The 222722-nt window shown below is 69.4% G+C and carries 229 protein-coding genes, 4 tRNA genes, 3 rRNA genes and 3 pseudogenes (1 of these 239 running past the window's edge); 102 read left to right on the top strand and 137 right to left on the bottom strand.

Going from position 1 to position 222722, the window contains the following annotated elements:
• Positions 1-218 precede the first annotated feature (218 nt).
• The 9 genes and pseudogenes from P0592_RS00005 to P0592_RS00045 all read left to right on the top strand — a co-directional run bounded on the left by P0592_RS00005 (position 219) and on the right by P0592_RS00045 (position 10174).
• Positions 219-1765 (top strand): annotated as a pseudogene (locus P0592_RS00005) (SLC13 family permease).
• 160 nt (positions 1766-1925) lie between these two features.
• Positions 1926-3083 carry an amino acid ABC transporter substrate-binding protein gene (locus tag P0592_RS00010; RefSeq protein WP_276272232.1) on the top strand — a complete coding sequence of 386 codons (1158 nt, stop codon included), beginning with the start codon at positions 1926-1928 and terminating at the stop codon, positions 3081-3083.
• A 163-nt stretch (positions 3084-3246) separates the two neighbouring features.
• Positions 3247-4125: a branched-chain amino acid ABC transporter permease gene (locus P0592_RS00015; protein ID WP_276272233.1), complete on the top strand. Its 879-nt coding sequence runs from the start codon at positions 3247-3249 to the stop codon at positions 4123-4125.
• A 4-nt stretch (positions 4126-4129) separates the two neighbouring features.
• The gene (locus P0592_RS00020) at positions 4130-5218 is read left to right on the top strand and encodes a branched-chain amino acid ABC transporter permease (RefSeq protein ID WP_276272204.1); all 1089 of its coding nucleotides are present in this window, start codon (positions 4130-4132) and stop codon (positions 5216-5218) included.
• Positions 5215-6744, top strand: a complete 1530-nt coding sequence (locus P0592_RS00025; protein WP_276272234.1) for an ATP-binding cassette domain-containing protein — start codon at positions 5215-5217, stop codon at positions 6742-6744. The genes P0592_RS00020 and P0592_RS00025 overlap by 4 nt, the downstream gene beginning before the upstream one ends.
• Before the next feature lies 1 nt (position 6745).
• Complete coding sequence (locus P0592_RS00030; protein ID WP_276272207.1) at positions 6746-7159, top strand: universal stress protein; 414 nt, start codon at positions 6746-6748, stop codon at positions 7157-7159.
• Positions 7160-7287: 128 nt separating this feature from the next.
• Positions 7288-7362 (top strand) — tRNA-Thr (locus P0592_RS00035).
• Positions 7363-7751: 389 nt separating this feature from the next.
• The gene (locus P0592_RS00040) at positions 7752-9755 is read left to right on the top strand and encodes a DCC1-like thiol-disulfide oxidoreductase family protein (RefSeq protein ID WP_276272235.1); all 2004 of its coding nucleotides are present in this window, start codon (positions 7752-7754) and stop codon (positions 9753-9755) included.
• A gap of 116 nt (positions 9756-9871) precedes the next feature.
• Entirely contained in the window at positions 9872-10174 is a 303-nt protein-coding gene (locus P0592_RS00045) for a DUF7562 family protein (protein WP_276272210.1), read from the top strand.
• 14 nt (positions 10175-10188) lie between these two features.
• Here the strand turns inward: P0592_RS00045 and P0592_RS00050 are convergent, their stop codons facing one another.
• The 3 genes from P0592_RS00050 to P0592_RS00060 all read right to left on the bottom strand — a co-directional run bounded on the left by P0592_RS00050 (position 10189) and on the right by P0592_RS00060 (position 12449).
• Positions 10189-11229, bottom strand: coding sequence for an NAD(P)-dependent alcohol dehydrogenase (locus tag P0592_RS00050; protein WP_276272211.1), 1041 nt, complete (start codon positions 11227-11229; stop codon positions 10189-10191).
• Positions 11230-11298: 69 nt separating this feature from the next.
• Positions 11299-11544 carry a DUF7385 family protein gene (locus tag P0592_RS00055; RefSeq protein ID WP_276272212.1) on the bottom strand — a complete coding sequence of 82 codons (246 nt, stop codon included), beginning with the start codon at positions 11542-11544 and terminating at the stop codon, positions 11299-11301.
• A 38-nt stretch (positions 11545-11582) separates the two neighbouring features.
• Positions 11583-12449: a cytochrome c oxidase subunit 3 gene (locus P0592_RS00060; protein WP_276272213.1), complete on the bottom strand. Its 867-nt coding sequence runs from the start codon at positions 12447-12449 to the stop codon at positions 11583-11585.
• 174 nt (positions 12450-12623) lie between these two features.
• Here P0592_RS00060 and P0592_RS00065 point away from each other — a divergent pair, with 174 nt between their 5' ends.
• The 5 genes and pseudogenes from P0592_RS00065 (at position 12624) to P0592_RS00085 (ending at position 19874) form a co-directional block, all read left to right on the top strand.
• Entirely contained in the window at positions 12624-15701 is a 3078-nt protein-coding gene (locus tag P0592_RS00065) for a dipeptide ABC transporter ATP-binding protein (protein WP_276272214.1), read from the top strand.
• A gap of 89 nt (positions 15702-15790) precedes the next feature.
• A complete protein-coding gene (locus P0592_RS00070) occupies positions 15791-17464 on the top strand; it encodes an ABC transporter substrate-binding protein (RefSeq protein WP_276272215.1) in 1674 nt (557 codons plus the stop codon).
• Positions 17465-17531: 67 nt separating this feature from the next.
• Positions 17532-18575 (top strand): ABC transporter permease, encoded by a 1044-nt coding sequence (locus P0592_RS00075; RefSeq protein ID WP_276272236.1) that lies wholly within the window; start codon positions 17532-17534, stop codon positions 18573-18575.
• Between the two features lies 1 nt (position 18576).
• Positions 18577-19515: pseudogene (locus P0592_RS00080) on the top strand (ABC transporter permease); the annotation flags it as partial.
• Positions 19516-19520: 5 nt separating this feature from the next.
• Positions 19521-19874, top strand: a complete 354-nt coding sequence (locus tag P0592_RS00085; RefSeq protein ID WP_276272216.1) for a DUF7268 family protein — start codon at positions 19521-19523, stop codon at positions 19872-19874.
• Position 19875: 1 nt separating this feature from the next.
• Here the strand turns inward: P0592_RS00085 and P0592_RS00090 are convergent, their stop codons facing one another.
• Positions 19876-20667 (bottom strand): YhjD/YihY/BrkB family envelope integrity protein, encoded by a 792-nt coding sequence (locus P0592_RS00090; RefSeq protein ID WP_276272238.1) that lies wholly within the window; start codon positions 20665-20667, stop codon positions 19876-19878.
• 366 nt (positions 20668-21033) lie between these two features.
• On the opposite strand from P0592_RS00090, the gene msrB reads away from it, so the two are divergent.
• Positions 21034-21444: a peptide-methionine (R)-S-oxide reductase MsrB gene (gene msrB / locus P0592_RS00095; protein WP_276272218.1), complete on the top strand. Its 411-nt coding sequence runs from the start codon at positions 21034-21036 to the stop codon at positions 21442-21444.
• Between the two features lie 10 nt (positions 21445-21454).
• Here msrB and P0592_RS00100 read toward each other — a convergent pair whose 3' ends face one another.
• From P0592_RS00100 to rpl7ae, 5 genes are read right to left on the bottom strand one after another with little or no spacing between them, the layout of a single operon-like run.
• Positions 21455-21694: a glutaredoxin family protein gene (locus P0592_RS00100; protein WP_276272219.1), complete on the bottom strand. Its 240-nt coding sequence runs from the start codon at positions 21692-21694 to the stop codon at positions 21455-21457.
• 59 nt (positions 21695-21753) lie between these two features.
• A complete protein-coding gene (gene ndk / locus P0592_RS00105; protein ID WP_276272239.1) occupies positions 21754-22218 on the bottom strand; it encodes a nucleoside-diphosphate kinase in 465 nt (154 codons plus the stop codon).
• Positions 22218-22616 (bottom strand): 50S ribosomal protein L24e, encoded by a 399-nt coding sequence (locus P0592_RS00110; protein WP_276272220.1) that lies wholly within the window; start codon positions 22614-22616, stop codon positions 22218-22220. Before P0592_RS00110 ends, ndk begins: the two co-directional genes overlap by 1 nt.
• 3 nt (positions 22617-22619) lie before the next feature.
• Positions 22620-22847, bottom strand: a complete 228-nt coding sequence (locus P0592_RS00115; RefSeq protein ID WP_276272221.1) for a 30S ribosomal protein S28e — start codon at positions 22845-22847, stop codon at positions 22620-22622.
• 11 nt (positions 22848-22858) lie between these two features.
• Positions 22859-23221: a 50S ribosomal protein L7Ae gene (gene rpl7ae / locus P0592_RS00120; protein WP_276272222.1), complete on the bottom strand. Its 363-nt coding sequence runs from the start codon at positions 23219-23221 to the stop codon at positions 22859-22861.
• Between the two features lie 245 nt (positions 23222-23466).
• On the opposite strand from rpl7ae, the gene tmcA reads away from it, so the two are divergent.
• Genes tmcA through P0592_RS00135 form a run of 3 tightly spaced genes read left to right on the top strand, consistent with a single transcriptional unit; the run spans position 23467 to position 26356 of the window.
• The gene (gene tmcA, locus P0592_RS00125; protein ID WP_276272240.1) at positions 23467-25716 is read left to right on the top strand and encodes a tRNA(Met) cytidine acetyltransferase TmcA; all 2250 of its coding nucleotides are present in this window, start codon (positions 23467-23469) and stop codon (positions 25714-25716) included.
• Positions 25713-26195: a DUF456 family protein gene (locus P0592_RS00130; protein ID WP_276272241.1), complete on the top strand. Its 483-nt coding sequence runs from the start codon at positions 25713-25715 to the stop codon at positions 26193-26195. The genes tmcA and P0592_RS00130 overlap by 4 nt, the downstream gene beginning before the upstream one ends.
• Complete coding sequence (locus P0592_RS00135; protein WP_276272242.1) at positions 26192-26356, top strand: DUF8014 family protein; 165 nt, start codon at positions 26192-26194, stop codon at positions 26354-26356. The genes P0592_RS00130 and P0592_RS00135 overlap by 4 nt, the downstream gene beginning before the upstream one ends.
• On the opposite strand, the gene P0592_RS00140 is transcribed toward P0592_RS00135, so the two are convergent.
• From P0592_RS00140 to P0592_RS00300, 33 genes and pseudogenes are all read right to left on the bottom strand, one after another.
• Entirely contained in the window at positions 26353-27084 is a 732-nt protein-coding gene (locus P0592_RS00140; protein ID WP_276272243.1) for a GNAT family N-acetyltransferase, read from the bottom strand. The two genes, P0592_RS00135 and P0592_RS00140, sit on opposite strands and share 4 nt — an antisense overlap.
• A gap of 69 nt (positions 27085-27153) precedes the next feature.
• Positions 27154-27513, bottom strand: a complete 360-nt coding sequence (locus tag P0592_RS00145) for a DUF8055 family protein (protein ID WP_276272223.1) — start codon at positions 27511-27513, stop codon at positions 27154-27156.
• A gap of 6 nt (positions 27514-27519) precedes the next feature.
• Positions 27520-29178, bottom strand: coding sequence for an FAD-dependent monooxygenase (locus P0592_RS00150; protein WP_276272224.1), 1659 nt, complete (start codon positions 29176-29178; stop codon positions 27520-27522).
• Positions 29171-30826 (bottom strand): electron transfer flavoprotein subunit alpha/FixB family protein, encoded by a 1656-nt coding sequence (locus P0592_RS00155; RefSeq protein WP_276272244.1) that lies wholly within the window; start codon positions 30824-30826, stop codon positions 29171-29173. Before P0592_RS00155 ends, P0592_RS00150 begins: the two co-directional genes overlap by 8 nt.
• A 2-nt stretch (positions 30827-30828) precedes the next feature.
• On the bottom strand, positions 30829-31683 hold the full coding sequence (locus P0592_RS00160; RefSeq protein WP_276272226.1) for an electron transfer flavoprotein subunit beta/FixA family protein: 855 nt from the start codon (positions 31681-31683) through the stop codon (positions 30829-30831).
• Positions 31684-31806: 123 nt separating this feature from the next.
• Entirely contained in the window at positions 31807-32136 is a 330-nt protein-coding gene (locus P0592_RS00165) for a 4Fe-4S dicluster domain-containing protein (RefSeq protein ID WP_276272227.1), read from the bottom strand.
• Between the two features lie 48 nt (positions 32137-32184).
• Complete coding sequence (locus P0592_RS00170; RefSeq protein WP_276272228.1) at positions 32185-33090, bottom strand: alpha/beta hydrolase; 906 nt, start codon at positions 33088-33090, stop codon at positions 32185-32187.
• A gap of 58 nt (positions 33091-33148) precedes the next feature.
• The gene (locus P0592_RS00175) at positions 33149-35356 is read right to left on the bottom strand and encodes a CDC48 family AAA ATPase (RefSeq protein ID WP_276272229.1); all 2208 of its coding nucleotides are present in this window, start codon (positions 35354-35356) and stop codon (positions 33149-33151) included.
• Between the two features lie 53 nt (positions 35357-35409).
• Complete coding sequence (locus P0592_RS00180) at positions 35410-35781, bottom strand: Hsp20/alpha crystallin family protein (RefSeq protein WP_276272230.1); 372 nt, start codon at positions 35779-35781, stop codon at positions 35410-35412.
• A 104-nt stretch (positions 35782-35885) separates the two neighbouring features.
• Positions 35886-37619, bottom strand: a complete 1734-nt coding sequence (locus P0592_RS00185; protein WP_276272245.1) for a glutamate--tRNA ligase — start codon at positions 37617-37619, stop codon at positions 35886-35888.
• Between the two features lie 44 nt (positions 37620-37663).
• Complete coding sequence (locus tag P0592_RS00190; RefSeq protein ID WP_336406678.1) at positions 37664-38617, bottom strand: ArsA family ATPase; 954 nt, start codon at positions 38615-38617, stop codon at positions 37664-37666.
• A gap of 52 nt (positions 38618-38669) precedes the next feature.
• Positions 38670-39707 carry a geranylfarnesyl diphosphate synthase gene (idsA3, locus tag P0592_RS00195; RefSeq protein WP_276272231.1) on the bottom strand — a complete coding sequence of 346 codons (1038 nt, stop codon included), beginning with the start codon at positions 39705-39707 and terminating at the stop codon, positions 38670-38672.
• Between the two features lie 4 nt (positions 39708-39711).
• Positions 39712-41059: pseudogene (locus P0592_RS00200) on the bottom strand (RNase J family beta-CASP ribonuclease).
• Between the two features lie 264 nt (positions 41060-41323).
• Positions 41324-42472 carry a hypothetical protein gene (locus P0592_RS00205; protein ID WP_276272246.1) on the bottom strand — a complete coding sequence of 383 codons (1149 nt, stop codon included), beginning with the start codon at positions 42470-42472 and terminating at the stop codon, positions 41324-41326.
• 49 nt (positions 42473-42521) lie between these two features.
• On the bottom strand, positions 42522-43253 hold the full coding sequence (locus tag P0592_RS00210; RefSeq protein ID WP_276272247.1) for an isopentenyl phosphate kinase: 732 nt from the start codon (positions 43251-43253) through the stop codon (positions 42522-42524).
• Positions 43250-44233 (bottom strand): mevalonate kinase, encoded by a 984-nt coding sequence (gene mvk, locus P0592_RS00215; RefSeq protein ID WP_276272248.1) that lies wholly within the window; start codon positions 44231-44233, stop codon positions 43250-43252. The genes P0592_RS00210 and mvk overlap by 4 nt, the downstream gene beginning before the upstream one ends.
• 47 nt (positions 44234-44280) lie before the next feature.
• Positions 44281-44424: a hypothetical protein gene (locus tag P0592_RS00220; protein ID WP_276272249.1), complete on the bottom strand. Its 144-nt coding sequence runs from the start codon at positions 44422-44424 to the stop codon at positions 44281-44283.
• Positions 44425-44493: 69 nt separating this feature from the next.
• Positions 44494-45843: a cytochrome P450 gene (locus tag P0592_RS00225; RefSeq protein ID WP_276272250.1), complete on the bottom strand. Its 1350-nt coding sequence runs from the start codon at positions 45841-45843 to the stop codon at positions 44494-44496.
• Positions 45844-45911: 68 nt separating this feature from the next.
• Positions 45912-46292 (bottom strand): DUF5518 domain-containing protein, encoded by a 381-nt coding sequence (locus tag P0592_RS00230; protein WP_276272251.1) that lies wholly within the window; start codon positions 46290-46292, stop codon positions 45912-45914.
• A gap of 48 nt (positions 46293-46340) precedes the next feature.
• A complete protein-coding gene (locus P0592_RS00235) occupies positions 46341-46721 on the bottom strand; it encodes a DUF5518 domain-containing protein (RefSeq protein ID WP_276272252.1) in 381 nt (126 codons plus the stop codon).
• Positions 46722-46826: 105 nt separating this feature from the next.
• Positions 46827-47615 carry a 30S ribosomal protein S2 gene (gene rpsB / locus P0592_RS00240; RefSeq protein ID WP_276272253.1) on the bottom strand — a complete coding sequence of 263 codons (789 nt, stop codon included), beginning with the start codon at positions 47613-47615 and terminating at the stop codon, positions 46827-46829.
• Positions 47612-48817, bottom strand: a complete 1206-nt coding sequence (eno, locus tag P0592_RS00245; protein WP_276272254.1) for a phosphopyruvate hydratase — start codon at positions 48815-48817, stop codon at positions 47612-47614. Before eno ends, rpsB begins: the two co-directional genes overlap by 4 nt.
• Positions 48814-48993, bottom strand: coding sequence for a DNA-directed RNA polymerase subunit K (locus P0592_RS00250; RefSeq protein ID WP_276272255.1), 180 nt, complete (start codon positions 48991-48993; stop codon positions 48814-48816). Before P0592_RS00250 ends, eno begins: the two co-directional genes overlap by 4 nt.
• Positions 48990-49190 carry a DNA-directed RNA polymerase subunit N gene (locus P0592_RS00255; protein ID WP_159901306.1) on the bottom strand — a complete coding sequence of 67 codons (201 nt, stop codon included), beginning with the start codon at positions 49188-49190 and terminating at the stop codon, positions 48990-48992. Before P0592_RS00255 ends, P0592_RS00250 begins: the two co-directional genes overlap by 4 nt.
• Positions 49191-49202: 12 nt before the next feature.
• The gene (locus P0592_RS00260; protein WP_276272256.1) at positions 49203-49601 is read right to left on the bottom strand and encodes a 30S ribosomal protein S9; all 399 of its coding nucleotides are present in this window, start codon (positions 49599-49601) and stop codon (positions 49203-49205) included.
• Positions 49595-50032, bottom strand: coding sequence for a 50S ribosomal protein L13 (locus P0592_RS00265; RefSeq protein ID WP_276272257.1), 438 nt, complete (start codon positions 50030-50032; stop codon positions 49595-49597). Before P0592_RS00265 ends, P0592_RS00260 begins: the two co-directional genes overlap by 7 nt.
• Positions 50029-50379 (bottom strand): 50S ribosomal protein L18e, encoded by a 351-nt coding sequence (locus tag P0592_RS00270; protein ID WP_276272258.1) that lies wholly within the window; start codon positions 50377-50379, stop codon positions 50029-50031. The genes P0592_RS00265 and P0592_RS00270 overlap by 4 nt, the downstream gene beginning before the upstream one ends.
• 24 nt (positions 50380-50403) lie before the next feature.
• Positions 50404-50488 (bottom strand) — tRNA-Leu (locus P0592_RS00275).
• Between the two features lie 104 nt (positions 50489-50592).
• Positions 50593-51372, bottom strand: coding sequence for a DNA-directed RNA polymerase subunit D (locus P0592_RS00280; protein WP_276272259.1), 780 nt, complete (start codon positions 51370-51372; stop codon positions 50593-50595).
• Positions 51373-51375: 3 nt separating this feature from the next.
• Positions 51376-51768, bottom strand: a complete 393-nt coding sequence (locus P0592_RS00285) for a 30S ribosomal protein S11 (protein ID WP_276272260.1) — start codon at positions 51766-51768, stop codon at positions 51376-51378.
• Positions 51765-52277, bottom strand: a complete 513-nt coding sequence (locus P0592_RS00290; protein ID WP_276272261.1) for a 30S ribosomal protein S4 — start codon at positions 52275-52277, stop codon at positions 51765-51767. The genes P0592_RS00285 and P0592_RS00290 overlap by 4 nt, the downstream gene beginning before the upstream one ends.
• Complete coding sequence (locus tag P0592_RS00295; protein WP_276272262.1) at positions 52277-52804, bottom strand: 30S ribosomal protein S13; 528 nt, start codon at positions 52802-52804, stop codon at positions 52277-52279. Before P0592_RS00295 ends, P0592_RS00290 begins: the two co-directional genes overlap by 1 nt.
• 23 nt (positions 52805-52827) lie before the next feature.
• Positions 52828-52912 (bottom strand) — tRNA-Ser (locus P0592_RS00300).
• 190 nt (positions 52913-53102) lie between these two features.
• Here P0592_RS00300 and P0592_RS00305 point away from each other — a divergent pair.
• The gene (locus P0592_RS00305; protein WP_276272263.1) at positions 53103-53399 is read left to right on the top strand and encodes a hypothetical protein; all 297 of its coding nucleotides are present in this window, start codon (positions 53103-53105) and stop codon (positions 53397-53399) included.
• A gap of 68 nt (positions 53400-53467) precedes the next feature.
• On the top strand, positions 53468-54547 hold the full coding sequence (locus tag P0592_RS00310) for an Mrp/NBP35 family ATP-binding protein (RefSeq protein WP_276272264.1): 1080 nt from the start codon (positions 53468-53470) through the stop codon (positions 54545-54547).
• Between the two features lie 42 nt (positions 54548-54589).
• On the opposite strand, the gene P0592_RS00315 is transcribed toward P0592_RS00310, so the two are convergent.
• The 5 genes from P0592_RS00315 to cofD all read right to left on the bottom strand — a co-directional run bounded on the left by P0592_RS00315 (position 54590) and on the right by cofD (position 58143).
• Positions 54590-54781 (bottom strand): 30S ribosomal protein S17e, encoded by a 192-nt coding sequence (locus P0592_RS00315; RefSeq protein WP_276272265.1) that lies wholly within the window; start codon positions 54779-54781, stop codon positions 54590-54592.
• Between the two features lie 185 nt (positions 54782-54966).
• Entirely contained in the window at positions 54967-55572 is a 606-nt protein-coding gene (locus P0592_RS00320; RefSeq protein ID WP_276272266.1) for a DUF447 domain-containing protein, read from the bottom strand.
• Positions 55569-56432 (bottom strand): triphosphoribosyl-dephospho-CoA synthase, encoded by an 864-nt coding sequence (locus tag P0592_RS00325; RefSeq protein WP_276272267.1) that lies wholly within the window; start codon positions 56430-56432, stop codon positions 55569-55571. The genes P0592_RS00320 and P0592_RS00325 overlap by 4 nt, the downstream gene beginning before the upstream one ends.
• Positions 56405-57151 (bottom strand): tRNA-dihydrouridine synthase, encoded by a 747-nt coding sequence (locus P0592_RS00330; protein ID WP_276272268.1) that lies wholly within the window; start codon positions 57149-57151, stop codon positions 56405-56407. The genes P0592_RS00325 and P0592_RS00330 overlap by 28 nt, the downstream gene beginning before the upstream one ends.
• A complete protein-coding gene (cofD, locus tag P0592_RS00335) occupies positions 57151-58143 on the bottom strand; it encodes a 2-phospho-L-lactate transferase (protein WP_276272269.1) in 993 nt (330 codons plus the stop codon). Before cofD ends, P0592_RS00330 begins: the two co-directional genes overlap by 1 nt.
• 136 nt (positions 58144-58279) lie before the next feature.
• Between cofD and P0592_RS00340 the strand changes: the two genes are divergently transcribed.
• Genes P0592_RS00340 through P0592_RS00350 form a run of 3 tightly spaced genes read left to right on the top strand, consistent with a single transcriptional unit; the run spans position 58280 to position 61142 of the window.
• Positions 58280-58819 (top strand): protein-tyrosine phosphatase family protein, encoded by a 540-nt coding sequence (locus P0592_RS00340; RefSeq protein ID WP_276272270.1) that lies wholly within the window; start codon positions 58280-58282, stop codon positions 58817-58819.
• A 55-nt stretch (positions 58820-58874) separates the two neighbouring features.
• Positions 58875-60098 carry an HD domain-containing protein gene (locus P0592_RS00345; protein WP_276272271.1) on the top strand — a complete coding sequence of 408 codons (1224 nt, stop codon included), beginning with the start codon at positions 58875-58877 and terminating at the stop codon, positions 60096-60098.
• A 21-nt stretch (positions 60099-60119) separates the two neighbouring features.
• Complete coding sequence (locus P0592_RS00350) at positions 60120-61142, top strand: amidohydrolase family protein (protein WP_276272272.1); 1023 nt, start codon at positions 60120-60122, stop codon at positions 61140-61142.
• 75 nt (positions 61143-61217) lie between these two features.
• Here the strand turns inward: P0592_RS00350 and P0592_RS00355 are convergent, their stop codons facing one another.
• On the bottom strand, positions 61218-61856 hold the full coding sequence (locus tag P0592_RS00355; RefSeq protein WP_276272273.1) for an IS6 family transposase: 639 nt from the start codon (positions 61854-61856) through the stop codon (positions 61218-61220).
• A gap of 66 nt (positions 61857-61922) precedes the next feature.
• Between P0592_RS00355 and P0592_RS00360 the strand changes: the two genes are divergently transcribed.
• The gene (locus P0592_RS00360; protein WP_276272274.1) at positions 61923-62396 is read left to right on the top strand and encodes a universal stress protein; all 474 of its coding nucleotides are present in this window, start codon (positions 61923-61925) and stop codon (positions 62394-62396) included.
• Position 62397: 1 nt separating this feature from the next.
• On the opposite strand, the gene P0592_RS00365 is transcribed toward P0592_RS00360, so the two are convergent.
• Together P0592_RS00365 and P0592_RS00370 are read right to left on the bottom strand one after the other, a co-directional pair.
• Positions 62398-63339 carry a biotin--[acetyl-CoA-carboxylase] ligase gene (locus P0592_RS00365; RefSeq protein WP_276272275.1) on the bottom strand — a complete coding sequence of 314 codons (942 nt, stop codon included), beginning with the start codon at positions 63337-63339 and terminating at the stop codon, positions 62398-62400.
• Positions 63340-63554: 215 nt separating this feature from the next.
• Positions 63555-65399, bottom strand: a complete 1845-nt coding sequence (locus tag P0592_RS00370; RefSeq protein WP_276272276.1) for an acetyl-CoA carboxylase biotin carboxylase subunit — start codon at positions 65397-65399, stop codon at positions 63555-63557.
• 175 nt (positions 65400-65574) lie between these two features.
• Here P0592_RS00370 and P0592_RS00375 point away from each other — a divergent pair, with 175 nt between their 5' ends.
• Positions 65575-66420, top strand: coding sequence for a DUF4097 family beta strand repeat-containing protein (locus tag P0592_RS00375; RefSeq protein ID WP_276272277.1), 846 nt, complete (start codon positions 65575-65577; stop codon positions 66418-66420).
• A gap of 54 nt (positions 66421-66474) precedes the next feature.
• Here P0592_RS00375 and P0592_RS00380 read toward each other — a convergent pair whose 3' ends face one another.
• The 3 genes from P0592_RS00380 to P0592_RS00390 are packed head-to-tail and all read right to left on the bottom strand — an operon-like array spanning position 66475 to position 67425.
• Complete coding sequence (locus tag P0592_RS00380) at positions 66475-66759, bottom strand: DUF7521 family protein (protein ID WP_276272278.1); 285 nt, start codon at positions 66757-66759, stop codon at positions 66475-66477.
• A complete protein-coding gene (locus P0592_RS00385; RefSeq protein ID WP_276272279.1) occupies positions 66746-67084 on the bottom strand; it encodes a hypothetical protein in 339 nt (112 codons plus the stop codon). Before P0592_RS00385 ends, P0592_RS00380 begins: the two co-directional genes overlap by 14 nt.
• The gene (locus tag P0592_RS00390; protein WP_276272280.1) at positions 67081-67425 is read right to left on the bottom strand and encodes an ArsR/SmtB family transcription factor; all 345 of its coding nucleotides are present in this window, start codon (positions 67423-67425) and stop codon (positions 67081-67083) included. Before P0592_RS00390 ends, P0592_RS00385 begins: the two co-directional genes overlap by 4 nt.
• Before the next feature lie 169 nt (positions 67426-67594).
• On the opposite strand from P0592_RS00390, the gene P0592_RS00395 reads away from it, so the two are divergent.
• A complete protein-coding gene (locus P0592_RS00395; RefSeq protein WP_276272281.1) occupies positions 67595-68359 on the top strand; it encodes a sensor domain-containing protein in 765 nt (254 codons plus the stop codon).
• Positions 68360-68398: 39 nt separating this feature from the next.
• Entirely contained in the window at positions 68399-69307 is a 909-nt protein-coding gene (locus tag P0592_RS00400; protein ID WP_276272282.1) for an ADP-ribosylglycohydrolase family protein, read from the top strand.
• A gap of 2 nt (positions 69308-69309) precedes the next feature.
• On the opposite strand, the gene P0592_RS00405 is transcribed toward P0592_RS00400, so the two are convergent.
• Together P0592_RS00405 and P0592_RS00410 are read right to left on the bottom strand one after the other, a co-directional pair.
• Complete coding sequence (locus tag P0592_RS00405) at positions 69310-69627, bottom strand: DUF8022 family protein (RefSeq protein ID WP_276272283.1); 318 nt, start codon at positions 69625-69627, stop codon at positions 69310-69312.
• On the bottom strand, positions 69627-71177 hold the full coding sequence (locus tag P0592_RS00410) for an acyl-CoA carboxylase subunit beta (protein ID WP_276272284.1): 1551 nt from the start codon (positions 71175-71177) through the stop codon (positions 69627-69629). Before P0592_RS00410 ends, P0592_RS00405 begins: the two co-directional genes overlap by 1 nt.
• Before the next feature lie 113 nt (positions 71178-71290).
• Here P0592_RS00410 and P0592_RS00415 point away from each other — a divergent pair, with 113 nt between their 5' ends.
• Positions 71291-71914, top strand: coding sequence for a uracil-DNA glycosylase family protein (locus P0592_RS00415; RefSeq protein WP_276272285.1), 624 nt, complete (start codon positions 71291-71293; stop codon positions 71912-71914).
• A 19-nt stretch (positions 71915-71933) separates the two neighbouring features.
• Here the strand turns inward: P0592_RS00415 and P0592_RS00420 are convergent, their stop codons facing one another.
• Positions 71934-72728: a helix-turn-helix transcriptional regulator gene (locus P0592_RS00420; RefSeq protein ID WP_276272286.1), complete on the bottom strand. Its 795-nt coding sequence runs from the start codon at positions 72726-72728 to the stop codon at positions 71934-71936.
• 225 nt (positions 72729-72953) lie between these two features.
• Between P0592_RS00420 and P0592_RS00425 the strand changes: the two genes are divergently transcribed.
• From P0592_RS00425 to P0592_RS00435, 3 genes are read left to right on the top strand one after another with little or no spacing between them, the layout of a single operon-like run.
• A complete protein-coding gene (locus tag P0592_RS00425; RefSeq protein ID WP_336406664.1) occupies positions 72954-73934 on the top strand; it encodes a DMT family transporter in 981 nt (326 codons plus the stop codon).
• Between the two features lie 56 nt (positions 73935-73990).
• Positions 73991-75235 (top strand): ABC transporter substrate-binding protein, encoded by a 1245-nt coding sequence (locus P0592_RS00430; protein ID WP_276272288.1) that lies wholly within the window; start codon positions 73991-73993, stop codon positions 75233-75235.
• 56 nt (positions 75236-75291) lie between these two features.
• Positions 75292-75753 carry a MaoC family dehydratase gene (locus P0592_RS00435; protein ID WP_276272289.1) on the top strand — a complete coding sequence of 154 codons (462 nt, stop codon included), beginning with the start codon at positions 75292-75294 and terminating at the stop codon, positions 75751-75753.
• On the opposite strand, the gene P0592_RS00440 is transcribed toward P0592_RS00435, so the two are convergent.
• Positions 75750-77399: an acetate--CoA ligase gene (locus P0592_RS00440; RefSeq protein ID WP_276272290.1), complete on the bottom strand. Its 1650-nt coding sequence runs from the start codon at positions 77397-77399 to the stop codon at positions 75750-75752. The genes P0592_RS00435 and P0592_RS00440 overlap by 4 nt on opposite strands.
• Positions 77392-78546 carry a glycoside hydrolase family 88 protein gene (locus tag P0592_RS00445; RefSeq protein ID WP_276272291.1) on the bottom strand — a complete coding sequence of 385 codons (1155 nt, stop codon included), beginning with the start codon at positions 78544-78546 and terminating at the stop codon, positions 77392-77394. The genes P0592_RS00440 and P0592_RS00445 overlap by 8 nt, the downstream gene beginning before the upstream one ends.
• Positions 78547-78635: 89 nt before the next feature.
• On the opposite strand from P0592_RS00445, the gene P0592_RS00450 reads away from it, so the two are divergent.
• The gene (locus P0592_RS00450; protein ID WP_276272292.1) at positions 78636-79829 is read left to right on the top strand and encodes a CaiB/BaiF CoA transferase family protein; all 1194 of its coding nucleotides are present in this window, start codon (positions 78636-78638) and stop codon (positions 79827-79829) included.
• Between the two features lie 119 nt (positions 79830-79948).
• Positions 79949-80413 carry a DUF555 domain-containing protein gene (locus tag P0592_RS00455; protein ID WP_276272293.1) on the top strand — a complete coding sequence of 155 codons (465 nt, stop codon included), beginning with the start codon at positions 79949-79951 and terminating at the stop codon, positions 80411-80413.
• A 49-nt stretch (positions 80414-80462) separates the two neighbouring features.
• Here the strand turns inward: P0592_RS00455 and P0592_RS00460 are convergent, their stop codons facing one another.
• The gene (locus P0592_RS00460) at positions 80463-80699 is read right to left on the bottom strand and encodes a UPF0058 family protein (protein WP_276272294.1); all 237 of its coding nucleotides are present in this window, start codon (positions 80697-80699) and stop codon (positions 80463-80465) included.
• A gap of 180 nt (positions 80700-80879) precedes the next feature.
• On the opposite strand from P0592_RS00460, the gene P0592_RS00465 reads away from it, so the two are divergent.
• A complete protein-coding gene (locus tag P0592_RS00465) occupies positions 80880-81284 on the top strand; it encodes a translation initiation factor IF-2 subunit beta (protein WP_276272295.1) in 405 nt (134 codons plus the stop codon).
• 12 nt (positions 81285-81296) lie between these two features.
• On the opposite strand, the gene P0592_RS00470 is transcribed toward P0592_RS00465, so the two are convergent.
• Positions 81297-81476 carry a DUF7836 family putative zinc-binding protein gene (locus tag P0592_RS00470; RefSeq protein ID WP_276272296.1) on the bottom strand — a complete coding sequence of 60 codons (180 nt, stop codon included), beginning with the start codon at positions 81474-81476 and terminating at the stop codon, positions 81297-81299.
• Positions 81477-81545: 69 nt separating this feature from the next.
• A complete protein-coding gene (locus P0592_RS00475; protein WP_276273958.1) occupies positions 81546-82514 on the bottom strand; it encodes a transcription initiation factor IIB in 969 nt (322 codons plus the stop codon).
• 257 nt (positions 82515-82771) lie between these two features.
• Between P0592_RS00475 and P0592_RS00480 the strand changes: the two genes are divergently transcribed.
• Positions 82772-83581 (top strand): amidohydrolase family protein, encoded by an 810-nt coding sequence (locus P0592_RS00480; protein WP_276272297.1) that lies wholly within the window; start codon positions 82772-82774, stop codon positions 83579-83581.
• A 68-nt stretch (positions 83582-83649) separates the two neighbouring features.
• On the opposite strand, the gene P0592_RS00485 is transcribed toward P0592_RS00480, so the two are convergent.
• Together P0592_RS00485 and P0592_RS00490 are read right to left on the bottom strand one after the other, a co-directional pair.
• Positions 83650-84552: a glycosyltransferase family 2 protein gene (locus P0592_RS00485; RefSeq protein WP_276272299.1), complete on the bottom strand. Its 903-nt coding sequence runs from the start codon at positions 84550-84552 to the stop codon at positions 83650-83652.
• Positions 84553-84629: 77 nt separating this feature from the next.
• Positions 84630-85334 carry a class I SAM-dependent methyltransferase gene (locus P0592_RS00490; protein ID WP_276272300.1) on the bottom strand — a complete coding sequence of 235 codons (705 nt, stop codon included), beginning with the start codon at positions 85332-85334 and terminating at the stop codon, positions 84630-84632.
• A 218-nt stretch (positions 85335-85552) separates the two neighbouring features.
• Here P0592_RS00490 and P0592_RS00495 point away from each other — a divergent pair, with 218 nt between their 5' ends.
• The 4 genes from P0592_RS00495 to P0592_RS00510 all read left to right on the top strand — a co-directional run bounded on the left by P0592_RS00495 (position 85553) and on the right by P0592_RS00510 (position 87961).
• Positions 85553-85825, top strand: a complete 273-nt coding sequence (locus tag P0592_RS00495; protein ID WP_276272301.1) for a MarR family transcriptional regulator — start codon at positions 85553-85555, stop codon at positions 85823-85825.
• Between the two features lie 57 nt (positions 85826-85882).
• Positions 85883-86683, top strand: a complete 801-nt coding sequence (locus tag P0592_RS00500) for an MBL fold metallo-hydrolase (RefSeq protein ID WP_276272302.1) — start codon at positions 85883-85885, stop codon at positions 86681-86683.
• Positions 86684-86884: 201 nt separating this feature from the next.
• Positions 86885-87160, top strand: a complete 276-nt coding sequence (locus P0592_RS00505; protein ID WP_276272303.1) for a hypothetical protein — start codon at positions 86885-86887, stop codon at positions 87158-87160.
• Between the two features lie 48 nt (positions 87161-87208).
• Positions 87209-87961, top strand: a complete 753-nt coding sequence (locus P0592_RS00510) for a YkgJ family cysteine cluster protein (RefSeq protein ID WP_276272304.1) — start codon at positions 87209-87211, stop codon at positions 87959-87961.
• Positions 87962-88027: 66 nt separating this feature from the next.
• Here the strand turns inward: P0592_RS00510 and P0592_RS00515 are convergent, their stop codons facing one another.
• Positions 88028-88432 (bottom strand): TRAM domain-containing protein, encoded by a 405-nt coding sequence (locus P0592_RS00515; RefSeq protein ID WP_276272305.1) that lies wholly within the window; start codon positions 88430-88432, stop codon positions 88028-88030.
• A gap of 232 nt (positions 88433-88664) precedes the next feature.
• Between P0592_RS00515 and P0592_RS00520 the strand changes: the two genes are divergently transcribed.
• Entirely contained in the window at positions 88665-88907 is a 243-nt protein-coding gene (locus P0592_RS00520) for a DUF7123 family protein (RefSeq protein ID WP_276272306.1), read from the top strand.
• 74 nt (positions 88908-88981) lie between these two features.
• Here the strand turns inward: P0592_RS00520 and P0592_RS00525 are convergent, their stop codons facing one another.
• The 11 genes from P0592_RS00525 to P0592_RS00575 all read right to left on the bottom strand — a co-directional run bounded on the left by P0592_RS00525 (position 88982) and on the right by P0592_RS00575 (position 100676).
• Positions 88982-89587: a winged helix-turn-helix transcriptional regulator gene (locus P0592_RS00525; RefSeq protein ID WP_276272307.1), complete on the bottom strand. Its 606-nt coding sequence runs from the start codon at positions 89585-89587 to the stop codon at positions 88982-88984.
• 97 nt (positions 89588-89684) lie between these two features.
• Positions 89685-90863, bottom strand: coding sequence for an SPFH domain-containing protein (locus P0592_RS00530; protein WP_276272308.1), 1179 nt, complete (start codon positions 90861-90863; stop codon positions 89685-89687).
• 87 nt (positions 90864-90950) lie between these two features.
• Complete coding sequence (locus P0592_RS00535; protein ID WP_276272309.1) at positions 90951-91556, bottom strand: NfeD family protein; 606 nt, start codon at positions 91554-91556, stop codon at positions 90951-90953.
• A 25-nt stretch (positions 91557-91581) separates the two neighbouring features.
• The gene (locus P0592_RS00540; RefSeq protein ID WP_276272310.1) at positions 91582-91968 is read right to left on the bottom strand and encodes a DUF7312 domain-containing protein; all 387 of its coding nucleotides are present in this window, start codon (positions 91966-91968) and stop codon (positions 91582-91584) included.
• Between the two features lie 53 nt (positions 91969-92021).
• A complete protein-coding gene (gene metG, locus P0592_RS00545; RefSeq protein ID WP_276272311.1) occupies positions 92022-94151 on the bottom strand; it encodes a methionine--tRNA ligase in 2130 nt (709 codons plus the stop codon).
• 49 nt (positions 94152-94200) lie between these two features.
• Entirely contained in the window at positions 94201-94446 is a 246-nt protein-coding gene (locus P0592_RS00550; RefSeq protein WP_276272312.1) for a LiaF transmembrane domain-containing protein, read from the bottom strand.
• A 56-nt stretch (positions 94447-94502) separates the two neighbouring features.
• Positions 94503-95087, bottom strand: coding sequence for a YqaA family protein (locus P0592_RS00555; protein ID WP_419181109.1), 585 nt, complete (start codon positions 95085-95087; stop codon positions 94503-94505).
• Positions 95088-95285: 198 nt separating this feature from the next.
• On the bottom strand, positions 95286-96338 hold the full coding sequence (mfnA, locus tag P0592_RS00560) for a tyrosine decarboxylase MfnA (RefSeq protein ID WP_276272313.1): 1053 nt from the start codon (positions 96336-96338) through the stop codon (positions 95286-95288).
• A gap of 46 nt (positions 96339-96384) precedes the next feature.
• Positions 96385-97290 carry an RAD55 family ATPase gene (locus tag P0592_RS00565; RefSeq protein ID WP_276272314.1) on the bottom strand — a complete coding sequence of 302 codons (906 nt, stop codon included), beginning with the start codon at positions 97288-97290 and terminating at the stop codon, positions 96385-96387.
• 52 nt (positions 97291-97342) lie between these two features.
• Positions 97343-99661 carry a phosphoenolpyruvate synthase gene (gene ppsA, locus P0592_RS00570; protein WP_276272315.1) on the bottom strand — a complete coding sequence of 773 codons (2319 nt, stop codon included), beginning with the start codon at positions 99659-99661 and terminating at the stop codon, positions 97343-97345.
• A gap of 109 nt (positions 99662-99770) precedes the next feature.
• Positions 99771-100676, bottom strand: coding sequence for a PhzF family phenazine biosynthesis protein (locus P0592_RS00575; RefSeq protein WP_276272316.1), 906 nt, complete (start codon positions 100674-100676; stop codon positions 99771-99773).
• Between the two features lie 84 nt (positions 100677-100760).
• On the opposite strand from P0592_RS00575, the gene P0592_RS00580 reads away from it, so the two are divergent.
• Positions 100761-101456, top strand: coding sequence for a phosphoribosyltransferase (locus tag P0592_RS00580; RefSeq protein ID WP_276272317.1), 696 nt, complete (start codon positions 100761-100763; stop codon positions 101454-101456).
• A 238-nt stretch (positions 101457-101694) separates the two neighbouring features.
• Here the strand turns inward: P0592_RS00580 and P0592_RS00585 are convergent, their stop codons facing one another.
• Complete coding sequence (locus P0592_RS00585; RefSeq protein ID WP_276272318.1) at positions 101695-101970, bottom strand: hypothetical protein; 276 nt, start codon at positions 101968-101970, stop codon at positions 101695-101697.
• Between the two features lie 101 nt (positions 101971-102071).
• On the opposite strand from P0592_RS00585, the gene P0592_RS00590 reads away from it, so the two are divergent.
• A complete protein-coding gene (locus tag P0592_RS00590) occupies positions 102072-102836 on the top strand; it encodes a pirin family protein (protein WP_276272319.1) in 765 nt (254 codons plus the stop codon).
• A 27-nt stretch (positions 102837-102863) separates the two neighbouring features.
• On the opposite strand, the gene P0592_RS00595 is transcribed toward P0592_RS00590, so the two are convergent.
• Positions 102864-103148 (bottom strand): DUF357 domain-containing protein, encoded by a 285-nt coding sequence (locus tag P0592_RS00595; protein WP_276272320.1) that lies wholly within the window; start codon positions 103146-103148, stop codon positions 102864-102866.
• A gap of 128 nt (positions 103149-103276) precedes the next feature.
• Here P0592_RS00595 and P0592_RS00600 point away from each other — a divergent pair, with 128 nt between their 5' ends.
• The 3 genes from P0592_RS00600 (at position 103277) to P0592_RS00610 (ending at position 105220) form a co-directional block, all read left to right on the top strand.
• Positions 103277-104317 carry an NAD(P)/FAD-dependent oxidoreductase gene (locus P0592_RS00600; protein WP_276272321.1) on the top strand — a complete coding sequence of 347 codons (1041 nt, stop codon included), beginning with the start codon at positions 103277-103279 and terminating at the stop codon, positions 104315-104317.
• A gap of 78 nt (positions 104318-104395) precedes the next feature.
• Positions 104396-104866, top strand: a complete 471-nt coding sequence (locus P0592_RS00605) for an SRPBCC domain-containing protein (protein WP_276272322.1) — start codon at positions 104396-104398, stop codon at positions 104864-104866.
• A 66-nt stretch (positions 104867-104932) separates the two neighbouring features.
• The gene (locus P0592_RS00610) at positions 104933-105220 is read left to right on the top strand and encodes a DUF7545 family protein (protein ID WP_276272323.1); all 288 of its coding nucleotides are present in this window, start codon (positions 104933-104935) and stop codon (positions 105218-105220) included.
• 27 nt (positions 105221-105247) lie between these two features.
• Here P0592_RS00610 and P0592_RS00615 read toward each other — a convergent pair whose 3' ends face one another.
• On the bottom strand, positions 105248-105907 hold the full coding sequence (locus tag P0592_RS00615; protein ID WP_276272324.1) for a 2,5-diamino-6-(ribosylamino)-4(3H)-pyrimidinone 5'-phosphate reductase: 660 nt from the start codon (positions 105905-105907) through the stop codon (positions 105248-105250).
• Between the two features lie 131 nt (positions 105908-106038).
• Positions 106039-106497 carry a hypothetical protein gene (locus P0592_RS00620; RefSeq protein ID WP_276272325.1) on the bottom strand — a complete coding sequence of 153 codons (459 nt, stop codon included), beginning with the start codon at positions 106495-106497 and terminating at the stop codon, positions 106039-106041.
• 199 nt (positions 106498-106696) lie between these two features.
• Between P0592_RS00620 and P0592_RS00625 the strand changes: the two genes are divergently transcribed.
• From P0592_RS00625 to P0592_RS00635, 3 genes are read left to right on the top strand one after another with little or no spacing between them, the layout of a single operon-like run.
• Positions 106697-107983, top strand: a complete 1287-nt coding sequence (locus P0592_RS00625) for a Single-stranded DNA binding protein (RefSeq protein WP_276272326.1) — start codon at positions 106697-106699, stop codon at positions 107981-107983.
• Positions 107980-109605 carry an RPA family protein gene (locus P0592_RS00630; protein WP_276272327.1) on the top strand — a complete coding sequence of 542 codons (1626 nt, stop codon included), beginning with the start codon at positions 107980-107982 and terminating at the stop codon, positions 109603-109605. The genes P0592_RS00625 and P0592_RS00630 overlap by 4 nt, the downstream gene beginning before the upstream one ends.
• 40 nt (positions 109606-109645) lie before the next feature.
• Complete coding sequence (locus P0592_RS00635; RefSeq protein ID WP_276272328.1) at positions 109646-110395, top strand: metallophosphoesterase; 750 nt, start codon at positions 109646-109648, stop codon at positions 110393-110395.
• Between the two features lie 9 nt (positions 110396-110404).
• Here P0592_RS00635 and P0592_RS00640 read toward each other — a convergent pair whose 3' ends face one another.
• Entirely contained in the window at positions 110405-110662 is a 258-nt protein-coding gene (locus tag P0592_RS00640) for a hypothetical protein (RefSeq protein ID WP_276272329.1), read from the bottom strand.
• Positions 110663-110768: 106 nt separating this feature from the next.
• Between P0592_RS00640 and P0592_RS00645 the strand changes: the two genes are divergently transcribed.
• Positions 110769-111788: a prepilin peptidase gene (locus tag P0592_RS00645; RefSeq protein WP_276272330.1), complete on the top strand. Its 1020-nt coding sequence runs from the start codon at positions 110769-110771 to the stop codon at positions 111786-111788.
• Here P0592_RS00645 and P0592_RS00650 read toward each other — a convergent pair.
• Positions 111785-112555 carry a creatininase family protein gene (locus P0592_RS00650; RefSeq protein ID WP_276272331.1) on the bottom strand — a complete coding sequence of 257 codons (771 nt, stop codon included), beginning with the start codon at positions 112553-112555 and terminating at the stop codon, positions 111785-111787. The two genes, P0592_RS00645 and P0592_RS00650, sit on opposite strands and share 4 nt — an antisense overlap.
• Before the next feature lie 88 nt (positions 112556-112643).
• Between P0592_RS00650 and P0592_RS00655 the strand changes: the two genes are divergently transcribed.
• A complete protein-coding gene (locus P0592_RS00655; protein WP_276272332.1) occupies positions 112644-115475 on the top strand; it encodes a DEAD/DEAH box helicase in 2832 nt (943 codons plus the stop codon).
• A 30-nt stretch (positions 115476-115505) separates the two neighbouring features.
• Here P0592_RS00655 and P0592_RS00660 read toward each other — a convergent pair whose 3' ends face one another.
• Together P0592_RS00660 and P0592_RS00665 are read right to left on the bottom strand one after the other, a co-directional pair.
• On the bottom strand, positions 115506-116243 hold the full coding sequence (locus P0592_RS00660; protein ID WP_276272333.1) for a sporulation protein: 738 nt from the start codon (positions 116241-116243) through the stop codon (positions 115506-115508).
• 44 nt (positions 116244-116287) lie between these two features.
• Complete coding sequence (locus P0592_RS00665; RefSeq protein WP_276272334.1) at positions 116288-116914, bottom strand: zinc ribbon domain-containing protein; 627 nt, start codon at positions 116912-116914, stop codon at positions 116288-116290.
• Positions 116915-117126: 212 nt separating this feature from the next.
• On the opposite strand from P0592_RS00665, the gene P0592_RS00670 reads away from it, so the two are divergent.
• From P0592_RS00670 to P0592_RS00680, 3 genes are read left to right on the top strand one after another with little or no spacing between them, the layout of a single operon-like run.
• Positions 117127-117993, top strand: a complete 867-nt coding sequence (locus P0592_RS00670; protein WP_276272335.1) for a cupredoxin domain-containing protein — start codon at positions 117127-117129, stop codon at positions 117991-117993.
• A gap of 55 nt (positions 117994-118048) precedes the next feature.
• Entirely contained in the window at positions 118049-119803 is a 1755-nt protein-coding gene (locus tag P0592_RS00675; protein WP_276272336.1) for a MutS-related protein, read from the top strand.
• A gap of 45 nt (positions 119804-119848) precedes the next feature.
• Positions 119849-120208 carry a DUF6199 family natural product biosynthesis protein gene (locus P0592_RS00680; protein WP_276272337.1) on the top strand — a complete coding sequence of 120 codons (360 nt, stop codon included), beginning with the start codon at positions 119849-119851 and terminating at the stop codon, positions 120206-120208.
• Between the two features lie 264 nt (positions 120209-120472).
• On the opposite strand, the gene P0592_RS00685 is transcribed toward P0592_RS00680, so the two are convergent.
• Complete coding sequence (locus tag P0592_RS00685) at positions 120473-120781, bottom strand: hypothetical protein (RefSeq protein WP_276272338.1); 309 nt, start codon at positions 120779-120781, stop codon at positions 120473-120475.
• A 616-nt stretch (positions 120782-121397) separates the two neighbouring features.
• Here P0592_RS00685 and P0592_RS00690 point away from each other — a divergent pair.
• Positions 121398-122045, top strand: coding sequence for a halocyanin domain-containing protein (locus P0592_RS00690; protein ID WP_276272339.1), 648 nt, complete (start codon positions 121398-121400; stop codon positions 122043-122045).
• A gap of 25 nt (positions 122046-122070) precedes the next feature.
• On the opposite strand, the gene P0592_RS00695 is transcribed toward P0592_RS00690, so the two are convergent.
• The 5 genes from P0592_RS00695 to P0592_RS00715 are packed head-to-tail and all read right to left on the bottom strand — an operon-like array spanning position 122071 to position 128067.
• Positions 122071-123228 carry a hypothetical protein gene (locus tag P0592_RS00695; protein WP_276272340.1) on the bottom strand — a complete coding sequence of 386 codons (1158 nt, stop codon included), beginning with the start codon at positions 123226-123228 and terminating at the stop codon, positions 122071-122073.
• Between the two features lie 44 nt (positions 123229-123272).
• Positions 123273-124502: a zinc ribbon domain-containing protein gene (locus tag P0592_RS00700; protein WP_276272341.1), complete on the bottom strand. Its 1230-nt coding sequence runs from the start codon at positions 124500-124502 to the stop codon at positions 123273-123275.
• Between the two features lie 45 nt (positions 124503-124547).
• Positions 124548-125603: a PP2C family protein-serine/threonine phosphatase gene (locus P0592_RS00705; RefSeq protein WP_276272342.1), complete on the bottom strand. Its 1056-nt coding sequence runs from the start codon at positions 125601-125603 to the stop codon at positions 124548-124550.
• Positions 125604-125605: 2 nt separating this feature from the next.
• Positions 125606-126835 carry a serine/threonine protein kinase gene (locus P0592_RS00710; protein WP_276272343.1) on the bottom strand — a complete coding sequence of 410 codons (1230 nt, stop codon included), beginning with the start codon at positions 126833-126835 and terminating at the stop codon, positions 125606-125608.
• Between the two features lie 47 nt (positions 126836-126882).
• Positions 126883-128067, bottom strand: coding sequence for a vWA domain-containing protein (locus P0592_RS00715; protein ID WP_276272344.1), 1185 nt, complete (start codon positions 128065-128067; stop codon positions 126883-126885).
• A gap of 113 nt (positions 128068-128180) precedes the next feature.
• On the opposite strand from P0592_RS00715, the gene P0592_RS00720 reads away from it, so the two are divergent.
• Positions 128181-128609: a CopG family ribbon-helix-helix protein gene (locus tag P0592_RS00720; RefSeq protein WP_276272345.1), complete on the top strand. Its 429-nt coding sequence runs from the start codon at positions 128181-128183 to the stop codon at positions 128607-128609.
• Here P0592_RS00720 and P0592_RS00725 read toward each other — a convergent pair whose 3' ends face one another.
• The 4 genes from P0592_RS00725 to P0592_RS00740 form a co-directional block, all read right to left on the bottom strand.
• Positions 128610-129218 (bottom strand): hypothetical protein, encoded by a 609-nt coding sequence (locus P0592_RS00725; protein ID WP_276272346.1) that lies wholly within the window; start codon positions 129216-129218, stop codon positions 128610-128612.
• Complete coding sequence (locus tag P0592_RS00730; protein ID WP_276272347.1) at positions 129208-130311, bottom strand: DUF3179 domain-containing protein; 1104 nt, start codon at positions 130309-130311, stop codon at positions 129208-129210. Before P0592_RS00730 ends, P0592_RS00725 begins: the two co-directional genes overlap by 11 nt.
• 67 nt (positions 130312-130378) lie before the next feature.
• The gene (locus tag P0592_RS00735; protein ID WP_276272348.1) at positions 130379-131020 is read right to left on the bottom strand and encodes an alpha/beta hydrolase; all 642 of its coding nucleotides are present in this window, start codon (positions 131018-131020) and stop codon (positions 130379-130381) included.
• 111 nt (positions 131021-131131) lie between these two features.
• Entirely contained in the window at positions 131132-131968 is an 837-nt protein-coding gene (locus tag P0592_RS00740) for a VOC family protein (protein ID WP_276272349.1), read from the bottom strand.
• Positions 131969-132047: 79 nt separating this feature from the next.
• Between P0592_RS00740 and P0592_RS00745 the strand changes: the two genes are divergently transcribed.
• Entirely contained in the window at positions 132048-134129 is a 2082-nt protein-coding gene (locus tag P0592_RS00745) for a beta-glucosidase family protein (RefSeq protein ID WP_276272350.1), read from the top strand.
• Between the two features lies 1 nt (position 134130).
• Here the strand turns inward: P0592_RS00745 and P0592_RS00750 are convergent, their stop codons facing one another.
• Entirely contained in the window at positions 134131-134352 is a 222-nt protein-coding gene (locus tag P0592_RS00750; RefSeq protein ID WP_276272351.1) for a hypothetical protein, read from the bottom strand.
• Between the two features lie 86 nt (positions 134353-134438).
• Between P0592_RS00750 and P0592_RS00755 the strand changes: the two genes are divergently transcribed.
• The 4 genes from P0592_RS00755 to P0592_RS00770 all read left to right on the top strand — a co-directional run bounded on the left by P0592_RS00755 (position 134439) and on the right by P0592_RS00770 (position 137719).
• Positions 134439-134951, top strand: a complete 513-nt coding sequence (locus P0592_RS00755) for a Rieske (2Fe-2S) protein (RefSeq protein WP_276272352.1) — start codon at positions 134439-134441, stop codon at positions 134949-134951.
• A gap of 169 nt (positions 134952-135120) precedes the next feature.
• Positions 135121-136128: an ABC transporter substrate-binding protein gene (locus tag P0592_RS00760; protein WP_276272353.1), complete on the top strand. Its 1008-nt coding sequence runs from the start codon at positions 135121-135123 to the stop codon at positions 136126-136128.
• A gap of 26 nt (positions 136129-136154) precedes the next feature.
• Entirely contained in the window at positions 136155-136961 is an 807-nt protein-coding gene (locus P0592_RS00765; protein WP_276272354.1) for an ABC transporter permease, read from the top strand.
• The gene (locus tag P0592_RS00770; protein WP_419181110.1) at positions 136952-137719 is read left to right on the top strand and encodes an ABC transporter ATP-binding protein; all 768 of its coding nucleotides are present in this window, start codon (positions 136952-136954) and stop codon (positions 137717-137719) included. Before P0592_RS00765 ends, P0592_RS00770 begins: the two co-directional genes overlap by 10 nt.
• 205 nt (positions 137720-137924) lie before the next feature.
• Here P0592_RS00770 and rrf read toward each other — a convergent pair.
• The 5 genes from rrf to P0592_RS00795 all read right to left on the bottom strand — a co-directional run bounded on the left by rrf (position 137925) and on the right by P0592_RS00795 (position 144113).
• A 5S ribosomal RNA gene (gene rrf, locus P0592_RS00775) occupies positions 137925-138047 on the bottom strand.
• A 137-nt stretch (positions 138048-138184) separates the two neighbouring features.
• Positions 138185-141107, bottom strand: a 23S ribosomal RNA gene (locus P0592_RS00780).
• A 343-nt stretch (positions 141108-141450) separates the two neighbouring features.
• Positions 141451-142920: ribosomal RNA gene (locus tag P0592_RS00785) — 16S ribosomal RNA — on the bottom strand.
• The 16S, 23S and 5S rRNA genes sit together here, the layout of an rRNA operon.
• A 543-nt stretch (positions 142921-143463) precedes the next feature.
• On the bottom strand, positions 143464-143760 hold the full coding sequence (locus P0592_RS00790; RefSeq protein ID WP_276272356.1) for a translation initiation factor eIF-1A: 297 nt from the start codon (positions 143758-143760) through the stop codon (positions 143464-143466).
• 116 nt (positions 143761-143876) lie between these two features.
• Positions 143877-144113, bottom strand: a complete 237-nt coding sequence (locus tag P0592_RS00795) for a UPF0058 family protein (protein ID WP_276272357.1) — start codon at positions 144111-144113, stop codon at positions 143877-143879.
• A gap of 803 nt (positions 144114-144916) precedes the next feature.
• On the opposite strand from P0592_RS00795, the gene P0592_RS00800 reads away from it, so the two are divergent.
• Positions 144917-146137 carry an iron-containing alcohol dehydrogenase family protein gene (locus P0592_RS00800; protein WP_276272358.1) on the top strand — a complete coding sequence of 407 codons (1221 nt, stop codon included), beginning with the start codon at positions 144917-144919 and terminating at the stop codon, positions 146135-146137.
• Between the two features lie 15 nt (positions 146138-146152).
• Here P0592_RS00800 and P0592_RS00805 read toward each other — a convergent pair whose 3' ends face one another.
• Positions 146153-147574 carry an FAD-dependent oxidoreductase gene (locus P0592_RS00805; protein WP_276272359.1) on the bottom strand — a complete coding sequence of 474 codons (1422 nt, stop codon included), beginning with the start codon at positions 147572-147574 and terminating at the stop codon, positions 146153-146155.
• A gap of 181 nt (positions 147575-147755) precedes the next feature.
• Here P0592_RS00805 and P0592_RS00810 point away from each other — a divergent pair, with 181 nt between their 5' ends.
• The 4 genes from P0592_RS00810 to P0592_RS00825 all read left to right on the top strand — a co-directional run bounded on the left by P0592_RS00810 (position 147756) and on the right by P0592_RS00825 (position 150986).
• The gene (locus P0592_RS00810; RefSeq protein ID WP_276272360.1) at positions 147756-148130 is read left to right on the top strand and encodes a winged helix-turn-helix transcriptional regulator; all 375 of its coding nucleotides are present in this window, start codon (positions 147756-147758) and stop codon (positions 148128-148130) included.
• 121 nt (positions 148131-148251) lie between these two features.
• Positions 148252-149115: an SDR family oxidoreductase gene (locus P0592_RS00815; protein WP_276272361.1), complete on the top strand. Its 864-nt coding sequence runs from the start codon at positions 148252-148254 to the stop codon at positions 149113-149115.
• Positions 149116-149636: 521 nt separating this feature from the next.
• Positions 149637-150461, top strand: a complete 825-nt coding sequence (locus P0592_RS00820; RefSeq protein WP_276272362.1) for a TrmB family transcriptional regulator — start codon at positions 149637-149639, stop codon at positions 150459-150461.
• Positions 150462-150575: 114 nt separating this feature from the next.
• Positions 150576-150986: a CoA-binding protein gene (locus tag P0592_RS00825; RefSeq protein WP_276272363.1), complete on the top strand. Its 411-nt coding sequence runs from the start codon at positions 150576-150578 to the stop codon at positions 150984-150986.
• A 55-nt stretch (positions 150987-151041) separates the two neighbouring features.
• Here the strand turns inward: P0592_RS00825 and P0592_RS00830 are convergent, their stop codons facing one another.
• From P0592_RS00830 to P0592_RS00840, 3 genes are all read right to left on the bottom strand, one after another.
• Positions 151042-152130 (bottom strand): DNA cytosine methyltransferase, encoded by a 1089-nt coding sequence (locus P0592_RS00830; RefSeq protein WP_276272364.1) that lies wholly within the window; start codon positions 152128-152130, stop codon positions 151042-151044.
• Positions 152131-152132: 2 nt separating this feature from the next.
• On the bottom strand, positions 152133-152285 hold the full coding sequence (locus P0592_RS00835) for a hypothetical protein (RefSeq protein WP_276272365.1): 153 nt from the start codon (positions 152283-152285) through the stop codon (positions 152133-152135).
• A 79-nt stretch (positions 152286-152364) separates the two neighbouring features.
• Positions 152365-152748: a DUF393 domain-containing protein gene (locus tag P0592_RS00840; RefSeq protein WP_276272366.1), complete on the bottom strand. Its 384-nt coding sequence runs from the start codon at positions 152746-152748 to the stop codon at positions 152365-152367.
• A 101-nt stretch (positions 152749-152849) separates the two neighbouring features.
• On the opposite strand from P0592_RS00840, the gene P0592_RS00845 reads away from it, so the two are divergent.
• Both P0592_RS00845 and P0592_RS00850 read left to right on the top strand, forming a co-directional pair.
• A complete protein-coding gene (locus P0592_RS00845; RefSeq protein ID WP_276272367.1) occupies positions 152850-153083 on the top strand; it encodes a BolA family protein in 234 nt (77 codons plus the stop codon).
• A 130-nt stretch (positions 153084-153213) separates the two neighbouring features.
• Positions 153214-153552 carry a glutaredoxin family protein gene (locus tag P0592_RS00850; RefSeq protein WP_276272368.1) on the top strand — a complete coding sequence of 113 codons (339 nt, stop codon included), beginning with the start codon at positions 153214-153216 and terminating at the stop codon, positions 153550-153552.
• Between the two features lie 40 nt (positions 153553-153592).
• Here the strand turns inward: P0592_RS00850 and P0592_RS00855 are convergent, their stop codons facing one another.
• Positions 153593-153766, bottom strand: a complete 174-nt coding sequence (locus P0592_RS00855; protein ID WP_276272369.1) for a DUF5786 family protein — start codon at positions 153764-153766, stop codon at positions 153593-153595.
• 214 nt (positions 153767-153980) lie between these two features.
• Between P0592_RS00855 and P0592_RS00860 the strand changes: the two genes are divergently transcribed.
• The 4 genes from P0592_RS00860 (at position 153981) to P0592_RS00875 (ending at position 162558) form a co-directional block, all read left to right on the top strand.
• The gene (locus tag P0592_RS00860; RefSeq protein WP_276272370.1) at positions 153981-155903 is read left to right on the top strand and encodes a beta-CASP ribonuclease aCPSF1; all 1923 of its coding nucleotides are present in this window, start codon (positions 153981-153983) and stop codon (positions 155901-155903) included.
• Between the two features lie 258 nt (positions 155904-156161).
• Positions 156162-159290 carry a tubulin-like doman-containing protein gene (locus P0592_RS00865; RefSeq protein WP_276272371.1) on the top strand — a complete coding sequence of 1043 codons (3129 nt, stop codon included), beginning with the start codon at positions 156162-156164 and terminating at the stop codon, positions 159288-159290.
• A gap of 1 nt (position 159291) precedes the next feature.
• Positions 159292-160734, top strand: coding sequence for a hypothetical protein (locus tag P0592_RS00870; protein ID WP_276272372.1), 1443 nt, complete (start codon positions 159292-159294; stop codon positions 160732-160734).
• Between the two features lie 3 nt (positions 160735-160737).
• Positions 160738-162558, top strand: a complete 1821-nt coding sequence (locus P0592_RS00875) for a hypothetical protein (RefSeq protein WP_276272373.1) — start codon at positions 160738-160740, stop codon at positions 162556-162558.
• A gap of 65 nt (positions 162559-162623) precedes the next feature.
• Here P0592_RS00875 and P0592_RS00880 read toward each other — a convergent pair whose 3' ends face one another.
• Together P0592_RS00880 and P0592_RS00885 are read right to left on the bottom strand one after the other, a co-directional pair.
• On the bottom strand, positions 162624-163355 hold the full coding sequence (locus P0592_RS00880) for a CAP domain-containing protein (RefSeq protein ID WP_276272374.1): 732 nt from the start codon (positions 163353-163355) through the stop codon (positions 162624-162626).
• Positions 163356-163442: 87 nt separating this feature from the next.
• Positions 163443-164477 (bottom strand): DHH family phosphoesterase, encoded by a 1035-nt coding sequence (locus P0592_RS00885; protein ID WP_276272375.1) that lies wholly within the window; start codon positions 164475-164477, stop codon positions 163443-163445.
• A 213-nt stretch (positions 164478-164690) separates the two neighbouring features.
• Between P0592_RS00885 and P0592_RS00890 the strand changes: the two genes are divergently transcribed.
• Together P0592_RS00890 and P0592_RS00895 are read left to right on the top strand one after the other, a co-directional pair.
• Positions 164691-165572, top strand: coding sequence for a CbiX/SirB N-terminal domain-containing protein (locus P0592_RS00890; RefSeq protein WP_276272376.1), 882 nt, complete (start codon positions 164691-164693; stop codon positions 165570-165572).
• A 57-nt stretch (positions 165573-165629) separates the two neighbouring features.
• Entirely contained in the window at positions 165630-166712 is a 1083-nt protein-coding gene (locus P0592_RS00895; RefSeq protein WP_276272377.1) for a DR2241 family protein, read from the top strand.
• On the opposite strand, the gene P0592_RS00900 is transcribed toward P0592_RS00895, so the two are convergent.
• Both P0592_RS00900 and P0592_RS00905 read right to left on the bottom strand, forming a co-directional pair.
• Complete coding sequence (locus P0592_RS00900) at positions 166709-167281, bottom strand: DUF7524 family protein (RefSeq protein WP_276272378.1); 573 nt, start codon at positions 167279-167281, stop codon at positions 166709-166711. The two genes, P0592_RS00895 and P0592_RS00900, sit on opposite strands and share 4 nt — an antisense overlap.
• 45 nt (positions 167282-167326) lie before the next feature.
• Positions 167327-167521 (bottom strand): methytransferase partner Trm112, encoded by a 195-nt coding sequence (locus P0592_RS00905; RefSeq protein ID WP_276272379.1) that lies wholly within the window; start codon positions 167519-167521, stop codon positions 167327-167329.
• A gap of 96 nt (positions 167522-167617) precedes the next feature.
• Between P0592_RS00905 and P0592_RS00910 the strand changes: the two genes are divergently transcribed.
• Positions 167618-167974: a group I truncated hemoglobin gene (locus P0592_RS00910; protein ID WP_276272380.1), complete on the top strand. Its 357-nt coding sequence runs from the start codon at positions 167618-167620 to the stop codon at positions 167972-167974.
• Here P0592_RS00910 and P0592_RS00915 read toward each other — a convergent pair.
• On the bottom strand, positions 167971-169347 hold the full coding sequence (locus P0592_RS00915; RefSeq protein WP_276272381.1) for an adenylosuccinate synthase: 1377 nt from the start codon (positions 169345-169347) through the stop codon (positions 167971-167973). The two genes, P0592_RS00910 and P0592_RS00915, sit on opposite strands and share 4 nt — an antisense overlap.
• A 186-nt stretch (positions 169348-169533) precedes the next feature.
• On the opposite strand from P0592_RS00915, the gene P0592_RS00920 reads away from it, so the two are divergent.
• Positions 169534-169839 (top strand): hypothetical protein, encoded by a 306-nt coding sequence (locus P0592_RS00920; RefSeq protein ID WP_276272382.1) that lies wholly within the window; start codon positions 169534-169536, stop codon positions 169837-169839.
• A 1-nt stretch (position 169840) separates the two neighbouring features.
• Here the strand turns inward: P0592_RS00920 and P0592_RS00925 are convergent, their stop codons facing one another.
• The gene (locus tag P0592_RS00925) at positions 169841-172246 is read right to left on the bottom strand and encodes a DUF7527 domain-containing protein (protein ID WP_276272383.1); all 2406 of its coding nucleotides are present in this window, start codon (positions 172244-172246) and stop codon (positions 169841-169843) included.
• A 118-nt stretch (positions 172247-172364) separates the two neighbouring features.
• Here P0592_RS00925 and P0592_RS00930 point away from each other — a divergent pair, with 118 nt between their 5' ends.
• The 4 genes from P0592_RS00930 to P0592_RS00945 all read left to right on the top strand — a co-directional run bounded on the left by P0592_RS00930 (position 172365) and on the right by P0592_RS00945 (position 175495).
• Positions 172365-172766 carry a DUF7541 family protein gene (locus P0592_RS00930; RefSeq protein WP_276272384.1) on the top strand — a complete coding sequence of 134 codons (402 nt, stop codon included), beginning with the start codon at positions 172365-172367 and terminating at the stop codon, positions 172764-172766.
• A gap of 46 nt (positions 172767-172812) precedes the next feature.
• The gene (locus P0592_RS20190; protein WP_276272385.1) at positions 172813-173184 is read left to right on the top strand and encodes a DUF6684 family protein; all 372 of its coding nucleotides are present in this window, start codon (positions 172813-172815) and stop codon (positions 173182-173184) included.
• A gap of 64 nt (positions 173185-173248) precedes the next feature.
• Positions 173249-175009, top strand: a complete 1761-nt coding sequence (gene ctaD, locus P0592_RS00940) for a cytochrome c oxidase subunit I (protein ID WP_276272386.1) — start codon at positions 173249-173251, stop codon at positions 175007-175009.
• A 201-nt stretch (positions 175010-175210) separates the two neighbouring features.
• On the top strand, positions 175211-175495 hold the full coding sequence (locus P0592_RS00945) for a DUF7520 family protein (RefSeq protein ID WP_276272387.1): 285 nt from the start codon (positions 175211-175213) through the stop codon (positions 175493-175495).
• A gap of 1 nt (position 175496) precedes the next feature.
• Here P0592_RS00945 and P0592_RS00950 read toward each other — a convergent pair whose 3' ends face one another.
• The 6 genes from P0592_RS00950 to P0592_RS00975 form a co-directional block, all read right to left on the bottom strand.
• On the bottom strand, positions 175497-177200 hold the full coding sequence (locus P0592_RS00950) for a methylmalonyl-CoA mutase family protein (RefSeq protein ID WP_276272388.1): 1704 nt from the start codon (positions 177198-177200) through the stop codon (positions 175497-175499).
• 41 nt (positions 177201-177241) lie between these two features.
• Entirely contained in the window at positions 177242-178045 is an 804-nt protein-coding gene (locus P0592_RS00955) for a CBS domain-containing ParB/RepB/Spo0J family partition protein (RefSeq protein ID WP_276272389.1), read from the bottom strand.
• A 37-nt stretch (positions 178046-178082) separates the two neighbouring features.
• Positions 178083-179591, bottom strand: a complete 1509-nt coding sequence (locus P0592_RS00960; RefSeq protein WP_276272390.1) for a DHHA1 domain-containing protein — start codon at positions 179589-179591, stop codon at positions 178083-178085.
• 35 nt (positions 179592-179626) lie between these two features.
• A complete protein-coding gene (lrpA1, locus tag P0592_RS00965) occupies positions 179627-180055 on the bottom strand; it encodes an HTH-type transcriptional regulator LrpA1 (RefSeq protein WP_276272391.1) in 429 nt (142 codons plus the stop codon).
• A 110-nt stretch (positions 180056-180165) separates the two neighbouring features.
• Positions 180166-181104 carry a thiamine pyrophosphate-dependent enzyme gene (locus P0592_RS00970; protein WP_276272392.1) on the bottom strand — a complete coding sequence of 313 codons (939 nt, stop codon included), beginning with the start codon at positions 181102-181104 and terminating at the stop codon, positions 180166-180168.
• Positions 181105-181106: 2 nt separating this feature from the next.
• The gene (locus tag P0592_RS00975) at positions 181107-183005 is read right to left on the bottom strand and encodes a 2-oxoacid:acceptor oxidoreductase subunit alpha (protein ID WP_276272393.1); all 1899 of its coding nucleotides are present in this window, start codon (positions 183003-183005) and stop codon (positions 181107-181109) included.
• Between the two features lie 212 nt (positions 183006-183217).
• Here P0592_RS00975 and P0592_RS00980 point away from each other — a divergent pair, with 212 nt between their 5' ends.
• Together P0592_RS00980 and P0592_RS00985 are read left to right on the top strand one after the other, a co-directional pair.
• Positions 183218-183934, top strand: a complete 717-nt coding sequence (locus tag P0592_RS00980; RefSeq protein ID WP_276272394.1) for a DICT sensory domain-containing protein — start codon at positions 183218-183220, stop codon at positions 183932-183934.
• Entirely contained in the window at positions 183931-184095 is a 165-nt protein-coding gene (locus P0592_RS00985; RefSeq protein ID WP_276272395.1) for a hypothetical protein, read from the top strand. The genes P0592_RS00980 and P0592_RS00985 overlap by 4 nt, the downstream gene beginning before the upstream one ends.
• A 3-nt stretch (positions 184096-184098) precedes the next feature.
• On the opposite strand, the gene P0592_RS00990 is transcribed toward P0592_RS00985, so the two are convergent.
• Together P0592_RS00990 and P0592_RS00995 are read right to left on the bottom strand one after the other, a co-directional pair.
• Positions 184099-184884 carry an N-acyl homoserine lactonase family protein gene (locus tag P0592_RS00990; RefSeq protein ID WP_276272396.1) on the bottom strand — a complete coding sequence of 262 codons (786 nt, stop codon included), beginning with the start codon at positions 184882-184884 and terminating at the stop codon, positions 184099-184101.
• A 49-nt stretch (positions 184885-184933) separates the two neighbouring features.
• The gene (locus P0592_RS00995) at positions 184934-186088 is read right to left on the bottom strand and encodes an acyl-CoA dehydrogenase family protein (RefSeq protein ID WP_276272397.1); all 1155 of its coding nucleotides are present in this window, start codon (positions 186086-186088) and stop codon (positions 184934-184936) included.
• A gap of 126 nt (positions 186089-186214) precedes the next feature.
• On the opposite strand from P0592_RS00995, the gene P0592_RS01000 reads away from it, so the two are divergent.
• A complete protein-coding gene (locus P0592_RS01000) occupies positions 186215-186991 on the top strand; it encodes a DUF6517 family protein (protein ID WP_276272398.1) in 777 nt (258 codons plus the stop codon).
• Here P0592_RS01000 and P0592_RS01005 read toward each other — a convergent pair whose 3' ends face one another.
• The 6 genes from P0592_RS01005 to P0592_RS01030 form a co-directional block, all read right to left on the bottom strand.
• Positions 186992-188644, bottom strand: coding sequence for a long-chain fatty acid--CoA ligase (locus P0592_RS01005; protein WP_276272399.1), 1653 nt, complete (start codon positions 188642-188644; stop codon positions 186992-186994).
• 75 nt (positions 188645-188719) lie between these two features.
• Complete coding sequence (locus tag P0592_RS01010; protein ID WP_276272400.1) at positions 188720-189322, bottom strand: chemotaxis protein CheC; 603 nt, start codon at positions 189320-189322, stop codon at positions 188720-188722.
• 116 nt (positions 189323-189438) lie between these two features.
• On the bottom strand, positions 189439-189813 hold the full coding sequence (locus tag P0592_RS01015; protein WP_276272401.1) for a DUF8048 family protein: 375 nt from the start codon (positions 189811-189813) through the stop codon (positions 189439-189441).
• A gap of 56 nt (positions 189814-189869) precedes the next feature.
• On the bottom strand, positions 189870-190262 hold the full coding sequence (locus P0592_RS01020; protein WP_276272402.1) for a DUF8048 family protein: 393 nt from the start codon (positions 190260-190262) through the stop codon (positions 189870-189872).
• 49 nt (positions 190263-190311) lie between these two features.
• The gene (locus P0592_RS01025) at positions 190312-190980 is read right to left on the bottom strand and encodes an O-methyltransferase (protein ID WP_276272403.1); all 669 of its coding nucleotides are present in this window, start codon (positions 190978-190980) and stop codon (positions 190312-190314) included.
• A gap of 37 nt (positions 190981-191017) precedes the next feature.
• A complete protein-coding gene (locus tag P0592_RS01030) occupies positions 191018-191968 on the bottom strand; it encodes a mechanosensitive ion channel family protein (protein WP_276272404.1) in 951 nt (316 codons plus the stop codon).
• 79 nt (positions 191969-192047) lie between these two features.
• Here P0592_RS01030 and ptsH1 point away from each other — a divergent pair, with 79 nt between their 5' ends.
• Genes ptsH1 through P0592_RS01050 form a run of 4 tightly spaced genes read left to right on the top strand, consistent with a single transcriptional unit; the run spans position 192048 to position 195452 of the window.
• Positions 192048-192356, top strand: coding sequence for a phosphocarrier protein HPr (ptsH1, locus tag P0592_RS01035; RefSeq protein ID WP_276272405.1), 309 nt, complete (start codon positions 192048-192050; stop codon positions 192354-192356).
• On the top strand, positions 192353-194032 hold the full coding sequence (gene ptsP / locus P0592_RS01040) for a phosphoenolpyruvate--protein phosphotransferase (protein ID WP_276272406.1): 1680 nt from the start codon (positions 192353-192355) through the stop codon (positions 194030-194032). Before ptsH1 ends, ptsP begins: the two co-directional genes overlap by 4 nt.
• 54 nt (positions 194033-194086) lie before the next feature.
• Entirely contained in the window at positions 194087-195121 is a 1035-nt protein-coding gene (locus P0592_RS01045; protein WP_276272407.1) for a sensor histidine kinase, read from the top strand.
• Positions 195122-195179: 58 nt separating this feature from the next.
• Positions 195180-195452, top strand: a complete 273-nt coding sequence (locus tag P0592_RS01050; RefSeq protein ID WP_276272408.1) for a hypothetical protein — start codon at positions 195180-195182, stop codon at positions 195450-195452.
• Between the two features lie 21 nt (positions 195453-195473).
• Here the strand turns inward: P0592_RS01050 and dhaM are convergent, their stop codons facing one another.
• Positions 195474-195854, bottom strand: a complete 381-nt coding sequence (gene dhaM / locus P0592_RS01055) for a dihydroxyacetone kinase phosphoryl donor subunit DhaM (protein ID WP_276272409.1) — start codon at positions 195852-195854, stop codon at positions 195474-195476.
• On the bottom strand, positions 195855-196568 hold the full coding sequence (gene dhaL / locus P0592_RS01060; protein ID WP_276272410.1) for a dihydroxyacetone kinase subunit DhaL: 714 nt from the start codon (positions 196566-196568) through the stop codon (positions 195855-195857).
• Between the two features lie 70 nt (positions 196569-196638).
• On the opposite strand from dhaL, the gene P0592_RS01065 reads away from it, so the two are divergent.
• The gene (locus P0592_RS01065; protein ID WP_276272411.1) at positions 196639-198000 is read left to right on the top strand and encodes a bifunctional metallophosphatase/5'-nucleotidase; all 1362 of its coding nucleotides are present in this window, start codon (positions 196639-196641) and stop codon (positions 197998-198000) included.
• An 84-nt stretch (positions 198001-198084) separates the two neighbouring features.
• Here P0592_RS01065 and dhaK read toward each other — a convergent pair whose 3' ends face one another.
• The 4 genes from dhaK to P0592_RS01085 all read right to left on the bottom strand — a co-directional run bounded on the left by dhaK (position 198085) and on the right by P0592_RS01085 (position 201523).
• Positions 198085-199080: a dihydroxyacetone kinase subunit DhaK gene (gene dhaK / locus P0592_RS01070; protein WP_276272412.1), complete on the bottom strand. Its 996-nt coding sequence runs from the start codon at positions 199078-199080 to the stop codon at positions 198085-198087.
• 108 nt (positions 199081-199188) lie between these two features.
• Positions 199189-199779 carry a thioredoxin family protein gene (locus tag P0592_RS01075; protein ID WP_276272413.1) on the bottom strand — a complete coding sequence of 197 codons (591 nt, stop codon included), beginning with the start codon at positions 199777-199779 and terminating at the stop codon, positions 199189-199191.
• Positions 199780-199852: 73 nt separating this feature from the next.
• Positions 199853-201115, bottom strand: a complete 1263-nt coding sequence (locus tag P0592_RS01080; RefSeq protein ID WP_276272414.1) for an MFS transporter — start codon at positions 201113-201115, stop codon at positions 199853-199855.
• A gap of 81 nt (positions 201116-201196) precedes the next feature.
• Positions 201197-201523: a hypothetical protein gene (locus P0592_RS01085; RefSeq protein ID WP_276272415.1), complete on the bottom strand. Its 327-nt coding sequence runs from the start codon at positions 201521-201523 to the stop codon at positions 201197-201199.
• A gap of 120 nt (positions 201524-201643) precedes the next feature.
• On the opposite strand from P0592_RS01085, the gene P0592_RS01090 reads away from it, so the two are divergent.
• The 4 genes from P0592_RS01090 to P0592_RS01105 all read left to right on the top strand — a co-directional run bounded on the left by P0592_RS01090 (position 201644) and on the right by P0592_RS01105 (position 207997).
• Positions 201644-202141 (top strand): Lrp/AsnC family transcriptional regulator, encoded by a 498-nt coding sequence (locus tag P0592_RS01090; RefSeq protein WP_276272416.1) that lies wholly within the window; start codon positions 201644-201646, stop codon positions 202139-202141.
• On the top strand, positions 202138-203283 hold the full coding sequence (locus tag P0592_RS01095) for a pyridoxal phosphate-dependent aminotransferase (protein WP_276272417.1): 1146 nt from the start codon (positions 202138-202140) through the stop codon (positions 203281-203283). Before P0592_RS01090 ends, P0592_RS01095 begins: the two co-directional genes overlap by 4 nt.
• A gap of 176 nt (positions 203284-203459) precedes the next feature.
• Positions 203460-205964 (top strand): type II/IV secretion system ATPase subunit, encoded by a 2505-nt coding sequence (locus tag P0592_RS01100; RefSeq protein ID WP_276272418.1) that lies wholly within the window; start codon positions 203460-203462, stop codon positions 205962-205964.
• Positions 205961-207997 (top strand): type II secretion system F family protein, encoded by a 2037-nt coding sequence (locus P0592_RS01105; RefSeq protein WP_276272419.1) that lies wholly within the window; start codon positions 205961-205963, stop codon positions 207995-207997. The genes P0592_RS01100 and P0592_RS01105 overlap by 4 nt, the downstream gene beginning before the upstream one ends.
• 171 nt (positions 207998-208168) lie before the next feature.
• Here P0592_RS01105 and P0592_RS01110 read toward each other — a convergent pair.
• Positions 208169-208240 (bottom strand) — tRNA-Ala (locus tag P0592_RS01110).
• 99 nt (positions 208241-208339) lie between these two features.
• Between P0592_RS01110 and P0592_RS01115 the strand changes: the two genes are divergently transcribed.
• The 5 genes from P0592_RS01115 to P0592_RS01135 are packed head-to-tail and all read left to right on the top strand — an operon-like array spanning position 208340 to position 211736.
• Complete coding sequence (locus P0592_RS01115; protein ID WP_276272420.1) at positions 208340-208993, top strand: DUF7287 family protein; 654 nt, start codon at positions 208340-208342, stop codon at positions 208991-208993.
• Entirely contained in the window at positions 208994-209578 is a 585-nt protein-coding gene (locus P0592_RS01120) for a DUF7288 family protein (protein WP_276272421.1), read from the top strand. It begins immediately after the preceding gene.
• The gene (locus P0592_RS01125) at positions 209566-210540 is read left to right on the top strand and encodes a DUF7261 family protein (protein ID WP_276272422.1); all 975 of its coding nucleotides are present in this window, start codon (positions 209566-209568) and stop codon (positions 210538-210540) included. Before P0592_RS01120 ends, P0592_RS01125 begins: the two co-directional genes overlap by 13 nt.
• Positions 210533-210991, top strand: coding sequence for a DUF7266 family protein (locus P0592_RS01130; protein WP_276272423.1), 459 nt, complete (start codon positions 210533-210535; stop codon positions 210989-210991). Before P0592_RS01125 ends, P0592_RS01130 begins: the two co-directional genes overlap by 8 nt.
• Before the next feature lie 19 nt (positions 210992-211010).
• The gene (locus P0592_RS01135) at positions 211011-211736 is read left to right on the top strand and encodes a DUF7289 family protein (RefSeq protein WP_276272424.1); all 726 of its coding nucleotides are present in this window, start codon (positions 211011-211013) and stop codon (positions 211734-211736) included.
• 1 nt (position 211737) lies between these two features.
• Here P0592_RS01135 and P0592_RS01140 read toward each other — a convergent pair whose 3' ends face one another.
• Positions 211738-213162 (bottom strand): DUF7289 family protein, encoded by a 1425-nt coding sequence (locus tag P0592_RS01140; RefSeq protein ID WP_276272425.1) that lies wholly within the window; start codon positions 213160-213162, stop codon positions 211738-211740.
• A gap of 228 nt (positions 213163-213390) precedes the next feature.
• On the opposite strand from P0592_RS01140, the gene P0592_RS01145 reads away from it, so the two are divergent.
• The 4 genes from P0592_RS01145 to P0592_RS01160 are packed head-to-tail and all read left to right on the top strand — an operon-like array spanning position 213391 to position 215858.
• A complete protein-coding gene (locus P0592_RS01145) occupies positions 213391-213861 on the top strand; it encodes a 30S ribosomal protein S15 (RefSeq protein ID WP_276272426.1) in 471 nt (156 codons plus the stop codon).
• Between the two features lies 1 nt (position 213862).
• Positions 213863-214981, top strand: a complete 1119-nt coding sequence (locus P0592_RS01150; protein WP_276272427.1) for a hypothetical protein — start codon at positions 213863-213865, stop codon at positions 214979-214981.
• Positions 214978-215217, top strand: coding sequence for a KEOPS complex subunit Pcc1 (locus P0592_RS01155; RefSeq protein WP_276272428.1), 240 nt, complete (start codon positions 214978-214980; stop codon positions 215215-215217). The genes P0592_RS01150 and P0592_RS01155 overlap by 4 nt, the downstream gene beginning before the upstream one ends.
• Entirely contained in the window at positions 215214-215858 is a 645-nt protein-coding gene (locus tag P0592_RS01160; protein WP_276272429.1) for a 30S ribosomal protein S3ae, read from the top strand. The genes P0592_RS01155 and P0592_RS01160 overlap by 4 nt, the downstream gene beginning before the upstream one ends.
• Positions 215859-215879: 21 nt before the next feature.
• Here the strand turns inward: P0592_RS01160 and P0592_RS01165 are convergent, their stop codons facing one another.
• The 3 genes from P0592_RS01165 to P0592_RS01175 form a co-directional block, all read right to left on the bottom strand.
• A complete protein-coding gene (locus P0592_RS01165) occupies positions 215880-216317 on the bottom strand; it encodes a plastocyanin/azurin family copper-binding protein (protein ID WP_276272430.1) in 438 nt (145 codons plus the stop codon).
• A gap of 52 nt (positions 216318-216369) precedes the next feature.
• On the bottom strand, positions 216370-217518 hold the full coding sequence (locus P0592_RS01170; RefSeq protein WP_276272431.1) for a 5-(carboxyamino)imidazole ribonucleotide synthase: 1149 nt from the start codon (positions 217516-217518) through the stop codon (positions 216370-216372).
• A 119-nt stretch (positions 217519-217637) separates the two neighbouring features.
• Positions 217638-219587, bottom strand: coding sequence for a flippase activity-associated protein Agl23 (locus P0592_RS01175; RefSeq protein ID WP_276272432.1), 1950 nt, complete (start codon positions 219585-219587; stop codon positions 217638-217640).
• 88 nt (positions 219588-219675) lie between these two features.
• On the opposite strand from P0592_RS01175, the gene ribH reads away from it, so the two are divergent.
• Complete coding sequence (ribH, locus tag P0592_RS01180) at positions 219676-220080, top strand: 6,7-dimethyl-8-ribityllumazine synthase (protein WP_276272433.1); 405 nt, start codon at positions 219676-219678, stop codon at positions 220078-220080.
• Positions 220077-221237 carry a pyridoxal phosphate-dependent aminotransferase gene (locus P0592_RS01185; RefSeq protein ID WP_276272434.1) on the top strand — a complete coding sequence of 387 codons (1161 nt, stop codon included), beginning with the start codon at positions 220077-220079 and terminating at the stop codon, positions 221235-221237. Before ribH ends, P0592_RS01185 begins: the two co-directional genes overlap by 4 nt.
• A 2-nt stretch (positions 221238-221239) precedes the next feature.
• Here the strand turns inward: P0592_RS01185 and P0592_RS01190 are convergent, their stop codons facing one another.
• Positions 221240-222523 carry a hypothetical protein gene (locus P0592_RS01190; RefSeq protein WP_276272435.1) on the bottom strand — a complete coding sequence of 428 codons (1284 nt, stop codon included), beginning with the start codon at positions 222521-222523 and terminating at the stop codon, positions 221240-221242.
• A 95-nt stretch (positions 222524-222618) separates the two neighbouring features.
• Positions 222619-222722, bottom strand: partial view of an FAD synthase family protein gene (locus tag P0592_RS01195; RefSeq protein WP_276272436.1) — the end only. The gene runs 322 nt beyond the window's last position; 104 of the gene's 426 nt are visible here — the last part of the coding sequence; its start codon lies off the right edge, out of view; its stop codon occupies positions 222619-222621.

The following is a 222722-nucleotide window of genomic DNA, read 5'->3' on the forward strand; positions in this document are numbered from 1 at the left end:
AGGTCGACGACGACTCGTACAAGCACACGTCTCGATGCTGGAGAGCGACACTCGCAGTCTCTCGGAGGCGCGCTTGGAGGAGCTGTTCGCCCTGTACTGCGCCGAACTGACCGACGAACAGCTCCGGGCACTGGTGGAGCACTTCTGCCGTGACGGGGACACACACGAGGGGCCGACCGGATCGGGCACGGACGACGAGGGAACGGGAGGTGGCACCTGTGAGCTGGAACGTCACCGAGAACCCCCGCCGGGTCGCGGCGGGGCTGGTCCTCGGGATCGGCAGCACTGCGCTGGTCGCGCTGCTCCCGACCCCGCCGGGGCTGAACCCGGCCGCTCAGTACGCGCTGGCGACGATGGCGCTGGCCGCGAGCCTCTGGGTGACGAAGGCGCTTCCGCTCCCGGTGACGGCGTTGCTCATCCCGGTGGCACTGACTGGCTTCGGCGTCTACGACTCGATGGAACGGGCGCTGTCGGGGTTCGCGGACCCGCTGATCTTCCTGTTCATCGCGGGCCATTGCTGGCGGAGGCGCTCCAGACGCACAACATCGACCGGCGACTGGCGCTGACGCTCATCAACCGACTGGGGCGGTCCCCGCGGCTGCTCGTGCTGGCGATCGTGGTCGCGACGGCGTTCGTGTCGATGTGGGTGTCAAACACCGCGACGACGGCGATGATGACACCGGTCGCGCTCGGGATGCTCGCCGAGGTGGTCGGTCGGGACTCGTCCACCGGCGAGGTGTCGAACATGCGGGTGGCGACGCTGCTGGGGACGGCCTACGCGGCCAGCGTCGGCGGGGTCGGGACGCTCATCGGCACGCCGCCGAACGTCGTCGCCGTCGCCTTCCTGGACAGGCTGGTCGGCGTGGAGATCTCGTTCGCTCAGTGGCTCGTCGTCGGCCTCCCCATCGTCGCGGTGACGCTCCCGCTGACGTGGTACGTCCTGGCCTTCCGGCTCTACCCGCCGGAGATCGACAGCGTCGACGACGCCCGCGAACAGGCCGCGACCTACCTCGAGGAGGAGGGCACGCTCTCGCCGCGGGGACGGCGCGCAGCGTACATCTTCGCGGCGACGGCGATCCTCTGGATCCTCGGGGGGCTCGGGTTCCTGTTCGAGGGGCTGTTGCCCGAGCCGTGGTTCGTGACGCTGTTCGGCGGGGACGGGACGAACGTCTTCGGCCTGGAGGGCCACCGGGGGATCCTGTACTTCGTCGTGGTGGGACTGCTCGCCATCCCGGCACTGGTGCTGTCCGACGCCGACGACTGGGAGAACCTCGTCGACATCGACTGGGGGACGATCGTGCTGTTCGGCGGCGGCATCTCCCTGGCCGACGCGCTGGCCGAGACGGACGCGACCGACTGGCTGGCGACGACGGTGTTCGACGCGGTGATCGGCGCGCCGCTGGTCCTGGTCGTCCTCTCGGTCGTCGTGTTCACCGTCCTCGTCACCGAACTCTCCTCGAACACGGCGACGACGACGATCCTCGCGCCGATCCTCATCGGGCTCGGCAGCGTCCTCGCGAGCACGCTCGGCGTCGATCCGGTCACCGCGTCGGTGTTCCTCACGGTCACGGGCGCGATCGCGGCGAGTTTCGCCTTCGCGCTGCCGGTCGCGACCCCGCCCAACGCCATCGTCTTCGGGAGCGGCCACCTCGAACAGCGGGGCATGATCCGGGCCGGAGTCGTCCTGAACGCGCTGATGACGGTGGTCCTGACCCTGTTGCTGGTGGTGCTGTTCTCGGTGTTGTGGCCGCACGTCCTCTGGTAGGGCGCGCGCGACACGCGTCGAGACCGAGCGGAGAGGCGCTCGTCCCGAGAGCGGTTATTTCAGCGCGAACCCGACCCCATTAATCCCTAATGGTTAATAGGTCGTGTTACTTTGACACAGATAGTGCGTGTATCACTGATACACGCTCTGAACACCAACTATGACGCGAGAACACGACCGACGTTCGTTCATCAAGGTTGCGGGAAGCGCAGGCGCGCTCGGACTGACTGGCCTCGCCGGCTGTTCCGGAGACGGCGGCAGCGGCGGGGACGGTGGCGACGGCGGCGGCGATGGCGGCGACGGCGGCGGTGACGGCGGGTCCACCGGCGAGAGCGGGAGCGGGACAGACGTCATCACGCTGGGTGGCTCGATGAGCCTCACCGGGGACAACGCCGACCTGGGCCAGCTGTATCAGGACGCCTACCAGCTCACCATCGACCGTATCAACGAGCAGGGCGGCGTCGAGGCGGGCGACGGCAACACCTACGAACTGGAGATGATCCTCCGGGACGACGGGACCGACGCCTCGACCTCGAAGTCGATCTACCAGGAGCTGATCGACCAGGAGGACATCAACTACCTGCTGGGCCCGTACTCCAGTACGGTGACGCTGCCCGCCAGTGCGGTCGCGGCACAGAACCAGCTCCCGATGGTCGAGGGCGGCGGTGCGAGCCCGGAGATCTTCGCGCAGGGCAACGAGTGGATCTTCGGCCTGCTGCCGACGGCTAACAAGTACGCGAAGAGCTACATCGGCGTGTGCCTGGCGCAGGACCCGACGCCCGAGTCCATCGCCATCCTCGCGGAGGACGGCACGTTCAGTCAGTCGACGGCGGAGGGCGCACGCAACAAGATCGAGGAGACGGACCTGGAGCTCGTCGTGGACCAGACGTTCCCCTCGGGGACGTCCGACCTCTCGACCAACCTCGGGCGGGTCCGAGACCAGGACGCGGACGTCCTGCTGCTGTGTGCCCACCAGAAGCACAACATCATCCTGGCGAACCAGATGGAGAGTCAGAACGTCAACGTCGACGCCGCGATGGGCACCGTCGGCAGCCTCAACGAGTCGTTCAAGAACGAGGTCGGCGCGAACGGGGACTACGTGCGGACCGTCCTCCTGGGCGACCAACGCGGACTTCGAGGACCCGGTCTACGGCAGCACCAGCGACTTCGTCTCCGCCATCGAGGAGCAGTTCGGCTACCCGCCGGACTACCACAGCGCCGCCGGCGAGGCGGTCATCCTGACGTTCATGAACGCCTTCCAGCAGGTCGACGAACTCGGGCCGACGCCGGTCCGCAACCAGATCCGGCAGTCCGCTGACCGCCTACGGCAACGTCGCCTTCGACGACAGCGGCGTCATCAACAAGAACATGCTGGTCTACCAGTGGCAGCCCGACCCGGGCCTCCAGATCACCTACCCCGAGAACGTCGCACAGTCCGATCCCATCTACCCGATGCCCGACTGGAGTGAGCGCTAACACCGATGGCGGCGACGCAGTTCATCGTCAACGGCCTCCTCGTGGGGGCGCTGTTCGCTGCGGTAGCCGTCGGCTTCGCGCTCATCTGGGGTGTCGTCGACATCATCAACCTCGCCCACGGCGAGATGGTGATGCTCGGCGGCTACACGTCCTACTGGGCGCTGACGCTCGTCACGGGGAACGCCGAGGGGTCACCGATCCTGTTCCTCGCGACGATCCCGATCGCCATCGGCGCGATGTTCGTCGTCGGCTACGCGCTCCAGCGCGTCCTCGTCTCGCAGGTCATCGGGACGGACATCTTCCTCACCCTGCTGGTCACCTTCGGAGCGAGCATCGCGATCCAGCAACTGGCCATCCAGGCGTGGTCGGCGAACCCGCGGTCGATCCAGGTCTCGTTCGCCAGCCCGTCGTTCACGGTCGGGGGCGTCGTCGTCCCGAAGATGAAGCTGGTGGCGTTCGTCGGTGCCATCCTGCTGACGGTGGCACTGTACGCCTTCCTCCAGCGGACCCGGACCGGTCGCGCGATCCGGGCCGTCTCGCAGAACCCCGAGGCCGCAGCGCTCGTCGGCATCGACGTCGAACGCACTCGGGCGATCACCTTCGGACTCTCGTCGGCCATCGCCGGCGGCGTCGGCGCGTTCATCGGCGTCATCCTCAACATCCAGCCCCAGATGGGTCTGATCTACACGCTGAAGAGCTTCGTCATCGTCGTCTTCGGCGGCGTCGGCTCGATCCCCGGCGCGATGGTCGGGGGCCTGTTGCTCGGCTCCGTCGAGGAGTTGGTCGCGGGGTTCATCTCCTCGCAGTGGACGCTGGCGGTGAGCTTCTCGCTGCTCATCGTCCTGCTGGTCGTCAAGCCGAAGGGCCTGTTCGGTGAGGGGTGAGCGAATGAGCACCGAGACCGACGACTCGGGTGCGCTGCGCTCGCTCGTCCCCCCCGAACAGATCGACCGCCTGTTCTCGGTCTGTGACGCCCACGGCTGGAAGCTGCTGGCCGCGGGGGCCGTCGTCGGCGCGCTCCCGCCGGTGCTCGGCCTCCAGCAGGGCTACATCATGACGGTGCTGTCCGAGATGTACCTGTTCGCCGTGCTGGCGCTTTCGTGGGACATCGTCGGCGGACAGACCGGCTACCCCAGCTTCGGGAACATGGCCTTCTTCGGCATCGGCGCGTACACCTCGGGCATCCTGTTCAAGGACTTCGCCGTCGCCTTCCCGGTCGCGTTCCTCGTGGCCGGCGTCGTCGCGACGGTGTTCGCCCTGTTCATCGGCGCGATCGTGCTCCGACTGCGGGGCCACTACTTCGCCATCGCGACGCTCGGCGTCCTGCTGGCGGCCCAGCAGGTGTCCCGGAACCTCGACATCACCGGCGGCGCGAGCGGGAAGATCCTGCTGAACGGACCCGACGGAGCGGTGTTCTACTACCTGTTCCTCGGGTTGCTCGTCGTCGAGGCCGCGGTCGTCTACTACCTCTCGGACACCCGCTTCGGGTTCGTCCTCAACGCCATCCGGGACGACGAGGGGAAGGCGACCGCGATGGGGTTCAACACGACCTACTACAAGACCGCCGCGTGGGGCATCGCGGCGCTGTTCACCGGCTTCGCCGGCGGCGCGTACAGCCTGTTCAACACGTTCATCAACCCACAGACGGCCTACAACGGCGCGTGGAACGTCGAGCTCATCGCGATGGCGCTGCTGGGCGGCTCCGGCACCGTCGCCGGTCCCATCATCGGCGCGTTCGGCCTCCACACGATCATCGAACTCGTGGAGTCCCACGCCGTCGGCTGGCAGCTCGTCCTACTCGGGCTGTCGGTCATCGTGACCGTCATCGCTATCCCCGAAGGCGTCGTCGGGTCGCTCCGGGAGTACGCCAGTCAGATGGAGTACTACAAGCGCGGCGGGATGGCCGCGACCGACGACACCGCCGAAGACGGGGACCAGCCGGACGACGCCCCGCCCGCGGGAGGTGACTCGGCGTGAGCCAGGCGACCGACGCGCCGGCGACCGACCCCGGGAACGACCGTGCGGTCCTCCGGACCGACGGCGTCACCAAGCGCTTCGGCGGGCTCACGGCCGTCGACGACGTGGACGTCGAGGTCAACGAGGGGGAGATCGTCGGTCTCATCGGTCCCAACGGGGCCGGCAAGTCGACGCTGTTCAACTGCGTCACGGGGACCCTCGACGCCGACGAGGGGAGCGTCTACCTCCAGGGCGAGGACGTCACCGACTGGCCCGAGTACAAGATCGCTCGGGCCGGCCTCGGGCGGATGTTCCAGGAGACCCGCATCTTCGGGGATATGTCGGTCCAGAAGAATCTCCTGCTGGCCGCCCAGGAGGGCGGCGAAGACGTGAGCGACCTGCTGCGTCGACCCGACGACGAGCTGTTGGGCCGCGCACAGGAACTGCTCGAGTACGTCGACCTCGGCGGCCTCGCGGAGGTGCGGGCCGGCCGCCTGAGCTTCGGCCAGCAGAAGCTCATCGAGTTCGCGATGGCGCTGATGGCCGAGCCGGAGGTGCTGCTGATGGACGAACCGGCCGGCGGCATCAACCCCTCGATGATCGAGAACCTCATCGAGTACATCCGCACGGCCAACGCCGACGAGGAGGCGACCATCTTCCTCATCGAACACAACATGGACTTCGTGATGGAGATCGCCGACCGCATCTACGTGCTGGCCCACGGCGAGCGCATCGCCGAGGGGCCGCCCGAACAGATCCAGAACGACCAGCGCGTGCTCGACGCGTACCTCGGGAGGGAGATGGCCACGACAGACTCCGACACGACCACGACCGACGACACCGTCCTCTCGATGGAGAACGTCACCGCGGGGTACGGCAACACGACCGTCCTCCACGACGTCAACGTCGCCATCGAGGACGGACAGATCGCCTGCCTCATCGGCCCGAACGGCTCGGGGAAGTCCACGCTGATGAAGAGCATCTACGGCTTCGCGGACGTGAAGGCCGGCAGCGTCCACTTCCGCGGCCAGGAGATCACCGGACGCTCTCCCCAGGCCAACCTCAAGAACGGGATCAGCTACGTCCTGCAGGACGCCAGCGTCTTCCCGAACATGAGCGTCCACGAGAACATGCTGATGGGCGGGTACGTCTTCGAGGACGACGAGAAGGCCGCCCAGCGTGCGGAGGTGCTGTACGACGAGTTCCCGATCCTGGGCGACATCCGTCAGCAGGACGCCGGGACGCTCTCGGGCGGTCAGCGCCGGCTTCTGGAGCTGGCGCGCGCGCTGATGGTCGACCCCGACGTGATGCTGCTCGACGAGCCCTCGATCGGGCTCGAACCGCGGTTCATCGACGACGTCTTCGAGCGCATCGAGCAGCTCAACGACCTCGGGACGACGATCCTGCTGGTCGAACAGAACGCCGAGAAGGGCCTGTCCGTGGCCGACCGCGGCTTCGTGCTGGCCAGCGGCGAGATCAAGTTCACCGGCACCGGCACCGAGCTGCTCAACGACGAGCAGGTCGGCCGGCTCTACCTGGGTGGCTGAGATGTACCGCGTACTCGTTCCGGTCGACTCCGATCCGGACCGCGCCCGCGGACAGGCGGCCTTCGTGGCCGAACTCCCGACCGCCGCCGACAACGTCGCGGCCGTCGTCACCCACGCGCTCACCGAGGAAGAGATCGACGCCCCGGACGAACTCCGGACCGTCGAGCGCGTCGAGACGGTCAAGCTCGTCCGGGACTACCTCGCCGAGCGCGGCGTCGACGTCGAACTCGCCGAGGGCCGCCAGCCGCCAGCCGACGGCATCCTCGAACTCGCCGACGAGTTCGGGGTCGACCACGTCGCGATGGGGTCGCGCAAGCGCTCCCCGACCGGCAAGGTGGTCTTCGGCAGCGTCGCACAGGAGGTGATGCTCCAGGCGGACGTCCCCGTGACCGTCGTCGGCGCGCGCGAGGAGTGAGAACGGCTCTCCCGGCCGTCGGGATTCGCAATCCTTATTGCGGTTATCGGTACTACGAAGAACTGCAAGTGGCACACGACCGACGTGCTGTCGTCACGTGAGTCTGGTCGCGTGTGCTCGCTTTCGGTGCCGGTGTAGCTCAGACTGGCTAGAGCGAATCCTTCGTAAGGATTAGGCCGAGGGTTCAAATCCCTCCACCGGCTTTCTGCTGCGAACGGTTCGTGAGCAGCGAACGCCACGACGAGGGATTTGACGCACGGAACGAGAGAGCGAAGCGACCGAAGTTCCGGCGGTTCAAACGCTCTCCACCGGCTTGTTCCGCCGCCCACGAACTCGCGGGTGGCGACGCTGCAGTGTGGCGGGTCCGGATCTGTCCCCACCGACGACGAGGGTTCGAAGCAGGTACCCGTCAGAATCGGGCGGGCGTACTCGCCGTTAGTTCGTCTGTACCGGCCGAATATAGCGCTCGTAACTAAGTCCGGGTCCGGCTAGACGGCCCGTATGCGGACCGGTTGGACCGTCGTCGGGGTGTCGGAGCCGTGATCGGGAGTCGAGTCCACCGCGGTCCGAGCTGTGGAGGTGTGAGAGCGCCGTGAGCCTGCTCGTCGGTGGTCGACCGCTCGCGGTGGGTCTCGTCGAATTCCTCCAGCCGTACGCTTCGTACCTCCTCCCCGGTATCTTCGTGGGGTTCCTGGCCGCGGCGGCCGTCGCGGTGGCGCTGTCCGACCGCTTCCACGCCCGGACGGTGTTCGTCGCGGGCTTCTTCCTCGCGTTGCTCGCTGTCAACTTCGTCGTCCCGACGGCTCCGTACCCGTTGGTCTCGTGGGCGCACTTCGCCGAGCCGACGGCGGAGACCGAGACGTACCGGGAGTTCCGGGTCGTCGACGAGTCGGGCCACGAGCTCAAGATGCACGGGCGGATGACCCTCGCCTTCGAGGGCGTGTCGATGAACTCGCTCCGGCGGAGTATGCTCACCGAGTACGACCGGGAACGGAACGAGGCGGTGGCGCGGTACCTGTTGCTTCGCGCCCGCGAGTACCGCGACCGGGTCGGTGAGCGGGGACTCCTCTACCGGCTCCGGTACCCCAACCACGGATTGACCGCCGTCTGGACGGAGGGGACCCTCGAACGGTACGACGCGTTCGTCGGCATCCGGATCTACGAGATGACGTTCGTCACGTCCGCCGACGGCACCGAGGTCGTCGAGTACGAGGAGGAACTGGTCTTCGAGTCGTTCCCCCTCGGCGGGCGGACGAGCGTCCCGGCCCAGCCCAGCGCGATGCCGACCCGGGAGATGAATCGGACCGTCCTCGATGCGGGGGCGAACGGAACCGTCCGGGAGGAGCGGCTGATGTTCGTCAACTACGTCGCCGACGACGAGCGCTCGTCGCCGATCAACTACGCGGCCGCCCGTCTCGTGCTCGCGGTCTGGCTCGTCTGGAAGACGGTCTGGTACGACTGGCCGCGGCACGTCAGCGTCCCCTTCCGGGCGATGGCCGGCGAGAGCTACGCCTGGGCGCTTCCGGTCGGGGCACCGTGGCTCCTGACGGTCGAGCAGTGGCTCCTCGTCGGCCTGTTGCTGCTGTTCGCCGTCGGCTACCGGACCCGGGCGACCGGGTTCGCGAGTGCGGCACTGCTGGCACATCTGGGTGTCGTCCGAGCCACCCTCAACAACAGCGGCGAGACCAAGAGCCTGTTTCTGGGTTCGTTCGTCCTGCTGTTCTTCGCGCTGTACGCCGACGACGACGCGCTCTCTGTCGACGGACTCAGGCGAACCGCCGACTGGTCGATCGAGACGCTCGTCGAGCGACTGAAGTCAGACGCCGGCGGCCGGTACCGGCTGCGCGGGCTGACGTACTCGCTCCTCCTGCTGGCGGTCCTCTTTTTCAGCACGGCGGTGAGCAAGGTCGTCGCCGGCGACGGCCTCGGGTTCGTCGCGCCGGACAACCTCACGCGCCTCGTGCTGGTTCGCTCGTACGTCTACCCGTGGTACGACGCACAGCTGCTCCTCGTGGAGTATCCGGTCCTCGGAACTCTCGGCGGCGTCGGGACGCTCGTCGTCGAGATGGGGTTGCTCGTCGCCGTCCTGCTCGGGATCACCGTCACACCGGTCGTGTTCGGGCTGGCGACGTTCACGCTCTCGAACGTCGTCCTGCTCGGGATCTTCTTCGTAGACAACCTCTTTCTCCTGGCGCTGTTCACCGCCTTCGACCGGGTCCACGCTCGGCTGGCGCTCGACCGTGACCTCGACCTCGTGTTCGACGAGCGTTGTCGGTTCTGTGTGCGGGCGCTGTACCCGTTCAAGCTCGTCGACGTCGCGGGGTCGGTCACGTTCTACTCCCAGTCCGACGTCCCGGCCCGGTACGGCGATCGCGAGGACGTGGACTTCGGCACTGCGATGTACGTCTTCGACGACGGGACGGCACACGAGGGATACGACGCGTTCCGGGAACTCTGCCGGCAGTACCGAACCTTCCTCCCGTTGGTCGGGGTGATGGGACTGCCGCCGGTCCGCGCCGTCGGTCGGCGCATCTATCGCTACGTCGCGGCCAACCGGAGCCGGCACTTCACCTGTGACCCCGACAGCGCGGGCTGATCGGTAGGGGGCTGTGGATCGACACGCCGATTGGCGGGTCCCGAACCCCGCTATGTTTAAATTACCCTCGCAAGTGAGGCAGTAGAGCGACCGTCCCGGGCCACGAGACGACGAGTATGAGCTACCGCAACGCCTGGCACCGCGACGGCGACGAGAGGGTGGTCTGTATCGCCTGCGGGGACGAGGTGGACCGGGACGACGCCCGCGAGTACGACAAGCACGGCGACCGCTGGGACCGCGGCGAGAAGTCCTTCGAGTACCTCTGCAAGCCCTGCGACGGGGACCGGTCCCACGCCCCCCGACGGGGACTGGAGGAGCGACTCGTCGAGGCGGGAGCGGGCGAGACCGACCGCGAGACGTTCCTCGGGCGGTACACCGCCCTCGTGAGCGACGAGGAGCGGGCCGAGCGACGGGGCTGATCCGCGCGGCGGCGCTACGGCGTGATGACCGCCCGGCCGTCGATCTCGCCGTGTTCCAGCTTCTCTGCCACCTCGTTGACGGCGTCGAGGTCGTAGCGGCTGGTGTGGAGGTCGACGTCCCCGCGGTCGACCAGTGCGACCAGCTCCTGCAGTTCGGTGTACTGGCCGACGATGTTACCCCGGAAGGAGAACTCGCCGTTGACCAGCGCCTGTGCCGGTTCGTGGACGTGGCCGCCGTAGCCGATGATGTGGTGGTCGCCGCCGGCCGCACAGAGATCCGGCGCGAGCTCGGTCGTCTCGTCGGCACCGACGAAGTCCAGGACCTGTGCCGCACCGACGCCGTCCGTGATGTCGTCGACCTCGCTCGGGACGTCCTCGCTGGTCGGGTCGAGCGTGTAGTGAGCGCCGAAGCGGTCGGCGAGGTCGCGGGCGGACGCCTTGACGTCGACGGCGACGATGTCGGCGGCGCTCATCGCGTCGACACACTGGAGGCCGATGTGGCCGAGGCCGCCGATACCGATGACGACGCAGGCGTCCCCGGGGTCGAGGTCGGCGACGGCCTTCTTCGCGGCGTGGTAGGCCGTGATGCCGGCGTCGGCGTGGGGCGCGATGTCGGTCGGGTCGACGCCGTCGGGCAGCGGGATCACCGACCGCTCGTCGGTGAGCAGCTGGTCGGCGAAGCCGCCGTCCGTCGTCAGGCCGTTGAACGCCTGGTTCTCGCAGTACATCGTCTCGCCCTGCCGGCAGGGCCGACAGGTCCCGCAAGTCTGGACCGGGTGACAGATCACCTGGTCGCCCTCGTCGACGATCCCGACTTCCTCGCCCACTTCGACGACCGTGCCCGCGTTCTCGTGGCCGAGTGTCAGCGGGAGCGGCTGCTCGACGTACTGCTCCCACATCCCCTCGATGATGTGGTTGTCAGTCTGACACCAGCCCGCGCCCTCGACCTCGACGACGACGCCGCTGCTGTCTGTCACCTGTGGTGCGTCGACCTCGTCGATCGAGAGCCCGTTCGCCATATCGTCCGTGTACTCGTGGAGTCTTGCTGCCTGCATCGGCCCTGAGTACGTGTCACACACTCAAAAGTACTCGTCCGGGCGTCGAGTCCGACTACCACGACCCGGCTACCGATGTGTCAACAACAGGAGCTCGTCGTCGGTGCGGACCAGACAGAACGGCCCGCCGGGGTCGCCGAACGTGTTCGCTCGCTTCTCCGTGACGAACAGGCGCTCGAAGGCCTCGCCACAGGCCGGGCAGGCGAACCCGTCCCTGTTGGCCAGCGTCGTCGTCTCCCGGTCCTGGGTCAGGAGCTTCAGCCCGTGACGGTAGTCGTGGACGTCGAAGCCGTCGCTGACGTCGAGCCGCTCCATATCCGGGGCAGTGGCGCGGGGAAGTTAGGGGTTCGCGTTCAGGCGAACAGGTTCGCGCCGATGTAGAGGACGACAACGAGGAACACCCACACCACGTCGACGAAGTGCCAGTACATCGACGCCGTCGAGACGGAGGTGTGGCGCTCGGGCGAGTACTGGCCGTAGTAGGCCCGCGCGAAGACGATGCCCAACAGCACCGCGCCCATCGTGACGTGGAGCCCGTGGAGACCGGTCAGGCCGTAGAACGCGGAGGCGTAAGCGCCGCCGGTGATGGTGAAGCCCTTGTGGACGATGAACTCGTAGTACTCGTACACCTGGCCGCCGATGAAGACGGTGCCCAGCAGCAGCGTCAGCCCGAGCAGGCGGACGAACCGCGAGCGGTTGCCGTTGATCAACGCGACGTGGCTGTAGTGCAGCGTCACCGAACTGATGATCAGGATGACCGTGTTGACGATGACCAGCGAGCCGAACACCTCGGGGACGGACGTCTGGGTCCAGACGTCAGTCCCGCGGACGATGAAGTAGTAGACGAAGCCCGCGCCGAAGGTGGCGAGCTCCGAGCCCAGGAACAGCAACATCGCGAACTTCAGCGTCCGGCCGGAGTGGTGGTCGGTCCCGCGCTCCCAGAAGTTGACGACGAAGGCGTGGTACAGCCAGCCGTAGATCCCAAGCAGGAACAGGCCGACGCTCCCGACGGTGGCGACGGCACCGACGGTCGTGCTCACGAGCGCGTTCTCGCCCAGCGAGAGGACGAACAGTGCCGCGCCGACGTAGATGCCGGAGCCGCCGATGGCGGTGATGAATGGCCACCAGCTCGCCTCGCCGAAGCCGCGGGGCCAGTCCTCCGTCGCCGGGAGGTGGTGGTCCCCGTGGCCGCCGTCGGCGTGTTCCTCGGTCGTGCTCATACTCGACCCATAACGAAGCGATCACTAAAAGCCCATCCAATTCCGTCCGGCGGAACGCAGTTACGTCGTCTCGACGCGAGCGGAGCGGGGGAGCACAGACTCGACCGGTCGGGACGGCAGCCCGCGTCGTCGCCGGCGGAAGCTATATCCGTGGGCTGTCTCCACTGTGTGACAGTGACTGGCCTACTCTCCCTGGGCGAACTCAGGACACAGTTCGACACGGACCGCGGTGCGGTGAAGGCCGTCGACGGACTCGACCTGACGATCGAGTCCGGCGAGACGGTCGGGCTCGTCGGCGAGAGCGGCTCGGGCAAGAGCGTCACGGCGCTGTCGGCGATGCGGATCGTCGACGACCCGGGCGAAGTCGTCGGCGGCGAGGTCGTGTTCGGCGACGCGGAGGTCGTCGCCGAACTCGCAGCGACGCATCCGGACGCCGTCGCGTCGTACCCCTACGAGCTCGTCGCCGCCTGCCGGCGGGTCGCGGGCGACCTCCGCGAGGCGGCCGATCCCCACGCCGCGGCCGACGAACTCCGAGGCATCGCGACTGATCTCGACGGCGCGGACGATCCCGGCGCGCTGGCGGCGGCCCTCCGGGGGATCGCCGACCGCCTGGAGTCGGGCGCGGACCCGGAGGCGGTCGGCCCCGAGATCGACCACGCCGTCGCGGACGCGCTGGACGGGTTCCTGTTCGTCGAGGGCGCGCGACTCGACCCGGAACCGGACAGCGACGTCGACCCCGGGGCCGACCCCTGGGAAGTGTTGCGCGAACGCGAGGACGGCCCGGAGCACGTCAGGCTCGACGGGGCGCGGGTCGACATCACCACAGCGCCCGAGCGGGCGATGCGGGACATCCGCGGCGGCGAGATGAGCATGATCTTCCAGGACCCGATGACGTCGCTCAACCCCGCGCTCACCGTCGGCGAGCAGATCGCCGAGAGCCTGCGGCTCCACCGCTACGACCAGAAGAAGGCCGACACCTGGCTCAACGGCGTCCGGGAGGTGATCGACCGCGGCGACACGGACGAGGAGATCGTCCAGGACGTGATCGAGATCCTCGAGGCCGTCGGCATCCCGGAACCGGAGTCCCGGCTCGACGAGTACCCCCACGAGTTCTCCGGCGGGATGCGCCAGCGGGTGCTCATCGCCATCGCGCTGGCCTGTCGGCCCAAGCTGCTCATCGCCGACGAGCCGACGACGGCGCTTGACGTCACCATCCAGGCCCAGATCCTCGATCTCATCAACGACCTCCAGGCGGAGTTCGGGATGAGCGTCCTGTTCATCACCCACGACCTCGGCGTCGTCGCCGAGACCTGCGACCGCGTGGCCGTGATGTACGCCGGCGAGATCGTCGAGGAGGGGCCGGTCGACGAGATCTTCCACAACCCCAGCCACCCCTACACCTACGCGCTGCTGGAGTCGATCCCCAGAGAGGACACGGACCGCCTCCAGCCCATCGAGGGGAACGTCCCGGACCTCATCGACCTCCCCGACGGGTGTCACTTCGAGCCGCGGTGCCCGTGGGCCCGCGAGGAGTGCACCTCGGGCGAGATCCCCTACCTCGACCACGGTCCGCCGGACGTGTCCCACAAGTCGAAGTGCGTGCTGGAGGAGTTCGACACCGACGAGTACGGCGCGGCGGCCGGCGAGATGGCCGTCGAGTCAGAGACGTTCGGCGGGGACCCGATGGTGGAGGTCGACGGCCTCCGGAAGTACTTCTCCCGGGCCGAGGGGTGGCTCGACGAGTGGCTCTCCGACGAGCCACAGACCGTCAAGGCCGTCGACGGCGTCGACTTCGACATCTACGAGGGCGAGACGCTCGGCCTCGTCGGCGAGTCCGGCTGCGGGAAGTCGACCACGGGCCGGTCGCTGCTTCGCCTGCTCGAACCGACGGACGGCCGGGTCGTGTACGCGGGCGAGACCATCACCGACCTCGACGACGACGCGCTGGGCGCGAAACGCCGCGAGATGCAGATGATCTTCCAGGACCCGATGTCGTCGCTTGACCCGCGCCAGACGGTCGGCAAGACGATCCGGGAACCGCTGGAGATCCACGACCTCCCCGTGAGCGACCCGCTCGTCGACACGCGCGCCGACGTCTCCGTGAGCGGTATCGACCGGAGCACCGTCGAGGTCGCGGTGGCCGACGACGCCGACGCCCTCGTCCCCAGCAGCGACGGGGTGGCCGTCGTCGACGTCGCCGTGACCGTCGACGGGGACGAGGTGGCCGTCGAGACCGGGACACCGATGGCCGTCGACACCACGGTCACGCGCTCCGACGGTCGGATCACCGCCGTCGAGATCCGCGTCAGTGCGGGCGACTCCGAACGGGCGCGACGGCGGAACCGCGTCGCGCAACTGCTGGAGGCCGTCGGGCTCGAACCCGCGCAGTACGACCGCTACCCCCACGAACTCTCGGGCGGACAGCGCCAGCGGGTCGGCATCGCGCGGGCGCTGGCGGTCGACCCGGACTTCATCGTCGCCGACGAGCCCGTGAGCGCACTGGACGTCTCCGTCCAGGCACAGATCCTCAACCTCCTGGAGGACCTCCAGGACGAGTTCGACCTGACGTACCTCTTCATCGCCCACGACCTCTCGGTCGTCCGCCACATCTGCGACCGGGTCGCGGTGATGTACCTCGGGAAGGTCGTCGAGACGGCCCCGACCGAACAGCTGTTCGAGACGCCGAAACACCCCTACACGCAGGCGTTGCTGTCCGCGATTCCGGAGCCCGATCCCCGGGCCGACGACGAGGGCCGTATCCTCCTCAAAGGGGACGTTCCGAGCCCGGTCGACCCGCCCTCGGGCTGTCGGTTCCGGACGCGCTGTCCCGAGGTCATCCCTCCCGACGATCTCGACGTCGAGCAGGCGGTGTACCGCGACGTGATGGACTTCCGGGAGGCCGTCGAGAACCGCGACATCCCGCTCGACGCCGTCCGCGACGACGCCGAAGCGCGGGCCGACGACGGGGGAACGGCCGAGGCCTCGGCCGACGGCGGTCGCGATCCGGAACGCCGGGCGTTCGTCCGAGCGATCTGGGACCGGGAGTTCGAGACCGAGCCCGACGGGGAGGTGCGCGAGGTCGTCCAGGAGGCCATCGACGCGCTCGCGGCGGACGACTGGGAGACGGCCGAGACGGTCCTGCGCGACCGCTTCGAGAGCCCGTGCGAGCGCGAGGAACCCCCCCTCTCCGGCGCGGCCGAACAGCCGGTCGCCTGCCACCTCTACGACGACCAGGGACACCGCCTCGACTGACAGCTACCCGGGAGATCCCAATCGTATGGGTACGATAGTCTCGGTCGGTACCCCGGTAAATTAAGTGGCCGACCGATACACGTTTTCCTATGTCACGCGATAGCACTAGTCGTCGAGACTTCCTGAAGGCCGCCGGCGCAGCGACGGTGGCCGCATCGTCGACAGCCGGCTGTGCGAGCTTCGGCGGCGGCGGTGGCGGGGGCGGTGGCACCCTGATTTACTCCCGCGGTGACCACCCCACGAACTACGACCCCCAGCAGACCACCAGCGGCGAGGTCGCGAAGGTGACCAACCAGGTGTTCGACACCCCCATCGACTTCAAGCCCGGGAGCGGCGGCGCACTCACCGACGGGCTGGCCAAGGAGTGGGAACTCGACGGCACGACGACGACGCTGACACTGAAGGAGGGGATCACGTTCCACGACGGCAGCGAACTCACCGGCGAGGACGTCCGCGCGACGGTCCGGCGGTTCATCGACACGGGGTACGAGCACTTCCTCGGGGAGAAGCGGTCGGGCTACTCGTCGGTCACCTTCGGCGACTGGGTCGAGAGCATCGAGGTCCCGTCGGAGTACGAGGTCCGGTTCAACCTCAAGCAGCGGTACGCGCCGTTCGTCCGCAACCTCGCGATGTTCGCCGCGGCCGTCCTCTCGAAGGACCAGATCGAGAGCCTCGGATCGGGGCCGGAGTCCCAGGCCCAGCTCGGGACGGAGCCGGTCGGGACCGGCCCCTTCCAGTTCGAGGAACTCGACAACTCGAACGAGAAGATCCGGTTCAGCGCCTACGACGACTACTGGGGCGAGGGACCCCACGTCGGCTCGCTGGTGGTCAAGACCATCAAGTCGAACCAGACCAGGGCGCAGGACCTCATCAACGGGGACAGCCACATCACCGACAACCTCGGTGCCCAGTCGATCAAGCAGATCCGTGACTCGGACGCGGCGAGCATCAAGGAGAAAGACGGGATCAACGTCGGCTACATGGCGTTCAACCAGTCCCGGAAGGCGGCGTTCCGCAAGCCGAAGGTCCGCCGTGCCATCAGCTACGCCGTCGACACGGAGGCAATCGTCGACTCGATCTATCAAGGGTTCGCGGCGGAGGCCGACCAGGCCCTCCCGCCGGACGTACTCGGCCACAACGAGGACGTCGACCCCTACCCCCACGACCCGGAGAAGGCACAGACGCTCCTCGAAGAGGCGGGCGAGAGCGACCTGGAGTTCGAACTCGCGACGTTCTCGAACCCGCGCGGGTACAACCCCAGCCCCGTCGCGACGGCGAACCAGATCCGGTCGGACCTGGAGGACATCGGCCTGACCGTCACGATCAACCAGTTCTCCTCGTTCGGGCCGTACATCGACTACACGTACGGCGGCAAACACGACGCCGCGCTGCTGGGCTGGTACACCGACAACGCCGACCCGGACAACTTCCTGTACGTCCTCCTGCACCCCGGCGTGTCCATCGACGACGTCCCGGACGGGCAGAGCTACGTGAGCTGGGACACGAAGGCCAACGCCTCGAACATCTCCTCGTGGGCCAACACCGACTACATGGAGCTGGTCGACGAGGGGCAGACGACCTACGAGAAGAGCGCCCGCGAGGAGCTGTACCTCGAAGCCGCGAAGATGACCCACGACCAGGCCCCGTGGGTCTTCATCGACTACGCCCAGCTGATCCGTGGCATCCACCAGTCGGTGCAGGCCGACAGCTACACGGTCAGTTCCGTCGGCGGGCCGTACCTCGAACTGGTCCAGCTGGAGTGAACCGATCGACTGATCGACCGTCGTACCGGGCGCAGGCCGCTTCGACAGCCGACAGTCTCCCCGACAGATGACATCCAAACGCTTCGTCCTCAAACGACTGCTGTTGCTCGTGCCCGTCCTCCTGGGCGTCGCGACGTTCGTCTTCGTCATCCTGCACCTCTCGCCGGGCGACCCGGCGCGGGTGATACTCGGACAGCGGGCGTCACAGGCCCGCGTGATCGAGCTCCGCCAGGAACTCGGGCTGAACGACCCGCTGTACGTCCAGTACGGGCGGTTCCTGCTGGAGGCGGCGCAGTTCGACTTCGGCCAGTCCTACAAGGTCGCACAGGGCCAGTCGGTCCGGAGCGTGCTTGCCTCGCGGCTCCCCGTCACCATCGAACTGTCGCTGTACGGGCAGGCCATCGGACTGCTGCTCGGGCTCCCGCTTGGGGTCATCTCGGCGGTGAAACAGGACACGCTCGTCGACCACGGTGGCCGGATCGGCGCGCTCTCGGGCATCTCGATCCCCATCTACTGGTCGGGGCCGATGCTGATCCTGCTGTTCTCGACGTACCTCGGGCTCTTCCCGGCCAGCGGCCGAATCAGCTCGACCGTCTTCCTCGCCGACCACTGGCACCTGTTCGGCACGGAGCTCCCGCTGACCGGGATGGTGACCATCGACACGCTGTTGCTGGGCCGGCTGGACGCGTGGTTCTCGGCCGTCCGGCACCTGTTCCTGCCCTCTGTCACCATCGGCATCTACTCGCTCGCGCTGATCTCGCGGATGATGCGGTCCTCGATGCTCGAAGTCGTCAGACAGGACTACATGCGGACCGCGCGGGCCAAGGGCCAGGGCGAGAAGATCACCATCACGAAACACGGCTTCCGGAACGCGCTCATCCCCGTCGTCACCGTCGTCGGCATCCAGTTCGGCACGCTGCTGGGCGGGGCCGTCCTCACCGAGACCGTGTTCGGCATCAACGGCATCGGGACCACCATCGTCGCCGCCATCAACGCGACGGACTACCCGCTGGTCCAGGGGACGGTCCTGACCTTCGCGCTGCTGTTCACCCTGGTGAACCTCGGCGTCGACATCACCTACAGCTACCTCGACCCCCGGATCCAACAGTGACATGAGCACGGAAACGACCACCCAGACGCCGTCCGAGGACCGCGGCCTCGTCGACCGCCTGCGCTCCTCGCAGTTCCTCTCGGAACTGTTCTCGAACCGCATCGCCCTGACCGGGATCGCCATCATCGTCGCGATGGTCCTCATCGCGGTGTACGCGCGCCTGTTCCTCGACCTGCCGCCGCTGACCGATTCGCGGCTCGGCCAGGGGATACCGGATCGCGCCCCGCCCGGATGGGTCGGCCCGGCACCGGCCGACACCCACATCTTCGGGACCGACGCGGCCGCCCGCGACATCTTCAAGCGGACGCTGTACGGGGCCTGGATCGCGCTGAAGTTCGGGACCGTCGCCGTCGCCGCGTCGACGGTCGCCGGGATCGGCCTGGGGACGATCGCCGCCTACTACAGCGACGTCACCGACAACGTCATCATGCGGGCGATGGACGTCCTGCTGGCGTTCCCGTCGCTGCTGCTCGCGCTCGCGCTGGTGTCGATCTTCGGGGCGGGGCTCTGGAAGGCCACGGCGGCGCTGATCCTCGTGTACACCCCGCGGTTCGCCCGCGTCGTCAGGGGGGCGGCGCTGAAGGTCCTCGAGGACGAGTACATCGAGGCGACGGAGGCGCTGGGCGCGAACGACGCCCGCGTCCTCGCTCGCCACGTCGTCCCGAACTCGCTGGCCCCGATCACCGTCCAGTCGACGCTGAACTTCGGGCTGGCCATCATCGACATCGCGGCGCTGTCGTTCCTCGGGTTCGGTGCGCAGGCCGGCACGCCGTCGTGGGGCCTGATGCTCGCGAAGGGCGTCGAGAACGGCCTGCTCACCGGCAAGTGGTGGATGTCGGTGTTCCCGGGCCTGTTCCTCGCGGTGACGGTGCTTGGGTTCAATCTGCTGGGCGACGGGATGCGGGACGCGCTGGACCCGCGGATGCGGAAGCGGTCGACTGACCGATGCAGGCGGGCGTCGAGGCCGAGGGGCGGGACTGGGGCCTGCTGGCGAGGGCGACCGGCGTCGGCTTCGCCGCCGCCGTCCTGCTGTTCTACGGTCTCGTGGCGACGGGGTGGTCGCCCCGCGACGCCAGCGAACTCGTCTTCCCGCTGGCGGCGCTGCCGTTCTCGCTCGGCCTGATCGGCTGGTCGACGGTGCTGCTGTCGGGGCGGGCCATCGAGACCTTCTCGACCGAGCTGGGGATCAGCGAGGGCTGGACCGTCGAGGGTGGTCGGCAGGGGACGGCGCTACTGACGCTGTTCGGGCTGGGCGGGATGGTCGGGGCCGCCGTCGCCGGCGCGCCGTTCGGGGTCTGACTCACTCCTCGTCGGGCCACCACCGGAGCGTCAGCGACACCGAGTCGTCGAGCCCGAAGACGCCCGTCTCGCGGTCGACGGTGACCGACTGGGGGGCGACCAGGTCGACGGCGTCGTCGCCGACGCTCACACGTAGGTCGTCCCCGTTCCGGTCGAGGCGGTCGGCCAGTGCGTCCAGATCCGAGAGCAGCGCCGTCCGGTCGACGGCGGCTCGCTCCCTCGTCGCGTCGGCGGCGTCGCCGACGACCGGCTGGATGGACACGTCCTCAGAGCGGTTCGAGAGGACGGCGTTGACGACGGCCCCCAGCAGGACGATCAGTCCGCTGACGTACAGCCACGTCAGGAGAAAGAGGATGCTGGCGACGAGGTTCTCGCCGGCTCCCCCGGCCTTGACCGCCGTGAACACGGCCTGGGCGACGGTGAGGCCGACGGCTGCGAAGGCGACGCCGGGCACGACCTCCAGGGGCGTCACGTCGGTGTCCGGGAAGACGTAGTACATCGGGTAGAAGACGACGAACAGCCCGACTGCGACCGCGCCCCCGTCGAGCAGGCGTCCGAGCGGGCCGGGGACGGCGACGGAGATCGCTCCCCCGACGACGCTGACGGCGACGATGGCGATCGCGACCGTCGCCAGCAGGAGCAGGCCGTCGATCAGCTGGTCGGCGAACGTGTTCTCGCTGCCGGTCTCGTAGATGTCCGAGAAGGCGGTGTCCAGCCCGCGGAAGATGCGCAGCGACCCCCAGACCAGAAAGCCCAGCCCCAGCAGTGAGACCGAGGCGTCCGCGCCCGCCAACCCCTCGCGGATGACCGCCGTCGACTGCTCGGTCAGGACGGCGGTCAGTGATGTCGACGATCGACTCGCGGAGCGTGACGTTCCGGGTCCGCTCGACGGCCGTCAGGACGAGCAAGAGGAGCGGGAGGATCGAGAGGAACGCGTGGTAGGCGATCGACCCAGCCATAAACGTGACCCGCTCTGTGCGGGCCTCGTGGACGACGGCGGTCCCGACCTCCCGCACCCGAGCGACGCGTTCGCGCATAGACGCCGTTCGACACGTCGCCGGATATACCCACCGCCCCGGGTCGTCCGGTCCCGGGGCACCGGCCGGCGAGCGGTCCGCTCTCGGGGGAACTTATGCCGCTCCGTCCCCTACCTGGGGCTATGAGCGAACAACAGAGTGACCTCCCCGAGAACGACGAGGAGTGGCGCGAGCTCCTGACCGACGAGGAGTACCGCATCCTCCGCGAGGCGGACACGGAACCGCGGTTCAGCAGCGACCTGCTCGACGTAGAGGGCGAGGGCGTGTTCACCTGCGCCGGCTGCGGCGCGGAGCTGTTCGACAGCGACGAGAAGTTCGACTCCGAGACCGGCTGGCCGAGCTTCTGGGACGTCTACGAGGAGGGCAACATCGAGACGCGGCTCGACGAGAGCCACGGGATGCGACGGACGGAGGTCGTCTGTGCTAGCTGTGGCGGTCACCTCGGCCACGTCTTCGACGACGGGCCGGAGCCGACCGGCAAGCGCTACTGCATCAACGGCGCGGCGCTGGACTTCGAGAGCGGCGACGAGTGAGCGACGGCCGTCAGGCGTAGCTCTCCTCGACGAACTCGAGGATGCGGTCGGACTCGGCCATCGTGACGCCGTAGTCGTCGTCGACCAGCACCGGCACCCCGCGCTGACCGGACACCTCCTTCACCTCGTCGCGGTCCGAGTGGAGCGCGTCGACCCAGATCGTGTCGTAGTCGACGCCGAGTTCGTCCAGTCGGTCGGCGACCTTCTCGCAGTACGGACAACCGTCCAGTTGGTAGAGCGTGCGACTCATAGCTGGGTCTGTGGACGGCTCGGAAAAGACGGTTGTGGTCGGGGGCGGCTACGAGTCCGTTACTCGTAGAGCCACGTCTCGTCGATCTGTTCCCACTCGACCAGCTCGTCCTCGTCGAAGAACAGCTCGATCTCCCGTTCGTTCGCGCCCTCGTCCTCGTGGTCGGAGCCGTGGATGACGTTCCGACCGAGGTCGAGGCCGTAGTCGCCGCGGATGGTACCGGGATCGGAGTCGGCCGGGTCGGTCTCGCCCATCATCTTGCGGACCTGTCGGGTGGCGTCCTGGCCCTCCCAGACCATCGCGAACACCGGACCGGACGTGATGAACTCGACCAGTCCGTCGAAGAACGGCTTGTCCTCGTGCTCGCCGTAGTGCTCCTCGGCGAGCTCCTGGTCGATCTGCATGAACTTCCCGCCGACGAGCTTCAGGCCGCGGTCCTCGAACCGGGAGACGATCTCCCCGATGAGGCCGCGCTGGACGCCGTCGGGCTTGACCATCACGAAGGTGCGCTCGGTGTCGGACATCAGGCCTCGGCCTCCTCGGTCTCCTCGTCGTCGGCTTCCTCGTCGGCCGTCTCGTCCGTCTCCTCGTCGGCTTCCGCGGCCTCGTCAGCGCCGTCGTCGGCGTCGGCCTCGGACTCGCTCTCCGCCGACTCGGCGTCTTCGAGGTCGGGCGTCACGTCGCCGGCGTCGTCCTCGGGCGTCTCGTCCGGGACGGTGTCGTCGGCGGGCTGGTCCTCGCCCGCGGTGCCGCGGCCGGCCTCGGTCCACTCGAGGTTGCGGGCCTCCCGGCCCAGGTCGGCGTTGTTCTCGCACTTCGAGGAGCAGAAGTGGATCGTGCTGCCGTCGTTCCGGACGAACATCGTCCCCGTACCGGGTTCGATGTCCGCGCCGCAGTAGTCACATTCTCTCGTTCGGGGCATCGGTTACTGACCTCCGATGGCGTCGGCCTCGCGGGCCGTCTCGCGGAGCTGGAGCACGTCGCCCTCTCGGACCGGGCCCAGCACGTTCCGCGTGATGATGCGGCCCTGGTTCTCGCCCTCGCGGATGCGGCACTTGACCTGCATGGCCTCGCCGTGCATCCCGGTCTTGCCGACGATCTCGATGACTTCGGCGGGCGTGGAACCGCTGTCTTCGGATTCCTCAGCGCTCATCCGTGCTCACCTCAGCGGAGCTCCTCGACCTTGTCGGCGATGTCCTCGACGTCGGCCTCGGCGTCGCCGGCGTCGACGATGGCGGCGGCGGCCGAGCCGACCTCGAGGCCGGCGGCGTGACCGAGGTCGTCCTGCTGCTCGACGAAGATGAAGGGGACGCCCTTCTCGTCGGCCAGCTCGGGGATGTGCATCACGATCTCCTCGGGCTGGACGTCCTCGGCGACGTAGACGAGCTCGGCGGAGCCGCGCTCGACGGCCTTGGTGGTCTCGTTGGTTCCTTTCTTCACGCTGCCTGTGTCTCGTGCGACCTCCAGCGCCTCGAGGGCGTCGTCCTCGAGGTCGGCCGGAACGTCGAAGTCTACGTATACTGGCATTTGTGTAGTCACCTCCTGTGCACGGGCTCAGGCTCCCCCGCCGTCGCGGGCGACCCCGCGGCGCATCACTGGGATGCGCGGAGTCCTGAGAAGGCTGGGAGCATCATCAACCCGGCACAGGCTGTACTCCAATCTGTGCCACCCGTGCTAAAAAGCGCTTTCGAAGCCGCGGGCGCGTGCGAGCGGTCCACACGGGCCGCTGTCGGGACCGTCACGCCCATTTGCCACGCCGGCCCACGTCCGGTATGGACCTCGCGCGGTCGCTGCGGGCGGAGGCGCGCCGGTCGAACGAGCGGCGCGTCCTCGTCCTCGCCGGCGATCCCGATCGGACCCGCAGGCGGGCCGCCGAGGCGCTCGACGCCGCGGACGTCCCGCGCGAGGGGACGACGCTGCTTGGTCCCGAGGGGGTCCTCGACTGCGAGCGCCACGAGCAGTCGCGCGCGAGCGAACTGCTCGGCCGGACCCGCACCGCCGTCGTCCTCGACGCCCACGGGGAACTCCGGCCGAACGCGCTCGGAACGGCCGTCGGGGCCGTCGACGGCGGCGGCCTGCTCCTCGTCCTGACTCCCTCGCTTTCCGAGTGGCCCGAGCGGCGCGACGCCTTCGACGAGACGCTCGCGGTCCCGCCGTTCGGCGTCGACGACGTGACCGGGCACTTCCGCCGACGGCTGGTCGAGACGCTGCGGGCACACCGCGGGATCGCGGTCGTCGGCGTCCGGGCCGACGGCGACACCGTCGAGCGGGACGGCCTGACCGACCCGCCGCCCCGGCTCCCGCGTCGACCGCCGACCGCGCCCGCCGACGCCGCCTTCCGCCCCGAGACCTACGACGCGTGTCTCACGGACGACCAGGTGGCGGCCGTCCGCGCGTTCGAGACGCTCCGGGAGCCGGACGGGGCGGTCGTCGTCGAGGCCGACCGGGGGAGAGGGAAGTCCAGCGCCGCCGGCCTCGCGGCCGCGAACCTCGCGCTGGACGGCCGGGACGTCCTCGTGACCGCGCCGGGGTACCGGAGCGCCGCGGAGCTGTTCGCCCGCGCCGGTGCGTTGTTCGAGACGCTGGACGTCCCCGTCGTCAGGGACCGCGACGACGCCCCACACGAGCTCCGCGTCGATCGGGAGGGCGGGGGCAGAATCCGGTTCGCGTCTCCCGCCGACGCCGTCGCCCTGCCGGGCGACCCCGACGTCGTCGTCGTCGACGAGGCGGCCGCGCTCCCGGTCCGCCGACTGGAGTCGCTGCTCGCGGCCCCCGCCGTCGCGTTCACCACGACCGTCCACGGCTACGAGGGCGCTGGCCGGGGGTTCTCGGTCCGGTTCCGCGACCGCCTCGCCGAGAGCGACCACGAGGTGACCGACGTGACGATGACGACGCCGATCCGCTACGCCGACGCCGACCCGGTCGAGGTCTGGGCGTTCCGCGCGCTGTTGCTCGACGCCCGCCCGCCGGCCGACCAGCTGGTGCGCGACGCCACGCCCGAGTCCGTGCAGTACCGGCGACTCGACAGCGAGGAACTGCTGGGCGACGCGCACCTGCTCCGGGAGGCCTTCGGCCTGCTCGTGCTGGCCCACTACCGCACCGAGCCGTCGGACCTCGCGCGGCTGCTGGACGCCCCGAACCTCGCGGTCCGCGCGCTGACCGAAAACGGCCACGTCGTCGCCGTCGCGCTGCTGGCCCGGGAGGGCGGGCTGTCGGCGGCCACGCGGGCGGCGATGTACGAGGGCCAGCGCGTCCGCGGGAACATGGTGCCGGACGTGCTGACGACCCAGCTGCGCGACGAGGCGGCCGGCGTCCCGGTCGGCCAGCGGGTCCTGCGCATCGCCACCCACGCCGCCGTGCGCTCGCGCGGGCTCGGTTCCCGACTGCTGACCGAGGTCCGCCGGGAGTTCGAAGGCGAGGTCGACTGGCTCGGCGTCGGCTACGGCGCGACCCCCGAGCTGCTGCGGTTCTGGGGGGCCAACGGCTTCGGGACCGTCCACCTCTCGACCGCCCGGAACGACACCAGCGGCGAGTACTCGGCGGTGATGCTCGATCCCCGCTCCGAGGCGGGCGAGGCGCTGGCAGCCCGCCACGCCGGCTGGTTCTGCGACCGCGCCGCCGCGGTGCTGTCGGACACGCTCGACGACTGCGACCCCGACGTAGTCCGGGCGACGCTGCGGACGGTGGACCGGACGCCCGACCTCGACCTCTCGGCCTGGGAGTGGCGGCTCGTCGCCGGGGTCCCCGGGGGCGCGTCGATCCTCGACACGAACCCCGCGCCGTTCCGGGCGCTCGCGGTCCGCCACCTCGTCGCGCCCGCCGATCCGGACGCCCTCGGCGACCGGGCCGAGCGGCTGCTCGTCCGGAAAGTGCTGCAGGCCCGCCCCTGGGAGCGTGTCGCCGACGAACTGGGGTTCGTCTCCCGCCGGCAGTGTATGCGCGCCCTGGGAGACGCCGTCGAAACGTTGACCCGCCTGTACGGCGATGCGTGGGTACAGGAGGAACTCGACCGCTTCACATGATCCCCGAACTCGTCCTCGTCGCCCTCGCGTTCCTGTTGCTCGTCGCGGGCGTCGCCGGCAGTCTCGTCCCGCAGGTGCCCGGCGCGCCGCTGTCCGTCGCGGGCGTGCTCGTCTACTGGTGGGCCACCGGCGAGCCCGGCACCGTCCTGCTGGTCGTGCTGGTGCTGATCGGCGTCCTGACGTGGGTCGTCGACTTCGTCGGGGGCGCGGTCGCGGCCCGCGTCGGCGGCGCGTCGAACCTGACGGCCGTCGTCGCCGGCCTCGTCGGCCTCGTCCTGTTCTTCGTGACGGGGCCGCTGGGGATCATCCTCGGCGTCACCGCGACCGTCTTCGCCGTGGAGTTCTACCGCCAGCAGGACGCGAGGAAGGGGCTGAAGGCGGCGCTGGTGACCACCGCCGGGATGCTCGCCTCCGGGGTCGTGCAGGCGCTCCTGACCGGCTCCATCTTAGTGGCGATGGTCGGCGTCGCGCTGCTATGACGGTCTGTGAGGAAGAGGGCTGCGAGAACGAGGCGGCGGTGGAGCTGCACGTGCCGTGGCGGGCGAACCTCGTGGTCTGCCCGGGTCACGCCCGCGTCTGGGCTCGGAAGGACGGCGTGGTTCCGGAACCCCTGGACGGCCACGAGGACGAGTGGCCCTAGAGTTCCCGGGCCATCATCGTCTCGTCGACGTACTCGTCGCCGAACTTGTAGTGGTCCTCGCGGACGGCCTCGATCTCCCAGCCGTGGTCCTCGAGGAACTCGATGGCCGCCCCGTTGGTCGCCGGGATCGAGTTGTACAGTTTCTCGTAGCCGTGTTCGTCGGCCCACTCCGTGCCCCGTTCCAGCAGCCGTTCGCCGATCCCCTGCCCGCGGTACTGGACGAGCACGCCCAGCGTCAACTGTGCGGTGTGGCTCAGCTTCTCGGTCTCGGGGTGTTCGAGGTGGACCCAGCCGACCACGTCGTCGTCGACGCAGGCCACGAAGAAGATGCGCGACTCCACGTCGTTGTGCCGGAGCAGGACCCCCTCGGAGTCGATGATGTCGGCCACCGTCTCCGCGTCGACGTACTCCCCGCTGCCGATCGCGGCCCGGATGGCCCCGACCAGCCCGGTCAGGTCCTCCTGGCGGGCCTGCCGGATGGTGAACTCCACGGACTCGGTCTCGAAGGCCTCCTCGCCGGGGTCCTCGTACGCGACCCTGAGTTCGTCCCCGTCCCGCTCCAGCATCCCGTCGCGCTGGAGGATCGCCACGTGGTGGCCGAAGGGCCGTGGCTCGATGTTGAGCGCGCGCCGGACCTCGTCGGCCGACGCCGTCCCGTGTGACTCGACGTAGTCGTAGATGTCGCGGCGGTCCGTGTGGTCGAACTGCAGTGGTTCCGTCAGCTCCATGTGTGATGTTACCACGACACTGCATATAGGGTTTGTCACTATCGTCCGGTTACTTTCGGAAGACGACCCCTACCGGTCGGGAACGCCGGTGAGCACGGTCGCGACGTCGCGGACGTCGTGGGTGTCGACGAGCAGTTCGGCGGCGGTGCGGATGGAGAACTCCCCGTCGAGGTCGACGCCGTAACAGGCGGCGTACAGTTCGAGCCACCGGTTCAGCGTCGCCTCCAGGCGGTCGAACTCCGACTCGCCGAAGCGGGCCCAGGTGTCGCCGGTCCGGGCCTCGCAGTACAGCGACACCGTCGGGCCGACACCCTCGCGGAGCAGTTCCAGCGCGCGCTCCTCGTCGGGCGGGTCCGGGTCCAGCGACTCCGCCCGCTCGTCGGCCCGCCGCTCCAGCGCCCGGATGCGGTCGTGGAACTGGTGGCTCACCGCCGCTCACCCCTGCTCGAACTCGACGCCCTTCCCGCCGGCGGGGTGATCCCAGTCCGTGTCGGCGACGACCGCACAGGTGCCACACTCGACGCAGGGCTGGGTGTCGAGGCTGACGAGGTGCTCCTCGTGGCCGTTCGTCTCGACCATCTCGTCGCGGTAACAGCCCCCGCCGAAGTCCTTGGCGCTGACCGGACAGGCCGTGACCGCGGTGCCCGACGCCTCGAAGGAGTTGTCAAGCAGCTGAATGTGTGGCTCGCCCACGTCGTAGGTCAGGTCGCCGATGCGGTCGTCCAGCTCCGGCGGCTCCACGCGGTTCTCGTCGGTGACCCGCTCGCCGAGTTCCTCGGCGATGACCGTCGGCAGCGTCACGTACGGCAGCTTGGTGTCCGGGATCATCGAGACCAGCGTCGGCGAGTTGTACGCGCGCTCGGCGAGGCCGCCGAGGTTCCGGACGGCGAACCGACCGACCGCCGACTCCGCCAGCGTGTTCGTGACGTCGTCGATCGGGCCGACCTCGCCGAGCTTCCCGACCACGTCGTAGCCGGTCGGTCGGAGCTTGTCCATCACGCCCTCGTCGTGGAGTTTGCGCTCGTAGTACTCGCCGGCGCTGTGAGGGTCGCCCCGCGATCGAGCCTCGACGAACGCCTCCGCGGCCAGCGCCCCCGCGGTGACGGCGTGGTTCATCCCCTTGATGATCGGCCCCTGGGCCTGCATCTGCCCGGCGGCGTCGCCGACCAGTACCAGCCGGTCCCTGTGTGGCGACTCGTGGGCCACCTTCTTCGAGTCGGGGACGAGCTTGGCGCTGTACTCCAGTTCGCGGTAGTCGTCGCCGAGCCACTGGGCCAGCAGCGGGTGGGTCAGCAGGCTGTCGAGCAGCTCCTGGGGCTCGGCGCGCTCGTCGGCGATGGAGTCGAGGTGAAAGACCGTGCCGATCGAGAGCGACGCCTCGTTGGTGTAGAGGAACCCCCCGCCCCGAACGCCGTCGAACAGGTCCCCCGAGAACAGGTGGGCGACGCCCTCGTCGTCGTCGACGTCGAACCGCTCGTTGACGAGGTCGGGGTCCATCTCCGCGACGGCCTTGACGCCCTGGAACCACTCCTCGGGGTCCTCCCAGTCCATCAGGCCGGCGTCCCGCGCCAGCTCGGAGTTGACGCCGTCGGCCGCGACGACGAGGTCCGCCTCGATCGGATCGATCTCCTCACAGGTGACGCCGACGATCTCGCCTTTCTCCCGGAGCAGGCCGGTGGCGTGGACCTCCGTCAGCAGGCCGCCGCCGGTCTCGCGGGTCAGCTCGTGGACCCGCCGGGCGAGCCAGGAGTCCATCTTCCGGCGGAGCACCGAATCGGCCCACTCCGTGTCGTGGTGGTGGAGGTCGCCGATGTCGAAGGTCTTCACCTTGTCCCCGGCGATGTTGTGGATGTAGTTCTCCGTCGCGGGCCGCTCCGTGGCCTCCTCGCGGAAGTCCGGGAACAGGCCGTCGATGGTGTAGGGGGCGGACTCCTCGGCGTAGATGAGCCCGCCGGAGACGTTCTTCGAGCCGGCGTCGACCCCCCGTTCGAGGACGAGTGTCTCGACACCGTTGTTGGCGAGCGTCGCCGCCGCCGCGGCCCCGCCGGGGCCACAGCCGACGACGACGGCCTCGTAGTGCTCGTGGTCAGTCATCGCTGACCTCCCCCATCGCCGCGGCGAGTTCACCCTGCTCGACGGCCTCGGTCAGGCGGGGCAGGACCTCGAACAGATCGCCCTGGACGAAGTAGTCCGAGAAGTCCCGGATGTCGGCCTCCGGGTCGGTGTTGACGGCGATGATCGTGTCGGACTCGTCGCAGCCGACCTTGTGCTGGATGGCCCCGGAGATGCCCGCCGCGATGTAGACGTCTGGCTCGACCTCCTGACCTGACTCGCCGATCTGTCGCTCCTCGGAGACGTACTGCTCGACGTGGCCGTCGAAGGCGTACGAGGAGGTGATGACCCCGCGCGAGAGCCCGAGGTCCGCGTCCTCGAAGGCGTCGACGAGGTCCAGCGCCAGTTCGATCCCCTCCGTCGGGTCGTCGCCGATGCCGCGCCCGACCGCCACGACCACGTCGTTGCCGGTGAGGTCGACCCCGCCCGAGAGCCGGTCGTGCTCCGTGACGTCGACCTGGAACCAGTCCTCGTCCAGGTCCATCTCGTAGTCGACGACCTCGGCCTCGCGTTCGGGGTCCGGGTCCGGGAGGTCGAAACTGCCCGGGATGACCGACGCGCCCTGCGGGTGGAAGTCCCGGTTGGGCTTGTCGATACAGAGGATCGTCGAGTACTCGAACCCGGAGAAGTCCGGCCGCTTCATGTGGAGGACGCGCTCGAACTCCTTCTTGTCGCCGGCCTCGCCGACCTTCGCGGGGTTCGAGATCATCTCGTTCTCGATGTACAGCCCCGAGCAGTCCGAGGCCAGCCCGGAGTCGAGCGCCCCCTGCACGAGTGCCGAGAGGTCCCGGCCGTTGTTCGTCGCGGGGAACAGCGTGTAGCGTGGCTCGTGGTAGTCCTTCCAGTCGACCTCCTCGTGGCCCTCGCTCGCGAGGTCCCCGCCGGCCCGCATCACGTCCACGACGATCTCGGTGTAGGGCGTGTGCCGGAAGCGTTCGAGACGGTCGTCCTCGTGGGTGACGACGAGGTCCGCGCCGTACGCGATCACGTCCTCGACGTGCTCGCTGGCCTCGTCGCCGACGAGGACGGCCACGACCCGCTCGTCCTCGTCGTAGTCGTCGTTGTACTCGTCCATCAGCCGGCGGGCCTTCCCGAGCATCTCCTTCGAGACGTCGATCAGTTCTCCGGCCTGGGTCTCGCAGTAGACCCACATGTCGCGGTACTCCGCGCCCGCGGTCCCCTCGACCCACCGCTTGTCGCTGGTCGGGTGGTCGAGCTCGGGGTACTTCTCCTCCGGCGGGACGTACTCGACCTCTTCGCCGTCGTCCTCGCTGCCCTCGACGGACTCGATGCGGTTCTCGATCTGCGTGATGGCCGACGATCGGTCCTCGCCCTCGCGTTCGCGTTCGAGGACGTCCCGGAGCACGTCCGGGTCGTCGACGTCCCGGACCATGTTCGCGATGTCCGCGACCGTCAGCTCCGACAGGTCGACCGTCGACGGGTCGATCCCGTCGTCGTCCTCGGCCGCGAGCTTGTCCATCCGGTCCTCGATGAGCGTCTTGACCGGGGCGCGGTCCTCGCCCTCCTCCTCCAGTCGCAGCATCTCGCGGAGTTCGTCGGCGTCGTCGACGTCCTTGATCTTCGGTCCCAGTTCGGCGATCTCGTGTTCCGTCGGGTCGATCTCTGGCATTGTCAGTCACCCGCCGCGTACGGCGTGAGTTCGTCGAGCAGCGGTTCCATCTCGGCCTCGTCGTCGGCGTCGATCATCGTGGCCTCCCGTTCGGAGGGGGCCTTCGGGATGGGGTCGACGCCGGCGACGATGGTCGGCGAGCCGTCCAGCCCGATGTAGTCCGGGTCGAGGTTCAGGTCCTCGTGGTCCCAGACGGTGAGGTGGTCCTCGTACGCCTCGGCCCGCTCCTGTGTCTGTTCGCGCAGGTCCTTGTGTTCGAGGCGGTGGCTCGCTTTCCGGTAGGTCGGCTCGAACTCCGGGTCGGCGACGACGAAACAGGGCAGCGGGGCCTCGACGGTCTCGATCTCCGAGACGTCGCCCTCGACGAGCCGTTTGGCCCGCAGGCGGCCCTCGTCGACGTCGACGTCCAGCGAGACCACGTGGGTCACGATGGGCCAGCCCAGGCAGTAGGCCGTCTGTGGCCCGGTGTGGCCCGTCTCCCCGTCGGCCGTCTTGAACCCCGCGAACACGATGTCCGGCCGCTCGTCGAGGTTCTCGATGCCGGTGGCGACGGTCATCGCCGTCGCCCACGTGTCGGCCGCCCCCATCTCCCGGTCAGAGAGGAGATAGAGGTCGTCGGCGTAGACGTCGCGCATCCCCTCCTGGAGGACTTCCTGATACCCCGGCGGCCCCATACTCATCAGCGAGACGTGCCCGCCGTTTCGCACCCGGGTCTGGAACGCCGCCCGGAGCGCGTGCTTGTCGTTGGGGTTCATCACGGTCGGTGTCTTCCCCCGTTCGAGGTGCCCGTCCTCGTCGAAGGACACCTGTCCCTCCCGGAAGTCCGGGACGCCCTTGGTGAGTGCTAGTGTATGCATTTCTGTCACGCCCTCTGTCAACGTACCACACGACGGCGGGACATAAATGTATGTTCAGCGTAACGACTCGGGGCGGTTCCGGTACGCTCCTCTCACCCGGAGAGGGACGGGCCGGCGTGGCCCTCAGACGCGGCCGGCGCGGCCGGGGTCGACGTCGATGGCGTCGACCGGACAGACGTCGACACAGAGCATACAGTCGATACACTGGTCCTCGTGGGCGGGGTCCGCCTTGATCTCGCTCTCCGGGTGGTCGGGCGTGTCGACCCACTCGAAGACGTCGACGGGGCAGTCCTCCAGACACGCGCCGTCGGCGATGCAGATGTCGAAGTCGACGGCGACGTGTGTCCCGTGGATGCCGAGCTGCTCGGGCTCGTCGACGGGACCCCACACGTCGTGGCCGTCGTGCTGTTCGGCGACCTCGCGGTTCTCCTCGAACTCGGGATCTATGGCCATGGTACCTAACACCACTCACCCACGGCACTTAAATTTTCGAACGGCGAGTCAGCGGTCGCGGCGGGTCGGGCCGTCGCGTCGCTCGGCGTCCCGCCCATCGTCCAGCGGGTCCGGGGGCGTCTCTGCCGGCGCGTCGATGTGCCCCGGACCCCCGCCGAGGTGGCGGTCGAGGAAGCCGGCGATCCGGGCGTACACGTCGTCGTAGAACGCGCCGTCGAACGGGAGCGTGTGCCCGCCCGGCATCGGCTCGTAGCGCACCTCGGTCAGCGGGCCGAGCGCGTCGGCCAGCAGCTCCGACTGGCTCGGCGGCACCACGTCGTCGTCCTCGCCGTGGAGCAGCAGCGTCGGCGGCATCCCCGCGTCGGCCTGCTCGACCGGCGAGGCGAGGTCGTACGCCTCCGGGACCGTCTCGGGGTCGTCGCCGAAGTAGTCCGCCAGGTCGTGGTCCGGGTCCTCGATCCCGATGGCCCGGAAGTCGTAGACGCCGGAGATGCCGACGACGGCGTCGAGCGCACAGGACGCGCCCGGGAACGCCTCGGGCTCGAAGGCGGGGTCGTCGGCGGTCGCGGCGGCCAGCGTCACGAGGTTCGCCCCCGCCGAGTGTCCGACCGCGACCACGCGGGCCGGGTCCGCCCCGAACCGGTCGGCCTCCGTCCGGCACCACTCGACGGCGGCCTTCACGTCGACCAGCGCCGCCGGGAACGTGTGCTCGGGCGCGAGTCGGTACTGCGGTTCGACGACGAGGTAGCCGTCGCTCGCGAGGTCGATGGCGTGGCGAGCGAACTCGCCCTTGTCGCCGACCGTGAACGCGCCGCCGCGGACGAGGACGGCGACCGGTTTCGGCCCTCCGGTCCCCTCGCCTTCGTACACGTCCAGGCGGAGCGTCTCGCCGTCGACCTCGCGGAACGGCACGTCCTGCTGGACCGTCACCGTCGTCGCGTCGCTGGCTGTCACGTCTCCGAGTGGGGCCGTCCGAGGTAAAAACGCGTCGGGGCGGGACGCCCGAGAGGCGTCAGCCGGACTCGGCACCGACGCTCCCGACGTCGAGCGCCTCGCGGGTCGCCGCCGACTCGACGGCGGCCTCGACCTCGTCGAGTGCCTGCTCGAAGTGGGCCGTCGTCACCTCGATGTCCGCGACGTCGCTGCCCTCCTCGACGTGCTCGCGGAGGGCCGCCGCGGCGGCCTCGCGGCAGACGGCCTCGACGTCGGCACCGACGTGGCCGTCGGTCCTGGCCGCGAGATCGTCGAGGTCCACGTCGTCGGCCAGGGGCTTGTCGCGGGTGTGGACCGCGAAGATCTCGCGGCGGGCCGCCTCGTCCGGCGCGTCGACGTGGACGTGCTGGTCCAGTCGCCCCGGACGCAGGAGCGCGTCGTCGACGAGGTCCGGCCGGTTGGTCGTCGCGATCACGACGACGTCCTCTAAGTCCTCCAGGCCGTCGAGTTCGGTCAGGAGCTGGGAGACGACGCGCTCGCCGACGTTGGAGTCAGCGCCGCCACCGGACCGTTCCGCCGCGATGGCGTCGATCTCGTCGAAGAACACCACCGTCGGTGCGTTCTCCCGGGCCTTGCTGAACACCTCGCGGACGCCCTTCTCGGACTCGCCGACGTACTTGTTCAGCAGTTCCGGCCCCTTCACCGAGATGAAGTTCGACTGGGCCTCGTTGGCGACGGCCTTCGCCAGCAGCGTCTTCCCGGTACCCGGCGGACCGTGCAACAGTACGCCCTTCGCCGGATCGAGGCCAACGCGGTCGTAGGCCTCGTCGTGTTCGAGCGGCCACTGGACGGTCTCTCGGAGTCGTTCTTTCGCCTCCTCGAGGCCGCCCACGTCGTCCCAGGTGACGTCGGGCACCTCGACGAACACCTCTCGCATCGCCGACGGCTCGATGCCCCGCAGGGCTTCCCGGAAGTCGTCGTCGGTCACCTCGATGGCGTCGAGGACGTCGGCGTCGATCTCGTCGGCCTCGAGGTCGAGGTCAGGCCGGACCCGCCGCAGGGCGTGCATCGCGCCCTCCTTCGCGAGATTCTCGAGATCGGCCCCGACGAAGCCGTGAGTGTTCTCGGCGTAGGTGCCGAGGTCGACGTCGTCGGCGACCGGCATTCCGCGGGTGTGGATGCGCAGGACCTCCTCGCGGCCGTCCCGGTCCGGGACGCCGATCTCGATCTCGCGGTCGAACCTGCCCGGGCGACGGAGTGCCGGGTCGACGGCGTCGACGCGGTTGGTCGTCCCGATGACCGTGATCTGTCCGCGCTCGTCGAGGCCGTCCATCAGCGAGAGGAGCTGGGCGACGACGCGGCGCTCGACGTCGCCGCTGACCTCCTCGCGCTTGGGCGCGATGGAGTCGAGCTCGTCGACGAAGACGATGGCCGGCTCGTTCTCCTCGGCCTCATCGAAGACCTCGCGGAGCTGCTCCTCGCTCTCGCCGTAGTACTTCGACATGATCTCCGGCCCGGAGATGGTCGTGAAGTGGGCGTCGATCTCGTTGGCGACGGCGCGGGCGATGAGCGTCTTGCCGGTGCCCGGCGGGCCGTGCAACAGCACGCCCTTGGGCGGCTCGATGCCCAGCGTCCCGAACAGCTCCGGGTGGCGCATCGGGAGCTCGATCATCTCACGGACCTGTTCGAGTTCGTCGTCGAGGCCGCCGACGTCCTCGTAGGTGACGCCGGGTACGTCGGCCTCGGACGGCTCGCCGCCCTCGACGTCGACAGTCCCGGTCGGGCCGTCGGCGAGGTCGACGGTCGTGTCGTCCCCGACGACGACGGGCCCGGACGGACGCGTCTCCACGACGCGGACCGGGACCCGGCGGCTGGACCGGCCCGCGACCAACCCCCCGAACGGGAGGGCGACCGTCTGCCCCGCCGTCACCGCCTGGTCGGCCAGTTCCTCGCGGACGTGCGGACCGATGTCGCCCCGGACGCTGAACTGCTCGGGGAGCGCCAGCGTGACGCGCTCGGCCGGTTCGACGGACGCCGGTTCTGCCGTCACCCGGTCGTCGACGCTGACGCCGGCGGCCTGGCGGAGCTGGCCGTCGACGCGGACGTAGCCGCGCCCGGCGTCGCCGCGGTCGGACGGCCAGACGCGAGCGACGGCCGACCCGTCGCGGCCCGCGAGGCGGACGAAGTCGCCGCTGGTGAGCGAGCTGTCCTCCAAGACCTGCCGGTCGACGACCGCCATCCCACTGCCCGGCTCTCGGTTCTTGAGTGGCTTGACGGTCAGCTCCATCGTTCTGCTGGAAAAGAGGCGGTCGGCGAGCGGTGCGAGCCGACGGACCCTCGTCAGCCCTGGACTTCGATCTCCTTGCCGCGAGCGGTGGCACCCCTCTCGACGGGGAGACGGATCTCGAGGATGCCGTTCGTGTAGCTCGCGGCGATGGCCTCGTCGTCGACGCGTTTCGGGAACCGGAAGCGACGGTGGTAGGTCCGCCGCTGGCTCCGCTGTTCGTCGCGTCGCTCGGCGGCGATGTTCAGGACGCCGTCGTCCCACGAGACGTCGATGTCCTCGACGTCGAACCCCGGCATCTCGACGCTGAGGACGAACTCGTCGTCCTCCTCGTACAGTTCGTAGTCGTCGCTGCCTGTTTCGAAGAGCCGGTTCGGCAGGTCGAGACTCCGCATCCACGAGCTGGGGGTGTTCGTGGGCAGAGCCATAGTGGTCACCTCGACTCCATCCGACACTAGTCCGGCGGTTCGTAAAAAATATTTCTGATCTTGTAAGTTCGTCACAGACTGCCAGCCCACACGGGGACGGCGCGTCAGGGGTGGGCGAAGTACGCCACCGACTCGCCGTCGGGGTCGACCTCGTCGACGCGGGCGAACCCGATGCGCTCGAACTGGAGCGTGTCGTCGGCCGTGTAGTCCAGCAGGCCGGGCTCGGCGACGCCGGTCACGTCGCCGTCCATCGTCCGCAGTCGGAGTTCGGGGCCGTCCGCCGGTGCCCAGTGGATCACGTCGACGCCCTCCTCCCGGACCGCGGTGATGTCGTCGCCGACGTACTCGAAGGCGTCCCGAGTGTGGCGCACGCAGCCGAAGCCCTTCAGCCAGACCCGCTCGCCGTGGCCCGGCAGGTCGTCGCCCTCGACGGCGACGGCCCCGGTCACGGGGATCTCCCGCCGGCCGCGGTCCTCGTGGTCGGGGTGGACGGGCGGCTCGCCGGCCCCGGGGCCGCCGACGACCTGCCGCTCGACGAGGCCGCCGTGCTCGTCGCCGTCCCGGACGAAGAAGGCCCGGTCGGACTCGTCGTCGATCAGGTCGCGGTTGTTGGCGTACACCGACGACATCGCGAGGTCGACGTTTGAGGTGGAGGTCCCGAGTTCGACCATCGCGTCGACCAGCGCCGCGCCGCGGATGCCCCGCCGCCGGAGGCTGGCGACCGTCGGCGCGCGCGGGTCGTCCCAGCCGTCGAGGTCGCCCTCGGCGATCAGTTCGGCGATGCTGGAGGTCGACATCGGCACGTCGTACTCGTCGACCTGGACGTGGCCCCAGTGGATCACCTCGGGGTAGTCCCAGCCGAAGTAGTCGTAGACGAACCCCTGGCGTTTCGCGGAGTCCTGCAGGTCGATGCCGCGGATGATGTGAGTGACCCCGAGCAGGTGGTCGTCGATCCCGCTCTGGAAGTCGAGCATCGGCCAGCAGCGGTAGTCGGCCGCCTCCTCGCGGGGGTGGGGCGTGTCGATCATCCGGAACGCGACGAAGTCACGCAGCGCGGGGTTCTTGTGGGTGATGTCGGTCCGGACCCGCAGGACCATCTCGCCGCTGTCGTACTCGCCGTCGACCATCGCCGCGAACTCCTCGCGGACCGTCTCGACGTCCTTGTCCCGGTGCGGGCAGGCCTCGCCGCTGTTCTTCAGGTCGGAGAACTCCCCCTGCGGACACGAGCAGGTGTAGGCCCCTCCGAGGTCGATCAGGTCGCGGGCGTGCTCGTAGTAGGTCTCGACGCGGTCGCTGGCTTTCACCACGTCGTCCGGTTCGAAGCCGAGGTAGTCGATGGCGTCGAGGATACGGTCGTAGGCGTCGAGGTCCGGGCGCTTGGTCTCGGGGTCGGTGTCGTCGAACCGGCAGACGAACTCGCCGTCGTACCGCTCCTTGTAGGTCCCGATGACCGCGGCCATCCGCGCGTGGCCGATGTGCCACGGGCCGTTCGGGTTCGGGGCGACCCGCATCCGGACGGTGTCGTAGTCCTCGGCGTTCGGGAGGTCCGGTAGCGGGTGGTCCTCGCCCTCGTCCTCGGCCTCCAGTTCGTCGAGCTTCTCGGGGGCGAGTTCGGCCAGCCGCTCCCGTCGCTCCTCGGCGTCCATCCCGTTGACACGGTCGACGACCGGGCCGGCGATCGCGGGGATCTCGTCGCCGTGCTCGCGGAACTCGGGGTGCTCGCCCATCAGCGGCCCCATGATAGCCCCGACCTGTGCCTCGCTGTCGTGTTTCACCGCGTTGAGGAGGGCGTTGACCTCGACGGCCTCCTCGATGCGGCCTCGCAGCTCGTCGTCCATGGTCGGACTCTGCGCGGGCGTCCCCAAAACGGCGTCGGGTCGCCTCAGACGTCGAGGTGGTCGGCGACCCGTTCGAGCGCCGCCAGTCCCGTCACCTCGCCGTGCTCGTCCGGGACCGTCCAGCAGTCGAGGGCGGGCAACGACTCCCGGAGGTCCGCGAGCGCCGCGCGCTGGCTCTCCCGTCTCGCCCGGCACCGCTCGCAGTCGCCGGGGTCCTCGACGACCCTGTTGACGACGAGCGTCGTCACCGGGACCTCGAACTCCCGCAACCGGGCGACCAGTCGCTCGCTCTCGCGGGCGGCCATCGTCTCGGGGATCGCGACGACGCGGAACTCGGTCCGCTCGGGGTCCCGCAGGGCCTCGCCGACCCGTGCCAGCCGGTCGCGCATCTCGACGAACGTCCCGTCGCCGTCGTCGCGTCGCGCGCCCAGCGGGCCGAACAGCATCGTCCGCGTGGTGTCGACCTTCCGGCGGACCTGTTCGCGGAGGTCGGCCGCCGTCGCCAGCCCGCGCTCCATCACCGAGGGGAGGTCGAGCAGGCGGAGCGTGTGCCCCGTCGGCGCGGTGTCGAACACCACGCGGTCCCAGCGGTCGTCGTCGACGTGGGTGGCGAGAGCGTCCAGCGCCGCCAGCTCGTCGCTGCCGGGCAGGACGCACGAGGAGAACAGCGCCGCCACCTCGTCGGCGTCGAGGCGGATGCCCGCCGACTCGAACTCGTCGGCCAGCGCCTCGAACAGCGCGCGGTACCGCTCGTTGCCGGCCTCGGGGTCGACTTCGACGGCCCACAGCCCGTCGGTGATCTCCGTCGGGTCGCTCCCGACGGGCGTCTCGACCGCGTCGGAGAGGGAGTGTGCCGGGTCCGTGGAGACGACCAGCGTCTCGTGGCCCCGGTCGGCGAGGGTCAGCCCGGTCGCCGTCGCGACGGTCGTCTTCCCGACCCCGCCTTTCCCGCCGTAGACCGAGTCACGACCGTCCGTTCGTGCCGAACAGTCTTGAATCCGCCGCGGAGCGGCGGAGCTCGTCGGTCCGCGGACGACGGAGCCGGGCGGCTCAGTACTCCCGCTCGACCAGGTAGTCCGCGATGCCCGACAGCAGGTCGCGGGCCTCGTTGTCCGGGAGCACTTCGAGGTTCTCCTTCCCGCTCCGGACCAGGTCCTGTGCCCGGTCCTGGGCGTACTCGATCGAGCCCGCCTCGCGCAGGCGCTGGACGGCCTCGTCGATCTCGGCCTCGGTGACCGCCTCGACGGAGGTCGTATCGACCAGGTTCTCGACGTCGACGCCCTGCTGACGGGCGTGTAACGTCACGAGCGTCTGCTTGTTCTCGACGAGGTCCGACCCGCGCTGCTTGCCCAGTTTCTCGGAGGGGGTGGTCAGGTCCAGCAGGTCGTCCTGGATCTGGAAGGCGCGGCCCACGTCGAGCCCGTGGTTGTACAGCGCCTCGACGGTCTCCGCGTCGGCCCCGAGCAGCGTCGCCGGGATGGCCGCCGCGGCACCGTACAGCACCGCCGTCTTGAGCTCGACCATCTCCAGGTACTCGTCGGGCGTGACGGCGTCCCGCTGCTCGAACTCGATGTCCAGCGACTGCCCCTCGCAGATGCGGGTGCAAGTGGTGGCGAGTCGCTCGTTCGCGGCGACGGTCCGCTCGGGGGCCGCCCCCGTCGACAGCAGGAACTCGAAGGCCTTCGCGTACAGCGTGTCGCCGGCCAGGATGGCCGTCGAGAGGTCGTACTCCTCGTGGACCGCGGGGACGCCGCGACGGAGGGCGTCGTCGTCCATGATGTCGTCGTGGATGAGGGTGAACGTCTGGATGACCTCGATGGCGACGGCCGCCGACATCACGTCGGCGCGCCCGCCGTCCAGCGTCGGGAACTCCCGGTAGTCCGCGGACAGCGGGTCGACGTCGAGCAGTGCCTCGGCGACGAGCAACAGCACGGTCGGGCGGAGCCGCTTCCCGCCGGCGTCCAGCAGGTACCGAGTCGCCTCGTAGAGTCCCTCGGGTCGCGTGACCGGCAGTTCCTCCGGGATGGCCTCGTTGACACGCTCCCGCCGTGCGAGGATGGCGTCCTCGACCTGCTGTTGACCCGACATATGGTTACTCTGTGAGCTGGATCACGTTGCCGTTGCGCGTCACGTGGAGGTCACGGCCGACCTTGTAGCCCATATCCTCGGCGAGGTCCACGTACGGGGCGAACCCTTTCAGGCTCTGGTGGGCCGGGATGACGTGCTGGGGCTGGAGCGTGTCCAGCATCTCGTAGTGGCCCTCCTCGCGGAGGTGTCCGGAGACGTGGATGTCGTCGTAGATGCGCGCGCCCTGCATCCCCAGGAGCTTCTCGGACTGGTAGCGCTGGCCCTCGTTGGTCGGCTCCGGGATGACCCGGGCCGAGAACAGCACCTTGTCGCCGTCCGACAGCTCGTAGGGCGTCTCGCCGCGGCCCATCCGGGTGAGCATCGCGCGCGGTTCGCCCTGGTGGCCGGTGACGATGGGCAGGAAGTTCTCCTTGCCCTCGTTCATGATGCGCTTGAACGTCCGGTCGACGGACTTGCGGTGGCCGTACATCCCCAGATCCTCCGGGAAGTCGACGAAGTCCAGTCGTTCGGCGGTGCCGGAGTACTTCTCCATCGAGCGTCCCAGCAGGACCGGCTGCCGGCCCACGTCCCTTCGCGAACTCGACGAGGCTCTTCACGCGGGCGATGTGCGAGGAGAACGTCGTCGCGACGATCCCGCCGTCGTAGTCCTCGATGCTCGTCATCACGTCCCTGAGGTGGCGGCGAGCGACGGACTCGGAGGGCGTGCGGCCCTTCTTGCCCGCGTTCGTACAGTCCTCGATGTAACAGAGGACGCCGTTGCCCTCGCGGGCGATCTCGGCGAACCGGTCCACGTCGATGGGGTCGCCGATGACCGGCGTGTGGTCCATCCGCTTGTCCAGCCCGTAGACGACCGACCCCTCCGGAGTGTGGAGGACGGGGTTGATGGCGTCGATGATGGAGTGGGTGACGTTGACGAACTCGAGTTCGTTGCGCTCGCCGATGGACATCGTCTCGCCGGCCTCCATCTTCACGAGGTCGTTCTGGACGCCGAACTTCTCCTCGCCCTTGATCTGCTGTTTGACCAGTTCGATGGTAAAGGGCGTCGCGACGATGGGCGCGTCGTACCGGTGGGCCAGCTTCGAGATGGCACCGATGTGGTCGAGGTGGCCGTGCGTGGGCACGATGGCCTTCACGTCACCTTCGAGGTCGGACATCACCCGGTCGTCCGGGATGGCACCCATATCGATGAGGTCGAGCGAGTGCATCCGCTCGGTCTCGACGTTGTCGTGGATCAGTACCTTCGAGAGGTTGAGGCCCATGTCGAAGATGACGACGTCATCTCCGGCACGGACGGCCGTCATCTGTCGGCCGACAGCCTCGTATCCGCCAATTGTTGCGATTTCGACTTCCATGGTTGTAGCTCCGAGTGGAAGCCGTCCGGGTCCTGCGGTCGGCAGTGGCGACGACGGTAACGGCAGCAATCGCGTCTCTGCGCCGGTGGCGTCCGAGGCCAGCCGGGACCACCCGTAGCCTCGGACGGACAGCGGACGGGACCTGTGTCCCGACGACTCGATCCGTCGTCTGCCGGCCGCCGAACCGCGGACCACGGGCGGCCGTGCGCTCGGTTACGCGAGTCTACAACGCCGCTTCTTAAAACGGTGTGGGTTCCGTGCCGACTACTCGTCGTCCAGCGGGTCCGAGAGCGGGTCGCTGTCGGAGTCGACGTCGAACCCCGTGCCCGTCGTCCCGGACTGTTCGTCGTCGGACGGCTCCTCGCTCTCCTCGGACGCCGAGTCGTCGATCACGCGCGTCTGCCGGTCCGTGACGGGGTCGGACTCGTCGCCGCCGAACAGGTCCGCCGTGGACCGGGGCTCGCTCGGTTGCGTCGTCTCGTCGTCCGTCCACTCGTCCTCACCGTCCCCGGCGGGCCGGTCTCCCTCGCCCGCCCGCTCGAACTCCGTGGGGTCCGGCGGGGACCACTCCGCCGGCTCGTCGCTCCCGTCGTCGCTCGGCGCGTCGCCCGAGTCGTCCGCCCCGAACGGGTCGACCGGGTCGTCGTCCCCGGCGTCCGACTGCTGGTCGGTCGCCGCGAACGGGTCCGACGGGTCGTCCGGCCCCTCGTCGCCCGTCGTTTCCGTGCTACTGGGTTCCCCGGAGTCCGCCGAGAACGGGTCTGTCGGGGCGTCGTCGTCGGCTCGCTCGGGCTCGTCGGCCGCCGGGAACGGCTCAGATCGGTCGTCGCTCGCGGTCTCCGCCGGGGTGTCGTCCCCCGGGAACGGCTCCGAGGACGCCCCCTCGTCCGTGTCGGCGGTCCGTCGGTCGTCGTCGCTCGCTCCGGGCTCCCCGTCGGCCGGCGACTCGCCGATCCGCTCGTCGCCGGCCGCATCGGCTGACCCGCCGGCCGGTTCCGGCTCCGCGGTCGGGTCGGTCCGCTCCTCGGAGGCCGTCGACGGATCGGTCGTGTCGCGTCGAGCGCCCGCGCTCGCTGCCGCCGCTCCCTCGTCGGCTTCTGTCGCGGTGCCCGACTGCTCGTCCGGGCGTGTCCCGCCGCGTGGCCCGCGTGCGGCCGCGACGCCGGTCGCCGCCGCGTCCGCGACGAGTTTGTGCAGGAGGCCGAACACGCCCGAGAGCGTCACGAGGGCACCGATGACGACGAGTGCGACGCCGGCCAACTGCCGCACCATCGTCGGCTCCCCGCCGGAGACGAACTCCCCGACGAACAATCCGCCACCGACCAGCAGGCCGCCGACCAACACGACGAGGAGCGTATAAGCGACGAACCGAGCACCGTACCGGTAGACGTCCGAGAGACTGGCAGTCGACATAGTGTGGCTATTACCAACTGCCGGCAAATAGGTTACGCCGGCCCGGAGCTCACTCGATGGTGGTCCCGGGCGCGCCCCCGGCGAGGAACGCGGCCAGCGCGTCGGGGCCGAAGACGTGTGCGGGGCTGTCGAGCGCCAGCAAGGCCCGGACCTTCCCCGCCATCCCGCCGGAGACGTCCGTCGCGTCGCTGTCGCCCAGGGCCGCCGCCACGTCCTCGAACGCCCCGATACGGTCGACGACGGCCCCCGACTCGTCGAGGACGCCGGGGACCGTCGAGCAGACGCCGACGCGGTCGGCGTCGACCGCGACCGCGAGTTCGACCACCAGTTCGTCGCCGCTGAGGACCGTCGCTCCCTCGCCCTCGTGGGCGACGAGGTCGCCGTGCAACACCGGGACGAACCCCTCGGCCAGCAGCGTCCGGACCTGCCCGGTCGGGAGCGTCAGCTCCCCGTCGGCGTCGCGGCGGCCCGCCGAGAACGGGTGGACCGGCACCGCCGGCACGCCGCGGTCGGCCAGCGCCTCGACGACGGCTGCGTTCAGCCGCTCCATCGACCCGGTGATGGCCCGCACGCCCGCGTCGTCGTGGGTGCCCGTCGTCGTGCTGACGCCGTACGCGTCGGCGTGGTGGTGGCCGAAACTGCCCGCGCCGTGGACGAGGACGACGTCCCGGGGGCCGTCGGCGACCGCGTCGGCGGCGGCCGCAAGCGCGTCGTCGTCGACCGTCTCGGGCTCGTCTTTCGCCGTGACGACGCTGCCCCCGAGCTTCAGGACCAGCGTCATTCCCGTCGCACCCCGTCGGTGTCCAGCTCGGCGCGGAAGGCGTCCTCACAGCCGGGCGTGTACCGCAGCGCCGTGAGCGCGCCGTCGGTGTCGTCCAGCGCGACGATGCAGCCGCCGCCGCCGGCTCCGGTGAGTTTCGCCCCCATCGCACCGGCGTCGCGGGCGGCCCACACCATCGAGTCCAGCGACCGCGAGGAGACCCCCAGCGCCGACAGCAGGCCGTGGTTGAAGTCCATCAGATCGCCCAGCGTCCCGTAGTCGTCCGTCCCCAGCACGGCCTCGCCCTCCCGAACCACGTCGCCGATCGCCGCGACGGTGTCGGCGGCGAAGTCGTACTCCGCCCGGAGGCTGCGGACGCCCGCGACGAGCGCGCCCGTGTCGCCCGCGCCGCCGTCGTAGCCGATGACGAACGGGAGGTTCCCGACGCCGTCGACGGTCCGGCAGTCGTCGCCCTCGACGCGGACGGCACCGCCCATCGCCGAGCAGAACGTGTCGGCCCGCGAGGCCTGGCCGTCCTGGACGGCCATCTCGACCTGGTAGGCGCGCTCGGCCACCTCGGCGGGGGTGAGCTCGACCCCGAGTTCCCGCGTCGCGGCGTCGATGGCCGCGACGACCACCGCGGCCGACGACCCCAGGCCCGCCCCCAGCGGGATGTCGCTCGCGATCTCGATCTCGAAGCCGGCGTCGGGCGCGTCCGCGGCGTCCCGGACCTGCGAGACGGCCTCGTTGACGTAGCCCATCGCCGCGTCGAGGATCGGCTGTGCCACGTCGACGTCCGGCTGGTCCTCGCCGTCGCCGTCGTACTCGACCGTGAAGCCGTCGAGCTGGAGGTCCTCGGAGTTGATCCGCAGCCCCTCGTCGATCTCGCGTGCCGACACCCGCGCTCGTCGCTCGATGGCACACGGGACCGCCGGCTCGCCGTACACCACCGCGTGCTCCCCGAACAGGTACACCTTCCCGGGAGCGCTCGACGTGACCATACCCGGTCCTGTGCCCGGAGGGGGTTAGGCGTTTTCGGAGCGGCCCGTCAGGAGAGTTTCACGACCGGACAGTTCGCGTGGTGGTCGACGACGGCCGCCTGCGGGTTCGAGAGGATGCGTTCGAGGTCCTCGTCGTCGAGTTCGATTCGCTGGTCGGTCTTCTTCTGACGGAGGTAGACAGCCCGTGACATCGACCGATGGTTACGTACCCCGACGTATGGCCCCGTCCGCTACCAGTATAGCAGGCCGTCGGGCCGGTGCTATACAGATAGTGACCGCTCGAGGACCCGCATCGACATCTCCTGGCGCGGGTGAGCGGTCAGCGACGGCAGCAGCTCCAGCGGCGTCTCGCCGAGGAACTCCAGCCGGTACTGCCGGGCCGTCGTCGCGACGATGAGCTGGGCCTCGAGCATCGCGAGGTGCTTGCCGATACAGTGGCGCGGCCCGCCGCCGAACGGGAAGTACGCGAACCGCGGCCGCTCGCCGGCCCGCTCGGGCCGCCAGCGCTCGGGGTCGAACGTCTCCGGGTCCTCGTAGAACCGCTCGGAGCGGTGGACCCCCCACTGGGGGAGCATCAGCGTCGTCTCTGCCTCGATCGGGTACCCCGAGAGGCGCACGTCCGCCGTCGGTTCGCGGAAGATGGTGTACACCGGCGGGTAGAGGCGCATCGCCTCCTGGATCACCCACTCCAGGTAGTCGAGTTCCCGGACGTGCTCCATCCCGGGCCGCTCGTCGCCGACGACCTCGTCCAGTTCCTCGTGGACGCGGGCCTCGACCTCCGGGTGTTCCGAGAGGAGGAACCACGTGTACGTCAGCGTCAGCGCCGTCGTGTCGTGGCCGGCCAGCAACATCGTCATCAGCTCGTCCCGCATCTGGTCGGGGCTCTCGACCCCGTCGTCGCGGGCACGGATCAGCACCGAGAGGAAGTCCATCGGGCCGTCCTCGGCGGTCCCGACGGAGTCCTCGCGGGCGGCGATGATGTCGTCCAGCACGCCGTCGAGCGTCTCGACCGCCCGGTCGAACGCCGCGTCGTCGGGCATCGGCATCCACTCGGGCATCGCGAACCGGATGGGGTCGGGTTCGAACCGCTGGCCCAGCGGGACCAGCTGCTCCTCGATGGTCTCGACGCGGTCCTCGGAGAGTTCGACGCCCATCATCAGGTCGAGGATGACGTCGAGGGTCACCCTGGTCATCTCCTGTTCGGCGTCGACCACGTCGCCGTCGGTCCACCCGTCTACCCGGTCCTCGGCGTGGCCCGTGATCCGGTCGGCCATCCCGGCCAGCCGACTCATCGAGAACGCCGGGTTGGCGAGCGCGCGCTGTTTCTCCCAGGTCTCGCCCTCGCTCAGCAGGAGCCCCTCACCCAGCAGGTCGCCCAGCGCGTCCCCCTGGAAATCCGGCTTGCGGAACCGGTCGGCCTCGGAGACCAGGACCCGTTCGATCGCCGTCGGGTCACACAGCATCACGGTGTCCATCGGCCCCATGCCGAACCGCGCCACGTCGCCGTAGGCGGTCTCCAGCGCCGAGATGAAGCGAAAGGGGTCCCGTGCGTACGTCCGACTGCTCCCGAACAGCGGTTCCCCGCGTGGACCCGGTGGTGTCCCAGACATCGACCGCTAGTTGGGCTGGACACGCTTGAATGGTGTGCCAAACCGCGGCGTTCGCGGCCTGTATCCGCTCAGAGCCAGCGGCTGGGGTCCAGCGATCGATCGGTGTGTCGACCGACCCAGATACCGGCCAGGCCGCCCACGGCGCTCAGTCCCACGGTGTACGCGAGGAAGAACACGCCGACGAGCACGAGAAAGAGGTCGTACGCGGGCGCGGACGGTGCGACGCCGAATCCGAGCAGGCCCGCGACGGCGAGTGCCGGCACGAACAGGACCGACAGGGGGACCGCCGCCCCGACGCCGGCCAGCGCCCCGAGCCACAGGCCGCGGGCGTAGCCCCCGCCGTCCCGGTCCGCCGCGACGGCTCCCCCGATGACCGACGAGAAGGGGACGAACGACAGGACCAGCGTCACGAGCGCGCCCCAACCGGCGGCGACGAGCGTCTCTCGCATCCCTGTCGAGGGCCTCGGGGCCGGCGGTCAAATAGCTGGCTCCGGTCGTCAGTTCCCGATGTCGGTCTCGTACTTGACGTAGTTGCCGAGCCAGCCGCCCGCGGCGCTCAGGCCGACGATGTAGATCGCACCGACGACGGCGACGACGAGGAAGAACACGAGACCGAACGCACCGAAGCCCATCGGTGCGCCGCCGCCCAGCACCATCCCGAGGAACACGACGACCACGAACAGGAACAGGACCGCCGACAGCGCGAGGCCGATGACGCCGGAGATGACGCCGACCCGGAGCCCGTCGTCTCTGTCGCCGCCTTCGAGGTAGCCGGCCAGCGCCCCGCCGAACAGCGGGGCGAAGGGGACGAAGCCGCTCAGGACGGCCGTCGCGACTGCGCCGATGAGCGCGTTGAGGAGGGTATCGCCTTGTGCCATCGTTCGCGGCTTGACGGGGCGGGTGCCTATGCTTTGTGCTCCGGGGCGGGACGCCGGCGTCGCCACTGACGGGCGAGCGGGCCGGAAAACCGTCGTCTCGAATCGTTAGATCTCGGACTCGAAGTCCGCCAGTTCGTAGGCGGGCTCGGCCCCGCGGCGGTCGAGCGTCTCGTTGGCCAGCAGCCAGTAGACGACCGACAGCGCCTTGCGCCCCTTGTTGTTGGTGGGGACGACCAGGTCGACGTTCGACGTGGTGTTGTTGGAGTCACACATCGCGATGACCGGGATACCGACCGTGATGGCCTCCTTGACCGCCTGGGAGTCGCCGATCGGGTCGGTGACGACCACGACGTCCGGCTCGATGTAGCCGTCGTAGTCCGGGTTCGTCAGCGTCCCCGGGATGAACCGGCCCGTGCGGGCGCGGGCACCGACGGCGTCGGCGAACTTCTCGGCCGGGAAGCGGCCGTACTGGCGCGACGACGCCACGAGGATCTGCTCGGGGTCGTAGTTGGCCAGGAAGTCCGCGGCGGTCCGGATGCGCTGGTCCGTCATCGACACGTCCAGCACGTACAGGCCGTCGTCGCGGACGCGGTGGATGAACCGCTCCATGTCCTGGGTCTTCTGCTGAGTCCCGATGTGGACACCGGCACCCAGGTAGTCGTCGACCGGGATGAGGAGGTCGGCCTCGGCCTGCTCGTCGGGCATCACGTCCTCGTCGAGCTGGGGGCCGGCGTCCTCGTCCTCGTCGGTTGTCTCGGCCGCTGCCGCCTCGTCGGCGGCGTCGGCGGGCTGTTCCTCGGCTGTGGGCTCGGCGTCGGTCTGTTCGTCGTCCGCCTCGGACGGGTCGAACTCGGACTCGGACGCGTCGAGGCCCTCTTTCTCGTTGCCGCTCATACTGCGTTGTCCTCGATACGGATGAGTTCGTTCAGCTTGGCTGTGCGCTCGCCGCCGACGGCACCCGTCTTGATGAACGGTGCGCCGGTCGCCACGGCGAGGTGTGCGATCGTGGTGTCCTCCGTCTCGCCGCTCCGGTGGGAGACGACCGACTCGTAGCCGTTCTCGGTCGCCAGTTCGATGGCGTCGACGGCGTCGGTCAGCGTCCCGATCTGGTTGGGCTTGATGAGGATGGAGTTGGCCGCGCCGGCGTCGATGCCGGCCTGCAGGCGCTCGACGTTGGTGACGAACAGGTCGTCCCCACAGATGAGCGTCTGGTCGCCGACCTCCTCGGTCAGCTCGGCGAAGGCCTCGTAGTCGTCCTCGTCGAGGGGGTCCTCGACGTAGACGAGGTCGTACTCCGCGACCTTCTCGGCGATGTACTCCTTCTGCTCCTCGGTGGACTTGACGCCGTCGTCGTAGACGTAGCCGCCCTCGTCCTCGTCGTAGAGCTCGGCCCCGGCGACGTCCAGGCCGAAGGCGATGGCGAAGCCGAAGTCGTCGGCGACGGTCTCGACGGCCTCGTCCATGATCTCGAAGGCCTCGTCGTCGGAGACCGACGGTGCCCACGCGCCCTCGTCGCCCTTGCCCGCGGGCAGGTCGCGGTCGGCCAGGATGTCGTGGACCTCCTGGTGGACCGCGGCGTTGGCGAAGACGGCCTCGGCGACGCTGGGTGCGCCGACCGGGGCCGCGAGGAACTCCTGGATGTTCGTGGCGTCGGCGGCGTGTTCGCCCCCGCCGACGATGTTGCCCAGCGGCGTCGGGAACTCGTTGCCCCGGAAGGTACCGCCCAGGTGCTGGAACAGCGGCGCGCCCAGCACGTCGGCACCGGCCTTCGCGGCCGCCATCGAGATGGCGACCGCGGAGTTGGCACCGATGCCGGAGAAGTCGTCCGTGCCGTCGGCGGCGTGCAGCGCCGCGTCGACGTCGCGCTGGTTCCCGGCGTGGACCTCGCCCACGAGCCGCGGGATGGCGTCCTCGCGGGCGTTCGCGATGGCCTCCTGGGCCGGGAGTTCGATGGCCTCGTACTCGCCGGTGCTTGCGCCGCTCGGTGCCTTGCCGCGGCCGAAGCCCCCACTCTCCGTGAGGACGTCTGCCTCGACGGTCGCGTTCCCGCGGGAGTCGAGGACGCGGCGGAGCCGGACGTCAGTGATTAGCGTCAATTGTGGTCACCTCGTTTCACCGTGAACGGGAGCACGTCCGCGTCGTACTCCTCGGCCGCGATGAGGATCGGTTGGGTCTGGTCCGTCTCGATGAGGACGGGTGCGCCGTGGGCCAGCTGCAGCGCTCGCGCGCCGAGTTTGCGGGCCTTCTCGTATCGGCTCTCCTGTGCGCTCATTGGTAGGGTGCGACGATGTCGACGAGGTCCTTGTGCGAGACGAGCATCCGGCGACAGCAGTGCCGCTCGACGCCGAGTTCGTCGAGGACCTTCTCCGGGTCCTCGGGCTCCTCGGCCTCGCGGGTGCGTGCCTTGAACTCCTCCCAGTGCTCGCCGACGACGTTGCCGCAGGTGAAACACCGGACCGGTACCATCATACTTGGATCACCTCAGCGGTAGGACTTCTGGTAGCGGGCCCGCGCGCCGGGACCGCCCCACTTCTTCGGTTCGGTCTGTCGGACGTCGTTGACCAGCAGCGAACGGTCGAACTCCATGTAGGCGTCGCGGAGTTCGGCGTCGTTCGTGAAGTCGACGAGGCCGCGGGCGATGGCGGTGCGGGCCGCGTCGGCCTGCCCCATCACGCCGCCGCCCTCGACGGTCACCTCGACGTCGACGTCGTCGCGGAGGTCCTCGTCCGCGATGCGGAACGGCTCCAGCATCTTCAGCTGGGCCAGCTCCGGGTCGACCAGTTCGACCGGCTGGGAGTCGATGCGCACCCGGCCCTCGCCCTCGCGGATCGTCGCGCGGGCGACGGCCGTCTTCTTCTTACCAGACGTGTTCGTTACCATGTCTTGTTCGCTCCGAGTTGCTCGCTGACGTCGGCCAGCGAGACGAACTTGATGTTCGACAGTCGGTCCAGCGACGTGCCTTCGACGACCTCGCCCTCCTCGTCGTGGGGGTTGCCGACGTAGACGCGGACGTTCTCGAACGCCTCGCGGCCACGCTGTTCCTTGTGGGGCAACATCCCGCGGATCGAGCGCTTGAGGATGCCGTCCGGGCGCTTCGGGTAGAAGTACCCGTTGTCGTTGCCGATGTCGACGCGCTTCTTGTACTTCTCGACGATCTGCTCCTCGCGACCGGTGATGACCGCGCGCTCGGCGTTGACGACGGCCACCGACTGGCCGTCCATCGCCTTCTCGGCGACCTCCGAGGCGACGCGACCCATGATGCAGTCGCGGGCGTCGACGACCACGTCGGCGTCGAACTCCGCGAGGCTCATCGGATCACCCGCACGTGGGAGCCTTCCGGATTGTTTTCGATAGCCTGTTCGAGCGGTACAGCCTCACCGACCTGGTCGATCTTCTTCTCGGCGGTGCCTGAGAAGTCGACCGCGGCGACGGTGACGTCCTTCTGCAGGACGCCGGAGCCGAGTACCTTGCCGGGCACGACGACGGTCTCGTCCTCCTGGGCGTAGCGTTCGATGCGGCCCAGGTTGACTTCCGCGTGTGTACGCCGGGGCTTCTCCAGCCGCTCGGCGACGTCGCCCCAGACGTTGCCGCCCGCGTCGCGGGCGGCCGACTTCAGGTCGGCGATGAGACTACTGAGTCTCGGGTTCGTCTTGCTCATAGAGTTCCTCCTTTGTCGGAAAAGTGCAGGGAGCAGGATTTGAACCTGCGGACCCCTACGGGACAGCGCCCTGAACGCTGCGCCGTTGGCCTGACTTGGCTATCCCTGCTCGCGTTCTTGCGTTTCACGTGCCCCGTAAAAACCCCTTCGGTCCTCGCGCTTCGGGGGCGGGCGGTCATCGGCGTGGAAGGGGTGTGTCGGATCACGGTGGCGTTACAGTTCGACTGCCTCTTTCAGTTCGGTCGCGCGGCCGCGCAGCGACTCGACCGCGCGCAGGACCAGTTCCTCGGTGGTGAACGAGCCGTCCGTCTCGACGTGGAACACGAAGGCGTTGGGCACGTCAGAGACCTCGACTTCCTTGCCGGGGTAGCGCTGGGAGAGGTCGTTGTCGAACGCCTCGGTGGCGACGAGCTCGCCGTTTTCGGCGTCGCCCGCGGCGTGCTCGGCGGCGGACTCCTCGATGACCCCCCGGAGGATGTTGGTCTCGTCGTCGGCGAACTCGCCCTTGTCGCCGACGACCTCGACGCGCTGGAGGTGGCGGTAGCCGACAGCGACGCCACCCTGGTGTTTGGCGTGTTCCTTGCCCGTGTCCAGGACGGCGTCGGCCTCGACTTCGAGGCGCTGGCCGTCCTTGAGATCGATGATGGGGACGTTGTCCTCTGCGGGCTCGACCAGCCCGTCGCTGGAGACGAGATCGCCCGAGTAGGCCGTCCCGGGACCGTCGACCGACAGCGACAGGGTCACCTCGTCGCCTGCCTCGAAGTCGTCGAGGTCGGTCGTCAGCGGGACCAGCCCGAGTCGCAGGCTGATCTGCTCGTTGAACATCACGCTGGTGTTCTCGATGACCCGGACGGTGTCGATGCTGAACGTGGGCACGTCGGCGATCATCGCCCGGCGGATGCCGTTGGCAAAGGCCGGCGTGATGCCACGCACGAGGAACCGCGCCTCCTCGTCGCCGCGGTCGACGAACTCAACCTCGTAGTCCTGTGTCATGTGTTAGAAGCCGGAGTTCTTGGGTGCGCGAGTGCCGTCGTGGGGCGTCGGCGTGACGTCCTCGATGCGGCCGATCTCCAGGCCCGCGCGAGCGAGGGCTCGGATGGTCGCCTGTGCGCCCGGCCCGGGGGAGGTCTGCTGGTTCCCGCCGGGACCGCGGACGCGCACGTCGACGCCCTCGACGCCCTGGTCGAGCGCCTTCTCGGCGACGACCTCGGCCATCTGCATCGCGGCGTAGGGCGAGGCCTCGTCGCGGTTCTGCTTGACGACCGTCCCGCCGGAGCTCTTCGCCAGCGTCTCCGCGCCGGTCTGGTCGGTGATGGTGATGATGGTGTTGTTGAACGATGCGTGCACGTGGGCGACGCCCCAGATTCCGTCGTTTTCGGCTTCGCTCATTCTTGGGCCTCCGCGCGTTCGGGATGCAGTTCGTCCGACAGCGAGCTGTTCTCGTCGAAGCCGACGGTGTCCTCGACGGCCACCTCGACCTTCATCGACGGGCGCGTGACCCGCTGGCCGCCGAGTTCGACGTGGCCGTGGACGATGAACTGCCGCGCCTGCTCGGGCGTGTTCGCGTAGCCCTTGCGGTAGACGACGGTCTGGAGCCGGCGTTCGAGGACATCGGTGACGTCCAGCGACAGGACGTCGTCCAGCGTGTCCTGCTCGTTGAGGATGCCGTAGCGCTTGAGGCGAGCGAGGAACTCGTCGGCCTCGTCGGTCTCGGTCGTCCGTCCGAGCAGTTCGCGGGCCTCGCGGCGGAAGCCGCGCAGTTCGGACTGGGCGCGCCAGAGCTCCTCCTTGTTCTTCAGGCCGTAGCGGCCGACGAGGTTCGACTCGTCGGCGATGCGCTCGCCCTGGTAGGGGTGGTTCGGCGTCTCGTAGAACTTCGTGTTGGAGCCGAGCGCCATTATTCGTCGTCCTCCCCGGCGGCCTCCTCGGCCTGCTCTTCCTTGATCGCCTCGACGTTGACGCCGATGGTGCCCTCGGTACGACCCGTGGACTTGGTTCGCTGGCCGCGGACCTTCTGCCCGCGCTTGTGGCGGACCCCGCGGTAGGAGTCGATCATCTTCATCCGGTTGATGTCCTGCCGGCGGGTGAGCTGGAGGTCGTTGCCGGTCTCGTGGGTGGTCTCGCCGGAGAAGTAGTCCTTCTGGTGGTTGGTCATCCACTCGGGGACCTCGTCGGCGTAGTTCTCGACGACCTCGACGACGTCGTCGATGACGTCGTCGTCGAGTTTGCCGATGACCTCGCGGCGGTCGACGCCCGCCTTCTGGGCGACGATGCGGGCCGCTCGGTGGCCGATACCGTTCAGTTCTGTCAGTGCTCGTTCGACGGACTTCGTGCCGTCGAGGTCGGTCTGTCCGATGCGAACGAAGTAGCGGATGTCCTCCTCCTCATCCGCGTCCTCGCCCGCGTTGGGGTCTTCTGCACTCATATGTGGGTAGTCGGTCTGGTGAGCGTCGTGGCGGGGATTCGAACCCCGGAGGCTGTACGCCACAGAGTTAGCAACCCTGCGCCTTGGGCCAGGCTTGGCTACCACGACACGTGCTTGCTGTACGCTCGCCCGCGACACGCGGACTCGGGAGCGGCACTCCCTACACGACTGTGCCCGAGACTATTCCGGGGTTGTATTTAAACGCAACGGACCGGCCCGGGCGCGACAGTCCGTTGCACGGCCGACGCCTGGCACCGACACCCAAGGAGATTAGCCGACGGCAGCCCAATCCCCGTCTATGTGGCCACCGGTCCGGGCTGACGGCGGTACCGACGTCGAGCCGACGGACAGAGCGGCGCTCCGGGAGCACCTCGAACGGTTCGCGGGGACCGTCACGGAACGGGCGGACGGCACCCTCAGAGCCGAGTTCGGCGGCCGGGCACACTTCGCCGTCGACCCCGACGGCCGGGTAGACGCCGGGATGCCACTCCACACCGTCGACGCGGTCGCCGATCGGCTGACCTTCGACCACGAGGGCGGCGAGGTCCACGTCGAGGGGTCGTCGGGCCTCTCGTACACCTTCCGCCGACCCTGACCGGTCGGAACGGCGCGACCCCGCCCCTGTCACAATCCTTATCGCACCTCCGGGGCCTACCCGGAGGTATGAACGAGGACGACGTTCGCGAGCGCCTCCGGGCCGTCGAGGACCCGGACCTCGGCGACGACATCGTGTCGCTGGATCTCGTCAACAGCATCGAGGTGACCGACGACGCGGTCGGCATCGACCTCGCACTCGGCGCACCGTACTCCCCGAACGAGACGGCCATCGCCGGGCGCGTCCGCGAGGAACTCGCCGACCTCGACCGGGAGATCGAGCTCTCGGCGAGCGTCGATCGCGGCGTCCCCGAGTCGGAGGACCCGCTCCCGAAGGTCAAGAACGTCATCGCGGTCGCCTCGGGCAAGGGCGGGGTCGGGAAGTCGACCGTCGCCGTCAACCTCGCGGCGGGGCTCTCACAGCTGGGCGCGCGGGTCGGGCTGTTCGACGCCGACGTCTACGGCCCGAACGTCCCCCGGATGCTCGGGGCCGACGAGTCCCCGCAGGCCACCGAGGAGGAGCAGATCATCCCCGTCGAGAAGTACGGGCTGAAGCTGATGAGTATGGACTTCCTCGTCGGGAAGGACGACCCCGTCATCTTCCGCGGCCCGATGGTCGACAACGTCCTCACCCAGCTGTGGGACGACGTGCTCTGGGGCGGGCTGGACTACATGATCGTGGACCTCCCGCCGGGCACTGGCGACACCCAGCTGACGATGCTCCAGCGGGTGCCCGTCTCCGGCGCGGTCATCGTCACCACACCTCAGGAGGTGGCGCTGGACGACGCTCGCAAGGGCCTGCGGATGTTCGGCCGCCACGAGACGCCCGTCCTCGGCGTCGTCGAGAACATGTCGACGTTCGTCTGTCCGGACTGTGGCGGCGAGCACGACATCTTCGGCAGCGGCGGCGGCCGCGAGTTCGCCGAGGAGACGGACATGCCGTTCCTCGGGGAGGTGCCGCTGGACCCCGACGTCCGGGAGGGTGGCGACGACGGCGAACCGCTCGTCCTCGACGAGGACAGCGAGGTCGGCGAGGCGTTCCGCGATATGGCAGCCCGTACCGCGAACATGCAGGGGATCGTCCACCGGAAGCGCCAGTCCGAGGGCAAGAGCGCGGCCGGCGCGGTCGAGGAACCCCACGAGCACTAGCGGCGTCGCTGCCCACCGGCGAGGACAGAGAGAAAGACCGGATTACGCCTCGACGGGGTTGTTGTACTTGCGCGTGACGTAGCCGGCGATGCGGTTGCGCACGCTCTTGGACTCGATGTCGGTGACCTCCTCGACGACGTCCTTGTTGTGCTCGAAGTCACCGCCGAAGGCGTCGGGGTATCGCTCCATCAGCAGCGTGCCGGTCTTCTTGACGTAGGCGGGTTTGATAGCCATACGTGTCATTTCAGAACTGGCGGTGAAAAAGGGTTCGAATCCGCACCGGCGAGCGAGGGTTCATCAGTGATCGCGGGGCCAGCGGACCCGTGTCCTGACGAACGCGGCGGTGTGGCAAGCGGGAGCGCGACGCGACACACCGCCGGCAGCCGGTCGTCGGACCGGGTCACCGCGTCGCCTGCTCGCTACCACTCCGCGTCGGTCAGTTCGCGAACGCGCTCGAATGCGGCGCGTTCGCGCTCGCTCCCGGCCGTCTCGACGACCGACTCGAAGTACCGGAGCCGGTCCAGCAGCGTCTCGGTGTCGTAGCTGTCGACGTCCAGCCGCGAGGCCGCGACCGTCGCCTCAACGACGGCGGCGTGGCCCCGGTTCGTCGTCGGCACGGCGCGGCGCTCGACGGCCGACTCGATCGGTGTCAGCGCCCACTCGACCCACCGGGTGCCGCCGTCCTCGCCGTCGGCCAGTCGCGCCACCGCGACCCTGACCCAGGCGTCCGCCGAGTCCAGCACCGGATCGGCCGCCTCGCGGACCGACAGCGCCGCCTCCGCGAAGTCGACCGGGTCGCGGGTGAACTGGACGTACCCCCCGCCCCGTTCGCGGAAGTTCCGCCACGTCCGGGTCCGACCCCACGTGGTCGCCGTCACGGTGGCGTCCGAATCCTCATCGTCCCGTCCGTCGTCCGGGGCGTGCAGCCCCAGCGCCGCGACGTTCCACAGGTCGTTCGGTCCCAGCGTCGTCACGACGGACTCGGTGACGCCCGCCAGCTCGACCGGCCAGTCGGCGTCTCTCACACCTCCACCCCCCGTTCGAGCGCCACGAACAGCGCGCCGGCGACGAGGTCCGCCGTCGTCCCGGGGTTGACGTCGCGGGCGACCAGTTCCTCGGCCAGCTCCGTCGCGTCCTCGTCGCCGTCGAGGACCGCCCGCGCCCGCCGCTGGACCTCCGCGGCCGTCTCGGGGTCGTCGCGCGTGACGACGAAGGTGTCCGGCTCCGCGGCCAGCAGTTCGAGGAAGACACGCGAGGCGCGGTCGGCGACCGGTCCCGTGGCGTCCCGAACGCGCTCGGCGGTGTCGAACACGCGCTCGAACCCGGCCGTCCACTCGGCGGCCACGCCGTCGACGTCGGCGCTGTCGGCCATCACGTCGGCCAGGGTCAGCCCGCGGCGTTCGAGTTCCGGGACTGCGTCGCTCCCGCGACGCACGTCCAGGGGTTCCATCCCCTCGGGCGGATCGTCGACCGCCACGTCGACGTGTTCGAACGCGCGGTAGAAGTCCGCGGCGTCGGCCACCGTCGTCGCGTCGACGACCTGCCGGACGCCGGCCCGTGAGAGCGCCCCATCGCCCGCGGCGGCGACCAGCGGCGACAGCACCAGCAGCGCACCGAACTGCGTGTTGCCGGCCGACTGGTCGGCCATCCCGTGGACCGCCCGCTCGAAGGCGCGGCCGACGCGTTCGCCCTCGGCGGCCAGTGCGAGTCCCGGCCGAGCGCCGACGGCACCCGCGAGGAAGTGCTCGAACCGGAGGTCGTCGTACTCGCGCTCGCGGTCGACGTTCCCCGGCTTGGGCGTCCCGGCGACCTCCAGCAGGAGGGCGAGTTCGGCGTTCTGAGCAGGCGTGCGACGGCTCACGGCCCCACCTCCGCCGCGAACCACTCGTCGGTGGCCGCTCGCACGTCGGCCAGCACCTCGGGATCGTCGCTCGGCCGGCCCACGCTGACCGCGTCGGCTCCGTACCCGAGGTACTCGCGGGCGGTCTCGCGGTCGCGGACGCCGTTGTTGGCGACGACGAACAGGTCCGTCGCCGCGACCACACGCTCGACGACGCTCTCGGAGTCCATCGCGTCGACGTGGACGGCGTCGCCGCCGGCCGACTCGACCGCCCGACAGACCGCCGGGAGGTCGACGCCCCCGACCTCCGCCCGGACCTTCACCGAGACCGGCGTACCGGTCGCCGCGGCCGCGCGGACCTGCGCGGCCAGTCGGTCGGTGTCCCGCAAGAGCGCCTCGCCCGCGCCGGCCGCGCACATCTCGTCCTGCCGGCAGTGGGCGTTGAGTTCGAGGACGGCGTCGTGGGCCGCACACACCTCGCCGACGCGACGGATCGGGGGGAGCGAACTGCTCCGGACGTTGAACGCCGGCCTGAGCGGCGAGTCGGCGAGTGCCGACAGTTGTCGGTCCACGAACGCGACCGGGTCCGCTGGCAGGAACTCCGAGCGATCCCGCTCGACCAGCCGCCGGGCGGCCTCCCGGGTCGCCCCGTCGAGCGCGATCCCCCCGAGGAACGCACAGCCGACGTGCTCGGCGGCCGCGCGCGCCCAGTCGGCGTCGGCCGCGCCGCTGAGACTCGCCAGCGCGACGCGGGGCTGGAACATCAGGCCACCCCCGCGAGCGCGTCCGCGACTGCGCGGGCGACCCGGGCGGCGTCCGCGTCGGTGTCCAGCGTCGTGTCCGTCCGCACGACCGGCCGGTCGAGGTCGGTCCCGTCCTCGTCGTCGAGGACGAACGCGTCGGCGAAGGGGTAGCACTCGGCGACGCCGGCGGTGCTCGGCTCGCGGCCAACACCGGCCAGCAGGTCGGCCGCCGGCCCCGAGAACACGCGGTCCTCGACGAACGGCGAGACCGCGACGACCGGGGTCTCGGCCAGCGCGGCACGGACCCCGTCGACGGCGAGCATCGGACCGATGGACGTCACGGGGTTCGACGGCCCGATCACCACCGGCTCGGCCAGCGCCGTCAGGACGGCGTCGGTCGCGCTCGCCCGCTCGCTGCCCCGGAACTCGACGTCCTCGACGGCCGGTTCGCCGTCCCGTCCGACCCACCACTCCTGGAAGTGCATCGGCCCGTCGGGCGTGTGGACGATCGTCGCCACGGGGTCGTCGCTCATCGGGAGCAGCGTCCGGTCGAGACCGAACGCGTCGGCCAGCGTCCGCGTCGCCTCGGTCAGCGTGTGCCCCTCGTCCAGCAACGAGGTCCGGGTGACGTGGACCGCCCGGTCCCGGTCGCCGATGTGCATAAACTCCGCGACGCCTGAGAACCGCCGCCAGCGCGCGATGTCACGGCCCGCCGTCTGCCGGTCCGCCGGCAGGTACCGCGGGCCGCCGTCGAGCCCGGCGGCGTCGGCCAGGCGGTGGAGCTCGTCGTGTGTCTCGGCGGTGTCGTCGGCGATTCCCCACCACGTCTCACTGTCGAGCGCGCCGCCGTCGAGGAAGAGGACCGTGTCCAGGTCCGGGCAGACGAGATGGCCGCCGAGTTCCACGTCGTCGCCGGTGTTGGCGACCACCGTCGACTCGGCGGGCGCGAACACGTCGTCGGCACCGGCGAGGAGCTTCGGCGTCCCCGTCCCGCCGGCGAGGAACGTCACCATACCCGAGGTAGGGAAGAGGGCGGCTAAAAACGTGCCCTTCCGCCGAGCGGCTCCGGAACTGTGAGTCGGAGAATCACACCTGAGAACTGCGCGGATAGCTTCAAGGCCGTTCGTGGTCTCTCTCCGTCCGGAATCTATGCGACCTGCGAACGCCCACAGGTTCGCCCCCGCGGCTCCCGACGAGTCTACCGTCTTCGGTGCCTGCGCTCCCGGCTGGCACGCCGCCGCCGACCACGCGGTCGCCCTCGACGACTGGCTCGCGGCGATGCGACGGGAGCGCGTCGAGCGGGTCTGCTGTCTCCTCCCCGGCCGCCAGCTCGACGCGACCGACGCGAATCTCGACCGATACGCCGACGCCCTCGGCGAGTCGAACGTCCTCCACGCCCCGGTCCCCGATCACCACCTCCTCCCCGAACCGCTCCTCCACGACGAGATCCTGCCCTTCCTCGCGGCGGCCGACGCCGCCGAGGAGCGCACCGTCGTCCACTGTCTCGCCGGTATCGGCCGGACGGGGCAGGTGCTGGCGGCGTGGCTCGTCTACAGTCGCGACTACGGTCCCGACCGGGCCGTCGAGACCGTCCGCGAACAGGGTCGGGACCCGCTCGACGCCGTCCGGGCCGGCAACGCGACCCGTGAGGAGCTGGACGACCTGCTCGTCTCGGTCACAGGGCGGTGAACGCGGCGGCGTCACGGCAGTAGCGTTTTGCGTGGGGCCACCGAAGCGGGGGACGATGACCACGATCAAGGACAGCGTCCACGACCACATCGAGGTCGAGGGCGTCGCCGAGGCGCTGCTGGACACGCCGGCCGTCCAGCGGCTCCGCCACGTGAAGCAACTCGGCACCGTGACGCTGGTCTATCCCTCCGCGAACCACACCCGCTTCGAGCACTCGCTGGGCGTGTTCCACCTGGCCGACCGGGCGCTCGCACACCTCGGGATCGAGGGGCAGCAGGCCGAGCGGGTGCGGGCGGCCGCCCTCCTCCACGACGTCGGCCACTCCCCGTACAGCCACAACATCGAGGCAGTCGTCCACCGAAGGACCGGCAAGTACCACGACGACGTCGCCGGCATCCTCGACGAGGGGGCCGTCGCCCGGGTGCTCACCGAGCACGGCCTCAACCCGGACCGGGTGGCCGGCCTGGTCGCCGGGGAGGGCGAACTGGGCCAACTGGTCTCGGGCGAACTCGACGTCGACCGGATGGACTACCTCGTCCGGGACGCCCACCACACCGGCGTCCCGTACGGCACCATCGACCACGAGCGGCTGGTCCGTCAGCTCCGCTTCGTCGACGGCGACCTGGTGCTCGACGAGGGCAACGTCCAGGCCGCCGAGTCGCTGCTGCTCGCGCGAGCGCTGATGAACCCGACCGTCTACAAACACCACGTCGCCCGCATCGCCAAGTCGATGCTGCGGCGCGGGACCGAGCGGCTGCTGGCCGCCAGCAACGCCACCGCCTCGGACCTGCGCCGCTGGGACGACAACGACCTGCTGGTGCGCCTGAGACAGAACGACGAGACCGAGGCCTACGCCCGGCGGCTGAGCGAGCGGGACCTCTTCAAGCGGGCCGTCTGGGCCGAACTCACCGCCGTCCCGGACGACCTGCTCGGGGCCGACCACCGGGACGTCCGCGCGATGGAACACGACATCGCCGAGGCCGCCAGCGTCGACCCGGACCGTGTCATCCTCGATATCCCCTCCGAGCCGTCGATGACCGAGTCCAGCAGCCGCGTCCTGGTCAACGGCGACATCCGGACGCTGAGCGACCAGTCGACGCTCGTCAACGCCATCCGGGCCGCCCAGCGGGACCAGTGGCGACTCGGCGTCTACGCGCCCGAGGGAGACAGCGAGCGGGTCGGCGATATGGCCATCCGCGAACTCGGCCTCGACCTCGACGGCGCTCGCGTGCGCGACATCCGCCCCGGCATCCACGCGACCCTCGATGAGTTTAACTGACCGTCGGGCCGAGGGTCGGCCATGATCGTCGAGGGGACCGTCTTGCGCGGTCGGTCGTTCGAGCCCGTCGAGGGGCGGGTCGTGATCGAGGACGGCGAGATCGCCGCCGTCGAGGAGGCCAGCGTCGAGGGCGACGCCATCGTCTGTCCGGCGTTCGTCAACGCCCACACGCACATCGGGGACTCCATCGCGAAGGAGGCCGGGGAGGGGCTCTCGCTTTCGGAACTCGTCGCGCCGCCGGACGGCCTGAAACACCGCCTGCTCCGGCAGGCCGACCAGTCCGAACTCGTCGAGGCGATGACTCGCTCGCTGTCGTACATGGAACGGAGCGGGACCGGCGCGTTCGTGGAGTTCCGCGAGGGCGGCGTCGAGGGGGTTCGGGCCATCCGCGCCGCGCTGGCCGACTCGGACCTCCGCAGCGTCGTCCTCGGCCGCGAGACGGTCGAGGCGATGGAGATCTCCGACGGGTTCGGTGCCAGCGGGGCCAACGACGGCGAGTTCGGGCGCGAGCGCCGGGCGACTCGGGACGCCGACAAGCTGTTCGGCATCCACGCGGGCGAGGTCGACAGCTCCGACATCAACCCCGCGCTCGACCTGGACCCGGACTTCCTGGTCCACATGGTCCACGCCGAGGACCTCCACCTCCAGCGCGTGGCCGACAGCGAGATCCCGGTGGCGGTCTGTCCGCGATCGAACCTCGTCACCGGCGTCGGCCGCCCCCCGGTCGAGGAGCTCTACGAGCGGACCACCGTCGCGCTCGGGACCGACAACGTCTTCCTCAACAGCCCCTCGATGTTCCGCGAGATGGCCTACACGGCGAAGCTGTACGACCTGCCCGCCCGCGACGTGTTGCGGATGGCGACGGTCAACGGGGCCGAGCTGGCGGGTCTCGACTGCGGCCTGATCGAGGCGGGACGGCCGGCCAGCGTGCTCGTCCTCGACGGCGACTCCGACAACCTCGCGGGCGCGCACAACCCCGTCCGCGCCGTCGTCCGGCGGGCCGAGACCGCGGACGTGGAGCGCGTCGTCCGCCCGGACGCGTAGCCGGGGGCTCCGGCCGACCACCGAGCCGTGTGTTAACACGCACCAAATAACTAAGCGCTCCGCCGCCCCGTCGTGTTAACTTTGGCATCGGTTCCACCAGACGGCGAATGCTTCGAGCCAAGATTCTGCTGTCGCCGGCTCGACGTTGCTAAACGTATTTGAGAACGAGGATGTTCGTCGTTTTACCTCACGAAAGACACGTTCGACGCTATTCCGATTTCCGTGGCGACGAATATGAAATCGGAGTCCAAACCGCGACAGTGCAGCTTGGAGATGGTCGGCGTCATCGATGAGAAACACCGCATCGTCGATGGCGTGTTTCTCGCGGAGTTCACGCAGAAACACGTGTGTTAGACCTGAGTTTGTCGTTGGAAACAGCCGTACGTGGAGGAACTCGTTGGTCTTGGGATCGACAGCGGCGTACAGCCAGTAGCGCTCGGTTCCGAGCTGAATTACAGTCTCATCGACCGCGATGTAATTCGACGATCTCGTGCCGGTTGGCTGTAGATCAGCCTTCTGCACCCAGTTGTGGATCGCCGTTCGACTGCGTTTGACACCCAACCTCTCAAGATACTGTTTGGTATTCGAAAGCGATAGACCAGCCAGATGCAACTGAATACCCACTTCAACGATCCCCTCCGGTGTCCGCTCTCGCTCCATAAAATCCAAATCGATCCAGTCGCTATCACCGGTGAGGCGGTCGATTTCGGGCATAGAACATTCGAAACACCGACCGCCTCATCCTTATCTTAACACGACGCCGCCGCCCAACAGGGACGTATGTACGACCGGCTACTGATCCCCACGGACGGGTCGGCTGGGATGCGGGGAGTGGTCAGCCACGCCGTTGCCCTCGCGGACACGCACGACGCCGAGATCCGCGGGCTCTACGTCGTCGACACCGGTCGATACTCGACGCTGCCGGTCGAGACGACGTGGGACGGCGTCACCGAGATGCTCCGCGAGGAGGGGGAGGTGGCCCTCGACGCCCTGCGAGAGGTCGCCGACGGGGTGCCGGTCGAGACGGCGATCCGCGAGGGAGCACCGAGCACGGAGATCGTCGCGCACGCTCGCGAGAACAGCGCCGACGCCATCGTGATGGGGACCCACGGCCGCGGTGGCATCGACCGCTTGCTCCTGGGCAGCGTCGCGGAGCGTGTGGTGCGCGCCTCGCCGGTCCCGGTCGTGACCGTGCCGGTCAGCGACGTACCAGAGGGGGAACGGGCGGCCGACACGGCTGGGGCCGCCGAGTAGGTCAGACCGGCCGCAGGTGGTCGCAGTCGCCGGCCGAGACGGTCACGCGGCCGTCGTCGGTCTCGACGACCAGCGCGCCGGGGAAGGCGACGTCGACCGCCTCGCCGACGACCTCGCCGTCGGGGGTCTCGACCCGTACCTCCCGGCCCAGCGTCCCGCTGTACTCGCGCCACTCGTCCAGCACCGCGTCGGGGTCGGTCCGCAGGTCGTCGAACAGTTCGAGGAACCGCTGTGTGAACGTACGCCGGTCCACCGGCTCGCCCAGTTCCGCCGAGAGACTGGTCGGCTCGGCCTCGGCGGGCAGGTCCGCGGGGTCGACGTTCGCGTTGACCCCGACGCCGACGACCACCCACGAGACGCGGTCGGCCTCGCCCTCCATCTCGGTGAGTATCCCGACGAGTTTCCGCTCGCCGTCCGCGCCGTCGACGAGCACGTCGTTGGGCCACTTGATCGACGCGTCGACGCCCGCCTCGCGGGCCGCCCGCGTCGCCGCGACGGCCGCCGCGAGCGTGAACACCGGCGCGTCGGCCATCGGCACGTCGGGTCGGACGAGCACGGAGCACCAGATGCCCCCGCTGGGGGAGTGCCAGTCCCGGTCGAGCCGCCCCCGGCCGCCGGTCTGCTCGTCGGCAAGCACCACCACGTCCCCGGCACCATCGGCGGCCAGATCCCGTGCTCGGGCGTTCGTGCTCGGGACGCTGTCGTGGTACTCGACGGTGAAGGGGGCGTCAAGCCCGTACTCGACGGCCGGGCCGCCGAACTCGGGGACCGCCGACAGCGTGTAGCCGTCGTCGCCGCTGTCGATCTCGAACCCCGCTTCTCTGAGTGCCTCGACGTGCTTCCAGACGGCCGACCGCGAGACGGCCAGCTCGTCCGCGAGTGCGGGTCCCGAGACCGGTCCGTCGGCCAGCGCCGCCAGCACCCGGTGTCGCGTCTCGTTCATACCCGGCGTTGGACGCCGGCCGACAAAAAGCGGGCGGGGATGCGGTGGCGGTGTCGTGCTGTGCGACGACGAACGGCAGACCCCGCCGAGCGGAGCGAGGCGCGGTTTCACTCCCAGCGCGCCGGCGGCGCGACTCGGAGGTGTTTCGTACTGAATTTTTGCGAGGTGGGTGCCCGCAGGGCCGAAGGCCCGAGGACACCCACCGACGTGAAGAGTTAGTCGAGGACGAACAGCCGGTCGCCCATGTCGACGGAGTCGCCCTCGGCGATGGCGACCTCGGTGACGGTGCCGCCGCGCTCGGCGACGATGTCGTTCTCCATCTTCATCGCCTCCAGCACGCAGAGCACGTCGCCGGACTCGACCTCGTCGCCCTCGGCGACGTTCACCTCGAGGATGGTGCCCTGCATCTCCGCCGACACCTCCTGCCCCTCGGTGCTGGAGCCGCCGCCGTCGCTGCTGCCGTCGGAGCCGCCTGGGCGGTCGGGTCGCTGCCCCCCACCGCCGCCGCTGGCGTCGACGTCACCCACGTCGATCGCGGGCGCGCCGCGCTCCTCGAGTTCGACCTCGAAGCGCTTGCCGTTGACCTCGACGGTGAACTCGCGCTCGGTGACCTCCTCGTCGTCGGGCTGGCTCTCGGACTCGGAGCCCCACTTCGCCTGGGCCTCGTCGATGCGCTCCTCGTCGAGGGTCTCGTCGAGGTACTTCGTGGTGTGCAGCGAGTCGACGAACGTCTGGTCGGTCAGCATCAGTCGGTGGAAGGGGATGACCGTCGGGAACCCCTGGATGTCGTACTCCGCGAGCGCCCGGCGGCCCCTGTCGATGGCCTCGTCGCGGTCCGAGCCGTAGACGATGAGCTTCGCGATCATCGAGTCGTAGTCGGTCACCAGGTCGTCGCCCTGCCGCAGCGCGTCGTCCATCCGGACGCCGATGCCGCCCGGCGGGTCGTAGGTCTCCAGCGTCCCGCTGTTGGCGGGGGCGAAGTCGTTGGCCGCGTTCTCGGCGTTGATGCGGAACTCGATGGCGTGGCCCTCGATCTCCACGTCGTCCTGCTCGAATGCCAGGTCCTCGCCGGCGGCGACCCGGAGCTGCCACTTCACGATGTCGATGCCGGTGATCTCCTCGGTGACGGTGTGTTCGACCTGGATGCGCGTGTTGACCTCCAGGAAGTAGAAGTTCGCGTCCGGCCCCAGCACCTCGTCGGGGTCCCGGTCGGGGTCCTCCTCGACGAGGAACTCGACGGTGCCGGCGTTGTAGTAGTCGGCTTCCCGGACCCCCCGGCGGGCCGCCTCGCCGATCTGCTCCCGGAGTTCGTCCGAGAGGGCGGCCGACGGTCCCTCCTCGATGACCTTCTGGTGCCGGCGCTGGAGCGAGCAGTCGCGCTCGCCGAGGTGCCGGACGTTGCCGGCGTGGTCGGCGATGACCTGCACCTCGATGTGGCGCGGGTTCTCCAGGTAGCGTTCGAGGTACACCGAGTCGTTCGAGAAGTACGCCTCGCCCTCCCGCTTGGCGGACTCGAGCTGGTCCTCGGCCTCCTCGGGGTCGTGGACGATCTTCATCCCGCGGCCGCCGCCGCCGCCCTCGGCCTTGATCGCGACCGGGAAGCCGTACTCCTCGCCGAACTCGACGACCTCCTCGGGGTCGTCAACGGGGTCGGTCGTCCCCGGGACGATGGGGACGTCGGCGGACTGCATGATCTTCCGGGCCTTGGTCTTCTCGCCGAGCTGCTCCATCGCGCCGCTCTCGGGCCCGACCCAGGTGACCCCCTCCGTGTTCTCGACCCGCTCGGCGAAGTCGGCGTTCTCAGCGAGGAAGCCGTAGCCGGGGTGGATGGCGTCCGCGTCTGCCTGCTTGGCCGCGTCGACGATCGCCTCCTGATCGAGGTACGAGTCCGCGGCCCGGGCGGGCCCGACGTTGTAGGCTTCGTCGGCGTAGCGGACGTGGCCCGAGTGTTTGTCCGCCTCCGAGTACACCGCCACCGTCTCCACACCCAGCTCTTCGCAGGCGCGCATTACGCGCACTGCGATTTCGCCGCGGTTGGCGACGAGCACCTTGTCGAACATACCACCCTATGCACGCAGTTACATCTTAAAACCACGCCTAGCAACAGTCCCCGAGCGCGGGGAAGGGGTGACGACCGCGAACTACCGATCGAATTTTTACTTAAATCTTTCCCCGATCTGACGGCGGCGCAACTGTCGAACGCTGTTGAAGGGGGTCGCACACGACAGTCGACACGTGAGCCGCAACATCACGAGGCGGACCTTCCTCGCGGGAGGTGCCGCCGCCGCCCTGACCGCTCTCACCGGGTGTAGTGCCACGACCCCCTTCGTCGGGAAACGGGAGGAGTCGACGCGGACCGTCGACGCCGCGGGACTCGACTCGCTGGCCGTCGATACCCAGATCGGCGATATCCGAGTAGTCGGAACCGACCGCGACGACGTCCGGATCCGCGCCGTCAAACAGGCCAGTTCCGTCCGTGCGGACATCTCGAAGCTCTCGCTTGACGTCCAGCGCAGCGACGGCACGCTCCGGCTCCAGTCGGACTGGACGGGCAGCACCGGCCTGTTCGCCGGTCGCCCATCGCTTGACCTCGACGTGGAACTCCCGCGCTCGCTCGCCGTCGACGGCGTCCGGACGCGAGTCGGCGACGCCGACGTGACCGACGTCGCCGGCGACCTGGAGGTCCGGAGCGACACGGGCGACGTGTCGGCCTCCGGGGTCGCCGGTGCCGTCACGGCGATCTCACAGACAGGGGACGTGACCGTTCGTTCGCCCGAGGTGCTGGCGGAGGCCACCGCTCAGACCGGCGACGTGGACGTCGAAATCCCCGCGATCGACGGCGAGACGACGGTCGAGACGCAGACGGGCGACGTGACCGCCCGGGTCGCCGCCGACCTCGACGCCGCGCTCGTCGCACAGACACAGACCGGCGACGTCCGCGTCGACGGACTCACGCTTCGCGAGTCCGAGTCCGACGACGGGTTCTCGGGTGACTCGATCCGGGGGACGCTGGGCGACGGCGGCCCGCGACTCACCCTCGAAGCACAGACCGGCGACGTGACGGTCCGGCCCATCGAGTAGCCGCGGACGTCGTCGCAGCCGCCCCCTTCTCGACGGCCGCGTGCCCGCGACCGCTCAGGTCCCCTCCAGCGAGTAGAGGACGGCGACCAGCCCGGCGTTGAAACAGCCCAACACGCCGAGCAGCGTCTCGGCGTCCGAGAGGTCCGCCAGCGGCGCGACCCCGTAGTTGACGAGGAAGGGCAGGACCGCGATGCAGGCGACGCCGACCGCGAGCAGGCGCATCGTCCCGCTGTCGTTCCGGCGCGCGCCGCGGTAGGCCAGCCCCGCGACGGCGGCCCCGAGCACGGCGGTCAGGGCGGCCGTCAGGAACCGGACCGTGGCGGGGTCAACGGCGACCATAGACCACCCCCAGGATGAGGAGGAGCCCGACCGCCTGGCTCGCGGTCGCGGCCGCGGCCCGGAGCGTCGGGTCCGTCCCCGGCACGTTCGAGAGGACGAGTCGCAACAGGATCGGCACCGTCGTCAGCAGGACCAGTCCGACGCCGAGCAGCCCCATCCCGCGGCCGCCGCTCGCCCGGTAGCCCCGGTAGAGCCGCACCGCGAGGTACAGCGAGAGCACCGTCGCGAGGAACAGCGCCCCGAACACGAGCAGGACGACGGTCGGCGACCCGCCGGTGGTCGTCTGGAGCGCGAGCGCCGTCGGTGCGGGGTGTGGGCCGGTCATTTGAATCCCTCGTACAGTCGCGTGAACGTGTCCGCGGGCGACTCCGTCCGCTCGACCTCGACGGTGAACCCGTCCTCGCCGAGGTCGACGTGGACCGCGTCCAGCGTCGCCCGGTAGGCCTTGTAGTGGTGCCCGTCGGGGTCGAGTCGCTGTTCCGTCTCTAGCAGGTCCGCCGCCTCGAGCCGGTCGACGCGCCGGTAGACCGTCGACGGGTCGGCGTCGCAGGCCTCGCTGAGCGCGTCGACGGAGCGAGCCTCGTCGCGCGTCGCTTCGAGGATGGTCCGAGCGTAGTCGTCGCTGACGAGGTCGACGACGTCGGCGTCCGGACCGCTCTCGCTCATCGTTCGCCGGGTTCTGTCCGGGGCACCATATCTCTCCGGGATCGACGCGACCCGCACATCGACTCTGCCGGGAGTGAGAGCGGGCGGCTCACGTAAGGAGAGGCACGCTTGCACGCTGCGCAAACGGCGGTGGGTTTTTACGTACCCGCCCGCGCTACCGTCGGTTGCGATGGGCCGCATCCCCGCCGACGACCGGACGCTCCGCCGAGCCGCCCGAACCGTCCTCGCCGCGCCGGTTCGGACACAGACCTACCGGAACCTCCTGTACCTGCTCGTGGCGTTCCCGCTGGGGGTCGTCTACCTCGTGGTCTTCTCCGTCGGTCTCTCGCTCGGGCTGGGACTGCTCCCGATCCTCGTGGGCGTCCCCGTCCTGGCGCTGTTTCTCGGCGTCGCCCTTGCCATCGCGGAGTTCGAGCGCCGACTCAGCGGCGCGCTCCTCGACCGCCCGATCGAGCACAGGCGGAGCCTCGACGGCGAGACGCCGCGGGAGCGGACCACCTCGCTGCTGACCGATCCCCGCACGTGGGGCGCGGTCGTCTACCTCCCCGTGAAGTTCGCCGTCGGGACGCTGGCGCTGATCGTCGCCCTCACCTCGCTGTCGACGGCAGCAGCCCTCCTGTTCGTCCCCTTCTACTACGACCAACCGGGTGTGTACGTCGGCTTCGTCACCGACCGGCCCGTGGAGCTCCACCCGGCGCTGTACATCGGCTGGAACAACCTCCTCGTCGGGTTCGACACCGTCCTCAGCGTCGGCGCGTGGCGGGTCCGGACCCTCCCCGAGGCGCTCGTGGTCGCTGCCCTCGGCGCGGTCCTTATGTTCGCCGCGCTGGCGCTCCTGAACGCGCTTGCCGTCGCCTCGGGCTGGCTGACCAGCGTGCTGCTCGGTGGCGGCTACGACATTATCGGACGGTACTTCGCGAGCAGCGCAGAGTAGCGTCCGGGACTTTTGCCGTTGGCCGACGAACGGCGACGTATGGACACCGAGACCGCGCGCGGCGTCCTGCTGGGACTGGCCTGTGGCGACGCCCTGGGGCGGCCAGTCGAGGGGTGGCACGCCGACCGCATCGAACGCCGGCACGGCACCGTCGACTCGATGCTGGGGAACGGCGTCCACCACTTGCCGCCCGGCTCGATCACCGACGACACCGAGATGGCGCTGTGTCTCGCCCGTTCGCTGGCCGAGCGGGAGACGTGGGACCCGGACGACGCCGCCGACCGGTTCGTCGCCTGGGCGCGGGACGACCCCACGGGGATGGGCGGGATGACCAGACGCGTCCTCTCCCGGGCGTCGAAGGGGGAAGACTGGCGGACCGCGGCCCGGGAGACCTGGGCGGCCAGTCCGGAGGGACAGAACGCCGGCAACGGGAGCGTGATGCGCTGTGCGCCCGTCGCCGTCGCGTTCGCCGGCGACCGGGAACGGCTGGTCGAGGCCAGTCGCGAGTCGTCGCGGCTCACCCACTGGGACCCGCGGTGTGTCGACGCCTGTGCGGCGCTGAACCTCGCCATCGCGGCGGCGGCCCGCGGCGATGACCCCGTAGCGAGCGCCCGCGAGGGGCTCCGGGCGACGGTCGATGACCCGTCCGAGGAGGTACTGACCGCGCTCGACCGCGCCGTCGACGGCGAGGCGCTGCCCGTCACCGCCTACGTCGTCGACACGCTGACAGCGGGCGCGGGGCACGCGCTCGCCGCCGACTCCGCCCGCGAGGCGATCGTCGCGGCCGTGAACAACGGCGGCGACACGGACACCGTCGGTGCCGTCGCCGGGGCGCTCGCCGGCGCTCGGTTCGGCCGCGAGCGGCTCCCGGACGCGTGGCTCGACGACCTCGAAGCCCGCGAGGAACTGACGGCGCTGGCCGACGACCTGGCCGGGCTGTCGCCGTAGCGCTACATCCGGTCGGTCCGGCCCGCGGCGCTCCACGGGTCGGTCGGGGCCTCGTCGGGGACCTCGACGTGGCGGCGCTGGGCCTTCGCGACCCGGCCGGAGAACGACCACTTCTCGCCGTCCCAGGTCGGCTCCTCCCCCGCAGCGGCGGCCGCGGCTGCTGCGGCGGCCCGGCGCTGGTCGGCTATGTGCGCGCCCACGGCGACGGCGACGGCGGCCGCCTCGTCGGTCGAGGCGTCGGCCAGTTGGCTCGCGACCTCGGCGACGAGGTCGGGGTCCATCGACATCGGTTCGGCGTCGGCGTCTGTGTCGGTAGCCATTAGAGTGGGATGTTGCCGTGCTTGCGGTCGGGCTGGTCTTTGCGCTTGCCCCGCAGGAGGTCGAGGTCCTCGATGAGCCGCGGGCGGGTGTCCTGGGGTTCGAGGACGTCGTCGACGTACCCCCGTTCGGCGGCGGTGTACGGGTTGGCGAAGGCGTCGCGGTACTCGTCGATCAGCTCCTGCCGGCGGGCCTCGACGTCGTCGGCGTCGGCGAGTTCGTCGTCGTAGAGGACGTTGACCGCGCCCTGTGGCCCCATCACCGCGATCTCGGCGGTCGGCCAGGCGTAGTTGACGTCCGCGCCGACGTGCTTCGAGGCCATCACGTCGTAGGCACCGCCGTAGGCCTTGCGCGTGATGACCGTCAGCAGCGGCACCGTCGCCTCGCTGTAGGCGTACAGCAGCTTCGCGCCGTGGTTGATGATCGCGTCCCGTTCCTGGTCCTTCCCGGGCATAAAGCCCGGCACGTCGACGAACGTGAGGATGGGGATGTTGAACGCGTCACAGAAGCGGACGAACCGCGCGCCCTTCCGGGAGGCGTCGATGTCCAGCGTGCCGGCGTTGACCCGGGGCTGATTGCCGACGACGCCGACGGCGTGGCCGTCGAGGCGTGCGAAGCCGATGGTGATGTTGCGGGCGAACGCCTCCGCCACCTCGAAGAAGGAGTCCCGGTCGACGACGCCGTCGATCACGTCGACCATGTCGTAGGGCTTCTGTGGCGCGTCCGGCACCGTCTCGACGAGGCTCTCGTCGCGGCGCTCGGGGTCGTCCCACGGGTCCACGCGGGGCGGGTCCTGGACGTTGTTCTGCGGGAGGAAGGAGAGCAGATAGCGGATGTCGTCCATCGCGTCCTTCTCGTCTGCGGCCGTGAAGTGAGCGACGCCGGACTCGGAGGCGTGGGTGCTCGCCCCGCCGAGCTCGTCGAAGCCGACCTCCTCGCCGGTGACGGTCTCGATGACGTCGGGGCCGGTGATGAACATGTGGCTCGTCTCCTCGACCATGTAGACGAAGTCGGTGATCGCGGGCGAGTAGACCGCGCCGCCGGCGCAGGGCCCCATGATCGCCGAGATCTGCGGGACGACGCCGCTGGCCTGCTGATTGCGGTGGAAGATGTCGGCGTAGCCCGCCAGCGCGTCGATGCCCTCCTGGATGCGCGCGCCGGCGGAGTCGTTCAGCCCGACGATGGGCGCGCCGTTCTCGATGGCCTTGTCCATCACCTTGCAGACCTTCTGGGCGAAGGCCTCGCCCAGGGACCCGCCGAAGACGGTGAAGTCGTGGGCGAAGACGTACACCCGGCGGCCGTCGACCTCGCCGTAGCCGACGACGACCCCGTCGCCGGGGACCCGCTTCTCGTCCATATCGAAGTTCGTCGAGCGGTGCTCCCGGAGCGCGTCGACCTCGACGAAGGAGCCGTCGTCGAGGAAGTAGTCGATCCGCTCGCGGGCGGTGAGCTTGCCCTTCTCGTGCTGGGCCTCGATGCGGTCCTCGCCGCCGCCCCGTTCGGCCGCCGCCTTCCGCTCCCGGAGGTCCTCCACTCTGTCGTCGTGGCTCACGGAGTCTCACCGCGCCCGAACCAGCGCATAGCGGGGTGGATGCGTGGGTGCGTCAAAAGCGTTGCCCGACCTGGACCGTCGGAGTTTTGGCACCCACCCGCCTGCCTACGCCCGTGAAGAACGTCACGGCAACGCAGCACAACCCCTTCGGCTTCGACGCGCCGTGTGAGCCGTTCGTGCCGGGCTACGGCGACGCCAACGCCGACTTCCACGTCATCGGCGACCACCCGGGCGTCCACGGCGGGACGGAGTCCGGTATCCCCTTCACCGGGACGCCGGCGGCCGAGCGGCTCCAGCGGGCGCTCGTCGCCGGCGGCCTGCTGACGGCGGCCGGCACCCCGCCGACCGTCGATAAGACGTACCTCTCGTACCTCTACCTCTGTGGCGACCGCGTGCCGACCGAGGACGACTACGCGGACCACGAACCGATGTTCGACACGGAGGTCCGGGCGATCACCTCCCACGTCCTGTTGCCGGTCGGGGAACGAGCGACGAGGCACGTCTTCCGGAACATGACGGCCGAGCCGGCCGACGCGGTCGATATGGACGCGCTCCACGCCACCGAGGTCCGGGGGAGCGGCTGGCTGGTCTACCCGATCAAGGACCCCCACGACTGGACCGACGCCGACGAGGACGCGCTGGTCGCGGCGCTGACGGCGCTGCTGGCGACCGACTACCGGCAGGAGGCGGAACTGGGCCGCTTCCTCCCCGGCGACGACGTCTGGCGCGTGCGGTGAGGACGCCAGCCGCCCGCCCTCACTCGCCGTCGAGCAGCCCCGACTCCGCGAGCGGCGTCGACGCCGCCCGGTACTCCTCGTATCGGTCCCGCGCCCAGGCCAGCACGTCCGGGTGAGCCGTGTCGACGGCGGCCCGCAGGACCCCGCGGTCGTCCCGGACCAGCAGGATCACGTCGTCGTCGGCCACCGTGACCGCCAGGGGGATCTCGCCGTCGGCGACTCGGACCGAGGCCGCCTCGGCCCGCGCGAGCGTGCGGAGCTGCCGGCCGAGCGTCTCGTCGGCCAGCAGCGCCTCGACGGCGGGCCGCGAGAGGACCACGTCGAACCGCCGTTCGTCGATCCGCTCGGTCGCGGCGGCGAGGATCTGATCGTTGAGCGCGTGGGAGAACGCGACGACCTCGTCGGCGTCCCCGACCAGCTCCAGGAGCCGCTGGAGCGGCGCGTTCGGACGGGTCTGTGTCGGCCGGGTGATGGTGGCGTCCGCGAGGTGCCGGAGGTCGAAGTCCATCGCCTCGGCCGGGAGGAACTCGACGACGCCCCGGAGCTCCCGCTCGGTCGCGAGGACGTCCAGCAGGTTCCGGAAGCCGTCGGCGACGAGTTCGCCGGTGGCCGTGGCGACGTAGCCGCCGTCGGCCCGGCGGACCCACTCCCGGTCCTCGAAGTCGCCGAGGATGCGCCCGAGCGTCGCCTGCGAGGCACCGGTCTCGGCGGCCAGCTCCGAGCGGGTGTGGTGGCCGGCCGCGAGCAGTTCCAGCACCGCGACGCGGTTGGCCGACAGCGCGAGGAACTCCACCTCCGCCAGCGTGTCGTCCATACCGACGGCAGCGCCGCCGTCCTCATACTCTTTTCGCAGCGTGAAACTGTTTCGCGGTGTGAAAGCCCGGCGAGCGGCGTCGCTCCCGAGCCGCCGTGTAACGTTTTCTGAACGGCCCTATACGTCTGTCTCCCCTCTCTCGAAGTACGATGAGAGATTCTCACTGCGGCTCTGCGACCGCTCTCCTCGGTTCCGATGGGATCGCACCGGAGGTGCGTGGATAGCGTGGTGTCACGTCGCTCGCTCGCGTTCGGCGCGCTCGTCAGTCTGCTGTTCGGCGGGAACTTCGTCGCCGTCAAGGCGGGCCTGTCGTACCTACCGCCGCTGCTGTTCGTCGCCTTCCGCTTCGACGTGGCCGCCGTCGCGCTGCTCGGGTACGTCCTCGTCACCCGGTCGCGAGACGACCTGCTCCCGCGGACCCGCGGCGACCTGGCCGGCATCCTCGCGACGGGCGTGCTCGCGCTGGGGCTGACCAACGCCCTGCTGTTCGTGGGCCAGCAGGGAGCCTCAAGCGCCGTCGGGGCCATCCTGTTCAGTCTCAACCCGATCCTGACGCCGGTGTTCGCGGCCCTGCTGTTGCGGGACGAGCGGCTCTCCCGCCGGGGTGCCGTCGGCCTGCTCCTCGGGCTGGTCGGCGTCGCGCTCGTCGTGAACCCCGACCCGGCGACGATCGCCGACGGCGGCGTCGCGAAACTGCTCCTGTTCGCCGCGGCCGTCGCCGGGGCGCTGGGGACGGTCCTCGTGCGCCGGAGCGGCGGCGAGCTGTCCAGCACCGTCCGGACGGCGTGGGCGCTGCCGTTCGCGGCGGCGCTGTGTCACACCGCCAGCCTCCGTGCGGGCGAGTCCGTCGCCGGCGTCGTCTGGGCACCCGCCGCCGTCGCCGCGTTGCTGTACGTCGGCGTCCTGGCCGGGGCCGTCGCCTACGTGGTCTACTTCGGGCTGCTCGACACCGCCGGCGCGACGCACACGAACGTCGTGTTCTACGCGGTGCCGCTCGTCTCCACGCTCGGCGGGTGGGCGCTCCTCGGCGAGGCCGTCGCGCCGCCGGCCGCCGTGGGCTTCCTCGTGGTGTTCGCCGGCTTCGCCGTCCTCGGGAGCGAGTCCCTGTCCCTGCCCGCGCCGCCGGCGTGGCTCGCCGGCCGCCGCCGGGCCGGGGCGGACCGCCTCTCGGTCACCGAGGAACGGACCGGCTTCGAGTCCGACTGAGGCCGGTCGCCGCGGCGGACGAAACTATTTGTTCTCTCGCCGAAACTTGCGTGGTGATGACGACCACACTGCGACTGCTCGCCCGCCCGTTCGACGGCTTCGAGCGCGCGCTCGACCGGCAGATCGCGTCGTTCGCGTCGGCGACCGACGCGGCCGTCGAGGTCGAGCGGGACCACCGTCCGCTCCCGGAGATCCACGAGGCGTTCGTCGAGGGCGAGCGCCTCGCGGCCGGCGAGTACGACCTGTTCCTCTGTCTGAGCGACTGGCTGCCGGCCGTCGCCGAGCGCGGCCTCGTCGAACCGCTGGACGGCCGGCTCGACGCGACCCCGCCGCCGGACTGGCCCGAGGGGTGGGCCGAGAGTATGCGCGACCTCGTCACCTACGAGGGGACCACCTACGGCGTCCCCTACCACGACGGCCCGGAGGTGTTCTTCTACCGCGAGGACCTCTTCGAGAACGCGGCCGAACAGCGGGCCTTCCGGGAGGCGTACGGTCGGCCGCTGTCCGTGCCGCGCACGTGGTCGGAGTTCCTGGAGGTGGCGGAGTTCTTCACCCGGCCCGAGGAGGACCTCTGGGGGACCGTCGTGGCGGCGCTCCCGGACGGCCACAACGACGTCTACGACTTCCTGATCCAGCTCTGGAGCCGCGGGGGCGAGGTGTTCACCGACGAGATGACGCCGGCGTTCGACTCCGAGGCCGGCGTCGACGCGCTCCGGTACTACCGGGACCTGATCCACGAACACGAGGTGGCACCGCCGGCGTCGCTGGAGATGGAGAGCGTCGACTCGGGACGGTTCTACGCCGACGGGAAGGCCGCGATGATGTGGAACTGGTCGGGGTTCGGGGCGATGGCGGAGGACCCCGACTCGGACGTGTTCGGCCGAGTCGACTACGGTCTCATCCCGCGGGCCGACACGCCCGAGGGCCGGCACACCTCGCTGACCGTCCTCTACGGACTGACCGTCCCGTCGAGCGCCGACCACCCCGACCTCGCGTACGACTTCGTCAGGCACGCCGCCTCGCCCGAGATGGACCGCGTGACGACCGAGGAGGGGGCCTCCGGGACCCGGCTGTCGACGTGGCGCGACCCGGAGGTCCGCCAGCGGGAGTCGTTCTACTCGATGGTCGAGGAGATCAACACGGGTGCGGTCGACACGCTCCCGCAGCTCCCCGAGTACACCGCGTTCAACGAGATCCTGAACGAGGCCGTCGAGGCGGCCGTCGTGGACCGGTCGGCGACGCCCGAGGCGGCGCTGTCCGAGGCCGCGGCGCGGACCGAGGCGCTGCTGGACGGGGCGTAGGCCGCCACGGGGGCGACACCCCAGTTTATGTCGTCGCCTGTCCAACTGACGACACTATGCAGGCACCTGCCAAAGACACGGACCGCTACTTCGAGGCGATCGAGGAGGGCGAGGAGTTCACCGTCGAACAGGCCCGCACGATCACCGAGGCCGACGTGGTCAACTTCGCCGGCGTCTCCGGCGACTTCCACCCCCTCCACGTGAGCCGGACCGCCGGCGAGGCGTCGGAGTTCGGCGAGCGGATCGCCCACGGCAACCTCGTGTTCTCGGTCGCGGAGGCGCTGGTCGCCGACATGAACCCGAAGTCGTTCTCCTACGGCTACGACGGGCTTCGATTCGTCGACCCGGTACCGGTCGACACGACGCTGACGGTCCACCGCGAGGTCGTCGAGACCGAGGACTACAACGACGCGCTCGGCCGCGTCGTCTACGAGTACGCGGCCGAGAACGAGGCCGGCGAGACGCTGCTGGTCTGTGAGCACATCACGCTGGTCGAGAAGCGGGACGCCGGCGACTAGTCGAACAGCGCCGCGCGGTCGACCTTCCCCGACCGCGTCTCGGGGAGGTCGTCGACGAACTCGATCTCCCGCGGGACCTTGTACGCGCCGAGCTCGTCCCGGACTCGCTCGCGGAGGCGCTCGGCCAGCGCCTCGCTCCCCTCGCCCCGCGGAACGACGTACGCAGTCACCCGCTGGCCGCGCGTCTCGTCGGCGACGCCGCCGACCACGCTGTCGAGGACCTCCTCGTCGGCGTCGAGGACACGCTCGACTTCGAGCGGGCTGACCCGGTACCCCGACGTGACTATCAGGTCGTCCCGACGCCCCCTGTGCCAGAGGTAGCCGTCCTCGTCCCGGACCGCCGCGTCGCCCGTCCGGAAGCGCCCGTTCGCGAAGAACGCCCCCTCCGTGGCCGCGTCGTCGCCCCAGTAGCCCAGAAACAGCGCGGGGTCGGGCGGCTCGACGGCGACCTCGCCGACGGTCCCCGGCGGCACCTGTTCGCCCGCCTCGTCGACGATCACCACCTCGTGGCCCGGGTACGGTCGGCCCATCGACCCCGGCCTGACGGGGTAGGCGGCGGCGCAGTTGCCCACCAAGGCGTTGGCCTCGGTCTGTCCGTAGGCCTCGTTCACGTCGACGCCGAGGGCGTCGGCGATCCACGACAGCAGGTCCGGCGGTACCGCCTCGCCGCCGCTGTTGACCACGTCGAGGGCGGCGAAGTCGTAGGTAGGTCCGTCGGTGAGGTGCGTCCGGAGCTTCCGGAGCGCGGTGGCGGGCGCGAAGGCGTGGGTGACCCGCTCGCGGTCCAGCAGGGCACAGGCGCGGGCGGCGTCGAACCCCGACCGGCGACAGCGGGCGACGACCGTCCCGCCGACGGCCAGCGTCGGGTACACCACGTCGAACAGCGCGCCGGCCCACGCCCACTCGGCCGGTGTCCAGACCCGGCTCGCGGCGGCCCGCTCGGGGCCGAACAGGTGGAACCAACAGTGGTAGCCCGGCAGCGACCCCGCGAGGTACCGGTGGCCCTGCAGGACCCCCTTCGGGTCGCCGGTCGTCCCCGACGTGTACAGCAGCATCGCCGGGTCCTCGGGGCTCGTCGCCACCGGGTCGACGCTCGCCGTCGGGTCGACGTGCTCGCCGAGGCCGCCCAGCGCCGGCAGGTCGCCATCGTAGCCGCCGGGGCGGACGAGCAGCGTCTCGTCGGGCTTGACGGCCCCGTCGAGGGCGAGCGCGTCGGCGCGCTCCCGGTCCAGGATCAGGACGGCGCTGCCGCTGTCCGACAGCGAGTGTGCGACGGCCGCCTCGCCCAGCAGCATCGACACCGGGACGACGACGGCCCCGAGCCGCAGCGCCCCGAGGTGCGCGACGAGCAGTTCCGGACAGGTCGGGAGACAGACCGCGACCCGGTCCCCGCGACCGACGCCGGTGGCAGCGAGCCGGGCGGCCAGCGCGTCCGAGGCGGCGTCGAGGTCGCCGTAGCCGAACGAGCGCGCGGTCCCGCCCTCGTCGACGTGCCGCAGGGCCGTCGCCGAGGCGTCCCCGGACAGCGCGGCCTCGGCGACGTTGTACGTCTCCGGGAGGTGCCACGCGAACCCCTCGTGGAGGTCCTCGCCCGCCGTCGGGTCCGGCAGATCGTAGCCGAGCGGCCGCGTCCACCGCTCAGACATCGCCACGGAGCGCCGCGACGGTGCGGGCGACGTAGTAGTCCGTCCACACCAGTTCGTTGTCGGTCGCGTACCCGCCGGGCGCGTTGAAACAGCCGTGCAGGACGCCGCCGTACTGCGGGTCGGCGTCGTCGGTGACGAGGTAGTCCGAGAGCAGCGACCCCAGCACGTCCCGGCCGTAGGTCCGCAGGTTCGCGGTCGCGTCTCGCTCGGGCAGGCGCGCCAGCCCGTACGCCACCAGCGCGGCCGCGCTCGTGTCCCGGGGCGTCTCCGGCGTCACCTCGGCCTCGAAGTCCCAGTACGGCACGCCGTCGTCGGGCGTGTGCGCCCGGTAGTACGACACCGCCAGCCGGAGCGCGTCCAGGTACCGCTGTGCGCCCGTCTCCGCGTACGCACGGGCGAGACCGGCGACGTGCCACCCCTGCCCGCGCGCCCAGCAAGTGTCGTCGCCGGCCGCGAGTTCGTTGTACTGGCGCTCCAGCGCACCGGTCTCGCCGTCGAAGACGGCGTGGTGCCACGTCCGCCCGTCGTCGCGGACGTACCAGTCGAGGTGGCGGTCGGCGTGGGAGACCGCGGCGTCCCGGAACCGCGGGTCGTTCGTCTCGCGGTAGGCCCGCCACAGGACCGGCAGCGCGGTGTAGACGTTGTCGACGGCACCGATGCGGTCACCCGGTGGGCCGTGGTCGCTCTCCGGGCCACGGAACTGTTCGGGACCCTTGATGTCGAGATCGCCCAGCGGGACCTGCCGCGCGTCCCCGCGGTAGTCCGCGAGCATCGCGTCGGCACCGTCCAGCCCCAGCGCGAACAGGGAGCGGTCGCCGGTGTGGTCGTACCCCCGGAACCCCGCGTAGTGGGCGTTCATCCCCCGGAACATCGTGTGTTCGGGCATCCCGTCGCGCATTCGAGCGGTGTGCTCGCGGGCCGCCCGTTCGAACCGCGCGGCGTCGTCGCCGTCCGTCCACTCGCCGGCCAGCCACAGCAGCCCGATCCAGTGCCCGCCACACCAGTTGCCGTCCGGCGTCGTCACCCAGCCGTCGTCGTAGAAGTAGGGGAACGCGTCGCCGGTCGCGTCGAGCGTGGCGTCGACGCGGTCCCGCAGCGCACGGACCGCGTCGTCGAGCCTCGTGTCGGAGAGCGACGGGGTTGTCATACGTTGGCAATCGACGACGGCGCACAAGAACGCTCCGGCGACCCGGCCGCGACCGTACCCTTATGCTGTCCTGCGCGGTAGCTGTTGCCATGACACAGGCGCTGGCGGGCGTTCGGATCGCCGACTTCACCACCGCCCACCAGGGGCCGTGGGCGACCCAGAAGCTGGGCGATATGGGAGCGGACGTGATCAAGATCGAGCGGCCGGGCGGCGAGTGGAGTCGCGACCTCTCGGCGGGAGCCGGCCACGACGTCGACGGGGAGAGCCCGTTCTGGCTCTCGGCCAACCGCAGCAAGCGCTCGGTCACGCTCGACCTGAAGGCCGACGAGGGCCGGGCCGCCGCACTCGACGTCGCCGCCGGGGCCGACGCCGTCGTCGAGAACTTCCGGCCGGGCGTGATGGACCGCCTCGGACTCGCCTACGACGACGTCCGGGCGGTCAACCCCGAGGTGGTGTACGTCTCCGCGTCCGGGTTCGGGAGCGACGGGCCGCTGTCCGACCGCCCCGGACAGGACCTCCTGATGCAGGCCCTCTGTGGCCTGACGACCGCGGTCGGCCACGCGGACCACCCGCCGATGCCGGTGCCGTTCCCGCTGGTCGACGGCCACTCCGCGATGCAGTTGGCGTTCAAGGCGATGGTCGCGCTCTTCCACCGGGAGCGAACCGGCGAGGGACAGCACGTCGAGGTGAACCTCCTCGACTCCGCGCTCGACACCCAGTGTCAGGCGTTCACCGTCGAACGCAACGTCGACCACGACTTCGAGCGCAGCGCGACCGGGATCGGACAGAAGTACCTCCCCGCTCCGTACGGGCTCTACGAGACCGCCGACGGGCACGTCGCGATCTCGATGACGCCGCTGGACCGCCTCGCCGACGTCCTCGACCTGCCCGCCCTCGCCGAGTACAGCAAGCGGGAGGCGTTCACCCGCCGCGACGAGATCAAGCGGACGCTGGCGGAGACGACCCGCGAACGGACGACGGACGACCTGCTGGCGACGCTGCTCGACGCCGAGGTGTGGGCGGCCCGGGTCGACGACTTCGACGGCGCGGCGGCGAACCCGCAGGTCCGACACAACGAGATGCTCGTCGAGGTCCCCCACCCGACCGGCGGCACCTTCGAGACGACCGGGATCCCCGGCTCGCTCTCGGCGACGCCCGGGGAGATTCAGCGCGGTCCCCCCGCGCCGGGTGAACACACCGCCGAAGTCCTGGGGGAGGTCGGCTACACCGACTCCGAGATCGACGCGCTGGCGGCGGCGGGTGTGACCGACCCCGGCGAGTGACGCCACGGGCCGGACTCCGACGGTCGGGCGTCGACACGGGACGGTCACGCGGCCGGACTGTCGCGGCGGTCCCGCGAACCGGGCCAACCTTCATTATATAGCCCAGCAAACATACCTGTATGGACTGCAGAGTCGTCGTCGAGGCCGCCGTCCCCGTGTACGACGTGGAGACGTCGGACGAGGCCGTCCGCATCGCCATCTCCAAGACCGGGGAGATGCTGAATCCGGACCTCAACTACGTCGAGATCAACATGGGCGAGCGACACTGCCCGCACTGCGGCGACGAACTCGACCCGGCGTTCATCGCAGCGGACGAGAGCCTCGTCGCGCTCGAACTGGAGATGACCGTGTTCAACGTCGAACGTGACGAACACGCCGCCCGGATCGCGAGGAAGGAGATCGGGCAGCGGCTGGAGAACATCCCGCTGACGGTTCTGGAGATCGAGGAGATCGTCGAGGACGACGACGAGGAGACCGCGGACGGCGGGACGGACGACGAGCCGACGGACGCGGGCAACGGTGGCGGCGAGACCGGTGACGACGACGAGGTGCTCCCCGAGTTCGAAGAGCTCATCGACGAGTGAGGAAGCCTGCGACTGGCGGGCGTCGTTCCGTGGCGGGGGAGAGAGGGACTCAGTCCGCGGCGGCAGAAACCGGCTCTTTCTCTTCGTCGGTCATCTCCGAGGTGATCCCGTTGGCGATCGCGAAGACGGCCGCCTTGTGGTCGGTCTTCGACTTGTGAATGGATGTCGGCTTCACGCCGAGTTCCTCGTACTCGTCGTGGTCGACGGTCGTCTCCTTCTCCGCTTCGTAGTGGTTCTGTACTTGTGCAAGCAGGCCGTGAAGGTGAATGAGCTCCTGCTTCTTCATAGTCACCCACTGCTTACAACTGGAGGGTTATAGTACTACTCTGAAAATAGTTACCACACGTGGGCCTCACCAACGATCGTGAACGTTAGGCCGTGAGCGGGGCGAACGCGGGACCCCGGTGAGCGGAGACCCGACGGTCCGTTTGAAAGATTTTAGTCGTCTCACGAGACACGTTCGGATATGAACTACGACGACATGCTCGACCGTGCGATCGACGAGACCCCCGAGTTCACCGGGTCGTCCGAGCGGTTCGAAGTTCCCGACGTGGAGGTGCGACAGGAGGGAAACACCAGCGTCGTCGAGAACTTCCAGTCGCTGTGTGACCGGCTGGACCGCGATCCCGACCACGTCCTCCAGTTCCTCCAGACGGAGATGGGGACCAGCGCACACATCGACGAGAGCGGCCGCGCCCGGCTGACCGGGTCGTTCGGGGCCGACCGACTCGACGAAGCTATCGACGACTACGTCGAGGAGTTCGTCGTCTGTTCGGAGTGTGGACTGCCCGACACACGGCTTGAGCGGGAGGGCGACGCGGTACTCCTCCGGTGTGAGGCGTGCGGTGCCCGGTCGGCGACCAGCGGGTGAGCGCCGCCGGCGTCACTGGAGGCCCTTCAGTGTCTGCAGGTCCCGATCGGTCCGCGTGAACTCCGCGAGCCGGCGACTGGCGTGACAGTTCGGACAGTGGTACGTCGTGTCGTGTTCGGGGAGTTCGCTCGGGGTCGACTGCCAGTCTTTGGCGCATTCGGGACAGAGCAACCGGACGTACGCTTCCTCCATGCGTGGTAATGTCACACGAAGTGTGTCGGCAAAAAGGTTGGCGTCACCCCACTCGTCTGCCTCCGTCGATCAGGCGGGGAGCCCGTCGGCCTCGAGGAGTTCCTTGTAGCGGTTCCGGATCGTGACCTCGGAGACGCTGGCGACCTCGCCGACCGCGCTCTGGGTGACCTTCTCGTTGGTCAGGAGAGCGGCGGCGTAGACGGCGGCCGCGGCGATGCCGACCGGCGACTTCCCGGAGAGGAGGCCGGCCTCGCGGGCCCTGTCGACCAGCTCGCGGGCCTGGCGCTCGGTCTCGTCGCTCAGGTCCAGATCCGAGACGAACCGGGGCAGGTACTGCTCGGGGTCCGCCGGCTGGACTTCGAGGTTCAGCTCCCGGACGATGTAGCGGTAGGTCCGGGTCAGTTCCATCTTGTCGACCCGCGAGACCACCGCCATCTCGTCGAGGGAGCGGGGGTTGCCCGCCATCCGCGCGGAGGCGTACAGCGCCGCCGTCGAGACGCCCTCGATGGAGCGACCCGGCAGCAGGTCGCCGTCGAGTGCGCGTCGGTAGATGACGCTGGCGGTCTCGCGGACGCTCTGGGGCAGGCCCAGCGCCGAGGCCATCCGGTCGATCTCGCCCAGGGCCTGCTTGAGGTTGCGCTCCTTGGAGTCCCGTGTGCGGAACCGCTCGTTCCAGGTGCGCAGGCGCTGCATCTTCTGTCGCTGTTCGCTGGAGAGCGAGCGGCCGTACGCGTCCTTGTTCTGCCAGCCGATGTTGGTCGAGAGGCCCTTGTCGTGCATCATATTCGTCGTCGGGGCACCGACGCGGGACTTCTGGTCGCGCTCGGCGGAGTCGAACGCGCGCCACTCCGGGCCGTGGTCGATGCTGTCTTCCTCGACGACCAGCCCGCAGTCTCGACACACCGTCTCGCCGTGCTCGGCGTCGGTGCTCACCTGCCCGCCACACTCGGGACAGACGTCGGTCCGCTCCGACTCCTCTTCGGTTCGCTGCTCTCGCGTCCGTTCGCTCGTGTTGCTGCGTACTGTTGATTCACTCAGGGTGGGGAGGACGCCCGGGCTGCCGGGGAAATAATCTTGAAGTGGCCCGCCCGGGGCTGTCTTACCTATAGGTTAGTCCGAAAAGAATATAAACCTTTCGCCGTCGTGCGCCGTATTCTCACGGTAGACGGTCCGAGCGTCCGTATCCGTCGTTCGGGCGGTTCCGGTGCCGTACTTAAATCCAGGGGTCACGGACCACGGAGCGGCCCGGTGCGTGACCGATGTTTTATTACGGGGTTGCGCACACACTCGTGTAGATGCTCGAGCTGGAACACGGCTTCCGTGTGGTCGACGTCCACGCCCGCGTCGAGCCGGACGAGCAGCGGCGACCCAGAGCCGGGCTGGGCGATCCCGAACAGCTCGAACGCGAGATGCACCAGGCCGGCGTCGTCCGTGCGGTGGTCTACCCCGGCCCCCGCGACGGCGACTACCTCAAGGCCAACAACGGGGTCGCCCGGATGACCGTCGGACGACCGTTGGTGGCGTTCGCCCGGCTCACCGGCGCGCGGGACCCGGGAACCGGACCGGGGTCGACGTTACGGAACCTGACGAGTTCCCGAGCGGACCCCCACACCGACCCCGGAGACGTCGAGCAGTACGCCTACGACGACCGGTTCTGTGGGTTCAAGCTCCACCCGTCGGCCGACGGTCTCCCCGACGAAGAGGTGCTCGAACGACTGGCCGAGGTGTCGCTCCCGGTGTTGGTCCACGGCGGCGAGTCGTTCACTCCGAAGCAGGTCGCCGAGGAGCTGCTCCCGTACGAGTTCCCGGTCGTCCTCTCGCACTTCGGCGGCCACCCGCTCCGGACGGAGCTGATGGACGACGCCGTGGACCTGCTCTCGGACCACGACGACCTCTACCTGGACACCAGCGTCGTCCGGTACCGCGAACACCTGGAGCGCGCCATAATGGAGCACCCGGACCGGGTCCTGTTCGGGACCGGTGCGCCGGACGCACACCCGAACGTCGCGGTGATGGAGATCCTCACCCTCGACGTCCCCGAGGACGCGATGCGGAAGGTGTTCTCGAACAACCCCGAGCGCGTCGTCGAGGCGCTGGCCCCCTAGTACGCCCGTGCCGCATCGATCGCCGTCTTCGGGCGGTCGTAGCGGGAAATCGTTACGACAATCAGAGCCTACCGGCGGTCGTAGACCGCGACGGCCCGGTCGGCGCGGGACGACCGCCCGTTCGGGTTCCGGCCCTCGTCTCGGTTCCGGTACCGCGCGAGGAAGCCGTCCGCGACGCCGTCGGCCGCCCCGGTCGCGACGTCCTGTCCCGTCGCGAGCCACTGTGAGGGAGCGGTGTCACCGGTGACGACGTCCTTCAGCGCGTCCACGGCGTCGCGGGCGGCGTGGCTGCAGAGCCGGCGCGCGACCGTCGGGCGGACGCCGTAGTTCTTCAGCAGCCGGTAGGCCAGCGAGCGGTACTTCTCCGCCCAGTCCGTCTCGCGGATGCCGCCGTCGGCCTCGAACTCGCGGCTGACGCTCATCGCCGTGTCCCAGCCCACGTCGTAGCCGTGGGCCGCCATCCGGTGTGCCACGTCGCGCGACCCTCCGATAGCGAGGTACTCGTCGTAGCCGTCCAGCGCGTCCAGCACCGCCCCGTCGAACGCGACGTTGCCCGCGTTGAAGTACGTCACCTCCCGGCCGGCGATACGCCGGGCCTCCTTGGACTCGGTGGTCATCCCGGCCGCCAGCTGCTCGTGTGTCGGTCCCGTCACGGCCGCCGTCTCCGCCAGCCCGCGCTCGACGGCGTCGGCCCACCCGGACTCCACCGAGAGCCCGTGGTTCACCAGCGCGACCGCGTCGCCGGTCGCTCGGTCGAGACCGGCGTTGCGCGCGACTGTCACGGAGCGGTCGGCGATCTCGACGAGGACGTCGACGTCGTCCCTGTCCCGGACCATCCCCGTCGTCCCGTCCGCCGAGGGACCGTTGACCACGATGAGTTCCGCGTCGGGCACCTCCTCGGCGAGTGCGTCCAGACAGACCGCGAGCTGCTCGCGGCCGTTCAGCGTCGGGACCACCACCGAGAGTTCCATACCTCTGGGTAGCACACCGGAGGCGCTTAAAAGTCGCGGGGTGTCGTCGGGAGCGAGTGGTCCCTGCCTCCCGCCGGTCAGACGTGGGTGTTCCAGTAGGAGACGGAAGCCAGTTTGTCGCCCAGCGGAGTCCCGCCGAGGGCGGTGTCGATCGACCGGAACGACGAGGCGAGCTCGTTGGGGATCTTCCGGTAGAAGCCGTAGGGGAGCACCCAGTCGTGTTCCTCGCTGCGGAGTTCGAGGCCCGCCCCGTCGAGCAGGCGGTCGACCTCCCACCGCGAGTAGAGCCGGGACCCCATCGGCAGCGCCCAGTTGTAGATCGACCGGGTCGAGAAGCGGTTGAACGTGTCGAAGAAGACCTGTTCCTCCGAGACCCGGCGCATCTCCGCGAGGAACGCCGCGGGCGTGTCCGCGAGGTGGAAGAAGCGCATCGCCAGCACGGTGTCGAAGTGGTCGTCCGGGAACGGCAGCCGGGCGGCGTCGCCGCGCATAAACTCCACGTGGTCGGCGACGCCGGCTGCCTTGGCCTTCTCGCGGCCCTGCTGGAGCATCGGGCCGGAGATGTCGAGCCCGACGATGTCCGCGCCGCGCTCGGCGAGCATCACGGTGAACCGACCGGTCCCGCAGGCGACCTCCAGCACGTCCTTGTCGTCGACCGGACCGATCGCGTCGAGGACGGCCTGTTTCTCCCGGCGGTCGATGAGGCGACCGCCGCGGGAGAACCGCTTGGCCTCGTACTCCTCGGCCACCGTGTCGGCCTGGTACCACTCCTGCCCTTTCACGCTTGATGCCTCGCTTCCCGGGGGATAAAACGGTACTGGAATCGCGGTTCGGCTCCCCGTTGACCGCTCTCACAGTCCGTCCGGGCCGCCGCCGCGGTGGCCGTCCGGCTCGGAGACCCGAGTCGTGTTTAAGGCTGCCTTATACACATTTTACACACTGTATTGTTAGGACACACATATAGCCAACTTTTACCAGTATCGTTGGATTGGCATCCAGTATGAGCACGACGAAGGCCGAAGATGTAACGCCGTCGCCGTTCACCAACGACGAGATGCGCGAGCGGCTCCGGGAACTGCCGCCCAGCGCGAAGCTCGTCGCGAAGGTGCTCGAAGACGACGAACCGCTGTCCCAGGGACAGCTCGCCGATCTCTCCCTGCTGCCCGACCGGACGGTGCGCTACGCGCTGAACCGGCTGGAGGAGACGGACCTCGTCGACTCCCGGTACAGTTTCCGCGACGCACGCAAGCAGGTGTACTACCTCACCGCCTGACGGGATCGCCGTCCCGTCCCCGGCCGCTTTTCCTCCTCGGCGACGTGCCACACGCCGATGGCCTGGACTCGCGTCGACGTTCCCGTCGCGACACGCGCTCCCACCGGCGAGACCGCCGCGTACCTCGGTCCTGACCCGGAAGCGGTGCTGATCGACCCGCCCGCACGGACCGAGCCACTGGACGCGGCCGTCGCCGAGCGAAACGTCGACCACGTCGCCGTCACTCACCACCACGGCGACCACGTCGGGGCTGTCGCCGACTACGCCCGCGAGACCGGGGCGACGGTGTGGGCACGGACGGGGCGCGAGGCGGCGTTCGCCGAGGCGACCGGTGTCGAGCCGGACCGGACCTTCGCGGGTGGGACGACGATCCCGGCCGGGCCGGGTGTCACCGTGCTGGACCTGCCCGGGCACGCGCCGGAACACGTCGGCTTCGCGACCTCCCACGGGGTCGTCTGCGGCGACGCAGCCGTCGCCGAGGGCAGCGTCGTCGTCGGCGCGCCGGAGGGGGATATGCGCGCCTACGTCACCTCGCTGCGCCGACTCCACGCCCGAGCACCGCACCGACTGTATCCCGGCCACGGACCGACCATCGATGAGTCGCAGGCGGTCTGTGCCCGGCTGCTCGCCCACCGACTGAACCGCGAGCGGCGGGTCGCCGCGGCAGTGGCCGACGGTGCCCGGTCGCCCGACGACGTGCTCGACGCGGCTTACGAGAAGGATCTGACCGGGGTCCGCGACCTCGCGCGAGCCACCGTGGTCGCACACCTGGAGAAACTCGCCGTCGAGGGCCGCGTTCGCTGGAACGGGCGGCAGGCCCGACCCCCGGCCTCGCTCGACGACCGGCCCTGCCGATAGGTTCTCAGAACGCGGATAGATGACCAGCTAGTACCATGCCAGTCCTTACACCCTCGTAGAGGGTTTCTACACGGACTTTATCACCACGTTCCGTGTTAGCACTCATCGAAAACCATACGAAATACGATACTTTTTCCGTCTCCGGCGGGAACGGTGAGACAGAGACGCGGGGCCGGTCGCCGGTCCCGTCTCGGACACCCTATGACACGACGCTCACTGCAGACGGTCGCTCGCCCAGGCCCACAGACAGACGACGCCGCGCTCGGCCCCGCGCTTGCGGCACCCCTCCTGCTCGGTGCCCTCCTCGCGGCGGCGACCGCGCCGGTCCTGGCCGCCGTCGCCGCCGTCACGGTCGTCCTCGCGACGAAGGCCGCTCAGCTCGGGCTGGGCGCGCTGGCACGCCGCGCCGGCGACCGCTTCGGTCGCGTCGAACTCCCCGGCGTGGCGACGGTCAGCGTCCACATCTCGCCCCGGTAACGCGACGCCGACTGACGCCTTTTTTGCGCTCCGCGCCCACCACACCCTGTGGAGTCACTCGACGCAGAACTCGCCCGGGCCCGTGAACTCGACGTGGGTGCGCTGGCCGACGCGATCGAGACCATCGGGTTCGAGTGTACCCGCTGTGGCGCGTGTTGCAAGGCCGAGACGGCCTGCGGCGGCGGGAGCGACGACGAGACGGCCGACGAAGGGGAGAGCGACCCCCACACAGCGACCGTCTTCCCCGACGAGATCCGGGCGCTCCAGGCCGCCGGCGACTACGACTTCCGGGACGTGGCCCGCCCGATGCCCTACGGGATCGAGGAGACGGCCGACGGCCCCAGCGGCGAGACCTTCGAGTGGGCGTTACAGACCGACGACTGCGGCGACTGCACCTTCTACGCGGAAGGCGACGACGGCGTCGGGGCCTGCACGGTCCACGACGACCGGCCGCTCATCTGCCGGACCTACCCGTTCAGCGTCGGGCTCGGCGGGACCAGCCAGCCGATGGGCGAGGCCGTCGACGGCGTCGCGCTGGAGTCGGGACGGGCGGCCGACGACGGCGACGATCAGGTGACGGTCCGAGCCCACGAGTGCGAGGGGCTGGGCCGTGAGATCTCGCGAGACGAGGCCGAGGAACTCGCTGCGGCCCTGAAAGAGCGAGCCGTCAGGGAACTGGAGGAGGCGATCGGCGTCCGCGAGAACTACGAACCGGTCGACGCCGACGGCGTGGTCGTCCACGACTCGGAGGGACAGAAGCGGCCCGACGGGACGCCACTCGGGGACGCCGACGGAGACTGAGGGCGTCGCGGCCGGAACGGGAGCGTGGCGACTGTCCGCGGGCACACGGCACCGCTTCGGTCGCTGTCAGACGTCCGACTCGATGATCTCGCCGACGGCGAAGTTGGACTTGACCTCGGTCACTTCGACCTTGACGCGCTCGCCGATGTCGGCTCCGGGGACGATGATGACGTAGCCGCGTTCGACGCGGGCGATGCCGTCGCCCTGCTTGCCGATGTCTTCGATCTCGACGTACCGCGTCTCGCCGGGTTCGACCGGGGGCTGGGGTTGGTCCGGCGGCACCTCCGCCTCGCTCTCGCTTGAGCCCTCGCCGTCGCTCGCGTCGGTGGAGATGAGCGCGACCCGGTAGGTAGCGCCGGCGTCGATCGCCCCCGTCTCGACCTCCCGTCGGGGGACCTCGACGACGTACCGGTCGCCGTCGTCGCTCACGTCAGCACTGAACAGACACAGCAGTTCGTCCGAGATTTCCAATGTAGTAGACCTCCGTTCGCCATACTGTCGACCCACTACCATAGAACTGCCGGACGGGTAGCCGCGGATTACCCCGTCCGGGACGCTGTTTTCCCGGCGTACCAACCGCTCCGGGAGTCCCCCGTCACGTCGGTCTGTCGGCCTCATCGAAGCACCGAAACCGCACGACAGCGCGCCGTTAATCGACTGTACCAAACCCCCTAAGGTGGAGTCAGTGCTATACGGTGACGTAATGAGCGCGACTGCACAGGCGGCGGACAGCCCCCTCTCGGAGAAGCAGCGTCGCATCCTCGAGTACCTCCGGAGCAACGCCGACGAACAGACGTACTTCAAGTCACGGCTCATCGGGGACGAACTGGGGCTCTCCGCAAAGGAAGTGGGGACGAACATGACGACCATCGCCGACGGGGACTTCGACGTCGACGTCGAGAAGTGGGGGTACTCCTCCTCGACGACGTGGATGGTCGAGGCGTAGTCGGCCACCGGTTGCACCACCGCGGCTGACACCCTTCCCTCCTCGGTGCAGACCCGACCAGCGGCGTCGCCGGCCTACGGATCGTAGCGGACCAGCGAGTCGGCCTCGCTGGCCAGCGCCGCCGCGCCCGCGTCGAACGAGTCCGCGTACCGCACGAGCAGCGTCAGAACCGTCTCCGGCTCCGCGACGGCGTAGCCGTCGGCCCGCGAGAGCAGGCCGGCCGCCTCCAGGTCCGCGGCGTAGTTGCTGATCGTCGGCCGCGAGACCCCCAGCCGCTCGGCCAGTTCCGAGGCCGTCGTCGTCGGGTCCCGGAGCAGTGCGACGAGCATCCCCCGCGGCGTCGACCGACGGAGGTAGCCGAACGTCACCTGTTCGAACTCGGTGAACTGGTCGGCCGGGAAGTACCGCCGGTAGTCGCCGTCCTTCCGAGAGGCGATCACGCCCTCCTGTTCCAGCCTGTGGAGGTGGTGCTGGGCCTCGCCGGTCCCGAGTTGCAGGTCGTCGCGGAGCTTCGAGAAGTGCGTGCCCGGACGGGCCGAGACGTAGCCGGCGATGGCGTCGGGAGCGTCGCTGTCGCTCCCGTCGTCGGCGAACCGGGCGAGGGGACTGGCAGCGCCGAGGGCCGCGAAGCGACGGAGCGTCGCCCGCTTCTCCTCGTCGACGTCGCCGTCCCGTGTCATACCTGCTCGAACGGGAGTTGGCTACAAAACGTCTTCGACTACACGTATCGAACCGGTGTGTGGAGGGGCTATACGTGTGGTGTGCCGCCGTCGCCGGTCAGGCGGTGTCGCCGTCGCCCTCGCCGTCGCCGGCCTCCGGTCCGCCGGCGATGTTGCCGTCGTCGATCTCGGCGTCCATCTCCTCGATGACCTCGTCGGCGCTGTCGACGCCCGAGTCCTCGCCGTGTTTGATCTTCTGGGCCTCCTCCTCCATCGCCTCGACGTCGACCTCGGCCTCCTCGTCGATCTGTCCGAGGATCTCCTCGATGTCGTCCAGGCCGAGCATCTCGCGGGTCTCGTCGTCGAAGTCCAGCGCGTCTAGCACGTGGCCGTTCTCCTTGACGTCGCTGCCGGTGAGGTGCTTGCCGTAGCGGCCGACCAGCGAGGTGAGCTCCTGGGGGAGGATGAACGTCGTCGACTCGGAGCCGCCGATGTCCGCGAGCGTCTCCATCCCCTTGTCGATGACGGCGCGCTCGCCCATCGACTCGGCGGACTTCGCCCGCAGGACCGTCGAGATGGCGTCACCCTGCGCCTCGAGGATCTGGCTCTGCTTCTCACCCTGAGCGCGGATGATGTTGGACTGCTTGTCACCCTCCGCGGTCTCGATGGCGGAGCGGCGTTCACCCTGGGCCTCCAGGATCATCGCACGCCGCTTCCGCTCGGCGGAGGTCTGTTGCTCCATCGCCTGCTGGACGTCCTTCGAGGGGTTGACCTCGCGGACCTCCACGCTCTCGACGCGGACGCCCCACTCGTCGGTGGGCTCGTCGAGTTCCTTCCGGATGCGGGCGTTGATCTCCTGGCGCTTGTTCAGCGTGTCGTCCAGTTCCATGTCGCCCAGCACCGCACGCAGCGTGGTCTGGGCGAGGTTCGAGACGGCGCGCTCGTAGTTGTCGACCTCGAGGAACGCCTTCTTCGGGTCCATCACCTTGATGTAGACGACGGCGTCGGCGGTCACCGGCGAGTTGTCGCGGGTGATGGCCTCCTGACGCGGCACGTCGAGCGTCTGAGTCCGCATGTCGAAGCGGGTCACGTCCGAGACGAAGGGATAGATGAAGTGGATCCCCTGGTCGAGGATGCCGCGGTAGGTCCCGAGGACCGTGTACGCGCCCTTCTGGTAGGGCCGGATGATGACGACGCTGGAGTACACCAGCGCGATGGCGATCAACAGGAGGACGACGGTGACGAACCCGACGAGCCCTCCCGTGAGTGACTGCAGCGGTGTCAGTGCGGGGAGCATAACGGTTCGAACTCGGGTCGGCCGATGCAAAAGCCTTCCGCGTACGTGTCACAAACTGCCGTATCACACGATCGCGGCGGTGCCGTGTCAGGCCCGCTCGGACTCCGTGTCCCGCTCGCGGTCCGTCTCGTCGTCCGGTCGGTCCGCCCGGTCACGTTCGAGCGCACGGTCGATGTCGTCGCCGGTGCTCCCGACGGCCTCGACGGTGAGGACGTTGCCGCCGCCGGGGTCGACGACCATCACCTCGGTCCCCTCCTCGATGACGCCGTCGACGCTCCGCGCCTGGTAGTAGGGGTTGAAGCCGCCGTCCTCCAGTTTGACCTCGCCGTCGCTCGTCGTGACCCGCTGGGTGACCGTCCCGAACTGCCCCTGCAGCGAGCTCGAGCTCAGCGTCTGGCCGCGGCCGGGGGCCGCGAAGTCGAGTTTCCGGTAGCCCCACAGCGTCACCGCCGTCGTCGCGAGGACGACGGCCGCGAGGATGACCGGCGCGAACGCCGTCGCGGGGAGGAACAGACCCACCAGCCCCGCGGTCAGCAGCGCCACCCCGAGGACGAAGAAGTGGGTCCCGGGCGCGAACGCCTCCGCGACGACGAGCCCGGCACCCGAGAGGAACAGCAGGATCGCGAGCGAGAGGTTGAGCAGTGACTCGGCCTGCAGCGGCGTCAGGGCGAGCGCGCCCAGCGAGATGCTCATACGACGTGGTAGGGCGGGCGCGGGATTAAGTGTCCGGGTTGGTCCGGACGAAGACGCCGTAACACAGCGCCGCAGTGCCGGCGACGGCGGCGGTGATCGCCGCCAGCGTCGTCGGCGCGTAGATGGCGTCCCCCAGGACCACCTGTCCGAGAGCGACGACGGCGATGTAGACACCCAGCGCCACGAAGATCACGCTCTCGGGCTCGGGTCGACCGGGGGTCACCTCCACGTCGGGCGTGAACGAGCCGGCGACGGCCTCCTCGTCGCCGTCGTCGGCCGCCTCGACCTGGATGACGTCGGCCTCCGTGGCGTACTCGTATGCCTCCACGAAGTCCCCGGTCTCCGCGTCCTCGTCGCGGGGCTCGTCGTCCCCGTCGCCCGTCGCCTCGTCGGTCCCGCCGTCGGCAGCCATACGTCCGGGTAGGGCGGCCGGCTACAAAAATGGCCGGCGACCGGGCCGCCGAGCTACTTGATCCGGGTGCCCAGCGGCGCGTCCTCGTGGGTGGTCAGCAGGTCCGCCTCGTCGCCGGCGGCCAGCACCATCCCGTTGGACTCGATGCCGAACAGCTCCGCCCGCTCCATGTTCGCGAGCAGGATGACCCGCGTACCGGGCAGGTCGTCGGCCTCGTGCAGTCGGGCGAGGCCGGCGACCACCTGACGGGTCTCGTGGCCGATGTCCACTTCCAGCCGGAGGAGCTTGTCGGCGTCCTCGACGGGCTCCGCGGTGACGATCTCGCCGACGCGCATGTCGACGCCCTCGAACTCCTCGAAGCTGATGCGGTCCTCGACCAGCGGTTCGAGGTCGGCGGCGTCCTCGGCCCCGTCGGCATCACCGTCCTCGTCGTCCTCGTTCGCGGCCGCGACCCGGTCGCGCAGCTCCGCGTTCAGGTCGGCGATGTGGTCGTCCTCGACCTGCTCGAACAGCTCGTCGGGCTCGTCGAACTCGGCGGGCGGGGCCTCCAGCGCCGCGTCGACGGAGACGTCGGCGACCGACCCCTGCTCGTCGAGCTGGCCCCAGAGTCGCTCGGCCTTGCCCGGCAGCACCGGCTGCAACAGGACGGCGACGGCCTTGGTGAGCTGGACGCAGTCCCGGATGACCTGCTCTGCGCGCTCGGGGTCGTCGTCGACGAGGTTCCAGGGCTCCTCGGACTGGATGTACTCGTTGCCGTAGTTCGAGAGGGCCGTCGCCACCTCCGCGAGGTCGCGGACGTTGTACTCCCGGACGGCCGTCTCGAAGTCGTCGATGGCCTCGGCGATGCGCTTCTGGACGTCGGCGCTGACCTCCGTGTCCGGCGTGCCGTCGTAGTTGCGCTCGGCGAACAGCAGCGAGCGGTAGATGAAGTTGCCGACGTTGCCGACGAGCTCGCCGTTGACCCGCTCCTGGAACCGGTCCCAGGAGAAGTCCACGTCCGTGTCCAGCTCCGCGCCGGTGGCGATGTAGTAGCGGAACAGGTCCGGGTGGAAGCCAGCGTCGAGGTACTCGTCGGCCCAGACCGCGCGGTTCCGGGAGGTCGAGAGGGCCTTCCCGTCGATGCCGACGAAGCCCGTCGCGAGGATCGACCGGGGCTCGTTGTAGCCCGCCCCCCGCAGCATCGCCGGCCAGAAGACGGCGTGGTGCTGGATGATGTCCCGGCCGATGACGTGGATCACCTCGCCGCCCTCGTGGGTCCAGTCGTCGTCCCACGCGGTGCCGTGGCGCTCCTCGCCGCCGACCTTCCAGACCTGCTCCCAGTCGTACTCGTCGGCCCCGACCCGCTCGGAGTACTGCTTGGTCGAGGCGACGTACTCGATGGGCGCGTCGACCCAGACGTACAGGACGAGGTCCTCGGTCGCCGCCCCCTCGTCCTCCCGAGCGGGATAGTCGACGCCCCAGTCCATGTCCCGCGTGATACAGAGGTCCTGGAGTTCCCCCTCGATCCACTCGCGGGGCTGGTTCCGGGCGTTGTCGGTCCCCTCGACGCGGTCGAGGAAGCCCTGGAGGTACTCCTGGAAGTCCGAGAGGCGGAGGAACTTGTGCTCGCGGGCGCGGTACTCGGCGGGATTGCCCGTCAGCGTCGAGACGGGGTCCTCGATCTCCCCGGGTTCGAGGTGGCGCTGGCAGCCCTCGTCGCACTCGTCGCCGCGGGCGTGCTCGCCGCAGTACGGACAGGTCCCCTCGACGTAGCGGTCGGGGAGGGGCTGGTCCTCCTCGGTGTCCCAGGCGACCTGGATCTCCTTCTCGTGGACGTGGTCGTTGTCGATCCACGAGCGGACGAACTCCCGCGTGAGCTCGGTGTTGGTCTCGTCGTCGGTGTGGCCGTAGTTGTCGAACTCGACGTTGAACTGCGGGAACGTCTCGGCGTAGGTCTCGTGGTACTCCAGCGCGAACTCGCGGGGATCGACCCCTTCCTTCGCGGCGTTGACGGCGACGGGTGTCCCGTGCATATCCGACCCGCAGACGAAGGCGGTCTGCTGGCCGATGCGCCGGAGCGCCCGCGAGAGTGCGTCCCCGTCGACGTAGGTCCGCAGGTGGCCGACGTGCAGGTCGCCGTTGGCGTACGGCAGCCCACACGTGACCACCGCGGGGTGGTCGGTGGGGAACTCGTCGTGGCTCATACCTGTTCGTGTGCCGCCGACGGGTCAAAAGGGGTTGGTTTCCGCTCGCTCAGTCCAAGATCTCCAGCCCGCCGAAGAAGGCGAATGCCACGACGTCGCTCGTGTCCTGACTCCGGGTCCGTGCGCGGTACTGCCCGAGCACCAGCGAGAGCCCGAGGAGGACGATCAGCGACGGGACGTAGACGAGCAGGCTCTCGACGTCGATCAGACCGGTCGAGCGCGCCAGCAGTGCCAGTCCGACGACGACGATGATCCCGCCCAGCAGGGTCTGTACGGAGAGACGGCTGTCACTCATACGACAGTGTTCTCACACAGATTACATAAGTGCGACTGCGGTGGCCGTCTCCGCGGTCACAACAGCGCCAGGGTCCCGCCGGCCAGGCCGATGGTCACCAGTAGGCGGCCGGCGCTTCCGGCGAAGGTGGCCGCGCCGAACCGGACGTAGTCTTCCTCTAAGACGGTGAACGCGTAGATCGAGAGAGTGTCGGGGAAGAAGGGGACACACAGCGCCAGCGCGAGGCCGACGTAGCCGTACCGCTTCGCGATCTGGATCGTCTTGTTCTCGGACCACTCGACCACGTCGAACCGGGAGCGCTGGAGCCGTCGGATCAGGGGGCCGTACTCCTTTGCCTCCTGGCCGATGTGGAACGCGAAGAGGCTCCCGAGGGCCTTCCCGCCGGCACTGACGACGATGATCGCCGCGACGTTGCCCCACGTCGGCAGGCCGAGCCGCAGCGTCTCCGCGGGCACGAGCACCACCTCGCTGGGCAGCGGCAGGATGAACGCGATCAGGAACGAGTAGACGGCGATGATGCCCAGTCCCGTCGGTCCCGTGGCCGTACAGACGGCCTGTTCGAGCAGCGACAGCGGACTCGCCGGCGTCGAGCAGTCGCCGATGAACAGGGCCAGCGCGGGGAGCGAGGCGACCGGGTCCACAACGCTCCATAGCAAAGAGGGGGTGGTAAAGCTTGGTATGTTCTCTCGGGAGCGGACGGTAGCGCCGCCGTTCTGTCGGGCGGTAGACCACCGTGTCCGTCCGGGTCCGACGTGGCCGTCCTCGGTACCGGTCCAGGTCCGCCACGAACGACCACCGACGACTTTTTCCGCTCGGGTCTCTCGCTCCGCTCGCCGGCCTCAGTACCAGTCCAGGTCCGCCACGAACGACCGGAGCATCGACCGCGTGACGTGGGGCATACAGACCACGCGTAGCTCGCCGGCACCGGTCTTGGAGACCCGCCACCCGCGGTCCCGGAGTTCGTCGGTCATCGGCACCGAGAGGTCGGCGGCCACGAGCGGGAGTTCCGGGTCGACGACCTCGTGGCCCCGGGCGCGCAGCTGCTCGGCCAGCCACTCGGCGTTGGCCATCGAGCGCTCGTACTGCTCGCGGTAGCCGGCGGGCCACAGCGCCTCCATCGCGGCGACGGCGCTGGCGACGCCCGCCCCCGATCGGGTCCCGGTCAGCGTCAGCTGGCTGGTGGACTCCAGATACGGCGTCTCGACGGCCAGCTCGTCCAGCAGCGTCTCGTCGCGGGCGAGCAGCCCGCCGGCCGGGACCGCGGCCTGCCCGACCTTGTGGGGGTCGATCGTCAGCGTGTCCACGTCGGCGTGGCCGAAGTGCCAGTCGTGGTCGGTGAAGGGGAGGTAGAAGCCGCCCCACGCGGCGTCGACGTGACAGAGGGCGTCGACGGAGTTCGCGAGGTCGGCCACGGCCGGGATGGGGTCGACGTAGCCGTACTCCGTCGAGCCGGCGACGCCGACCACACAGACCGTGTCCCCGTCGACGAGTTCCGCCATCGCGTCGGCGTCGACGCGATGGCCGTCCGCCGGGGCCGTCCGGAGTTCGACCCCGAGCACGTCCGCGGCCTTGGTGAAGGAGAAGTGGGCGTGGACCGGGGCGACGACGTTCGGGTCGTCGGTGTCGGCGCGGTTGCGGGCGATGCGGACCGCCTGGACGTTGGCCTCCGTCCCCCCCGAGGCGACGTAGCCGGCCGGGTCGGCGAGCCCGGTCAGTTCCCCGAGGGCGTCGACGGCCTCGCGTTCGAGGTCGGCGACCGTCTGGTAGGTGCCGGGGTCGCCGGGGTTGGTCGCGAGGAACCGCTCGGCCGCCTCGCGTGCCCGGGGGTGGGGCACGGTACACATCGAGGAGAGGACCCGTTCGAACTCCTGTGGCTCGGCCCGCTGGAGCATTCAGCAGGGGGAACGCGGGCGAGCCGTTTAGCCGTTTTGTTCCACCTCACCAGTTCGACGGGCCGATCTTCTTGGTCGCCTTCGCCCGGAAGCCGCTGGGGCCGACCTGTGACTCGAAGACGGTCTGGCGCTCGGTGTCCAGCGCGCCGCCGAAGGAACCGACCCGCATCGTCCGGTAGGTCTCGAACCCCTTGTCGTTGGAGTAGAAGTAGACGCTGCCGTGGAGGAGCCCGTGGATGCGGTCGTCCGAGCGGGCGTCCCGCGCCGGCCGGTCGAGCTTGACGTAGGCGACGTTCCCCCAGTTGACGACGGCCTCGCGCAGGCCCATCAGGAACGCGACGACCCGGCCCTGCGGGAGGCCGAACTCCCGGGCGCGTTCGAGGTCGGTCAGCGAGTCGACGACGATGAGGTCGTCCTCGGCCTCGACCAGCCGCTCGCCGACGTCGTCGAGCAGCGACTGGAAGTTCTCCTCCTCGGGGACCGAGTCGGCCGGTTCGTCGTCCTCGGGTGCCTCGATGTCTCGGGTCGTCCGGCGGGCGTCGAACAGCGCCGGCGAGACCGGGAGCAGTTCCATGTACCGCTGTGAGAAGTCGGCCACGCGCAGGTTCTGGGTCAGGGCCTCGAACTGGTGGCCGTCGAGGACGGCGTCGAGTTCGCTGTAGACGTGTTCGCGGTCCTGGGTGAGCGTGACGTACGTGACCGAGTCTGGGATCGCGGCCGCCTTGCGCGCGACGCTGCTGGGTACGAGGTCCGGATCGTGGTTCGCCAGCATCAGCGTCGCGAGGCTCGTGTAGGTGAAGGCGTCGCCGCCGGCGTCCGAGGCACCCGCCAGCAACACCGTGCTCCCGGTCGGAATGCCGCGCAACGCGCCGTCCAGTCCGGGGATGCCAAAGGGGATGTAGTCGACCCCGGCGCTGATTCCCTTGGCCTCCGGCACCGACGATGGGTCCATACCGTCGCCGACGGGCGACTGGGACAAAAAACGGGTGCCTCGGCGGCGGCCCTCAGCGGACGGATTCGAGCAGCAGCCGCTGCTCGACCCGCTTGACCTCGTGTTGCACGTCCCGGACGGCGTCGATGTTCGGGGAGATGGACGTGACTCCCTCGTCGACGAGGAAGTCCACCATCTCCGGCTTCGAGGCCGCCTGTCCGCAGATGCTCGTCGCCACGTCGTTCTCGCGGGCAGTGCCGATGACCTTCCCCATCAGGTCCAGCACCGCGGGGTGGAGTTCGTCGAAGCGGTCGGCGACGTTGCTGTTGTTGCGGTCGACGGCGAGCGTGTACTGCGTGAGGTCGTTCGTCCCGAAGGAGACGAAGTCGATGCCCGTCTCACAGAGCTCCTCGATGCGGAGCGCGCTGGCCGGCGTCTCGATCATCACGCCCCAGTCGCGCTTCTCGGGGTCGATGCCGACCTCCCGCATCACGGACTTGGCCCGCAGGACGTCCTCGGCGTCGGTGACGAGCGGGAGCATCAGTTCGACGTTGTCGTAGCCCAGATCGTAGAGCCGCTCGAAGGCTCGGAGCTCGAGCTTGAACTCGCCGGGCCGGTCCAGCGACCGGCGGATGCCCCGGTAGCCCAGCATCGGGTTGTGCTCGGCGGGCTCGTCCTCGCCGCCCTGTAACTGCCGGAACTCGTCGGAGGGGGCGTCCAGCGTCCGGACCCGGACCGGGCGGGGGTAGAACGCCTCGGCGACGTGGCGGACGCCGTCGACGATCTCCTCGACGTAGGCGCGCTCGCCGTGGTCCTCGACGTAGCGGGCGGGCGTCTTGTCCGTCGAGAGGATCATGTGCTCGATGCGCAGCAGGCCGACGCCGTCGGCACCCGTCTCGGCGGCGCGCTCGGCGGCCGCCGGGATGGAGACGTTGACCTTCACCTCCGTCCCGGTCATCGGCTTGACCGGGCTGTGCTCCTCGTCGACGGCCGCCGCCGCCGGTGGCTTGTGGCCGTCCGGGCTGTCGTCGGCCTCCTGCTCGTCGATGTCCGTGCCGAGCTCGACGGTGCCCATGTCGCCGTCGATGGTGACGGTCTGTCCGTCACGGAGCCGCTCGCTGGCGTCGTCGGTGCCGACGACGGCCGGGACGCCCAGCTCCCGGGAGACGATGGCGGCGTGGCTCGTCATCCCGCCCTGGTCGGTGACGATGCCGGCCGCGCGCTGCATCGCCGGCACCATGTCCGGCGTCGTCATCTCCGTGACGATGATGTCGCCCTCCTCGACCTTGTCGAGGTTGTCGAGTTTGCGGACGAGGCGGGCCTCGCCGGTGGCGGTGCCGGGGCTGGAGCCGATGCCCGACAGGCGTACCTCGTCGGGCTGGTCCTGCATCTCGCCGCCGTCGGCGAGACCGGCGGAGTCCCCGGTGTCGGCTGCCGCGGCGGCCGCCGCGCTCTCGTCGTCGATGGTCGTGATGGGCCGGGACTGCAGGAGGTACACCTCGCCCTCGAAGATGGCCCACTCCACGTCCTGTGGCGTCCCGTAGTGGGCCTCGACGGTCTCGCCGATCTCGATCAGCCGGTCGATCTCGTCCTCGTCGAGGACGCGCTTCTCCCGCTTCTCCTCCGGGACCGAGCGTTCGACGGTCTCGCCGTCCTCGTCGCGGACGCACATCACCGTCTTGTCCGCGACGGTCACCTCCTCGACGTCGCCGGACTCGCGGTCGACGACGTAGTTGTCCGGCGAGACGGCCCCGGAGACCACGGCCTCGCCCAGCCCCCACGCGGCCTCGACGATGGCCGTCGGCGCGCCCGTCGAGGGGTGGCTCGTGAACATCACGCCGGACTTCTCCGCGTCGACCATCTGCTGGACGACGACGGCGATGTTGACCGCGTCGTCGTCGAACCCCTGTTCGTTGCGGTAGTAGATGGCCCGCTGGGTGAACAGCGACGCCCAGCACTCCTTGACGCGGTCGAGCAGGTCCGCCCGCGAGACGTTGAGGTAGGTGTCCTGCTGGCCCGCGAAGGAGGCGTCGGGCAGGTCCTCGGCGGTGGCCGAGGACCGGACCGCCACGTCGTAGTCCCCCATCTCGTCGTAGGCCGCGAGGACGGCCTCCCGGACCGACTCGGGCACCTCGGTCTCGAGGATCAGTTCCTGCGCGCGCTCGGCGGCCGTCGCGAGCGCGCGGGAGTCGTCGCTGTCGACGTCGACCGCCTCGAACAGCTCCTCGGCGATGCCGGTCTCGTCGATGAACGACCGATACGTGTCCGCAGTGACCACGAACGCGGACGGGACCGGCAGTCCCGCCGCCGTCAGTTCGCCGAGCGACGCCGCCTTCCCGCCGACCCGTTCGAGGTCGTCCCCGTCGATTTCGTCCAGCCAGACTGTTGGCATTGGGTCACGTTCACGTTCACTAACGATCGGTAAGGTCCTTCCGGTCGCGGCAGTACCGGACGCAGTTCACTCGGAAGCGAGCGAACCGGAATCCGGGGACGGCGGTCCGTTACACCTCGATGATGTCGTCCGTCTCGTCGGCCGGCGGCACGGTCAGCGTCCCGTCGAGCGTGGTCACGGCACGGCCGCCGACCCACGCCTCGACCCCGTCGGTCTCGACCCTGACCGTCCCCGGCCGGTCGCGGAAGTGACCCTGCTCGACGACGACGGGGTCGACGGTCTCGTCGACGACTCCCTGTCGGCGAACGTGTGCGGCGACGGCCCCGGCCGCGGTACCGGTCACGGGGTCCTCGGCGATGCCCGCCCGGGGCGCGAACGCGCGGCCGTGGAGCGTCGACGCGCCGCCCAGCGTGTCGAACGTGAACGCGTACAGCCCCATCGCGTCGACCCGTTCACAGAGGTCGACGACGGCCTCGCGGTCGACCGCGACGTTTCCCAGGTGCTCGAAGTAGTTCACCGGGACGAGCAGCCACGGGAACCCCGCGTCGCCGACGGCGGGCGGGAGGTCCGCACCCACGTCCCGCAGCGCCGCGGCGTCGATGCCGAGCGCGTCGGCGGCGTCGGCCAGCGGGAGGTCGACCTCGCGGAGGTCGACCCTGCCCTGGTCCATCCAGACCGTCCCGTCGTCCTTGACCTCGACGTCGAGGACGCCCGCCGCCGTCGCCATCGTCGACTGGCCGGCGTCGACGGCCCCGCGCTCGTACAGCGCCGCGTGGGCCGCGACGGTGGCGTGGCCACAGAGGTCGACCTCCTGTTCGGGCGTGAAAAAGCGCAGTTCGCGGTCGGCCTCGTCGCTGCCGAGGACGAACGCCGTCTCGCTGGCCCCCAGTTCGTTCGCGATCGCCGCCAGCTGGTCGTCGGCGAGGCCGTCCGCCTCGGGCACCACCCCGGCCGGGTTGCCGGCCATCGGTTCCTCGGCGAAGGCGTCGGCGAGCAGCACCTGTCGCGTCTCCATACCCGGTCGTTGTGCCGACCCCGGGATAACAGTTGCCCGGCCACAGCCTGAAACGGTTAAGTTCGCCCGGCCTCGCCACCCTGTATGGGCGAGTTACCGGACGAGTTCCCCTGCACCATCACCAACTGGGAGTACATCTACGGGCTCTGTCGGGACGTCAGCGACGACGTGAAGGCGGCCGACTTCGAGCCGGACGTGGTCGTCGCGCTGGCCCGGGGCGGCTGGTTCGCCGGCCGCTGTCTCTGTGACTTCCTCGGGCTCGACGACCTGGCGAGTCTGAAGGTCGAACACTACGTCGGCACCGCACAGAAGAGCGACGAACCCGAGGTCCGGTACCCGCTCGCCGACGGGGCCGTCGAGGGGAAAGACGTCCTCGTGGTCGACGACATCGCCGACACCGGCCAGTCGCTGGAGACGGCGGCCCAGTGCGTCCGCGACCGGGACCCGGGGAGCGTCCGGACCGCGACGCTGCAGTTGCTCCAGACCAGCGACCACGAGCCGGACTTCGTCGGGGAGCGCCTCTCCGAGTGGGCGTGGGTCGTCTACCCCTGGAACTTCGTCGAAGACATGATCGAACTCGTCGAGGGCGTGATGGTCAAGAGCGACGGGACGGTCCACGACGAGAGCGACGTCCGGGCGCTCCTGCGGGAGTACCACGGCGTCGAGCGCATCGAGATGGAGATCGCACAGCCCGACCGGCTGGACGAGGTGCTCGACGAGATGGTCCGACGGGACGTGGTCGAGGAGACCGAGCGCGGGTGGCGACTCACCGGCGGGTGAGCGGGTGTCGAGGGGAGCGGCGGCGGGTCAGCGGTGCTCTCAGCGCTTGCCGTCGTCGCGGACGTACTCCAGCGCGGAGACCAACTCCTCGGCGTCGATGCGGTCCTCGGACTCTTTCAGCCGCTCGCGCATCTTCGTGGGAGTCATACTCACCCGTGGTATTTGTGATCGAATAGCATAATACTTTCCTCGCGCCCGACACGTCTCCGGCTGTGCCCGTTCCCGCGGGGCCGCCGGGTCAGTCCTCGGGGTCCGTCTCCGGCGGTTCGACGCCGTGGATGTCGAACCACTCCCGCAGCGGGCCACGCACCCCGTCGACCGTGACCGTCACCTCGCCGTCGAAGCGCCAGCGCGCTCTCGGAGCGTCCTCGCCGAACCGGATCGGCACGTCGACCGCCAGGTCGTCGGCGGTGACGTGCAGCGGCTCGCCCCGGTCGACCGTCTCGTCGAGGAGCCGCTCGACCGTCGCTCGGAGTCCGTCCTCCTCCGCCTCGAACCCGGCTGACTCGCTCATACCGGAGCCTTCTCGCTCCACCTATCTCTGTATTTCGCCGCGCCGGGGACGGCCGGACCGCCGCGCAAACCCATATCCGGCTCGCGCGCCTATCGCCCTCGATGGACGAATCAGCGACGGGCCGCACGCGACCCGAGATCCACACGGCCCCGCGAACGGACGTCTCGCAGGACCAGGGGCAGTTCAGGACCCACTTCAACTTCCCCGGTCGGGCGGTTCCCGACCACGACGACCACGGCTACGGCCCGCTGGCGACCGTCGTCGAGTCGTTCATGGACCCGGGGACGCTGATCCGGATGCACCAGCACCGAAACGAGGAGATCGTCTCGTGGGTGCCGGCGGGCGTGATGCGACACGACGACCGCGACGGGAACGAACTGGTCACCGACCCCGACCACCTGCTGGTGATGAACGCCGGGCGCGGCTTCTGGCACGCCGAGGAGACGCTTCCCGACGACCCGCCGCTGCGGATGCTCCAGATCTTCGTCCGGCCCCACAGCCTCGACCTGGAACCCGGACTCCAGCACGAACGGATTCCCGACCCCACACCCGACGAGTGGCGACACCTGTTCGGCCCCGAGGGTGGCGACGCGCCGTTGTCCGTCCGCAACGACGTCGACTGTTTCGACTGCCGCCTCGACGACGGAGCCACCGTCACGCTGCCGGGCCGCGAGGGGTGGGACACCTACCTCTACGTGTTCGAGGGGGCCGCCGAAGTGGGCGGCGAGCGCGTCGGCTACACGGAGAGCGCGCTCGTGAGCGGCGACGGGGACGTGCCCGTGACCGCGACGGAGGACGCGATCCTCGTCGCGTTCGCCGTCGATCCCGACGCGCCGGTCACCCGCCAGGGGACCATCGGACGGTAGCCGACGGACGGTCCGGGGAGCGAGCGCTCACTGCGTGAACAGGTGCCCCTCGGTCGGCACGTCGAACAGGCCGATGCGCGCGCCGGCGTCCAGCCACGCGTGACCGTAGGAGAACGACGCCAGCGCGTTCACGGGATCGTCCTCGGCCCGGAAGTGGCGGCCGTCGTCGAGGTACGCCGCCGCCATCTCCTCGCAGTCCAAGGCGGCGTCGTGCATCGGCGTCCCCTCCGGCGGCGCGATCTCGGCGGCGTCGAGCGCGTCGGCGAGCAGTCCCTCGTAGCGGTCGGTCTTCTCCGCGATGTCGGCGGCCATACCCCGAGCCAGCGAGGGCGCGGGGGTAAACGTGTCGGCGCGGCCCGTCGGAGCGCCCCGCCGGCGAGGGTGCGCCCGCTCGCCACGACAGCGCAAGCTACAAGCGCGGCTGTCGAGTAACGGGAGTAATGACAGCCACCGAGGAACACCGACGGCTCATCGTCGCCGGGACAGGGATCGCGGGCCTCACCGCGGCCATCTACGCGGGCCGGAGCAACAACGACCCACTCGTGCTGGAGGGGGACGAACCGGGCGGGCAGCTCACCCTCACCAGCGAGGTGGAGAACTACCCCGGCTTCCCGGAGGGAATCTCCGGCCCGGACCTCATCAACGAGATGAAAGAACAGGCCGAGCAGTTCGGGGCCGAGATCGAACACGGCGTGGTCGAATCCGTCGACGACAGCGAGCGCCCCTTCCGGGTCGAGCTCTCGAACGGCGACGTCTACACCTGCGACGCGTTCGTCGCCGCCTCCGGGGCCAGCGCCCGGACGCTCGGGATCCCGGGCGAGGACGACCTGATGGGCTACGGCGTCTCGACGTGTGCCACCTGCGACGGCGCGTTCTTCCGCGGCGAGGACATGCTCGTCGTCGGCGGCGGCGACGCCGCCTTCGAGGAGGCCCACTTCCTCACGAAGTTCGCCGACACCGTCTACCTGGCCCACCGCCGCGAGGAGTTCCGCGCGGAGGACTACTGGATCGACAAGGTCGGGAAGAAGGTCGAGGAAGGCGAGATCGAACTCCTCCGCAACACGGAGCTGCTGGAGGTCCACGGCTCGCCCGAGGACGGCGTCGACCACGTCACCCTCGCGACCAACGAGACCGGCTACCCCTCGGAACACCTCGACGACGCCGAGACGGAGACCTACGACTTCGACGTAGGGGCCGTCTTCGTCGCCATCGGCCACACGCCGAACACGGAGTACCTCGAGGACACCGGGGTCGAACTGGACGACACCGGCTACATCCAGACCCGGGGCGGGAAGGGCGGGAACCAGACCGCCACCGGCGTCGAGGGGCTGTTCGGGGCCGGCGACGTCGTCGACTACCACTACCAGCAGGCTGTCACGGCCGCCGGGATGGGCTGTAAGGCCGCCATCGACGCCGACGGCTACCTCGAGGACCTCGACGACGCCGCGGCCGAACCGGAGGCCGCCGAGGCCGACGACTGAACGCGGTCGGGACGCCCCGGGGCGGCAGATAGCACGGCTCACTCTGTATTGACGTTCTCGGACTGCGTACCGATAGGTATGCGAACAATCGAGACAACGATCGACGTCGACGCCACGCCCGAGGAACTCTGGGAGACGCTGGTGGCCTTCGAGGACTACCCCGAGTGGAACCCGTTCGTGACGGCCATCGAGGGAGTCCCCGCGGTGGGCGAACGCCTCTCGGTGACGGTCGACCCGCCGCGGGGTCGCGGGATGACGTTCCGGCCCCGCGTCACCGCCGCCGAGCCCGGCGAACGCCTCGAGTGGCTGGGCCGGCTCGTCGTCCCCGGCCTGTTCGACGGCCGACACGAGTTCCGCATCGAGGGCCTCGGCGGGGGTCGCTCGCGACTGCTCCACCGCGAGTCGTTCACCGGCCTGCTCGTCGGGCTCCTACTCGACGAGTCGGACGTCCGCGCGGGGTTCGAGGCGGCCAACGCGGCGTTCAAGACACGGGTCGAGGAGCGAGTGGCGGCCGCCGGCGACGCGCCGAACGGTCCAGTCACGGCCTGATCCCGGCCCGGCGGCCGCGGGGCGCGAACCCGACAGACCCTTCCGTGGGGTACGCGAACCCATCCTATGGCACCCGACACTGTCACGCTCACCGTCGAGGGCGAGGAGGAGTCCGAGGAACTGACCGTCCCCGCCGACCTGCTGGACATGCTCCGCGAGCAGCCCGACGAGTCCGACGCACAGGTCGTCGGCGACATCGCGATGTTCGGTCTCGCACAGCGCATCCACGGTGCCGTCCACCACTCGCAGGGCGACGCCGACGAGGAGATCGCGGAGCTGGAGACGCTGACGCTGGACCTCTTCGAGAAGCGGTTCGGTGCCTCCTTCGCCGAACTGACCGGCCACGACCACTGAGCGGCTCCTCTTCTGTCGCCGCCGGAGCTACACCGACCAGCGGAGCAGGACGCCGTCGTCGACCCGCTCGACCGACTCCAGCTCCAGCGCCGGGAACTCCTCGACGAACCCGTCGCCGTCGGCCAGGGTGGGGGCGTCCCGGCCGCCGATTATCATCGCCCCGACGTACACCGACAGCTCGTCGACCAGCCCCTCCTCGAACAGGCCGAAGATGAGTTCGCCGCCGCCCTCGACCATCAGCCGCTCGACGCCCTCGCCTTCGAGCTTGCCCAGCGCAGTCGTGAGATCCACCCGTTCCTCGCCCGCGGCGAGGACGTAGGCCCCGGCCGCCTCCATCTGCTCGACGAAGTCGGTGGGCGCGGCCTCGCTCGTCAGGAGGTACGTCTCGGCGGCGTCGTCCAGCACCTGTGCGTCCGGCGGCGTCCGCACCCGGGAGTCGGCGACGACTCGAGCCGGGTTCTCGGAGTCGCCGCGCTCGGTCCGGGCGGCCCGCCGCTCCGGATCGTCGACGGTCAGCGAGGGGTCGTCGGCGAGCACCGTCCCGACGCCGACCATCACCGCGTCGCTGTCGGCCCGGAGCCGGTCCACCCGGTCGAAGTCGTCCGGTCCCGACACCGTCACCTGTTCGCGCCGCCGCGAGGAGAGTTTGCCGTCGGCGCTCATCGCGGCGTTGACGACGACGTGCATACCACCGGACAGCGTCGTCCCGGAGAAACGGGTTTCGGTTCCGGCGTGTCATACGGATTGCTCTAACTGTTTACCGCACCGACCGCCCGACTGCCGACGGTCGGTGCGGTAATGACTTAGAGCAATCCGTATCAGACCGTCGTCCGGTCCGGTTTCGAGGCGAGTGTCGCCAGGTCGAGCGTCTTCCGGGCACCGCTCGCGGTCCGGAGCCGGAGCGTCGTCCCGTCGAGGACGAGTTCGTCGACGTCGAGCGTGGTCTCGGCGGTCCAGCCCTTCAGCCGGACCAGCCCCGCCTCGTCGATCTCGAGGAAGGTCCGCGGGCGCTCCTCGGCCCCCATCGTCCACGACTCCCCGCCCAGCGAGATCTCCTGGCCGCCGGCCTCCCCCCACCGGAACACGCAGACCCGTTGGACGCGCGGTTCGTCGCCGCGCTCGTGGTCGACCCGCTCCCACTCCTCGTAGTCGACGCCGAAGTGGGCCGCCCAGAGCTCCAGGTACTCGAAGTCGAACTTCTTCTTGCCGCCGTCGCCGCGACCGCTCCGCCAGACGACGTGTGCGTCCGACGGCTTGGAGTCGAAGAACCCACCCACGTCAGGACCACCGCCCGTCGGCGTCGGTACCGCGAGTCGCGTCGGGTACGGTCGCCTCAATTCGACCGCCTCGGCCCGTGAGACACATACTCAGTACGAGATCTGCGACCGCATATAGAAATTTTGGCCACAGTTCAGAACACCGACACGATCGGCCACCCAGCAACCCTTTTCAGTACCCCAGTCGAACGCTCGGTCGATGTCTCTCGAAGACCATGCCGAGGAACTCGCCTCCGACCTCGGCGTCGACAAAGAGGAGGTCAGACGCGACCTGGAGAACCTCGTGGAGTACTCCGTCCCGATGGACGAGGCCAAGCAGAGCCTCCGCCGGAAGTACGGCGACGGCGAGGGCGGTGGCGGCGGTGGCGACGCCCCGTCGAGCAAGGCCATCGCCGACGTCTCGCCCGAGGACTCGAACGTGACCGTCACCGCCGTCGTCCTCACCGCGGGCCGGCGGTCAATCCAGTACAACGGCGAGGAGCACGTCATCCGCGAGGGTGAGCTGGCCGACGAGTCCGGCCGCATCTCCTACACGGCGTGGGACGGCTTCGAGACCGACCTCGAACCGGGCCAGACGCTCCAGTTGGGCAACGCCGGCGTCCGCGAGTGGGACGGCGAGCCCGAGCTGAACCTCGGGGGAAGCACGAACGCGACGGCCGTCGACGAGTCGCTTTCCGTCGACGCCGAGGTCGGCGGCGAGCGGTCGCTGGCCGACCTCGAACCCGGCGACCGCGGCGTCACCGTCGCGGTCCGGGTCCTCGAGTGCGAGACGAAGACCATCGACGGCCGGAACGGGGAGACGGAGATCCTCAGCGGCGTGCTGGGCGACGAGAGCGGTCGCCTCCCGTTCACCGACTGGGACCCCCACGACGGGATCGCCACGGACGAGTCCGTCCGCATCGAGGAGACGTTCGTCCGCGAGTTCCGCGGCGCGCCCTCCGTGAACGTCTCGGAGTTCTCGACGGTGACGACGCTTTCGACGCCCGTCGCCGTCGCCGAGGACGCCCCGCGGATGAGCGTCGGCGAGGCAATCGAGAGCGGCGGTCAGTTCGACGTGGAGCTGGCCGGCAACGTCATCGAGATCCGCGACGGCTCCGGGCTCATCGAGCGCTGCCCGGAGTGTGGCCGCGTCGTCCAGCAGGGCCAGTGTCGCTCTCACGGTGCCGTCGAGGGCGAGGACGACCTGCGGACGAAGGCCATCCTCGACGACGGGACCGGCACCGTCACGGCCATCCTCGACGACGACCTCACGGCCGAGATCTACGGCGGCGACCTCGACGACGCCCGCGAGCACGCCCGCGACGCGATGGACAAGGAGGTCGTCGCCGACCGGATCGCCGAGCGGGTCGTCGGCCGCGAGTTCGTCGTCCGCGGGTCGCTCTCGATCGACGAGTACGGCGCGAACCTCAACGCGACGACGTTCGCGGAGGCCGAGGACGACCCCGCCGAGCGTGCGCGGACGCTGCTCGCGGAGGTGGACGGATGAGCGAAGCCGACGGCGGGCCCGGCCGACGCGAGGTCGCCCACCGGCTGTTCGCCGCGGAGTTCGACGACGCGGACTTCTCGTACTCCGAGTCCGACGAGGAGCGAGCGCCGAACTACGTCGTCACGCCGACCGGCGCGCGGGTGAACCGCCTGTTCGTCGTCGGCGTCCTCACCGAGATCGAACAGGTCAACGAGGAGGTGCTGCGGGCCCGCGTCGTCGACCCGACCGGCCCGTTCGTGGTCTACGCCGGCCAGTACCAGCCCGACGCGCTGGCGTTCCTCGAGGCCGTCGAGCCGCCGCTGTTCGTCGCGGTGACCGGCAAGGCCCGAACCTTCGAACCGGAAGACGGCGACCGCGTGTTCACCTCGATCCGGCCAGAGTCCGTCAGCGAGGTCGACGCCGCCACCCGGGATCGCTGGGTCGTCCAGGCCGCCGAACAGACCGTCGAACGGGTCGCCCGGATGGCCAGCGCGAAACAGTCCGGGCTGACCGGCGACGCGCTCCGGGAGTCGCTGCTGGACTCGGGGACCGACGAGAGCCTCGCGGCCGGCATCCCGATCGCGCTGGACCACTACGGCACGACCGGTGACTACCTCGACGCGGTCCGCGACCTCGCGCTCGACGCGACCCGCGTCGTCGCCGGCGACCTCGACGAGGCCGGGACACTGTCGCGCTCCCCCGGCGAGGGCACCGACGACCCGGTGCCGGTGCTGGCGGCGACCGAACTGGAGACAGACGTCGGAACGCCGGCGACCAGCGCCGACGAGGCCGGCGGTTCGGCGAGCCAGGACGAACGCGTCTCGACGGCCGAGGACGGGGACGCCGGGACCGAGCCGACGGTCGACGAGTCGGAGTCGCTCGGGACCGCCGACGCGACCCCCGACGAGGGCGAGACGGTCGAGCCGACGGCCGACGAGCCGACCGTCGAGGACACCGAATCGGCGGCCGTCGACGAGGCCGACGCGGACGCCGTCGGGGCGGGGGACGAGTTCGACTCGGGGACCGCGGCGACCGGGGGCGACGACCTGGGGGACTTCGACGCCGGCGACGCCCCGGCGGCCGACGAGGACGACGAGGTCGGCGACTTCGACGGGGAGTTCGAACTCGACGAGGACGAGCGCGAGGAGATCGAGAGCGAGTACGGCACCGACTTCTCGACCGGGACGGAGGTCGAGGACCCGGGCGAGGCCGACATCGACACGCCCGATCCCGACGACCTCGCGGAGGCCGAGGAGACCGGCGCTCCGGCGGGTGCGGCCGACGCCGACGGCGCGCCCGAGTCGGCCGGCGCACCCGCGGGCAACGAGTCCGCGCCGCCGGACGAGACGGCGGCGACGGGTGAGGCCGTCACCGAGACGCCCGAGACCGCGACCGACGAGACGACGCCCGAGGAGACCGAGAGCGGCGACGAACCGGCCGCCGAGGACGTCGACCTCGAGGACGCCGTGATGGAGACGATGGCGGAGCTCAACGACGGCGACGGTGCCGACCGCGAGGCCGTCCGCGACGCGGTCGTCGAGCGGTACGGCGCGGACCCCGAGGCCGTCGAGGACGCCATCCAGGACGCGCTGATGGGCGGGCGCTGCTACGAGCCCGAGGACGGCAAGCTGACGCCGATCTGAGGCGGGCCGCTTTTCTCCCGCCGTCGCCAACCCGAGGGCGATGCGCGTCGAACCCGTTCCCGACTCGCCGGCCGCCACCGTCGAGACAGACGGCGAACGGCTGCTGGCGGTGGCGGACTACCACGCCGGCATCGAGGCCGGCCTCCGCTACGAGGGGGTCGAACTCGCCTCCGCCGCCGAGTCCCGCCGGGAGCGCCTGCTCGCGCTCGTCGACCGGAGCGGGGCCGACCGCGTCGTCGTCCTCGGCGACCTCGGGCACGCCATCGGCGACCCGTTCGACGACGAGCGGGCCGAGCTGACGGCGCTGTTCGACGCCCTCGCCGTCCCGGTGACGCTGGTGAAGGGGAACCACGACGGCGATCTGGAAGGGGTCCTGTCCGACCTCGCCGCCGACGTGACGGTGACGCCCGGCCACGGGGTCCGGATCGGCGACGTGGGGTTCGCGCACGGCCACACGTGGCCCGCGCCCGACGTGTTGCGCGCGGACGTGATCTGTCTGGGCCACGAGCATCCCGTCGTCAGGCTGGAGGACGCCGTCGGTGGCACCCGCAAGGAGCGGGCGTGGCTCCGGGGATCGCTCCGGCGAGAGCCGTTCGCCGAGCAGTTCGACGAGGTCCCCGACGTGACCGCCGACGCCGTCGTGTTCCCGGCGTTCAACGACCGCTCGGGCGGGACGTGGGTCAACGTCGAGGGCCAGTCGTTCCTCGCCCCGTTCCTGCCGAACGCGCTCGCCGACGCCGAGGCGTTCCTGCTCGACGGGACCAGACTCGGGCGGTACGACGAGGTGTAGGGACGGCGGTCAGCCGTCGGCCTCGCCGCTCCCGAAGACGTACTCGACGACGGCACCGGCTTCGAGGACGAACGCCGTCCACGCGACGGCCGCGACGACCACCGCGACGAGGGCTCGTCCCGTGGGTCGGCCCCGGTACGTCCACACGACGAGGACGCCCGACGCGAGGAGCAACAGGACCGCGCCCCCGATCCCGGCGAGCATCGCGAGCGACTGGGCCTGCTGCCGACGGCTGCCACCGAGGACACCGGCGATGAGTCCGGCCATCACGACTCGGTGGGGCGGCCTCGCACATAAATCGTCGGCGCGCGCCGACGTGACTGGAGAGGCGAGGACCGGACGTTTTTGTACGAGTACGGCGCTATCGGCTCCCGTGCACACGTCCCCGCTGGACCTCGTCCGTCTGCTCGCCGTCCCCTTCCTCGCGTGGGCCGCCTGGACGGACCTGCGGACCCGCCGCATCCCCAACCGCGTGTGGCGGCCGGTCTTCCTCGTCGCCGGGGCCTCGCTGGCCGTCGAGCTGTGGGGCCTGCTCGGCCGGGTCGGGACCGTCTCGGCCCGCATCGAACTCGCGGCGATGGCGATCAGCGTCGGCGTGATCGGGCCGCTGGCGTACCTCTTCTGGGCGTTCGGCGGCTTCGGCGGCGCGGACGCGAAGGCTGTGCTCGCGATGGCGCTGTTCGTCCCCACGTACCCGAGCTACCACCTCTTCGGGTATCGACTTCCCCTGCACCCCACCGGCCTGGACAGCTTCGCGTTCACCTTCTTCGTCAACACCGTCGTCGTCGGCGCGGTGTTCCCGCTGGTCCTCGTGGCCGCCAACCTCGCCCGCGGTCACGTCTCCTGGCTCGCGCTGTTCGGCCGGCGGGTCGACAGCGACAGCGTCGCTCAGCGCCACGGTCGGCTGCTGGAGACGCCGTCGGGGACGACGCTCTCGGGCCTCGATCTCGACGCCCTCCGGATGTACCTGACCTGGCGCGACGCCACGCTGGCCGAGGTCCGCGACGCGCCGGCGCGGTTCCGCGACCCCGACTCGCTGCCGGCGGAGCGCGCGGCCCCGGGCGACGGCCGGGTGGCGACCGACGGCGGCGAGCGGATCGACGACGACGAGACGGGGTCGGCGACCCGCGATCCGGACGGGACGGCTGGCGACGGCCCCCCGTCCGGTGCGGACTTCGACGACCCGTGGGCCGCCGAGCGGTTCCTCGCAGAGATCGACGGGTCGGCCTACGGCACCGATCCCGAGACGCTCCGGGCCGGGCTGGACACGCTGACGGCCCGCGATCGGGTCTGGTACTCGCCGGGGTTCCCGTACGTCGTGCCGATGCTCGGCGGCCTCCTCTTGGGACTGACCGTCGGCGACCTGCTGACGATCGCCCTGTCGCTGCTCTAGACGTGGTCGGGGGGCATCAGCGCGTCCCGCGGCTGGTCGTCGAGCCACTCACAGAGCTTGCAGAGCTGGTCCAGGGCGGCCTCGAACAGGTCCTCGCCGACCTCGGCGGAGGCGTCGGTCTGGTCGCCCAGCACGCCGTTTTCCGTGTTGTCGATGGCGTCGTAGAACGTCCGGGCACCGTGCACCCGGCCGGTCGACTCGTCGAACTCCAGCAGACCGCCGTCCCGGGCGTCCTCGATGCGGTCCTCGTGGACGAGGTCGCCGGCGAGATACTGGATCAGCGAGGTCTCCTTCGGCCCGCCGTGGGGACCGGGCGTCTCGAAGACCGCCTCGATGCGGTCGGTGATCGACTCGTCCCACATCCACTCGATGGCGTACATCGTCCCGTCGTCGCGGACTCGCCGGCCGACCTCCCGGAGGTGCTCGACGTTGCCGCCGTGGGCGTTGACGTAGATCACGCGGTCGATGCCGTGGGACGCGAGGCTGCGGGTGAGGCTCTCGACGTAGTCGCGAAACGCCGGCGCGTCGACGGACATCGTCCCGTGGAACTGCCGGTGGTGCGGGCTGACGCCGATGTTGACCGTCGGCGTACAGAGGTAGCCGGTCTCCGCGGCGGCCCGGCGGGCGAACGACTCCGCGATGATGTGGTCGGTCCCCTCGGGGAGGTGGGGGCCGTGCTGTTCGGTCGAGCCCAGCGGCACCAGCGCCAGCGACTCCGACTCGAAGTACGATCCGAGGTCGGGCCACGCCTCGTCGGCGAGATACATACCCCCTCTGTGGCCGCCACGCCCTTGAACGTGTACGATAGCGCGTGCCACGACGCCCTTAACCCGACGTAGTCGCTAGCGGGGAGCGATGACCGGGGCGACCGAGGGGGCCGACGCGTTCACCGCGCTTGGCGACGAGGTCCGGGCCGCGCTCTCCGAGCGGGGGTTCACGACGCCGACGGAGCCACAGCGGAAGGCCGTCCCGCGGCTGGCCCGCGGCGAGGACTCGCTCGTGGTCGCCCCCACCGGCACGGGGAAGACGGAGACGGCGATGCTCCCGGTGCTGGACGCCCTCGTGTCCGAGGGCGACCGGTTCGGCATCGGCGCGCTGTACATCACGCCGCTGCGTGCGCTGAACCGGGACATGCGCGAACGGCTGGAGTGGTGGGGGCAGACGCTGGACCTGGAGGTGGACGTCCGCCACGGCGACACCACCGACTACCAGCGCCAGAAGCAGGCCAACGACCCGCCGGACGTGCTCGTGACGACGCCCGAGACGCTCCAGGCGATGCTGACCGGGTCGAAACTGCGGACCGCGCTGGAAGACGTCGAGCACGTCGTCGTCGACGAGGTCCACGAGCTCGCCGCCGCCAAGCGCGGGGCGCAGCTGACCGTCGGCCTCGAACGGCTCCGGGAGGTGTCCGGCTCGTTCCAGCGGATCGGCCTCTCGGCGACGGTCGGCGACCCCGAGGCCGTCGGCCGGTTCCTCACCGGCGGGCGGGGCTGCTCGGTCGTCGAGGTGGACATCGGGAGCCGGCTAGAGGTCGACGTGGTCCGGCCCCAGGTGACCGACCGCGACGAGCGGCTGTCGAGCGAGCTCGTCACCGACGCCGAGACGGCCAGCCACGTCCGCTACATCGACGAACTGATCGACGGCCACGACTCGGTCCTGCTGTTCGTCAACACGCGACAGACCGCGGAGGCGCTGGGCTCGCGGTTCAAGGAGCTGGGGACGGACCTGGGCGTCCACCACGGCTCGCTGTCGAAGGAGGCCCGCATCGACGTCGAGGACCGCTTCAAGGCCGGGGAGCTCGACGCCCTGCTGTGCACCTCCTCGATGGAGCTGGGCATCGACGTGGGCCACGTCGACCACGTCGTCCAGTACGGCAGCCCGCGGCAGGTGTCGCGGCTGGTCCAGCGCGTGGGTCGTGCGGGCCACCGCCGGGACCTGGTCTCCTCCGGGACCGTCGTCACGACCCACGCCGACGACACGCTGGAGGCGCTGGCCATCGCCCGGCAGGCCCGCGACGGCGACGTGGAACCGGCCGAGATCCACGACGGCAGCCTCGACACCGTCGCCAACCAGATCGCCGGCGTCGTGATGGACTTCGGCGAGGTGCCGGCGATGGAGGCGTACCACGTCGTCTCGCGTGCCTACCCCTTCCGGGACCTCGACGAGGAGCAGTTCAAGGCCGTCGTCCGCGAGCTGGCGAACAACGACGTCGTCTGGCTGGACGAGGACCGCGACACCATCGAGAAGCGCCGGGGGACCTGGCAGTACTTCTACCAGAACCTCTCGATGATCCCCGACGAGGCCACCTACGAGGTCGAGGACGTGGCCTCCGGCGACCAGGTCGGGACCCTGGACGAGCGGTTCGTCGTCAACTTCGCGACGCCCGGCGAGGTGTTCGTCCAGCGCGGCGAGATGTGGCGCATCACCCAGATCGACGAGGAGGAGGAGGTCGTCACCGTCTCGCCCATCGAGGACCCCGCCGGCGAGGTCCCCTCCTGGACCGGCCAGGAGATCCCGGTCCCGGAGGCCGTCGCACAGGAGGTCGGCGAACTCCGGCGGGTCGCCGGCGGGCAGCTGCGGGACGGCGCGCCGCCGGAGTCGGTCGCGACCCACGTCGCCAACCGCTACGACGCCGACCGCGACACGGTGCTGTCGGGGCTCTCGCAACTGGAGGGCCACGAGGCTCCGATCCCCGACGACGGGACCGTCCTCGTGGAGTTCCACGGCCGGGAAGTCGTCGTCAACGCCTGCTACGGGCACAAGGTCAACGAGACGCTCGGGCGGGTGCTGTCGGCGCTGCTGGGCCAGCGGGCGGGGTCGTCGGTCGCGATGGAGGTCGACCCCTACCGGATCGAGCTCGAGGTCCCCAGACAGATCACCGCCGGCGACGTGATCGACGTGCTGGAGGACACCGACCCCGACCACCTGCCCGCCCTGATCGAGCTGAGCCTGAAGAACGCCGACGCGCTGAAGTTCAAGCTCGCGCAGGTCGCCACGAAGTTCGGCTCGCTCAAGCGCTGGCGCGGCCGGGGATCGACAGACTTCGGCCGGGACCGCCTGCTCGCGGCGCTGGAGGACACCCCGATGTACGAGGAGGCGCTGCGGGAGGTCCGCCACGAGGACCTCGCGATCGACGCGACCGCCGCGCTGTTGTCGGCGCTCCAGTCCGGCGAGGTGACCCTGGAGACGGTCGGCCGGCGCACGCCCGTCGGCCGGGGCGGTCGGTCGTCGGGCCGGGAACTGCTCTCGCCGGAGAACGCCGACGCCAGCGTCATCCAGACCGTCCGCGAGCGCATCCAGAGCGATCGGGTCATCCTCGCCTGTCTCCACTGCACCGACTGGGACCGGCGGAAGCAGGTCAAGCGCGTCCGCGACCAGCCCGAGTGCCCGGAGTGTGGGTCGACCCGGGTCGCGGCGCTGAATCCGTGGGCCGACGAGGTGCTGAAAGCGGTGCGGGCCGACGACAAGGACGACGAGCAGGAGAAGATGACCGAACGGGCCTACCGCTCCGCGTCGCTGGTCCAGAGCCACGGCAAGCAGGCGGTGATCGCGCTCGCGGCCCGCGGCGTCGGGCCGCACAACGCCGCGCGGATCATCAACCGTCTCCGGGAGGACGAGGACGAGTTCTACCGGGACATCCTCCGGCAGGAGCGGGAGTACGCGCGGACGCAGTCGTTCTGGGAGTGAGCGTCACGGGCGTCGCGGCCGCCGGCGACCTCAGCTCAGGTCGCGGATCGCGTCGGCCAGCGGCCCCTCGATGGCGTCTGGGTCGGCGTCGGTGACGGTGAAGGAGGTGTGTCGCTCGTCGACGTCCATCGCCTCCGAGAGGAGGCCGCCGCGCCGGTCCACTTCGAGGTGGACCGTCAGCGCGTCGTCGCCGTACACGGGGACGACCTCCACCTCGTCGACGTCACCGCTGAACTCGCCGCCCCGCGGGCGGTACTCGAACTCCTGGACGAAGGAGGCCGACGTGGAGAACACGCCGCCGGGGCGGGCGGAACATTCCGAGGAGTGCAGCGAGAAGCCCAGCGACTCCAGCGCGTCGAAGACGGCCTGCAGCCGCTCGGTGGGCCGGACCTCGATTCGGTCCTCGTCTTCGGGATCGACGGCCAGCGAGATGTCCAGGCCCGTCTCCACCTCGACGGAGACGGAGCCGACGGTCACGGGCGTCCGGCGGGGGACCTCGATGGTCGTCTCGAAGCGCCGTTCCTCGCCTTCCTCGATGGTGAACGGCTCGGTGAGCCGCCACTTGTCGACGACGGCCTCCTGATACCCCTCCTCGGTGCGGTACTCCGTCTCCAGCGCGAAGTAGATGGCGTCGACGTCCTGGTCCGTCGAGCCGCCCTCGACGTGGACCTCGGCGTCGACCGACTCGCCGGCACGGACCGTGCTGGAGGGCAGGACGGTGTCTACGCGGGCGGAACCGATTCCGATGCGGGAGAGCACGTCTCGCATACAGTCGGGGTGGCGTCGCCATCCGTCATAAGTCTCGTGTCCGCTCACCGCTCGTCGCGGTCGTCGGAGGGCGCGACGGTATCGACCTCGTCGTCCGTGAGTCCGGCCCGCTCGTGGAGTGGCCCCGGTTCGCCCCGGGCCTGTCGCGCCGCGCGTCCCGCGACGCGGCGGGCGAGGACGGCGGCGACGACGGCCGGGAGCGCGAGCAGGAGGGCGACCCAGCCGGTCTCGCCGGCCACGGCCGACGGGCCGGCCGAGAGGGCGTCGTACGCGAGCGCCGCGAGGACGAGCGCGACGCCACCGACGACGATGGCGAGCCCGCGCGCGAGGGCGGCGCTGGGCGAGGGCCGCCCCGCGAGGACGGCGGCGGTGCCGAGCCACCCGGCCAACAGCAGGCCGGCGAGGACCAGCGGCGGGAGGTCCCCGGCGGCGATGAGCGCGGCGTAGGCGACCAGCGGCGCGACGGCGATCCCGAGCGCCAGCCCCGTCAACAGGACGGCCCACCGGGGCGCTGTCCGGGGTTCGGTGGCCGCGAGTTCGCGCTCGACGGCCTCGGCGAGTTCGTCGGCGACCAGCGACTCGCCGCAGTCCGGACAGCGCAGCGCGGGCTGTTCCGGCCGCTCGCCACAGCCCGGACAGGTCACGTCGCCACGCTCGCCCGCGTCGTCCATACGCCCGGATACACCGCCCGGGCTTTTCAGTCACTCGCCGCGAGCGGGTCGACAGATAGCGACTGCTTTCGGGCCGCTACCCCGAGCATACCGTCGTAGGGACGTCGTGGGCGGGGTGCGAGCCGGTGCCGTCGGTCGGTAGTGCGGCCCTGGTTCCCGTCGGCGCGTGGCACTCTGCTGCTAACAAAGGTCGCCCGTCGAGACGTCGGCGTATGGCACCCGACCCACTCGGTTCGTCACGGCGCGACGTCGTGAAGGCGCTCGGCGCGGGGCCGTTCCTGGCCGGCGTCGGCGGGACGGTCAGCGCGCAGTCCGGCGACGAAGGCGGGAATCGGGGCGAGGACGACCGGGAGGACCAGCCAGCGGGAGACGCGGCGGGCACCGTCCACGAGGTCCGGACGCTCGTCCGCGGGCCCCCGACGAACGCGGACCGGCCGGCGGACTTCTTCTTCCAGCCGACGGGGCTGTACGTCCGGCCCGGCGACGTGGTCCGGTTCGTGTTCACGACTCCGGACCACAACGTCGTCTCCTACCACCCGGCGTTCGGGATGCGCCGGCGGGTCCCGACCGGCGTCGCGGCGTTCTCGTCGCCGCTGCTGGGCTGGACGGACGCCTCCATCGCACCCGACCAGATCGAACCGCCGGCGGAGCCGGGTGGCGGCGACGGGACAGACGGGGAAGACGACGACGGGATGGACGAGGAGGACGACGGGATGGGCGGAGACGACGGCGGTGACGACAGCGACGACGAGGACAGCGACGGGGGGACGACCCCACCGACACCCTCGACGTGGCTCCACGCGTTCGACACCCCCGGGGTCTACGACCTCCTCTGTTCGCCACACGAGGGGTTCGGGATGGCGATGCGGGTCGTCGTCAGCGACGTCACGGAGGCCCCGTTCGAGACCTCGGACCCGGAGGCGCTCGCGCCGCCGCGGGCCGGCCCGGTCGGTCTCGCACGCGTCACGCTGACCGACCCGGCGCTGGAACCGTCGAACGTCGTCGAACGGGGGACGGTCGCGTGGGGCGACCTGGCGTCCGTCGGGGGCGGCGGAGCCGGCGACGGGGACGGCGGGTGAGTGGCCCGAGGGCCCTATGTAAACGACTAAACCCGGCCGGACCGACGGCCCGCCTATGCGACTGGAGGAGTACTGGGGGATCGGCCCGAAGACGTCGGAGTTGCTTGCCGAGGAACTGGGCGTCGAGCGGGCCGTCGAGGCCATCGAGTCGGCCGACACGCGGACGCTGACGGCCGCCGGGCTCTCCCGGGGCCGGGCGACGCGCATCCTCCGGCGGGCGACGGGCGAGGAGTCGATGGACCTCCTGGCGACGCGGGACACCCGCGACGTGTACAAGGAGCTGCTGGACCTCGCCGAGGAGTACGCGGTGACCGCGGACGCCGCCGACCGGATCCGGGTGCTGACGCCGCTGCCGACCCGCGAGGCGATGGCGGACCGGCTCGACGACGTGCTCGCGGCGAAAGAGACCTGGGCCGCGCTCGCCGACGACGAGCAGGCGGCCGTCCTCGACGCCTTCGGCCGGTACGACGCCGACGGCGGGGAGCGGGCGGCCGTCGAGACGGCCATCGCCCTGCGCGAGACCGGCGTCGGGGAGGGCGTCTTCGAACCCATCGCGGCGCTGGACGGCGACGCCCTCGCCGACGCGCGGGCCGCACTCGCGGGGCTGGCCGGTGGCGACCGGGTCGGCGAGGGGGCGGACGACGAACTCGACCGACTGCGGGATCGGCTCGGACAGGTCGAGGACCTCGCCGCGGCCACCCCGGAGGTGGTCGAGGCCGTCCAGGAGAGCGCCCGGCGACCCGACGAGTTCCCGGACGCCCTGGTGCGGTACGTCACCGACGAGACGGGCGTCGACGCGAGCAGGGTCCGGGACGCGATGCCCGACGAGGCGACCGACGCGCGTGACTTCGTCGACGCCGCGCTGCGGGACCTGCGGCGCTCGCTCCGGGAGGGCGTCGAGGAACGCGAAGCGGCCGTCGCCGACCGGCTGGAGACGGACCTCGCGGCCGCCCGCGGGGACATCGACGCGGCCGTCGCCGCCGTCGGCGACGTCGCGCTGTCGGTGTCGCTGGCCCGCTTCGCCATCGCATTCGACCTCTCGCGGCCCGAGTTCGTCGACCGCGAGACGATTGCCGTCAGGAACGCCCGGAACCTCGCCATCGCCGACGCCGAGGCGGTTCAGCCGGTCACCTACGCCGTCGGCGATCACGACCTGGAGGTCCACAGCGCGAACGACCCGCCCAGCGGCGACCGCGTGGCCGTACTCACCGGGGCGAACTCCGGCGGGAAGACGACGCTGCTGGAGACGCTCTGTCAGGTCCAGCTCCTCGCTCAGATGGGGCTGCCGGTGCCCGCCGACGCCGCGGAGGTCGGCCTCGTCGACACCGTCGTCTTCCACCGCCGGCACGCCTCGTTCAACGCCGGCGTCCTGGAGTCGACGCTGCGCTCGGTCGTCCCGCCGCTGACCGACGGCGGCCGGACGCTGATGCTCGTCGACGAGTTCGAGGCCATCACCGAACCCGGCTCCGCCGCCGACCTGCTGCACGGCCTCGTCACGCTGACCGTCGACCGGGACGCGCTGGGCGTGTTCGTCACCCACCTCGCGGCGGACCTGGAGCCGCTGCCCGACCTGGCCCGCACCGACGGCATCTTCGCCGAGGGGCTGGACCCGGACCTCGAACTCCAGGTGGACTACCAGCCCCGCTTCGGGACGGTCGGGAAGTCCACCCCGGAGTTCATCGTCTCGCGGCTCGTCGCCAACGCCGGCGACCCCAGCGAGCGGGGCGGCTTCGAGACGCTCGCGGAGGCCGTCGGCGAGGCGGCCGTCCAGCGGACGCTCTCGGACGCCCGCTGGACCGAGGGCGAGTGACCGCGAGGCGAGGGTTCAGGTGGCTCGGGGCCGTAGCATCCGGCGATGATGCGACGACTCCTACCGCTCGGCTACGCGTGGATGGCACTCAACGGACTGTTGGCCGTCGTGCTCCCCAAGCAGGCGCTCAGACTCAACGCCAGGCTCCTCCTCGGCGGCTACGAGAACCCCGGCGATCTCGAACCCAAGGAGTGGTACGTCCAGTCGACGCGGGTCGCCGGCGTCGGGATGCTCGTGACCGGGCTCGTCGGTCTGCTCGTCGGCGGCGTCGAGGCCGACGAGGACGGCGACGACGAGGTCGCGCCCATCGACCTCGAAGTGGGCGAGGACGGGGACTCGGCTGCCGACGCGGACGCCGACGGATCGGACGGCGACGACACGGACACCGACGCGACCGAGGCCTGATCGGACTCCCGACCGCTTTCCCGGCGTCGTGACTCACCGTCGAGCGACGGCTGTCGGTCGGTGGAACACGGAAACCCCGCTGGGATTACCGACGGCGGGTGCGTCGGTGGTCGGCGTCGCGATACCGCTTCCGTCGTCGCCGTGCTGCCGTGACGACGAGATACGTCGTTTGCATTCGTGACTCCCCTCCCGCCGGGGGTCGAACCCGGGACCGGCGCGGGGCCGGTTCCGCCAGCGGACGGGAGGACCGGAGTCGCGAGCGGGTCACCGGCCATCGACGGCGACGTCGTCGACGGCGGTGACGCCGAAGCCGTCGGCCAGCTGCGCCGTGACCGCGGTCGCCGCGTCGGCCTCGGCGGGGACCGCCACGGCGACGGTCACCTCGGCCTCGACGCGGAGGTCGGTGAACGTCGGACGGACGCCGGTGATGCCCTCGACGGCGACGCGCTGGACGCCGTCGACGGACGCGAGCACGTCGGTGACGCCGCTCGCCAGGTCGTCGGAGTCACCGCGGGGGACCCGCAGCGACACCGCGGCCGATGCGTCGACAGTGGCTGTCGCGTGGAGCGACATAGGCCGACGGCCGGAGTCGAACCGGCCCCGGGACGGGGGCTCGCCGGTCGAGCACGTCGGTGACGCCGCTGGGCGGTGCTGTGGCTGTCGGACGGGTCGAGTTCGCGGCGCGACGACGGTGGCGGGCCGTCCCGGCGAGAGCCGGGGGTCAGGGGGGACCGACGGGGACAGACGGCCGTCGTCGACGCCGAAGCGACCGGGCCACCACCGCAGTGGGCGTCCGCGCGACCGGACGGCCGTCCCACGGTGGCGGGGTGCCCCTACGCTGCGGGGGAGAAGCGACGGGTGTTCACCCGGGCACTCCACCCCGTAGCAAGGGACTCGGCGGCCGTGGCGTAGATACCACGGCCGGCCGGCTGCCCGCGAATGCTATCGCGGGCGGCCGGCGCGTACCGAGTGGGTGGAGCGTGGGTAGTCATCGTGAACACCGCGTCAACGTTCGTGACGTACTTCGAACCACACGGGGATACATATTAAATTTATTGCACGTTCGGGAAGCGGTACCACGGGTCCCGATCCCACACGTTCGGAGAGTTCCTACCGAGCGGGAACGCGCGTCCGGCTTTATCTTCGCGTTCCGGCTACCTCCGGTTGGAGACCAACGATGACCGGTTCGATGACCCGACGACAGTTCGCACGGGCGACGACCACCGCGGTGGCACTCGGCGCGACGGCGACGGCCTCGGCCCAGCAGGGCGTCGACTACGGGGAGTGGTTCGAGAACGTCTCGAACTTCGACGGCACCGTCGACCGGACGGGCCAGGACACCGTCGAGATCGCCGTCGGAGCCGAGGGCAACAACGGCGCGTTCGCGTTCGGTCCCGCCGCAGTCCGGGTCTCGCCGGGGACGGAGGTCGTCTGGACGTGGACCGGGGACGGCGGGGGCCACAACGTCGTCTCGAACGGCGACGGCCCGCTCGACTCGGGCAGCCCGGTCTCGGACGAGGGGACCACCTACTCGTACACGTTCGAGGACGAGGGCGTCTACAAGTACGTCTGTACGCCGCACAAGGCGCTGGGGATGAAAGGTGCCGTCGTCGTCGGGGACGCCGGCGGTGGCGCGAGCGGCGGCAGCGGCGGGACCGAGACCGCCGCCCCCACCTCGACGGCGACCGAGACGTCCGCCTCCGCCAACGCGACCGGCGACGACCGCGCGGGCGGTGGGGACGACACGGTGTTGCTCTCGCTGGCCGCGGTGATCACGATGGCGTTCCTCTCCCCCGTCGCGTTCGCGGCGTTCATCCGCCGCAAGACTGGCGGGTGAAACCGCACCTGCCGACGCCGCCCACTCAGTCCAGCGGTTCTCCACACTCCGGACAGTACGCGACGGCGTCGGACGAGGACAACGCCAGGCCGCAGGCGGGGCAGTCGCCGGTCGCGGCCCCGTCCGCGGGTCCGCCGGCCGGCGCGGAGAACGTCGGCTGCCGGTCGGGCTCCGGTCCCCGGACCGTCGCGATCCGTTCGGGTCCGTCGCGGTCCACCGCGCCGGTCTCGGAGCGACGGAACACCTCGGTGTCGGCCGCGAACTCGTCGGGAACGTCGTCGACCGGAGCCCGGTCCTCGGGAGCGCCCCGCGCCCCCGGCCCGTCCGCCGAGCGGGCGTCGGAGGTGACGGACCGCCGCGAAACCGAGGGCTCGCCGTCGGTCGGTGGCAGTCGGCGGCCCCCGGTCCCGCCGGTGAACGTCCCCTCCGGGTACGGCGCGCGCCACCAGACCGGGAGGCTCGCGGCCACCTGACAGCAGACGTAGGCCGTGGCGGCGACCGTCGGGACGGCGGCCAGTGCTGCGAGCGATCGGCCGGGGACGCCGCCGGTCGCGGTCACGACGGCGGCCGCGACCGTCGGGACGCCGGCCGCGGACACCGGGGCCGCGAGCGGGTCCGCGACGCCGGCGACCATCGGCGCGTGGACGAGCCAGCCGCCCGCGAGCGCGGCCCCCGCGGCGGCGAGGCAGACGGGCGACAGGAGCGGGACCGGACGGTAGACCCGCTTGTCGTACGCCGCCGTCCGAACCAGCAGGAAGACGCCGGCGACCAGCGCCGCGCCGGTGAGCCACGGCGCGGGGCCACGGACGACCGTCGCCGCCAGCGCCGCGACCGAGACCAGCCCCGGCGGCACGAGCAACGGTCCGGGGCGGATGTCGCGGTACGGGTAGTCGACGTTCCGTGAGTCGTTCACCAGCGGCCGGGGGAGCAGCCGCGCCACGGCGACGGCGGGGACCCCGATCCAGAGGACGGCCGCCACCGCCGTCAGTCCCGTCACGCCCCCGACCGCGGGCAGCGACGCGTCGGCGAAGCCGGGGGCGAGCGCGCCGACCGCCGCGCCGGTGGCGAGCACCCACGCGGAGTACAGCAGATACGCGCCGAGGCCACCGACGAGGACCCACCATTCGGTCGCGAGGGCGGCGACGGACGAGCGGAGTTCCACCGCGGGACGGCCGGAGGGCATCACGTCACCGTATCCGCCAGCGGTGACTTAACTGACACGGTGGCTCAGGGGGCCCGGACCGAGAGCGTGGCGACGCCGGCGAGCTCGACCTCGTCGCCCGGCCCGACCGGTTCCCGGTCCCCCTGCTGGAGCGAGCGGCCGTTGAGCCGCGTGGGGTTCTTGCCGCGGTCGACGAGGTAGAACCCCTCGTCGGACCGCTCGAACTCGACGTGTTCGCGGTGGACGCGCAGCGCCTCGTCGTCGGGTCGGCCCGCGTCCGCCAGCGCCTCTCGGACCTCCCGGCCGACCGTGTCGCCGTCGCCGACGGTGATCGCTCTCCCCTCGACGCGCAGGCGCAACCGCTGCGGGACCGGCTCGTCACGCCGGTCCGTGTCCTCGGACTGCTCCGGGGCGGTCTCGTCGGCCGAGCCGGTGTCGGCCGGCCCGTCGTCGGCGTCGCCACGGTGTGCGTCGAGGTCCTCCCCGCAGTTCGCACAGAAGTTGTCGTCCTCGTCGACGTCGACGCCACAGCCCGGGCACTCGGTCAGCGGTCCCGCGGGTTCGAGGTCGCCGACGTCGGCCCCACACTGGACACAGAAGTTCGCGTCGGCGTCCAGTTCCTCCCCGCAGTCCGGACAGTCGATGGTCGCCGCCGCTCGGGCCTCCCGGCCCTCCGCCTCCGTCTCCTCGGCCGACCCGCCGCTCGTGGGTTCGTCGGACGCCGCCGCCGTCGCGTCCCGGGCGGTCCCGCCCGGGTCGTCGGTGACCGACTCTGGCTCCCCGGGACTTTCGGCCGTCGTCTCTCCACCGTCGTCCGGGTCGGCCGGCTCCGCCCCGCCGACAGCCGCCGCGTCTGTCCCCGATTCGCCAGCGACGGCGTCGGCGACGTCGTGGGCTTCGGTCCCCTCGTCCGCCTGTCCCGACGGGTCCGCGTCGCCGCTCTCGTCGCCAGTCCCGTCTGTCGGTCCGGCGGTCTCCGGCTCGGCGTCGTCGGCCGGCTCGCTGGCCTCGGAGAACAGGTCGCTCGCGGTCACCGAGTCGTCCGCGTCGTCCGCCTGGTCGTCCGCCCGGTCGCCGGTCTCCTCTTCCTCGTCGTCGGGCTGTGAGAACAGGCTGACGTCGTCGTCGTCGCTCTCGTCCGATCCGGGGTCGTCGGCTCCCGTCTCGTCGCCGCCCTCCGTGTACTGCCACTCGCCGCAGTCCGGGTTCGTACACCAGCCCCCGGCCGTCGTCGGGTCGAACGACTCCCCGCAGAGGGGACACTCGACTGTGCGTTCTGTGCCTGCGTCTGACATACTAATTCGTGAGCCGCTTCAACACCGAGAGAGAAAACAGTTACCCTACTCTTCGACGATGATCGTCTCCCGATCGAGGACGTCGTCCGGGTCGACGGCCCGGACCGGTAAGCCGCCCCTAGGCGTCGACGGGAGCGCGTCGTCGGCCAGCAACACGAGCGAGAGGTTGTCCTTCCCGCCGCGCTCGTTGGCCAGAGCGACGTACTCGCGGACGGCCGCGGTCAGCGAGTCCGCCTCGAGGACCACGTCACGGATCTCCGCGTCGGTGACCACGGCGTCCAGCACCGACTCGCCAACCTCCTCGTCGCGGTCGGCGTCCGTGTACTCGCGGTAGAGGCGGGGCGCGTCGGTCTGTGCGTCGATCAGGCCGTCGCTCGTCGCGACGACCGTGTCCTCCGCGTAGAGGCGCACGGTCCGGGTCTCGACGCCGACGGTCGCCTCGTCGGGATCGCCGTGAGCGGGGCCGCCCAGCGCGCGAGTGATCTCGTTCCCGTCGGGGTGGACGTGGGCCTCCACCTCGTCGATCTCCCCCTCGTCGGCGAGGTGTTCCACGACCGCGTGGTCCTTGGTCAGCCGGACGATCTCCCCGCGGTCGCCGTTGACGAGGTAGGCCCGACTGTCGCCGACCCAGCCCAGGTGGAGCTTCCCGTCGGCGTAGACGCCCGCTACGACGGTCGTGTAGGCCGTCGTGTCGGCGTCCCGCCCGTATCTGAGTATCTCCCGGTGGGCGTCGACGACCGCGTCGGCGATCGCGGCCTGCACCTCGTCCGGGCCGAGCGGGTCCGGCGTGACCGAGTCGGGCAGGTCCACGTCGAACTCGTGGGGACGGCTCCGGACCGCCCCGATGGCGACGGGGGCGAGCCGCTCGGCGATCACCGTCGTCGCGATGTAGGAGGCCGCGTCGCCGGCGTCGTAGCCGCCGGCCCCGTCGGCGAGGACGAACACGCCCGCCGACCGGTTCGCCGGCCGGCCGTCCCCCCGCGTCTCGCCGCGGTGGCCGTCGCGGTGGCCCTCCTCGAACGCCGTCACCGAGAGGCTGTCCTCGTTGATGCCCTGTCCCCGCTTCCGGTCGCCGATGTCATAGTTGGTAGCGTATCGCATAGTCACTCCGTGTGGAACTCGAAGGAGACGCCGTAGCTCGCGTCGACGAGGGCGATCAGGTCGCCGTCGTGCAGGCGGACCGACGTCGGTGGCCGTCCACCGTCCCCGTCCGTGGGGTCGACGTCCTCCGAGCGGCGCAGGCCCTCGTAGCCCGCCTCGCTGAGGACCCGCTGCCAGCCGTCCCCGCGCTGGACGTAGGTCCCGTTGAGGCTCTTGTCCTCGAGGTACCAGTCGCCGTCCTCGACGGTGAACTGTGCGTGGACGGCCGAGACGTACGTCCCGACCGGGTCCTCGATCTCGATCGTCGTCGAGGGGCCGACGCCGCGCCGCCCGATCGTGTCCCCGGGCTTGACCGCGTACTCGCCGTCGCCGGTGACGTACCGCAGGACCGCCGGGTCCGGCGGCGACGGGTCCCTGTTCTCCAGTGCGGTCTTCAGCACCGTCGCGTTCGCGTACCGGTCTTTGGGGTGTGACTGGGTCGCCCGCTCGACGATCGCCGCGAGGTAGTCCGGGCAGTCGACGCCGAAGTCCCGCGGGTCGACGCCGTCCTTCCGGGGGACCGTCCCGCGCAGCGCGAACATGAGGATCTTGCCGATGGAGTAGACGTCCGACCACGGCCCCTGCGGGAGGTCGGTCCGGCTGGCCTCGGCCACCTCGCGTGGCTTGTAGGGCCCGAGGATGGTGGTCCCGCCCGCCGCGGACGTCTCGGCCGTGTCGCCGCCGAAGCGTGCGGCGGTGTTGAAGTCGATGAGCTTCGTCGTCCCGCTGGCCGTCGCCATCAGGTTCTCCGGCTTGAGGTCGCGGTAGACCACCTCGTTCTCGTGGAGGAACGCCATCGCCTCCGCCAGTGCGATCCCGATGGTCCGCACCACGTCGGGGTCGTCCTCCGGGCCGTGGCGGTCGACCGCCTCGTCCAGTTCCAGTCCGTCGACGAGCTCGACCACGAGGAAGGGGACGCCGCGGTGCTCGACCCGCCCGTAGTACCCCATCACCCGGTCGTGCCCGCCGGCGGCGGCGATGTGTTCGAGCGTCTCGGCCTCCTTCTCGAAGTACTTCTCGACCACGGCGCGGTCGTTCTGTGTCTCGGTGTAGTTGGGGTACTTCAGCGCGACGGCGTCGCCGGTCTCGCGGTCCGTCGCCAGCAACACCTTCGCGAACCCGCCCTTGCCGAGCGTCTCCTCGACCGCGTAGCGGCCGTCGACGACGTCGCCGGGTTCGGGTTCCCACGCCATAGTCTCCCCCGGCTACGCCACCCGCGAGTGCCGGCGTCCCCGCGCCGTCACTGCTGGAGGCCCTCGTCGGTGACGATCTTCGTCGCGCGGTTCTGTTCCTCGCGGCCGCCCTCCATCACGATGCGGGTCTCGCGCTCGGCGGACTCGACGGCGTCGGCGTCCTCGCCGTGGATCTTCGTCATCCGCTCGACCTGGGTCTGGGCCTCCGCGACGTTGCCCCTCCCGAGTTCCGTCTTGATGACCGTCTGCCGGTGGTCGATGTCCACCTCCTCGTGGTGTTCGCCGAGCTTCTCCGGGTCGTCGGTGTACTCGACGGTGATGGTGTCGCGGGCCGTCTCGCCGTCGGCGGTGAGCGTCACGTCGGCCAGCGTCGCCTCGACGCCGACGTCACGCTCGGGCGCGTGGATCTTCATCACGACCCGCTGTGTCTCCCGGTCCAGCAGGTCCGGCAGCTTCACGACCGTCGTGTTGTCCCGCCACTCCAGGTCGACCTCCTGTGTCTGGGGCAGCGCGCGGTACACCTCGCTGACCTCGACGCCGTCGGCCACGTCCAGTTCGAGCTGTGCGTCCGGCGCGACGACGGTCCCCGCCTCCTCGACGGCGTCCCCGAAGAACTGCTCGATGTCCCCCGGCGAACCGAGGTGAGTCCACTCGCCGCGGGCCGTCGTGCCGAGCGTGGTGATCGTCTCCCGCCGGTAGTCGTCGCCGATCCCCGCCGACTTGATGCGGATGCCGTCGCGGTCGATGTCGCGGGCCAGCGTCTCGAACTCCGGCGGGTCGTGGTTCTTGTCCTTCCCGTCCGAGAGCAGGAGGATCCGTCGTGCCGTTCGCCCGTCGTCGGGGAGCCGACGCAGCGAGTCCGCGGCCGCCTGCAGGCCGCGGTACATGTCGGTGCTGCCGCCGGCCGCGATGTCTCCGACGCGGGCCATCGCGTCGTCCCGGTCGATGTCGCGCCACCGGGTCGGCTCCAGCACCCGCTCGACCTCGTCGTCGAAGGCGACGACGGAGACGTAGTCGTCGTCCCCCAGGAGGCCGAACACCCACTCCGCGCCCGCGCGGGCCTGCTCGATGTCGTCGCCGGCCATCGACCCGCTCGCGTCGATACACAACGCGATCTGGCGCGTCGGGCGCTCCTCCTGTGCGCCCGGTTCGACCTCGACCTCGGCGGTGAGCTTCGCCCCCGCCGCCGGCACGTAGGGGCGATTCACGTCGGTCACGACGTTCGCTGTCATACAGTTAGCAGGGAGCGAGTAACTGGATATAAGTTTTCCCCCGCCCGCGATCGGGAGCGGAGAGCGACGCGACTCCACCAATCATTAATAGGAACTGCCGGCTCGGTTATTATATGACCGTCGTCAGCGTCTCGATGCCCGAGTCCCTCGTGGACCGCCTCGACGAGTTCGCCGAGGAGCACGGCTACACCGGCCGCAGCGAGATCATCCGCGAGGCCTGCCGGAACCTGCTGGGCGAGTTCGAGGACAAGCGACTGGAGGGGCGGGAACTGATGGGCATCGTCACGGTGCTGTTCGACTACGACACCACCACCGTCGAGGAGAAGATGATGCACCTCCGCCACGAGCACGAGCACCTCGTCGCCTCGAACTTCCACAGCCACGTCGGCGAACACCGCTGTATGGAGCTGTTCGTCCTGGAGGGTGACCTCGAGGAGATATCGACGTTCGTGGGCAAGATTCGCGCGACCCAGGACACGCTCAACATCGACTACTCCGTCGTCCCAGTCGACGACTTCGGGACGCTGGCGGACGCGGAGTAGCTACACCGCCGCCGGGTCCACTTTCGTCCCGACCCACAGCAGCGTCGCGACCAGAGCGACCACCGCGCCGGGGAGGAGCCACTGGAACACGGTCAGGACCGTCGCGCTCGCCTGGAGACCGACGACGAGCAGGACCGTCGGCCCACAGCAAGCGACGCCCGACAGCAGCGCCGGCAGCCCCGCCGTCGCACCCGCACCGGCCCCGAGTCGGCAAGCCCTGGGCCCGCGGTAGGCGACGACGGAGACCGCGAGGTTGACGCCGACGAGGGCCGCCAGCCCGGTCCCCAGCGCGACGTTCAGCGGCGAGAGGAGCAGCTCGACCGGGCCGGCGACGACGAGCGCGACCGGCTCCCACTGGAACGGCCCGACGACCCGCGTGGCTCGGGCGAGGGGATCGGCGACCACCGACAGCTCCCAGCCCCACGGACCGAGTCCGAGGTGTCCGAGCCCGAACAGGTAGAGCGCGAGGTAGACGACCGTCGCCGTCGCGAGGGTCGCTCGGCCGTCCCGCCGGGAGAGCGCCCCGCGAACGGCCACCTGCGTCCGGGCGAGGAGCGCCCCCAGCCGGTCGGTCACGCCCGCTCCGTCGGACGACAGTTCACCTGACATAGCCGACTCCCGGATAGAAGCCCGCCCAGGCGAACCACATCCCGTCGAACGCGAGCGAGCGGTCGAGCGGGAGCGCGTCGGCCGCGTGAGTCCCGCCGTCGACCCGGTAGCCGCCGTCCTCGGCCGTCACCGTCAGGCCGTCGGGGTTGGCGTAGACGTAGCCCGTCGACAGCGCCGCGTCGGCGACGGCGACGTACTCCGTGCCGGCGACGTCGCCGGTCAGGACCCGCTCGTCCAGCAGTGTCGGCTCGTCGAAGGTCAGCGCGCCCTCGGTCGTCCGTGTCCCGAGGACCACGCGCTTTGGGTGTGCCCGGTCGTCCGTCACCAGCGGCGAGAACAGCGTCCGCCCGTCGTCGTAGTACCCCGCCCGTGGGTTGTAGTCGCCGTACGGGTCGTCGCCGTACCGCCGTGTGTAGCCGGTGTCCTCCGTGAGCACCTGCGTGTCCGGGTGGGCACTCCGCCACTGTTTCCACGTCGTCCAGACGACCCGGAACTCCTCGAGGGTCTCGCCCCGGAGCGGCCCGCGGACGCCCGTCGCGAGCACCTGCGGCCACCAGGTGTCGGTCCCACGGTCGTACATCGTGAGGTTGGAGTTGACCAGCCGGCCGGAGACGCCGAAGGTGGTCTCCCCCCGCTCGAACCCCTGTGCCGTCCCCGTCAGCGGACAGTACGTCACCGCCACCGGGTCGCCGCCGACCGTGTCGTTGACGATCTCGTGGTGGACGAGGATGTACTGCGGATACGCCTTCGCCTCGCCGTTCCGGGCGACGCCGAACACCGGGTCGCCGTCCGCGACGGGTGTCTCGCCGGCCGCCGCGAACGTCGGGTCGTCGATCGAGGGGATGCCGTCCTTCGGGACGCCGCCGCTGACGAGGTTCTCGTCGACGTGGTCGACGGCGTGGCCGAGGTACAGCGATCGGTCCGCCGTCGGAGGCGGCGTCCCCGGCGTCGCAGTCGCCGTCGTGTCCCCGGTCCCCGGGGCGGCGGTCCTCCGGCCGCCGCCGTCGGGACCACCGGTCCCGGTACAGCCGGCGAGTCCCGCGGCTCCGAGCGCGCCCGCTGCACGGAGCCAGTCGCGCCGCGTCAGTCCCATACGCGTCCACACGGCCGCCGGCGTCAAAGGCCCGCGGTGAGCCGCCCGTAACCGCCTTCCCTCCCACTCACGCCGAGAGAACCGTCGCCACGATGTCGGCGACCGCGTCGAGCTCGTCCTCGTTGACGCCGTGGCCCATCCCCTCGTAGATGCGCTCGTCGACGTCGGCGTGTAGGCGCTCGAACACCTCGCTGGTCACCTTCACGCGCTCCAGCGGGATGTGGGGGTCCACGTCGCTACAGCCGACGAAGACCGGCATCCCGTCGAGGTCGCCGTCGAACCCCTCGGGGTCGACCGTCTCGCCGATCAGCCCGCCGCTCAGGGCGACCAGCCCGCCGTACCGCGTCGGGTTCCGGGCGACGTACTCGCTGGCGAGACAGGCACCCTGCGAGAAGCCCAGCAGGACGACGCGGTCGACCGGGACGCCCGCGTCCGTCGCTCGCTCGACCGCGTCGTCGATGGCCCGTAACCCCGAACTCCGGCCCGGCTCGTTCTGCTCGACCGGCGCGAGGAACGACTGCGGGTACCAGGTGTTGCGGGCCGCCTGCGGAGCCAGCAGCGCGAGCCCCTCCTCGTGGACCTCACGACCCATCTGGACGATGCTCTGTGCGGTCGCCCCGCGGCCGTGGACCAGCACCATCGCCGCCCGCGCCTCGTCCAGCGGCGTCCCCGCCGTGACCAGTTCCTGTCCCTGGTGGGGACCGCTCATCGCCGCTCCCCCCGGGTCGTCGCCACGGTCGTCGCTCTATCGCTCGTCGTCCGTGCTCGCGTCATACGAGCCGTAGACGGGCCAGCCGCTTGAGTGGCCCGTGACAGCCGTTCACGCACGGAGGCGGAGGGTGATCCCGTCGGGGTCGGTCACCGTGACGCCGCCATCGGCCGGTTCGGCGGCGTGGCCCGCGGCCGCGAGTCGGTCCGTCGCGGCCTCCAGCGACGCCGCGTCCGGGAAGAGGAGTTCGAACCACGCCAGTCCCCGCCCCTCGATCGGTGCGGTCCGCCGACCCCAGACGTTCGCGCCGACGTGGTGGTGGTAGTCCCCCGCCGCGAGGAACCGACCGCCGTCGTAGGCGGCCCGGAGTGTCATCCCCAGCGCGCCGTCGTAGAACGCGCGGGCGTCGGCCAGCGAGGTGACCTCGAGGTGGACGTGGCCCACGTCCGTCCCCGCCGGGACGCGGTCGGCACCCGTCGCCGCCGCGCGCAGGTCGGCGAGCGCCAGCGGCTCCGTCGCCATCTCGACCCGGCCGTCCGCCGTCTCGCCCCACTCCCCGCGGGGCCGGTCGCAGTACACCTCGACGCCGTTGCCCTCGGGATCCGTACAGTACAGCGCCTCGCTCACGAGGTGGTCCGACGCGCCGTCGAGCGCGCCAGCGGCCTCGATGCGCGCGAGCGCGTCCCCGAGGGCCGCCCGCGAGGGGACCCGGAACGCCGTGTGGAACAGCCCCGCCGCGTCGGCGGGTCGCGCCGGGAGCGCGTCGTCCTCGTGGAGTTCCAGCAGCGGCGTCTCGCCGTCGCCCAGCACCGTCGGCTCCCCGCCCTCGTGGACCACCAGGCCGACCACGGACTCGTAGAACTCGGCCACTCGCGCGGTGTCGGCGACGGTCAACGCGACCCGGCCGAGGCGGGTCGCCGCCGGCAGTCGGTCACGGTTCTCGGTCATCACGCCCCCTTCGCGGGCGGCACTGATAGCTCGTGTGCCCGAACGCCTATGCCACGCCGGGCCGACGCACACGTATCCGATGCCCCCTCGCGATCCCAGCGCTCTGGTGGCCGAGATGAGCCGGGCGGAGAAACTCTCGCTCGTCCGTGGGACGGCCGACCCCGCGGAGCGGGCCACCGGCTACCTCCCGGGTATCGAGCGGCTCGACGTCCCGCCCCTCCGGCTGGTCGACGGCCCGCTCGGCGTCCGTGCCGAGGGCGAGCGGGCGACGGCGTTCCCCGCCACGCTCGCGACCGCGGCGGCGTTCGACCCCGCCCTCGCCCGCGAACAGGGGGCCGCGATGGGGCGCGAGGCGGTCGCACACGACCAGCACGTCCTGCTGGCCCCGGGCGTGAACGTCGTCCGAGTCCCCCACTGTGGGCGGAACTTCGAGTACCTCTCGGAGGACCCCGTCCTCTCGGGGACCGTCGGCGCGGCGCTCGTCGACGGGATCCAGTCCGAGGACGTGATCGCGACGGTGAAACACTACGTCGCGAACAACCAGGAGACCAGCCGGACGCAGGTCAGCGCCGCCGTCGACGAGCGGGCGCTCCGGGAGGTGTACCTCCCGCCGTTCCGGGCGGCCGTCGCGGCCGGCGTCGGGTCGGTGATGACCGCCTACAACCGCGTCAACGGGACCTATATGAGCGACCACGCCGACCTCGTCGGCGGCGTCCTCAAAGACGAGTGGGGGTTCGACGGCTACGTCGTCTCGGACTGGTACGGGCTTGCGACGACCGTCGGCGCGGCCACCGCCGGCCTCGACCTGGAGATGCCAGGCGTCCCCGCACCCGGTGCCGAGGACCACGAGGGGGAGTGGCCCGACGGCATCCCCGACGCCGGCCACGCCGGCCTGTTCGGCGACCCGCTCGCGGCCGCGATCGACGACGGTCGGGTCCCCTCCGAGAGACTCGACGAGATGGCGCGTCGCGTGCTCGGACAGATGGCCCGCATCGGACTGCTCGACGGTCGCGAGCGGACCGGCGAACTCGACAGCCAGCGCCACCGCGACCTCGCGGAGCGGGTGGCCGGCCGGGGGACGGTCCTGCTGGAGAACGACGGCGTCCTGCCGCTGGCCGACGACGCCGACGTCGCGCTCCTCGGCCCCCACGTCCACGAGGCGAAACTCGGCGGCGGCGGGTCCTCGGAGACGACGCCGTTCCACAGCGTCGCGCCGGACGAAGGGCTGCGGGCGCGCGCCGACGGGACGGTGACGACCGCCCGGGGCGTCCCGCCGGTCCCGTCCCGCTCGCTGTTCGACCGCCTGCCGTACCTCGACTGGGGGCGCGACGACGAGGAGTCCGACCGGCCGGAGCCGTCGCTGGACGACGCCGTGGACGCGGCCGCCGACGCCGACGTCGCCGTGGTCCTCGTCCGCGACGCGACCACCGAGGCCGAGGACCGCGACTCGCTGGCGCTGCCCGGCCGGCAGGACGAACTCGTCCGGGCCGTCGCCGCCGCCAACGACCGGACCGTCGTCGTCCTCCGCACCGGCGGCCCGGTCGAGACGCCCTGGCGCGACGACGTGGCCGCCGTCGTCGAGCAGTGGTACCCCGGCCAGGCCGACGGCGACGCGCTCGCGGCCGTCTGCTACGGCGACCGCGATCCCGGCGGCCGGCTGCCGGTGACGTTCGCGCCCGCGGACACCTACCCCGCGAGCGACGCGCGGCAGTTCCCCGGCGTCGACGGAACGGCCCACTACGACGAGGGCGTCTTCGTCGGCTACCGGCACTTCGACGCGGCCGGGCTCGACCCGACCTACCCGTTCGGTCACGGCCACTCCTACGCCGACTTCGCGTACGGGGGCGTCACCGCCGACGGGACCGATCGCGTCACCGTCCCCGTCGAGAACACGAGCGACAGACCGGGGCGCGAGGTGGTCCAGGCGTACGTCGAGCCACCGACCGTCGAGGGCGTCGACAGGCCCGACCGGGTGTTCGCCGGAGCGTCGCCCGTCGAGCTCGCGGCCGGCGAGCGCCGCGAGGTGACGGTGTCACTCGACGACCTCGCCGTCCGCCGGTACGACCCGGACGGCGGGTGGACCGTCGACGCCGGAACGTACGGGATCGCCGTCGGTCGCTCCGCGCGAGACGACCGTGCGAGCGTCGCCGTCGACCGCTGAGTTACGCTCCGTCGTCTTCGTCCGTCTCGTCGCTCCCGTCGTCTCCGCGCTCGTCGCCGTGGCGTTCGACCTCGACCGTCGCCTCCAGTTCGATCTCGATCCCCTCGGCCTCCAGGGTCCCCTCGTACTCGACCTCGTCTTCGTCCTCGCCGATCGCCGCGACCAGCTCCTCGCGATCGATCTCCACCTCGACTTCGACCTCGACGTCCAGTTCGTCGGTCATAGCCGCCCCTACGACGGCCGCCCCTAAGTCGTACCGTGTCTCGATCCTTCCGGAAGCCTCATTTTAGGCCGTCCTAATTGATCGGTATGACCGACTCCGTTCGCGTGACCGTCGAGGACGGCGAGGACGAGACGAGCGTCCGCGTCCACGACGACGAGGGCACCGTCGAGGCGGGCGAGGCGAGCCTCTCGTTCAGCGTCGCCGGCACCGGCGACGACACCGACGAACCGGACGAGTCCGGCGACGCCGACCGCATCGTCGCCCTCGACGAGGTCCCGCGGGACGGGACGCTCCGCTGTGAGGCGCGCTCGGGCGCTCGGGGTACCGAGTTCATCCTCCACCACGACGGCGACGCCGTCGTCGCCTGGCGCAACTCCTGTCCCCACCAACCGGAGGTCCCCCTCGACCGCGGCGACGGTGCCATCGTCCGGCGCGACCGCATCGTCTGTCACAAACACGGTGCGCAGTTCGAGCCCGAGGGCGGCGTCTGTACCCACGGCCCCTGTGCCGGCGACGCCCTCGACAGCATCGCCGTCGAGGTCCGCGACGGTGCCGTGTACCTCGCCGACGATCGGTACGACGGTGCGACCGTCCTGTAACCGGCAACAATTTCTTGTCTCCGGGACGGCCGGATCTCCCCCGATTCGACTTCTTCAGCCCCGTTTCCCCGCGATCTATTCCACTCGATGCGCGTCACGCCGTCGTAGACGCCAGTCGTGATTGACGCTGTCTCTCCGCACAAAGGTGTCAACACCGTACGGTACCGGTATGAGCGATAGCCGTCTCACACGACGCACCTACCTCGCGGGAGCCGGCAGCGCCGCCACCCTCGGCCTGACCGGCTGCCTCGGTCTCGGCGGGTCGGAGACCCTGACGGTGGCACACATGCCCATCTTCCCGGACCTGCAGTACTACGTGATGGAACAGGAGGGATACCTCGATCGGATCGACGCCACCATCGAGGGCCGAGAGTTCACCGACGGGCCCGCGATCATCCAGGCCTACGGGAGCGGGGAGATCGACGTCGCGATGTTCGGCATCGTCCCCTCGATGATCGTCATCGACCGGGGTATCCCGGCCAAGGTGACCGCGGCCAACATCAAGGAGCCGATGGCCATCCTCGCCCACGAGGAGCTCACCGCGCTGTGGCAGGAGCACGGTTCCGACGCCTTCGACGTCTGGGCTGAACAGAAGGGCCGGAAGTTCCGCTTCGGGACCTTCCCGCAGGGATCTGTGCCGGACGTCCTCCTGCGGTACTGGCTCCAGCAACAGGGCGTCGATCCGACCTCGGCCGTCGACATCCTCGAGATCAACGGTGCCAACGCCGTCTGGCAGGCCATCGCCAACGGCGAGATCGACGGCTCCTCGATTATGGAACCGGTCCCGACCCGCGTCTCGCAGGCCGACGTCCCTGTCGAGACGTTCCGGCTCGCCAGCGAGATTATGCCGGGCCAGCCCGCCGCCGTGACCCTGATGAGCGACTCCGTCCGTGAGTCCGACGTCGCCACGCAGTTCCTCGAACAGCACGTCCGGGCGACCGAGTTCATCGCCGACAACCCCGGTCCGACGGCCAGTATCGTCGAGTCCGGCATCGGGATGCCGACGGAGATGGCGCGGTCCGCCCTCGGGGGGCCGCTGTCGAACTTCGTCACCGATCCCCGCGAGATCGAGAACGGGACCAGCATCTTCTCGCGGTTCGCCTACGAGAACGACCAGATCGAGCAGCGGCTCTCGGTCGATCAGATCTTCGACTTCGGCGTATACGACAGCCTATAACCGGCCCGAACGTTCACACTCACATAATGGCTATCGACGTCACCGACGAGGTCGAGGGCTCCGGTGAGTCCGTCGCCGGCCTCCCGATGGAGATCGACGCGGTCGGCATCCGACGCGGGCTCGCCGGCGTCGCCGCGTTCGTCCTGCTGTGGTGGGCCGCCGCGTTCACACAGCCGAGCTACGTCCTCCCGACGCCGTTCCAGGTCGCCGAGACGTTCGCCGCCGAGGCGGCCTCCGGCGAGCTGTTCGTCGCGCTCGGCAACAGCATCCTCCACTGGATCCCGGGTGCGGTCGTCGGGACCGGGCTCGGCATCGCCGCCGGCATCGCGCTGGCCTGGAGTCCCGTCGTCGACGACTTCTCCTCGCCCGTGGTCCGGGTCCTCCGCCCGGTCCCGCCGCTCGCGCTCGTCGGCTTCGCGATCGCGTGGTTCGGGATCAACCACGCCGGCGCGGCCTTCATCATCGCCGTCGGCGCGTTCTGGATCAACTTCTACGCCACCTACGGCGGCGTCGAGGGCGTCTCCGAGGACCTGCTCGACGTGGCCCGGAGCCTCGGCGTCCAGGGTGACCTCGAACTCATCCGCACCGTCGTCGTCCCCGCCTCGCTACCCGAGATCACGACCGGCATCAGGACCGGTATCGGTCGCTGCTGGATGCTCGTCGTCGCCTCCGAGATCTTCGGCGTGGCCGGCATCGGCCGCCGGATTCTGCGTGCCTCGAACAACCTCCAGGTCGACGTGGTCATCACCTACATCCTCGTGTTGAGCCTGATGTTCCTGCTGGTGGACGTCGCGTTCCGCACACTCCAACGGAGGGCTCTCGCGTGGCGGTGACCGACTCCGACACGCCACGGGTCCGCATCCAGAGCGTCGACAAGCAGTTCGAGGGGGCGAACGGTCCGATCCAGGCGCTCTCGGACGTCTCGTTCGACGTCCAGGACGGAGAGTTCGTCTGCATCGTCGGTCCCTCCGGCTGCGGGAAGACGACGCTGTTTCGCATCATCGCGGGCCTCGAACCGTCGACCGGCGGGCAGGTGTTCCTCGACGGCGATCCAGTGACGGAACCGGGACCGGACCTCGGGCTCGTCTTCCAGGAGTACCACCTGTTTCCCTGGCGGACCGTCGCCGGCAACGTCGGGTTCGGTCTCGAACAGCAGGGCGTCGACGAGTCGACCCGACAGGACCGCGTCCAGTCGCTCGTCGATCTCGTCGGCCTCGACGGGTTCGAGGACAGCTACCCGCGTGACCTCTCGGGCGGGATGAAACAGCGCGTAGCCCTCGCCCGCGCACTCGCGCTCGACCCCGGCCTCCTGTTGATGGACGAACCGTTCGGGGCCGTCGACGCACAGACGAAGAAGATGCTCCAGGACGAGCTCCTGGACATCTGGGACGAGACGGGCAAGACGGTCCTGTTCGTCACCCACGACGTCGAGGAGGCTGTGAAACTCGCCGACCGCGTCGTCGTGATGGCCAAAGAGCCGGGCCGCGTGCGCGAGATCGTCGACGTCGACGTCGAGCGGCCGCGCCAGCGCTCCGACGAGGCGTTCAGTCGTCACTACGAACGGCTGCTGGAGCTCATTCAGACCGACTGAGACCCCACCGCCGTCGTCGCGTTGACCCCACAGTCTCGTCGAGGCGGTCCCGCGTCATCGGGTTTCTCGCCTCTCCGGAGGGGGCGGACGCAGGCGCACGCAGCCGAGACACGTCGCTACGGTGAGGGGCCGGTGATGCCTCTCCGCACAAGATATGTAAATAGCCCGCGGGGGGCGTTCCCCCGCGGGCTGTGATGAGTATGAGTGGTGGCGGCGAACCGGCGGTCCCAGAGGCTCGCGCACTCCAGTACTTGCCGGAACGCTGGCGGGCTTATCTTCCGTGTTCGGGATGGGTACGGGAGGCAACCCCGCCGCTGTGGCCGCCTAACGCCGAGTCGCGGAGTCGAACCGCGATACACCGATCTCGGTGGTCGTTCGAACCGTCTGTACGTGCGATCCAGATTGCGCCTGGACTCGTGCAGTCCGACGAGGTTCGTCGGTGAAGGTGACGAGTCACAGTGCGTATGATTGTGGCTTCGAGCGGTTAGTGCTCGCGGGCTCAACGTCTCGTTACCTCGACGCGTACACCCCGAGTCTATCGACCTCCTCTTGTAGGAGGGCTCTCGGCGGTATCTCTTTTCCAGGTGGGTTTCGAGCTTAGATGCGTTCAGCTCTTACCCCGTGTCGCGTGGCTGCCCGGCGGTGCTCTCTCGAACAACCGGTACACCAGTGGCGACCAATCGTAGTTCCTCTCGTACTATACGATTGTTCCCGTCAGATACCATGACACACCCAGTAGATAGCAGCCGACCTGTCTCACGACGGTCTAAACCCAGCTCACGACCTCCTTTAATAGGCGAACAACCTCACCCTTGCCCGCTTCTGCACGGGCAGGATGGAGGGAACCGACATCGAGGTAGCAAGCCACGCGGTCGATATGTGCTCTTGCGCGTGACGACTCTGTTATCCCTAGGGTAGCTTTTCTGTCATCAATTGCCCGCATCAAGCAGGCCAATTGGTTCGCTAGACCACGCTTTCGCGTCAGCGTTCCTCGTTGGGAAGAACACTGTCAAATCGTCTTTTGCTCTTGCACTCTTCGCCGGGTCTCTGTCCCGGCTGAGACGATCTTGGGGCGCGCTCGATATCTTTTCGAGCGCGTACCGCCCCAGTCAAACTGCCCGGCTATCGGTGTCCTCCTCCCGGAGTGAGGGTCGCAGTCACCGACGGGTAGTATTTCACTGATGCCTCGGTGGCCCCGCTAGCGCGGGTACCTGTGTGACGGCTCCTACCTATGCTGCACATCGGCGACCACGTCCCAGCGACAGCCTGCAGTAAAGCTCCATAGGGTCTTCGCTTCCCCCTGGGTGTCTCCAGACTCCGCACTGGAATGTACAGTTCACCGGGCCCAACGTTGGGACAGTGAGGCTCTGGTTAATCCATTCATGCAAGCCGCTACTGATGCGGCAAGGTACTACGCTACCTTAAGAGGGTCATAGTTACCCCCGCCGTTGACGGGTCCTTCGTCCTCTTGTACGAGGTGTTCAGATACCCGCACTGGGCAGGATTCAGTGACTGTACGAGTCCTTGCGGATTTGCAGTCACCTATGTTGTTACTAGACAGTCCGAGCCTCCGAGTCACTGCGACCTGCTCCGTTCCGGAGCAGGCATCCCTTATTGCGAACGTACGGGACTAACTTGCCGAATTCCCTAACGTCGGTTGCTCCCGACAGGCCTTGGCTTTCGCCGCCATGGACACCTGTGTCGGTTCTCGGTACGGACACCACACTCGCCTTTTCACGGGCCCCAGGTTGAATCACGTTGCCCTATCTCGCCGTTCGTCCGCTTCTTGCCGTTACGGCTTCCACGGAGTTGGACGATTCGACTGGGCGATGGCCCAGCGTGATCGACCCCGAGGCGTCAGCTTTCACTGTGTGGTGGTGCTGGAATATTAACCAGCTTCCCAGTTTGTCTCAGTCGAGTTACGGTGAGACTTAGGACCGACTAACCCTCAGCTGATCAGCAGTGCTGAGGAACCCTTGTCCAGTAGGCCGTCGGGGTTTTCACCCGACTATCGCTGCTACTATGACCAGGATTTTCGTCACTGATCGGTCCATACGAGCTCTCGCCCGTACTTCCATCCAATCAGAGCGCCAATCTACTCGGTTGCCGTGTTACGGGCACGGAAAGGTCTCGGTGGTGGATTTGAGTCCCGATCATTTTGGGCGCCTCAAACCTCGGCCGGTAAGCTGTTACGCTTTTCTTAGAGGGTAGCTGCTTCTAAGCTCACCTCCCGGCTGTCTAGGGCTCGAGACCACCTTCAGAGGATTACACTTAATCCACACTTGGGGACCTTAACCTTTCTCTGGGTTGTTCCCCTCCTGGTGCACAGGCTTACCCCGCGCACCGGAATCCCTCCGTCGACGGCGTGTGCAGGTTTGGAGTTCGACAAGCGTGCCGACTCCTCTCGGAGGCGGTCACGCTAATCGGTGGCTCTACCCCGCACACTACCTCGGGAGAGGTCATGCTTCGACATGTTTCGATTGGAACCAGCTGTTGCCGGACTCGATGGGCCTTTCACCCCTACTCCAAGGTCACGCGAGGGTATTGTAGGACACCAACGCTAACAGGCTTCCACGTGCCTTTCGGCACGCTTCACCTTGCCCAGGAGTAGATCGTCCGGATTCGGGTCGTGTCCGAATGGCTCCCCGCGCTTGAACACGGCGGCCCTCGTAATACTGCGGCCATGTCGGTTTCCCTGTGCCTTCCCCGATGCTCGGGTTAGACTCGCCATACAGACACACTCCCTGGCTCGTTTTTCAAAACGTACGACGGAACACCGGCTTCCCGTTCGTCTTACTGCAGCCTCGCAGCTGTGTCATTCTGAACGGGACCTTTCGTGCCCCGTCGCTCGATCGCCAACTGAGTTCAGGCTCTATTTCGCCTCCCGTCTGAGGGTACTTTGCAGCGTTCGCTCACGCTACTTGTTCACTATCGGTCTCGAGGAGTATTTAGCCTTGGCAGTCGATGCCTGCCACGTTCGCGAGGGATATCCAACCCCCGCTACTCTGGAGCCGACGCACGCTGTAGTGGTCTCGAATACGGGGTTGTCACCCTGTGTCACGCCCTGTTCCAAGGGACTTCTTCGAGACGGTCGAGCGATGAGTGTCGGTCCGTACACCACATTGGTCGTGGGACCTTCGGTTTGGGCTGTGTCGCGTTCACTCGCGGTTACTGACGACATCACGTTGCGTTTTCTGTTCCGCCCGATACTGAGATGTTTCAGTTCTCGGGGTTGCTCATTGCGCGGAGCAATTGCGATGGGGATTCCCATTCGGAGATCCTGAGTTCTTCGCCTCCGTGCGGCTCCCTCAGGCTTATCGCAGCTTGGCACGTCCTTCTTCAGCTCTCGAGCCGAGCCATCCACCAGCTGGCATAGTAGCCAACGTCGTTGTGACTCGTTTGAACTGCACGAGTCCAGTGGACGCCTGGATCGCACGTACACACGGTTTCATCTATGCACCCGAAGGTGGGTGACGGTGTGCATATCGACCCTTCCCATCCGCGGTTTGACCCGGGATGGTGCATCAGTCGTCGTACCACGTCACAACGCCGGCCCACACTTAAGGGGCGTGGTTCGTGACGGGCACGAGATACGGACCCGTCGGGAGTTGCACCCGACACCCCGTGAGGGGTATCCGCCTCGGATAGGTCTTGTGAGCCCAACGGATGGGCAGTAGTCGGCGCGAGCCGACAACGTGGTGGGCTGGGGCGAGGCCCCAGTCCCGGTCAGTAGGAGGTGATCCAGCCGCAGATTCCTCTACGGCTACCTTGTTACGACTTAAGCCCCCTTGCGAAGCCCAGATTCGACCTGGGTATCCAGGCCTCATCCGGACCTCACTCGGGTGCTTTGACGGGCGGTGTGTGCAAGGAGCAGGGACGTATTCACCGCGCGCTTCTGACACGCGATTACTACCGAATCCAGCTTCATGCGGGCGGGTTTCAGCCCGCAATCCGAACTACGACCGCGTTTGGAGATTGGCTTCGCCTCTCGGCGTCGCGTCCCACTGTCACGGCCATTGTAGCCCGCGTGTTGCCCGGTCCATTCGGGGCATACTGACCTACCGTTGCCCGTTCCTTCCTCCGCTTTAGCAGCGGCAGTCCTCCTAGTGTACCCAACCACCACGAGGGTGTTGCTGGCAACTAGAAGTGCGGGTCTCGCTCGTTGCCTGACTTAACAGGACGCCTCACGGTACGAGCTGACGGCGGCCATGCACCTCCTCTCAGCAGCTCGAGTAAGGTCGTCAACCTGACCGTCGTTACTGCTGTCGGGACCGGTGAGATGTCCGGCGTTGAGTCCAATTAAACCGCAGGCTCCTCCGGTTGTGGTGCTCCCCCGCCAATTCCTTTAAGTTTCATCCTTGCGGACGTACTTCCCAGGCGGCTCGCTTATCGTCTTCACTGCGGCACACCACGCACTCATAGTGCGTGGCATACCTAGCGAGCATCGTTTACAGCCAGGACTACCCGGGTATCTAATCCGGTTCGAGACCCTGGCTTTCGTCCCTCACCGTCGGGTCCGGTCTCTCGACGTGCTTTCGCCATTGGTGGTCCGTCCAGGATTACGGGATTTCACTCCTACCCCGGACGTACCCGTCGAGTCTCTCGGCCCCAAGCCGCGCAGTTTCCACCGGACGCCGACCAGTTGAGCTGGTCGATTTCCCGATGGACTTACACGGCAGGCTACGGACGCTTTAGGCCCAATAAGATCGGCCATCACTCGTGCTGCCGGTATTACCGCGGCGGCTGGCACCGGTCTTGCCCAGCACTTGTTCCTGTACCACCTTACGGTACAGAAAAGCGAGGACTATATGCCCTCGCACTCGGAGTCCCCCTATCGCACTGTCGTGCAGTGTAAAGGTTTCGCGCCTGCTGCGCCCCGTAGGGCCCGGAATCTTGTCTCAGATTCCGTCTCCAGGCTCTTGCTGTCACAACCTGTACCGATTATGGGCACGGTGGGCCGTTACCCCACCGTCTACCTAATCGGCCGCAGCCACATCCTACAGCGCCGGGGCGTTTCCGACTCTCGGCACTCCAACCTGAGAGTCGTATCCGCTATTGGCCTCAGTTTCCCGAGGTTATCGCGGTCTGTAGGGTAGTTTGGCCACGTGTTACTGAGCTATCTGCCACGGGTCTAACCCGTGCGACTAGCATGGCTAAATCGGACTCCGATAGCAATGGCCTCCGGCAGGATCAACCGGAATGTGCTGGTATACACCAGCGGCGGAATGGGTCACTCCGTCGGAAGCGTCGACTACTGCATGGGTCCGTTGGGCTCACATCAGATCCCTCCAGTACGGCGGACCGCAGGGCTGGGATCCTCATATTGCGAGCGGGTCGCCGCACCTCGCTGGCAGCGGCGTCCCGTGTCGTCCGGGGGCGCTCCCCCGTGCGACCTTCGCATCATATCCGATGGGAGGGGGACATATAAATGACTCGTCTCGCAGCCGCTCTGTGGTAACCCCACATAGCGCATACGTGACGTGACTTCTTCACACAGTAAACCGCAATAATGCGACCGGATCGTCCGAACAATAGTAATTCGTCGTACCAATAGAACGTCACGTGGTGTCGGTGGAGCCACGCTGTCACCACTACAGAGACGACATATCGCTCGGGAGACCCGCGCCGCAGCCGCGCGGGCGATCCAGATTACGACGGGCGCGTCGGGCGCGAGACCCACCCGTGCCTGGAGGGGAGCGGAACAGCTACGAGAAGCGTCGGCCAGCGCGCGCAGAAGGGGTGAATCAGACAGTCAGCGAGTCGATGTGACCTTCGGCCCGGAGCTGATCGGCGTCCTGGCCCTCGTAGCGCCACTCGATGTTCGCTTTCTCGTCTTGCCAGTCCCAGGGTTCCGCGAGAACGATGTCGCCCTCGTTGATCCACGTCCGGAACTTCATCCGGCCGGGGATACGGCCCATCCGGTCCTGCCCGTCCTCGCACCGGAGCTGGACGTGGTTGCCACCGTTGTGTTCTGTCACGACTGCGAACAGTTCGTCGTTGTTGGGCATACGGAGATTCCGTCGCCCGGATTCTTCACTCACACCTGAAGTAGGAACGGGAGCCGTATAAGTGAACTGAGAGTTGCGGTACCGAGACACACGGCCCGGGGACGGTACCGTCGGTCCTCGGCGGCGATAATCGGGGAGAAACGGCGACTTCAGTCGGCAGTCAGGGTGAGCGGGTCGTCGCTGGTGGCGACCATATCGTCCGTGATACCGTCCGCGAGAGCGAAGACGGCCTCCTTGTGATCGGTCTTGGAGCGATGGATGGATGTCGGCTTCACCCCGAGCCCGTCGTACTCGTCGTGGTCGACCGTCGTGTCCGTCGAGGACTCGTAGTGGTGCTGGACCTGTGCGAGGAGGCCGTGCAGATGGATGAGCTCCTGCTTCTTCATGGTGATAGCGCGTAGTGGACGGAGGGTTATAGTATTATCTTGCCACGTGTTAGCAAGACGTGACGGAACGCGGCGACACGGAGAGTCGCCGACGGTCCACAGCTCGGACGTCAGCCGCGGACGATACCGGGGGTGCGACCTCCGTCCGGGACTGCGTTCGAGCCAGCGTCCAAGACGGTGCGCGTGGCGGGTGGGGGCGATCGCGGGACGGGCTGTTGTGCTCGATCGACGGGGCAGAATGATAATATATCTTATTTATCGAGCCGGAGTGACCGAGATCGTCCTGTGAAGGGCAGTTGTGTACAACCAGACCCGGCGTGAGAAGTTCTCTCGAACCGATTCGACTCCACAGAGTTGTCCACGAACGATGACTATAATATATCACAGAACCAATACTTTATCCGTCTCCACCGTGTACGAACGGTTGCGATGAACTGGAAACACCCCCGAAACGAGACGGAAGCCGCGGCGAAGCAGCGAGAGACCACCAGCGGGACGCGGTGGTCGGTCATCGCCGCGCTCGGTATCGCAGCGTAGAACACTTCTCACTTTTAGACTGTCGCGCTACCGCTCGATAGCGTCGCGTGGATCCGGAGTGCTTGCGGTCCCCTCGGAGAGCGTGTCGCTGAGACGGCGGCGGGCAGGCCGGGACGAGTCCGGTCGACGGGAGTGGGCTCCACTCAGACGCTACGGTGACAGGCAGCGGAGTACGCCGACACACCACATCCGAAGACCGAGGTACCTCGGGGTCCAATAGAGCGTATGATACCGACGGCTCGAAGGGTCGATCGGCGGAGGCAACGATGACGGACACACCGGTAGCGGGTCGGTCCGATCCGTCCCGGTTCGACTACGATCCGTCGACGATCCGGGTCGGCGACGACTGTGTAGCGGGTCTCGGCGCGGAACTCGCCGTCCGGGGAGCCGACAGCGCACTGGTCGTGACGGGATCGACCGTCGGCGAGACGCCGGCGGTGATAGAGCCGGTGCGGTCGGGACTCGGCGACCGGCTCGCGGGTGTGTTCGCCGGAACGACGCCGGCGAAGCGGCTCGGGACGGCCGTCGACGCCCTCGCGGCGTTCGAACGGTGCGGTGCCGACGCCGTCGTCGGTGTCGGCGGCGGCAGCAGCCTGGACGTGGCCAAGCTGGTCGCGGTCCTCGCGGCTTCCGACCGGGAACCGGCGGCGATCGGGACGGAACTGGTGGCGACCGGGACCGTGACCGTCCCGGACGACGGACTCCCGCCGATCCTCGCCGTCCCGACGACACTCGCGGGCGCGGATCTGTCGCAGGTCGCGGGCGTCACCGCCGAGCCGGAGACCTGTCCCGTCGACGAACCCGCCAGTGGCGGCATCAGCCACCCGGACCTGATGCCGGCGGCAGTCTGTTACGACCCGGCGCTGTTCGCGACGACGCCCCGAGGCGTCCTCGCCGGGTCGGCGATGAACGGCTTCGACAAGGGCGTCGAGACGCTGTACGCCGGGGCGGCGACGCCGGTGACGGACGCGACCGCCGCCCGCGGGCTCTCGCTGCTCCGCGACGGGCTCCTCGCCCTCGGAGACGGGCGCGGGGACGACGAGACGTACCGTGCGCTGGCCGAGGGAGTCCTGCTCGCCCAGTACGGCGTCTCGCGGGCCGACGGGACGACGCTCTCGCTGCTCCACGCGTTCGGACACGGGGTCGCACGCACGTACGGGGTCCAGCAGGGTGTGGCCCACGCCGTCGTCGCGCCCCACGCACTGCGCCTGTTGTTCGACCGCGTGGACGGCCGGCGGCGGCTCCTGTCGGAAGCGCTCGGCGCGGGCGACGCCGACGACCCCGCGGCGGCGGTGGTCGACCGGGTGGCCGACGTGGCGACCGCGCTGGACCTCCCCGCGCGCCTGCGCGACGTGGACGGCCCCACGCGCGAGGAGTTCCCGTCGGTCGCGCGGGCGGTGCTTGACGACCCGTTCCTCGCGAACGCGCCGGCGGGGTTCGACCCGACGGTCGACGACATCGTGGCCGTGCTGGAGGAGGCGTGGTGACGGCCCGTCGTCGAGTCAGCCCTCCATCTCGCCCCGGAGCACCTTCGCGGCGACCAGTACTGGGTCCCAGACCGGACTGAACGGCGGCGCGTACGCGAGGTCGAGCCGTTCCAGTTCCGCGACCGTGAGGTCGCTCTCCAGCGCCGTCGCCAGCGTGTCGATGCGGACGGCCGCCCGGTCGCGGCCGACGACGCTCCCGCCGAGTACCCGTCGGCTGTCGCGGTCGGCCACGAGCGTCACCGTCGTCTCGGAGCCGCCGGGGTAGTAGCCCGACCGCGATCCGGCGGTGATGGTCGTCGAGACGGGGTCGAAGCCGGCGTCCCGCGCCTCGGCCTCGTCGAGGAGTCCGGTCCGGCCACACTCCAGGTCGAACGCCTTGACAACCGCCGTGCCGGCGACGTCCCCGACCGGGTCGGGATCGCCAGCGACGGTCCGGCCGATCGCTCGGCCCGCGCGGTTCGCCGTCAGGCCGAGCGGTACCCACGCCGCCTCGCCGGTGACGGCGTGGCGGTCGACGGCGCAGTCGCCGGCGGCGTACACCCCGTCGACGGTCGTCTCCCCGTAGTCGTCGACCGCGACGGCCCCGGACTCGTGGGTCTCGACCGGCGTGTCGGCCAGCAGTTCGGTGTTGGGCGCGATGCCGATCCCGACGAGCGCGAGCCCGACGGGGACGCGCCCGTTCTCGTGGACGACGGCCGCGACGCCGTCCTCGCCCGCCAGCTCCTCGACGGCGGTGTCCAGGTGGAGTTCGACCCCCTGTTCGCGGAGGTGGTCGGCGACGCGCTCGCCGACGGCGTCCCCGAACGGGGAGAGGAGCCGGTCCGACCGCTGGAACAGGTGAGTCTCCAGCCCGTGACCGCGGAACGCCTCGGCCATCTCGACGCCGACGTAGCCGCCGCCGACGACGGCCACTCGCTCCGGGGGCGCTCGGTCGGCGTACCGCCTGACGAGGGGGGCGTCCACGTAGTCGTTGTCCGTCTCGACGACCGCGCTGTCCGGGTCCGACAGCGCCGCCCGCACCGCCGCCGCCGAGTCCATACCGTGCATCGTGAACGCCATCTCCAGGTCGCTTCCGGGCAGGGGATCGGTGACGGCGTGGGCACCCGTCGCGACGAGCAGGTCGCCGTAGGGCTGGTCGAACGTCTCGCCGTCGCCGCGGACGGTGACGGTCTCCGCGGCGGTGTCGACGGCGACGACCTCGTGTTCCCGGCGGAGGTCGATCCCGCGCTCGTCGGCCGCCGCGGGCGACAGCGACAGCAGGTCGGTCAATCGATCGACCTCGCCTTTCACGTAGTAGGGCGTCCCGCAGTGCGCGTAGGAGACCCAGCGCCCCCTCTCGAAGACGATCACGTCGCGTCCTCCCTGCTCGCGGGCGAACTTGCTGGCGGCGCTCAGACCGGCGGCGTCCCCGCCGACGACCACGAATGGGTCCGACATACCGCCCGTGTCGACCGCCCGCCACCTAACTGTTGATCCCCTGGGCGGTGTGGCTGGCGGAACGATCGACGCTACGTTCGTCTCCCGGGACGCTGACGGTATCGCGGTGGGACGCCAGGTTACGGAGCGTGACCCGGTGACCGAACGTACCTACTTGTCGCTGGCGTCCGTACGGGCACGTATGAACGAGGAACCCGAGAAACTCGAAGTCTGGTGTGCGGGCGAGGAGTGGTGTCCGATCACGACGACGGCGACGCTCATCGGAAAGAAGTGGCACCCGGTCATCGTCCACCGCCTCCTCCAGGACGGCCCGTCGGGGTTCAACGAACTGAAGGAGAACGTGGACGGCGTCTCCTCGAAGGTGCTCTCGGACAGCCTCGGAGACCTCCAGGAGAACGGCCTGGTGAACCGCGACGTCGTCAGCGAACAGCCGTTTCGGGTGCAGTACTCGCTGACCGATCGGGGGGCGTCGCTCGAACCGGTCATCGACGCGATGGCCGAGTGGGGGGAGGCGTACTTGGCGGAGCCGGACGAGGCCGCGGACGACCCAGGGTAGGCCACCGGGGTCGGAGTCGTGACCGCTCTCGCGGTCGGGCCCGGGTCGCTCCGGCCCGGACGAGAGCGCGGTCACGCCGACGTGAGGGAGAGTTATTGTCGCGGACGCCGACTGTTCCCGTGTGACTGACACCGGATTCGACCTCAGCGCGCCCGAACTGACCGCCGACGATCTCCTCGTCCTCGACGACCCCCGGTTCACGGGCGACGACGTGGCGCTGGTCACCGGGGCCGCGTCGGGCATCGGCCGCGCGACGGCGGTCGCGCTGGCCGCGAACGGCCTCACCGTGGTCGGGGCCGACATCGACCAGCAGGGGCTGGACGAGACGGCCGAGATCGCCGACGACTGCGACGTGACCGGACAGTTCCACGGCGTCGAGACGGACCTGACCGACGACGGCGACGTGGAGGCGGTCGTCGACGCGGCCGCCGACGAGGGCGACCTGCGGTTCGTCGCCAACATCGCCGGGATGCAACACATCGCGAGTATCCCGGAGTTCCCGATGGAGAAGTACGACCGCCTGACCGACGTGATGCTCCGCGCGCCGTTCAAGACCGCACAGGCCGCGATGCCCCACATCCGGGCGACCGACGACGGGGTCGGGGCCATCGCCAATATGTCGTCGGTCCACGGCCACTACGCGACGAAGGACAAGGCCGCCTACATCACGGCGAAACACGGCATCACCGGCCTCACGCGGGCCATCGCCGCCGAGGGCGAGGGGTCGCTCCGCGGGTTCTCGGTCTCCGTCGGCTACGTCCTGACCCCGCTGATGGTGAACCAGATCGAGGACACCGCCGCGGAGCGGGGCATCTCCGAGCGCCGGGTCGTCGAGGACGTGATGCTCGGGCAGGCTCGAACGAAGGAGATGATGACGCCCGCGGAGGTGGCGAACCTCTTCGTGTTCGGCTTCTCGAACCACGCGAGACACCTCAACGGCGGCGACCTGCTGTTCGACGGCGGCTACACGCACACGTATGAGTGAGCGGGCGAGGGCCGGGGCGGACCGGACGGACGCTCCTTCGAACGTGCCGGCCGAGACCCCGACGAAGGTTGGCATCGCCTGTCAGGACGGCGGGAGCCACACCGCCGGCGTCCCCCGGGAGCGGCTGGTCACCGGGAGGGCTACGAGCTGGTCGGCATCAGCGGACATCCGGCGGCGTGTTCAATCCGCTGGCGACGTGGGACGGTCTCCTGACGGAGGGGCCCGGGCGGGCCGGCCCACGATCCCAGTAGGTGGGGAGAACGGCGCGCGGGAGAGGGGTTGGGACCCAGTAGACGACCACGCGCCGGGTGAGCGTTGGGAGCCATCGGATAAAACAGTACTGTGATTGAGTGAGTTACTGCGGTCCCGGAGCCGGGTTCGCGGGCGGCAGTCTCGGCGGGTCGCTCCGATCGTGCGCGTGCCGCTCCCCCTCGGCACCCCGGGAGGGCAAACGGCTTCCGTGACCAGTGGGTAGGTGTCACCACGCTGCCCATTCGTCGGTGGCGGAGGTTGGGACCCGGATGTCTGAACACACGAGCCAGGACCGACCCGTCGAACTGCTCAAGCAACTCGGGCTCAAGGAGTACGAGGCGAAGTCGTTCGTCACCTTGTCTCGACTGCCGGAGGCCACTGCGAAGGACATCGCGGCCGAGTCGGAGGTGCCCAGGACGCGCGTCTACGACGCGATACGCGTCCTCGGGTCCGAAGGGCTCGTCGAAATCCAACACTCGAGTCCACAGGTCTTCAGGGCCGTCCCGATCGAGACGGCCACCGAGATACTCGAACGAGAGTACGTCGAGCGGATCGACGCGCTCCGAGAGACGATGGCCGACCTCGAACCGATCGAGAGCGGGGGCGAGCAGGAGCCGACCCACGAGGTCTGGTCGTTGACCGGGGCACGGACCATCGCAACGCGGACGCGGGATCTCGTCGACGACGCCGAGTCGGAGGTCGTCTTGGTCCTCGGGAACTCGTCGGTCTACACCGAGGACCTCCGGCGGGCGCTGTCCGACGCTGCCGCCCGCGGTGCCGACCTCGTCATCGGCACGACGGACGACACGCTCAGGGAGGCGGTCGAGAGACGCTTCCCCGACGCCCGCGTGTTCGTCTCGGGGCTGGACCGGCTCGACTCCCCGCCGCTCGACGGGGACGAGACGGTCATCACGCGGCTCCTGCTGGTCGACCGCGCGACCATCCTCGTCAGTACGCGGACCGACCCGGGCGAGGTCGACGACGAGCGCGCCATCTTCGGCGACGGGTTCGACAACGGGCTGGTCGCCATCGCCCGACGGCTGATGGCCACCGGGCTGGTCGAGGGGGGAGCGTCCCCGCAGACCGAAGGCTGAGCGTCGTTCGCTGGTCGAAGTCGCGGCGACTCGACGGGTCTCGGTCGGGCGTGGGCGGCGGCCCCTGGCCCGGTCGCCGCACGTGTTTTGTCCGCCCGGCTCGTACCGACCGGTATGCCAGTCACCGACGACGACGAACTCCGCGAGATACTCGAGCTCGACCGCGTGGCGGTCGTCGGCTGCTCGGCGACGCCGGGCAAAGACGCCCACGAGATCCCGAAGTACCTCATCGAACAGGGGTACGACGTGGTGCCGGTCAACCCCTTCGCCGACGAGATATTCGGCCGCGAGGCCTACGACTCGCTGTCGGACGTGCCCGGCGAGATCGACATCGTGGACGTGTTCCGGCCCAGCGAGGAGGTCGGCGGCATCGTCGACGCCGCGCTGGAACGCGACGACGTGCAGGTCGTCTGGCTCCAGTTGGGCATCCACGACGACGAGGCCGTCGAGCGTGCCGAGGCCGCCGGCCGGCGGGTCGTCCAGGACCGCTGTATGAAACCCACCCACCAGCGACTGATGGGGTGACGGCACGGCCGAGGCCCCGACCGACCCGACGCCGGCACCACCGACGACACCCCGCTCACACCCCTCGAGTCGCGGCGACCACCTGCTCTCGGATCGCCGTGGCGATGGCCCGCGCGACCAGCGGCGGGACGGCGTTGCCGGTCATCTGACGCTGCTTCGTGACCGGGCCGTGGAACTCGAAGCCGTCCGGGAACGACTGGATTCGGGCGCGCTCTCGCACACTCAGCCCACGGTCCTGCTCGGGGTGAGCGAAGTGGTACGTCGGCCGGGGCCCACCCAACAGCGTCGGGGCGGGGTCGTCCCAGGCGAGGCGTCGCTTCTGTGACCAGGAGTCGTAGGGGATCTTCTCGCCTTCGCCGGCCCGACGGATGCGGCCGACGACACGCTCGCCGTGGTTCGGCGCTCTGTGGTTGGTGAGCGCGGCGTCGCCGCGGCACCGTCGCTGGTACTCGGTCGCCGGCTCGGTCGCGTAGTCGGATCGCTCCTCGCCGGGGTCCAGAGCCGGCAGGTCCGAGAGCGCGTCGCCGACGGTGACCGGCGGGGACTTCGTTCCACCGCCGAGGGTCGTCTGAGCGGCTGACTCCCGGTGGTCTCCCTCGGGGAACTCGAACGTCGTGTCCTTGCACCCGACGAAGAAGGCGCGTCGCCGGGTCTGTGGGACGCCGAACGAGACCGAGTTCACCTCCCCGAACGTCACCTCGTAGCCGATCTTCTCGAACTGGTCGACGACGTACTCCCGGACCGCGCCGTCCTCCATCGTCGCGATGGTCGGCACGTTCTCCATCAGGAACCAGTCCGGGTCGATCTCGTAGACGGACTCGATGAACCGCGTCACCAGGAAGTTCCGCTGATCGCCGGGGTTCGGGTTCGCCTGCGCGAGGCTGAACCCCTGGCACGGCGGTCCGCCGACCACCCCGTCGACGGCGTCGGCCGCCAGTCCCAGTTCGGCCAGGACCTCGGTCCCGGATCGCTCGTGGAGGTCCGCGGAGAGGAACGCCGCGTCCTCGTGGTTGGCCCGGTAGGTCTCCTCGAAGGCCGGCTCGTCGTCGACGCCCGCGAGGACGTCGAACCCGGCCGACTGGAAGCCGTGGCTGAGCCCACCCCCGCCACAGAACAGGTCGACGACCGACGGTCCCTCGCCCATCGCTACTCGTCGTGGACCTGGCCCGCGTGGATGTTCCGGCCCCGTTTCGTCTCGAACTCCTCGCCGCACTCCTCGCAGACGAACCGTTCGTCGGACTCGTCGCCGGCCGAGAACGGGAACTCGGAGACGACCTCGTCGGAGGGATCGCGGGTCATGGTGAGCACTCCCGTCGGGAGGTACATACGGTTTCGGATGCGTCCGACGCCCGGGGGCGACGGCTCGTGGCCCGCCCCGTCACTCGTCCCGCCGTGCCGGCGGCGTCTTCGAGACGACCCGCCCCCACAGGTCGCGGTTGTCGGCGACGCGCCGGTAGGCCCGTTCTCGGACCCGCTCGTAGTCCTCGAAGGACCGCAGGAACTCGACGAGCGGGCGGGCCAGCTCGCCGGGCTCGGTCCGCAGCACGGCCTCCTCGATCGACGCCCCACAGGAGTACACCCGGTCGTCGGTCACGACGTGTGAACACGACTCGTAGTCGTCGGGCAGCCGTTCGCGCAGGTCCGGCCGGTCGCGCAGTTCAGAGAAGCCGACGACGGGGAGGGCGGCCCGCCGGGCGAGGAAGTCGGCCCACCACGTACAGAACCCGCAGTCGTCGTCGTAGACGAGCGTCGCGTCGCGCATACCGGCCGGAGGGGCGCGAGGCACAAACCGCTTCCCCACCGTCGGGGTCGTCACCGCGCGCCCGTGGCCACTTTTATCCACCGTCGATCCCAGGTGCCGGTATGGACGCCGACGAGGTCGCCGCGCTCATCGAGTCGGAACTCCCCGACGCGGACGTGGAGGTCACGACCCCGCGTGACCCGGACGACGACAAGCACTACGCCGTCACCGTCGTCTCGCCGGCCTTCGAGGGGAAGTCGCTGGTCGACCAGCACCAGCTCGTCCACGACGCGCTCGGCGACCGCCTGACCCGGGACATCCACGCCATCGAGCTGACGACGGAGACGCCCGACTGACGGTGGCCGCCGTCCGTTCCGCGTCGATCGCTCGGCGTGGGGCCGCCGTGTCGGGTCGACGGTCCGCAGGGAGCGTCGACCCGTTCGGCCCGGCGGTAGCCATTTCACTCCCCGGACACAAGCCGGGGGTATGAGCTTCGAACCCGAGGAACTCTCGCGCGAGGAGGTCCAGCAGACGGTCGACGAGACCATCGCGGACAACGAAGTGGCGCTGTTCATGAAGGGGACCGAGCTGATGCCCCAGTGTGGCTACTCCCGGAAGGCGCTGGGACTGATCCAGCAGCACCGCGAGGACGTGGCGACGGTGAACGTCCTGCAGGCGACCGAGGCCTTCCGGGAGGCCCTGTCGGAGTACAGCGGCCGCGAGACGATCCCGCAGACGTTCGTCGACGGGGAGTTCGTCGGCGGCAGCGACATCCTCGAACAGCTCGACGAGAACGGCGACCTCGAATCGACCCTGCGGGCGTAGACGGGGAGCGGAGCCGAGAGAACCGGGACGGTGGCGACCGCTACTCGTCGTCTTTCATCTCGCCGAGCCGGTCGACGAGGTCGCTCGTCGACGCCTCGCTGTCGAAGGAGACGGAACCGTCGTGGTCGTTCTCGTGGACGGTGACGCCGTCGCTCTCGTCCGCGTCCACGTCGTTGTCCTGTTGTTCGGACTCGTCGTAGCTACCGAATCCCATACTGAGACGTGGCCGCTCCCGGGTGAAAAAACGGTCGGTGGAACCACTCGTGGAGACGTGTTATCGGGTGACGAACCGGAGATGGGACCAGAGCCCCGTCTCAGTCCCCGGCGCGTAAGCAAAGGTTCTTATTCGTGGTTCCACTTCGTTCGGACAACGACAGCCGATAGCCGTTGTTCTGTGACGGCGGCGCTCTCCAATCGCTCCCACATCCATGAGTACTGCAGACGAGGCACTCGAGAAGATTCGAGCACAGGTCGAAGACGAGACGCCGGCCGACATCACGATCCAGTCGGTCACGTTCGAGGGACCGGAACTGGTCATCTACACCCCCGACGCCCGCGAGGTCGCCGACCGGGACGGCATCGTTCGGAACCTCGCACAGACGCTTCGCAAGCGCATCAACGTCCGGCCGACGCCGGACGCCCTGCTGCCCGAGGGCGAGGCCCGCGCGAAGATCGAGTCGATCATCCCCGAGGACGCCGGCGTCCAGAACCTCGACTTCGACGCGGCCACCGGCGAGGTGTTCATCGAGGCCGAGAAACCGGGCCGGGTCATCGGCCGACACGGCGAGACGCTGGACCGCATCGCCGCCGCCGTCGGCTGGACGCCCGAGGTCGTGCGGACGCCGCCGATGGAGTCCAACACCGTCTCGAACGTCCGGAACTTCCTGAAACAGGAGCGCGAGGAGCGCCGGGACATCCTCGAACGGGTCGGCCGGGGGATCAACCGCCCGATGACCGCCGAGGACGACTGGGTGCGGCTGACGACGCTGGGCTGCTGTCGCGAGGTCGGACGCGCCTCCTTCATCCTCTCGACGCCCGAATCGCGCATCCTCATCGACTGCGGCGACAAGCCGGGTGCCACGGGCGAGGTCCCGTACCTCCAGGTGCCCGAGGCGCTGGCGGCCGGGCCGAACTCCATCGACGCCGTCGTCCTGACCCACGCCCACCTCGACCACTCCGCGCTCATCCCCATCCTGTTCAAGTACGGCTACGACGGCCCGATCTACACCACCGCGCCCACGCGGGACCTGATGGGACTGTTGCAGCTGGACTACCTCGACGTGGCCGCCAAGGAGGGCCGCGCGCCGCCATACGAGAGCCAGCAGGTCCGGGACGCCCTGAAACACACCATCCCGCTGGAGTTCGGCAACGTCACCGACATCGCGCCGGACGTGAAGCTCACGATGCACAACGCCGGCCACATCCTCGGGTCGGCGGTGTGTCACTTCCACATCGGCGAGGGCCGCTACAACGTCGCCTTCTCCGGTGACATCCACTACAAGGACACCCGACTGCTGGACGGAGCCGTCAACGACTTCCCGCGGGTCGAGACGCTCGTCCTGGAGTCGACCTACGGCGGGAAGAACGACTACCAGACCGACCAGGAGGACTCCGAGCGGGTCCTCAGGCGGGTCATCAACGAGTCCCAGGAGACCGACGGTCACGTCCTCATCCCGGCGTTCGCGGTGGGCCGCTCCCAGGAGCTGATGCTCGTCCTGGAGGAGGCGATGCGGGAGGGCGAGATCCCGACGATGCCGGTCTACCTCGACGGGATGATCCGGGAGGCGACGGCCATCCACACGGCCTATCCGGAGTACCTCCGGAAGAGCCTCCGGGACCGCATCCTCTACGAGGACGAGAACCCGTTCCTCGCCGAGCAGTTCCAGCAGGTCGACGGCGGCGACGAGATGCGCCAGGACATCACCGACGGCGAGCCGGCCATCATCCTCACCACTTCCGGGATGGTCACCGGCGGCCCCGTGATGTCGTGGCTCCGCCTGCTGGGCTCGGACCCGGACAACACGATGGTGTTCGTCGGCTACCAGGCCGAGGGGACGCTGGGCCGGCAGATCCAGCGCGGCCAGGACGAGATCTCGCTCAACGACACCAGCGGCCCCCGCGCCGAGCGGATGAGCCTGAAGATGGACGTCGAGACCGTCGACGGCTTCTCCGGTCACGCCGATAGGCAGGGCCTAGAGACGTTCGTCGAGACGATGCACCCCCGGCCCGAGAAGGTGCTCTGTGTCCACGGGGACGAGTCCTCGACGAACCAGCTCTCCTCGGCGTTGTACCAGAAGTTCAATATGCGGACGTTCAACCCGAAGAACCTCGAGACGTTCCGGTTCGTCTGACCGGGATCGGCTGGGGGAGCCGACGCCGGACCGGGGCCACTCGCCACCGACGAGCGGACCGTGCGGACGCTCACGCCCCCGAACCCGACGACGTGCCGGCCGTCTCCGCCGTTGCACCCGTACCTGCGACTGGCCGCGTCGGGATCGGTCCGACTGGCCCGTCGTAGGAACCTCCTAGAGGGGCGTTTCGAATGGTAATCTCCGATTACCGAAATTATAAGTGCTAATGGAAAAGGCAATACAGTAGCCGATTACAAAATGAACTTTCCAGACAGGATTCTCGCTATCGGTGGTGCCGGGAAGGAGCTCGGGTTCACGATCCTCGAGACGGAGTGGATTCTGAAGGGGATTCTGGAGCCCCGACCGAACCCCCAGTCACTGACCGTCACGATCATCGACAGCGCAGAGGGCGAGGAGAACCAGGACCGAGAGCGGGTCGCGGAGATCCGCGACCGGATCGAGGAGCTGGAGGGCGAGCTCCAGGACCCCAGCGCGGGTCGAACCGGGTCGATCACGGTCGACTACAAGCTCGTCAACGAGAACATCCAGCTGAGCTCGAGCAACGACCTGCTCGGCGACGACGCCGTTCCCCGCATCACGTCCGGGAACGGGATGGAGCAGGCGAACTGGTGGCTCCAGACCGACGACATCAACGAGAACCTCGACTTCGCCAAGGGTGTCGTCCGGAAACGCGGCCTCGGGAAGGCGATCTACTACAAGGCCTACGCCGAGGACGACTCGATCAAGTCCTACATCGACCTCGCCGAGAAGGGGAAGGTCGCCGTCCTCGCCGGACTCGGCGGCGGGACGGGGTCGGGCATCCTGCTCGACATCGTCCAGCATCTGAAGAAGCGCCAGCGGACCGCCGAGATCTCGCTGTTCGGGATCCTCCCCAACCACACCGAGGGCGTCAAGGAGAGCACCAACGCGTTCGCGGCCCTCTCGGAGCTCGAGTACGCCGCCCTCGACAACACCGGCCTGTTCAAGGACATGGTCCTCGTCCCGATCGACCCGACGGGCTGGGGCGGGAAGACCGGCGATCGCATCCAGACCGACCAGTTCCTCGACGAGCTGGACCAGGCGATCACGTACCTCGTCACCTCCTACTACAACACGCAGAACCTCGAGGACCCGTTCGCGAACACGCCCCAGTACGCTCCCTTCACGATCGGGATCCCGCAGGTGCTCCGGTACCGCGTCGAGGCGATCAACGAGGCCCGCGAGACCATCCGGGAGATGCTCAACACCAAGGAGGAGGGCCTGGAACGCGAGCGGGAGATCTACGACGCGGTCGACCGCTTCCTCACCAAGCACTTCGACGACGAGGACGTGGACCCGGGCGTCACCGACCTCGACGAGGCGAACCTCCGAGACCGCCTCGAACAGGTCGAGGACCTGCTGGAGTTCGAGCTGTTCACCGAGCTGAACTACCAGTCGGTCTCTATCTTCGAGGAGATCATCGGGGACGCGAAAGAGGAGGCGGACACGCTCGTCGACCAGATCTCGCTCATCGACACCTCCATCCGGACCGTCGACACCTCCGGGGAGGAGGTCGGCACCTTCGTCGACAACATCGACGAGCACCTCGCGACGATCCTGGAGGAGGAGCTCGAACTGCTGGCCCGGCGGAAGAACATCCTCGAGCGCCGGAAGGCCGTCGACGACAGCCGCGTCCGCGACGCCGTCGAGTACCTCATCACGCCCGACAGCAGCTCCAGCGGCCCCGGGGTGAAGCTCAACCGCCTCGAGACGAAGTTCGAGGACCTCGAATCACAGCACACCCGGGTCGAGTCGGACCTCGAGACCACGAACGAGGAGCTCGAGGAGCTCCGCGAGGAGATGGACGACGAGGTCCAGCGCCGGCTCACCGAGTGGGAACAGGCCGTCGAACCGAAGCTCACCGAGCTCCAGAACGCCGACGTCGAGGGCGTCGAGGACGAGGTCCGACAGGTGCGCAACGAGCTCGAACGGTTCTGCAACCGCGTCATCAACGCCGAGTCCGAGGAGGAGGTCGACGGCGTCAGCGACGGCGAGGTGACCGACGCGCTGGAGCGGCTCTCGCAGAAGCTCGACGCCGCCGGGATCACCTTCGACGAACAGCGCCGCGACGTCGAGTCCTCCATCACCGAGCTCCGTCGTGCCCGGACCGCCTTCATCAAGATGAACCGCGAGGAGGGCACGCTGGAGAGTCTCACCCCGTGGGAGAGCTCGACCAAGGAGGAGCAAGAGCAGGGCCACAAGGACTTCCGGATGCAGAAGGGCAAGCTCAACGACCGCGGCGTCTTCGAGGTCGGTCCGCCGACGGGCGACTTCACCGCCGAGGTGACCTTCGACGGACAGGCCACCATCCGTGAGGTCCAGAGCAAGCAGGACCGCGTCGAGGACGACGTGGTCAAGGAACTCCAGCACCGGGTCGACGACATCGACCAGAAGCACGTCCGGAAGATGCGGTCGGCCCTGGGCACGAGCGCGACGATGGACCAGCTCGAACCCATCGCGGAGGAGGCGTTCTGGGACGACGTCGGAGAGACGGACGATCTGGAGGCTCAGAAGGCCGAGCTCGAGGCGGAACTGGCCGACATCGAGGAGAAGCTCGACCTCTACGAACCGGCCATCGACCTGTTCCAGAGCCTGAGCAACCGCCACGACCAGTGGGTCCAGAACCTCCAGGAGTTCGGCACGAAACGGTCCAGCTACGAGGACGAGGCCGACAGCCCGTCCCGAGCGGACGACGACTACGTCTACATCAAGCAGATCAAGCCGGAGGACGTCTTCCGCGCGACCGGTAACGACGACATCGCGGAGAGCGACATCTCGTCGAGCACGGCGGAGAAACAGCGCATCCAGAACGGGCTCGAGGAGCTCGCGAAGAACGCCCGTAACCAACAGTACAACGGCCTCCAGCGCCGCAAGCTCAGCCACGGCCGGTCCCGATACGACGAGACGAAGGTCCGGGTCGCCATCATGAGCCGGGCCATCGACCAGCTCGACAGCGAGGTGCTCGACTTCAAGGAGACGTTCAGCAACGCCTACAACCTCGGGGGCGGCGGGAAGGCCGTCGAGAGCCCGTACACGAGCTGGCAGCGCGACGACGGTGGACCCTGGGACATCGGCCTGTCGGTGTTCATCAGCGGCGTCTTCCTCGACAACATCAGGAAGGTGGTCCAGCCCGACGGCTACTTCAGCGGCTACCGTCGCCGGAAGGAGTCCCAGGAGAGCATCCTCATCCACCACAGCTACCGGCTCGAGGAGGGTCACTACATCCGGCGGAACGAGGTCTTGAACATGGAAAACGACGACGACGTCGGGTTCTTCCTCCGGGACGAGTCGGAGGTCGTCGAGGACCTGCTTGACGAGTACGTCGAGAAAGTCCCGCACAGTAACTAAGATGTCAAACCCTATCGAGTGGCTCAGCGACAACCGCGAGAAGGCACAGCTGTTCCTGTACTTCCTTCTCATCCTGGCGTTGAGCCTGCCGGTCGCGGGGATGATCACCCAGGGGTACAAGACGGCCGACCTGATCCGATCGATACTGCGCCTGCGACTGATGTTCGACGTGACGCTCACGCAGGTCAGCGTCGCCGGCTTCGGCCTGTTCATCGGGCTGCTCGTCCTGATGTCCATCGACCGAAAGAAACGGGTCCAGGCCGCCCTCCTGTGGGTCGGTGTCCTCGTCTCCGTCGTCGTCATCACGTCGCAGGGGCTCGGACCCGGTGTGAGCGGGGCCGCGGCGAGCGGGCCGTGGCTGATCGCGGGGATCCTCGCCGGCGTCGGTGCCGGCGGCGGTCGGAAGCTGCTGAACTTCGACACGGTTCAGACGGTGGAGTTCCGGCGCGCCTCGGAGGGGGTCTACACCCTGCTCTTGCTCGTCACCGGGCTGATGTTCATCGAGTTGCACCTCAGCTACCCGAACCCCTTCGTGGTGAACCCCGGTGGCATCGCGCTCCGGTCGATCGAGAACGTCTCCGTCGGGATCAATCAGCAGAACCTGTTGCGCAACGCCGCCATCACGGGCGCGTTCCTCTTCCTGGTCAACCGCTTCATCCAGTACGACGCCGACAAGGACTTCTTCATCGTCGGCCCGAAGGGGTCGGGCAAGAGTCTGCTGCTGGCCGGCGCGTTCCAGGAGGTCAACGAGCGCTCGAAGACCGAGAAGAACGCGACGCCGCTGAACCCCAGCGAGGACCTGATGGAGATGATGGCGGAGTTCGACCGGCAGACCAGCGGCTGGATGCTGGGCGCGACGGGCCGGGGCGAACTCAACACCCTCGAGTTCCAGTACGTCCACGGCTCGGTGTTCCCGACGAACATCAAGCTCTCCGGGGCCGACTACGCCGGCGAGTACCTCGAACGGATCCCCGACGCCGTCTCCGGAGCCATCGACGAGGAGGAGATGGACACGACCCTCCAGCGGCTGAAGGAGGGCGTCGAGGACGCGACGACGCTCATCTTCATCATCGACTGCGAGCGGTTCGTCGACAACGAATCGCTGGAGATCGCGCCGTACTTCAGCATCCTCCAGGCGGCCGACGACAAGAACGCCCTGCTGGTCGCGACGAAGGCCGACCACCTCGCCGAGCAGTTCGAGGAGCAACAGGGGCTCGAAGCGCACCAGTACTTCGACGACTTCCAGGAGTACGTCAACCAACAGTTGCGGCAGAACCAGAACATAAACGGGCTCGTCACGCAGGTCGGAGACGGGACCATCCACCCGGTCTACTACCAGACCAAAGAGGACGAGCAGGGCAACACGGTCCCGATGCGGGACGACCAGGGGAACGCGCTGACGGTCGGCTTCGGCCAGTTGCTCGACAAGCTCGGGAGGATGTGAGCGATGGCGAACCTGACTATCTACGACTCGCAGGGAACCCCGATCCGGGACGAGACCGGCGGCCGCGGCGACACCGTGTCGGACCTGTTCTTCGACGGCGTCCGGTTCGCCATCGACTCGCGTCGGCAGGAGGCGGTCTGTTTCTTCCGCGCGAAGGACAACCCGACGGCCCGCTCCGAACAGTACTACGCGGTCTACGAGTACGAGAGCAGGTCAGAACTCGCCCGGTTGGTCGAGGCGGTCCGGTCCCGGATCGAGGAGGAGTACGGGATGCACCTCGACACCACCAACGACGACACCCGCTTCTTCGAGCTGCTGGAGGGCGGCGGGTCCGCCACGCCGCCCGGCGATCCGTCGACGCTCGACGACCTCGAAGAGATCATCGAGGACTACCACCAGGCGAAGGTGGGAGTCGGCGACTACCGGGACGCACTGGGCCTGTTCTCGAAGTTCCACGGAACGCTCGCGGTCAGCGGGATCGCCGTCGCCGACAACGCGAGCGGGACGTCGCTGTCCTCGTACGACCTCGTCGTCGAGACGGGCAACTACACCGGGCTCGAACCGCTCGGTGACACCGCCTCCCGTATGGAAGACCTGCGGGAGCGGCGGCGGCGGGAACTCGGCTACGACGTGCCCGACGACGACGGCCTGCTGGACGGTCTGACGCCGGTCGAGGGCGCGTTGCTGTTCGGCGGGGCGGGCGTGCTACTCGTCATCGCGGCGCTGTACGGGAGCTGTCTCGGACTGCACGCGGCACCGCTGGGTGGCGCGCTGCCCGGTCCGTCCTGTGGCCCCTCCATCGACGGGGTCGACGGCACACTGACGTTCGCGGGCGACCCGACGATGAACGTCACGGGACAGTTCAGCGGCGGCGGAACGAACGCCGTCGTCGCGACCGTCACCGGGCCGAACGACGGGACTGCGCGGACGAACGCGAACATCAACGGTTCGGGACAGTTCGCTATCGAGGTGCCCCTCACGGGCGACCGGAGCGACGGGAGCAACGGAACGAACGGGACGGCGACCGACGCGACGACGGCGGGCGGAACCGCGAACGCGTCCGCCGACGGACCGCAGGGGATCGCTCGACGGAACGGCACCCTGCCCGCGGGCATCTACGAGGTGACGGTCGTCCGCACCCACGAGGTCTTCGGGTTCGAACTCGGGTCGGTCAGCAACAGTAGCAACGTCTCCGTCCACCGGTTACGGACCCTGAACGCGACGCGAGTCGACAACAGCTCGACGGTGAACGTCGACGGGGCGCTCGACGGCCCGGCGAACGAATCCGTGAACGTCTCGCTGTCGCTCGTCGGCCCCGACGGGACCGTGGTGACGAACGCCACGAGAACCGTCTCGGTCGGGTCCAACCGGACCTTCGAGACGAACGTCTCGGCCCCGGCCGGCGAGACGACGCCGGGCGTCTACACCGTCGAGGCGACGGTCGACAACGACACCCGCACCGACACGGCACAGTTCGGGCGGGTCGACGGGATCGCCGTGACCGACGTGAACAGGGATCCGGACTCCTTCTCACTCCGGGCGAACACGACGGCGATGCCGTCCAGTCGCTTCGTCGCGGGCGTCCTCGTGACTCGGAACGGCACGACGGCGGTCGACAGCACCACGAGGTTCAACCGGAACGGGACCCGGCAGTTCGTCGTCACGGTTCCGATCGAAAACGGGATCGACGACGGACGCTACAACGTCTCGGTGACCTTCGGCGGCGACAGCGTCAGCGACACCTACGAGGTCAACACGGCGAGTCAGTCCGAAAACGAGACAGCCAGCAGCGGCGGGTCCTCCGGCGGCGGTTCCGGTCAGTAGCGAGCCGATCGCCGTTCCCGATCCGAACGGAGACAGCGGTTCGCGACTGCGGTCGACGCTTCCTCTCAGCAGACGTTCGCAGTCGCGTACACTTCGTCGTCCTCGGAGATGGCGATCCCGACACCGAGGAACCTCGCGTTCGCGTAGGTGAGACGATCCCGGTACTTGCTGGAACTGAACCAGTAGTCGGCGATCGCGCGGGCGACCCTGCGCTCGGTCTCGTTCACGGTCGCGCCGTCGTAGCCGCCGGCTCCCACGCTGGCGATCGACTCCAGGCGGTTCCGCTTGGCGTCGATGACGGCGGTGTAGCGCTCGGACTCGAACTTGCACTGGTCGAAGAGGTTGTTCCGCTCGTAGCGGTCCCGGCTGTTACCGTAGCCGACGTTGTGAGCCATCTCCGATTCGTTCGCCATCCGCTGGCTGTGGTTGTTCGCCATCTCGGAGAGCGCGGCGGACGTTCTCGCGGTCGCCGAGAGATCACTGTCCCGCCGATCGTTGACGTACGCCGCGACGTAGCCGGCGATGTCGGACTCGTTCAACGCGAACGACTGCGGCCGGGCCGTCGGCTCGTCGCCGGGCGTCGGCGTCGAGGCCTCGGTCGCGGTCGGCGTCGCACTGGCAGTCCGTGTCTGTGTCTCGTCGGGCGTCTCGGCCGGTGTCGCGGTCGGCTCACCCGAGCCGGGATCAGTCAGCGACTGCTGTCCCGAGAGCGCGGAACTGCCGAACAGGATGCCGGCACCACCGATCGCGACGAAGCCGACGATGAGACCGATTGCCAGCTTTGTACCTAATCGCATCACTCTGGATTGATTAGCGAGTGCTTTCAATGTTTGGAAGAGATCGAAACGGCGACAAGAGAGGCAGCCAAGCGGCGACCCGACCGTCTAGGCCGAGCTTTCGCCGTCGGTCTGTCCGTCGTCGATGTTGAGCGAGCCCAGCAGACGGGCGACGATCACCTCCTCGACGATGTCGAGGAACAGGTCGTCGTCGCCGGTGTAGTCCGCGAACAGCCCAAGCGGGATCTCCGCGCCGGCCATCTCGCGGTGGCCGCCGGCACTCCCGACGTCCTCGAAGGCCTCGTTCAGCAGGTGCCCGAGGTGGAGTCGCGAGTCGGACGAGCGGGCGCTCAGTTGGACGGTGTCGTCGACGACCCCGAAGACGATGGCCGTCTCGACGCCCTCCAGCGTCGCGAGGTAGTCGGCGGCCTGTGGCAGCGCGTCACGCTCGCGGGTCCGGCCGACGTGGGAGACGAGGACCGAGCCGTGGACGTGGCGGTTCGCGATCGCGTCGCCGATCGCGTCGACCGTCGCGCCGCTGACGGCCGGCGTCGAGAGCTGTCGGAGGATGTCGCCGTCCGCGTAGTCGTGGAGCGCCGCCGCGGCCTCGTACTCCGCACGGGTCACTCCGCGGAGGAACCCGAGCGTCTCCCGCCGGATGGCGAACAGGAGGGCCGTCGCCACGCGGGCGCTCGGTTCCATCGACAGGTCCCGGACGTACTCCGCGAGGATGGTCGCCGTCGAACCGACCTCCGTGCGGTGATCGACGAAACCGGCGGCGACGTCCTCCGCGGGGTGGTGGTCGATCACCACGTCGACCGGCGTCCCCTCGGGCACGCGGTTGTTCGCGCCCGGGACGGAGTGATCCACGAACGCGAGCAGCGATCCGGCCGGCCGGTCGCGGACGGTCGCCGGGTCGAAAGGCGTCAGGTCCACGTCCAGCAGATTGACGAACGCGCGGTTCTGCTGGTGTGAGATCTCGCCGCTGTAGAGGATGCGCCGCTCGTCGATGCCCGCCTCGGCGGCGATGGCACCGAGCGCGACCGCGCTTGACAGGCAGTCCGGATCGGGGTTGTTGTGGCAGACGATGATCAGCTCTTCTCCCTCCGCGAGGCGATCCCAGAGGTCCCGTGCTCTGCTCATCGGTCGGTGTTCGGGCCGGGACGGCAAACAACTGCTGCCCGGAGAGCCGTTCGACGCATCGGGCCGGAGCCGCCGGCGAGCCGTCACACCCCGTCGGTGACGGTCGTCCCGGTCCGTCCCTGTCTGCGGCCGTCGCCTCCGGCGGACATCGCTTCTGGTGCCCGCGCGCCGCGCGGGCGAAGCCCCTAAGACCGGCTCGTCCCAACCCCGGGTATGGAGCACGCGCTCGTCATCGCCGCCCACGGCTCGCACCTGAACGCGGAGTCGAGCACGCCGACGTTCGGCCACGCGGACACCATCCGCGCGACCGGCGCGTTCGACGAGGTCCGAGAGGCCTTCTGGAAGGAGGAACCCTCGTTCCGGGAGGGGCTTCGGACGGTCGACGCCGAGGAGGTGTACCTCGTCCCGCTGTTCATCTCCGAGGGCTACTTCACCGAGCAGGTCATCCCGCGGGAGTTCCGGCTCGACGGCTGGGACCCGGAGCTGTGGGACTCCGACGGCACGAGCGCCACGAACGCGACGCTCACGGCGGGGGACACCGGACAGACGGTCCACTACTGCGGACCGGTGGGCACCCACGACTCGATGAGCGACGTCATCGTCCAGCGGGCCAAGTCCGTCACCGGCGACGCCGACGTGGGCGAGGGGTTCGGCCTCGCGGTCGTCGGGCACGGCACCGAGCGCAACGAGAACTCCGCGAAGGCCATCGAGTATCACGCCGACCGCATCGCCGCGATGGATCGCTTCGACGAGGTGCAGGCGCTGTTCATGGACGAGGACCCGGAGGTCGACGACGTGACCGACCACTTCGAGAGCGACGACATCGTCGTCGTGCCGCTCTTTATCGCCGACGGCTACCACACCCAGGAGGACATCCCCGAGGACATGGGCCTGACCGACGACTATCGGACCGGCTGGGACACCCCCGAGACGGTCGACGGCCACGACATCTGGTACGCCGGTGCCGTGGGGACGGAGCCGCTGCTCGCGGACGTGGTACTGGAGCGGGCCGCCGAGGCCGGGGCCGACGTGGACGCGGCCATCGAGCGGGTCCGCGACGAGACCGGCGGCGCGAACCCGGCGGCCGGCGACTAGCGGTCGCTCGCGGGGGAGAGCGGGCGGCTTTTCCCGGTCGGGGACCAACCACGGCGTATGGACGACACCCGCGTCGAGGCGTTCGCCGAGGCCGCGGCGGACGGCGTCGCGTTCGACGGCATCGAGGCCCGGGTCGAGGGGGACAGCTACGCCGTCGAGACGGCCGACGGATCGGCGACGGTCGTCGCCACCGACGACTTCGCCGACGTGGCCGCCGACTACGCCGACTACGTCACGAACTGGTACTTCTGGCACGCGACGGCACCACAGGCCGAGCCGCGCTGGGCGTTCCTCCGCTGGCTGGAGGACGCCGAGGAGACGCCGGTGCCCGAGCGGTACGACAGGCTCCGGGACGGCGAGACGGCGACGTGGGGCCAGCTGTCGATCACGGTCGAGCTGGCCGGTGACGGCGACCGGACCTACGACCTCCGTCACGTCGACGATTCCGACGCGGCCCCCGCCGAACTCGACGCACACGACGATCCGCTGGACGCCCGTCGGCTCGCCAAGCACGACGACGACGGCGACTACCGGCCGCTCAAGACCGCGCCGTCGCTCCGGACCGGGTGGGTGTTCCCCGACCTCGACGCGAGCGAGGTCGTCGAGGCCGTCCACGGGTTCTACCCGGCGACGGTCCAGAACTGGTACCGCGAGCGCCAGGGGGAGCTGGACGTGAGCCACTGGCGGGACACCGTCGAGCGACAGACCGGCATCTACGGCGTCGTCAAGACCTGGGACCGCCAGGACGGACACGAACACGTCGACTGGGTCGCCGAGGCCTGCTGTGACGACTCACAGTGTCTCAAGCGCCGCGAGTGGGAGTACGACGAGGAGACCGACCTCGACGTCGACGGGGGCGAGGGGACCTTCCCCTGCCGGGAGCCCTGCTCGCTGGTCGTCTCGGCCGCGCGCAAGTGGACCAAGCTGGAGGGCGAGCAGCCCCGGACCTACGAGTTCGAGCTGACGCCCAGCGAGAAAGAACAGATCGAGGAGATCGTCGACGCGGTCGCCGAGGGGCGGGCCGACGACGTCCGCGAGGCCGACACCTCCGACGGGGCGAACCGGTACCGCGCCCGGTTCCTGCGAGCGAAGCTGTTCGACGAGGACGGCGACCTCTGTGGCGTCCCGACCGAGGACTAACCGAGGCCACCCTCGCCCGAGAGCGCGGCCGCCAGCGCCCCGAGCACCCCGACCGCGACCAGCAGGGCCGCCACGGTCACGAGGAAGTCCCGGAGCAACAGCGCCGCGCCCAGCGCCAGCACGAGCGCGAGGACGCCGACCCCGAGCACCGGGAGGTTCGGCGACCCGGCCAGCGGCGGGTCCGGCTCCGGATCGGGTTTCGGCTGTGGCTGTGCGAGCGACTCGTCGACCTCGACCGGTTCGTCGCGCCGTTCGGGCTCGGTCACCCGGACGTCGACGTAGCGTGTCGTCGCGCCGTAGGCCGTCACCACCTTCAGGTTCCCGCGTGCGGTGCCGTCGTCGGTCAGCCTCACCCGGACCCGCCGCTCGCCGCCGCCCTCGACGTGGTGGTTGGTGGCGTCCAGCGCCGCCACGTCCGACAGCGAGTCGTCGAGGTGGAGGTGGACGTGGGTCGACTCCCCGTGGTTGGTCAGGACCACGTCGAAGCTGTCGCTCGTCTCGAAGGCGTCGGGGACCTCCAGCCCGTGGAGCTCCCGCCTGTTGACGTGGACCGGCAGCGAATCGGGCACGGTGTAACAGTCGGCGTGCGCGGGAGAAAAATGTTCAGGCCGGGATCAGGCCGGAGCTTCGTCGCGCATGTCCGGCGGGAGCAGGTTCGGGATGCCGTCCTCGATGGGGAAGGTCTCGCCACACTCCGTACACACCAGCCGGCCCGCGAGGATCTCCTCGTCGTCGCGCTCCTCGACCTCGAGGTCGAGGTCGTGCTTGTCCAGCGGGCAGCAGATGATGTCCATCAGGTCCTCTTTCATACTGTCGGCTGGGGTCGGGACCCTCAAAAGCGTACTGTATGGGACCGCCCGAGGGGACCCCGGGGCTACTTGTGTCGCTGCGCCGACGCTGTCAGTATGAGCGAGACGCTCGCCGACCGACTCGGCGGAGAGGCCGGGATCGAACGGATCGTCGACGACTTCTACGACGAGGTGCTCGCCGACGAGTCGCTGGCGCCGTACTTCGCGGAGACCGACACGGACGCGCTCCGGGACCACCAGCGGGCGTTCCTGCTGGCCGCCACCGGCGCGGCGGAGTACGAGGGGCAGGATATGCGGTCGGCCCACGCGGACCTGGACCTGACCGCCGACGACTTCGCCCGCGTCGCGGCGCACCTCGACGACGCGCTCCGGGCCAACGGCGTGGCCGACGCCGACCGGGAGGCGGTCTTGGAGACCGTCGCGGGCCTCGAAGACGAGGTCCTGAACCGCTAGAAGGGACGTTCGCGGACGATAGTCTCGCCGCGGCCCGGACCGACGCCGATGGCGTAGGCGGGGGTGTCGAGCTGGTCCTCGACGTACTCGACGTAGGCCTTGGCGTTGTCGGGCAGCGCCTCGTAGCCCTCCTCTGCGACGCTGGCCCAGTCCACGTCGTCCCAGCCGGCGAACGCCCGGAGGTTCGCCTCACAGCGGCCCCACTCCTCGGTCGTGGCCGGCATCGTGCGCAGCTCCTCGCCGTCGAGCGTGTAGCTGTGCCCGACCTGGACCTCGTCGAGGCCGGCCAGCACGTCCAAGTGGTTGATCGCGAGCCCGGTGAACCCCGAGACGCGGTGGGCGTGCCGGAGCATCGGCATGTCGAGCCAGCCGACCCGGCGGGGCCGTCCCGTGACGGTACCGTACTCGCCGCCCTCCTCGCGGATGTACTCGGCCAGGTCGGCGTCCGGGCCGGGATCGGCCGGGTCGTAGCCGGGGGTGTGGCCCTCGACGCCGCCCAGTTCGGTCGGCAGCGGGCCGGTCCCGACGCGGGAGAGGTAGGCCTTGACGATCCCGATCACCTCGCCGTCGCCGACGACGGTCGGACCGAGGCCGGTGCCGGTACAGGCACCGCCGGCCGTCGGGTTCGACGACGTGACGTAGGGGTAGATGCCGTGATCGATGTCGATCGAGGTCCCCTGTGCCCCCTCGAGCATCACGTTCCGTCCGTCGGCCATCGCGTCGGTGAGGAACCGCCCTGCGTTGACGGTCATCCCCTCGCTGTCGAGCCGGCGGCCGAACTCGCGGTACTCCTCGTAGACGGCGTCGACGTCGAACGCCTCGGGGTCGTCTAAGTCGGCGACGTCGACGCCGTAGACCTCCTCGAGCAGCGCCGTCTTCTGCGGGACGACGTACTCCAGGCGCTCGCGGAGGACGTCGCCGTCGAGCAGGTCACCGACCCGGACGCCCCGGCGGCCGGCCTTGTCCTCGTAGGTCGGACCGATGCCGCGACCGGTCGTGGCGGCCTCGAGATCGGTCTCGCTCTTGACGTCTTCCTCGATGCCGTCGAGGACGCGGTGGAACGGGAGGATGACGTGGGCCCGCTCGGCCACCCGTACGTCCGGCTCCAACCCCCGCTCCCGCAGCGTGTCTAGCTCGTCGAACAGCGTTCGCGGATTGACGACGCACCCGTTTCCGAGCACGCCGACCTTGCCGCGGATGGCTCCGCTCGGCACGAGGGAGAGCTTGTACTCCTCGCCCTCGTGGACGACGGTGTGGCCGGCGTTGTCGCCGCCCTGGTAGCGCGCGACGACGTCCGCGTCGTCGCCGTACAGGTCGACGATGCCGCCCTTCCCCTCGTCGCCGAGCTGCGAGCCGACGATGGTTACGGTCATCGGGCGCACGTTCCGGGGGCCGTGATAAACAGATTACGGTCGCTCCCGGACGGTTCGAGGACGTGAATGTCTGCCACGTGAACGGTTACGACGCTTTTAAGAGTGGGCTGTACGAACGAAAAAACCGGCAAAGACGGGTCGACGAGGGCAACTTTTAAATCCCGCAAACACAAGTTAACAATTGCCATGATAGACAGGCTTGAGAAGGAAGTCGACATGCTCGAGCGCCACCTGCAGGTGCTCCGCATGGTCATCGAGAACGAGCCTATCGGTATCGTGAAGATGTCCAACGAGACGGGCTACCCCCACCACAAGGTGCGCTACTCGCTGCGGGTCCTCGAGGAGGAGAACCTCATCGAGCCCTCCAGCCAGGGCGCTATCACGACCGAACAGACCGGTGAGTTCGTCGACGATCTGGACGAGAAGATCGACGAGATCATCGAGAAGCTCGAGGGGATGAAGATCGAAGACGCCGCAGAGATAGAGAGCTGAGCTACAGTTCCGGCACCGCGAGGTGGAACTCCTGATTTCTCGCCTCCAGTAGACAGAGGTGGTAGCCGTCCTTCCGCGAGAGGTTGACGAAGCTCTTGCGCTTGTCGCGACTCAACAGGCCGCTGGCGGTCGCGTCCTCCGCGGTCTCGAGGGCACCCGGCTCGAAGAAGCTGCTGGTGACGAGAAACGCCGCGGCGAGCGACTCCGACGCGTTGCCGACCCGCTCGGCGTCCCGGACGATGTCCGTCATCTGACTCTCGCTTGCCGGCTGTCTGGAGTCGTTGATGTTGGCGACGACCAGGGGATTCCCCATCCGGTCGCGGACGACCACGTCGAACTGCTCCTGGGTCCGGTGCTCGTCGCCGTCCTCCGTGTACGTCACCGACACCGAGCCGTTGAGTTCCGCCCGGTCGATCTCCGGGATAGCGTCGTAGAGGTCCTGCATCTCGCCCGCGTGACCCGTGTCGCGGATCTCGTAGAGGAGGTTCCGGACCAGCCAGTCCACGAACCGGTACTGGATGCTCTCCCGGAGGAACGCCTCGAAGGGCGTGCCGTCGACGGCGGCGTCGGTCCCGTCGAACTGGGTGTGGTACTCGAGCCGGAGGTTCGGCTCGACGTCGCTGCGGTCGGCGTCCCCGTCGTGAGCCTGTGCCAGCGTCGCCTCGCCTTTCGAGTCGTAGCGGACGAACAGGTTCGTCCCGTCGATGGCCTCGCGCGGCGAGAGCCGGGTCCCGACGTCGGGGGTGTCCTCGTCCTCGGCGTCCTCCAGCCTGTCCCGTAGCTGCTGTATCTCCGCGCGCGCCTCTTCGAGCTCCGACTGGAGGCGGTCGCGCTCGGTGCGCAACTCCTCGTTTGTCGCCTCCACATCTGCGAGTTCGTCCTCCAGTCGATCGAGTTCCGCCTCCCGTTCCTCCAGTTCGTCCGTCAGGCGTTCGACCTCGCGCTCGCGCTCGTCCAGTTCCGCCGCCGTGTCCCCGGCTCGCTCCGACTCGGACGAGCCGTCGGCCGACTGCCGTCCGCCCTCCCGCTCGGCGGGGTCCGGCGTCGCCGCACGCTCTTCCCGTTCGCGTGAGAACTGCTCGTCCGCCCGCCCGTCGGTCGCGCCGCTCCGGGACTGAGAGCCAGCTGACGACACCGACTGCCCCGTAGAGGCGGTCCCGGGAACGGGCTCCGAGTCCTGAACGGACCGCTCCGGGTCCAGCGATGGGACCGAGCGGGTCTCCAGATCCGCCGGCGACGTCTCGCTCGACGCGTCGGCCGTGCCGTTCGTGGCGGACCGGGCCTGTCCCGTCGGCGTTTCCGCCGCCGACGCGGTCCCGGATTCGCCCGTCCGCTGCGACGACCGATCGGCCGTCGGCTCCGCACCCCGCTCTCTCGTCTCGGTCGTCGCTGCGGCCCGCTCGCTGTCGGTTCGGGCCGCCGCGTCCGTTCGTCCCTCGGCCCTGTCCGACTGGGACGCCGTGGTGTCTCGTGTGGTCCCCGTGTCGCCGGTGTCGGACGGGGCGTCCTCGTCGTCCGGGACGTCCCGGTCGGTACTGCGGGACCGCTCGGACCCGGCCGCCTCCTGTCGCCCCCCGACCGCCTTCGATCCCGGTGGGCCACCGGACCGCCGGTCTCCGCGGGGACGGTCCGTCTCGCCGTCACCGGACGTGGCGGTCTCGGGCGCGGTCTCGTCGGCAGCGGTGTCGGTCGCGGCCTCGTCGGCGGCGGTATCGGCACTCGTGGTGTCGTCGGTCGCCGCTTGCGTCGGGTCGGGTTCCGAGCCCGTGACCTCCCCCGTCTCTTCGGTCGGCTCGTCGGCCGCCGGATCGTCCGTCGCCGCGACGCCGCCGGCGGCCGCCTCGTCGCTCGCCGGGTCCTCCGCCTCCGGTTCCGGGATCTCGACGGGCGAGATCTCTCCGGGCTTGACCTCGTAGATGCCGACCTCGTCGTTGGCCTGTTCGAAGGCCTCGTCGTCCGTTATCAGCCGCTCGGCGCTCCCGACCCAGGCGACGCTCATCGATCGGCCCTGGTGGTAGACGAGGTAGTAGTCCCCCGAGAGGACGTTCTCGGAGAGCTCGACGAACCCGGTGAAGTTGCCGTCGGTCAGCGTCCTGTCGACGTCCTCGATGGGCGTGTCCTGCGTGTAGTACTTCGCCCGGACCTCGTCGGCGCGTTCCTGCATCACCGCGAGCAGGGGTAACGCCTCGTGTGGGGCCGCGCGCGCGGTGCCGTCGCCGGACTCGAAGTCCTCGATGTCGCCGTCGAGGACACCGACGACCGTTCCGTTCAGCATACACAGACGGGTCGGCCCGGAGACGACGGCACCGGAGAACTCCCGGTCCGCGAGGGCCTGCAACCCCGCGTAGCCGCCGTCGAAGGGCACGGTGTCCCAGTCGGGTATCAGTTCGACCGTGCGTGTGGTCATTACGGGAACCAAGCCGGATAGCGGACAAATAGTTTGTGCCCCGTCAGACACCTGTTCCCGTGCCGACTCGTCGCGTGACTCCGATGCGCATATGGTCCCGGAACGCCCAGGGGAGCGTATGGACGTAGACGACCAGCAGGGGCTCAGCGACCAGTATCCGACAGCCAGTCCGTGGCCCGTGTTCGTCGCGCTCGGCCTCGCGCTCTCGGAGGTGGGCGTCTTCGTCGGCCTCTTCCCCGTCGCGGTGTTCGGCCTCATCCTCTTCGGCGGCAGCGTCGCCGGTATCCTCACGGAGGCGGGCTACGCCGACCGGCCGTGGCCGACGCTGGTCGGCGTCGGCGCGGTCCTGTCGCTGCTGGCGGTCGGGATCGGGGCCGCCTACCTCCCGCTCTCGGCCGTGACGCTGGCCAACGTCGGCGAGGGGGCGCTGTTCACCCGGCTCGTCGCCGTCGTCGTCGCGGGCCTGGTGATGGCCGCGATGGGCGGCGTCGGCCGCGTGATGGAGCAGACGGCGGCCTGAGCGAAACCAACAGCCTATTTACCGGGCTGGACCAATCCGGAGTTATATGGCACTGTTCGGGTTCGAAAGAGACACCCTGCTCGACCTCACTGTCAACGTCATCCCGCTGGGGATCATCCTCTTCTTCGTCGCGGCGTTCGCGGTGGTGCCCGCCTTCGGCTTCGATCCCGTGTTCAGCGGGCTGCAGTTCGCGCTGATGCTGTCGATGTTCTTGCTGCTGGCGGTCCTGACCTACTACGCCGGTCGGGCCGTCGAGAACGCCGAGAAACGGCAGGAGTCCACCGAGGAGGCGAGCGCCGTCGAGGAACCGGCGGGCGAGGTGACCGGCCTCGACGACACCGGCGTCGAGGACGAGCGCGAGGAACTGGAGAGCGGCAGCGAGGAGAGCGCCGCAGACGACGACGGCGACGAGGCGTAGTCGATTCTCACACGCCGACGGCGGAACCGTCCCTTTCATTAGCGGCCAGTCCCGAGGGGCGTCTATGGCAGCAGGAGACCTAGTGCTGACGGGGCTGATGGCCGTCCTCCTCGTCGCCGTCACCGCCTTGCTCACCCGCATCGAGAACTGGCGGTCCTACACGCCGCTCGCGGGTGGCGGGTCCGCTACGGGCGAGACGGTGATACACCGAGAGAAGCCGTCCGGTATCATTCGCTGGCTAACGACCGTCGACCACAAGGACATCGGCATCCTCTACGGCGTCTACGCCGTCATCGCCTTCGCCGTCGGCGGCCTGATGGCGATGGGGATCCGCCTCCAGCTCGTCACCCCGGGCGGTGCGCTGCTGGGGACGAGCGCCTACAACTCGATCCTGACGAGCCACGGGATCACGATGCTGTTCCTGTTCGGGACGCCCATCATCGCGGCGTTCGCGAACTACTTCATCCCGCTGCTGATCGGGGCCGACGACATGGCCTTCCCGCGGATCAACGCCATCGCGTTCTGGCTGCTCCCGCCGGCGGCACTGCTCATCTGGGCCGGCTTCTTCCTCGCGCCGGTCACGGAGAACATGATCGAGCCGGCTCAGACGGCCTGGACGATGTACACGCCGCTGTCGGTCGAGCAGGGCAACCCCGGCGTCGACCTGATGCTGCTGGGGCTGCACCTCTCGGGAGTCGCGGCGACGATGGGGGCGATCAACTTCATCGCGACCATCTTCACCGAGCGCGACGACGAGGTGACCTGGGCCAACCTCGACATCTTCTCCTGGACCATCCTCACGCAGTCCGCGCTCATCCTGTTCGCGTTCCCGCTGCTTGGCAGCGCCATCGTGATGCTGCTACTCGACCGGAACCTCGCGACGACGTTCTTCGCCGTCGAGGGCGGCGGTCCGCTGCTGTGGCAACACCTGTTCTGGTTCTTCGGCCACCCCGAGGTCTACATCCTCGTGCTCCCGCCGATGGGACTGGTCAGTCTCATCCTGCCGAAGTTCTCGGGCCGGAAGCTGTTCGGCTTCAAGTTCGTCGTCTACTCGACGCTCGCCATCGGCGTGCTCTCGTTCGGCGTCTGGGCACACCACATGTTCTCGACCGGGATGGACCCTCGCCTGCGGGCCTCCTTCATGGCCGTCTCGCTGGCCATCGCGATACCGTCGGCGGTCAAGACGTTCAACTGGATCACGACGATGTGGAACGGTCGCCTGCGGCTGACGACGCCGATGCTGTTCTGTATCGGCTTCGTCTCGAACTTCATCATCGGCGGCGTCACCGGCGTCTTCCTCGCCTCCATCCCCGTCGACCTCGTGCTCCACGACACCTACTACGTCGTCGGCCACTTCCACTACATCGTGATGGGCGCGATCGGCTTCGCCGCCTTCGCCGGCATCTACTACTGGTTCCCGGTCTTCACCGGCCGGATGTACCAGCGGACGCTGGGGAAGGCCCACTTCTGGACCTCGATGATCGGGACCAACATCACGTTCTTCGCGATGCTCGCGCTGGGGTACCTCGGGATGCCTCGCCGGTACGCCACCTACGAGTTCAACGGCGCGATCGCGCCGCTGGCGCAGGTCCAGACCTTCCACCTGCTTGCGACCGTCGGCGCGGTGATCCTGATGGTCGGCCAGCTCGTCTTCGTCTGGAACATCGTCCAGTCGTGGCTCGAGGGACCGGCGGTCCGCGACGGGGACCCGTGGGACCTCGAACGCGACGGGATGCTCGACCGCGAGTTCCAGTGGTTCGACGAGCAGATCGAGAGCGAGTCCGACGACGGCGACCGCTCGGCGCTGACGCCGAGCGACGACTGAGCCGGTCGGCGTTCTCCCGTTTTCCGGTGCGTCTCGAACGGACCAGCCGTCAGGCCGCGCCCGAGACGAGGACGATGGCCGTCAGGAACATCATCACGGCGATGCCCGAGAGGACGACGAACAGCAACTCCTTCTGTGACATACCGAGTCTTAGCGGCCGAAGTGAAAAAGGCTAATCGTCTCCCGCACCGACCGGGAGGTATGAGCGACGCCCGCGGGATGGACGGCGAGAAGGTTGTCGTCCGACTGTACGTCCTCATCACGTTGCTCGCCGGCGTGATGGGGTTCGTGCTCGGGACCATCCGACCGGAGGACCTCGACCCGGAGCTGTTCGGGGTCGTCCAGCTCCCGCCGACGCCGGTCGGCGTCGCGATCTACGGGCTGGTGACGGTCGGCCTCGGGCTGGGCGTGTTCCTCGGGCTCGTCGTCTACGTCTCCCGGCGCAGCGACGACGACGCGGGGACCCGCGACAGAGGGCCCCAGTAGTTCACGCGACGCCGGCGGTCTCGCGGTAGGTGCCGTACTCGTTTTTGAACACGGCCATAATCTCGCCCATCGTCGCGTAGGCCTTCACCGCGTCGACGACGGCCGGGAGCACGTTCTCGTCGGCCGCGACCCGTTCGCCGAGTGCGTCGAGCGCGTCCGCGACGGCGTCGTCGTCGCGGTCGGCCTTCACCTCGGCCAGTCGCTCGCGCTGGCGCTCCTGGACGTCCTCGTCGACCGAGAGGATGTCGGGCTCGGTGTCCTCCTCGACGGTGTAGGCGTTGACGCCGACGACGACCTCCGCCTCGTCCTCGACGCGCTCCTGGTACTCGTAGGCCGAGTCCTGGATCTCCCGCTGGAAGTACCCCTGCTCGATGCCGGCCAGCACGCCGTCCCGGACGGAGCCGTCGCCCAGCTCGTCGCGGACGTGCTCGATGTGGGCCATCGCCTCGGCCTCGATCTCGTCGGTCAGGCTCTCGACGGCGAAGCTGCCGCCAAGCGGGTCGACGATGTCGGCCGCGCCGGACTCCTCGGCGATGATCTGTTGGGTGCGCAGTGCGACCCGGACGGCGCGCTCGCTGGGTAAGGCCAGCGCCTCGTCGAAGCTGTTGGTGTGGAGGCTCTGGGTCCCGCCGAGCACGCCCGCCAGCGCCTGTATCGTGACGCGGACGACGTTGTTCAGGGGCTGTTGTGCGGTCAGGGACTGCCCCGCGGTCTGGGTGTGGAACTTCAGTTGCTTGCTGGCGTCGGCCTCGGCCCCGTACCACTCGTCCATCACGCGGGCGTAGATCCGCCGGGCCGCCCGGAACTTCGCCACCTCCTCGAAGATGGCGTTGTGGGAGTTGAAGAAAAACGAGAGCTGCGGCGCGAACTCGTCGACGTCGAGCCCCCGGTCGAGGCAGTCCTCGACGTAGGCGAAGCCGTCGGCCAGCGTGAACGCGAGCTCCTCGACGGCCGTCGAGCCGGCCTCCCGGATGTGGTACCCCGACACCGAGACCGGCTTGAACTTCGGCGTCTCCTCGCTGGCGAACTCGATGACGTCGGTGACGAGCTTGAGCGAGGGCTCGGGCGGGATCACCCACTCCTTCTGTGCGATGAACTCCTTGAACATGTCGTTCTGGAGGGTGCCGCGGATCTCCTCGCGGGGGACCCCCTGCTGGTCGGCCAGCGCGAGGTACATCGCGTAGATCACGGGCGCGCTGGGGTTGATGGTAAAGGACGTCGACACCTCGTCGAGGGCGATCCCCTCGAACAGCCGCTCCATATCCGCCAGCGTGTCGACGGCGACCCCCTCCTTGCCGACCTCCCCGTCGGCCATCGCGTCGTCGGAGTCGATCCCCATCAGCGTCGGCATATCGAACGCCGTCGAGAGGCCGGTCTGTCCCTCGTCGATGAGGTAGTGGAACCGCTCGTTGGTCTCCTCGGCGGTCCCGAAGCCCGCGAACTGCCGCATCGTCCACTGTCGCCCGCGATACATCGTCGGGTAGACGCCGCGGGTGTACGGCTCCTCGCCCGGGAACCCGAGATCGTCCTCGTAGTCGGTGTCGGCCACGTCCAGCGGGGTGTACAGTCGGTCGACCTCGTGGTTCGAGACGGTCGCGAACCGCTCGCGCCGCTCGCCGTAGGCGTCCAGTACGGGGTCGAGTGTCTCCTCCGCCCACTCGTCTCTGGCCTCCCGGATGGACTGGAGGTCCTCGTCGTCGTACATGGTTTTGCATTTGGCACGGGTTCGCAAGAGTGTTCGGGGCCCTACGAGCCGTCGGAGTTCTGGAGTCGCTTGGTCGTCTCCACGAGCGGGTGTTTCGCGTAGTCGACCACCTCGATGTCGGCGATGGACTCGAGGTCGGACTCGGCGGCGGTCTCGGCCATCCCGAGCTCGACCCGCCGTTCGAGGACGATGACGTAGGCGTCCATCTCGTCGACGCCGAGGCGATCCGCCGCCTTCACGCGGTGGTGACCGTCCGCCAGCAGCAACTGGTCGCCGGTGTCGATGACGACGAGCGGTTCGGCCAGCCCCCGTTCGAGTTCGTACATCCGTCCCTCGAGTTCGTCCGCGTACACCGTCGACTGCGTGGGCGTCAGGTCCCCCAGCGCGACCTCGCGACGCTCCTCGTAGGTCCCCACGTCGTGGATGTTCTGGAGCGTCCGCCCGAGCTTGTCCACCTTGCTCGGCGTCGCCCGCTCGATCTGCGAGCGGATGACGTCGGCGTTTGAGATGATCCCAACGAGGTTGCCGGCGTCGTCGACGACCGGCAGCTTCTGGATGCCCGACCGGAGGATGACTCGGGCCGCGTCCTGGACGGCCATCTCCGGGTGCGCGACGAGGATGTCGTCGCTCATCACCCGGAACATCGGCTCGTGGTCCTCGGCCAACAGGAGGTCCCGGGCGCTGACGAACCCCTCGACGCGGCGGCCGTCGGTGACGGGGTAGCCGCTGAAGTCGTCGCTCTCGGCGATCCGCTGGGCGACGTCCCCGACGGTGTCGTCGAGCGCGACGGTCGCCACGTCCCGCGTCATGTACTCCTCGACGGTCGGTCGCGACGAGTCGTCCATCACCGGCCGTAGCCCGCCGGCGGGCAAAAAGGCTCGGCTACTCCCCGTCCTCGCGGTAGCCGTCGTCGGGGAGGACGCTGGTGGAGCCGTCGATCCCGTACTCGACGGTTCGGACGTGGCCCAGCAGTCGGTGCGAGCGCGACTGCACCGCCTCGAGGAACCGTGCGCCGACGACCGACTCGACGACCTCCTGGAGCGTCTCGTCGCGGTCCTCGACGGACTCGAGCATCCCGAGCGTGATCTGTGCGCCCGCCATATCGGCGTGGCCGCCCGCGGACCCGATCTGTCCGAAGGCGTCCCGCATCGCCTCGCCGAGGTCGATGTCCGCGCCCCGTGCCCGCGCGGAGGCGTAGATCGTGTCGTCGATGACGCCGTAGACCATCGTCGCGTGGACCTCTTCGAGGTCGAGCAGCCGGTCGGCGGCCTGTGCGAGCGCGTCGCGGTCCCCGATCTCGCCGACGCAGCTCAGCAGGACCGCCCCCTCCTGCTGGCGGTTGTCGATGGCGCGTCCGAGGATGGACAGCGTCTCCGCGCTGACGCTGGGGTCCTCGATGCGCTGGAGAGTGTCCATGTCCGCGTTCTCGACGAGGTGGGCCGCCGCCTCGAAGTCCTCCGGCGACACCTCCCGCCGGAAGTCCTTCGTGTCGACCCGGATCCCGAACAGCAGCCCCGTCGCGACGTGTTCGGGGATGTCGACGTCGAACCGACGGAGGTAGTCGACCAGCAGCGTGCTGGTCGCGCCGACGGCGCTCCGGAGGTCGACGTACCGTGCCTCCACGGGGAACCGCGGCGGGTGGTGGTCGATGACGATGTCGATGTCGAGGTCCTCGGGCAGCTGGTCGTTGACGCCCGGCCGGGAGTGGTCCACGAGCGCGAACCCGTCGAACTCGTCCAGTGCGGTCGCGTCGTCGGCCGCGAGGTTCACCAGGTCGTACTCCAGCAGGTTCACGAACGCGCGGTTCTCCTGGTGGGAGATGTCGCCGAAGTAGCAGACCGAGACCGTACAGCCGACGCGCTCCGCGAGTTCGCCCAGTGCGACGGCGCTTGCGATGGCGTCCGGATCGGGGTTGTCGTGGGCGACGATGGCGAGGTGGCCGTCGACATCCCGCAGCACCTGCTGGAGCTTCCGGGCGCGCGCGCCCTCGTCGCCCGTAGTCCGTGCGAGGTGGTCGCTGACGACCGCCTCGGGGTCGACGACGCCGTCCGCGACCTCGGCGAGCCTGTCGCGCTGGTCGGCCGTCGCGTCGAAGCCCGTGTACCCCAGTAGGAAGGCGTCCGGGAACAGCTCCCGGACCGTCGCCGCGGCCGCGACGTTGGTCGCGGGGTCCGTCGTCGCGACGACGACGCTCACCGGATCGACGTCGAGCCCGGCGATCGTCTCCCGGTCGGTGACGTCGCCGACGGTCACGACGGCCCCGTCGGAGCGGAGTGTCTCGGCACGGTGTCTGTCGTCCGTGAGGACGTGGAGCGGGCCGGCGTCGCCGCTGATCGCGCCGACGAGCGACAGTGCGACCGACCCGCCACCCAGGACCAGCCGAGACGGCATAGGTGGCCGTCGGCACCGGAGCGTCTAAAAACCAGTCACTTCAGTCGTTCCTGCAGGAACGAGGGGTGGGCGGCCGTGACGCCGTCCAGGGAGAGGATCTCGTCCTCGATGACGGCCGCCAGCGAATCCCCGTCGGCCGCGCGGACCTCCGCCATCAGCATATGGTCCCCGCTGGAGGTGTACAGCGCCTCGACGGACTCGACGTGCTTCAGTTGCCGAGTCGCCTCGACGTAGCGCTCGCTGGCCACGTCGATCCCCACCATCGCGATGGACTGGCCGGCGAGTTTCTTCGGGTCCACGTCCGCGGAGTAGCCGACGATGACCCCCTCCTCCTCGAGCTTCGTGATGTACTTGCGGACGGTCGGTTTCGACACGTCCGCCCTGTCAGCGATCTCGGCGTAGGAGGCCTGTGCGTCCTCCTCCAACACCGAGAGGATTCGACGCTCCGTGGACTCGGTACTCATACACGTTTGTTTTCGGTCCGTGAAAAAATATCTTCCGAACAGGAAAGCCCGGTTCGGGGGGCGCTCGCGGTGCCGGACGGCCCGGCGTCAGCGGGCGGTTCCCGTGGTGTTCACTTGTGGTGTTCGAGGAGGTTGTCGTAGGTCCGCTCCCACTCCGCGTCCTCGTCGAAGTACCGCTCGGCGAGCGGGTCGTCGGGCATCTCGCCGATCTGGCGCTTCTCCTCGCCGTAGGAGGGGCGCTCGTCCTCGACGTAGTAGCGGCCGGTCAGGACCTCGCCCTCGTAGAGCTTGTTCTCGGTCTCGAACATCATCTCGGCGGCCTCCTGCCGGTTCGAGACGTCGAAGTCGTAGTCGTCGGACTGCTGGATGTCCGTGTACGGGACGTAGTGTTTGGCGTCCTTGTTCCAGGTCGGACACTGGGTCAGGAAGTCGATGTGCGCGAAGCCGTCGTGCTCGATGGCCTCGGCGATGATCTCCTTGGCCTGGTTGGGGTTGACGGCCGCGGTCCGGGCGATGTAGGTCGCGCCGGCGTTCAGCGACTGGCTGAGCGGCCGGATCGGCGACTTCGCCGAGCCGTGGGGCTGGGTCTTGGACTTGTGGCCCTTCGGCGAGGTCGGCGAGGTCTGTCCCTTCGTGAGCCCGAAGATCTCGTTGTTGAACACGATGTAGGTCATGTCGTGGTTCTCACGGGCCGTGTGGATGAGGTGGTTCCCGCCGATCCCGTAGCCGTCGCCGTCGCCGCCGGCGGCGATGACCTCCACGTCCGGGTTGGCCAGCTTCGCGGCCCGTGCGACGGGCAGCGAGCGGCCGTGGATGGTGTGGAAGCCGTAGCTGTTGAAGTAGCTGTTGAGCTTGCCGGAACAGCCGATGCCCGTGAACAGGGCGATCTCGTCGGGGTTGCGCCCGACCTCGGGCATCGCCTGTTTCAGTGCCTTGAGGACACCGAAGTCACCACAGCCCGGACACCACGTCGCCTGCGGTTCGATGCCGGGTGTGAACTCGTCTCGCTCGATCTCGCGGTCTTCGCCGATTGCGCTGAATGCACTCATTGTCAGTCACCCGCTGCGGGGAGGTACTTCATGTTGCTCGCGGCGAGGTCCTCGCCGTTGATGCTGGTCTCGAACCCGTCGACGATCTCGGCGGGCTCGAAGGGGTTGCCGTTGTACTTCAGCAGGCTCGACAGCTTGTCGCCGTACTTGCCGATCTCCTTCTGCGTGAGCCCGCGGAACTGTGCGGTCGCGTTCATCTCGACGACCAGCGCCTCGTCGACGGAGTCGAGCCACTCGCTGACCTGTTCGACCGGGTAGGGAGCCATGTCGGAGACGCCCAGCGCCTTCACCGAGTGGCCGTTCTCGTTGAGCCGGTCGACGGCCTCGAAGACGGTGTCCTGCTGGCTGCCCCAGACGAGGATGCCGTAGTCGGCGTCCTCGGGACCGTAGTAGGTCTGGTGGTCGGCGTTCTCGTCGAGGTCGGCCCGGATGTCGTCGAGCTTCTGGAGTCGGCGCTCCATCTGCGCGATGCGGTTCTCGGGGTCCTCGCTGATGTGACCCTCCTCGTTGTGCTCGTTGCCGGTCGCGAGGTAGCGCCCGTCCTTCTGACCGGGCACCGACCGCGGACTGACGTTCGAGCCGTCCTCGGGGTCGTGCTGGAACCGCTTGAACTTGCCCGACGCGTGGTGGGCCGCCTCCTCGATCTCGGCCTCGGTCAGCACGGAGCCGGGGTCGGCGTTGGGCTCCTCGTCGAAGTGGCTCGCCGGGAGGTTCCGGAGTTCGCCCTGGATCTTCTGGTCGTAGACGACGATGGCCGGGATCTGGTACTCGTAGGCGATGCGGAACGCCGCCCGCGTCTGGGTGTAACACTCCCTGATGTTCGCGGGCGCGAACACGACGCGAGCGGAGTCGCCCTGGGAGGTGTAGAGGACGTGTTCCAGGTCCGCCTGCTCGGGTTTGGTCGGCATCCCGGTCGAGGGACCCGCGCGCATCGCTTCCACGAGGACGATCGGCGTCTCGGTCATCTCGGCCAGACCGAGGGGCTCGGACATCAGCGCGAAGCCGCCGCCGGAGGAGCCGGACATCGACTTCACGCCCATGTGCGAGGCTCCCAGTGCCAAGGCCGCGGCCGCGATCTCGTCCTCGACCTGCTCGGAGATGCCGCCGAACTCGGGCAGATGCTGGGACATGATAGTGAACACGTCGGTCCACGGGGTCATCGGGTACCCCGAGATGAACCGACAGCCCTCGTCGAGCGCACCGTAGGAGATGGCGTTGGACCCGGAGAGGATGACCTGCTCCTCGTCGTGGGAGCTCTCGGGGACCTCGATGTCGTGGTCGACGTCCAGCTCGGAGGCCGCCTCGTAGGCGTCCTGCAGGACGTTGAGGTTGGCCTCGAGCATGTCCCCGCTCATGTTCTCCTCGATGAGGGTCTCGAACTCTTCGGTCCCGATGTCGAGGATGGCGGCCGTCGCCCCGATACCGGCCGTGTTGCGCATGATCTCGCGGCCGTGTTCCTTGGCGATGCCGCGGAGGTCCATCGGGACGAGGTGCCAGCCGTTCTCCTCGGCGGCCTCCTCGAGCCCGATCTCCGCGACGTCCTCGTCGTCGAGCAGCCCCTCGTCGTAGACGAGGACGCCGCCCTCCCGGAGGTCGTCGAAGTTCTCGTACAGCGGCTTCAGTTCCTCCTTGCCGTAGTAGGCCTCGTCCTGCGGGTTCCGGGCGAAGGAGTCCCCCAGCGCCAGCAGGAAGTTGTAGCCGTCCCCGCGAGACTGTACCGGTTCGTCTTTGGCCCGTACTTCGACGAACGTGTGGCCGCCCCGGATGCGCGACGGGTAGTGTCGGTGTGTGAAAACGTGAAGTCCCGAACGCATCAGGGCCTTCGCGAAGTTCTGGCTCGTCGAGTCGATTCCGTCCCCGGAACCCCCCGCGATGCGCCAGATTAGCTCGTTGTCTGTCATGGTAAATCCTCGGCCCCAGCTGTGGTGCCGTACCGGAGGATTGGGGGGCCACGACTAAAGATTTTCCACTACATTAAGGTCCATTAATCGTTAGAGACACCTCGAAGGCAGTCGATTCGGCGGTTTCGCGGTTCTGCCACGACGGCGTCGGCTCGACCCGACGGCACTCCTCGGCACAAAGGCTAAGCCCGTCGCTCGACTCCCTCCACTAGATGTCGCTCTCGGAACTCGTCTCGGGGGTCGAACGCCACGAGAAGACGCTCACGGTGTTCAACGCCGACGAGCCGGTCGCGGCCGACCTCCGCGACCGGTTCGCGAACCGCAACGTCACCGTCAGGACCGAACGCACCGCGAGCGGGCGGCCCGGCGAGTTCGTCACCCTGAGCGAGGACGGGGACGTCCTCACCGCGACCGACCTGTCGTCGCTGCGCGAGTCCCTCGACGGGGACCGGGGAGCACCGCCGGTCGACGGACTCTACCGGCCGATCCTCGACAGCCTCGACGAGACGATGTTCACCTCGTGGGACATCGAGCAGATGGTCACGGCCTCACGGGAGATCGAGGACCGGGCGCTCCGGGTCGACGCCGGCGAGCTCCACGCAGGGTTCCAGACCCTCTCGACGCTCCGGGGCGAGCGCGAGCGGTACGACCACCTCGGGGAGTCCGGCGTCGAGGTCCACGCCTACGCCGTGCCCGACGTCGATCCGCCCGGCGACCACACGTTCACGCTCCACCTGGAACGCGCCGAGGAGATCGCGAACTCCTGGTTCGTCGCGTTCGACGGCGGCGGCGATCCCGCACAGAAGTGCGCCCTGCTGGCCGAGGAACGCGAGCCGCGGACGTTCTACGGCTTCTGGACCTACGACGGGACCACGGTCGACTGGATCGTCGACCACCTGCGGACCACCTACGGCTTCCTCGAGCAGTGACGGAGTACCGGATCGTCGAGACCGGCCAGCGCCTGAACGGGGCGGAGCTGGACGCCCACCTCCTCTTCGGCGTCTGGACGGTCGTCGACCGGGACGGGGAGACGTGGACGGTCAGGGACGGGGACGGCGACCTGTTGACCGTCGCACCCGTCGGGTCCTGACGGTCAGGTCAGTTCCTCGAACACCGACAGGTCGTGGCCCAGCAGCACCTCGGCACCCGTCTCGCGCTGGACGTTCCGGCACCGCTCTAAACTCTCCTTCCACGCGCCGTTGTTCCAGAGCAGGCTGGTCGCCATCGGCGCGCCCTCGTAGTTGGCCGCGACGTAGGCCTCGTCGCCGACGACCAGCAGCGGGTCGCCCTCGCGCTCGATCAGCGCGCCGAGCAGGCCGGGGGTGTGACCGGGGAGGTGAAGCAGTTCCACGCCGTCGGCGAGGTGGTAGCCGTCGCCGTGGACCACCTGCCAGTTCAGGTCGCGGTCGAAGTCCGACTGGAGGTAGGCGATCGACCCCTCGTCCGTGGTCGCGCTGTAGTACGCGTAGGGGAGTTCCTCGCGGTGGACGTAGACCGGCGTGTCCGTCCCGGCGAACTCGTGGAGGCCGCCGGCGTGGTCGAGGTGGAGGTGGCTCATCACGACGGCGTCGACGTCGTCGAGCGCGTACCCCGCGTCGGCGAGGTCCGATTCGAGGGTGTGGTCGGCGGCGTCGACGTGGGCGAACGCCTCGTACAGCGGGTCGGGCCAGTAGCCGTCGCCGGCCTCGGGATGGGAACCCGTGTCCCACAGGATCGTCCGGTCGTCGGTCTCGATCACGAGGTTCCAGACGACGTAGGTCTCGTACTCGTGGTCGGGGTCGCGGTTCGACGCCGTGGCGACGCTGGTGCCGTCGACGACGAAGTTCCGGTCTGCCTGCACGCGGCCGCGGTCGAGGAAGGTGACGGTCGGCGGGGCCATACCGGGTGTACGGAGCGACGGGGAATAAGGGTAGTCCGGGCCGCGTCGGCTACAGCGGGGCCTGCCGGTAGATGAGGTTGCGCTGGATCTCGTTTGCGCCCTCGTAGATGACCGGGATGCGCACGTCGCGGTAGACCCGCGCGATGCGGTTCTCGGTCAGCACCGAGCGACCGCCGTGCAGTTGCATCCCCTTCTCTGCGCAGTCGGTCGCGGCCTCGGTGGCCTTGGTCTTGGCCAGTGCGGCCCAGTAGCCGGCGTTCTCCTGGTTCGCGACGCGGTCGGCGGCGTCCCAGGCGAGCGAGCGGGCGGCCTGGAACTCCAGTTGCATATCGGCCAGTTTGTGCTGGACCGCCTGGAACTCGTCGACGGTCTTGCCGAAGGCCTCGCGGTCGTGGACGAACTCCCAGGCCTCCTCGATGGCGGCGGCGGCCATCCCGAGGCCGTGCCCGGCGACGACGATGCGGCCGTGGTTGAAGAACTCCGCGAGCATGTAGAAGCCCGCGCCCTCGACGCCGACGAGGTTCTCCTCGGGGATGCGGCAGTCGTCGAGCACGATGTGGCCCTGCTTGGAGGCCCGCATCGCCATCTTCTCGGGGATGTGTTCGGCGTCGTACCCCGGCGCGTCGGTGGGGACGATGAACATCGAGTAGTTGCCGTAGCGGTTGTTCGGGTCGTCGCCGGTCTTCGCATAGAGGGTGAGCCAGTCGGCCTCGACGGCGTTGCCGACCCAGTACTTCTCGCCGTTTATGACCCACTCGTCGCCGTCTTTCTCGGCGCTGGTGGTCATCCCGGCGAGGTCGCTGCCGGTGTCGGGCTCTGAGACCGCCAGCCCGGTGATCTGGTCGTTCTCGGCGACGGGCGTCAGGTACTCCTCTTTCTGCCAGTCGTCGCCGTGTTCCTCGACGATCTCGGCACCGAAGCTCGCCAGTTGGAGCGTCAGCGCGATGCCGGCGTCGGCGCGGTAGAACTCCTCGGCGATGGCCAGCACCTGGTGGAGGTCGTACCCCTTCCCGCCGTACTCCTCGCCGATGTCCTGTGCGACCAGACCGGCGTCCATACCGGCTTCGAGGATCTCCCACGGGTACTCCCCCGAGGCGTAGTACTCCGCCGCGTTCGGGGCGATGTGTTCTTCGGCGAACTCGCGCGCCTCCTGCTTGACCTCGTGTGCGCGTTCCGGGACCGGGTCGTCTCCGAGTAGTTCCATACCAGTCACAGGGTCGGTAGTCCCATATAGTTCGTGAAACGGGGAAGAACCACGTCGGAGTTGTTCCAGCGAAATCTCTGATAACGGGGCCACCACGCTTTTCGGCACCAACTGCCATCGCCACGTATGGATCGACGCGAGTACCTCGGTATCGGGGCGAGCCTCGGTGCGGCGGCGCTGGCGGGCTGTGGCGGATTCGTCGCGGCCGCGAACGCGCCCGCGCCGGCCGTCCCGACGGACCGGCTCGAATCGGGCGGCTGGCAGCGGACCGCCGAGGACAGCGGGACCGTCTTCGAGGAGACGTACGGTCCGGTCACCGTCGAGGCCGTCCAGCACACGCTGCGGTACGAGGACGCCGCGCTCCGGGCGGACATCGCGGGGCGGACGCTCGGGCAGATCGACACCGCGCTGTCGGTGTGGTTCGCCTCCCGGGTGGACTTCAGCCCGAACCTGGACAACCTCCCCGGCGGCGTCGGACAGCAACAGATCGTCGACCGGGTCAGGACGAACGCCCGCGACCAGTTCGAGCAGCAGATGGAGAACCAGGGGCTGAGCGACATCCGGAAGTCCGGCGAGGGGACCATCGAGATCGACACGGGCGAGACGGCCGAGACCGTCCAGCTGTCGGCGGTCTACCCCTTCGAAGGGATCACGTTCCAGGTGACCGAGGGCGAGCGCGTCGAGATACCTCCCACGGACATCGGGATCGAGGCGGTCCTGGCAGTCTGGCACCACGGCGACTACACGCTCATCTCCGGGGGTGCCTACCCGGCACAGAACTTCGAGAACAGCATCGAGAGCGATCTCAGCGAGGGGATCACGGTCAGCGTCGACATCGACCTCGGACTCGAACCGGCCGCCTACCGCGAGGAGGTCCGGTCGCTGATCGCCGGCGTCGAGTAGTCACTCCGGCGCGGCGTCGTCGGGGACCCGCCCCTCGACGAGGGACTCCTCGGCGTACTCCTCGCGCAGCGCCTTCTTGTCGAACTTCCCGGTCGCGGTCTTGGGCACCTCGTCGATGACGACGACGTTGTCCGGGACCCACCACGTCGGGTACTCGCTGCCGATGTAGTCGCGCAGCGTCTCGTCGAGGGTGTCCGTGTCCGCGTCGTCGGTCGGGACGACCAGCGCGAGCGGCCGCTCCTGCCAGCGCTCGTGGGGGACGCCGATGACCGCCGCCTCCGCCACGGCGTCGTGGGCCATCAGCTCGTTCTCCAGTTCCTGCGAGGAGATCCACTCCCCGCCGCTCTTGATGACGTCTTTCGCACGGTCGACGATCTGCAGGTAGCCGTCCTCGTCGACGGTGACGATGTCGCCGGTCCGGAGGTAGCCGTCGGTGAACTCCGCCTCGCTGGCGTCGGGGCGGGCGAAGTACTCCGTCGTGACCCAGGGCCCGCGGACGAGGAGTTCGCCGAACGACTCCCCGTCGTGGGGGACCGGGTCGCCCCCGTCGTCGACCACCCGGAACTCCAGCCCCGGGACGATCAGCCCCTGCTTCGTCCGTTTCTGGAGGCGGGTCTCGTAGTCCGCGTCCCGGAGGTCGGCCTTGACGTGGGCGACCGATCCGACGGGAGCCGTCTCCGTCATCCCCCAGGCGTGGACCAGTTCCACGTCGCGGTCGTCGAAGAAGCGGATCATCGCCTCCGGCGCGGCGCTCCCGCCGACGACCAGCCGCTCCAGCGAGGAGAGGTCGACGTCGTGTTCTTTCACGTACTCCATCAGGCCGAGCCACACCGTCGGGACGCCGGCGGTGAGCGTGACGCCCTCCTCCTCGATGAGCCGCGCGAGGTCCGCCGGCTCGGGCTGTGGGCCGGGGTAGACGTGTTTCGCGCCGCCGGCCGTCGCCGAGAACGGCAGGCCCCAGGCGTTGACGTGGAACATCGGGACGACCGGCATCGCCACGTCGTCGTCCGAAAGCGGGAGGGCCTGGGGCGTCTGCAGCGCCATCGTGTGCGCCCAGAGCATCTGCTGGGTGTACTCGACGCCCTTCGGTTGCCCCGTCGTCCCGGAGGTGTAACAGAGCCCCGCCGGCCGCTCCTCCTCGACGGTCGGCCAGTCGTAGCTCGTCGGCTGGCCCTCGACGAACGACTCGTAGGCGACGGCGTCGAGGTCCGTCTCCGGGACCGACTCGCCCATCACGACGTACCGGTCGACGCTCCCGAAAGAGTCCGGGTCGCCGTCGACCGCGCCCTCCAGCTTCGGCAGGAACGACTGGTCGACGAAGACCAGCCGGTCGTCGGCGTCGTCGGCGATGTACTGGACGTGCTTGTCGGGCAGGAGGGGATTGATCGTGTGCAGCTGTGCCCCCATCCCGGAGACCCCGAAGTACGTCTCGAAGTGGCGGTGGTGGTTCCAGCAGAACGTCGCCAGGCGCTCGCCGTCGCCGTAGCCCGCCTCGTCCAGTGCGTTGGCCAACTGCGCCGTCCGGTCGGCGTACTCGCCGTAGTCGTACCGGACGACCCCCTCGTGGGTGCGGGAGACGATCTCCGTCTCGGGGTACAGCTGTTCGGCTCGGGACAGGAACGGTCGTAGCGTCTGTGGTGCGCCTCCCGGCATACCCCGTGACACGGCCCCACACCACAAGAAGGTGCGTAAATTAATCGTGAAGGAACCGCGGTTGTCGGCTCCGCTTCACACCTCGATCCGCTGCATCAGGTCGACGAGCTCCTCCAGCTCCGGGAACGTGTACACCTTGACGTTGATGTCGGAGTCGAGCGCGTGGACGCGCGAGTCGAACATCAGCGCCATCTCGTTGTCCCGGTCGCCGACGAGCTGGTCGACCATCCCGCTGCCGGGACCGAACGTGAAGTTCGGCGTCGAGATGTCGATGGTCGTGTCGAGGACGTTCGCCCACCCGTCGATGAAGCCGCTGGTCATGATGTTGCCGATCTCCTGGATTGCCGACCGCTCCATATCCGTGAACCCCTCGGCGGTGGGGTCGGTCTCGCCCATGTCGCCGATCATCCCCTGAGCGAGTTCCTTCGCGCTCTGGGCGTTGAACAGGAAGAGGATGTAGCCGTGGGGCTTCTCGACCATCTCGATGCTGATCCCGATCTGTTTCTCGTGGCCGACGTGGGTCTTGATGTCCGGGATGTCGATGAAGTTGATCTTGGTGATCTCCATCTCCGTCTCCATCCCCGTCATCTGACTCAGGTGGTTGGCGACGGTGTTGCCCCCCTCCTTGGCCATCTGATTGAACAGCCCCAGCTTCCGAATGTCGATCATCAGGCTCATACGTGGTCGGTTGGCGGGCATTTCGCCCCCTCGCACATAAGCCATGCACTCCCATTTTCGTCGGCGAGAATCGGACGGCCCGCGCCGACCGCGGCCGGTCCGTCGTGACGGCGGACTCAGAACTCCTCGGCGGTGTCGATCCCGACGACGAGCCCGCAGTCGTCGGCCGCGAAGTCGTCCCGCCCCGCCACGGCGTCGGCGAACAGCAGTTCCGCCTGCCGAGTGTGGGCCAGCTTGACCGCACTCGCCACGTCCTCGCCGAAGTCGAACGCCGCGAGGAGGTCGTCGACCCGCGACTCGGGCACGCGGTACGCCCGGACGCCGTCGACGGTGACGTACCGCTCGCTCTCGAACTCGGAGTGGCGGCCGATGAGGTCGGCGTGCAACACCGTCAGCGCGTCCGCGACGGCGTCTCGGTCGGCCCCCACTTCCTCGGCTGCCTGCTCGATACGTGCCTCGTCGATCGCCACGGGTGCGTCCTCGCCAGTCATCGCTGGGCGGCCGTTCGAGGGGACGCCTCATCACCCTTGGGACGAGCGCGCGGGAGTCAGAACTGCTCGGCGGTGTCGATGCCGATGACGACGCCCAGTTCGTCGCGCCCGAAGTTGTCGTCGCCCCGGACCGACTGTGCGAACAGCAGTTTCGCCTGCTCCGTGTGGGCGTACTGAGCGCCCAGTCGCTCGGCCTCGTCGAAGCCGAAGCCGTCGAGCAGGGCGTCGAACTCGTCGTCGGGGACCCGGTAGGCGCGGGTCCCGTCGACGGTGACGTAGTCGCAGTCCCGCTCGAACTGCGCGTGACGCCCGATCAGGTCCGCGTGCAGGACCACCAGCGCGTCACAGAGCCGGCCGACCTCGACGTCGGCGGCGTCCGCGGCCCGTTCGATGATCGCCCGGTCGATGCTGGCCTCGCTCGCCGCGGCGTTCGAGTCGGTGGTCGCCATAGCCCGTGTGCACTATGTTCACGAACCACAATCAGTCTGTCGCACGCGGTCACGCCACCCGGACGCTGACCGCGACGCCCTCGCCGAGCGGGAGCAGCCCGGTCTCGAAGTCGGGGTCGTCCCGAACCCGTTCGAGGTAGGCGGCGATCCCCTCGCTCATCTCGTTGGCGTCGACGGCCTCGCCGGCCAGCAGGGCGCGCACGTCGTCGAACTCCAGCGGTCCCGCCTCGATGGCGTTGTCGGCCGCGACGACGCCGCCGACGGGGACCTTCTCGCGGACTGCCTCGAAGGCCTCGGCGTAGCGGTGTTTCTCGTTGTCGATCAGCACCACGTCGAAGGGGCCGTCGTAGTCGTCGACGATCTCGACGGCGTCGCCGTGTTCGAAGGCGGCGCGGTCCGCGTAGCCGCCCCGCGAGAGGAACTCGCGGGCCTCCTCCAGCTCGTCGGCGTCGACCTCCGTGAGGACGATCCAGCCGTCCGCGGGCAGCGCCGGGGCCATCCAGTACGCGGAGTAGCCGAAGCCCGAGCCGAACTCGAAGACCCGTTGTGCGTCGGTCAGCCGGGCGAGCAGGCGGAGCCAGCCGCCGACGGCCGGCCCGACCGTCGGGAACCCCTCGCGGTCGGCCTTCGCGTCCATCTCCTCCAGTACCTCGTCCCGGTCGGGCGCGAGCGTCCGAGCGAACTGTTCGGTGACCTCTGGCAGCGGGTCCTCGCTCATAGCGACCGTCCGCCCGGCGGCGGCGTAAATCCCCGTCCTACCGGTTCCGCCCGACCGGGAACTTCACGCGCTCGGGCTCCTCGTTGAACGCCGTCAGGATCCGCCGGTAGAGCTCGTTCCGGACCCGCTGGCCGCGCCGCGGGTGGACCAGATAGCGCAGGCGTAGCTCCACCCAGGACTCCTGCTGGACGAGGTTGACCGTCGGGCGGTCCTGGACCTCAAGTTCGACCGGCGTCTCCGACAGCCGCTCGCGGTAGCGTTCGATGCGGGCGGCCATCTCGTCGCCGACGTAGTCGTCGGCCACCGTCCGCATCCGCTCGGTCGCGAAGTCGAGGTCCGTCTCGTAGGCCACCTGCACGGACAGTTCGTTCCAGACGAAGGGGAACTCCTCGCGGGTGAAGTTCTTGACGTGCGAGGAGAGGACGACGCTGTTGGGGAGGGTGATGATCCGCCCCGACGGCTGGTTCGAGGAGACCAGTTCCCCGTTGATCTCCCACAGCGTCGTCACGAGGAATGACACCTCGACGACGTCGCCCTTCGAGTCCTCGATGGCGACGCGGTCCCCGACCTGGTAGGGCCGCTTGACCATAATGTACAGCCAGCCGATGAGCGAGAACAGGGGTTGCTGGAGCGCGAAGGTCACCGCGAACCCGACCACCCCCAGCGAGAACAGCAGCCCGACCCACTGCTCGGTGACGACGCCGAGCGCCGCGACTGCCCCCGCGACACCGAACCCGAGTCGGAAGACGTTCTTGGCGTCGTGGCGGCGGCGCTTGTCCGGGGTCCGGTGGTCGAACGCCCCCAGTGTGAGGCGGTAGAGCCCGTAGGTGGCGAACGCCACGGCGAGCAGCGAGAGCCCGGTCGCCAGGATCGCCGCGACGGCGACGCCGTCGATCTCGCCGCCCACGCCGACGCGCCGGACGGCGACGACCGTCGCACCACAGAGGATCGCCAGCGCGAGCGAGAGGTAACCGACTGGCCGAGTCACGGACCAGACGACGGCGGGACCCCACTAAACCGTTCCGCGACGCCGACACGGTAATGGTCAGCGAGCGTGAACGAGTGGCATGGAGCGCACAGTCGAAGTGGTGCCCGAGGCGGGCCTGCACGCCCGGCCCGCGTCGCAGTTCGTCCGGACCGCGAACCAGTACGACGCGGCGGTCAGGGTCGGCCGAGCCGACGAGGGCGACGACGGGCTGGTCGAGGGCAACAGTATGCTCGCGGTCACGGGACTGAACGTCGAACACGGGGAGTCGGTCCGGCTCGTCGCGGAGGGCGAGGACGCCGCGGCCGCACTCGACGCGCTGGCGGCGATCCTGACGACGCCGGTCGAGGCAGACGACGGCGAGGGCGACGCGGAGGGCGACGGGCCGTGAGGACGCTGTCCGGCGTCGGCAGCACGCCGCTCTCCGGGGTCGGGACCGCGCGCTGGTACCGGCCCGACGCCCTCGACCTGCCCGAGCGGCCGGCCCCCGAGACGGTCGACCCGGCCCGGGAACGAGAGCGGTTCGCCGACGCCCGCGAGACGGCCCGCGAGGGCATCCGGCGGGCGCGCGACCGGACCGCCGAGCGGGTCGGCGAGGACGAGGCCGCCGTCTTCGAGGCCCACGAGCAGTTCCTCGACGACCCCCAGCTGGTCGAGGCGATCGAGGACGCCATCGACGGCGGCGTCCCGGCGGAGCACGCGGTCGACGACGCCTTCGGCGAGGCCGTCGCGCAGTTCGAGGGGATGGAGGGGCGGATGGCCGAGCGCGCCGACGACCTGCGGGACGTGCGGGACCGCCTCCTGCGGGCGTTGCTCGACGCCGGGACGGGCGACCTCGCCGCCCTGCCGCCGGGGACGGTCCTGCTGGCCGAGCGGCTCACGCCCAGCGACACGGCCGAGCTCGATCCCGGGGTCGTCGCCGGCATCGCCACGGCGACCGGCGGCCGGACCGCCCACGCCGCCATCATCGCGCGGTCGCTGGCCATCCCGGCGGTGGTCGGCGTCGGCGACGCGCTGGCCGACGTGGCCGAGGGCGCGACGGTCCTCGTGGACGGGGAGGCCGGCGAGGTGGTCGTCGATCCGGACGAGACCCGGCGAGCGGAGAGCGAGGGACTCGACGCGCCGGTGGTCGAAGAGCGCGTGACCACCGCCGACGGCCGGCCGGTGGAGGTGGCCGCCAACGTCGGCCGTCCCGCCGAACTCGACCCCGCAGTCGCCCGCGGCGCGGACGGCGTCGGCCTGTTCCGCACCGAGTTCCTCTTCCTCGACCGGGAGCGCCCGCCCGACGAGGACGAGCAGTACGAGGCCGTCACGGCGGCGCTGTCGGCGTTCCCCGGCGAGCGGGTCGTCGTCCGCACGCTGGACGTGGGCGGCGACAAGCAGGTCCCCTACCTGGACCTGCCGGCGGAGCCCAACCCGTTTCTCGGCCGGCGGGGCGTCCGGCTCTCGCTCGACGAGCACGCCGACCTGTTCGAGACGCAACTGCGTGCGCTCCTGCGGGCGGCCGCCCACGACGGCGGCGACCTCTGCGTGATGGTGCCGATGGTCGCCCGCGTCGAGGAGGTCGAGGCGGTGCTGGATCGGGTCGGGTCCGTCGCGGCGGACCTCGACGACGAGGACGTCGAGTACGCCGTCCCCGAACTGGGGGCGATGGTCGAGACGCCCGCCGCGGTCCACGTCGCAGACGCGCTCGCCGAGCGTCTGGACTTCCTCTCGATCGGGACCAACGACCTCACACAGTACGTGATGGCCGCCGACCGGGAACACGACGGCGTCGCCGACCTCCACGACCCGCTGCACCCGCCGGTCCTCCGGGCGATCGACCGGACCGTCTCCGCGGCCCACGAGCGCGACGCCTGGGTCGGGATGTGCGGCGAGATGGCCGGCGACCCGGCGCTGACCGAACTGCTGGTCGGGCTCGGCCTGGACGAACTGTCGATGAGCGCCGTCACCGTCTCGGCGGTCAAGGAGCGGGTCCGGGCGGTCGACACCGACGCCGCGGCGGCGCTGGCCGACGAGGTGCTGGCCTGCGAGACGCGGGCCGAGGTGGCGGCGCTGCTGTCCTGACGCGGTTCTCCCGCCGTAGGAAAGTATAAATCCAATCGACACGTCTCCCGGATGATGGTCGAAGGGTCCGACCTGACGTTGCCGGCCGTCTTCGACGACCTGAACGTGGGCGTCACGCTCCACTCGTCCGAGACCGGCACGGTCCTCGACGTCAATCATCGACTGACGGAACTGTACGGCTACTCGCGGGACGAGCTCGTCGAGATGGAGGTCGGCGACTACTCCGCGCCCTCGACGACGTTCACACAGGCGGAAGCCGAGGACCGCATCACGGCAGCCGCGGCGGGCGACCCGCAGTCCTTCGAGTGGCAGATCCAGCGATCGAACGGCGAGGTTCGCTGGGTCCAGGTTCACCTCAACGCGAGCGTCCTCGCGGGCACCGACTGCGTCCTCGCGGAGGTCCACGACATCACCGAGTCCCGCCGGCGGGAGCGGCGGCTCCGCCTCCTCAGCCGCATCATCAGGCACAACCTCCGCAACAAGTCCACCGCGCTGGTGGGCTACGCGGGGAACATCGAGCAGGCCGTCGAGGACAACACGCTCGAACAGCAGGCGGAGACGCTGCTCGAACTCGGGCGGAAGGTCGGCTCGCTGAGCGACTCCGTCTCGCAGCTGGAGGAGATAACCGCCCTCGGGGGTGACGAGCGGGTCCGGACCGACGTCGGCGACCTGGTCGGCCGGGTTGCCGACACGCTCCGGGAGGCGGCCCCGTCGGCGTCCGTGAGCGTCGAATCGCCGCCGGCCGTCTGGGTACTGGCCGACACCGGTCTGGAGTACGCGCTCGACCACGCCCTCGAGAACGCCGTCGAACACAACCCCGCCGACGAACCGACCGTCGACATCACCGTCGAGGCTCGCGAGGGGATCGTGGAGATACGCGTCGTCGACGACGGGCCGCTCATCCCCGAGAACGAGGTCGCCGTTCTCGACGAGGAGGTCGAGGCCACCAGCACGTACCACGGCACCGGAGTCGGCCTCTGGGTGATGGAGTGGGCCGTGAGTTCGCTGGGCGGCGAACTCTCCTTCACCGAGAACGCGGCCGGCGGCAACACGGTCACGTTCACCCTGCCCAGAGCGGCCCCGCCGTGAGTCCCGGGCACGGCCGACACCGGGAGACACTTATCGCTCGGCGTCGACGCCCCGGCGTATGCCCTCCCGCCGACCGTTCCTCGACCGCGCGACCGGCGAACTGGACAGCCAGCAGCTGCTCGCGGAGGCCGTCCCGCTCGCGAAGCTGATCGGCTACTTCGCCGCTATCAGCCTCGTCCCCTTCGGGATCGCCTACGCCGTCGGGCCGACGCTGATCGGGACGCTGTTCGGCGTCGTCGGCCAGTTCGTCCTCGCGGTGGGTGGTGCCGTCGTTCTCGTCTACGCCGTCGCCCGCGGGATCCAGCTCTCGGGCGTCGCCGACGGAGAGTGAGGCCGGACGGTCGCGGCCCGTTCAGAGCTTGTCGACCTCGCGGGCGGCCTCGGCCTGCTCGCGGACCGAGTCGACCGTGGCCCTCGGGCTCGTCGCCTCGACGGCGGCGTTGACCGCGCCCTCCAGTACCGGTGCGTCGGCGATGACGGCGTTCGCGTCGGTCATCTCGACGGCCACCTCTGCGTTCATCACGGCGCTGCCCAGGTCGACCAGGACGACGACGCCGTCGCCCGCGTCGGCCCGGTCCAGTGCGGCCGCGATGTCGTCCGGGACCGTGCCGATACCCCCCTCGCCGTCGCCGCCGGCCGGTTCGATGCGGGTGTCCCCGCCCATCTCGGCGGCGACCTCGGCGATCCCCTCGGCGGCCTTCCGACTGTGTGAGACGACGACCAGGCCGACCATCTACTCGCCCTCCGCCGCTTCGTCGGGGATGGTCGGGGATTCGGCGTCCGCCGGGAGCTCCCCGCTCACGTCGGCGTGTTCCCGCGCCGTCGCGAGCAGTTCCTCGGCGATGTAGAGCGTGCTCGTCGCGCCGGGGTCCTGGTGGCCGACCGACCGCCACCCGAGGTACGAGGCCCGCCCCTTCGCGGCCCGGATGGGGACGGTGAACGCGACGCCGCGCTCGGCGGCGGCGACGGCCTTCGCCAGCGCCGCCACCGGGTCGAGGTCGTCGGTCTCGACGGACTTCTTGAACGTGTGGACCGCGGGCACCAGCGCGTCGACCATCGTCTTGTCGCCGACGCTGGCGTCCCCGCGGTCCTGGACCTTCTCGAGGTAGGTCTCGGCGAATGCGACGGCCGTCTCGGCCGTGAGGCCGTCCTCCAGTTCCGCGCTGGCGAAGACGAGCGATCCCCCGTACAGCGGGCCCGAGGCCCCGCCGACCTCCGACAGCAGCGTCTTTCCGACCGTCTTGACGATGGTCGCCACGTCCGCGTCGTCGAGGTCGTCGACCGCATCGGCCGCGGCCCGCCAGCCGCGGGCCATGTTCCCGCCGTGGTCGGCGTCGCCGATGGCCGAGTCCAGGTCCGTCAGGTGTTCGCGCTCGCGCTCGATGCGGTCGGCGATCCGCTCGACGGCGGCACGGGCCGCCGCCTGCTGTGTCGCTTCGTCTGCCATACGCTCACAAGGTCGGTGGGCGAGTAAACAGTTCCGACGGACTGAAGCCGCTGGTGGCGTACTCCCGTCCGTGTCGCCCCGACTACTCCACTACTCCGACGTCGAGACGGCGCTGGACGACCCCCAGCAGTGTGCCCGCCTCGCCGGTGCCATCGCGGCCCGGCGCGGCGACGACAGCGTCGTCGTCGGGACCGGTGACAACACCGCCCCGGGCGCGCTCTCGCTGGCGACCGAGGGGCGGGCCGCGCTGGCGTTCTTCGACGCCGTCGATCCCGCCGTCGACGTCTTCGGCAACCACGAGTTCGACTTCGGCCCCGAGACGGCCCGCGAGCTGGCGGCGACCGCGCCACAGACCTGGCTCTGTGCGAACGCCCGCCGGGACGGCGAGCGGTTCGCGGCCGACGCGACGGTCCCACACACGATCGTCGAGACGGCCGCCCACCGCATCGGCGTCGTCGGCGTCGCACACCCGGAGACCGACGACCTCAACCCCGGTGCCGAGGGGGTGGACTTCGCCGACCCCGTGCCGGCGATCCGTGAGTCCGCGACCGCGCTCCGGGAGCGGGGCGTCGACTTCGTCGTCGTCGCGTCCCACTGCGGCGAGGGCGACGCCCGCATCGCCCGCGAGACCGAGGTCGACGCGGTGCTGGGCGGGCACGTCCACGACGTCCACGTCGAGACCGTCGAAGGGACCTTCGTCGTCCGGCCGGGGCGGGCCGCCCGCTACGTCGCCGAGGTCCGGCTGGGCGCGGACGGCGGCGTGACCGTCCACGAGGTGGCCGGTGCAGAGCCCGACGCGGACCTGGCCGCGACGCTGCGGGACCGGCGTGCTGCGGCCGGGCTGGACGAGGTGGTGGCGACCGTCGACGACCCCGTCGAGCTCACCGAGGAGGCGGTGACGACCGCCGAGAGCAGGGCCGGCAACTTCGTCGCCGACGCGCTCCGGTGGAAGGCAGACGCCGACGTGGGCATCAGCCCCACCGGGGCGTTGCGCTCCGGCGACCCGCTCGCGGGCGAGGTGACCGTCGCGGACCTCGTCGGGCTGACGCCCTACGACGACGACCTGGCCGTCGTCGAACTCTCGGGGGAGCGACTGCTCGCCGTGCTGGCCGAGGTGCCCGTCGGCGCGCTGAAAGACCGGTACCCGGACCGGTTCTGCAACCACGTCAGCGGCGCGCGCGTCGTCTTCGACGACGACGCGACCGAACTCCGTTCGGCGACCGTCGGCGGCGAGCCCGTCGATCCCGAGGCCACCTACCGGCTCGCCGTCGCCGACTACCTCGTCGAGACGGACTACGTGCTGGGCGTGTTCGGTCCGGGAGACGTGGCTCGCCGGTGCGGGCTGGCCCGGGACGCCATCGTCGAGTACGCCCGCGAGACCGGCGTCGAACCGGCCATCGAGGGGCGCATCGAACGCCCGGCGCTGGACTGACTCACACGGATTGTCGTAGATCAGTTCCCGATAGCGCCGACCCCGGGATCGGCGCGCACCGGTCCATCGCTACGACAAACCGTATCAGCGTTTCAGCGCCGGCGTGTCGGCGGGCGCGGCCAGCAGCTCCTTCAGTTCGTCGTCGACGGCACAGACGGTGATCGAGCAGCCGGCCATGTCCAGCGAGGTCATATAGTCGCCGACCCAGGCGTCCCAGGTCTCGACGTCGTGGTCGGCGAGTAGTTCCTGGAGCTTGCGGTTGACGACGAACAGCTCCATCTGCGGGGTCCCGCCCATCCCGTTGACGATGGTGACGACCTCCTGGCCCGAATCGAGGGCGAGGTCGTCCAGCACCGAGGTAGTCAGTTCCTCGGCGATCTCGTCGGCGGACATCATCTCGGTGCGCTCGACGCCGGGCTCGCCGTGGATGCCGATGCCGAGTTCGATCTCGTCCTCGCCGAGGTCGAAGGTGGGTTCGCCCTTCTCGGGGGTCACACAGGAGGTCAGGGCCATCCCCATCGTGCCGACGTTGTCGACCACCTTCTGGGCGACCCGCTGGACCTCGTCGATGTCGGCCCCCTCGGCGGCCTTCGCGCCGGCGGCCTTGTGGACGAGGATGGTCCCGCAGACGCCCCGCCGACCGGAGGTGTACAGCGAGTCCTCGACGGCCACGTCGTCGTCGACGACGACCTCGGCCACCTCGGTCCCCTCCATCTCGACCATCTCGCCGGCGGTCTCGAAGTTCATCACGTCGCCCTCGTAGTTCTTCACGACCATCAGGACGCCCGCGCCGCCGTCGGCGGCCGCGACCAGTTCCTCCAGTTCGTCCGCCGTCGGCGAGGTGAACACCTCGCCGGCCGCGGCCCCGTCGAGCATCCCGTCGCCGATGTACCCCGCGTGGGTCGGTTCGTGGCCGCTGCCGCCGCCGCTGACGATCCCGACCTTCCCGTCGACCGGGGCGTCGCCGCGGACCAGTACGTTGGTGTCGTCCAGCCGCCGGAGCCGATCGGGGTGGGCCGCGACCATCCCGTCCAGCATCTCGTCGACCACGTCGTCGGGGTCGTTGATGAGTTTCTTCATGGTACACCGTGACGGACGGGTCGCTCCGGCATAAAGTTGAGCGAGCGACAGGTCGGGGCCGCGAACGGCGGTGTGGCCGCGCCGGCCGCCCCGACCGCGCGACCCGGCTCAGACGTCCCAGTAGTCCGGCTCGTTGCCGTCGCGCCACTTGATCGAACAGCCGCGCGAGGGCTTCTCGGCCGCGGTGATCTCCTCGCCGGCCAGCAGGCGCTCGACGTGGTCGGCCATCTCCCGCTCGCTGGGCTCGTCGTCGGGGTTGGGCGCGTCGTCCAGCCGGCCGTGGTAGGCCAGCCGGAACGTCCCGTCGTCGTTGCGAAAGAGGAACGGGTCGGGCGTACAGCGCGCGCCGTAGGCCGCCGCGACGGCCTGTGACTCGTCGCGCAGGTAGGCGTCGTACCGGACGGTGCCCTCGGCGACCAGCTCCCGCATCCGCTCGACGGAGTCGTCCGGGTACTGGTCCGCGTCGTTGGGGTTGATCCCCACGACGGCGAGATCGTCGAACTCCTCGGCGAGGCGGTTCAGTTCGTCGATCTTCGCCTTCGCGTACGGGCAGTGGTTGCACGTGAACACGACGAGCAGGGCGTCGTGGTCCGCGAAGTCAGACAGGGTGTACGTCTCGCCGTCGGCGGCGGGGAGCTCGAACGAGGGTGCGGCGTCCCCACGCGCCAGCACGTCGGAGTCCGAGTCCAGTGAGACCATAGCGATCGGACGTAGTGGGTCACCGAGTAAAAGCGCACGGACGGGTCACGGTGATGGGTGTCCCGGTTCGCTATCAGTCCCCGGGCTGGACGGACTCGCGCCGACTGCCCGCGCCGACCGACAGCACGACGGCGGTCAGGGCCAGCGCGACGACGCCGACGCCGGCGACGGCCCAGAACGCCGCGGCGACGCCGAAGCGTTCGACGACCACCGCCAGCACGGGCGGGGCGACCGCCGCGCCGCCGGAGATCCCGACGGTCAGCAGCCCGAAGTTCTTGCCCGCGGAGTCGTCCGTCGAGAGCGCGTCCCCCAGCGTCGCGCGGGCCGGCCGGCTCCCGTCGACGGTCGCCGAGAGGACGAGGACCACCGCCAGCGCCGCGACGGCCGGCAGGACGCCCGAGGCCAGCAGGCCCGCGACGGCGACCAGCGCGGCGTAGCCGCCGACGAGGACCGGCCCGGCCGAGTGACGGTCGGTGAGCCATCCGCCGGCGAAGATGAGCACCGCGCCGACGACCAGCATCGCCGAGACCGCGAAGTTCGCGGTGGCGTCGGCCAGCCCGTAGCCCGAGGACAGCAGCGTCGCCGTGTACTGCTTGATGCCCCAGCCGGCCACCGAGGTGGCGAACCACAGCACCGTCAGCAGGACGATGGCCGGCGAGGTGAGCAGGCCCCGGAGTTCGCGTCGGGCGCGGGCGAGCAGCGAGCGGTCGGTCGCCGTGGTGGCACCGTCGTCCGCCGATCCCCCCGTCGGATGGGTGATCGAGCGGTCGACGAGGCGGTCGAACGCGAGCAGGCAGGCCGCGCCGTACAGCCCACCGACGACGGCGATCCCGCCGACGGCCAGCCGCCAGTCCAGCCCGAGCGTGCTGGCGGTGGCGACGACGGCCGGCGGGACGGCGAAGCCCAGCGCCCCGGTGAAGCCGTGGACGCTGTATGCCCGGCCGCGGGTGTCGGCCGTCGTCGCCGCGCCGATCAGCGGGTAGTGGGCGGGGTGGTGGCCCGCGATGCCGACGCCGGTGACGGCGCTGGCGACCAGCAGCCACGCGTAGCTCTGTGCGGTGGCCGTCAGGACCGCACCCAGCGCGCCGAAGGTCAGCGAGATGGCGAGCACGGACGTCCGACTCCGCGCGTCCGACAGCGAACCGAAGGGGAGCTGCAGCGCCGTCACGACGACGCCGACGACGCCCAGCGCGACGCCCAGCTGAGCGGCGCTCAGGCCGAGGTCGGCCCCAAGTGGGCCGAACACCGGCGGCAGGAGCATAAAGTAGGCGTGGTTGACGAGGTGGGACCCGCCGACGAGACCGACGACGAGCCGCGACTGTGCGTCGGATGCCACCGTTGTCGCCAGTGGACGACCGACGGCAAAGAGCGGTGTGGTTCCCGGCCACTCTCCGTGGTCGGTCGCCCGTGAGTGTGACTACTCGTCCAGCCGGGCCGCCAGCGCGTCGTCGAGGGCGGCCGCGGCCTGGTAGACCTCGGAGTCCGCGGCGGGGGTGAACGCCGCCTCCTCGCCGTCGCCGGCCGCCTTCGTCAGGAACCCCAGCTCGACGAGCCGGTCGAGGGTCCCGTCGAGATACAGCGTCTTCAGCGGCACCCCGGCCGCGTCGCTCAGCTCCGTCTTCGTGTACGTCGCCTCGGGATCCAGCCGCAGGAGCGCGTCCACGACGGCTGGCGCGCCGTCGTGGCTCGCGAGGTGGCCCCAGCCGGTCTCGGGCGACGCGTCGGTCACGGCGTCCTCGAACATCGGGCGTGGCGAGGGACGCCACCCAATTAAACCCCCCGTCACGGTCGGCGCGCGGGTCCGCCGTGTCACTCCTTCACGCCGGTGAGCAAGGCTTTTGTCCGCTACCGCCCGCTCCCCTGTATGAGCAGCCGCCGGGAGATTCTGGACCTGCTGCGGGAGAACGCCCGCTACACGACCGAGGACCTCGCGAACCTCACGGACGCCACCGAGGACGAGGTCGAGGCGATCATCGACGACCTCGAGGCCGAGGGTGCCATCCGGGGGTACCAGGCCGTCGTCGACTGGAACGCCGTCGACGAGACCGACGGCGAACACGTCCGCGCGACCGTCGAACTCAACGTCGCGCTCGACCGCGAGACCAACTACGGCGACATCGCCGACCGCATCAAGAAGTTCCCCGAGGTCACGTCGCTGCGGCTGGTCAGCGGCGACTACGACTTCGACCTCGAAGTGGAGGGCGACTCGATGCGGGAGGTCTCCCACTTCATCAGCGACAAGATCGCCCCCATCCCCGAGATCACCCAGACGGTGACCCACTACATCATGGACTCCTACAAGGAGCAGGGGAAGACGTTCGACGACCACGACGACGACGACCGCCTCTCGGTCTCGCCATGACGTTCGAGCCCGCCGACCGCGTCGACCGCGTGCCGCCCTCGGGCATCCGGCGGTTCTTCGAACTGGCCGAGGAGATGGACGACATCATCTCGCTGGGGGTCGGCGAACCCGACTTCTCCGCGCCGTGGGCCGCCCGCGAGGCCGCCATCACCTCCCTGGAGCGGGGACGGACCTCCTACACGGCCAACCGCGGCAAGCGCGAACTGCGCGAGAAGATCGCCCGCTACGAGCGCGACTATCACGATCTGAAATACGATCCCGACGAGGAGGTCCTCGTCACCGCCGGCGCGAGCGAGGGGATCGACCTCGCCTTCCGGGCGCTGCTCGACAGCGGCGACACCGCCGCCGTCGTCCAGCCGTGTTACGTCTCCTACGTCCCCGACGCCACCTTCGCCGGCGTGGACGTGATCGACGTGCCCACCCGGGCGACAGACGAGTTCAAGCTGACACGGGAGGCGCTGGAGCGGGCCGGTGCCGCCGAGGCCGACGCGCTCGTCTACTGCTACCCGAACAACCCGACGGGCGCGACGATGACCCGCGAGGAACTGGGCGAGGTGGCGGCCTTCTGCCGCGAGCACGACCTGCTGGTGTTCGCCGACGAGATCTACGCCGACCTGACCTACGAGCACGACCACGCCTCCATCGCGACGCTGCCGGGGATGCGCGAGCGGACCGTCGTCTTCAACGGCTTCTCGAAGGCCTTCGCGATGACCGGGTTCCGGCTCGGCTACGCGATGGCACCCCCCCAGGCCGTCGAGGCGATGAACCGCGTCCACCAGTACACGATGCTGTCGGCCCCGACCACCGCCCAGCACGCCGCCATCGAGGCGCTGGACAACTGCCGGGAGGAGGTCGAGGCGATGACCGAGCAGTACGACCGCCGGCGCAAGTACGTCCTCTCGCGGTTCGAGGAGATGGGGCTGGACTGCTTCCCCGCGGCGGGGGCGTTCTACGCGTTCCCCGAGTGTCCGTGGGACGACGCCAACGAGTTCGCCGAGGCGCTGCTCCAGGAGCAGCGGGTCGCCGTCGTCCCCGGGACGGCCTTCGGCGAGGGGGCGAGCGGCCACCTCCGCATCTCCTACGCGACCGGTCTCGAAGACCTCAAGGAGGCGATGAACCGGATGGCCGCGTTCGTCGAGTGACGACCGCGGCGACCCAGTATCACTCGTCGGTTCGAGTATCAATTCTGATTCGACCGCCGAAAGTTTGAGTAGCGGTGCATCTGTATGGTAGGCAAACCGTGTCGGGGCATCACAGACGGACGACGGGGCGTTCGACGCCCGAAGGGTTTTTCGGGGATACGAGGAGATGAAAACCAATGGCAATCGATGACACGGGTGGAACCGGGCAGGACTCGGTCGGTACTGGGCAACCGACCGACCGCCCGGCCGCGGTGGGTGAGTACACCTGGGACGACTTCAGGCGGGAGTTCCACGACGGCGGTCGGTTCGACCGCCGCGACTACCTCGGTTTCGACCCGCGAGACCTTCCACAGCGGCTCGAAGACGCTCAGAGCGCCGCACTGACGCTGAACGAGCCGTTCGCCGACTACGTCGACCCGGAGACGACGCCGGTCCGCAAGGGGACCTACACCTGGGAGCACTTCAAACAGGAGTTCTACTACGAGGCGGACGGCGACCAGCCGCGGGACGGCGACGGCGAGGTGATCCCGTTCGACCCCGCGGAGCACCTCGGTTTCGATCCCGCGGAGACGGAGCAGGAGCTCTCCCACGGCGAGGACCTCGCCAGCGAGCTCGCGTCGTTCGTCGACGAGCACACCGTCGACGTCAGCCCGGAACTGGACGAGGACGCGTTCTTCTCCACCAGGGAGGGGCACACGACCGTCGTCAATCGCTACGATCTGGAGAAGGCCGTCCCGGGCGTCAAGAAGTCGCACTTCCGGGAGGTGGAGCGCTACTGGGTCAACAAGCCGTACGCCTGCGTCGTCGTCTTCCACTCGCGCAAGGAAAACGAGAAGAAGTACTACGTGGTCGAACCGCACCTCAACCCCATCGAGGGCGACCTCAAGGACTTCCTCTCGGGGAAGCTCAAGACCGCAATCAAGTACTCTGAGGACGACGTCATCGTGCAGGGCTCGGACGCCGACCGTGCCGAGGTCATCCAGCGCGAGGCCGAACGCCTGCTCTCCCGGTACGACCTCTACGACGGCAGCCTCGGCGGTGCGGGCGGTAGCGCCGGGATCGTCGACCAGGTCAAGGAGCTGTTCGACGTCGGGGACGCCGACGAGGCAGAGGCCCTGGCGGGCGAACTGGACGGCATCTCGACGCGCCCGGAGCCGGCCATCGTCGAGGACGACCCGGACCAGCTCACCGAGTACCAAGTCGAGAAGCTCCTGTACATGCTCAAGCGGGACTTCATCGGCTACAGCCGTATCGACTCGGTGAAACACGACATCAACGTCGAGGACATCTCCTGTGACGGCTACAACTCCCGGGTGTTCGTCTACCACACCGACTACGAGCAGATCATCACCAACGTCGAGCACGGGGAGTCGGAGCTGGACGACTTCGTCGTCAAGCTCGCCCAGCGCTCGGGGAAGGGTATCTCCAAGCGCCAGCCGCAGGTCGACGCCACCCTGCCGGACGGCTCCCGCGCCCAGCTGACGCTCGGGCGGGAGGTCTCGGACCACGGGACCAACTACACCATCCGCCAGTTCAAGGACGTCCCCTTTACCCCCATTGACCTCATCAACTGGAACACCTTCTCGCTGGACGAGATGGCGTTCCTCTGGCTCTGCATCGAGAACAACAAGAGCCTCATCTTCGCCGGCGGCACCGCCTCCGGGAAGACCACCTCGCTGAACGCCGTCTCCCTCTTTATCCCCTCGAACTCCAAGATCGTCTCCATCGAGGACACCCGCGAGGTCGAACTCCCACAGCGCAACTGGGTCGCCTCCGTCACCCGCCCCTCGTTCGGCGAGGACGACAAGGGCGACGTCGACGAGTTCGACCTGCTGGAGGCCGCGCTCCGCCAGCGCCCCGACTACATCGTGATGGGCGAGATCCGCGGCGAGGAGGGCCGGACGCTGTTCCAGGTGATGTCGACCGGCCACACCACCTACACCACCTTCCACGCCGACTCCGTCGGCGAGGTCATCAAGCGGTTCACGACCGAGCCGATCAACGTCTCGAAGACCCTGTTCACGGCGCTGGATCTGGTCTCGATCCAGACCCAGACCCGGGTGGACGGCAACAAGGTCCGCCGGAACAAGTCCCTGACCGAGATCAACGAGTACTCCGCGGAGAACGACGAGATCAACGTCCGAGACGTCTACGAGTGGCGCGCCGAGACCGACGAGTACATCCAGATGGGCAACTCCAACACCTTAGAGGAGATCAAGTTCGACCGCGGGTGGACCCAGGAGAAACTCGACGAGGAGCTGTTCAAGCGGAAGGTGGTGCTGGCCTACCTCATCGAACAGGACCTCAACACCTACACGCAGGTCGCCGCGACCATCCAGGCGTTCATCAACGACCCCGAGACCATCCTCACGCTCATCGCCAACGACCAACTGGAGCGCTCGCTGGAGGACCTCCGGGAGATGGAGTCGGTCCAGATCGACATCGACGCCGAGAAGGAGGAGATGGTGCCCCGACCCGACACCCCCTCGGAACTGGCCGAGGAGACGAAGGGAGTGCTGGACAACGCCGGCCCGCTGTTCGACCGGTTCAAGAGCGGCGAGACCCCGGACATCGTCTCCGCGCTGATGGACGGCGAGGCCCTCGAAGAGGACGACGAGGACGACGACTTCGAGTTCGGCGAGTTCGTGCCGAAGGCCGGCAAGGAGGCAGATAGCGGATGAGTCTCGACACCCGGGGCGGTCAGCAGGTCGGGAGCGGCGGGACCCTCGGCGACGCGTTCTACCCGGCCTACCGCCGACTGTTCGACGAGGACGGGGACTTCGTCGACAGCGTCGAGGACAAGCTCGCCGAGGCCCGGATGGCGGACAACGTCGAGATGTTCCTCGCACGCGCGCTCGCCGTGGGCGTCATCGCGGGGTTCGCCCTCTGGTTCGTCGGGACCTTCGTCGGCTACCTCGTCGTCAGCACGCTGTTTACCGGGGCCGAGGGACCGACGTTCATCGGGGTCAACATCCGGAACGAGACGGCGTTGATGCTCATCGACCTGCTCGAGATCCCCTTTCTTGTCTTCGTCACGGGCATCGTCTTCGGCGTCATCGGCTTCGGGATCGGCTTCGGGTCGCTGGTCTCGATCCCGTACTTCCGGTCGAGCGCCCGCGAGCGCGAGATCAACATCCTGCTGTCGGACTCCATCTCCTTCATGTACGCGCTCTCGGTCGGGGGGCTGAACCAGCTTGAGATCCTGCAGGCGATGGCGAAGGCCGACGACACGTACGGCGAGGTCGCCCAGGAGTTCCAGTCGATCGTGTTGGAGACGGAGTACTTCGACACCGACTACCGGACGGCCATCCGCAACCAGGCGCTACAGACGCCCTCGGACGAGCTCTCGCAGTTCCTGACGGACATGCTCTCGATCATCAACTCCGGCGGGGACATGACCTCCTTCCTCGAGGACCAGAAGGAGAAGCACATGCGCACCGCCAAGCAGGAACAGGAGAAGATGCTGGAGACCCTGGAGCTGTTCGGCGAGATGTACATGACGCTCTCGCTGTTTCCCCTGCTGCTCATCATCATCCTGGTCATCATGTCGATGATGGGCAACGCCCGACAGATGCTCATCTACGGCACCGTCTACGGCCTCATCCCGCTGACCGGGCTGGGCTTTCTGGTCCTGGTCTCGACGGTCACGCAGGACGCCATCGGCGACGGCTACCTCCGGCCCGACGCCGGCGAGGACGACATCGTCGTCGACGAGGGCATCGGCGTGTTCAACCTCGGACTCGTCGAGGAGTACACCGGCACCTACGGCGTCTTCGCCCGGATCAAGAGCCGCGAGGGGACCCACGAACTGCTGGACATCCTCACGGCCCCGCACCTGTTCTTCCGCGACCACCCGCTGCTGGTGCTCGGGCTGACGGTGCCGCTGTCGATCCTCGCCCTCGTCGTCGCCGTCACGATCGGCTGGGCACCCCTGACGATCGACGGGATGAAGAACAACCCCGTCTCGGGGACGTTCTTCTGGGTGTACGTACCGATGTACATCAACTTCCTCCCGCTGACGATCTTCTACGAGTGGAACCAGCGCTCCCGGAAGGCCATCATCGGGAACCTCTCGGAGAACCTCCGGAAGCTGGCCTCGGCCAACGACACCGGGATGACGCTACTGGAGTCCATCAAGGTGGTCTCGGAGACCTCGGCCGGCAAGCTCTCCGAGGAGTTCGAGACGATGCACGCGAAGGTCAACTACGGGACGAGCCTCAAGGACGCGCTCCGGGAGTTCAACAACAAGTACCACGTCCCGCGGCTGGCCCGGACCGTGAAGCTCATCGCCGAGGCCCAGGAGGCCTCCAGTCAGATCCAGGACGTGCTCTCGACGGCCGCACAGGCCTCGGAGAACCAAGACGACATCGAGCGCGAGCGCAAGTCCCGGACCCGGATGCAGATGGTCATCATCATCATGACCTACCTCACGCTGCTGGGCGTGATGGCGCTGCTGAAGACGCAGTTCCTCGACGTGATGTCCGGGCTGGCGACGCAGGCGTCGAGCGCCGGCGGTGCCGGCCCCGGCGGGAGCTTCGGCGGCAACGTCGACACGCAGCTGCTGTCGATGCTGTTCTTCCACGCCGTCACGCTCCAGGCGCTGCTGTCGTCGTTCATCGCGGGCTACATCCGCGACGTGAAACTCGTCTCGGGCGTCAAGTTCGCCGTCGTCCTGTCGACGATCGCACTGGTGGTGTGGATGGCGGTGGGGTGACCGATGTCGGAACGCGAGTGCACCGGGACGCTGGCGGGCGGGCCGTCAGCGACCCCACTGACCGAGCCAGAACGGAGAAGCGAAGGACGGACTCACCGGGATTCCCGTGAGCGAAGCGAACGGGCAGTCGGCGAGGGAACGAACGTGGTCGCGCACCGCGCGACCCGGGAGTGGACTCGCCGGGATTTGAACCCGGGGCCTCTCCCATGCCAAGGGAGTGATCTACCGCTGATCTACGAGCCCTCGCGACATCTCCAGATATCCGGTGCCATTTATTAAACCCATCGAAGCGAGGCTGACGTGCGAGTCGGTGCCGTCCGTCACTCTCTCCGGAGCGGCGCAATGTACAAGAGCATCGAGTGTGAGACACAAGCAGATACCACAAGGCCGGTAGTGAGTATGGAACGGGCCAGGACACGCGAGCGTTCGGACGGCGAGCCGGGGACGGTGACCGAGTCACGGGCGCAGACCAATCTCGATTTCGCCGTCGGCGTCAGCCTCTTTTTGGGCGTGCTGATCTTCGTCTTCCTGTTCGTGCCCGGGCTGTTGTCGCCGTTCACTTCGGGGGCGCAGGCCCAGACCGTGACGGCCGACCGAGCGGCCGACCACCTCACCACGTCCGTGCTGGGGTCGCCGCGTGACCCACACTCCCTGCGGACTCACTGTACGATCCAGTTCTTCGAAAACGCGACCGGATGTGCGTTCGGGCCGGCGCCCGTCGCACAGCAGCTCGGTCTCGACCCGGCGACACAGAACGTCAACGTGACTATCGTCGGGAACGCGTCGTCGACGGCGACGCCCGACGACACGCTCTGCTGGGACGCCGCCAACGACTCGCTGGTCGCGACAACGGGCTGTCCGAACGCCGGCGCGAACGCGAACGTCAATCTCACGCGTGGGAGGGCGGTTCCGGCGGACAACGAGGCGACGGTGACGGCACTGCGGGTCGTCTGGCTGAACGGGACGGATGTCACCGTCGTCGTGGAGGTGTGGTAGATGCGAGGACAGGCACACACACTCGAAGCGATCGTCGCAAGCCTCGTCCTCCTGACCGGGCTCATCTTCGCGCTACAGATGACAGCGGTGACCCCCCTCTCCGCGAGCACGTCGAGTCAACACATCGAGAACCAACAGCAGTCCGTCAGCGAGGGCCTGCTGGCGACTGCAGCAGAGCGTGACGCCCTCGAACCCGCGATCCTGTACTGGAACAACAGCACTGGCAAGTACCACAACGCGAGCGGGACGGGCATCGGCGTGTACGCGAGCACGCCCCCGAACAACACGTTCGGTGCGATGTTAGAGCGGGTCTTCGACGAGCGAGGCATCGCGTACAACGTCTACGTCCGATACCGGAACAGCACCAGCCAGAAACGGATCATCTACCTCTACAACGGCCGGCCGAGCGACAACGCGGTGTCGGCTTCGCAGACGGTCACGCTGATGGACGACGACCACCTCTACGACACCGACGGGACGCGGAACGAGACGACGCTGTCGACCGCGACGGGGTTCCCGATTCCCGACCGGGGGGCCAACGTCTACAACACGGTCCGCGTGGAGGTGGTATCGTGGCGCATCTGAGCGACGACCAGCGCGGTCAGCTGCTGCTCGTCGCCGGGCTGGCGCTCGCGTTCGTCTTCATCGGGCTGGCGCTCGTCGTCAATTCGGCCATCTTTACTGAGAACCTCGCCAGCCGGGGCGAGACTGCCGGAAGCGACGGCGCACTGGCGGCGAGAGCGTCCGTCGAGGCGAACGTCGGAGAGGCCGTCGAGCGAGCGAACTACTACAACGAGTCTGCCCCGGCCGACGCGTTCAAGCAGAGTCTGCGGAACGTGAGCACGCAGACCGAGTACCTGTCGGCGACATCGGGGTCGCTGGTCAACGTTACCTACGTCGACCACCGGGAGGGAGAGCGCATCAACGGGAGCATCGACCAGGGTGACGACAACTACACTGTCGTCAGCGATGTCGAGCGGGCGCCGGGCGCGAACGGGACCAGAGGGCTGGCGTTCAACTCCTCCGGACTCCCGGACGGGAGCGACCCCCCACTGGTCGTGAAGGTGAACGACACGAGTTTCGTCGGCGACGAGCGAAGCTGGCGCGCCCGGATCTGGGAGAACAGCAGCGGCGTCCAGGTGCGGACGATACGGAACGGGACCACCCCGTCGGAGAACCGGACGGAGCACTGTTCAGTTCCCTCTGCGGCGGAGAACCGCATCCAGGTGACCGGCGGATTGGTGAACGACCAGCCCTGTGACGCCCTGCGATGGACCGCCAGCGGCACGAACTTCTGGTTCGGGAACGGCGTCCTCGCCAGCAACGACGAGTACGCGATCCACTTCGAGAACACCAACGGCGTGACCGGTGAGTTCGAGGTGGTCGTCCACGACGACGGCGGGCTGTCGCTCCCGCTGCTGTCGCTCTCGGGGGACGCGACGTCGGGCGACGCGATCTACGATACGTCGGTCCGGTTCGTCTACGACGGGCCCGACGTGCGGTACAACACGACGGTGCGGGTCGCACCGGGTGAGCCCGATGTCTGAATCGCGAGCGGTCTCGACGGCGCTCAACTACGCGCTCACGCTGTCCATCACGGCCGTGCTGGTGACCGGGCTGCTGATCGCCGGAACCAACTTCGTCGAGGAACGACAGGAGACCGTCGTCAGGGAGGAGTTGACGGTCATCGGGCAGCAGGTGGCGGCGGACCTGGCTCGCGTCGACAGGCTGGTCGTCGCGGCGGACAGTAGCGGGTCGTCACTGACGGCCACGACCCGCCAGACGTTCCCACAGCGGGTCGCCGGCAGCGGCTACCAGTTGACCCTCGACCCGGGAGGGGAGCGGCTCGTCCTGACCGCGACGGACCCCGAAGTCAGAGTCACGGTTGGCGTGACGAACGAGACGACCCTCCGGGCGTCGAGCGTCGACGGGGGCGTCGTCGAGGTGGTGTACGCCGGGTCCGGTGCGAGTGCCGGACTGGAGGTGCGCGATGCCTGAACCGACGAGGTCGCGGGGAGTGAGCGAGGTCCTCGGATACGTGCTCGTGTTCAGCCTGGTCGTCTCGACGGTCGCCGTCGTCTCGGTCAGCGGGCTCGATACGCTGGACGACGTGAAACGGGACGAGCAACTCGACAACGCCGAGCGGGCCTTCGACATCCTCGCCGACAACGTCGCCGACGTCTACAGGCGAGGTGCTCCGAGTCGCGGAACCGAGGTGAGCGTCGGCGAGGCGACGGTGTTCACCGGGACGGAGACGACAGTGAACGTGACCGTCGACGGGACCTACGTCCTGAACAGGACCGCAACGCCGATCGTCTACCGCAACGAGCGGGACCAGCGGCTGGTGTACAGTATGGGGGCGGTCTTCAGGACGAACCCTGACTCCGGGCTCCTCATTCGACAGCCGCCACACGTGGTGCGAGACGGACGCCTCCTGCTCAACATAGTCGTCCTCCGCGCATCGAATCAGACCAGCGTCGGCGGGTCGACCGCGCTCGTCCGGACGCTCAACGACGGGTCCGCCGTCCGGTACAGCGACACCGGCGGTGCGACGAGCAACGTCTCCGTTAGGATCGAGTCCGAGCGCGCGTCGCTCTGGGAGGACTACTTCGACGACCAGGGGTTCGACTGCTCGTCCTCGCCCCCGTCATCGACCGAGATGCGCTGTGAGTACCCGACGAGCGGGTCCGTCGAGCGTGCCTACGTCGTCAGTCACGACATCCGCGTCGACGTCGAGCGGTAGCTCAGGCGTCGGTCACGTTCACGTCGTTGACCGAGACGTGGAGGTAGGTGATCTGCGTGTCGCTGGGGTTCGTCAGGTCGAGGTCGATGTTCTGGACGCTGGGGTCGTAGTCGAAGACGTTCGAGGGGTTCCCGTTGATCTCCATCGTTTCACAGACGAGCCCGCCCTCGATCCTGCCGTTCCCGTTCTGGTTGCACGACGAGCCCGGCGCCACCAGCAACCCGTAGAATTCCGTATTGCCCTGGAAGTCGACGTCACCGTCGGAGTGGACGAGCACCTTCAGTTCGCTCGGATCGCCATCGTCCTCGTTCACGAGGTCGCTCCCGCTGAGCTCCATCGAGTGTCTGACGTAAATCGAGACGACGTGGTTGCTGCTGACGTCGTCGAGTTCGATGACGTCCGTATTGAACGTCGACCCGCCCGTGTTAATCACGATCGTGACGTTGCCGCCGGGGCTGTCCACTGTCAGGCTCCCGGGGTCGTTGTCGTAGTAGTATGTTCCCCCGCTGGTGATGGTCGAGGGTTCGGACGTGTCACAGCCGCTGGCCTGACAGTCCGAAACCTGGTCCTCGATCCGGTCGTCGACCGAGGGGAAGGCAACACCCTGCTCGTTGGGGGTCGGCGGACTACCGGCACCGTTTACGGTCATCCCACCGGGATCGGTAGTTGCCACGACGTTCTCGAAAGAGGCGTTGAACGGGATCACGAGCTCGGCCGTCACCGTCTCGTTCGGGTGATCGTACGTGACGGTGCCGTCGGTCCGCTCCTCGAAGTAGTTCCCCCAGGCGCGGTAGTAGTCGCTCTGGACGGTGACGTTGATCTCGCTCCCGTTCAGAGGGTTTCGGAGCGCGTCGTCCCGTGCCGGATCGGGGAAGTACTGGATGGTGTCGTTGTGCGTTATCGTGGCCCGTCCCTGGATGGTTCCATCCCCGGAGACGGTCACGAGCGGCAGCGTCAGCGTTCTGCTCCGGTAGTGGAACTCGGGGGGTGAGATCATAACGGCCTCGCCGTCGGCGTCGGTACGCCACACGCCGCCGCCCTGATACGCGATCACCGTCCCATCGCTGTCGTACACGACCGCCCCGAGCGTGCTGTTCCTGATGGTCGTCACGTTCCCGGTGGCGTTCGTGTACGTGATGTTCATCCACCCGACGTCCCCGCGGACCTCGTAGTTCGAGTCCCCAGCGGCCGGTAGGGCGACCTGCTGGACGTTCGACTGGCCGAGAGCGACGAGCGCGGCCTGTGAGTCGAACTGCGTCATCGTCTTCTCGGTGCGTTCGACGTCTAGCTGGCTCTGGGTGGCAGTGATGGCTTCGGCACCGACGACGACGACGGCGGTCGTCGAAGCAACCACGAGGGCCAGCACGAGCACCAGGCCGAGCGGGCCACTCTGTCCCCGATTGGTTACCCGACGATTACCGCGCATACACACCGGAGTGTCTCCGTGGTCATAAAATACGCGGCCAGCCGTCACTGCGTGAGCGCACCCGACCAGATGGAAACGGTTTAGTCGCGCGACCGACGAGTCCCCGTCGGGAACAGCACGACCGCAAATCTGACACGCTGTGGGCTTCCACAGCTCGGGATTGCGGCCGTGTTCGGCTCACGCCGAGACGCTCGCCTGAGCGGTTCGTGCGGTTCCAACCAGACAACAATGGCACGAATGCACACCCGCCGCCGCGGCTCGTCCGACTCGGACAAGCCGGCGGCAGACGAACCCCCGGAGTGGAGCGACGTCGACGAGGACGCCATCGAGGAGCGCGTCGTCGAACTCGCCGAACAGGGCCACTCGCCCAGCGAGATCGGTCTGAAACTGCGCGACGAGGGCGTCCAGGGCACGCCGATTCCGGACGTCTCCCTGGCGACCGGTAAGAAGGTCACCGAGATCCTCGCGGACAACGACGCCGACCCCGACCTCCCTGAGGACCTCCGGAACCTGATGGAGCGGGCCGTCCGGCTGCGCGAACACATGGACGAGAACCCCAACGACCACCAGAACAAGCGCGCCCTGCAGAACACGCAGTCGAAGATCCGGCGGCTCGTCGACTACTACCGCGGCGACGAGCTCGACGAGGACTTCACCTACAGCTACGACAAGGCAGTCGAGCTGCTGAACGACGAGTAAGATGTCGACGACCGGTCGGGACCAAGCGCCAGCCGCCGCCGCCAGCGACGCCGCCGCGGCGCTGGACGCGGCCGCCTTCGTGCGGCTCGTCAGCGACGCGACCGGCGCGGCGCTGGCCGCGACGGGCGTGCTGGCGCGGGCGCTCGACGACGCCGGGACGCCGTTCCAGGCGAGCGTCGCCGCGCCCTTCGCTGATCCCGACCGGACGACGGAGGCCGACGCCACGGTGGCCCTCGGTCGCCCGCACCCGGCCGCCGACTACGCGCTGTGTGACCGGCCGGCCGCGGCCGCGTTCGAGACCGTCCGCGAACTCGGCGCGTCGCCCGACGCGACGCTCGCGCTCGCGGGCACCGTCGCCGCCGGCGACGTCGACGGCAGCGTCGCCGAGGCCGCCGAGCAGGCCGGCCTGGAGCGTCGCCCCGGCGTCGCGGTCCCGGTCGCCGATCTCGCGGACGGGCTCGCCCACTCGACGCTGCTCTCGGCACCGTTCTCCGGTACCGAGGCGCAGGTCCGGGCCGCGCTGTCCGACCTCGACCTGCCGAGCGAACTGGACGACGACGCCCGCAGACGGGTCGCGTCGCTGGTCGCGCTCGCGGTCACGGGCACGGACACCGCGCCGCCGCGTGCCGCCGCCGCCGTCGAGCGGGCGCTCCGGCCATACGCCGGCGGCCCCTTCGAGACGGTCGGCGGCTACGCCGACGTCCTCGACGCCGTCGCCCGCGAGCGCCCGGGCGTCGGCATCGCGCTCGCGCTCGGTCACGAGAGCGTCCGCGACGAGGCGCTGGACGCCTGGCGGACCCACGGAGGGCGCGCCCACGCCGCCGTCGCGAGCGCGACGACGGGCCGGTACGACGGCCTGTTCGTCGCCCGCGGCGACGCGATGCCGGTCGGCACCGCCGCCCGCCTGGTCGCGGACTTCCGCGCGCCCGAGCCCGTGACGCTCGTCGTCACGGACGGCGAGGCCGCCGCCCGCGCCGCCGACGGCCGGGACGTGGCCGCGCCGATGCGGACCGCCGCCGAGTCGGTCGACGGTACCGCCGTCGGCCGCGGGGAGCGCGCCCGCGCTCGCTTCGACGTCTCGACCGCCGACTTCATCACGGCGTTCCGGGAGGCAGTATGAGACGAGCGACGCTCCGCACCACGCACGGCTCGGCCGACGCCGCCGAGCGGGTCGCAGCCGCGCTCCGGCCGGACAACACCGACGAGATGACCACCCGCGTCGACGGCGACGCGGTGGTCACCACCGTCGAGCGCGAGTCCACGGGCGGCCTCCAGTCGACCGTCGACGACTACGTCGTCAACCTCCGGGTCGCAGCACAGCTCGCCGAACGACACGACGAATCCACGAAACCATGAGTGAACGAAGCGTCTCCAAGCGCAAGCAACAGAAGCGGTGGTACACCGTCCTCGCTCCCGAGCAGTTCGACCGGGAGGAGCTCGGTGAGACACCGGCAGACGAACCGGACAAGGTGCTCGGTCGCACCATCGAGACAACGCTGGGCGAACTGAACAACGACGCCAGCGAGAACAACACCAAGCTGACCTTCAAGATCAACGAGGTCGCCAGCGACTCCGCGTACACGGAGTTCGTGAAACACGAGCTGACGCGGGACTACCTGCGCTCGCTCGTCCGCCGCGGTTCCTCGAAGGTCGAGGCATACATCACCGTGCTGACCACGGACGACTACCGCGTCCAGGTCCAGCCCGTCGCAGTGACGACCAAGAAGGCCGACGCCTCCCAGGAGAAGGCCATCCGCCGGACGATGATCGACCTCGTCGAGGAGACCGCCCGCGAGCGGACCTTCGCGGAACTCATCGACAGCGTCGTCGAGGGTCGCCTCTCCTCCGCCATCTACGGCGAGGCCAAGGAGATCTACCCGCTTCGCCGCGTCGAGATCCAGAAGGCCACGCTCGAAGCGCGGCCCGAAGAGGTCGCCGCCGAGGAAGAGGCCTCGGTCGACGTCGACGAAGAGGACGTCGAGGTCGACGAGGCGTAACCGCGGTCGACTCTCGGACGACTATTCTTCCGCCGTCGCCGGGTCGTCAGTGACGACCACGGTGCCGACCATCCCGCCGCGCTCGTGGGGGATACAGAAGTACGGATACTCGCCGCGGACCTCGAAGGTGTGGCTGTAGGCCTGGCCCTCGAACAGCGTCCCGTCCGTGCTGTTGCCCCACGCCTCGCGGGCGGCCTGCTCCCCGTCGAACTCGCCGGAGGCGAAGTAGTCCGCCCCCTCGGGGAGCCCGTCCTCGTAGGCGGTGACGGTGTGGCCCTGCTTGCTCGTGTTGAGCCACGTGACGGTCGTCCCCGGAGCCACCTCGAGAGTCTGGGGCCGGAACACCTTCGCGCCCATCCCCACGTCGTAGTCGGTGCTGGCCGCGCGACCGCCGAGACAGCCGGCGAGACCCAGCACCCCGCTCGCCCCGACTCCCCGGAGGAAGGTCCGTCGGTCCATAGCCGTCGCTCGGGACTCGACGGACAAAGACGCCTCGGTTACCGACGGGCGGCTACTCCCGGAACGTCAGGCCGTCCCGCAGGTCGCGCGTGTCGGCCAGCAGCGCGTCCCGATCGTCGCCCGTCGCCGTGACGTGCCCCATCTTCCGGAGGTCGTACACCTCCTGCTTGCCGTACCAGTGGAGGTGGGCCCGGTCGGCGGCGAATACCGCCTCGTCGCCGTACAGCGTCGCCGCCCGTCGCTCGTCGACGTCGCCGAGGACGTTCGCCGAGACGGTCGGGTCGCGCTGGTCGGTCGTCCCCAGCGGCAGCCCCATCACGGCCCGGACGTGCTGTTCGAACTGCGAGGTGTGACAGCCCTCGATGGTCCAGTGGCCGGAGTTGTGGGGCCGGGGCGCGATCTCGTTCAGGAGGATCTCGTCGTCGCTCGTCTGGAACAGCTCGATGCCGAACACCCCCCGGCCGTCCATCACGTCGAGCACGTCGCGGGCGACCTCGCGGGCGCGCTCGCGGACCGCCTCGTCGGCGCGGGCCGGCGCGACGCTCTCCCGGAGGATCTCCTCGCGGTGGATCGTCTCCGTGACGGGAAACGTGTCCCGTTCGCCGTCGCCGCGACAGCCCATCACCGCGAGTTCCCGCTCGAAGTCGACCATCTCCTCGACCATCGCCGGGCCGGCCACGGCCTCGATGGCGGTCTCGACGTCCTCTGGACCCTCGACGGGGACGTTCCCCCGACCGTCGTAGCCGCCGGTGCGGGCCTTCAGCATCGCCGGGTAGCCAAGCTCCGCGCAGGCCTCGCGAAGCTCGTCGGCCGTCTCGACGGCGCGGAACTCCGGCACCGGGACGCCCGCCTCGGCGAGCCGGCGCTTCTGGACCAGCTTGTCCTCGATGGTCCGCAGCGTGTCGGGCGAGGGGTGGACCGGCGTCCCCGTCTCCTCGGCGACCCGTTCGAGCGCGTCCGGGTCGGCCAGTTCGATCTCGAAGGTGAGGACGTCGGCCCGTTCGGCGAGCGCGCGGAAGGTCTCCTCGTCCTCGAAGCCGCCGACGAGCTGGTCGCGGACCACCGGCGCGGCCGGACAGTCCGGCGTCGGGTCCGCGACGACCAGTTCGACGCCCAGCGGCGCGGCCGCCTCCCCCATCATCCGTCCGAGCTGTCCCCCGCCGACGACGCCCAGCGTCGGCCCGGGTGACGTGCGTGGCATACGCCGCGGTTCCCCGCCGCGGCGCTTAAGCGTTCAGTTCTGGGACGAGGGAAGCCGGTGATCAGATACCGGGTCGGCTACCGTGCCCCCGACAGCCGGTGCGAACGCGGCGGTCGCCGTCAGGACCGGTCGGTCGCGTTCCAGCCCTCGCTGGCGTAGGCCTCGTGGATCCAGACGCGGAAGACGTTCCGGTAGCCGCCGGTGCGGAGGTTGTACTCCCGACTGGCGTAGCCGGCCTGTCGGAGCCGGTCCTCGGGCACCGTCGAGTCGTAGGTCTGGGTGACGATCACCGGCGGCTGGTCCTGGCGCGCGCGGAGCGCGAGCCCGGCGGGCTGGTTCGAGCAGTCGGCCTCGACGTCCTGGGCGGCGATGTACCACGGGATCGGGAGCGTGTTGTGCCACTGCAGGCAGGTCGGTCGCAGGTCCCAGTAGGCGTCGTCCCACGACTCGCGGTCGTCCTCGACGAACGCCTCCTTGGCGGCGTAGTTCGACCCCGACTCCCCGTGGTAGACGATCAGGTCCGTCCCGCCCTCGTGGGCGGTGGCGATGCGGTCCAGCTCCGTCAGCGCGGTCCGGGTGGACTGGTCGGGCTGGGCGAACTGGACGAGCTCGTTGCTCTCGGCTGTCGTGTTGGTGTAGACGCCGGTCACCAGCACCTGGCCAAGCAGCAGCGCCACGAGCGCGAAGACGAGCGCCGAGGTGGCGACGCCGGTCACGTCGTCGGCCGACAACGCGTCGAGTCCCCAGCGGAAGACGGCCGCCAGCGCCACGCCGGCGGGGACCGACAGCGGGACCACGGCGTGGGTGACGATCCACGGCGCGCCGATGTCGGTCCCGAGCGGGTACCCCCAGATAGAGACGAACCCGGCGTAGAACAGGAACGGGACGAGATGTCGGGGCGTGGTGTACCCCAGCCGATCCAGCAGGTAGCCCAGGCCGGCGAAGGCGGTGATCGGAGCCGACGCGAGCACCAGGGCCTTCAGGAACACCCCGAGGTGGCGCTCGTAGTCGGCGAGCGTCTTCTCCGAGGCGGGGTCGAGCCACTCGCTCCACTGGTCGACGACGCGGTCGACCGTCGCGTCGACCATCTGCCCGAACAGCGCGGGGTTCGTCACGCCCTCCCAGAACCCGACGGCTCCGGCCGACGGGGGTGCCGGCGGGTGTCGCAGCCCGGCGACGCCCGCACCCCGCGGCGCGTAGAAGAACAGCGAGACGGCGGCGAAGAGGCCGACAGCGAGCACGACGTGGCCCGCGTAGGCCCCGAGCAGCCACTTCGGGTCCTCGTTGCGGGCGGTAAAGGAGCGGACGGTGTCGACGACGAGCGCCAGGTCCCCCCTGATCCGGCCGATAACGCGGGCCTTGATCTCGCGTCCGGAGGGGGCGTCGGTCACGAACAGGACGGCGTCGCGGTAGCCGTTCGGGAGGACGAACACCTTCGCCAGCAACAGGCCCGTCGCGCCGAGCCAGGTCACGACGTAGACCAGCGCGTTCTCCTTCGAGGCGAAGCCCAGCGCCATCAGCCCCGCGGCCCAGTAGAGGTAGCGAGGCAGGCGCGTGTCGTAGAACCGGACGACCATCCCGAACGCGGCGAACATAAACGCCGCCACGAGGACGTCGCTGCGCATGAACCGCGAGTAGTACAGCAGGACGGGGTCCAGCGCGAGCAACAGCGCGACGGCGACGGTCTCCGAGCGCCGGAGGTGTCGCCGGAGCAAGAGCACCGACAGCGGGAGCAGTGCGCCGACGACCGCGACCGGGAGCCGCATCGTGAAGTCGGAGGGGCCGAGGACGGCGAACACCCAGCGGTCGGCGTGCTGGACGAACGGGCCGTGGATGATGTAGCGGTAGGCGAACGACCCCGACTCGCCGTAGTGCCAGGCCCAGTAGGCGACCCGTCCCTCGTCGAAGTGAGCGACGCGCCGACCCAGCCAGGCGAGCCGCAACACGAGTCCGACGACGGCGACGGCCACCACCAGCTTCACCGTCGCGTGCTCGTCGTCGCGGATCCACGACCTGGCGCGACGACGGGCGCGGCGGAGGGCCGGCAACGCATCGCTCGACGTAGCCATGTGGGACGGAAGCACAGCGGGGGTTAGAATCCTTCTGGTTCCGCCGCGGAACGGTAGTTCTTTAGGGACGACAGCCACCCACACTCGTATGGTACAGCTCGGACTGGTGGTCGCCCAGTACGACAAGCACGGGGCCGTCGTCGACGCGATGACGGCGGCCGCGCGCGAGGCCGCGGCCGACGCCGACGCCGAGATCGTCGAGACGCTGACGGTCCCCGGGGCCTACGACACGCCGCTGGCCGCCGACCGGCTCGCACGGCGGGACGACGTCGACGCGGTGGCCGTGCTGGGGGTCATCGTCGAGGGCGACACCGACCACGACGGGGTCATCGCCGACGCCGCGGCCCAGGGCCTGACCGACGTGTCGCTGGACCGGGACACGCCGGTCACGCTGGGCATCATCGGGCCGGGGATGAGCACGGCCGAGGCCGAGGCCCGGACCCACAAGGGCGGCACCGCAGTCACGAGCGCCATCGAACTCGCAGAACTATGAGCATGGACTTCGCTTCACGGGTCGAACGTGTAGAGCCGAGCGCGACGCTCGCGATCAGCAACAAGGCGTCCGAACTGGAGGCCGACGGCGTCGACGTCGTCGACCTCTCGGTCGGCGAACCCGACTTCGACACGCCCGAGAACATCAAGGACGCCGCCAAGGAGGCCCTGGACGCCGGCCACACGGGCTACACGCCCTCGAACGGCATCCCGGACCTGAAGGCGGCCATCGCCGAGAAGCTCCACGACGACGGGCTCGACCAGTACGGCCCGGAGAACCTCGTCGTCACGCCCGGGGGCAAGCAGGCCCTCTACGAGGTGTTCCAGACGGTGATCGACGACGGCGACGAGGTCGCCCTGCTGGACCCCGCCTGGGTCTCCTACGAGGCGATGGCGAAACTCGCCGGCGGCACCCTCACGCGCGTCGACACCGCCGCCCACGACTTCCAGCTCGCGGGCGCGCTCGACGACCTCGCCGAATCCGTCTCCGACGACACCGAACTCCTGGTCGTCAACTCCCCGGGCAACCCCCACGGCGCGGTGTACTCCCGGGAGGCGATGGAGGGCGTCCGCGACCTCGCCGTCGAGCACGACGTCACCGTGATCTCCGACGAGATCTACAAGGAGATCACCTACGACGGCGTCGAGGCCGTCTCGCTGGGGACCCTGGACGGGATGGAAGACCGTACCGTCACGCTCAACGGCTTCTCGAAGGCCTACTCGATGACCGGGTGGCGGCTCGGCTACTTCGCCGCGCCCGAGGAACTGGTCTCCCAGGCCGGGAAGGTCCACTCCCACTCGGTCTCCTGTGCGGTGAACTTCGTCCAGCACGCCGGAATCGAGGCCATCCGCAACACCGACGAGGCCGTCGAGGAGATGCGCCAGGCCTTCGCCGAGCGCCGCGAGTTCCTGATGGACCTGTTCGCGGACCACGGCGTCCACGTCCCCGAGCCCCAGGGCGCGTTCTACATGATGCCGGAGGTCGCCCCGGACGGCGACGACACGGCGTGGTGCGACGAGGCTATCGGCGAGGCCCACGTCGCCACCGTCCCCGGCAGCGCGTTCGGGACGCCGGGCTACGCCCGGATCTCCTACGCAAACAGCAAGGACCGCCTGCAGGAGGCGGTCGACCGGCTGGCCGAGCACGGCCTCATCTGAGGTCACTCGCCGTTCTCGCGGTCGCCGGCCCGTCGTGCCAGCCACCCGACCGCCAGCGCCAGCAGCGTCGTTCCGGCTCCGAACCCCGGCCCGCTGTCCCCGGTCGTCGTCTCGGTGACGGCCGTCGGCGGCGGCGGGTACGGCGTCACCTCGGTGTCGGTCGCCGTCCGGGTCCGCGTGGCCGTCTCCGTCGGGGTGGCCGACGTGGTCTCTCGCCGCGACGCCCCGGGCGAGAGCCGGGCGACCCAGCTCCCGGGCTCGGTCGCCGACTGCGCGTGGCCGGCGACGACGGCTCCGTCGTCGAGCGGGTAGACGGCTCGGGGAACCGTCGGGCCGTCGCCGGGGACGACGGTTGTCGGGTCCGGACTGCCGTCCGGCCCGGTCCGCAGGAGGAACACGCGGCCCGGCTCGTCGACCTCGGCGACGGTCAGCGCGCCGCCGTCGGCCAGCCGGCGGGTCGCCGTCGGCGCGGGCGCGTCGCCGTCGAAGTGGTGCACCCACGCCCGCTGGGTCTCGCCGTCCGTCGAGAGGTAGCGGAGCCGCCAGCCCGGGCCGCCCTCGTCTTCCGGGAGGTTCGCCACCGCGATCCCACCGCCCGGGCCGGCGCTCGCCGCGTCGAGGTACTCCGGCCACCGACGGCTCCAGACCGTCCCGCCGTCGGGTGCGAGCCGGTCGAGCCAGCCGTGGAACTCGGACTCGAAAGCGTACCCGCCGACGGCGAGGTCCCCGTCGATGCCGCCGGTGACGAGGCCGGCGAGGCCGTCCCGCGTGTGGACCCACTGGACGGTGCCGTCCGCGGCGACGTGCTGGACCCGCGTCGAGACGGCGTGGGTCCCGATGCTGTTCGAGACGAGTGCGACGCCGTCGTCGAGGGGCCGGACGCGGAACTCGTCGTCGTGGTGTCCGCGTTCGATCCGGTGTCGCCACGACGGTGATCGGTCCGAACCGAAGCGGACGACCGGACTCGCCTCGTCGTCACCGGGACCGACGACCAGAAAGCCCCCGTCGCCGGCCCCGGCGATGGCCCGTGCGTCCGGGACCGCGTCCAGTCGGCGGGACCAGGTCCGGTCCCCGCGGTCGTCGACGGCGTGGATCGTCGCGGGGTCGCCTTCGGGACGGACGAGCAGGAGCGTCTCGCCGTCGACACGGGCACTGTCGAGGAGTTCGGTGTCGCCGACTGCCGTTCGCCACGCCACGCCGAGGCGATGGGCGGTCGCCGTGGCGGTGGGAACGGCAGCGAGCGGGGACACTGCGAGCGCGCGGAGGAGCGTCCGGCGACGGACCATACCGACTCAGTATCGCCGAGCGAAAAGGGTCTTGTGTCGGGACACCTCGGCGACGGCCCGGTCACCGTAGCCGTTCAGTCACTGCGGCCCTCGCGTCACGCCCGCTCATCGATCACGCGGTCGATGATCCGACCCGTCGAGAGCAGGTACTCCTCGTCCGCGTCCAGCGGGCTGGCGCGACGGATCTCGCAGTCGATGC

The sequence above is a fragment of the Haloarcula litorea genome (assembly GCF_029338195.1).
Lineage (GTDB): Archaea > Halobacteriota > Halobacteria > Halobacteriales > Haloarculaceae > Haloarcula > Haloarcula litorea.

Coding starts and splice junctions, on each gene's coding strand:
- P0592_RS00010 (WP_276272232.1), top strand. CDS start 1,926: ATGACGCGAGAACACGACCGACGTTCGTTCATCAAGGTTGCGGGAAGC.
- P0592_RS00015 (WP_276272233.1), top strand. CDS start 3,247: ATGGCGGCGACGCAGTTCATCGTCAACGGCCTCCTCGTGGGGGCGCTG.
- P0592_RS00020 (WP_276272204.1), top strand. CDS start 4,130: ATGAGCACCGAGACCGACGACTCGGGTGCGCTGCGCTCGCTCGTCCCC.
- P0592_RS00030 (WP_276272207.1), top strand. CDS start 6,746: ATGTACCGCGTACTCGTTCCGGTCGACTCCGATCCGGACCGCGCCCGC.
- P0592_RS00045 (WP_276272210.1), top strand. CDS start 9,872: ATGAGCTACCGCAACGCCTGGCACCGCGACGGCGACGAGAGGGTGGTC.
- P0592_RS00050 (WP_276272211.1), bottom strand. CDS start 11,229: ATGCAGGCAGCAAGACTCCACGAGTACACGGACGATATGGCGAACGGG.
- P0592_RS00055 (WP_276272212.1), bottom strand. CDS start 11,544: ATGGAGCGGCTCGACGTCAGCGACGGCTTCGACGTCCACGACTACCGT.
- P0592_RS00060 (WP_276272213.1), bottom strand. CDS start 12,449: ATGAGCACGACCGAGGAACACGCCGACGGCGGCCACGGGGACCACCAC.
- P0592_RS00070 (WP_276272215.1), top strand. CDS start 15,791: ATGTCACGCGATAGCACTAGTCGTCGAGACTTCCTGAAGGCCGCCGGC.
- P0592_RS00075 (WP_276272236.1), top strand. CDS start 17,532: ATGACATCCAAACGCTTCGTCCTCAAACGACTGCTGTTGCTCGTGCCC.
- P0592_RS00085 (WP_276272216.1), top strand. CDS start 19,521: ATGCAGGCGGGCGTCGAGGCCGAGGGGCGGGACTGGGGCCTGCTGGCG.
- msrB (WP_276272218.1), top strand. CDS start 21,034: ATGAGCGAACAACAGAGTGACCTCCCCGAGAACGACGAGGAGTGGCGC.
- P0592_RS00100 (WP_276272219.1), bottom strand. CDS start 21,694: ATGAGTCGCACGCTCTACCAACTGGACGGTTGTCCGTACTGCGAGAAG.
- ndk (WP_276272239.1), bottom strand. CDS start 22,218: ATGTCCGACACCGAGCGCACCTTCGTGATGGTCAAGCCCGACGGCGTC.
- P0592_RS00110 (WP_276272220.1), bottom strand. CDS start 22,616: ATGCCCCGAACGAGAGAATGTGACTACTGCGGCGCGGACATCGAACCC.
- P0592_RS00115 (WP_276272221.1), bottom strand. CDS start 22,847: ATGAGCGCTGAGGAATCCGAAGACAGCGGTTCCACGCCCGCCGAAGTC.
- rpl7ae (WP_276272222.1), bottom strand. CDS start 23,221: ATGCCAGTATACGTAGACTTCGACGTTCCGGCCGACCTCGAGGACGAC.
- tmcA (WP_276272240.1), top strand. CDS start 23,467: ATGGACCTCGCGCGGTCGCTGCGGGCGGAGGCGCGCCGGTCGAACGAG.
- P0592_RS00130 (WP_276272241.1), top strand. CDS start 25,713: ATGATCCCCGAACTCGTCCTCGTCGCCCTCGCGTTCCTGTTGCTCGTC.
- P0592_RS00135 (WP_276272242.1), top strand. CDS start 26,192: ATGACGGTCTGTGAGGAAGAGGGCTGCGAGAACGAGGCGGCGGTGGAG.
- P0592_RS00140 (WP_276272243.1), bottom strand. CDS start 27,084: ATGGAGCTGACGGAACCACTGCAGTTCGACCACACGGACCGCCGCGAC.
- P0592_RS00150 (WP_276272224.1), bottom strand. CDS start 29,178: ATGACTGACCACGAGCACTACGAGGCCGTCGTCGTCGGCTGTGGCCCC.
- P0592_RS00155 (WP_276272244.1), bottom strand. CDS start 30,826: ATGCCAGAGATCGACCCGACGGAACACGAGATCGCCGAACTGGGACCG.
- P0592_RS00160 (WP_276272226.1), bottom strand. CDS start 31,683: ATGCATACACTAGCACTCACCAAGGGCGTCCCGGACTTCCGGGAGGGA.
- P0592_RS00165 (WP_276272227.1), bottom strand. CDS start 32,136: ATGGCCATAGATCCCGAGTTCGAGGAGAACCGCGAGGTCGCCGAACAG.
- P0592_RS00175 (WP_276272229.1), bottom strand. CDS start 35,356: ATGGAGCTGACCGTCAAGCCACTCAAGAACCGAGAGCCGGGCAGTGGG.
- P0592_RS00180 (WP_276272230.1), bottom strand. CDS start 35,781: ATGGCTCTGCCCACGAACACCCCCAGCTCGTGGATGCGGAGTCTCGAC.
- P0592_RS00185 (WP_276272245.1), bottom strand. CDS start 37,619: ATGGACGACGAGCTGCGAGGCCGCATCGAGGAGGCCGTCGAGGTCAAC.
- idsA3 (WP_276272231.1), bottom strand. CDS start 39,707: ATGTCGGGTCAACAGCAGGTCGAGGACGCCATCCTCGCACGGCGGGAG.
- P0592_RS00205 (WP_276272246.1), bottom strand. CDS start 42,472: ATGTCGACTGCCAGTCTCTCGGACGTCTACCGGTACGGTGCTCGGTTC.
- P0592_RS00210 (WP_276272247.1), bottom strand. CDS start 43,253: ATGACGCTGGTCCTGAAGCTCGGGGGCAGCGTCGTCACGGCGAAAGAC.
- mvk (WP_276272248.1), bottom strand. CDS start 44,233: ATGGTCACGTCGAGCGCTCCCGGGAAGGTGTACCTGTTCGGGGAGCAC.
- P0592_RS00220 (WP_276272249.1), bottom strand. CDS start 44,424: ATGTCACGGGCTGTCTACCTCCGTCAGAAGAAGACCGACCAGCGAATC.
- P0592_RS00225 (WP_276272250.1), bottom strand. CDS start 45,843: ATGTCTGGGACACCACCGGGTCCACGCGGGGAACCGCTGTTCGGGAGC.
- P0592_RS00230 (WP_276272251.1), bottom strand. CDS start 46,292: ATGCGAGAGACGCTCGTCGCCGCCGGTTGGGGCGCGCTCGTGACGCTG.
- P0592_RS00235 (WP_276272252.1), bottom strand. CDS start 46,721: ATGGCACAAGGCGATACCCTCCTCAACGCGCTCATCGGCGCAGTCGCG.
- rpsB (WP_276272253.1), bottom strand. CDS start 47,615: ATGAGCGGCAACGAGAAAGAGGGCCTCGACGCGTCCGAGTCCGAGTTC.
- P0592_RS00250 (WP_276272255.1), bottom strand. CDS start 48,993: ATGAGCGCACAGGAGAGCCGATACGAGAAGGCCCGCAAACTCGGCGCG.
- P0592_RS00255 (WP_159901306.1), bottom strand. CDS start 49,190: ATGATGGTACCGGTCCGGTGTTTCACCTGCGGCAACGTCGTCGGCGAG.
- P0592_RS00260 (WP_276272256.1), bottom strand. CDS start 49,601: ATGGTAACGAACACGTCTGGTAAGAAGAAGACGGCCGTCGCCCGCGCG.
- P0592_RS00265 (WP_276272257.1), bottom strand. CDS start 50,032: ATGAGCCTCGCGGAGTTCGACGCCGACGTGGTCGTCGACGCCCGCGAC.
- P0592_RS00270 (WP_276272258.1), bottom strand. CDS start 50,379: ATGAGCAAGACGAACCCGAGACTCAGTAGTCTCATCGCCGACCTGAAG.
- P0592_RS00280 (WP_276272259.1), bottom strand. CDS start 51,372: ATGACACAGGACTACGAGGTTGAGTTCGTCGACCGCGGCGACGAGGAG.
- P0592_RS00285 (WP_276272260.1), bottom strand. CDS start 51,768: ATGAGCGAAGCCGAAAACGACGGAATCTGGGGCGTCGCCCACGTGCAC.
- P0592_RS00290 (WP_276272261.1), bottom strand. CDS start 52,277: ATGGCGCTCGGCTCCAACACGAAGTTCTACGAGACGCCGAACCACCCC.
- P0592_RS00295 (WP_276272262.1), bottom strand. CDS start 52,804: ATGAGTGCAGAAGACCCCAACGCGGGCGAGGACGCGGATGAGGAGGAG.
- P0592_RS00305 (WP_276272263.1), top strand. CDS start 53,103: ATGTGGCCACCGGTCCGGGCTGACGGCGGTACCGACGTCGAGCCGACG.
- P0592_RS00310 (WP_276272264.1), top strand. CDS start 53,468: ATGAACGAGGACGACGTTCGCGAGCGCCTCCGGGCCGTCGAGGACCCG.
- P0592_RS00315 (WP_276272265.1), bottom strand. CDS start 54,781: ATGGCTATCAAACCCGCCTACGTCAAGAAGACCGGCACGCTGCTGATG.
- P0592_RS00330 (WP_276272268.1), bottom strand. CDS start 57,151: ATGTTCCAGCCCCGCGTCGCGCTGGCGAGTCTCAGCGGCGCGGCCGAC.
- cofD (WP_276272269.1), bottom strand. CDS start 58,143: ATGGTGACGTTCCTCGCCGGCGGGACGGGGACGCCGAAGCTCCTCGCC.
- P0592_RS00340 (WP_276272270.1), top strand. CDS start 58,280: ATGCGACCTGCGAACGCCCACAGGTTCGCCCCCGCGGCTCCCGACGAG.
- P0592_RS00345 (WP_276272271.1), top strand. CDS start 58,875: ATGACCACGATCAAGGACAGCGTCCACGACCACATCGAGGTCGAGGGC.
- P0592_RS00350 (WP_276272272.1), top strand. CDS start 60,120: ATGATCGTCGAGGGGACCGTCTTGCGCGGTCGGTCGTTCGAGCCCGTC.
- P0592_RS00355 (WP_276272273.1), bottom strand. CDS start 61,856: ATGCCCGAAATCGACCGCCTCACCGGTGATAGCGACTGGATCGATTTG.
- P0592_RS00360 (WP_276272274.1), top strand. CDS start 61,923: ATGTACGACCGGCTACTGATCCCCACGGACGGGTCGGCTGGGATGCGG.
- P0592_RS00365 (WP_276272275.1), bottom strand. CDS start 63,339: ATGAACGAGACGCGACACCGGGTGCTGGCGGCGCTGGCCGACGGACCG.
- P0592_RS00370 (WP_276272276.1), bottom strand. CDS start 65,399: ATGTTCGACAAGGTGCTCGTCGCCAACCGCGGCGAAATCGCAGTGCGC.
- P0592_RS00380 (WP_276272278.1), bottom strand. CDS start 66,759: ATGGTCGCCGTTGACCCCGCCACGGTCCGGTTCCTGACGGCCGCCCTG.
- P0592_RS00385 (WP_276272279.1), bottom strand. CDS start 67,084: ATGACCGGCCCACACCCCGCACCGACGGCGCTCGCGCTCCAGACGACC.
- P0592_RS00390 (WP_276272280.1), bottom strand. CDS start 67,425: ATGAGCGAGAGCGGTCCGGACGCCGACGTCGTCGACCTCGTCAGCGAC.
- P0592_RS00395 (WP_276272281.1), top strand. CDS start 67,595: ATGGGCCGCATCCCCGCCGACGACCGGACGCTCCGCCGAGCCGCCCGA.
- P0592_RS00400 (WP_276272282.1), top strand. CDS start 68,399: ATGGACACCGAGACCGCGCGCGGCGTCCTGCTGGGACTGGCCTGTGGC.
- P0592_RS00405 (WP_276272283.1), bottom strand. CDS start 69,627: ATGGCTACCGACACAGACGCCGACGCCGAACCGATGTCGATGGACCCC.
- P0592_RS00420 (WP_276272286.1), bottom strand. CDS start 72,728: ATGGACGACACGCTGGCGGAGGTGGAGTTCCTCGCGCTGTCGGCCAAC.
- P0592_RS00430 (WP_276272288.1), top strand. CDS start 73,991: ATGACGACCACACTGCGACTGCTCGCCCGCCCGTTCGACGGCTTCGAG.
- P0592_RS00435 (WP_276272289.1), top strand. CDS start 75,292: ATGCAGGCACCTGCCAAAGACACGGACCGCTACTTCGAGGCGATCGAG.
- P0592_RS00440 (WP_276272290.1), bottom strand. CDS start 77,399: ATGTCTGAGCGGTGGACGCGGCCGCTCGGCTACGATCTGCCGGACCCG.
- P0592_RS00445 (WP_276272291.1), bottom strand. CDS start 78,546: ATGACAACCCCGTCGCTCTCCGACACGAGGCTCGACGACGCGGTCCGT.
- P0592_RS00450 (WP_276272292.1), top strand. CDS start 78,636: ATGACACAGGCGCTGGCGGGCGTTCGGATCGCCGACTTCACCACCGCC.
- P0592_RS00455 (WP_276272293.1), top strand. CDS start 79,949: ATGGACTGCAGAGTCGTCGTCGAGGCCGCCGTCCCCGTGTACGACGTG.
- P0592_RS00460 (WP_276272294.1), bottom strand. CDS start 80,699: ATGAAGAAGCAGGAGCTCATTCACCTTCACGGCCTGCTTGCACAAGTA.
- P0592_RS00465 (WP_276272295.1), top strand. CDS start 80,880: ATGAACTACGACGACATGCTCGACCGTGCGATCGACGAGACCCCCGAG.
- P0592_RS00470 (WP_276272296.1), bottom strand. CDS start 81,476: ATGGAGGAAGCGTACGTCCGGTTGCTCTGTCCCGAATGCGCCAAAGAC.
- P0592_RS00480 (WP_276272297.1), top strand. CDS start 82,772: ATGCTCGAGCTGGAACACGGCTTCCGTGTGGTCGACGTCCACGCCCGC.
- P0592_RS00485 (WP_276272299.1), bottom strand. CDS start 84,552: ATGGAACTCTCGGTGGTGGTCCCGACGCTGAACGGCCGCGAGCAGCTC.
- P0592_RS00495 (WP_276272301.1), top strand. CDS start 85,553: ATGAGCACGACGAAGGCCGAAGATGTAACGCCGTCGCCGTTCACCAAC.
- P0592_RS00500 (WP_276272302.1), top strand. CDS start 85,883: ATGGCCTGGACTCGCGTCGACGTTCCCGTCGCGACACGCGCTCCCACC.
- P0592_RS00505 (WP_276272303.1), top strand. CDS start 86,885: ATGACACGACGCTCACTGCAGACGGTCGCTCGCCCAGGCCCACAGACA.
- P0592_RS00520 (WP_276272306.1), top strand. CDS start 88,665: ATGAGCGCGACTGCACAGGCGGCGGACAGCCCCCTCTCGGAGAAGCAG.
- P0592_RS00525 (WP_276272307.1), bottom strand. CDS start 89,587: ATGACACGGGACGGCGACGTCGACGAGGAGAAGCGGGCGACGCTCCGT.
- P0592_RS00530 (WP_276272308.1), bottom strand. CDS start 90,863: ATGCTCCCCGCACTGACACCGCTGCAGTCACTCACGGGAGGGCTCGTC.
- P0592_RS00535 (WP_276272309.1), bottom strand. CDS start 91,556: ATGAGCATCTCGCTGGGCGCGCTCGCCCTGACGCCGCTGCAGGCCGAG.
- P0592_RS00540 (WP_276272310.1), bottom strand. CDS start 91,968: ATGGCTGCCGACGGCGGGACCGACGAGGCGACGGGCGACGGGGACGAC.
- metG (WP_276272311.1), bottom strand. CDS start 94,151: ATGAGCCACGACGAGTTCCCCACCGACCACCCCGCGGTGGTCACGTGT.
- P0592_RS00550 (WP_276272312.1), bottom strand. CDS start 94,446: ATGAGTGACAGCCGTCTCTCCGTACAGACCCTGCTGGGCGGGATCATC.
- mfnA (WP_276272313.1), bottom strand. CDS start 96,338: ATGCTCCAGCGGGCCGAGCCACAGGAGTTCGAACGGGTCCTCTCCTCG.
- P0592_RS00565 (WP_276272314.1), bottom strand. CDS start 97,290: ATGGACCCATCGTCGGTGCCGGAGGCCAAGGGAATCAGCGCCGGGGTC.
- ppsA (WP_276272315.1), bottom strand. CDS start 99,661: ATGCCAACAGTCTGGCTGGACGAAATCGACGGGGACGACCTCGAACGG.
- P0592_RS00575 (WP_276272316.1), bottom strand. CDS start 100,676: ATGGAGACGCGACAGGTGCTGCTCGCCGACGCCTTCGCCGAGGAACCG.
- P0592_RS00580 (WP_276272317.1), top strand. CDS start 100,761: ATGGGCGAGTTACCGGACGAGTTCCCCTGCACCATCACCAACTGGGAG.
- P0592_RS00585 (WP_276272318.1), bottom strand. CDS start 101,970: ATGAGCGAGTCAGCCGGGTTCGAGGCGGAGGAGGACGGACTCCGAGCG.
- P0592_RS00590 (WP_276272319.1), top strand. CDS start 102,072: ATGGACGAATCAGCGACGGGCCGCACGCGACCCGAGATCCACACGGCC.
- P0592_RS00595 (WP_276272320.1), bottom strand. CDS start 103,148: ATGGCCGCCGACATCGCGGAGAAGACCGACCGCTACGAGGGACTGCTC.
- P0592_RS00600 (WP_276272321.1), top strand. CDS start 103,277: ATGACAGCCACCGAGGAACACCGACGGCTCATCGTCGCCGGGACAGGG.
- P0592_RS00605 (WP_276272322.1), top strand. CDS start 104,396: ATGCGAACAATCGAGACAACGATCGACGTCGACGCCACGCCCGAGGAA.
- P0592_RS00610 (WP_276272323.1), top strand. CDS start 104,933: ATGGCACCCGACACTGTCACGCTCACCGTCGAGGGCGAGGAGGAGTCC.
- P0592_RS00615 (WP_276272324.1), bottom strand. CDS start 105,907: ATGCACGTCGTCGTCAACGCCGCGATGAGCGCCGACGGCAAACTCTCC.
- P0592_RS00625 (WP_276272326.1), top strand. CDS start 106,697: ATGTCTCTCGAAGACCATGCCGAGGAACTCGCCTCCGACCTCGGCGTC.
- P0592_RS00630 (WP_276272327.1), top strand. CDS start 107,980: ATGAGCGAAGCCGACGGCGGGCCCGGCCGACGCGAGGTCGCCCACCGG.
- P0592_RS00635 (WP_276272328.1), top strand. CDS start 109,646: ATGCGCGTCGAACCCGTTCCCGACTCGCCGGCCGCCACCGTCGAGACA.
- P0592_RS00640 (WP_276272329.1), bottom strand. CDS start 110,662: ATGGCCGGACTCATCGCCGGTGTCCTCGGTGGCAGCCGTCGGCAGCAG.
- P0592_RS00650 (WP_276272331.1), bottom strand. CDS start 112,555: ATGTATCTCGCCGACGAGGCGTGGCCCGACCTCGGATCGTACTTCGAG.
- P0592_RS00655 (WP_276272332.1), top strand. CDS start 112,644: ATGACCGGGGCGACCGAGGGGGCCGACGCGTTCACCGCGCTTGGCGAC.
- P0592_RS00660 (WP_276272333.1), bottom strand. CDS start 116,243: ATGCGAGACGTGCTCTCCCGCATCGGAATCGGTTCCGCCCGCGTAGAC.
- P0592_RS00665 (WP_276272334.1), bottom strand. CDS start 116,914: ATGGACGACGCGGGCGAGCGTGGCGACGTGACCTGTCCGGGCTGTGGC.
- P0592_RS00670 (WP_276272335.1), top strand. CDS start 117,127: ATGGCACCCGACCCACTCGGTTCGTCACGGCGCGACGTCGTGAAGGCG.
- P0592_RS00675 (WP_276272336.1), top strand. CDS start 118,049: ATGCGACTGGAGGAGTACTGGGGGATCGGCCCGAAGACGTCGGAGTTG.
- P0592_RS00680 (WP_276272337.1), top strand. CDS start 119,849: ATGATGCGACGACTCCTACCGCTCGGCTACGCGTGGATGGCACTCAAC.
- P0592_RS00685 (WP_276272338.1), bottom strand. CDS start 120,781: ATGTCGCTCCACGCGACAGCCACTGTCGACGCATCGGCCGCGGTGTCG.
- P0592_RS00690 (WP_276272339.1), top strand. CDS start 121,398: ATGACCCGACGACAGTTCGCACGGGCGACGACCACCGCGGTGGCACTC.
- P0592_RS00695 (WP_276272340.1), bottom strand. CDS start 123,228: ATGCCCTCCGGCCGTCCCGCGGTGGAACTCCGCTCGTCCGTCGCCGCC.
- P0592_RS00700 (WP_276272341.1), bottom strand. CDS start 124,502: ATGTCAGACGCAGGCACAGAACGCACAGTCGAGTGTCCCCTCTGCGGG.
- P0592_RS00705 (WP_276272342.1), bottom strand. CDS start 125,603: ATGCGATACGCTACCAACTATGACATCGGCGACCGGAAGCGGGGACAG.
- P0592_RS00710 (WP_276272343.1), bottom strand. CDS start 126,835: ATGGCGTGGGAACCCGAACCCGGCGACGTCGTCGACGGCCGCTACGCG.
- P0592_RS00715 (WP_276272344.1), bottom strand. CDS start 128,067: ATGACAGCGAACGTCGTGACCGACGTGAATCGCCCCTACGTGCCGGCG.
- P0592_RS00720 (WP_276272345.1), top strand. CDS start 128,181: ATGACCGTCGTCAGCGTCTCGATGCCCGAGTCCCTCGTGGACCGCCTC.
- P0592_RS00725 (WP_276272346.1), bottom strand. CDS start 129,218: ATGTCAGGTGAACTGTCGTCCGACGGAGCGGGCGTGACCGACCGGCTG.
- P0592_RS00730 (WP_276272347.1), bottom strand. CDS start 130,311: ATGGGACTGACGCGGCGCGACTGGCTCCGTGCAGCGGGCGCGCTCGGA.
- P0592_RS00735 (WP_276272348.1), bottom strand. CDS start 131,020: ATGAGCGGTCCCCACCAGGGACAGGAACTGGTCACGGCGGGGACGCCG.
- P0592_RS00740 (WP_276272349.1), bottom strand. CDS start 131,968: ATGACCGAGAACCGTGACCGACTGCCGGCGGCGACCCGCCTCGGCCGG.
- P0592_RS00745 (WP_276272350.1), top strand. CDS start 132,048: ATGCCCCCTCGCGATCCCAGCGCTCTGGTGGCCGAGATGAGCCGGGCG.
- P0592_RS00750 (WP_276272351.1), bottom strand. CDS start 134,352: ATGACCGACGAACTGGACGTCGAGGTCGAAGTCGAGGTGGAGATCGAT.
- P0592_RS00755 (WP_276272352.1), top strand. CDS start 134,439: ATGACCGACTCCGTTCGCGTGACCGTCGAGGACGGCGAGGACGAGACG.
- P0592_RS00760 (WP_276272353.1), top strand. CDS start 135,121: ATGAGCGATAGCCGTCTCACACGACGCACCTACCTCGCGGGAGCCGGC.
- P0592_RS00765 (WP_276272354.1), top strand. CDS start 136,155: ATGGCTATCGACGTCACCGACGAGGTCGAGGGCTCCGGTGAGTCCGTC.
- P0592_RS00795 (WP_276272357.1), bottom strand. CDS start 144,113: ATGAAGAAGCAGGAGCTCATCCATCTGCACGGCCTCCTCGCACAGGTC.
- P0592_RS00800 (WP_276272358.1), top strand. CDS start 144,917: ATGACGGACACACCGGTAGCGGGTCGGTCCGATCCGTCCCGGTTCGAC.
- P0592_RS00805 (WP_276272359.1), bottom strand. CDS start 147,574: ATGTCGGACCCATTCGTGGTCGTCGGCGGGGACGCCGCCGGTCTGAGC.
- P0592_RS00810 (WP_276272360.1), top strand. CDS start 147,756: ATGAACGAGGAACCCGAGAAACTCGAAGTCTGGTGTGCGGGCGAGGAG.
- P0592_RS00820 (WP_276272362.1), top strand. CDS start 149,637: ATGTCTGAACACACGAGCCAGGACCGACCCGTCGAACTGCTCAAGCAA.
- P0592_RS00825 (WP_276272363.1), top strand. CDS start 150,576: ATGCCAGTCACCGACGACGACGAACTCCGCGAGATACTCGAGCTCGAC.
- P0592_RS00830 (WP_276272364.1), bottom strand. CDS start 152,130: ATGGGCGAGGGACCGTCGGTCGTCGACCTGTTCTGTGGCGGGGGTGGG.
- P0592_RS00835 (WP_276272365.1), bottom strand. CDS start 152,285: ATGACCCGCGATCCCTCCGACGAGGTCGTCTCCGAGTTCCCGTTCTCG.
- P0592_RS00840 (WP_276272366.1), bottom strand. CDS start 152,748: ATGCGCGACGCGACGCTCGTCTACGACGACGACTGCGGGTTCTGTACG.
- P0592_RS00845 (WP_276272367.1), top strand. CDS start 152,850: ATGGACGCCGACGAGGTCGCCGCGCTCATCGAGTCGGAACTCCCCGAC.
- P0592_RS00850 (WP_276272368.1), top strand. CDS start 153,214: ATGAGCTTCGAACCCGAGGAACTCTCGCGCGAGGAGGTCCAGCAGACG.
- P0592_RS00855 (WP_276272369.1), bottom strand. CDS start 153,766: ATGGGATTCGGTAGCTACGACGAGTCCGAACAACAGGACAACGACGTG.
- P0592_RS00860 (WP_276272370.1), top strand. CDS start 153,981: ATGAGTACTGCAGACGAGGCACTCGAGAAGATTCGAGCACAGGTCGAA.
- P0592_RS00865 (WP_276272371.1), top strand. CDS start 156,162: ATGAACTTTCCAGACAGGATTCTCGCTATCGGTGGTGCCGGGAAGGAG.
- P0592_RS00870 (WP_276272372.1), top strand. CDS start 159,292: ATGTCAAACCCTATCGAGTGGCTCAGCGACAACCGCGAGAAGGCACAG.
- P0592_RS00875 (WP_276272373.1), top strand. CDS start 160,738: ATGGCGAACCTGACTATCTACGACTCGCAGGGAACCCCGATCCGGGAC.
- P0592_RS00880 (WP_276272374.1), bottom strand. CDS start 163,355: ATGCGATTAGGTACAAAGCTGGCAATCGGTCTCATCGTCGGCTTCGTC.
- P0592_RS00885 (WP_276272375.1), bottom strand. CDS start 164,477: ATGAGCAGAGCACGGGACCTCTGGGATCGCCTCGCGGAGGGAGAAGAG.
- P0592_RS00890 (WP_276272376.1), top strand. CDS start 164,691: ATGGAGCACGCGCTCGTCATCGCCGCCCACGGCTCGCACCTGAACGCG.
- P0592_RS00895 (WP_276272377.1), top strand. CDS start 165,630: ATGGACGACACCCGCGTCGAGGCGTTCGCCGAGGCCGCGGCGGACGGC.
- P0592_RS00905 (WP_276272379.1), bottom strand. CDS start 167,521: ATGAAAGAGGACCTGATGGACATCATCTGCTGCCCGCTGGACAAGCAC.
- P0592_RS00910 (WP_276272380.1), top strand. CDS start 167,618: ATGAGCGAGACGCTCGCCGACCGACTCGGCGGAGAGGCCGGGATCGAA.
- P0592_RS00915 (WP_276272381.1), bottom strand. CDS start 169,347: ATGACCGTAACCATCGTCGGCTCGCAGCTCGGCGACGAGGGGAAGGGC.
- P0592_RS00920 (WP_276272382.1), top strand. CDS start 169,534: ATGATAGACAGGCTTGAGAAGGAAGTCGACATGCTCGAGCGCCACCTG.
- P0592_RS00925 (WP_276272383.1), bottom strand. CDS start 172,246: ATGACCACACGCACGGTCGAACTGATACCCGACTGGGACACCGTGCCC.
- P0592_RS00930 (WP_276272384.1), top strand. CDS start 172,365: ATGGACGTAGACGACCAGCAGGGGCTCAGCGACCAGTATCCGACAGCC.
- P0592_RS20190 (WP_276272385.1), top strand. CDS start 172,813: ATGGCACTGTTCGGGTTCGAAAGAGACACCCTGCTCGACCTCACTGTC.
- ctaD (WP_276272386.1), top strand. CDS start 173,249: ATGGCAGCAGGAGACCTAGTGCTGACGGGGCTGATGGCCGTCCTCCTC.
- P0592_RS00945 (WP_276272387.1), top strand. CDS start 175,211: ATGAGCGACGCCCGCGGGATGGACGGCGAGAAGGTTGTCGTCCGACTG.
- P0592_RS00950 (WP_276272388.1), bottom strand. CDS start 177,200: ATGTACGACGACGAGGACCTCCAGTCCATCCGGGAGGCCAGAGACGAG.
- P0592_RS00955 (WP_276272389.1), bottom strand. CDS start 178,045: ATGGACGACTCGTCGCGACCGACCGTCGAGGAGTACATGACGCGGGAC.
- P0592_RS00960 (WP_276272390.1), bottom strand. CDS start 179,591: ATGCCGTCTCGGCTGGTCCTGGGTGGCGGGTCGGTCGCACTGTCGCTC.
- lrpA1 (WP_276272391.1), bottom strand. CDS start 180,055: ATGAGTACCGAGTCCACGGAGCGTCGAATCCTCTCGGTGTTGGAGGAG.
- P0592_RS00970 (WP_276272392.1), bottom strand. CDS start 181,104: ATGAGTGCATTCAGCGCAATCGGCGAAGACCGCGAGATCGAGCGAGAC.
- P0592_RS00975 (WP_276272393.1), bottom strand. CDS start 183,005: ATGACAGACAACGAGCTAATCTGGCGCATCGCGGGGGGTTCCGGGGAC.
- P0592_RS00980 (WP_276272394.1), top strand. CDS start 183,218: ATGTCGCTCTCGGAACTCGTCTCGGGGGTCGAACGCCACGAGAAGACG.
- P0592_RS00990 (WP_276272396.1), bottom strand. CDS start 184,884: ATGGCCCCGCCGACCGTCACCTTCCTCGACCGCGGCCGCGTGCAGGCA.
- P0592_RS00995 (WP_276272397.1), bottom strand. CDS start 186,088: ATGGAACTACTCGGAGACGACCCGGTCCCGGAACGCGCACACGAGGTC.
- P0592_RS01000 (WP_276272398.1), top strand. CDS start 186,215: ATGGATCGACGCGAGTACCTCGGTATCGGGGCGAGCCTCGGTGCGGCG.
- P0592_RS01005 (WP_276272399.1), bottom strand. CDS start 188,644: ATGCCGGGAGGCGCACCACAGACGCTACGACCGTTCCTGTCCCGAGCC.
- P0592_RS01010 (WP_276272400.1), bottom strand. CDS start 189,322: ATGAGCCTGATGATCGACATTCGGAAGCTGGGGCTGTTCAATCAGATG.
- P0592_RS01015 (WP_276272401.1), bottom strand. CDS start 189,813: ATGACTGGCGAGGACGCACCCGTGGCGATCGACGAGGCACGTATCGAG.
- P0592_RS01020 (WP_276272402.1), bottom strand. CDS start 190,262: ATGGCGACCACCGACTCGAACGCCGCGGCGAGCGAGGCCAGCATCGAC.
- P0592_RS01025 (WP_276272403.1), bottom strand. CDS start 190,980: ATGAGCGAGGACCCGCTGCCAGAGGTCACCGAACAGTTCGCTCGGACG.
- ptsH1 (WP_276272405.1), top strand. CDS start 192,048: ATGGAGCGCACAGTCGAAGTGGTGCCCGAGGCGGGCCTGCACGCCCGG.
- P0592_RS01045 (WP_276272407.1), top strand. CDS start 194,087: ATGGTCGAAGGGTCCGACCTGACGTTGCCGGCCGTCTTCGACGACCTG.
- P0592_RS01050 (WP_276272408.1), top strand. CDS start 195,180: ATGCCCTCCCGCCGACCGTTCCTCGACCGCGCGACCGGCGAACTGGAC.
- dhaM (WP_276272409.1), bottom strand. CDS start 195,854: ATGGTCGGCCTGGTCGTCGTCTCACACAGTCGGAAGGCCGCCGAGGGG.
- dhaL (WP_276272410.1), bottom strand. CDS start 196,568: ATGGCAGACGAAGCGACACAGCAGGCGGCGGCCCGTGCCGCCGTCGAG.
- dhaK (WP_276272412.1), bottom strand. CDS start 199,080: ATGAAGAAACTCATCAACGACCCCGACGACGTGGTCGACGAGATGCTG.
- P0592_RS01075 (WP_276272413.1), bottom strand. CDS start 199,779: ATGGTCTCACTGGACTCGGACTCCGACGTGCTGGCGCGTGGGGACGCC.
- P0592_RS01085 (WP_276272415.1), bottom strand. CDS start 201,523: ATGTTCGAGGACGCCGTGACCGACGCGTCGCCCGAGACCGGCTGGGGC.
- P0592_RS01090 (WP_276272416.1), top strand. CDS start 201,644: ATGAGCAGCCGCCGGGAGATTCTGGACCTGCTGCGGGAGAACGCCCGC.
- P0592_RS01095 (WP_276272417.1), top strand. CDS start 202,138: ATGACGTTCGAGCCCGCCGACCGCGTCGACCGCGTGCCGCCCTCGGGC.
- P0592_RS01100 (WP_276272418.1), top strand. CDS start 203,460: ATGGCAATCGATGACACGGGTGGAACCGGGCAGGACTCGGTCGGTACT.
- P0592_RS01105 (WP_276272419.1), top strand. CDS start 205,961: ATGAGTCTCGACACCCGGGGCGGTCAGCAGGTCGGGAGCGGCGGGACC.
- P0592_RS01115 (WP_276272420.1), top strand. CDS start 208,340: ATGTACAAGAGCATCGAGTGTGAGACACAAGCAGATACCACAAGGCCG.
- P0592_RS01120 (WP_276272421.1), top strand. CDS start 208,994: ATGCGAGGACAGGCACACACACTCGAAGCGATCGTCGCAAGCCTCGTC.
- P0592_RS01130 (WP_276272423.1), top strand. CDS start 210,533: ATGTCTGAATCGCGAGCGGTCTCGACGGCGCTCAACTACGCGCTCACG.
- P0592_RS01140 (WP_276272425.1), bottom strand. CDS start 213,162: ATGCGCGGTAATCGTCGGGTAACCAATCGGGGACAGAGTGGCCCGCTC.
- P0592_RS01145 (WP_276272426.1), top strand. CDS start 213,391: ATGGCACGAATGCACACCCGCCGCCGCGGCTCGTCCGACTCGGACAAG.
- P0592_RS01150 (WP_276272427.1), top strand. CDS start 213,863: ATGTCGACGACCGGTCGGGACCAAGCGCCAGCCGCCGCCGCCAGCGAC.
- P0592_RS01155 (WP_276272428.1), top strand. CDS start 214,978: ATGAGACGAGCGACGCTCCGCACCACGCACGGCTCGGCCGACGCCGCC.
- P0592_RS01160 (WP_276272429.1), top strand. CDS start 215,214: ATGAGTGAACGAAGCGTCTCCAAGCGCAAGCAACAGAAGCGGTGGTAC.
- P0592_RS01165 (WP_276272430.1), bottom strand. CDS start 216,317: ATGGACCGACGGACCTTCCTCCGGGGAGTCGGGGCGAGCGGGGTGCTG.
- P0592_RS01170 (WP_276272431.1), bottom strand. CDS start 217,518: ATGCCACGCACGTCACCCGGGCCGACGCTGGGCGTCGTCGGCGGGGGA.
- P0592_RS01175 (WP_276272432.1), bottom strand. CDS start 219,587: ATGGCTACGTCGAGCGATGCGTTGCCGGCCCTCCGCCGCGCCCGTCGT.
- ribH (WP_276272433.1), top strand. CDS start 219,676: ATGGTACAGCTCGGACTGGTGGTCGCCCAGTACGACAAGCACGGGGCC.
- P0592_RS01185 (WP_276272434.1), top strand. CDS start 220,077: ATGAGCATGGACTTCGCTTCACGGGTCGAACGTGTAGAGCCGAGCGCG.
- P0592_RS01190 (WP_276272435.1), bottom strand. CDS start 222,523: ATGGTCCGTCGCCGGACGCTCCTCCGCGCGCTCGCAGTGTCCCCGCTC.